General features: G+C 57.7%; 221 protein-coding genes and 3 tRNA genes (1 of these 224 cut by a window edge). 91 read left to right on the top strand and 133 right to left on the bottom strand.

Annotation, left to right across the window (positions count from 1 at the left end; genetic code table 11):
* Positions 1–998, top strand: the 3' portion of a protein-coding gene (locus ACQR3R_RS23395; protein WP_428275816.1) for a nitrilase-related carbon-nitrogen hydrolase. 139 nt of this gene lie to the left of the window's left edge; only the last 998 of its 1,137 coding nucleotides appear in the window; its start codon lies off the left edge, out of view; the stop codon is at positions 996–998.
* A 3-nt stretch (positions 999–1,001) separates the two neighbouring features.
* A complete protein-coding gene (locus ACQR3R_RS23390; protein WP_428275814.1) occupies positions 1,002–2,042 on the top strand; it encodes an AraC family transcriptional regulator ligand-binding domain-containing protein in 1,041 nt (346 codons plus the stop codon).
* A 342-nt stretch (positions 2,043–2,384) separates the two neighbouring features.
* Here the strand turns inward: ACQR3R_RS23390 and ACQR3R_RS23385 are convergent, their stop codons facing one another.
* The 10 genes from ACQR3R_RS23385 to ACQR3R_RS23340 all read right to left on the bottom strand — a co-directional run bounded on the left by ACQR3R_RS23385 (position 2,385) and on the right by ACQR3R_RS23340 (position 12,743).
* Positions 2,385–3,236: a DUF2242 domain-containing protein gene (locus ACQR3R_RS23385; RefSeq protein ID WP_428275812.1), complete on the bottom strand. Its 852-nt coding sequence runs from the start codon at positions 3,234–3,236 to the stop codon at positions 2,385–2,387.
* 230 nt (positions 3,237–3,466) lie between these two features.
* Positions 3,467–5,338, bottom strand: coding sequence for a SurA N-terminal domain-containing protein (locus ACQR3R_RS23380; protein ID WP_428275810.1), 1,872 nt, complete (start codon positions 5,336–5,338; stop codon positions 3,467–3,469).
* Between the two features lie 233 nt (positions 5,339–5,571).
* Positions 5,572–5,844, bottom strand: a complete 273-nt coding sequence (locus tag ACQR3R_RS23375; RefSeq protein ID WP_002552737.1) for an HU family DNA-binding protein — start codon at positions 5,842–5,844, stop codon at positions 5,572–5,574.
* 147 nt (positions 5,845–5,991) lie between these two features.
* Positions 5,992–8,388 carry an endopeptidase La gene (lon, locus tag ACQR3R_RS23370; protein WP_428275797.1) on the bottom strand — a complete coding sequence of 799 codons (2,397 nt, stop codon included), beginning with the start codon at positions 8,386–8,388 and terminating at the stop codon, positions 5,992–5,994.
* 161 nt (positions 8,389–8,549) lie between these two features.
* A complete protein-coding gene (gene clpX / locus ACQR3R_RS23365; RefSeq protein ID WP_007946893.1) occupies positions 8,550–9,833 on the bottom strand; it encodes an ATP-dependent Clp protease ATP-binding subunit ClpX in 1,284 nt (427 codons plus the stop codon).
* A gap of 111 nt (positions 9,834–9,944) precedes the next feature.
* Positions 9,945–10,580, bottom strand: coding sequence for an ATP-dependent Clp endopeptidase proteolytic subunit ClpP (gene clpP / locus ACQR3R_RS23360; protein ID WP_008148423.1), 636 nt, complete (start codon positions 10,578–10,580; stop codon positions 9,945–9,947).
* 92 nt (positions 10,581–10,672) lie between these two features.
* Positions 10,673–11,983: a trigger factor gene (gene tig, locus ACQR3R_RS23355; protein WP_428275794.1), complete on the bottom strand. Its 1,311-nt coding sequence runs from the start codon at positions 11,981–11,983 to the stop codon at positions 10,673–10,675.
* 428 nt (positions 11,984–12,411) lie between these two features.
* Positions 12,412–12,496, bottom strand: a tRNA-Leu gene (locus tag ACQR3R_RS23350).
* A 54-nt stretch (positions 12,497–12,550) separates the two neighbouring features.
* Positions 12,551–12,626 (bottom strand) — tRNA-His (locus ACQR3R_RS23345).
* A gap of 40 nt (positions 12,627–12,666) precedes the next feature.
* A tRNA-Arg gene (locus ACQR3R_RS23340) sits at positions 12,667–12,743 on the bottom strand.
* 280 nt (positions 12,744–13,023) lie between these two features.
* Between ACQR3R_RS23340 and folD the strand changes: the two genes are divergently transcribed.
* From folD to ACQR3R_RS23325, 3 genes are all read left to right on the top strand, one after another.
* Positions 13,024–13,878, top strand: a complete 855-nt coding sequence (gene folD / locus ACQR3R_RS23335) for a bifunctional methylenetetrahydrofolate dehydrogenase/methenyltetrahydrofolate cyclohydrolase FolD (RefSeq protein WP_162440170.1) — start codon at positions 13,024–13,026, stop codon at positions 13,876–13,878.
* 431 nt (positions 13,879–14,309) lie between these two features.
* Positions 14,310–15,035, top strand: a complete 726-nt coding sequence (locus ACQR3R_RS23330) for a hypothetical protein (RefSeq protein ID WP_428275792.1) — start codon at positions 14,310–14,312, stop codon at positions 15,033–15,035.
* 15 nt (positions 15,036–15,050) lie between these two features.
* Entirely contained in the window at positions 15,051–15,770 is a 720-nt protein-coding gene (locus ACQR3R_RS23325; protein WP_428275790.1) for an SOS response-associated peptidase family protein, read from the top strand.
* A gap of 176 nt (positions 15,771–15,946) precedes the next feature.
* Here the strand turns inward: ACQR3R_RS23325 and ACQR3R_RS23320 are convergent, their stop codons facing one another.
* The 38 genes from ACQR3R_RS23320 to ACQR3R_RS23135 all read right to left on the bottom strand — a co-directional run bounded on the left by ACQR3R_RS23320 (position 15,947) and on the right by ACQR3R_RS23135 (position 43,464).
* A complete protein-coding gene (locus ACQR3R_RS23320) occupies positions 15,947–16,453 on the bottom strand; it encodes a hypothetical protein (protein ID WP_428275788.1) in 507 nt (168 codons plus the stop codon).
* Positions 16,453–16,878: a hypothetical protein gene (locus ACQR3R_RS23315; protein WP_428275786.1), complete on the bottom strand. Its 426-nt coding sequence runs from the start codon at positions 16,876–16,878 to the stop codon at positions 16,453–16,455. The genes ACQR3R_RS23320 and ACQR3R_RS23315 overlap by 1 nt, the downstream gene beginning before the upstream one ends.
* 61 nt (positions 16,879–16,939) lie before the next feature.
* Positions 16,940–17,299 (bottom strand): hypothetical protein, encoded by a 360-nt coding sequence (locus tag ACQR3R_RS23310; RefSeq protein WP_428275784.1) that lies wholly within the window; start codon positions 17,297–17,299, stop codon positions 16,940–16,942.
* Positions 17,296–18,366 (bottom strand): hypothetical protein, encoded by a 1,071-nt coding sequence (locus tag ACQR3R_RS23305; RefSeq protein WP_428275782.1) that lies wholly within the window; start codon positions 18,364–18,366, stop codon positions 17,296–17,298. The genes ACQR3R_RS23310 and ACQR3R_RS23305 overlap by 4 nt, the downstream gene beginning before the upstream one ends.
* Before the next feature lie 25 nt (positions 18,367–18,391).
* Positions 18,392–19,072 (bottom strand): hypothetical protein, encoded by a 681-nt coding sequence (locus ACQR3R_RS23300; RefSeq protein WP_428275780.1) that lies wholly within the window; start codon positions 19,070–19,072, stop codon positions 18,392–18,394.
* A gap of 319 nt (positions 19,073–19,391) precedes the next feature.
* Complete coding sequence (locus ACQR3R_RS23295) at positions 19,392–22,433, bottom strand: phage tail tip fiber protein (protein WP_428275778.1); 3,042 nt, start codon at positions 22,431–22,433, stop codon at positions 19,392–19,394.
* Complete coding sequence (locus ACQR3R_RS23290; protein WP_428275776.1) at positions 22,430–22,831, bottom strand: DUF6950 family protein; 402 nt, start codon at positions 22,829–22,831, stop codon at positions 22,430–22,432. The genes ACQR3R_RS23295 and ACQR3R_RS23290 overlap by 4 nt, the downstream gene beginning before the upstream one ends.
* A gap of 5 nt (positions 22,832–22,836) precedes the next feature.
* Complete coding sequence (locus ACQR3R_RS23285; RefSeq protein ID WP_428275774.1) at positions 22,837–23,436, bottom strand: hypothetical protein; 600 nt, start codon at positions 23,434–23,436, stop codon at positions 22,837–22,839.
* Positions 23,436–24,020 carry a hypothetical protein gene (locus ACQR3R_RS23280; RefSeq protein WP_428275772.1) on the bottom strand — a complete coding sequence of 195 codons (585 nt, stop codon included), beginning with the start codon at positions 24,018–24,020 and terminating at the stop codon, positions 23,436–23,438. The genes ACQR3R_RS23285 and ACQR3R_RS23280 overlap by 1 nt, the downstream gene beginning before the upstream one ends.
* Before the next feature lie 18 nt (positions 24,021–24,038).
* On the bottom strand, positions 24,039–27,302 hold the full coding sequence (locus ACQR3R_RS23275; protein ID WP_428275770.1) for a phage tail tape measure protein: 3,264 nt from the start codon (positions 27,300–27,302) through the stop codon (positions 24,039–24,041).
* Between the two features lie 56 nt (positions 27,303–27,358).
* Complete coding sequence (locus ACQR3R_RS23270; protein WP_428275768.1) at positions 27,359–27,862, bottom strand: hypothetical protein; 504 nt, start codon at positions 27,860–27,862, stop codon at positions 27,359–27,361.
* Between the two features lie 254 nt (positions 27,863–28,116).
* On the bottom strand, positions 28,117–28,446 hold the full coding sequence (locus tag ACQR3R_RS23265) for a hypothetical protein (protein ID WP_428275766.1): 330 nt from the start codon (positions 28,444–28,446) through the stop codon (positions 28,117–28,119).
* A gap of 39 nt (positions 28,447–28,485) precedes the next feature.
* Entirely contained in the window at positions 28,486–28,980 is a 495-nt protein-coding gene (locus tag ACQR3R_RS23260; RefSeq protein WP_428275764.1) for a hypothetical protein, read from the bottom strand.
* Between the two features lie 55 nt (positions 28,981–29,035).
* Entirely contained in the window at positions 29,036–29,422 is a 387-nt protein-coding gene (locus ACQR3R_RS23255) for a tail completion protein gp17 (protein WP_428275762.1), read from the bottom strand.
* Positions 29,415–29,918 (bottom strand): HK97-gp10 family putative phage morphogenesis protein, encoded by a 504-nt coding sequence (locus ACQR3R_RS23250; protein WP_428275760.1) that lies wholly within the window; start codon positions 29,916–29,918, stop codon positions 29,415–29,417. The genes ACQR3R_RS23255 and ACQR3R_RS23250 overlap by 8 nt, the downstream gene beginning before the upstream one ends.
* A 3-nt stretch (positions 29,919–29,921) precedes the next feature.
* On the bottom strand, positions 29,922–30,092 hold the full coding sequence (locus tag ACQR3R_RS23245; RefSeq protein ID WP_428275758.1) for a hypothetical protein: 171 nt from the start codon (positions 30,090–30,092) through the stop codon (positions 29,922–29,924).
* A 9-nt stretch (positions 30,093–30,101) separates the two neighbouring features.
* Entirely contained in the window at positions 30,102–30,434 is a 333-nt protein-coding gene (locus ACQR3R_RS23240; RefSeq protein ID WP_428275756.1) for a phage head completion protein, read from the bottom strand.
* Positions 30,434–30,733: a head-tail connector protein gene (locus ACQR3R_RS23235; protein ID WP_428275754.1), complete on the bottom strand. Its 300-nt coding sequence runs from the start codon at positions 30,731–30,733 to the stop codon at positions 30,434–30,436. Before ACQR3R_RS23235 ends, ACQR3R_RS23240 begins: the two co-directional genes overlap by 1 nt.
* Entirely contained in the window at positions 30,734–30,916 is a 183-nt protein-coding gene (locus tag ACQR3R_RS23230; protein ID WP_428275752.1) for a hypothetical protein, read from the bottom strand.
* Positions 30,917–30,973: 57 nt separating this feature from the next.
* Entirely contained in the window at positions 30,974–32,182 is a 1,209-nt protein-coding gene (locus tag ACQR3R_RS23225; protein ID WP_428275750.1) for a phage major capsid protein, read from the bottom strand.
* Positions 32,179–32,823: an HK97 family phage prohead protease gene (locus ACQR3R_RS23220; protein WP_428275748.1), complete on the bottom strand. Its 645-nt coding sequence runs from the start codon at positions 32,821–32,823 to the stop codon at positions 32,179–32,181. Before ACQR3R_RS23220 ends, ACQR3R_RS23225 begins: the two co-directional genes overlap by 4 nt.
* Positions 32,807–34,021 carry a phage portal protein gene (locus ACQR3R_RS23215; protein WP_428275746.1) on the bottom strand — a complete coding sequence of 405 codons (1,215 nt, stop codon included), beginning with the start codon at positions 34,019–34,021 and terminating at the stop codon, positions 32,807–32,809. Before ACQR3R_RS23215 ends, ACQR3R_RS23220 begins: the two co-directional genes overlap by 17 nt.
* A 7-nt stretch (positions 34,022–34,028) precedes the next feature.
* On the bottom strand, positions 34,029–35,720 hold the full coding sequence (locus ACQR3R_RS23210; RefSeq protein ID WP_428275744.1) for a terminase large subunit domain-containing protein: 1,692 nt from the start codon (positions 35,718–35,720) through the stop codon (positions 34,029–34,031).
* A gap of 2 nt (positions 35,721–35,722) precedes the next feature.
* The gene (locus ACQR3R_RS23205) at positions 35,723–36,130 is read right to left on the bottom strand and encodes a hypothetical protein (protein WP_428275742.1); all 408 of its coding nucleotides are present in this window, start codon (positions 36,128–36,130) and stop codon (positions 35,723–35,725) included.
* Positions 36,131–36,254: 124 nt separating this feature from the next.
* Positions 36,255–36,566, bottom strand: coding sequence for an HNH endonuclease (locus ACQR3R_RS23200; RefSeq protein WP_428275740.1), 312 nt, complete (start codon positions 36,564–36,566; stop codon positions 36,255–36,257).
* Positions 36,567–36,722: 156 nt separating this feature from the next.
* On the bottom strand, positions 36,723–37,055 hold the full coding sequence (locus ACQR3R_RS23195) for a phage holin, lambda family (protein WP_428275738.1): 333 nt from the start codon (positions 37,053–37,055) through the stop codon (positions 36,723–36,725).
* A gap of 213 nt (positions 37,056–37,268) precedes the next feature.
* Positions 37,269–37,622, bottom strand: a complete 354-nt coding sequence (locus tag ACQR3R_RS23190; protein WP_428275736.1) for an antiterminator Q family protein — start codon at positions 37,620–37,622, stop codon at positions 37,269–37,271.
* Between the two features lie 3 nt (positions 37,623–37,625).
* On the bottom strand, positions 37,626–37,955 hold the full coding sequence (locus ACQR3R_RS23185; RefSeq protein WP_428275734.1) for a hypothetical protein: 330 nt from the start codon (positions 37,953–37,955) through the stop codon (positions 37,626–37,628).
* A complete protein-coding gene (locus ACQR3R_RS23180; protein WP_428275732.1) occupies positions 37,952–38,362 on the bottom strand; it encodes a hypothetical protein in 411 nt (136 codons plus the stop codon). Before ACQR3R_RS23180 ends, ACQR3R_RS23185 begins: the two co-directional genes overlap by 4 nt.
* 2 nt (positions 38,363–38,364) lie before the next feature.
* Positions 38,365–39,660, bottom strand: coding sequence for a tyrosine-type recombinase/integrase (locus tag ACQR3R_RS23175; RefSeq protein ID WP_428275730.1), 1,296 nt, complete (start codon positions 39,658–39,660; stop codon positions 38,365–38,367).
* Positions 39,657–39,866, bottom strand: coding sequence for a hypothetical protein (locus ACQR3R_RS23170; RefSeq protein WP_428275728.1), 210 nt, complete (start codon positions 39,864–39,866; stop codon positions 39,657–39,659). Before ACQR3R_RS23170 ends, ACQR3R_RS23175 begins: the two co-directional genes overlap by 4 nt.
* Complete coding sequence (dnaB, locus tag ACQR3R_RS23165) at positions 39,866–41,245, bottom strand: replicative DNA helicase (protein WP_428275726.1); 1,380 nt, start codon at positions 41,243–41,245, stop codon at positions 39,866–39,868. Before dnaB ends, ACQR3R_RS23170 begins: the two co-directional genes overlap by 1 nt.
* Positions 41,238–41,945, bottom strand: a complete 708-nt coding sequence (locus ACQR3R_RS23160; RefSeq protein ID WP_428275724.1) for a helix-turn-helix domain-containing protein — start codon at positions 41,943–41,945, stop codon at positions 41,238–41,240. The genes dnaB and ACQR3R_RS23160 overlap by 8 nt, the downstream gene beginning before the upstream one ends.
* The gene (locus ACQR3R_RS23155; RefSeq protein ID WP_428275722.1) at positions 41,942–42,163 is read right to left on the bottom strand and encodes a hypothetical protein; all 222 of its coding nucleotides are present in this window, start codon (positions 42,161–42,163) and stop codon (positions 41,942–41,944) included. Before ACQR3R_RS23155 ends, ACQR3R_RS23160 begins: the two co-directional genes overlap by 4 nt.
* Positions 42,164–42,230: 67 nt before the next feature.
* Positions 42,231–42,464, bottom strand: coding sequence for a hypothetical protein (locus tag ACQR3R_RS23150; RefSeq protein WP_428275720.1), 234 nt, complete (start codon positions 42,462–42,464; stop codon positions 42,231–42,233).
* Complete coding sequence (locus ACQR3R_RS23145; RefSeq protein WP_428275718.1) at positions 42,454–42,732, bottom strand: hypothetical protein; 279 nt, start codon at positions 42,730–42,732, stop codon at positions 42,454–42,456. Before ACQR3R_RS23145 ends, ACQR3R_RS23150 begins: the two co-directional genes overlap by 11 nt.
* A gap of 1 nt (position 42,733) precedes the next feature.
* On the bottom strand, positions 42,734–43,156 hold the full coding sequence (locus ACQR3R_RS23140) for a phage regulatory CII family protein (RefSeq protein WP_428275716.1): 423 nt from the start codon (positions 43,154–43,156) through the stop codon (positions 42,734–42,736).
* Between the two features lie 86 nt (positions 43,157–43,242).
* On the bottom strand, positions 43,243–43,464 hold the full coding sequence (locus ACQR3R_RS23135) for a Cro/CI family transcriptional regulator (RefSeq protein WP_428275714.1): 222 nt from the start codon (positions 43,462–43,464) through the stop codon (positions 43,243–43,245).
* A gap of 96 nt (positions 43,465–43,560) precedes the next feature.
* On the opposite strand from ACQR3R_RS23135, the gene ACQR3R_RS23130 reads away from it, so the two are divergent.
* A complete protein-coding gene (locus tag ACQR3R_RS23130) occupies positions 43,561–44,409 on the top strand; it encodes a S24 family peptidase (RefSeq protein WP_428275712.1) in 849 nt (282 codons plus the stop codon).
* 50 nt (positions 44,410–44,459) lie between these two features.
* Here the strand turns inward: ACQR3R_RS23130 and ACQR3R_RS23125 are convergent, their stop codons facing one another.
* Positions 44,460–44,777 carry a DUF1654 domain-containing protein gene (locus ACQR3R_RS23125; RefSeq protein ID WP_428275710.1) on the bottom strand — a complete coding sequence of 106 codons (318 nt, stop codon included), beginning with the start codon at positions 44,775–44,777 and terminating at the stop codon, positions 44,460–44,462.
* A 1,033-nt stretch (positions 44,778–45,810) separates the two neighbouring features.
* On the opposite strand from ACQR3R_RS23125, the gene ACQR3R_RS23120 reads away from it, so the two are divergent.
* The 4 genes from ACQR3R_RS23120 to yejK all read left to right on the top strand — a co-directional run bounded on the left by ACQR3R_RS23120 (position 45,811) and on the right by yejK (position 48,181).
* Positions 45,811–46,095 (top strand): hypothetical protein, encoded by a 285-nt coding sequence (locus tag ACQR3R_RS23120; protein ID WP_428275708.1) that lies wholly within the window; start codon positions 45,811–45,813, stop codon positions 46,093–46,095.
* Positions 46,092–46,394, top strand: a complete 303-nt coding sequence (locus ACQR3R_RS23115) for a hypothetical protein (RefSeq protein WP_428275706.1) — start codon at positions 46,092–46,094, stop codon at positions 46,392–46,394. Before ACQR3R_RS23120 ends, ACQR3R_RS23115 begins: the two co-directional genes overlap by 4 nt.
* 84 nt (positions 46,395–46,478) lie before the next feature.
* Positions 46,479–46,787 (top strand): hypothetical protein, encoded by a 309-nt coding sequence (locus ACQR3R_RS23110; RefSeq protein ID WP_428275704.1) that lies wholly within the window; start codon positions 46,479–46,481, stop codon positions 46,785–46,787.
* A 386-nt stretch (positions 46,788–47,173) separates the two neighbouring features.
* A complete protein-coding gene (gene yejK / locus ACQR3R_RS23105) occupies positions 47,174–48,181 on the top strand; it encodes a nucleoid-associated protein YejK (RefSeq protein ID WP_428275702.1) in 1,008 nt (335 codons plus the stop codon).
* 21 nt (positions 48,182–48,202) lie between these two features.
* Here yejK and ACQR3R_RS23100 read toward each other — a convergent pair whose 3' ends face one another.
* Positions 48,203–48,445 (bottom strand): hypothetical protein, encoded by a 243-nt coding sequence (locus ACQR3R_RS23100; protein WP_428275700.1) that lies wholly within the window; start codon positions 48,443–48,445, stop codon positions 48,203–48,205.
* Between the two features lie 107 nt (positions 48,446–48,552).
* Here ACQR3R_RS23100 and ACQR3R_RS23095 point away from each other — a divergent pair, with 107 nt between their 5' ends.
* Entirely contained in the window at positions 48,553–49,155 is a 603-nt protein-coding gene (locus ACQR3R_RS23095; protein ID WP_428275698.1) for a hypothetical protein, read from the top strand.
* Between the two features lie 6 nt (positions 49,156–49,161).
* Here ACQR3R_RS23095 and ACQR3R_RS23090 read toward each other — a convergent pair whose 3' ends face one another.
* Positions 49,162–49,329: a hypothetical protein gene (locus ACQR3R_RS23090; RefSeq protein ID WP_169899120.1), complete on the bottom strand. Its 168-nt coding sequence runs from the start codon at positions 49,327–49,329 to the stop codon at positions 49,162–49,164.
* Positions 49,330–49,427: 98 nt separating this feature from the next.
* Here ACQR3R_RS23090 and ACQR3R_RS23085 point away from each other — a divergent pair, with 98 nt between their 5' ends.
* Positions 49,428–50,297, top strand: coding sequence for a hypothetical protein (locus ACQR3R_RS23085; protein WP_428275696.1), 870 nt, complete (start codon positions 49,428–49,430; stop codon positions 50,295–50,297).
* An 18-nt stretch (positions 50,298–50,315) separates the two neighbouring features.
* On the opposite strand, the gene ACQR3R_RS23080 is transcribed toward ACQR3R_RS23085, so the two are convergent.
* The gene (locus tag ACQR3R_RS23080) at positions 50,316–50,951 is read right to left on the bottom strand and encodes a hypothetical protein (protein WP_428275694.1); all 636 of its coding nucleotides are present in this window, start codon (positions 50,949–50,951) and stop codon (positions 50,316–50,318) included.
* Positions 50,952–50,995: 44 nt separating this feature from the next.
* On the opposite strand from ACQR3R_RS23080, the gene ACQR3R_RS23075 reads away from it, so the two are divergent.
* From ACQR3R_RS23075 to pbpG, 8 genes are all read left to right on the top strand, one after another.
* Entirely contained in the window at positions 50,996–51,772 is a 777-nt protein-coding gene (locus ACQR3R_RS23075; protein WP_428275692.1) for a DUF7168 domain-containing protein, read from the top strand.
* A gap of 54 nt (positions 51,773–51,826) precedes the next feature.
* Positions 51,827–52,327, top strand: coding sequence for a DUF4406 domain-containing protein (locus ACQR3R_RS23070; RefSeq protein WP_428275690.1), 501 nt, complete (start codon positions 51,827–51,829; stop codon positions 52,325–52,327).
* The gene (locus ACQR3R_RS23065; RefSeq protein WP_428275688.1) at positions 52,324–52,929 is read left to right on the top strand and encodes a hypothetical protein; all 606 of its coding nucleotides are present in this window, start codon (positions 52,324–52,326) and stop codon (positions 52,927–52,929) included. The genes ACQR3R_RS23070 and ACQR3R_RS23065 overlap by 4 nt, the downstream gene beginning before the upstream one ends.
* Before the next feature lie 78 nt (positions 52,930–53,007).
* On the top strand, positions 53,008–53,757 hold the full coding sequence (locus ACQR3R_RS23060) for a hypothetical protein (RefSeq protein ID WP_428275686.1): 750 nt from the start codon (positions 53,008–53,010) through the stop codon (positions 53,755–53,757).
* A 229-nt stretch (positions 53,758–53,986) separates the two neighbouring features.
* The gene (locus ACQR3R_RS23055) at positions 53,987–54,460 is read left to right on the top strand and encodes a hypothetical protein (protein WP_428275684.1); all 474 of its coding nucleotides are present in this window, start codon (positions 53,987–53,989) and stop codon (positions 54,458–54,460) included.
* A gap of 42 nt (positions 54,461–54,502) precedes the next feature.
* A complete protein-coding gene (locus ACQR3R_RS23050; RefSeq protein ID WP_428276072.1) occupies positions 54,503–54,847 on the top strand; it encodes a hypothetical protein in 345 nt (114 codons plus the stop codon).
* Positions 54,748–55,881 carry a tyrosine-type recombinase/integrase gene (locus ACQR3R_RS23045; RefSeq protein WP_428276070.1) on the top strand — a complete coding sequence of 378 codons (1,134 nt, stop codon included), beginning with the start codon at positions 54,748–54,750 and terminating at the stop codon, positions 55,879–55,881. The genes ACQR3R_RS23050 and ACQR3R_RS23045 overlap by 100 nt, the downstream gene beginning before the upstream one ends.
* 128 nt (positions 55,882–56,009) lie before the next feature.
* The gene (pbpG, locus tag ACQR3R_RS23040) at positions 56,010–56,948 is read left to right on the top strand and encodes a D-alanyl-D-alanine endopeptidase (RefSeq protein ID WP_428275682.1); all 939 of its coding nucleotides are present in this window, start codon (positions 56,010–56,012) and stop codon (positions 56,946–56,948) included.
* 54 nt (positions 56,949–57,002) lie between these two features.
* On the opposite strand, the gene ACQR3R_RS23035 is transcribed toward pbpG, so the two are convergent.
* From ACQR3R_RS23035 to ACQR3R_RS23020, 4 genes are all read right to left on the bottom strand, one after another.
* A complete protein-coding gene (locus ACQR3R_RS23035) occupies positions 57,003–57,197 on the bottom strand; it encodes a hypothetical protein (RefSeq protein WP_428275680.1) in 195 nt (64 codons plus the stop codon).
* Between the two features lie 17 nt (positions 57,198–57,214).
* Positions 57,215–57,421 carry a DUF6021 family protein gene (locus ACQR3R_RS23030; protein ID WP_428275678.1) on the bottom strand — a complete coding sequence of 69 codons (207 nt, stop codon included), beginning with the start codon at positions 57,419–57,421 and terminating at the stop codon, positions 57,215–57,217.
* A gap of 95 nt (positions 57,422–57,516) precedes the next feature.
* Positions 57,517–58,473, bottom strand: a complete 957-nt coding sequence (locus ACQR3R_RS23025; RefSeq protein WP_428275676.1) for a peptidase C39 family protein — start codon at positions 58,471–58,473, stop codon at positions 57,517–57,519.
* Between the two features lie 181 nt (positions 58,474–58,654).
* On the bottom strand, positions 58,655–59,404 hold the full coding sequence (locus ACQR3R_RS23020) for a TerC family protein (RefSeq protein WP_428275674.1): 750 nt from the start codon (positions 59,402–59,404) through the stop codon (positions 58,655–58,657).
* Positions 59,405–59,809: 405 nt separating this feature from the next.
* On the opposite strand from ACQR3R_RS23020, the gene nhaR reads away from it, so the two are divergent.
* The gene (nhaR, locus tag ACQR3R_RS23015) at positions 59,810–60,709 is read left to right on the top strand and encodes a transcriptional activator NhaR (RefSeq protein ID WP_428275672.1); all 900 of its coding nucleotides are present in this window, start codon (positions 59,810–59,812) and stop codon (positions 60,707–60,709) included.
* A gap of 4 nt (positions 60,710–60,713) precedes the next feature.
* Here the strand turns inward: nhaR and ACQR3R_RS23010 are convergent, their stop codons facing one another.
* On the bottom strand, positions 60,714–61,868 hold the full coding sequence (locus ACQR3R_RS23010) for an MFS transporter (RefSeq protein WP_428275670.1): 1,155 nt from the start codon (positions 61,866–61,868) through the stop codon (positions 60,714–60,716).
* 278 nt (positions 61,869–62,146) lie between these two features.
* Here ACQR3R_RS23010 and sstT point away from each other — a divergent pair, with 278 nt between their 5' ends.
* Complete coding sequence (gene sstT / locus ACQR3R_RS23005; protein ID WP_428275668.1) at positions 62,147–63,379, top strand: serine/threonine transporter SstT; 1,233 nt, start codon at positions 62,147–62,149, stop codon at positions 63,377–63,379.
* A 73-nt stretch (positions 63,380–63,452) separates the two neighbouring features.
* Here sstT and ACQR3R_RS23000 read toward each other — a convergent pair whose 3' ends face one another.
* Complete coding sequence (locus ACQR3R_RS23000) at positions 63,453–63,962, bottom strand: DUF1993 family protein (protein WP_428275666.1); 510 nt, start codon at positions 63,960–63,962, stop codon at positions 63,453–63,455.
* Between the two features lie 320 nt (positions 63,963–64,282).
* Here ACQR3R_RS23000 and ACQR3R_RS22995 point away from each other — a divergent pair, with 320 nt between their 5' ends.
* Together ACQR3R_RS22995 and ACQR3R_RS22990 are read left to right on the top strand one after the other, a co-directional pair.
* Entirely contained in the window at positions 64,283–65,476 is a 1,194-nt protein-coding gene (locus tag ACQR3R_RS22995) for an ATP-binding protein (protein WP_428275664.1), read from the top strand.
* A gap of 48 nt (positions 65,477–65,524) precedes the next feature.
* On the top strand, positions 65,525–66,172 hold the full coding sequence (locus tag ACQR3R_RS22990) for a DUF480 domain-containing protein (RefSeq protein ID WP_428275662.1): 648 nt from the start codon (positions 65,525–65,527) through the stop codon (positions 66,170–66,172).
* Between the two features lie 57 nt (positions 66,173–66,229).
* Here ACQR3R_RS22990 and ACQR3R_RS22985 read toward each other — a convergent pair whose 3' ends face one another.
* Positions 66,230–66,748, bottom strand: a complete 519-nt coding sequence (locus ACQR3R_RS22985) for a cupin domain-containing protein (protein WP_428275660.1) — start codon at positions 66,746–66,748, stop codon at positions 66,230–66,232.
* Positions 66,749–66,759: 11 nt separating this feature from the next.
* Positions 66,760–67,578, bottom strand: coding sequence for a shikimate 5-dehydrogenase (locus ACQR3R_RS22980; RefSeq protein WP_428275658.1), 819 nt, complete (start codon positions 67,576–67,578; stop codon positions 66,760–66,762).
* Positions 67,579–67,823: 245 nt separating this feature from the next.
* On the opposite strand from ACQR3R_RS22980, the gene ACQR3R_RS22975 reads away from it, so the two are divergent.
* Both ACQR3R_RS22975 and ACQR3R_RS22970 read left to right on the top strand, forming a co-directional pair.
* Positions 67,824–68,174, top strand: a complete 351-nt coding sequence (locus tag ACQR3R_RS22975; protein WP_428275656.1) for a hypothetical protein — start codon at positions 67,824–67,826, stop codon at positions 68,172–68,174.
* Positions 68,175–68,369: 195 nt separating this feature from the next.
* Positions 68,370–68,552: a hypothetical protein gene (locus ACQR3R_RS22970; protein WP_428275654.1), complete on the top strand. Its 183-nt coding sequence runs from the start codon at positions 68,370–68,372 to the stop codon at positions 68,550–68,552.
* On the opposite strand, the gene ACQR3R_RS22965 is transcribed toward ACQR3R_RS22970, so the two are convergent.
* Both ACQR3R_RS22965 and ACQR3R_RS22960 read right to left on the bottom strand, forming a co-directional pair.
* Complete coding sequence (locus ACQR3R_RS22965) at positions 68,549–69,610, bottom strand: AI-2E family transporter (protein ID WP_428275652.1); 1,062 nt, start codon at positions 69,608–69,610, stop codon at positions 68,549–68,551. The two genes, ACQR3R_RS22970 and ACQR3R_RS22965, sit on opposite strands and share 4 nt — an antisense overlap.
* A 182-nt stretch (positions 69,611–69,792) precedes the next feature.
* Complete coding sequence (locus tag ACQR3R_RS22960) at positions 69,793–70,656, bottom strand: LysR substrate-binding domain-containing protein (RefSeq protein ID WP_428275650.1); 864 nt, start codon at positions 70,654–70,656, stop codon at positions 69,793–69,795.
* Positions 70,657–70,785: 129 nt separating this feature from the next.
* On the opposite strand from ACQR3R_RS22960, the gene ACQR3R_RS22955 reads away from it, so the two are divergent.
* Positions 70,786–71,664 (top strand): EamA family transporter, encoded by an 879-nt coding sequence (locus ACQR3R_RS22955; protein WP_428275648.1) that lies wholly within the window; start codon positions 70,786–70,788, stop codon positions 71,662–71,664.
* A 30-nt stretch (positions 71,665–71,694) separates the two neighbouring features.
* Here the strand turns inward: ACQR3R_RS22955 and ACQR3R_RS22950 are convergent, their stop codons facing one another.
* Positions 71,695–71,856 (bottom strand): hypothetical protein, encoded by a 162-nt coding sequence (locus tag ACQR3R_RS22950; RefSeq protein WP_428275646.1) that lies wholly within the window; start codon positions 71,854–71,856, stop codon positions 71,695–71,697.
* Between the two features lie 182 nt (positions 71,857–72,038).
* Between ACQR3R_RS22950 and ampC the strand changes: the two genes are divergently transcribed.
* Positions 72,039–73,205: a class C beta-lactamase gene (gene ampC, locus ACQR3R_RS22945; protein ID WP_428275644.1), complete on the top strand. Its 1,167-nt coding sequence runs from the start codon at positions 72,039–72,041 to the stop codon at positions 73,203–73,205.
* Between the two features lie 83 nt (positions 73,206–73,288).
* Complete coding sequence (locus tag ACQR3R_RS22940; protein ID WP_428275642.1) at positions 73,289–74,083, top strand: SDR family NAD(P)-dependent oxidoreductase; 795 nt, start codon at positions 73,289–73,291, stop codon at positions 74,081–74,083.
* Between the two features lie 55 nt (positions 74,084–74,138).
* Here the strand turns inward: ACQR3R_RS22940 and ACQR3R_RS22935 are convergent, their stop codons facing one another.
* The 6 genes from ACQR3R_RS22935 to ACQR3R_RS22910 form a co-directional block, all read right to left on the bottom strand.
* On the bottom strand, positions 74,139–74,687 hold the full coding sequence (locus ACQR3R_RS22935) for a DUF4174 domain-containing protein (RefSeq protein ID WP_428275640.1): 549 nt from the start codon (positions 74,685–74,687) through the stop codon (positions 74,139–74,141).
* A 126-nt stretch (positions 74,688–74,813) separates the two neighbouring features.
* Entirely contained in the window at positions 74,814–77,075 is a 2,262-nt protein-coding gene (locus tag ACQR3R_RS22930) for an ATP-binding protein (protein WP_428275638.1), read from the bottom strand.
* Entirely contained in the window at positions 77,072–77,671 is a 600-nt protein-coding gene (locus tag ACQR3R_RS22925) for a biliverdin-producing heme oxygenase (RefSeq protein ID WP_428275636.1), read from the bottom strand. The genes ACQR3R_RS22930 and ACQR3R_RS22925 overlap by 4 nt, the downstream gene beginning before the upstream one ends.
* 189 nt (positions 77,672–77,860) lie before the next feature.
* Positions 77,861–78,646 (bottom strand): TSUP family transporter, encoded by a 786-nt coding sequence (locus ACQR3R_RS22920; protein WP_428275634.1) that lies wholly within the window; start codon positions 78,644–78,646, stop codon positions 77,861–77,863.
* 114 nt (positions 78,647–78,760) lie between these two features.
* Positions 78,761–79,975 (bottom strand): MFS transporter, encoded by a 1,215-nt coding sequence (locus ACQR3R_RS22915; protein WP_428275632.1) that lies wholly within the window; start codon positions 79,973–79,975, stop codon positions 78,761–78,763.
* 75 nt (positions 79,976–80,050) lie between these two features.
* On the bottom strand, positions 80,051–80,800 hold the full coding sequence (locus ACQR3R_RS22910; protein ID WP_428275630.1) for a hypothetical protein: 750 nt from the start codon (positions 80,798–80,800) through the stop codon (positions 80,051–80,053).
* A 248-nt stretch (positions 80,801–81,048) separates the two neighbouring features.
* On the opposite strand from ACQR3R_RS22910, the gene ACQR3R_RS22905 reads away from it, so the two are divergent.
* The 4 genes from ACQR3R_RS22905 (at position 81,049) to ACQR3R_RS22890 (ending at position 85,004) form a co-directional block, all read left to right on the top strand.
* Positions 81,049–82,197, top strand: a complete 1,149-nt coding sequence (locus ACQR3R_RS22905) for a galactose-1-epimerase (RefSeq protein ID WP_428275628.1) — start codon at positions 81,049–81,051, stop codon at positions 82,195–82,197.
* Between the two features lie 112 nt (positions 82,198–82,309).
* The gene (locus tag ACQR3R_RS22900; RefSeq protein ID WP_428275627.1) at positions 82,310–83,614 is read left to right on the top strand and encodes an MFS transporter; all 1,305 of its coding nucleotides are present in this window, start codon (positions 82,310–82,312) and stop codon (positions 83,612–83,614) included.
* A 67-nt stretch (positions 83,615–83,681) separates the two neighbouring features.
* On the top strand, positions 83,682–84,503 hold the full coding sequence (locus ACQR3R_RS22895; protein WP_428275625.1) for an aldo/keto reductase: 822 nt from the start codon (positions 83,682–83,684) through the stop codon (positions 84,501–84,503).
* 30 nt (positions 84,504–84,533) lie between these two features.
* On the top strand, positions 84,534–85,004 hold the full coding sequence (locus tag ACQR3R_RS22890; protein ID WP_428275623.1) for a DUF1810 family protein: 471 nt from the start codon (positions 84,534–84,536) through the stop codon (positions 85,002–85,004).
* Here ACQR3R_RS22890 and ACQR3R_RS22885 read toward each other — a convergent pair.
* Positions 84,969–87,329, bottom strand: coding sequence for a DNA polymerase II (locus ACQR3R_RS22885; protein ID WP_428275621.1), 2,361 nt, complete (start codon positions 87,327–87,329; stop codon positions 84,969–84,971). The two genes, ACQR3R_RS22890 and ACQR3R_RS22885, sit on opposite strands and share 36 nt — an antisense overlap.
* Before the next feature lie 240 nt (positions 87,330–87,569).
* Between ACQR3R_RS22885 and ACQR3R_RS22880 the strand changes: the two genes are divergently transcribed.
* Positions 87,570–88,010 carry a CBS domain-containing protein gene (locus ACQR3R_RS22880; RefSeq protein ID WP_428275619.1) on the top strand — a complete coding sequence of 147 codons (441 nt, stop codon included), beginning with the start codon at positions 87,570–87,572 and terminating at the stop codon, positions 88,008–88,010.
* A gap of 1 nt (position 88,011) precedes the next feature.
* On the opposite strand, the gene ACQR3R_RS22875 is transcribed toward ACQR3R_RS22880, so the two are convergent.
* Positions 88,012–88,635 carry a glutathione S-transferase N-terminal domain-containing protein gene (locus tag ACQR3R_RS22875; protein WP_428275617.1) on the bottom strand — a complete coding sequence of 208 codons (624 nt, stop codon included), beginning with the start codon at positions 88,633–88,635 and terminating at the stop codon, positions 88,012–88,014.
* A gap of 176 nt (positions 88,636–88,811) precedes the next feature.
* Here ACQR3R_RS22875 and ACQR3R_RS22870 point away from each other — a divergent pair, with 176 nt between their 5' ends.
* The 3 genes from ACQR3R_RS22870 to ACQR3R_RS22860 all read left to right on the top strand — a co-directional run bounded on the left by ACQR3R_RS22870 (position 88,812) and on the right by ACQR3R_RS22860 (position 90,680).
* Entirely contained in the window at positions 88,812–89,333 is a 522-nt protein-coding gene (locus ACQR3R_RS22870; protein ID WP_428275615.1) for a DUF3455 domain-containing protein, read from the top strand.
* Positions 89,334–89,442: 109 nt separating this feature from the next.
* Positions 89,443–89,964: a sigma-70 family RNA polymerase sigma factor gene (locus ACQR3R_RS22865; RefSeq protein ID WP_428275613.1), complete on the top strand. Its 522-nt coding sequence runs from the start codon at positions 89,443–89,445 to the stop codon at positions 89,962–89,964.
* Positions 89,961–90,680 carry an anti-sigma factor domain-containing protein gene (locus tag ACQR3R_RS22860; RefSeq protein ID WP_428275611.1) on the top strand — a complete coding sequence of 240 codons (720 nt, stop codon included), beginning with the start codon at positions 89,961–89,963 and terminating at the stop codon, positions 90,678–90,680. The genes ACQR3R_RS22865 and ACQR3R_RS22860 overlap by 4 nt, the downstream gene beginning before the upstream one ends.
* Before the next feature lie 20 nt (positions 90,681–90,700).
* Here the strand turns inward: ACQR3R_RS22860 and ACQR3R_RS22855 are convergent, their stop codons facing one another.
* On the bottom strand, positions 90,701–91,795 hold the full coding sequence (locus ACQR3R_RS22855) for a DUF1615 family protein (protein ID WP_428275609.1): 1,095 nt from the start codon (positions 91,793–91,795) through the stop codon (positions 90,701–90,703).
* Positions 91,796–92,019: 224 nt separating this feature from the next.
* Here ACQR3R_RS22855 and ACQR3R_RS22850 point away from each other — a divergent pair, with 224 nt between their 5' ends.
* Positions 92,020–94,221, top strand: coding sequence for a TonB-dependent siderophore receptor (locus ACQR3R_RS22850; RefSeq protein WP_428275607.1), 2,202 nt, complete (start codon positions 92,020–92,022; stop codon positions 94,219–94,221).
* 124 nt (positions 94,222–94,345) lie between these two features.
* Positions 94,346–95,875, top strand: a complete 1,530-nt coding sequence (locus ACQR3R_RS22845; protein ID WP_428275605.1) for an FAD-dependent monooxygenase — start codon at positions 94,346–94,348, stop codon at positions 95,873–95,875.
* A gap of 138 nt (positions 95,876–96,013) precedes the next feature.
* On the opposite strand, the gene hemB is transcribed toward ACQR3R_RS22845, so the two are convergent.
* On the bottom strand, positions 96,014–96,988 hold the full coding sequence (gene hemB, locus ACQR3R_RS22840; RefSeq protein ID WP_428275603.1) for a porphobilinogen synthase: 975 nt from the start codon (positions 96,986–96,988) through the stop codon (positions 96,014–96,016).
* Positions 96,989–97,170: 182 nt separating this feature from the next.
* Positions 97,171–98,013 (bottom strand): PhzF family phenazine biosynthesis isomerase, encoded by an 843-nt coding sequence (locus ACQR3R_RS22835; protein WP_428275601.1) that lies wholly within the window; start codon positions 98,011–98,013, stop codon positions 97,171–97,173.
* A 326-nt stretch (positions 98,014–98,339) separates the two neighbouring features.
* Between ACQR3R_RS22835 and ACQR3R_RS22830 the strand changes: the two genes are divergently transcribed.
* Both ACQR3R_RS22830 and ACQR3R_RS22825 read left to right on the top strand, forming a co-directional pair.
* Positions 98,340–99,014 carry a hypothetical protein gene (locus tag ACQR3R_RS22830; RefSeq protein ID WP_428275599.1) on the top strand — a complete coding sequence of 225 codons (675 nt, stop codon included), beginning with the start codon at positions 98,340–98,342 and terminating at the stop codon, positions 99,012–99,014.
* Between the two features lie 89 nt (positions 99,015–99,103).
* On the top strand, positions 99,104–100,159 hold the full coding sequence (locus ACQR3R_RS22825) for a permease (protein ID WP_428275597.1): 1,056 nt from the start codon (positions 99,104–99,106) through the stop codon (positions 100,157–100,159).
* A gap of 84 nt (positions 100,160–100,243) precedes the next feature.
* Here ACQR3R_RS22825 and mnmH read toward each other — a convergent pair whose 3' ends face one another.
* The 5 genes from mnmH to ACQR3R_RS22800 form a co-directional block, all read right to left on the bottom strand.
* Positions 100,244–101,347: a tRNA 2-selenouridine(34) synthase MnmH gene (mnmH, locus tag ACQR3R_RS22820; protein WP_428275595.1), complete on the bottom strand. Its 1,104-nt coding sequence runs from the start codon at positions 101,345–101,347 to the stop codon at positions 100,244–100,246.
* A complete protein-coding gene (gene selD / locus ACQR3R_RS22815) occupies positions 101,347–102,381 on the bottom strand; it encodes a selenide, water dikinase SelD (protein ID WP_428275593.1) in 1,035 nt (344 codons plus the stop codon). Before selD ends, mnmH begins: the two co-directional genes overlap by 1 nt.
* Positions 102,382–102,471: 90 nt before the next feature.
* Positions 102,472–103,428: an alcohol dehydrogenase catalytic domain-containing protein gene (locus ACQR3R_RS22810; protein ID WP_428275591.1), complete on the bottom strand. Its 957-nt coding sequence runs from the start codon at positions 103,426–103,428 to the stop codon at positions 102,472–102,474.
* Between the two features lie 29 nt (positions 103,429–103,457).
* Positions 103,458–103,631, bottom strand: a complete 174-nt coding sequence (locus tag ACQR3R_RS22805; protein ID WP_428275589.1) for a DUF1427 family protein — start codon at positions 103,629–103,631, stop codon at positions 103,458–103,460.
* A 106-nt stretch (positions 103,632–103,737) separates the two neighbouring features.
* A complete protein-coding gene (locus ACQR3R_RS22800; RefSeq protein ID WP_428275587.1) occupies positions 103,738–104,517 on the bottom strand; it encodes a helix-turn-helix domain-containing protein in 780 nt (259 codons plus the stop codon).
* A gap of 146 nt (positions 104,518–104,663) precedes the next feature.
* On the opposite strand from ACQR3R_RS22800, the gene ACQR3R_RS22795 reads away from it, so the two are divergent.
* Positions 104,664–104,891, top strand: coding sequence for a DUF6555 family protein (locus ACQR3R_RS22795; RefSeq protein WP_054051602.1), 228 nt, complete (start codon positions 104,664–104,666; stop codon positions 104,889–104,891).
* Positions 104,892–104,942: 51 nt separating this feature from the next.
* On the opposite strand, the gene ACQR3R_RS22790 is transcribed toward ACQR3R_RS22795, so the two are convergent.
* The 3 genes from ACQR3R_RS22790 to ACQR3R_RS22780 form a co-directional block, all read right to left on the bottom strand.
* The gene (locus ACQR3R_RS22790; RefSeq protein ID WP_428275585.1) at positions 104,943–105,110 is read right to left on the bottom strand and encodes a hypothetical protein; all 168 of its coding nucleotides are present in this window, start codon (positions 105,108–105,110) and stop codon (positions 104,943–104,945) included.
* Between the two features lie 71 nt (positions 105,111–105,181).
* A complete protein-coding gene (locus tag ACQR3R_RS22785; protein ID WP_428275583.1) occupies positions 105,182–105,634 on the bottom strand; it encodes a DMT family transporter in 453 nt (150 codons plus the stop codon).
* 2 nt (positions 105,635–105,636) lie between these two features.
* Positions 105,637–106,131 carry a DMT family transporter gene (locus ACQR3R_RS22780; RefSeq protein ID WP_428275581.1) on the bottom strand — a complete coding sequence of 165 codons (495 nt, stop codon included), beginning with the start codon at positions 106,129–106,131 and terminating at the stop codon, positions 105,637–105,639.
* Positions 106,132–106,242: 111 nt separating this feature from the next.
* Here ACQR3R_RS22780 and ACQR3R_RS22775 point away from each other — a divergent pair, with 111 nt between their 5' ends.
* Positions 106,243–107,178 (top strand): LysR substrate-binding domain-containing protein, encoded by a 936-nt coding sequence (locus ACQR3R_RS22775; RefSeq protein ID WP_428275579.1) that lies wholly within the window; start codon positions 106,243–106,245, stop codon positions 107,176–107,178.
* 51 nt (positions 107,179–107,229) lie between these two features.
* Here ACQR3R_RS22775 and ACQR3R_RS22770 read toward each other — a convergent pair whose 3' ends face one another.
* Entirely contained in the window at positions 107,230–108,912 is a 1,683-nt protein-coding gene (locus ACQR3R_RS22770; RefSeq protein WP_428275577.1) for a methyl-accepting chemotaxis protein, read from the bottom strand.
* Positions 108,913–109,005: 93 nt separating this feature from the next.
* The gene (locus ACQR3R_RS22765; RefSeq protein WP_428276068.1) at positions 109,006–110,322 is read right to left on the bottom strand and encodes a Na+/H+ antiporter NhaC family protein; all 1,317 of its coding nucleotides are present in this window, start codon (positions 110,320–110,322) and stop codon (positions 109,006–109,008) included.
* Between the two features lie 195 nt (positions 110,323–110,517).
* Here ACQR3R_RS22765 and ACQR3R_RS22760 point away from each other — a divergent pair, with 195 nt between their 5' ends.
* Positions 110,518–112,665: a methyl-accepting chemotaxis protein gene (locus tag ACQR3R_RS22760; protein ID WP_428275575.1), complete on the top strand. Its 2,148-nt coding sequence runs from the start codon at positions 110,518–110,520 to the stop codon at positions 112,663–112,665.
* Between the two features lie 239 nt (positions 112,666–112,904).
* Here ACQR3R_RS22760 and ACQR3R_RS22755 read toward each other — a convergent pair whose 3' ends face one another.
* From ACQR3R_RS22755 to ACQR3R_RS22740, 4 genes are read right to left on the bottom strand one after another with little or no spacing between them, the layout of a single operon-like run.
* Positions 112,905–114,173 (bottom strand): ATP-binding protein, encoded by a 1,269-nt coding sequence (locus ACQR3R_RS22755; RefSeq protein ID WP_428276066.1) that lies wholly within the window; start codon positions 114,171–114,173, stop codon positions 112,905–112,907.
* A 41-nt stretch (positions 114,174–114,214) separates the two neighbouring features.
* Positions 114,215–114,883, bottom strand: a complete 669-nt coding sequence (locus tag ACQR3R_RS22750; RefSeq protein ID WP_428275573.1) for a response regulator — start codon at positions 114,881–114,883, stop codon at positions 114,215–114,217.
* 3 nt (positions 114,884–114,886) lie between these two features.
* Positions 114,887–115,210, bottom strand: coding sequence for a PepSY domain-containing protein (locus tag ACQR3R_RS22745; protein ID WP_428275571.1), 324 nt, complete (start codon positions 115,208–115,210; stop codon positions 114,887–114,889).
* Positions 115,210–115,518 (bottom strand): PepSY domain-containing protein, encoded by a 309-nt coding sequence (locus ACQR3R_RS22740; RefSeq protein ID WP_428275569.1) that lies wholly within the window; start codon positions 115,516–115,518, stop codon positions 115,210–115,212. The genes ACQR3R_RS22745 and ACQR3R_RS22740 overlap by 1 nt, the downstream gene beginning before the upstream one ends.
* Before the next feature lie 139 nt (positions 115,519–115,657).
* On the opposite strand from ACQR3R_RS22740, the gene ACQR3R_RS22735 reads away from it, so the two are divergent.
* From ACQR3R_RS22735 to codA, 6 genes are all read left to right on the top strand, one after another.
* Positions 115,658–116,737: a hypothetical protein gene (locus ACQR3R_RS22735; RefSeq protein WP_428275567.1), complete on the top strand. Its 1,080-nt coding sequence runs from the start codon at positions 115,658–115,660 to the stop codon at positions 116,735–116,737.
* A gap of 72 nt (positions 116,738–116,809) precedes the next feature.
* Positions 116,810–117,166 (top strand): 6-carboxytetrahydropterin synthase QueD, encoded by a 357-nt coding sequence (gene queD, locus ACQR3R_RS22730; RefSeq protein ID WP_181282614.1) that lies wholly within the window; start codon positions 116,810–116,812, stop codon positions 117,164–117,166.
* Between the two features lie 310 nt (positions 117,167–117,476).
* Positions 117,477–119,090, top strand: a complete 1,614-nt coding sequence (locus ACQR3R_RS22725) for a phospholipase effector Tle1 domain-containing protein (RefSeq protein ID WP_428275564.1) — start codon at positions 117,477–117,479, stop codon at positions 119,088–119,090.
* A gap of 2 nt (positions 119,091–119,092) precedes the next feature.
* Complete coding sequence (locus ACQR3R_RS22720) at positions 119,093–119,746, top strand: DUF2931 family protein (RefSeq protein ID WP_428275562.1); 654 nt, start codon at positions 119,093–119,095, stop codon at positions 119,744–119,746.
* A 180-nt stretch (positions 119,747–119,926) separates the two neighbouring features.
* Positions 119,927–120,751 (top strand): alpha/beta fold hydrolase, encoded by an 825-nt coding sequence (locus ACQR3R_RS22715; RefSeq protein WP_428275560.1) that lies wholly within the window; start codon positions 119,927–119,929, stop codon positions 120,749–120,751.
* Positions 120,752–120,827: 76 nt separating this feature from the next.
* A complete protein-coding gene (gene codA / locus ACQR3R_RS22710; protein WP_428275558.1) occupies positions 120,828–122,087 on the top strand; it encodes a cytosine deaminase in 1,260 nt (419 codons plus the stop codon).
* 61 nt (positions 122,088–122,148) lie between these two features.
* Here codA and ACQR3R_RS22705 read toward each other — a convergent pair whose 3' ends face one another.
* Positions 122,149–123,141, bottom strand: a complete 993-nt coding sequence (locus ACQR3R_RS22705) for a hypothetical protein (protein ID WP_428275556.1) — start codon at positions 123,139–123,141, stop codon at positions 122,149–122,151.
* Between the two features lie 164 nt (positions 123,142–123,305).
* Between ACQR3R_RS22705 and ACQR3R_RS22700 the strand changes: the two genes are divergently transcribed.
* On the top strand, positions 123,306–124,457 hold the full coding sequence (locus tag ACQR3R_RS22700) for an MFS transporter (protein ID WP_428275554.1): 1,152 nt from the start codon (positions 123,306–123,308) through the stop codon (positions 124,455–124,457).
* A 74-nt stretch (positions 124,458–124,531) separates the two neighbouring features.
* On the opposite strand, the gene ACQR3R_RS22695 is transcribed toward ACQR3R_RS22700, so the two are convergent.
* The 3 genes from ACQR3R_RS22695 to ACQR3R_RS22685 form a co-directional block, all read right to left on the bottom strand.
* A complete protein-coding gene (locus tag ACQR3R_RS22695; protein WP_428275552.1) occupies positions 124,532–126,967 on the bottom strand; it encodes a TonB-dependent siderophore receptor in 2,436 nt (811 codons plus the stop codon).
* Between the two features lie 97 nt (positions 126,968–127,064).
* On the bottom strand, positions 127,065–128,048 hold the full coding sequence (locus tag ACQR3R_RS22690) for a FecR domain-containing protein (RefSeq protein ID WP_428275550.1): 984 nt from the start codon (positions 128,046–128,048) through the stop codon (positions 127,065–127,067).
* Positions 128,049–128,088: 40 nt separating this feature from the next.
* The gene (locus ACQR3R_RS22685) at positions 128,089–128,589 is read right to left on the bottom strand and encodes a sigma-70 family RNA polymerase sigma factor (protein WP_428275548.1); all 501 of its coding nucleotides are present in this window, start codon (positions 128,587–128,589) and stop codon (positions 128,089–128,091) included.
* Positions 128,590–128,726: 137 nt separating this feature from the next.
* Here ACQR3R_RS22685 and tynA point away from each other — a divergent pair, with 137 nt between their 5' ends.
* On the top strand, positions 128,727–131,003 hold the full coding sequence (gene tynA, locus ACQR3R_RS22680; protein ID WP_428275546.1) for a primary-amine oxidase: 2,277 nt from the start codon (positions 128,727–128,729) through the stop codon (positions 131,001–131,003).
* 316 nt (positions 131,004–131,319) lie between these two features.
* Here the strand turns inward: tynA and ACQR3R_RS22675 are convergent, their stop codons facing one another.
* A complete protein-coding gene (locus ACQR3R_RS22675) occupies positions 131,320–131,625 on the bottom strand; it encodes a plastocyanin/azurin family copper-binding protein (protein ID WP_428275544.1) in 306 nt (101 codons plus the stop codon).
* A gap of 14 nt (positions 131,626–131,639) precedes the next feature.
* Positions 131,640–132,608, bottom strand: a complete 969-nt coding sequence (locus tag ACQR3R_RS22670; protein ID WP_428275542.1) for a metallophosphoesterase — start codon at positions 132,606–132,608, stop codon at positions 131,640–131,642.
* A gap of 151 nt (positions 132,609–132,759) precedes the next feature.
* Between ACQR3R_RS22670 and ACQR3R_RS22665 the strand changes: the two genes are divergently transcribed.
* Both ACQR3R_RS22665 and ACQR3R_RS22660 read left to right on the top strand, forming a co-directional pair.
* Entirely contained in the window at positions 132,760–133,272 is a 513-nt protein-coding gene (locus tag ACQR3R_RS22665; RefSeq protein ID WP_428275540.1) for a sigma-70 family RNA polymerase sigma factor, read from the top strand.
* A complete protein-coding gene (locus ACQR3R_RS22660) occupies positions 133,259–134,005 on the top strand; it encodes a zf-HC2 domain-containing protein (protein ID WP_428275538.1) in 747 nt (248 codons plus the stop codon). Before ACQR3R_RS22665 ends, ACQR3R_RS22660 begins: the two co-directional genes overlap by 14 nt.
* Before the next feature lie 17 nt (positions 134,006–134,022).
* Here the strand turns inward: ACQR3R_RS22660 and feaR are convergent, their stop codons facing one another.
* The 3 genes from feaR to paaY all read right to left on the bottom strand — a co-directional run bounded on the left by feaR (position 134,023) and on the right by paaY (position 136,687).
* The gene (gene feaR, locus ACQR3R_RS22655; RefSeq protein ID WP_428275536.1) at positions 134,023–134,937 is read right to left on the bottom strand and encodes a transcriptional regulator FeaR; all 915 of its coding nucleotides are present in this window, start codon (positions 134,935–134,937) and stop codon (positions 134,023–134,025) included.
* An 82-nt stretch (positions 134,938–135,019) separates the two neighbouring features.
* Positions 135,020–135,943 carry a phenylacetic acid degradation operon negative regulatory protein PaaX gene (gene paaX / locus ACQR3R_RS22650; RefSeq protein ID WP_428275534.1) on the bottom strand — a complete coding sequence of 308 codons (924 nt, stop codon included), beginning with the start codon at positions 135,941–135,943 and terminating at the stop codon, positions 135,020–135,022.
* A gap of 147 nt (positions 135,944–136,090) precedes the next feature.
* Positions 136,091–136,687: a phenylacetic acid degradation protein PaaY gene (paaY, locus tag ACQR3R_RS22645; RefSeq protein WP_428275532.1), complete on the bottom strand. Its 597-nt coding sequence runs from the start codon at positions 136,685–136,687 to the stop codon at positions 136,091–136,093.
* 360 nt (positions 136,688–137,047) lie between these two features.
* On the opposite strand from paaY, the gene paaF reads away from it, so the two are divergent.
* The 15 genes from paaF (at position 137,048) to paaZ (ending at position 153,174) form a co-directional block, all read left to right on the top strand.
* A complete protein-coding gene (paaF, locus tag ACQR3R_RS22640) occupies positions 137,048–137,821 on the top strand; it encodes a 2,3-dehydroadipyl-CoA hydratase PaaF (protein WP_428275530.1) in 774 nt (257 codons plus the stop codon).
* A gap of 59 nt (positions 137,822–137,880) precedes the next feature.
* Positions 137,881–138,672, top strand: a complete 792-nt coding sequence (gene paaG, locus ACQR3R_RS22635) for a 2-(1,2-epoxy-1,2-dihydrophenyl)acetyl-CoA isomerase PaaG (protein WP_428275528.1) — start codon at positions 137,881–137,883, stop codon at positions 138,670–138,672.
* A gap of 3 nt (positions 138,673–138,675) precedes the next feature.
* Complete coding sequence (gene paaH, locus ACQR3R_RS22630) at positions 138,676–140,193, top strand: 3-hydroxyacyl-CoA dehydrogenase PaaH (RefSeq protein WP_428275526.1); 1,518 nt, start codon at positions 138,676–138,678, stop codon at positions 140,191–140,193.
* Positions 140,186–140,635, top strand: a complete 450-nt coding sequence (paaI, locus tag ACQR3R_RS22625; RefSeq protein WP_428275524.1) for a hydroxyphenylacetyl-CoA thioesterase PaaI — start codon at positions 140,186–140,188, stop codon at positions 140,633–140,635. Before paaH ends, paaI begins: the two co-directional genes overlap by 8 nt.
* Positions 140,628–141,839 (top strand): 3-oxoadipyl-CoA thiolase, encoded by a 1,212-nt coding sequence (gene pcaF / locus ACQR3R_RS22620; RefSeq protein ID WP_428275522.1) that lies wholly within the window; start codon positions 140,628–140,630, stop codon positions 141,837–141,839. The genes paaI and pcaF overlap by 8 nt, the downstream gene beginning before the upstream one ends.
* A 98-nt stretch (positions 141,840–141,937) precedes the next feature.
* Positions 141,938–143,263: a phenylacetate--CoA ligase PaaK gene (gene paaK / locus ACQR3R_RS22615; protein ID WP_428275520.1), complete on the top strand. Its 1,326-nt coding sequence runs from the start codon at positions 141,938–141,940 to the stop codon at positions 143,261–143,263.
* A 749-nt stretch (positions 143,264–144,012) separates the two neighbouring features.
* Positions 144,013–144,948: a 1,2-phenylacetyl-CoA epoxidase subunit PaaA gene (gene paaA, locus ACQR3R_RS22610; RefSeq protein ID WP_428276064.1), complete on the top strand. Its 936-nt coding sequence runs from the start codon at positions 144,013–144,015 to the stop codon at positions 144,946–144,948.
* Positions 144,949–144,975: 27 nt separating this feature from the next.
* On the top strand, positions 144,976–145,257 hold the full coding sequence (gene paaB / locus ACQR3R_RS22605) for a 1,2-phenylacetyl-CoA epoxidase subunit PaaB (protein WP_428275518.1): 282 nt from the start codon (positions 144,976–144,978) through the stop codon (positions 145,255–145,257).
* Positions 145,258–145,265: 8 nt separating this feature from the next.
* Positions 145,266–146,027: a 1,2-phenylacetyl-CoA epoxidase subunit PaaC gene (paaC, locus tag ACQR3R_RS22600; RefSeq protein WP_428275516.1), complete on the top strand. Its 762-nt coding sequence runs from the start codon at positions 145,266–145,268 to the stop codon at positions 146,025–146,027.
* Positions 146,014–146,547 carry a 1,2-phenylacetyl-CoA epoxidase subunit PaaD gene (paaD, locus tag ACQR3R_RS22595; RefSeq protein WP_428275514.1) on the top strand — a complete coding sequence of 178 codons (534 nt, stop codon included), beginning with the start codon at positions 146,014–146,016 and terminating at the stop codon, positions 146,545–146,547. Before paaC ends, paaD begins: the two co-directional genes overlap by 14 nt.
* Positions 146,548–146,579: 32 nt before the next feature.
* The gene (gene paaE / locus ACQR3R_RS22590) at positions 146,580–147,656 is read left to right on the top strand and encodes a 1,2-phenylacetyl-CoA epoxidase subunit PaaE (RefSeq protein ID WP_428275512.1); all 1,077 of its coding nucleotides are present in this window, start codon (positions 146,580–146,582) and stop codon (positions 147,654–147,656) included.
* Between the two features lie 167 nt (positions 147,657–147,823).
* Positions 147,824–148,132 carry a DUF485 domain-containing protein gene (locus ACQR3R_RS22585; protein ID WP_428275510.1) on the top strand — a complete coding sequence of 103 codons (309 nt, stop codon included), beginning with the start codon at positions 147,824–147,826 and terminating at the stop codon, positions 148,130–148,132.
* On the top strand, positions 148,129–149,775 hold the full coding sequence (locus tag ACQR3R_RS22580; RefSeq protein ID WP_428275508.1) for a cation/acetate symporter: 1,647 nt from the start codon (positions 148,129–148,131) through the stop codon (positions 149,773–149,775). The genes ACQR3R_RS22585 and ACQR3R_RS22580 overlap by 4 nt, the downstream gene beginning before the upstream one ends.
* 32 nt (positions 149,776–149,807) lie before the next feature.
* A complete protein-coding gene (locus tag ACQR3R_RS22575; RefSeq protein WP_428275506.1) occupies positions 149,808–151,061 on the top strand; it encodes an OprD family outer membrane porin in 1,254 nt (417 codons plus the stop codon).
* Between the two features lie 58 nt (positions 151,062–151,119).
* Entirely contained in the window at positions 151,120–153,174 is a 2,055-nt protein-coding gene (gene paaZ, locus ACQR3R_RS22570) for a phenylacetic acid degradation bifunctional protein PaaZ (RefSeq protein ID WP_428275504.1), read from the top strand.
* Between the two features lie 174 nt (positions 153,175–153,348).
* Here the strand turns inward: paaZ and ACQR3R_RS22565 are convergent, their stop codons facing one another.
* The 3 genes from ACQR3R_RS22565 to ACQR3R_RS22555 are packed head-to-tail and all read right to left on the bottom strand — an operon-like array spanning position 153,349 to position 156,809.
* Positions 153,349–154,200: a LuxR C-terminal-related transcriptional regulator gene (locus tag ACQR3R_RS22565; protein WP_428275502.1), complete on the bottom strand. Its 852-nt coding sequence runs from the start codon at positions 154,198–154,200 to the stop codon at positions 153,349–153,351.
* A gap of 53 nt (positions 154,201–154,253) precedes the next feature.
* A complete protein-coding gene (locus tag ACQR3R_RS22560) occupies positions 154,254–155,672 on the bottom strand; it encodes an aminotransferase (RefSeq protein ID WP_428275500.1) in 1,419 nt (472 codons plus the stop codon).
* A gap of 33 nt (positions 155,673–155,705) precedes the next feature.
* On the bottom strand, positions 155,706–156,809 hold the full coding sequence (locus ACQR3R_RS22555; protein ID WP_428275498.1) for an extracellular solute-binding protein: 1,104 nt from the start codon (positions 156,807–156,809) through the stop codon (positions 155,706–155,708).
* Between the two features lie 207 nt (positions 156,810–157,016).
* Here ACQR3R_RS22555 and ACQR3R_RS22550 point away from each other — a divergent pair, with 207 nt between their 5' ends.
* Entirely contained in the window at positions 157,017–157,799 is a 783-nt protein-coding gene (locus ACQR3R_RS22550) for an enoyl-CoA hydratase-related protein (protein WP_428275496.1), read from the top strand.
* 114 nt (positions 157,800–157,913) lie between these two features.
* Here ACQR3R_RS22550 and ACQR3R_RS22545 read toward each other — a convergent pair whose 3' ends face one another.
* Entirely contained in the window at positions 157,914–158,168 is a 255-nt protein-coding gene (locus tag ACQR3R_RS22545; protein WP_428275494.1) for a hypothetical protein, read from the bottom strand.
* Between the two features lie 35 nt (positions 158,169–158,203).
* Positions 158,204–158,575: a DUF6124 family protein gene (locus tag ACQR3R_RS22540; protein WP_428275492.1), complete on the bottom strand. Its 372-nt coding sequence runs from the start codon at positions 158,573–158,575 to the stop codon at positions 158,204–158,206.
* A gap of 356 nt (positions 158,576–158,931) precedes the next feature.
* On the opposite strand from ACQR3R_RS22540, the gene ACQR3R_RS22535 reads away from it, so the two are divergent.
* The 4 genes from ACQR3R_RS22535 to ACQR3R_RS22520 all read left to right on the top strand — a co-directional run bounded on the left by ACQR3R_RS22535 (position 158,932) and on the right by ACQR3R_RS22520 (position 163,448).
* Positions 158,932–159,528 (top strand): helix-turn-helix domain-containing protein, encoded by a 597-nt coding sequence (locus ACQR3R_RS22535; protein WP_428275490.1) that lies wholly within the window; start codon positions 158,932–158,934, stop codon positions 159,526–159,528.
* The gene (locus tag ACQR3R_RS22530) at positions 159,521–160,402 is read left to right on the top strand and encodes a queuosine precursor transporter (RefSeq protein WP_428275488.1); all 882 of its coding nucleotides are present in this window, start codon (positions 159,521–159,523) and stop codon (positions 160,400–160,402) included. Before ACQR3R_RS22535 ends, ACQR3R_RS22530 begins: the two co-directional genes overlap by 8 nt.
* A gap of 335 nt (positions 160,403–160,737) precedes the next feature.
* Positions 160,738–161,859: an HlyD family secretion protein gene (locus ACQR3R_RS22525; protein WP_428275486.1), complete on the top strand. Its 1,122-nt coding sequence runs from the start codon at positions 160,738–160,740 to the stop codon at positions 161,857–161,859.
* Positions 161,856–163,448 (top strand): DHA2 family efflux MFS transporter permease subunit, encoded by a 1,593-nt coding sequence (locus ACQR3R_RS22520; RefSeq protein WP_428275484.1) that lies wholly within the window; start codon positions 161,856–161,858, stop codon positions 163,446–163,448. The genes ACQR3R_RS22525 and ACQR3R_RS22520 overlap by 4 nt, the downstream gene beginning before the upstream one ends.
* On the opposite strand, the gene ACQR3R_RS22515 is transcribed toward ACQR3R_RS22520, so the two are convergent.
* The 3 genes from ACQR3R_RS22515 to ACQR3R_RS22505 all read right to left on the bottom strand — a co-directional run bounded on the left by ACQR3R_RS22515 (position 163,449) and on the right by ACQR3R_RS22505 (position 166,420).
* Positions 163,449–163,889, bottom strand: a complete 441-nt coding sequence (locus tag ACQR3R_RS22515) for a carboxymuconolactone decarboxylase family protein (RefSeq protein ID WP_428275482.1) — start codon at positions 163,887–163,889, stop codon at positions 163,449–163,451.
* A 102-nt stretch (positions 163,890–163,991) separates the two neighbouring features.
* A complete protein-coding gene (locus ACQR3R_RS22510) occupies positions 163,992–165,434 on the bottom strand; it encodes a mechanosensitive ion channel domain-containing protein (protein ID WP_428275480.1) in 1,443 nt (480 codons plus the stop codon).
* A 119-nt stretch (positions 165,435–165,553) separates the two neighbouring features.
* Positions 165,554–166,420 (bottom strand): pirin family protein, encoded by an 867-nt coding sequence (locus ACQR3R_RS22505; protein WP_428275478.1) that lies wholly within the window; start codon positions 166,418–166,420, stop codon positions 165,554–165,556.
* Positions 166,421–166,682: 262 nt separating this feature from the next.
* Here ACQR3R_RS22505 and dkgB point away from each other — a divergent pair, with 262 nt between their 5' ends.
* The gene (gene dkgB / locus ACQR3R_RS22500) at positions 166,683–167,486 is read left to right on the top strand and encodes a 2,5-didehydrogluconate reductase DkgB (protein WP_428275476.1); all 804 of its coding nucleotides are present in this window, start codon (positions 166,683–166,685) and stop codon (positions 167,484–167,486) included.
* A 3-nt stretch (positions 167,487–167,489) separates the two neighbouring features.
* Here dkgB and ACQR3R_RS22495 read toward each other — a convergent pair whose 3' ends face one another.
* From ACQR3R_RS22495 to ACQR3R_RS22465, 7 genes are all read right to left on the bottom strand, one after another.
* On the bottom strand, positions 167,490–170,666 hold the full coding sequence (locus ACQR3R_RS22495; RefSeq protein WP_428275474.1) for a transporter substrate-binding domain-containing protein: 3,177 nt from the start codon (positions 170,664–170,666) through the stop codon (positions 167,490–167,492).
* Between the two features lie 63 nt (positions 170,667–170,729).
* Positions 170,730–171,365, bottom strand: a complete 636-nt coding sequence (locus tag ACQR3R_RS22490) for a response regulator (RefSeq protein WP_428275472.1) — start codon at positions 171,363–171,365, stop codon at positions 170,730–170,732.
* Between the two features lie 109 nt (positions 171,366–171,474).
* Complete coding sequence (locus ACQR3R_RS22485; protein ID WP_428275470.1) at positions 171,475–171,888, bottom strand: hypothetical protein; 414 nt, start codon at positions 171,886–171,888, stop codon at positions 171,475–171,477.
* 130 nt (positions 171,889–172,018) lie between these two features.
* Complete coding sequence (locus ACQR3R_RS22480) at positions 172,019–175,648, bottom strand: transporter substrate-binding domain-containing protein (RefSeq protein ID WP_428275468.1); 3,630 nt, start codon at positions 175,646–175,648, stop codon at positions 172,019–172,021.
* 5 nt (positions 175,649–175,653) lie between these two features.
* The gene (locus ACQR3R_RS22475) at positions 175,654–176,280 is read right to left on the bottom strand and encodes a response regulator (RefSeq protein ID WP_428275466.1); all 627 of its coding nucleotides are present in this window, start codon (positions 176,278–176,280) and stop codon (positions 175,654–175,656) included.
* Positions 176,281–176,703: 423 nt separating this feature from the next.
* On the bottom strand, positions 176,704–179,406 hold the full coding sequence (gene mgtA / locus ACQR3R_RS22470) for a magnesium-translocating P-type ATPase (RefSeq protein ID WP_428275464.1): 2,703 nt from the start codon (positions 179,404–179,406) through the stop codon (positions 176,704–176,706).
* A 411-nt stretch (positions 179,407–179,817) separates the two neighbouring features.
* On the bottom strand, positions 179,818–180,297 hold the full coding sequence (locus tag ACQR3R_RS22465) for a sigma-70 family RNA polymerase sigma factor (protein ID WP_428275462.1): 480 nt from the start codon (positions 180,295–180,297) through the stop codon (positions 179,818–179,820).
* Positions 180,298–180,618: 321 nt separating this feature from the next.
* Between ACQR3R_RS22465 and ACQR3R_RS22460 the strand changes: the two genes are divergently transcribed.
* The 9 genes from ACQR3R_RS22460 to ACQR3R_RS22420 all read left to right on the top strand — a co-directional run bounded on the left by ACQR3R_RS22460 (position 180,619) and on the right by ACQR3R_RS22420 (position 195,086).
* The gene (locus ACQR3R_RS22460) at positions 180,619–181,791 is read left to right on the top strand and encodes an efflux RND transporter periplasmic adaptor subunit (protein ID WP_428275460.1); all 1,173 of its coding nucleotides are present in this window, start codon (positions 180,619–180,621) and stop codon (positions 181,789–181,791) included.
* On the top strand, positions 181,792–183,765 hold the full coding sequence (locus tag ACQR3R_RS22455; RefSeq protein WP_428275458.1) for a MacB family efflux pump subunit: 1,974 nt from the start codon (positions 181,792–181,794) through the stop codon (positions 183,763–183,765).
* 7 nt (positions 183,766–183,772) lie between these two features.
* Positions 183,773–185,167, top strand: a complete 1,395-nt coding sequence (locus tag ACQR3R_RS22450; RefSeq protein ID WP_428275456.1) for an efflux transporter outer membrane subunit — start codon at positions 183,773–183,775, stop codon at positions 185,165–185,167.
* Between the two features lie 395 nt (positions 185,168–185,562).
* The gene (locus ACQR3R_RS22445) at positions 185,563–188,037 is read left to right on the top strand and encodes a TonB-dependent siderophore receptor (RefSeq protein ID WP_428275454.1); all 2,475 of its coding nucleotides are present in this window, start codon (positions 185,563–185,565) and stop codon (positions 188,035–188,037) included.
* Positions 188,038–188,408: 371 nt separating this feature from the next.
* Complete coding sequence (gene tssI / locus ACQR3R_RS22440) at positions 188,409–190,469, top strand: type VI secretion system tip protein TssI/VgrG (protein WP_428275452.1); 2,061 nt, start codon at positions 188,409–188,411, stop codon at positions 190,467–190,469.
* Positions 190,466–191,320, top strand: coding sequence for a DUF4123 domain-containing protein (locus ACQR3R_RS22435; RefSeq protein WP_428275450.1), 855 nt, complete (start codon positions 190,466–190,468; stop codon positions 191,318–191,320). Before tssI ends, ACQR3R_RS22435 begins: the two co-directional genes overlap by 4 nt.
* A complete protein-coding gene (locus ACQR3R_RS22430) occupies positions 191,317–192,093 on the top strand; it encodes a hypothetical protein (RefSeq protein WP_428275448.1) in 777 nt (258 codons plus the stop codon). Before ACQR3R_RS22435 ends, ACQR3R_RS22430 begins: the two co-directional genes overlap by 4 nt.
* 12 nt (positions 192,094–192,105) lie before the next feature.
* The gene (locus ACQR3R_RS22425) at positions 192,106–192,894 is read left to right on the top strand and encodes a hypothetical protein (RefSeq protein WP_428275446.1); all 789 of its coding nucleotides are present in this window, start codon (positions 192,106–192,108) and stop codon (positions 192,892–192,894) included.
* An 11-nt stretch (positions 192,895–192,905) separates the two neighbouring features.
* Positions 192,906–195,086, top strand: a complete 2,181-nt coding sequence (locus ACQR3R_RS22420; protein ID WP_428275444.1) for a lipase family protein — start codon at positions 192,906–192,908, stop codon at positions 195,084–195,086.
* A gap of 168 nt (positions 195,087–195,254) precedes the next feature.
* Here the strand turns inward: ACQR3R_RS22420 and ACQR3R_RS22415 are convergent, their stop codons facing one another.
* The gene (locus ACQR3R_RS22415) at positions 195,255–196,442 is read right to left on the bottom strand and encodes an MFS transporter (protein WP_428275442.1); all 1,188 of its coding nucleotides are present in this window, start codon (positions 196,440–196,442) and stop codon (positions 195,255–195,257) included.
* A 276-nt stretch (positions 196,443–196,718) separates the two neighbouring features.
* On the opposite strand from ACQR3R_RS22415, the gene ACQR3R_RS22410 reads away from it, so the two are divergent.
* Positions 196,719–197,519: an SDR family oxidoreductase gene (locus ACQR3R_RS22410; RefSeq protein WP_428275440.1), complete on the top strand. Its 801-nt coding sequence runs from the start codon at positions 196,719–196,721 to the stop codon at positions 197,517–197,519.
* Positions 197,512–199,338 carry a glycoside hydrolase family 15 protein gene (locus tag ACQR3R_RS22405; protein WP_428275438.1) on the top strand — a complete coding sequence of 609 codons (1,827 nt, stop codon included), beginning with the start codon at positions 197,512–197,514 and terminating at the stop codon, positions 199,336–199,338. The genes ACQR3R_RS22410 and ACQR3R_RS22405 overlap by 8 nt, the downstream gene beginning before the upstream one ends.
* A 45-nt stretch (positions 199,339–199,383) precedes the next feature.
* On the opposite strand, the gene ACQR3R_RS22400 is transcribed toward ACQR3R_RS22405, so the two are convergent.
* A complete protein-coding gene (locus ACQR3R_RS22400; RefSeq protein WP_428275436.1) occupies positions 199,384–200,370 on the bottom strand; it encodes a helix-turn-helix domain-containing protein in 987 nt (328 codons plus the stop codon).
* A gap of 87 nt (positions 200,371–200,457) precedes the next feature.
* Here ACQR3R_RS22400 and inhA point away from each other — a divergent pair, with 87 nt between their 5' ends.
* Complete coding sequence (gene inhA, locus ACQR3R_RS22395; protein WP_428275434.1) at positions 200,458–201,135, top strand: isonitrile hydratase; 678 nt, start codon at positions 200,458–200,460, stop codon at positions 201,133–201,135.
* A 243-nt stretch (positions 201,136–201,378) separates the two neighbouring features.
* Here the strand turns inward: inhA and ACQR3R_RS22390 are convergent, their stop codons facing one another.
* Together ACQR3R_RS22390 and ACQR3R_RS22385 are read right to left on the bottom strand one after the other, a co-directional pair.
* On the bottom strand, positions 201,379–201,579 hold the full coding sequence (locus tag ACQR3R_RS22390; protein ID WP_428275432.1) for an aminoglycoside phosphotransferase family protein: 201 nt from the start codon (positions 201,577–201,579) through the stop codon (positions 201,379–201,381).
* On the bottom strand, positions 201,569–202,057 hold the full coding sequence (locus tag ACQR3R_RS22385) for an SRPBCC domain-containing protein (RefSeq protein WP_428275430.1): 489 nt from the start codon (positions 202,055–202,057) through the stop codon (positions 201,569–201,571). The genes ACQR3R_RS22390 and ACQR3R_RS22385 overlap by 11 nt, the downstream gene beginning before the upstream one ends.
* A 167-nt stretch (positions 202,058–202,224) precedes the next feature.
* On the opposite strand from ACQR3R_RS22385, the gene ACQR3R_RS22380 reads away from it, so the two are divergent.
* Positions 202,225–202,626 carry a lysozyme inhibitor LprI family protein gene (locus ACQR3R_RS22380; protein WP_428275428.1) on the top strand — a complete coding sequence of 134 codons (402 nt, stop codon included), beginning with the start codon at positions 202,225–202,227 and terminating at the stop codon, positions 202,624–202,626.
* 129 nt (positions 202,627–202,755) lie between these two features.
* Here ACQR3R_RS22380 and peaD read toward each other — a convergent pair whose 3' ends face one another.
* The 4 genes from peaD to peaA form a co-directional block, all read right to left on the bottom strand.
* Complete coding sequence (gene peaD / locus ACQR3R_RS22375) at positions 202,756–203,874, bottom strand: quinohemoprotein amine dehydrogenase subunit beta (RefSeq protein ID WP_428275426.1); 1,119 nt, start codon at positions 203,872–203,874, stop codon at positions 202,756–202,758.
* Positions 203,875–203,897: 23 nt separating this feature from the next.
* Positions 203,898–204,221: a quinohemoprotein amine dehydrogenase subunit gamma gene (gene qhpC / locus ACQR3R_RS22370; RefSeq protein WP_428275424.1), complete on the bottom strand. Its 324-nt coding sequence runs from the start codon at positions 204,219–204,221 to the stop codon at positions 203,898–203,900.
* Position 204,222: 1 nt separating this feature from the next.
* Positions 204,223–205,653, bottom strand: a complete 1,431-nt coding sequence (gene peaB, locus ACQR3R_RS22365; RefSeq protein ID WP_428275422.1) for a quinohemoprotein amine dehydrogenase maturation protein — start codon at positions 205,651–205,653, stop codon at positions 204,223–204,225.
* A 96-nt stretch (positions 205,654–205,749) separates the two neighbouring features.
* Positions 205,750–207,330: a quinohemoprotein amine dehydrogenase subunit alpha gene (peaA, locus tag ACQR3R_RS22360; protein ID WP_428275420.1), complete on the bottom strand. Its 1,581-nt coding sequence runs from the start codon at positions 207,328–207,330 to the stop codon at positions 205,750–205,752.
* 255 nt (positions 207,331–207,585) lie between these two features.
* Between peaA and ACQR3R_RS22355 the strand changes: the two genes are divergently transcribed.
* Both ACQR3R_RS22355 and ACQR3R_RS22350 read left to right on the top strand, forming a co-directional pair.
* On the top strand, positions 207,586–208,470 hold the full coding sequence (locus ACQR3R_RS22355; RefSeq protein WP_428275418.1) for a hypothetical protein: 885 nt from the start codon (positions 207,586–207,588) through the stop codon (positions 208,468–208,470).
* A 171-nt stretch (positions 208,471–208,641) separates the two neighbouring features.
* Entirely contained in the window at positions 208,642–210,132 is a 1,491-nt protein-coding gene (locus ACQR3R_RS22350) for an aldehyde dehydrogenase family protein (RefSeq protein ID WP_428275416.1), read from the top strand.
* Positions 210,133–210,259: 127 nt separating this feature from the next.
* Here the strand turns inward: ACQR3R_RS22350 and qhpG are convergent, their stop codons facing one another.
* The 12 genes from qhpG to ACQR3R_RS22290 form a co-directional block, all read right to left on the bottom strand.
* Positions 210,260–211,555, bottom strand: coding sequence for a flavin-dependent monooxygenase QhpG (gene qhpG / locus ACQR3R_RS22345; protein WP_428275415.1), 1,296 nt, complete (start codon positions 211,553–211,555; stop codon positions 210,260–210,262).
* On the bottom strand, positions 211,552–212,229 hold the full coding sequence (qhpE, locus tag ACQR3R_RS22340; protein ID WP_428275413.1) for a subtilisin-like serine protease QhpE: 678 nt from the start codon (positions 212,227–212,229) through the stop codon (positions 211,552–211,554). Before qhpE ends, qhpG begins: the two co-directional genes overlap by 4 nt.
* On the bottom strand, positions 212,219–213,940 hold the full coding sequence (locus ACQR3R_RS22335; RefSeq protein WP_428275411.1) for an ABC transporter transmembrane domain-containing protein: 1,722 nt from the start codon (positions 213,938–213,940) through the stop codon (positions 212,219–212,221). The genes qhpE and ACQR3R_RS22335 overlap by 11 nt, the downstream gene beginning before the upstream one ends.
* Complete coding sequence (locus tag ACQR3R_RS22330; protein ID WP_428275409.1) at positions 213,937–215,841, bottom strand: sigma 54-interacting transcriptional regulator; 1,905 nt, start codon at positions 215,839–215,841, stop codon at positions 213,937–213,939. The genes ACQR3R_RS22335 and ACQR3R_RS22330 overlap by 4 nt, the downstream gene beginning before the upstream one ends.
* A 270-nt stretch (positions 215,842–216,111) precedes the next feature.
* Positions 216,112–217,137 (bottom strand): histone deacetylase family protein, encoded by a 1,026-nt coding sequence (locus tag ACQR3R_RS22325; protein ID WP_428275407.1) that lies wholly within the window; start codon positions 217,135–217,137, stop codon positions 216,112–216,114.
* Positions 217,138–217,147: 10 nt separating this feature from the next.
* The gene (locus ACQR3R_RS22320) at positions 217,148–218,377 is read right to left on the bottom strand and encodes an allantoate amidohydrolase (RefSeq protein ID WP_428275405.1); all 1,230 of its coding nucleotides are present in this window, start codon (positions 218,375–218,377) and stop codon (positions 217,148–217,150) included.
* Positions 218,378–218,449: 72 nt separating this feature from the next.
* Positions 218,450–219,061, bottom strand: coding sequence for an RraA family protein (locus tag ACQR3R_RS22315; protein WP_428275403.1), 612 nt, complete (start codon positions 219,059–219,061; stop codon positions 218,450–218,452).
* Positions 219,054–219,446, bottom strand: a complete 393-nt coding sequence (locus tag ACQR3R_RS22310; RefSeq protein ID WP_428275401.1) for a Rid family hydrolase — start codon at positions 219,444–219,446, stop codon at positions 219,054–219,056. The genes ACQR3R_RS22315 and ACQR3R_RS22310 overlap by 8 nt, the downstream gene beginning before the upstream one ends.
* 18 nt (positions 219,447–219,464) lie before the next feature.
* Positions 219,465–220,844, bottom strand: coding sequence for an MFS transporter (locus ACQR3R_RS22305; RefSeq protein ID WP_428275399.1), 1,380 nt, complete (start codon positions 220,842–220,844; stop codon positions 219,465–219,467).
* 141 nt (positions 220,845–220,985) lie between these two features.
* Complete coding sequence (locus ACQR3R_RS22300; RefSeq protein WP_428275397.1) at positions 220,986–221,915, bottom strand: NAD(P)-dependent oxidoreductase; 930 nt, start codon at positions 221,913–221,915, stop codon at positions 220,986–220,988.
* Positions 221,912–222,667, bottom strand: a complete 756-nt coding sequence (locus ACQR3R_RS22295; RefSeq protein ID WP_428275395.1) for a class II aldolase/adducin family protein — start codon at positions 222,665–222,667, stop codon at positions 221,912–221,914. Before ACQR3R_RS22295 ends, ACQR3R_RS22300 begins: the two co-directional genes overlap by 4 nt.
* Positions 222,664–223,965 (bottom strand): MFS transporter, encoded by a 1,302-nt coding sequence (locus ACQR3R_RS22290; RefSeq protein WP_428275393.1) that lies wholly within the window; start codon positions 223,963–223,965, stop codon positions 222,664–222,666. The genes ACQR3R_RS22295 and ACQR3R_RS22290 overlap by 4 nt, the downstream gene beginning before the upstream one ends.
* Positions 223,966–224,121: 156 nt before the next feature.
* On the opposite strand from ACQR3R_RS22290, the gene ACQR3R_RS22285 reads away from it, so the two are divergent.
* Positions 224,122–225,078 (top strand): LysR substrate-binding domain-containing protein, encoded by a 957-nt coding sequence (locus ACQR3R_RS22285; RefSeq protein WP_428275391.1) that lies wholly within the window; start codon positions 224,122–224,124, stop codon positions 225,076–225,078.
* A 12-nt stretch (positions 225,079–225,090) separates the two neighbouring features.
* Here ACQR3R_RS22285 and mrdA read toward each other — a convergent pair whose 3' ends face one another.
* Positions 225,091–226,920, bottom strand: a complete 1,830-nt coding sequence (gene mrdA, locus ACQR3R_RS22280) for a penicillin-binding protein 2 (protein WP_428275389.1) — start codon at positions 226,918–226,920, stop codon at positions 225,091–225,093.
* Between the last annotated feature and the right edge of the window lie 346 nt (positions 226,921–227,266).

The following is a 227,266-nucleotide window of genomic DNA, read 5'->3' as shown; positions in this document are numbered from 1 at the left end:
CTGCCGATCGTGGCAACCTGCTGGGTATCCAGCCTGAACTGTTCCCCACCGACTACCAAAGCCCCGAACGCCTGCATCGCAAACTCGCGGCGTATTTGCAAAAGGCCCAGGACCAAGGCTTGTTGAATGAAAAAACCGTGGTGGTGCTGCCGGAGCATGTCGGTACGTGGCTGATGATCAGTGGCGAGAAGGACGAGTTGTATCAGGCCGCCAGCCTTGCTCAAGCCATGAACTGGCTGGCAGTGAGTAACCCGTTGAAGTTCGCCCGCGCCCTGATCAGCGCCCGTGGCGAGCGCCGTCTGGATGACGCGCACTTGCGCATGAAAGCCAAGGGCATGGCCAAGGATTACCAGGCACTCTTCGGTGGTTTGGCGAAAGAGTTCCACGTAACGCTGGTGGCGGGCTCGATCGTGCTACCGGAACCCAGTGTGATCGATGGTTCGCTTAAAATTGGTCGCGGCTCACTGTTCAATAGCAGCGTGGTGTTTGGCCGCGATGGACTACCCATTGGCCAGCCTCAGCGCCAGATGCATCCGATATTCGATGAACACGACGTGATCGCCGCCAATGGCGAGCACACACTCAATGTGGTCGATACTCCGGCCGGACGTTTAGGCGTATTGATCGGCAGCGATAGCTGGTACCCGGACAACTACCGCAAGCTTGACGATCAGGGCGCACAATTGGTCGCCGTGCCGGCGTTCGTCGTCGGTCGCGGCACGTGGGACAAACCGTGGCGTGGTTACAAAGGCTTGTCGACGCCAGGCTCCGTCAGCCTCAAGGCCGGTGAGCTCAGCGAAGGTCAGGCCTGGCATCGTTTGACCCTCACGGCGCAACCGCCCAGCAGTCAGGCAATTGGCGGAATGAGCGTGTTCCTGCGCGGCCAGTTCTGGGACAAGGGCAGTGCCGGGCAGAGCTTCCTCAGCACCCACGGCCAGCATTATGCTGATGCCGACGGCCATGGGCATGGCGCGCGCTTACTGAACCTCTGGTTGTAATCCATGAAGCCGCTGCCGATGCGTCTCGGGGATCTGTCGGTGGGCTTCGTGCATAGCCTTGCTGACGCAGTGCGCAGCCACGGTATAGATCCGCAACCGTTGCTTGAGCAATACGGCCTGGACACCGCTCGCCTGGGCGAAGCAGGCGCCAGGCTCTCGATCCCGCGCTACATGCGCCTGGGCCACGGCGCGATCCAACTTACTGGCAACCCGGCCTTGGGATTACGCATGGGTCAACTCAGCCGCTTGAGTCAGGCAGGCCTGGCAGGCGTAACCGCAGCACAAGCGCCCACCGTCAGGGAAGCGGCGCGTTGCCTTATCCGCTTCGAAGCTTTGTACGGCTCCAATTATCGCGGCCAATCGAGCTTTCACGAAGACGCCAAAGGTGCGTGGTTGCGGTTTTACTCCATCAGCCCATATAACGCCTACAACCGTTTCGTCGTCGATTCGATCATCGCAGGTTGGCTGCAGCAATTGACGGGTGTCAGCTGTACGCCATTGCTCGCGGAGCGTATTGAAATCGAGTTCGAGACGCCTGAGTATGCCCAGGCTTATGAAGTGTTTGGCGAGTGCCCGATTCAGTTTGGCAGCGAACATAACCAGCTGCGCCTGAGCTTGAGCAGCCTGGCGCAACGCAACCCCGAGCACTGCCCAAGCACTTGGCGGCACTTGCTGCAATTGTGTGAACGGGAACTGGAGCAACTGACACGAACCCGCAGCCTGCGCGAACGCATCACTCAGTTGCTGGGGCCTTTGCTTAACGGTGGCCGGGAACCCGACCTGGAAGAAGTGGCGGCCCGACTCAAGCTGCCAACCTGGACCCTGCGCCGCAAACTCGCCGAGGAAGGCACTCAATTTCGCGCAATTCTCAACGATACCCGACGCGACCTCGCGATGACCTATATCCGCGACACCGAACTGGCGTTCGGAGAAATCGCTTACCTGCTGGGTTTCGCTTCAGCCGAAGCCTTTCAGCGCGCCTTCAAACGCTGGAACGGCCAAACACCTGGCGAGTTCCGCCGCAGTCATCGCCAATCTGCCTGACGCTTACAACTCGGTGGCATCATCGACCGGGTCCAGTGGGTCCAGTTCGAATGCCTGGTACTCGAGCAGCTCTTCTTGATAATCATCCATTTGTGTATTCCCCTGCCGCTCGCTAAAAATCGTCTGAATAAATGACCAGCGCCTTGAGCATAAAGTGCCCACGTGAAAGAAAAATGACGCAGGCAACCGCTCAGCGGCTACTTGATAAAACGTAGCAGGCGGTCAGGAATTTATCACAGGATTTTTTGCGAGCAGGCTTCAGGGATACAGCCCGGTTGACGTGGATCAAGCTGCGAGCCAATTCGGAATCGGTGCGCCAGGCACCGATCCCGTATTGTCTTATTACTGACTCGAAGACGGCATCGCCGGAATGGGCTCTGTCGGTGGCGGCAGGGTTGACTCCACCGGCGGCGTGACCGTTTCCGTAGACGGCGCTGGCGTTGTGTTTTCCGCCGGGGTAATCGGTGCAGCTTCGGCAGGAGGTGTAACCGGTTCCGATGCAGCCGGGGCCACGTCCGCAGGTGCCGGCGCAGGCACGGGTTCGGCTGCCGGGACAGGCTGCGCGGCAGGTACCGGGGCAAGCGGTGCGGCAGCAGGTGCAGCTTTCGCCTCGGGCACGCCTAAATCGGTTTTAGGTTTTTCAACGATGTGCGCCGCTTTTTTAGCTTCCGGTGGCAGGAACAATTCGACCAATGCAAAAAAGCGTTCGTAGAATTTCGGCGAGGACACGGTTTCGCTGGCGACCTTTACCATCGAATCGTCAGACGAACCAATCGGCATCGATACCGAACCCAACACACCGACCCCAAGGCTTGCGGAGTTGTTGGTCTTCTTCAGCGCATAGCGATCCTGCAGCGCGTTGGCAAACATGGTCGCATGGTGGCCTTCGCTGCCATCATCGGCGCACACCACGCTGAAGCTGATCTCCATGTGCGTTTCGCCAGTCTGCTGAAAGCTTTTGTGTCCGCTGACCAGTTTTGGATCACTGCTGGTGATGATGTAACCCTGACTGAGCAAGGCACGACGGGCGGCTTCGCAGGTTTGAGTGTCAGTCACAGGGTAGTTGCGTGAAAACGTTCCGGAATCGTCGAAGTTCTCATGCTCATAGATGGCGGCTTTCTTCGACGAGCAACCGGCCGCGACGGCCAGCATCAGCGCAAGCCCGGCAACACGCATGGGAAATGATTTAAACATTGAACATCCTGAGGGGAAACGGTCCGGGGCGTATTGTGCAACATATCGATGCTTAGCGGAGTATCGATTAGTGTCTTAAAACAGTTACAAGAGTAATGACTGCCATTTACAGAAAAAGGTCGCCCGTGGCCGGATTCGGCGACGGGTAACCCCTTTTTGCTTCTTTCGCGCATTAAAAAACCCCGGCCTTTCGGCCAGGGTTCTTGTGTTGCATCACGCTTGCTCAGGCATCAATAACGCTTGATGTCCGCCGCGCTTTCCAGCTGCTTGCGATACGCCGCAAAGTCTTGCTGGCCAATGCGCGACGCCAGGAAGCGACGGTATTGAGCCTTCTCGTCTTCAGTCGGCGCGGCCGCTTCGTTGACGTTATTCAGTCGCACAATCACCAGGCTGCCATCCGTCAGGGTCACGCTGGTGAACGTCGGCTTGTCTTTGGCGGCAGGTTTGGGCATGCGGAACAGCGCTTGCAATACCGTTGGATCGATACCTTCCTGGCCGCGAGTCGCTGCCTGGGTAACTTTCCAGTTCTGGCCGTCGATAGCCTTGTCCAGAGGTGTCTTGCCATCGCGCAGATTGGCGATCAGCTCATCAGCCTTGGTCTTGGCGGCAGCACTGGCGTGCTCCTTGGCCAATTGCACGCGAATACTGGCGGCAACACTTTCCAGCGGCAGTTGCGCAGGCTTCAGGTGTTCCTTGGCACGCAACACAATCACTGTTTCCGGGTCCAGCTCAATGGCGGTGCTGTTAGCACCCTCATCCAGCACTTCAGGACTGAACGCAGCAGCAATCACCGCACGATTGGCCGCAATGCCCTCGCCACCCTCACGGCCAAAAGGCTTGGTGGTGTGAACGGTCAGTTTCAGGTCTTGCGCCGGCTGCGCCAGATCAGAAGCCTCAAATGCCGAATCTTCCAGTTGCTTGGTCGCTTCAACAAAACGCTGCTCGACCTGCTGGGTTTTCAGCTCATGGGTCAGCTTGTCTTTCAGGCTGGCGAAGGTCGGAACATCAGGCGCTTCAACGCCCAGCAACTTGATCAGGTGAAAGCCGAAGTCAGTGCGAATCGGCGCCGAAACTTGATCCTTGGTCAACGAGTACAGCGCTTTTTCGAACGCTGGATCGTAGACGCCAGGACCGGCAAAGCCGAGATCACCACCGTTGTTCGCAGAGCCTGGATCCTGGGAGAATTCCTTGGCCAGGGCCTCGAACTTCTCGCCTTTGGCCAGACGAGCCTGCACGTCTTCAATTTTCGCCTTGGCTTGCGCCTCGGTCACTTTATCGTTCACTTCAATCAGAATGTGCGCAGCCCGACGTTGCTCGGACAGGTTCGCGATTTCTTTCTGATAGGCCGCTTGCAGGTCTTCGTCCTTGACGCTGACCTGATCGAAGAAGGAAGCCTTCTTCAATTCGAGGTAATCGACGACCACCTGATCAGGCGTCATGAATTCCTTGGCGTGTTCGTCGTAGTAAGCCTTGACCTCATCGTCGGTCAGCTTCACCGCAGCCGGGTCAGCCTTGACGTTCAGAGAAGCGAAATCGCGGGTCTGTTTTTCCAGACGGGCGAATGCCAGCACCTGTGCGTCGGTGACAAAACCGCTGCCTGCCAAACCTGCGCGCAATTGACCGATCAGCATTTCCTGAGCCAGCATCTGGCGGTACTGCATACGGCTGTAGCCGAGTTGGCGGATAACCTGATCGAAACGTTCGGCACTGAACTTGCCGTCAACCTGGAATTCAGGCGTCTGCAGGATCACCTGGTCCAAAGCCGCTTCGGAGAAAGCGAATTTCGAATTTTCTGCACCTTGCAACAGCAGCTTGCGATCGATCAGGCCTTTGAGGGCTGATTCGCGCAGCATTTTTTCATCGAGCAAGGAAGCGTCGAAATCTTTGCCCAGCTGTTGCATAAGCTGACGGCGTTGCATATCGACCGCTTGGCTCAGCTCGTTCTGGCTGATTTCTTCGCCGTTGACCTTGGCCGCATCATTGCTGTGCGTAGTGGCCTTGAAGATGGCGTCGAAACCGGTCAAAGCCATCAGTGCAACGATGACCCCGATAATTGTCTTGGCAATCCAGCCTTGTGAATTGTCCCTGATATTCTGCAGCATGCGTCCCCCAGAAACGGTTGAACTTCAAAATTAGGCAACCGTGGAGCGTGGGTAGAATCCGGATAGAAGAAAGGCGCATCCGAGGATGCGCCTTCTCGTAACTGGCGGAGCGGACCAAGGGTTCGAACGTGCGACCCTCGGTGTCTCAGACGGACTACTTGCCGGCTGGACATCCGCTCCGCTGCCAGGTCAGGTATGACCCCGACCCGGATAGGCAAAAACCTGAATCAAACTTAGTTAACAGCTTCTTTCAGTGCTTTGCCGGCTTTGAAACCTGGTTTTTTAGCGGCAGCAATTTCCAGCGTTTTACCGGTCTGTGGGTTACGACCGATGCGAGCTGGACGATCAGTTACGGAGAAAGTACCGAAACCAACCAGAACAACGGAGTCGCCGGCCTTGAGAGCGCCAGTGACGGATTCGATTACTGCGTCCAGCGCACGGCCAGCAGCAGCTTTCGGGATATCAGCGGATGCAGCGATAGCATCAATCAGTTCCGACTTGTTCACTCTAAGTCCCCTTATATCTATTTGAGTTGATTCTAAGTTTTTTGGTGAAAGCAAAAACCAGTGCTGAATGGCCTACAGACACTTAAGAGCCGCTTTATAACAAGGGCTCTAAAAAGCTGTCAAGGAAGCCGCCCAGGCAAATACGTACTAATGAGTGCTAATTCTTTCCTTCGAATCAGACTCGCGCTTTTCATCCTTTGCAACTATCTCCGGAGCCACATCTGGCAAGGGCTCCGGCGCGTATTGCAGCGCAATTTGCAGGACCTCGTCAATCCATTTAACTGGTTTAATCTGCAGATCTTGCTTGATATTGTCTGGAATTTCCTTCAGATCGCGTACGTTCTCTTCAGGAATGATCACAGTCTTGATGCCACCACGGTGAGCGGCCAGTAGTTTTTCCTTCAAACCACCGATCGCCAGCACTTGACCACGCAGGGTGATTTCACCCGTCATGGCAACGTCAGCGCGGACCGGAATACCGGTAAGCGCCGACACCAGTGCCGTACACATGCCTACACCAGCGCTAGGGCCGTCCTTCGGGGTGGCCCCTTCAGGCATATGGATGTGCGTGTCACGCTTCTCATGGAAGTCCAGGGGAATACCCAGGCTCTTCGCACGGCTGCGTACGACCGTCAGGGCCGCCGTGATCGACTCGACCATCACATCACCCAACGAACCAGTCTTGATCAACTGGCCTTTGCCTGGCACAACAGCGGCTTCGATGGTCAGCAATTCGCCGCCCACCTGAGTCCATGCAAGGCCGGTGACCTGGCCAATCTGATCCTGCGATTCGGCCAGGCCATAACGGAATTTACGCACGCCCAGGAAGTGCTCCAGCATCTCGGCAGTAACCTTCACAGAGAAGCGTTTTTCCATCGCATGCTCTTTAACCGTCTTGCGGCAAACCTTGGCAATCTGACGCTCAAGCCCACGTACACCGGCTTCTCGGGTGTAGTAGCGGATAATGTCGCGGATCGCTTCGGACTCGAATTCCAGCTCGCCTTTCTTCAAGCCGTTGGCAGTGATCTGCTTCGGCGAGAGGTACTTGACGGCGATGTTGATCTTCTCGTCTTCGGTGTAACCCGGCAGACGGATAACCTCCATCCGGTCCAGCAGCGCTGGCGGGATGTTCATCGAGTTCGAGGTGCAAAGGAACATCACATCGGACAGGTCGTAATCGACTTCCAGATAGTGATCGTTGAAGTTGTGGTTTTGCTCGGGATCGAGCACTTCCAGCAACGCCGACGCCGGATCGCCACGCATATCGCTGCCCATCTTGTCGATTTCATCGAGCAAGAACAGCGGGTTGCGGACGCCAACCTTTGTCATCTTTTGAATCAATCTTCCTGGCATCGAACCGATGTAGGTACGGCGATGACCACGAATTTCAGCTTCATCGCGCACACCACCGAGGGCCATGCGCACGAATTTACGGTTTGTGGCGTGAGCAATCGACTCCGCCAGCGAGGTTTTACCCACACCAGGAGGACCGACAAGGCACAGCACCGGGCCACGAATTTTCTTCACACGTTTTTGCACGGCGAGGTATTCGAGGATTCGTTCTTTGACTTCTTCCAAGCCATAGTGGTCGGCGTCGAGGATATCTTCTGCGCGGGCAAGGTCCAGACGAACCTTGCTCTGAGCCTTCCACGGCACCTGAACCAGCCAGTCGATGTAGGAACGCACCACCGTCGCCTCAGCAGACATTGGCGACATTTGCTTCAGCTTGTTCAGCTCGCCTTGTGCTTTCGCCAAGGCGTCTTTCGGCAGGCCTGCAGCATCGATGCGCTTTTTCAGCTCTTCGATTTCGTTATGGCCTTCGTCGCTGTCGCCGAGCTCCTTCTGAATGGCCTTCATCTGCTCATTCAGGTAGTACTCGCGCTGACTGCGCTCCATCTGTTTTTTAACGCGACCGCGAATACGTTTTTCGACTTGCAGCAGGTCGATCTCGGCATCCAGCAACGCCAGGACGTGTTCGACACGGGCCGACAAATCAATGATTTCGAGAATTTCCTGCTTCTGCTCTATTTTCAAGGCCATGTGAGCGGCCATGGTATCGACCAGACGTCCTGGTTCATCGATGCTGTTGAGCGACGACAGAACTTCAGCCGGGACTTTTTTGCCCAACTGCACATACTGTTCGAATTGAGCCAGCAGGCTGCGAACAAACACTTCCGACTCGCGCTCCGGCGCGTCGACTTCGTCGATCAACGAAACTTCGGCGCGGCAGTGGCCGTCCACTTCGCTGAAACGCTCCACGGCGCCCCGCTGCTCACCTTCGACCAGCACCTTGACCGTGCCATCTGGCAGCTTGAGCAACTGCAGAACGGTTGCAATGGTACCTACGCGATAAAGAGCATCTTCACCGGGATCGTCGTCAGCAGGGTTTCTCTGAGCCAGCAGAAGGATCTGCTTGTCGCCCGTCATCGCTGCCTCAAGGGCTTCGATGGATTTCTCGCGCCCCACGAACAGCGGGATAACCATGTGCGGATAAACCACAACATCACGCAATGGCAGGAGAGGCAATTCGATGGTTGTCTTCATGATTTCGCCTCTACGGCGGCCATAAGGCCGTAAACAGATGGAAGTAAGCTTGAAACCAAGATGGGGGCTACCTTCAAAAAAAACAAGCTTAAAGAAGGTGTTAAAACTCGCAAAAAGCAAAGGGGCCCGAAGGCCCCTTCTTTATTCCAGCTGCGTGACGCTTAAGCGTCTGGCGCGGCCTTGGCAGCCGGCTCACTGTTTTCATAGATATACAGTGGCTTGGACTTGCCTTCTATAACGCTTTCATCGATCACGACTTTGCTCACCTCGGATTGCGAGGGGATTTCGTACATCGTGTCGAGCAATACACCTTCGAGAATCGAACGCAGTCCACGAGCACCGGTCTTGCGTTCCAGGGCACGTTTAGCGACCGACTTCAGTGCGTCAGCCCTGAATTCCAGGTCTACGCCTTCCATCTCGAACAGCTTGGCATACTGCTTGGTCAGAGCATTCTTCGGCTCGGTGAGAATCTGCATCAACGCAGCCTCATCGAGCTCGTCCAGCGTTGCAAGTACAGGCAACCGGCCAACAAACTCAGGGATCAGACCGAACTTGACCAAATCGTCAGGCTCGACTTCACGCAGGGACTCGCCGACTTTCTTGCCTTCTTCCTTGCTGCGAACTTCCGCGTTGAAGCCAATGCCGCCCTTGGTGGAACGGTTTTGAATAACCTTTTCCAGACCGGAGAACGCACCACCGCAGATGAACAGGATATTACGTGTGTCGACCTGCAGGAATTCCTGCTGCGGATGCTTGCGACCACCTTGAGGCGGAACGGAAGCGACCGTGCCTTCGATCAACTTGAGCAGGGCTTGTTGCACGCCTTCACCCGAAACATCACGAGTGATCGACGGGTTGTCAGATTTGCGCGAGATCTTGTCGATCTCATCGATGTAGACAATGCCCATTTGAGCCTTTTCTACGTCGTAATCGCACTTCTGCAACAGTTTCTGAATGATGTTCTCGACATCTTCACCCACGTAACCCGCCTCGGTGAGGGTGGTCGCGTCAGCGATGGTGAACGGAACGTTCAGCAAACGAGCCAGTGTTTCGGCAAGCAGGGTTTTACCCGAGCCTGTCGGGCCGATCAGCAAGATGTTGCTTTTGCCGAGTTCGACGTCGTCATTCTTTTTGTCACGCTGATTCAGACGCTTGTAGTGGTTATACACCGCTACGGCCAGAACCTTCTTCGCACGCTCCTGACCAATTACATACTGATCAAGGATGCCGCTGATTTCTTTAGGCGAAGGCAATTTATGCGCGCTGCTCTCGGCCTGGGCTTCCTGCACCTCCTCACGGATGATGTCATTGCACAGGTCGACGCACTCGTCGCAAATAAAGACCGAGGGGCCGGCAATCAATTTGCGCACTTCATGCTGGCTTTTGCCACAGAAGGAGCAATAGAGCAGCTTGCCGTTGTCCTCGCCGTTGCGGGTGTCAGTCATTCGTTCGATCCAAATCCGATAGGCTTGCAACACAAGATGAAGGCTATTGCGGGCTTTTTCAAGCCCGCTGGTGATCGGAGCAGCCGACCCACCCTATTTTGAGCTGCTTAATTAAGCGGGGCGCTGGCTGATTACTTCGTCGATCAACCCGTATTCACGCGCGGCTTCTGCGCTCATGAAGTTGTCGCGATTGGTGTCGCGCTCGATTTCTTCAAGCGTGTGCCCGCTATGCTTGGCCATCAGCGTGTTGAGACGCTCACGAATGAAGAGGATTTCCTTGGCATGGATTTCGATATCCGACGCCTGGCCTTGGAAACCGCCCAATGGCTGGTGAATCATTACGCGAGAGTTCGGCAGGCAGAAACGCTTGCCAGCGGCACCGGCGGTCAGCAGGAATGCACCCATGCTGCATGCCTGTCCGATACAGGTAGTCGATACGTTGGGTTTGATGAACTGCATGGTGTCGTAGATCGACATGCCAGCTGTCACCGAACCGCCCGGGGAGTTGATATAGAGATGGATGTCCTTGTCCGGGTTTTCCGCTTCAAGGAACAGCAGTTGCGCACAGATCAGGTTGGCCATGTAGTCCTCTACGGGACCCACCAGAAAGATCACTCGCTCCTTGAGCAGACGCGAGTAAATGTCGTAAGCGCGCTCGCCACGAGCAGATTGCTCGACAACCATCGGGACCAGGCCGCCTGCGGCCTGGATATCAGAGTTCTGCTGAATATACGAATTACGGAACATGCTCTGCAGTCACTCCCAAATAGTTATGTCTTGAATACGCATAAGCCAGCGCGAAGGCTGGCTTATGTGTGTACTTCTTAGCGCAAAAACGATCAGTCGGCTTGTGGAGCTTCTACCGGCTTGACTGCTTCTTCGTAAGAGACCGATTTGTCGGTCACGTTAGCCTTCTGCAGAACAGTATCCACAACTTGTTCTTCCAGCACAACCGAACGAACTTCGTTCAGTTGCTGGTCGTTCTTGTAGTACCAGGACACAACCTGCTCAGGCTCTTGGTAGGCCGAAGCCATTTCCTGGATCATTTCGCGAACGCGGGCTTCGTCTGGCTTGAGGTCAAATTGCTTGACCACTTCAGCCACGATCAGACCCAGCACAACGCGACGCTTGGCTTGCTCTTCGAAGAGCTCGGCCGGCAGTTGATCAGGCTTGATGTTGCCGCCGAACTGCTGAACAGCCTGCACACGCAGACGATCAACTTCGTTGGACAGCAGTGCTTTTGGCACTTCAATCGGGTTGGTGGCCAGCAGACCGTCCATTACCTGATTCTTGACCTTGGACTTGATTGCCTGGCGCAGCTCACGCTCCATGTTCTTGCGAACTTCGGTACGGAAGCCTTCCAGACCGGTTTCCTTGATACCGAACTGAGCGAAGAATTCTTCGTTCAGTTCTGGCAGTTTCGGCTCGGAAACAGTGTTCACGGTTACGGTGAACTCAGCAGTTTTGCCAGCCAGATCAAGGTTCTGGTAGTCCTCTGGGAAGGTCAGGTTAAGAACGCGCTCTTCGCCGGCTTTAGCGCCAACCAGACCATCTTCGAAACCAGGGATCATGCGACCGGAACCCAGTACCAGTTGAGTACCTTTGGCGGAGCCACCAGCGAACACTTCACCGTCAACCTTGCCAACGAAATCAATGTTCAATTGATCGTCGTTCTGAGCAGCGCGCTCAGTGACTTCAAAACGGGTGTTCTGCTTGCGCAGCACTTCCAGCATTTTGTCCAGGTCGGCATCAGCCACTTCAGCGCTCAGGCGCTCTACGGCGATACCGTCGAAGCCGGCCACGGTGAATTCCGGGAATACTTCAAATACAGCGACGTATTCCAGGTCTTTACCCGCTTCGATCGACTTCGGCTCGATCGACGGAGCGCCAGCCGGGTTCAGCTTCTGCTCAACAACAGCTTCGTAGAAAGAAGACTGGATCACATCGCCCACGGCTTCTTGACGTGCATCAGCACCGAAACGGCGCTTGATTTCACTCATTGGCACTTTGCCTGGACGGAAGCCAGCGATCTTGGCCTTTTGGGCAGTCTGCTGCAGACGCTTGTTGACCTGAGTCTCGATGCGCTCAGCCGGCACGGTGATGCTCATGCGGCGCTCAAGAGCAGAAGTATTTTCAACAGAAACTTGCATGGATATTCCTCGTTGCACAGACGTTAGCCGGCCGTTTCCGACCCCAGAATCAAGGGCATGCATTCTAGTGGGTCAAACTCAAGAAGTCACCCTACTGAAAACGGGTAAAAAAGCAGCAGGCAATTTATAGGCGAAGACAAACAAATGGTTGAGCCTCGCCCTGTTAGCAAATACATCCCTTCACGCCAAGGCTCTGCACCAACCCTTCTATATATAGAAGGAATCGGCAGTGCAGCCCTGACAGCCAACTCTCCTTCGAGAATCGACCCGAGAACCGAGCATCATCGCGAAACATAAATGCGACGAACCGACAGCCTCTCCAGCCCGAAACGTGCGACTGTTTGAAAATTTCGACTTCTGAAACAAAAACGGCGCAGCCCTTTTCAGGTGCTGCGCCGTTTTCTGCTATCTAAAATAGCTATTTGTAATGGTGCGGACGGAGAGACTCGAACTCTCACACCTTGCGGCGCTGGAACCTAAATCCAGTGTGTCTACCAATTCCACCACATCCGCATCAAGCTTTTAAAGCAAAGGCGCCAGACTATTAATCTGGCGCCTTTCTAAATATGGGGTGGACGAAGGGGATCGAACCCTCGACAACGGGAGTCACAATCCCGTGCTCTACCAACTGAGCTACGCCCACCATATTGCCATGTTGCGTTACTTGTGCCAAAGCTGCCTAATGGCGCACCCGGCAGGACTCGAACCTGCGACCATCCGCTTAGAAGGCGGATGCTCTATCCAGCTGAGCTACGGGCGCCTTGTTAATCTGTATTCTTGGACGATTACAAACTAAGTGCTTTCAGTCTTACCGAGTTAAACATCAACTCTGCTCGACCTTCTTAAACCAGTGCTAGGCTGTGCCCGACAAGTGCGACGAATGTTATAGGTGGGTCTGAAGGTCGTCAACTCTTTTTTAAAAAAAATTCATTTAATTAAAGGGGTTAGGGGAATTTGCAGACCAAGCGCCTTTGCCCTCACCTCATGACATGCGAGAATGCGTTCTCTTTTTTTCCCCTCTCGATGGTTAATCACGCGCAATGACTGCACAACTAATCGACGGCAAATCGATCGCCGCCAGCCTGCGCCAGCAGATCGCCAAACGCGTCACCGAGCGTCGCCAGCAAGGCCTGCGCACACCCGGTCTCGCGGTGATCCTGGTCGGCAGCGATCCTGCCTCTCAGGTTTATGTCTCGCACAAGCGTAAAGACTGTGAAGAGGTCGGCTTCCTTTCCCAGGCTTATGACCTTCCCAGCGAAACAACTCAGGAAGCGTTGACTGACCTGATCGACCGACTGAACGAAGACCCTGCCATAGACGGCGTTCTGCTTCAGCTTCCATTACCTGAACATCTGGACGCCTCCAAATTGCTGGAGCGGATTCGCCCGGACAAAGACGTCGACGGTTTTCACCCTTATAACGTCGGCCGTTTGGCCCAGCGCATTCCATTGCTGCGCCCGTGCACACCTAAAGGCATCATGACGTTGCTGGAAAGCACCGGCGTTGATCTTTACGGGATGGACGCCGTTGTTGTCGGCGCATCCAATATTGTCGGCCGCCCGATGGCGATGGAACTGCTCTTGGCCGGCTGCACCGTGACCGTTACGCACCGTTTTACCAAGGATCTCGCTGGCCATGTCGGCCGTGCTGATCTGGTGGTCGTCGCTGCGGGCAAACCCGGACTGGTCAAGGGCGAGTGGATCAAGGAAGGGGCGATCGTTATCGACGTGGGCATCAACCGTCAGGACGACGGCAAACTGGTGGGCGACGTTATCTACGAAACCGCCCTGCCCCGTGCGGGCTGGATCACGCCAGTGCCCGGCGGTGTGGGTCCGATGACCCGTGCCTGCCTGCTGGAAAACACACTGTACGCAGCCGAAACACTGCACAGCTGAGTTCGCCACATGTAACACGCCGCGCACGACAGAACCCCGCCACTGGCGGGGTTCTTTTTGTCCGATGAAAAACCCCTACCACTCGCCGGAAACCTGCTGTTTTGTGCGCCTTTTCAAAGACTTTCACCTGTTTATTCATCAACCATCGACAGTTCTTCAGCCATACTCCTAATATTAAAAATGGGTTTTGCTGGGTTCTTCTGAGTGGCGAAACCCAATGTTTGTTGGGGTTCGCCTACCCTCTGTCACACACGAAACACCTACGAAACGCATCTATTGGTACAAAAATTGGTACGAGATTCACCCCCCTCCCGGCGCCCTGCCGACCGAACACTAACCCCAAAATCTACTATTCGTCGCCCTCCTCTCGCTCAATCGCCGTCCATCAATTACTGTATATCCAAACAGTATTATGAAAGCGAATCCGGACCATGAATTTTGACCAGGCAAAAGCGCTGAGACTTCAGCAGTGGCGCTCGGCCCTCGACAACCAAGAATTTCGAATGCAGAACCCGGAGGTACATCGCCAAACTCTTCACTCAATGAGTGAGGCGCTGGCCGCTGAGGGGTTGGTCGACAGACTCCAGCAGTACGACATGGATGAAATGGCGAACGCGGCTTACTGGCACGCTGTGGAAGAACTGCTGACGTCGCCGCCGCGATATTGCGGAGCCTCTTACTATGATGTTGTGCAGCGAGGAACAGCCGATCTGCGCGGTAGAATTGGCCGTTCGATTTTCTACGAAGCCAAGTCGCTCGCGGTACCGAACTCCGGCTATGACGGGAAGATCTATCCGGATGCCAGTGGCGCAAACCTTGTTTTCAGCAATACGGGCGCCATTGCCAGAATTACCGAACTCACATTGATCATGCCTGACGGCCAGATTTACGACCTGGTTGAGACCCAGCGATTTATCGAAGGCATCCCCCATCAGCCGATTGAGGACCCCGACATGTACAGAGTGCTGGTCGACTCTGCACAGATCGCACGGGAAAACCGAAACCTACGCGCATTCGGCAAAGCCAGGCCGCTTCTTGACCTCGCGAAGTTCTGCATTTGCCCGACGTGTTTTGATCGATTTGGGCAGCGTGAGGAATGCCCCACGTGCATTGGCAAAGGATTTGTAACGAAGCCAGTGCGCACGGGTCTACGCTGAAAGCAATGTGAGGGTATGAAAATGTGCGGACGACTTTCCCAATACCGAGGCATCCACGACTTTGTTGCCGCGCTGAGCTTACCTGGTGCGCTGGTCAACAACACAGGCGACCAGCCATTCGAGCGCTATAACGCCGCGCCTTCGACGCAACTCGCTCTATTCCACTTGGAAGAAAACGTATTGCACGCTGACATGGTGCGCTGGGGATGGCGACCGCACTGGGCCAAAGACCGCGCAGCACCAATCAATGCTCGAGTAGAGAAAGTCGCACACGGTCCATTCTTCCGTGCAATCTGGCCGCACAGAGCAATCATCGCCATCGACAACTGGTTTGAATGGGTGGATGAAGGAGGCCCGAAAAAGCAGCCCTACCTTATTCGTCGGAAAGACGGGGCGCCGATCCTGTGCGCAGCTATCGGCCAGTATCCAAATGCTGAGCATGAACCGAGCGAGCACGATGGGTTTGTGATCATCACCGCCGATAGCGCGGGAGGCATGGTGGACATTCATGATCGACGCCCGGTGACTTTGTCGCCAGAGTTAGCTAGAGAATGGCTCGACCCTGCGACACCCAAAGAGCGTGCGGAACAGATAGTGCTGCTTCAGGGTGAGCCGACCGATGCATTTGAATGGTTCCAGGTCGACCGCGCCGTGGGCAACGTGCGCAATAAAGGACCCGAATTAATCGAGCCGACAAGCGAGATTACAGGCGGGGACCACGCAGGTAACGGCTAATGAATCCATTACCTTCACTGCGACATCCAATACATCACCGACACTACGACGATCACCCAGGTAAGGGTCAGCAAGAACGAGAGTCCGGCGAGTTGCTTATTCATTGAGTGATATCAATCTGATGACTACAGATGATGAATTATCAGCAAACAACGGACAACGATAGCTCAAAGCCATCAGCGACTTATTTCTCGCACATATGCCTGACACGCCTTCAACGCAATCAATCCTCGGTCGCCGTCTCCCGTGATGGCGATAATTCGTTGAGCATGCGCTGGGTCAAGTTGGGCTCTACGGGCTGCATGAACCACGCCGACGGTGCCGGGGGTGGCAGGCACGTCGCAGCCACTGGCTGAATCTGTGGCGTCGAGAAGGACTGACAGCCGGAGTTCAGCAGTAGCAAGGCTGTCACGCACACGATCCTGTTTCTTTTGAGCATCGCTCAGTTCCTTGTGGTGGGCTTGGTCACTGATCGACAGGCGCTGCTCGAGCACAAGGCGTTTGTCTTGATCGGCTCGCATCTGAGCAGCCGCTGCATTGCTGATTGAGGCCAGGTCGGACTTGTGCAAGCTGGCCTGTTGCGCGAGTTGCTCTCCGTATCGCCAGCCCTGAACCTTCCACGTTCCAGCGGCAATGATCAGTACCAGGGCGAATACACCGAGCAACTTCCACGGTACCGGCATCACGTCAGCGCCCTCCGCACGCCTTCGGCCAATATCGAATACGGATAGGCATAGCCGGCGTTCTCGTGATGGATAATGGCTTTGACAAAACCCAGCATCACAGCCGGTATTGCCAGATCAATCTCGGCACCTGGCTTAGTGCCGGTATTGGCTTCGACAGCTCGCACGTAAGCGGCGGTGTCGTTCTCTACCGAGGGCGCCCAGCGGCTGATGATCGCCTTCACGGTCTTCAGCCCGTGTTTGCGCTGGTATGTCAGCAGCACCTTGCCCAAGGCACGAATGCCGTTTTCCGGTACATCGAATCTGGCGAAACGCTTTTCGATAGCCGGGTCTGGTTTGAGCTGGCCCTGCCACTGGTTGGCCGGACTGTAGTCAATGTTTCCGGGGTTACGATTGCGAACCCCGCGAGTTTCAGTTGCAGGCATCACTTTTCTCCAGGCAAAAAAATACCCGCGCGATGGCGGGCCGACAGGTGCAGATGTTTCGTTAGGACGGGCGGACAGGACGATGAGCGATGTCAGGGAATGATTCGGCCCCTTCCTTCCAGTTGCTGACCAGGCCTCGATACTTCAGCCATTGCTTGCGTGTGCCTGGCAGCAGGTCGGTCGGAGTCTCGTCGGCATCATCTTCTTCGATAGCTTGTAATTGGCGTTCTATAACTGCCAATTCAATTGCACGCCAGAAAACCTGATCTTCTGGTGCGGGAATCCATGTCCCGTCCGGAGCTGCGACAAAATCGGAACCACCTTCACCTGGACGCGGGCCGATCATCTCTATCCAGTCTTGCGGGCACTCGCCACCGAACTGTTGAAAGCTGTCGCCTACTTTTGCATAAACGCCACTCATCCCTTAACCCTCCAAACACGAACCCTGCAAGGAGCAGGATTGATGATTACCGAGCCGTATGGTGTACCAGAGTACTGTCCGGCATTCTTCAAAGCGGTCAGCCCTGTCTGCACAACTATCGTGTCATTGAGCATCGACGCTTTCACACCATTGACTTGGAAGCCTCCATTGTCAGCGATGTAGTAACTAAACCATCCTGTTTCCACCCAATTACCACCATCTAGTATTTCTGCAATGCAAAATACCGGTTTTCCCGGAAATGGATTCGCAGTGACATATCTAGAATTTAGCGCGACGTTAGCTGGCGAAGCTTGTATGCCGCCATTTGGGTAAATAATGGTGTAAGCAGCATCTGAATCTGCCATCGCGCCCAGCGCGCCGAGCGCCGCAGCAGCAGTCTTTGCGCCAGTACCTCCTTGGGCAATCGATAGCGCCGTCGTCAGCCCGGAGAGTGACGTGATATCGCTGTTAGCGCCCTTCGCTGCCTTGTTGGCCGTGTTCTGCTCAGATATTGCTGCGGCGTTTTTCGACGCGAGCGCTGCAGCGGCCGAGTCTGAAGCATTTGTTGCCGACGTACCGGCTGCGTTTTTTGATCCCAGGGCAGCGGAGGCTGAATTATTAGCGTTCGTCGCGGATGTACCGGCTGCGTTTTTTGACTCAAGTGCAGATGCTGCCGACTGGCTCGCATTGCTTTCGGAAGTTGCGGCTGCGTTCTTCGAGGCCGTGGCCGCTGCTGCAGAATCAGCCGCCTCCTGGACGCTATCTTCAAGCCCATCAATCGAATCAGCGATCTGATTAGACGCCTGCCGCAGTGCATCGGCGGTGTCCTTCACGTAACCCTGAATCGGTATAAGCGCGAAGGGGCCAGCTGCGATTGTTGGGCCTTTGTACGGTGTAGAAATTGCAAAGGCAGTATCGCTGGCGATGTTCGCTACCTCATACATCTCACCATCAGGCCCGACAAAGGCATCGCCTACGCGCCCATTGAGAATAAACGCGGTGCCTGTACCGATAACTGCATTCGAATTTTGGGCGACAGAAACCGTTCCCGATTTGTACCAGGACATGGATCACTTCCTTTTCTGAGTTCGATTAAACGGCGATTTTTGCGAAGACTGCCGGCAGAAAGAAGGCCGTCGGGTTCGAGGCCGCAACGGTGATTGCGTAAAGCTTTCCGTTTGGAAAGTCCCACCAGCAATACAGATTGCGTGGTATAGCGCTGCCGGCCGTCATATTCATACCGAAGCTGTTGAGCAACATGTATTCGTTCTGCGGGAAGTCGAATGGCACGCTGTAATAGATCCGCGTTAACCCCTGCTGATCTTGATCGTAAGTTACGTAATTCCAATTCTGAAAAGCGCGGGTGAAAGTAGCGGCCGACGTCCCGGAGTCAAATAGCAACTTCCCGCCACCATCCCACAACCGCATGCCGTAGGTGGCCGCCGGCTGAGCACCGAACGCTGCAACGAAGTAGCGACCGTTGGGCTGTGCAGTTAGGGAGTTGTAAGCCCTGACGTAAAATCCTACCCAGTTTCCCGCCGATCCGATCAGCCGCATCCGACAAAGCCCGGCCACTGCACCCACCGTGTCCGGACGGACAAATACCAACGGCGGCTCTTGCGACGTGACCGGTCGCGCAAAATAGGTCGTAGACCCCAAGCCTGATTCCTCCGTGGGAGCGAAGCGCCCCGAAGCAATCACCATCAACCGCGCAAACTCAGAATCAAGGGTGACCACGTTACTGTTGTTAGTGAACTGCACTCCGTAGCTCATCAGCTCCACCTCATGACGATCAGGCGCATGGTTCCGGATGACGTCTGGCTGGCCGCATACGTACGCGTGTGGTTGTAAACCCTCACAACCCCATTAAGCATCTCGGTTTCAAATTGCATTTCGCTGTCGCTGTAAACGCCGACTGGCACAACAAGCGCTGTGCCGTTGCCCGGCCCTACTCCAGGTACCGAAAAGTCCTGACTCCCCTTGCTTGCTTTGGGTGGAAAGGTTACCAACGTAGACAAGGCCACCCGAATGGTGAAGGAGTTCTCGTCGACCTGAAGCGCCCCATCGGCGCCCCATATCCTCATTCCGTAACTCATGCGGCCAAGTTCCCCCATTGGTAGCGTTTAACGCCGTTCTCATCGAAAACCTTGCCACCGTTGTTGTTGATGGTTTGGCGCGCTCCACCCCCCAGCGGACTGTTAAGTTCGAAGTTTCCAGCCTTGTCTATGCGCCATCCCTGAACACCTGAAATGAAGTTATCGGACTGAATGTAAGATCCGATTTTAGCGTTGACGATTGACCCGTCTTTGACGAACAGCGAGTTGATAAATACCTGGCCGCCCTCGACCGCAAACGGTACCGAGATTGCACCACCGGCGATGGTATTAACGACCGCGAACCGATCCGCACTCACCAGGAACTGACTTTGCAATCCGGCCCCGGTGTCCTCGATGCCGAGGCCAATGCCGGCGGCGACGTACTTGCCATCGGCCGTCAGCTGCATCTTCACCGACCACATAGTCGACAACTTGCCCTCGGTGTTCGCGTAAGCAGTTGCGGTCTCTTCGATTGCGGCAGTATTTTCACCAACCGTTGCCGTCAGCTGAGTGAATTTGGTGACAGTTGCTTCCTTATCAGTAGCCACCGTCTGCTCGAGCTCGATCAGGTTTGCCGAGTTGTCACCCACTTCGGCATTCAGCTCGGTTAAGCGCTGGGTCATTGCCTTGTTCTGCGATGTCCTGACCTTCACTTCCTGAGCAAAGCTGGTGGTAGCGTTCCACCCGCGAAGAGCATCGAGAGCATCACCTTCGCCGTCGTCATCCCGGTAGGCAGAACGAAGCGCTTGCAGGCTCGAGGCTTGCGCGGTCACCACTCCATCCAGCTCAGTGATGTTTTGGGTGTTGATGGTCACCTGCTGAACCATGCCGTTTGCCGTTTCGAGCAAATCACCCACGTCATTCCAGTAAGCAACGTTGGGTGGCGGCGTGTTGAGCGGCACCTCTTGGTCGGCCTGGTAGATGTGGCCGTCCTCAACGATCAACTGACCCCGGGTGTAAACCTGCTCCGGGTCGTACCCCTTCAATCCGTCGAGTGAATCGATTTGATCCTGAAGACCCGGGATTTTGTCGATCTCGTCCTGCAGATCCTTCCCCAGTTCGGTTTTAGTGATCTTTCCGGCCAGCGCCGCTAGGTACGCCGAGACGTCATTCGATGTCTGTGCCGGGACGTAAAGGAAATCACTTTTGCCATAGGCATTCGACGAGCGAACGAAGTAGTAATAATTCGTCCAGAAGCCCAAGCCCGTGTGGGTGAAGGACAGTCCCTGCCCGAGGTACGACGCGTCAGCAGCGGTTGCTGTCGGTTGCGTACTGAAGAAGTACTCATAGGTGCCGCCGTTCAAACCATTTTGCGCGTTGCCTGGGATCAACACGATGTTGTCAATCGAGGACTGCACCACGCACGACTCAGGGATTGGCGGCCCATTGATGCTGACCGATATTGTCGCCTCACCGGATCGCGCCATTGGCCCCACTGCCGCCACGCTCATGGTGTAGTTGCCAGAGGGCAGCCCATTGATTGCGCACTCAGTCGAGGTGGCTGGGACGTTGTGCGATTGAATCGCGGTGGTCCCCTGCCGGACGATAAGCACGTATTCCTTCACGATGCCGGCAGGCGGCTGCCAGGACAAAACGCCCTGCGTCACTTCAGCCGTGGTGTCTTGCGTCCACGTGAGATTGGTTGGTGAGCCCAGGCCGCCCGCTGGCAGGTTTATGAATCCAATCGGGTTGTAGGGCTGGCCAACAGCATCGCTGAAGATGGCTTGCTCATACTGCGCCACGGAGACACTGCAACCGTCCTTGTTGCCCATCGACCAGTTGGTGACGATGAACTCGCCCGAGATATTCAGCGATGGCAAGTTGACCCGAATGACGCGCCCCGGCCGGCAGTTGTAGCCGGAGAGGTTCATCGGGATGTTGATGGTCCCGCCACCACGCCGACGGCGAAGTTCGATGTTGGCCAGCCGCTGAGCCTGATACGGATCGGTGACGTAGGAGAAGGTCAGCGTTTCAGCGGCTTCCCCTCCATCCTCGACAACCCATTCGTCGATGCGCACCTCGGGATAGTCCGTTTCGGTCCAAGACTGGGATGGATCGATAAAGGTGCCTCGGACGGTGTTGATTGCCGCATCATTGGTCGGCTCGGTGCTGCCGGTAATCGTGCCGACAACCATGTCCTCGTTGACTTCGAAATCATACGGACCGTAATACGCGCCCGCTTGAAGCATCCAGCGGCCGCCCACACGGATAAGCTTGCCGGCGCAGGCAGCTTCGAGCTTCTGCAGCACACCCGTGCGCTGTTCGTCCGCACCAATCACGCAAGCTGTTCTATAGCGCTGACTGACGGAGCTGTCGGCATTGGTCACGCCTTCGTCGCACACGTTGGCCGCACTGGCGAAAGTATCGAAAACGATCTCGTCGTCCGGGACGCCGCAACGATTTCGCAAATACCACAGCATGTGCAGCGCAGTGTTTGCGGAATAGCCGAAAGTGCCAGAGCGCGGGTCGTAAATATCGTTTCGCCCACGAACAACAAAGCGGGTGTCGGGAATGCCGGATGGGAACTTCTCAGCGCTGTACCGCAGCGATACCCGAACAAAGGAAAGGCCGCGCCCAATCTGGCTGTCTTTCCATCCAGCGCAGTTTGCCAAGAGGAACGCATTCACCTGGGTTGGATTGACGATCAATTCATAACTGGCAAATGCGCCGAACGAAGCGATGTCTTCCTCGCCGAGGTAGATGTTTTCCAAGGCATCAATCGGGCCTTCGCTCAGCACATAGACCATGTGCAGCCACTCGCCCTCGCCCTGCGCCCCAGACTGTTCTTGCGCCCACACCAGCACGCCACCGGTAGCCACGTGGCCGAGGATGAAACGGACAGGCGCCTTGGACGATCTGACGGTTTGAGCTGAAGGCTCGTTGTCACGCAGCGGGGATTTGGTGTTGAGCTTTTCCTGCTGCTCGGCGGCATAGAATGCCAATGCTGCGCCGGCGACCGCGCCCCACGGACCGCCTTGTGCGAAACCAACGACAGCACCAACAACAACCTGGGCGAGTTTCTTTACACCAGAACTCATTGTTCAACTCTCCATGCCGCCAGCGGTTCGCACTCAACCCGGACAACGCCGTCATCAGTCGTGGACCAGTAATCGCCAGCCCAGAACACGGCCATGCTTCGGCCGCGAGGGGCGTCGTACAGCACCACGTCACCGCGCTGGACGTATGGCAGGGCAATCCGTGAGAAGCAGGCGTCCCACGCAGCTTCAAGACTTCCGTGCTGTTTCTTCAGCTGACGCTTGGCACCGCTTTCGGTTTTGTATTTGCCGCGGTAATTCGCCGCCGGATCGACACCGCAAACAGCGGCCGAGCAGTCCGCCGCGAACAGACAGCAGTCAAATTTTCCCCACGAAAAAGGCCGCCCTTGGGCAGCCTTGATCACGTCATGCAGACGTGTGGTCCAGTCTCGATGTCGCATGGCGATTACTCGTAGGTGAATGTCGGAGCGTCTTTTGTGGAGCCCCAATAGATGGGCCACTCTGACATTTGGGCGATTGCATAGAAGAAGCGATCACCCTGGTAGCGGGCGCGGTGGTTTTCGTCCGTGAAGCGCTCGGTCCCGGTACGGCTCCACTCGGCCATGCGGTCTACGACAGGCACGGTGATGCTGTTGCCTTCCTCTCCGTTGCCGGCAAAAGAAAAACTGGCCGCGTCCATGCGCCCAGAGAAGAGAATGTCCGCCGCGTAGTTGCCGTCCTCGTCAAACACCACGAACATGACCTTCGCCAGCCGACCTCGACATCCTCGGACGTTCGTTTCGGAAAGGATGTAGGAATCCAGCCCGCTTAACGTCAGATCGACCGACATAGGTGAGCCCGAGTTGTCGCTTTCCTGCGACTGGCTTACCTCGCCGAAATTGCCCACGCCGTCATAGGTAATGCCGCTGATCACAAGCTGGCCAGTGCCGGTGTGTGCAAAGACCATCCCGTCGACAAAGTCGAGCTGCACGGCATACACAGGCATGAACTTGCCGGTGGCGATGATGTTCACCACGCTCTGACTAAAAGGAAATGCAGACGGCATCAGAAGGCCTCTCGGAACTGGAAACTGCCATTAGCCACGACGGGCTGAATCGTCAGTTGGTTGGTGTCATCGACGCGGCGCATTTCGGAATAAGGGTTCTGGTACTCAACCGCGGTGTTCGCGACCAGCGCCCGCCGAATGCGCTTGTTGACGAACACCTGAACACGGCCGGCAGCCGTTGATGTAGCGTCGTCGACAATTTCGAACATCTCGCCTTGGATGCTGATGTAGTCGCCTTGGAAAAACACTTTGGTGCTCGGCGTCACGCCACCCAGCGTCATGTTGGTGGCTTGGGCATTGCCGGTGACCACCACCGGCAAACCGATATCATCACGCCGAGTACGGGTCATGGCCGGCATATTGAACGTGCCGAACATTCCTTGAAGGCGCCCCAGAAACGAACTCAGCACCCGCTGATCCTCTTCAAACAACACGCCGAAGTTCAACGTGCACAACCAGTAGGCACCCGGATAACCAATAATTTGCTGCGAGTTGGAAAGCGTCGACGTGAAAGCACGGTTGTTGTAAACCATGCCCCACGTCATATCGGTAGGCTCCAACGTATCGGGCCAGGCAAGAGCCATGCGTAACTCCTAGAGCCGTTACCGGCGAGCAATCAATTGTCGGACGGGACCGTTTTGTTTGAGGTCTTTGAGCACCAACTGATAGCCACCCTCAGCACCGCGGCGAGCGGCATCCTGGATCTTTGCCAGCGTGGCATCGTCAGCATTCCCCTGGACGCTGATGTACTGGGTGACGCCGCCGACCGAGACTGGTGCTGCGGCAGACGCAGAGTTTGAGTCGCCATCAGAGCCGCCCACCATGCGCACGCCGAGCGATCCATCGGCGGCCCGGGTTAGCGGCATGATCGCCTCCGGCCCGGCCTCCGCGAAGATTCCCGCCCCCTTGGCGAAGGCAAAGGTTTGTGGAGTGTTGTAAACCCCGCCGGAGTAAGACGACAGGCTGGCCGAGCTGTAAACACCGCCTTTGGCATTTGGGACCATTGCGCCTTCGCTGAAGCCGGTCATGGTTCCGCTACCCGCTGCGCTTGCACCGCCGCCAGCGAACGCACTGAAGGCGCTACTGAGGAATCCAGCCGCTGCTTGTCTGACCTGGATGCGGATCAGATCCTCGATGATCGAATCAGCCATGTCCTTGAAGGACAGCTTGCCCGTTTTCACGAAGTTCACGATGCCGTCCTCCAGACCACTGAAAGCGCTGGTGAACAGTTCCTTGGTTTGGCCAGCGACATCAGCCGCCTGGTCAACGTAGTCCTGCAGCGCGTCAGAAGCACCGTTGGCCCAATTGGATTGGGCGGCATCGACCTTGCTGAAGTAACTCTGCTGGGACGCAAGGCGCTTACCAAGCTCATCCTGCAAAACTTTCGTTTCGCTGGCATAGAGCTCAGGCGAAATTTGCGCCGTATTGAGCTGCTCATTGAGGCTGGCCAAGTCGGCGGCATACTTCTGGCGAAGAGCCAAATCAGCGCGCATCCGATCACGCGCCTTATCACCCATGCCGATGCCGGCCAACTCCTGATCAAATCCATCTTGAGTGGTTTGCGTGCCCGTCGCCTGCGCATTCTTAAAGGCCGTCAGCTTCAGATCGTCTTCGTTGGCCTTTTTGATTTTATTCAACGCATCCAGCTCGGCGGCCATGCCCATCAGCTTTTTCTTTTGCGCCTCACTCAGCTTGCCGAGCTTGCCCTCCTGCAGCTCGAAGGAAAGCTTCATTACCTCTGTGGCGTCTTTCTGTTTATCACCAGTGGTATTGATCAGCTCGATCTGGCGTTTGTAACCTTCCTCGGTGGTCTCGAAGTTCTTGAGTTGCTTCTTCGCCGACGTCTCTGTCTCGCTGGCATTCTTTTTGGCAGCCTTGGCCGCTGCGTCGTCGGAAGCTTTTTGCGCATCCTTTGCAGCAGCGGTCGAACGGATCGCTACAATCATCCCTTCGGTAAGGTCTTTATTTTCAGCAATGAACCTGTTCGCAGCTTCCAGGCTTGTTTTGTCCTGAGCCGCGCCCAGTTGTTTCTGCAATTGCTCGAGGTACTTCTGACCTACCTGATCCGCCGCGGCGATTGCGGCATTGTTCTTGTTTCGCGCAGCGGTGTTAGCATCGGTTTCGCCGGTCAGTTTAGAAATAATCTCGCGATGCTGGTCAAGCTGTGAACTCAGATCAGTAACCGGAACCTGGCTTTTGTCGATGGCCAACGCCATTGACTCGGTAACGCCCGGCACAAGTCGCAATTGATCGGTGACCGCCTTCCAGTCGACCGTGATGCCTGATGCTTGGTCCTTTGAGGCCTGCCGAACCAGATCAAGGGCCTTTTGCGCCTGCTCTGGCAAAGGTGTCAGTCCAGCCATCAGGCCGTCAGCACCAGCGGCACCCATGCCTCTGAGGTCGCTTTCGAACTTATCGGCGATAGCCCCAGACATCTGCCCGAGCTTGCCTTGCATGTCCTCGACTGCTGATTTCAGTTCGCCGAGGGTCACCGATTGCGTGGCGCGGTTGAGCTCGCCAAATCGCTTGATCAGCTTTTCAATTGGATCACTAAGGTCTCCAAGTTTTTGCTCGAGAAACCCGGTGTTGTCCCTTAGCGTCAAAAAAGCCGTAGCCGCTCCAACTGCCAGCAGTGCAATGCCCGCAGGGCCACCTAAGATACCAAGCAGGCTAGTTCCAGCGCGCGTCACGCCAAGCTGCGCAGCAGTGACAGCGCTGGTCGCACGCGCTTCAAGCATTCTCGCCTCGGCGAGTTGAAGCGACATTTGAGTCTGAACAGCCGTACCTCTAGCGGCGATGGCTTCTTTCTCTGCCAAAAAGATCGTTGTCTGCGCTTTCCGTTGTTCGGCCTGGGCAGCCAGCAACACGGACGCCGCTTGTTCTTTGCGAGCAATAGAATCTTGAACCGCAGACTTCACTGCAATAGCAGCAGACGCGGCAGCGCTTCTCGCGTACCCCGCCAGTGCCCCTACCGCAACCAAGCCGACGACGTTGGCCAAAACTTCAAAGTGGTCGCTGATGCCGCCAATGCCCTTGGCTAAAATGCCGGTAAAGTCTGCGGTCTCATTTAGCTTGCCAATATACTGGGTGAACGCATTTGTCAGATTCTGGACGGCATCACGCACAGCCACGCTCATGCTATCGGCGAGTACGCCATTTGCCTGGGCGGACTTTTGCAGCCCCTCCGTCAAAGTATCAAGGCTGAGTTTGCCTTGTGCCCCAAGGCTTCTGATTTCCTCCGCTGTCTTACCCGTCGACTTAGCAATGGTGTCTACGACAGTAGGCATGGCTGCTAAAATTGATTGCCAGCCATCGGCTTCAACTTTTCCAGTTTGCAGTGCCTTGGAGTAAGCATCTATTGCTGAGCTGGCTTTGTCAGCAGAGGCCGAGTTAGTTACCAACAGGAAGCTGAAGCTGTCCATCACGTCGAGCGCTTGGCCGGTGTTGTAGCCCATAGACTTCAGGCTGTCCGCCGTTCGAATGTAAAGCTCTTGGGCCTCACTCAATGGGCGGTATGTGCGCTTCGCGGTTTCCAGCAGGCGCTGTTGCACCTGGTCATATTCATTGACACTGCTGGTAGCCATTCCAATCCGGTCGGACATCTGACCGTAGGAGTCCGCAGCCTCGATTATTTTTCCTATTGAGGCGACACCGATTGCAGCGCCCAATGCAGTTTTGATAAGGCCGGCGGCGCTCTGCGCACTTTCACCAGCACGTTCAAAAGCCTCATCGATACGGCCCAGGCTCTTATCAATTTTGCCTGACGCTTGGGCGACGGTGGAATCCGCACGGGACATTTCTTGACGCAACTGGGCGGTGGTCGCCTCGATCCGGACCAGCATTCCCTGAACGTCTGTATCAGCCATTGCTTTCTCCGGGCATAAAAAAACCCGCCAAAGCGGGATTTTTGGAAACTAAGTGGTTACTCAATAATTAACTGAGTCGCTCGCCACAATTTGTTGGCTCGGTCGTATGACATCTTTGCTGTATAGCTATTTCTGATTGGCGCACCAAATGCATTTTGGGCGTCAACATACGCCGATACATCAAATGAGCAGTCAGGTATAGCTCTAACACTTACACCTTTGTCTACGACAGTTGGGAAGCTAGCGCTGTTCGGGGCTTTCAATCGCTGCTTAACAAAGTTTTGAGACATGACGAATGCCATAGTTGTATCGCCGCAATCATTGGCGGCCTGCTCTTGTTCGCGCTGAGGGCTTGAATTCCAATTGAAGTACCAAACCCACACCATGACGACAGCAATCGCAGCAACCGACAAAGCTATCCTAATATTTGTCTCGGAGCCTCTTTTGCTTGCCATAACCATACAAGCGACACAGGCAACAAAAATTATTGCCCCCGTCAATAACAGCATGAGAAAGGCCACATCAACTTCCTTATTGTGAATTGAGAAGCGATTGTACACGCCACTCAATCATTTCTGCCGCCCCGTCAGCGCTTGACGCAACTTGGCGGCAACGGTCGAAGGTTTTGGCTTTTCTTTCGGTACGGCAGGTTTACTACCGAAAGGATTGGTCATCTGCACCCACTCAATTCGAGCATCCATTGCCAGGAATAACTCGGGGAGAGGTATTCGCCAAGCGAGCTCAGGCGACCAACCAAGCCAGCCAGTGGCCACTGCGTAAAGCCGGTCAACGTAACTACCATCCTCGACAGCACTTACGCCTTCGCCGGCTGATCCTTTCCCGGTTGCGAGCCCCGTGGATTATAAAGTGCCACCAGGTACGCGTTTAGCCGAGTGGCGACCTCAAGCACGCCCTCCTGCCAAACCTGCTCAGGTATGGGTGCTGCATCTTTGCCGCTCAGCCCGGCACCACCAGCAATGATCACCGCGCAGCCCTCGACACTCAGCGAACTGATTGCCTGCGAGGCGCCGCGTAGCCCGCCGAAGTGGGCTTCAATTGCGCGCACGGCACCGAGCGTTGGCATCAAAGTGTAGGTTTCGTCGCCCAGCTTGATATCGACGGTACCGAAAAGGGTCTTGCTCATGTGTCGAATCCTTGAGATTCGGGGCCGAGGCCCCGAAGGTTAGGCGGCAGCCGGGAGGATTTCCAGAATGTCGGAGTTGATACCGATGGTGACGTTACGACGAACCACGTTATCAGCGGCGCCGGCGGCCACAGTGTTGTTCATAACCTTGCCGCGCAGATAGAACGTGGTTGGCAACAGTGCGGGGGTTGCATCGGGATCGCCGTCATTCAAGGTGATCTTGATGTTGTAGTCACCTTTGCTGCGATCCTTATGAGCGACCTTCAGCTTTGCCTGGCCCAAATCGCCGTTGTCCAGGCCGACGGTGACGGTCAGGTCGCCCGCGTCAGCGGTGCCTTTGTACTTGCGAACACGACCATCGCGCAGGGACGTGAAAGTCACCGAGCTGAAGGTGTCGCCAAACTCGCCAAGGTCTTCGACTTCGCCAAGTTCGACATAAGTGTCAGCCTTGTAGAGCGCTTCAGTATCGGCGCCGTTCTTGCTGCCGATAGAGATTCGGCAGCCGGCGGCTGTGTTGAGGTTGTCATCGGCCATGGGGGTTCCTCCAAAGGCGCATTGGATAAAGCCGCTGGGCGGCCGGGTGTTGGGTTTAGTGGGTGGTGATGACGCGGACCGTGATCGATCCCTGATACGTGACGCCGTCAGCGTCGCGCTGGGCATCAGCTTGCTCGACTCGGACTGATACAGCGCGGCCTACGGAAAGCGGTAGCCGACGCTCGTCCAAAGCAGCGACAACCTCACCGTTGATACGCTTCACTTCTGCCTGGCCGTGGGCATCAGACCAGACCGAAAGGTAGATCAGACGCTGTTCACGCTTGCGGCCGGCGATGGGTGAAATGTTGGTCGATATCTCGCGATCAAACGACACATACGGCATGTCGGTATCCATGGGAGCACCGTCGTAAACGGGACAGGAAAGCTCGGCAGTTAGCCGCGCGAATAGCGCTTCCTGCAATGCAACGGATGGGTCAGCCATTGGAAAGCCCCTTGCTTGCTTTGCTCAGCGTTCGACCTATGGCGGCCTTGATATTGGCCACGACATACTCCCTGTTCACGTCTTTCGCTGGGCGAAGCCAAGGGTGAGCAGGACGAGCCGGAATATCCGGGTACTTGCCGAAGAAATTGGTGCCGTCACTTTTGTTCGTCGGGCGCCGGTTTCGGTTGTCTGATCGCTTCCCGCCCGTATAGCCCTTGGTGCCGTATTCAACGAACTTGAGATAGAAGAATCTGCTGTTGTCCTTTTTGCCGCGAATACCGATCTGTGCATCCAATCCGCTGTCGGATACAAAAACCTTAAGCGCCGCAGCGGCTGCGCCCGTGTCCTTGGGAATCAACTCGCGCATTGTCGAAAGGATGAGGTTTGCCGAATCCAGCATGACCGGCGCCAACTCGTTGTCCATAGTGGCGTGGATATTTCGAAGCGTCTTCCGTAACTTGAAGTCGCCAGACATGCGTGAACGCCGCACGGCCATGGTCTATTCCTTGGCCTTGGCTGGCTTGTCTGCAGCAGCCGCTGTTTCAACGACAACCGTCGCCAAACCGCGCTCAACGAGAGACGCGCCCAGCTTGGCATCAACCGTAAACTCTTCACCTTTTTCCCGGTCGCCAGTGGCGCCGGACAGCATGCCCAAGGCAACAACTTTCATATTTCACCTCTACGGGTTGGGAACGTTTGAACACAGTAACCGGAGCATGTCCCGTTCATTATTGGGCAGAGCAGCTTCGATCAAGTAGGTGGTGCTAACGCCTTTTACGGTGTGCACTAGTCGGTTTCCAGCCACGGCATCAACCCTCGGGCGAATGCGTATTTCGGCAGTAACAAGGGCCTTCAGTTGCTCAGCAACGGGAGAGATTCGCCCTGTCGGGATGGTGATTTCAACCCAGAGCTTTCCGAGATTCGACCATGTGGTGTCAAAGCCACCAGTGGTGTTTTTTACTCGTTCAGGCTTCTGCATCATGCAGCGGTGACGCATCGAGCCGGCTCTCATCAGTAGCGCTTCCTGTACATGAGCAACCGCTCGACAGCCAGCGGCACTACGGTTGAGATGGTGCCCAGCGCCACGCCTTCGCGGTTCGCGTACCAATGACCGACCAGCAGAAGGATGGCCTGTTCAACGTCCGGCGTGAGCCCCATCTGCGCAGGCTCAACCGGCGCTGTTTCGACCAGCTCTCTGTCGCAGTGCATGGACACATGGGACTTGGCCGCCTCGAAGTAGCCGGTGATGAGCGAATTTTCCTCATCGTCATCTACCTTAAGGTGGCTCTTCACGCGTGCCAGGTCGAGCATTTACTTGTTCTCTTTCGGTTTGGTTTGCTTGTTGGTGGAGGCCTCAACCAGCCCCTTGCCTATAAGCGCATGAGCCAGTTCTTCGTCCTCGACGTCGATAATGGTTCCAGCCGAGACACGGCCGTTTGGTGTTTTGAGCTTTTCAGGATCGCCTTCGAAGCCCCAAAGTACTTTCAATTCCATGGTGTTCTCCAAGTCAATTGCGGGGCTCGACAGTCCCCGCGCAGGTGATGTTGCTGATTACGCAGCCAGTGCGAAGCGACCTTTAACGAAGGCGTACTTCTTGCGAACAGCCAGGCCGATGCGCTCTTCAACCAGGATTGCCCGTTGGTTTTTTATGAAGTCGTCGTTGATCATGCCGACCTTGATGGTGAAACCCATGCGATCGTAAATCCGCGCACCTTGCTGGAACGACCCCGTCAGGAACTCGCCGCCAGTAGTGGTGCCATCGCCTTCATCCATGCTGTCCGATGCAACGACTGGCCGGCCCCAGAGAACGGGAGTGACCAGACCTTGCAGGTTGGCGAACAGGTAACGGTTGTCGGCGTCTTTCTGAAGTTCGATGTTCATCCAATCTAGATCCGACATGACCACCGCGTCGGCTGGCAGCTTGGATTGCTTACGAGCCTGATAGATCGCGCGCCGGACAGTGTCGATGGCAGTGTCGTTCGCTTTGCTCAAGGCGGCGCTGAAGACCGTAGCCTGAGTCATGATCCCGTTGAGGTTGTTACCGGTACCATCCCCCTTCAGCAACTGACCTTCGCGTTTCAATTCCAGGTCATAGCGCAGAAGCTCCTGGATGTAGCTGTACAACTGCGGAACGTCGTCCAGCGCTTCGTCGGTCACTGGCATCCAAACCGCGATTTTCTTGACGATGTCGGTGACCTGTTCGAAGGTCACGTTACTGGTTGGTTTCGCACCACCTTCTGGCACCATGCCGGCGCCCATGGTGTGCAGCAGTTCGCGGAAATAGGTGAACGACTGACCGGTGACTGGCGTGGTCGGAATCAAATCACGAATAAGCAGATTCTGCCGTGGAGCGCCTTGGATCACTGGATCGTATTGCGGAGCCACTAAACCGGAACTGGTGACCTTGGTTTCGGACATGCTGGCCATGTCTGACTTGGTGATTTCGATTTCAGCCACGCTTTGGCTTTTCGAGGTCAACGCCTGGTACTTGTCGTTGCCCTTGATCATATCGATGAAGCTTTTCTTTTCGCCGTCACCGCCGCGCAACTTCACGCCTTTCTCTTCGAGCTTTTGCACCTGCTCAATGACGCGTTCGATCTCGCCCTTCTGCTTTTCGATCTGAGATTTCATCTCAGTGGTGACGCCGTCGCCTTTTTGAAGAGCATCAGAAACGTCGTCGTATTTCTTTTGAAGCCCGGCGAAACCATCTTTCAGCTTGGCTTCAAGGGAATCTTTTACTTCTTTAACTGGATCGGTCATGGCGACACTCCAAAGATTTGGTCAAAAGTGACTGAGAGTTTTTTCAGCTCTTCCACGGTCGCCGTGGCCACGTCGCCACCATCACGGTGGAACGCGGGATAGCCGAGCGAGGCAACGGCTGCTGCCTCCTTCTGAGAAAGCCCCATGCGCTGGCGCAGGGCGTTCTCAAAAATTCTGATGTCCGACTTCACGTCGGTAACTTGTGCAGCCGGGTTCATACCGAATGGCACCAGGGACGCCTCCCAAAGTTCCGCCTGCTTGATGATCCGCACGCTGCGGCCCTCACGCTCTTCGTAGGCAGCCAGGATCGTGTTGAATCCAATGGACATGCTGTCGAGCGTGCCTTCCTTCATCAGCTCGTAAGCATCGCGCGCATAGCTAACTGCCAGGTTGACCTTGCCCTTGATGTACAGGCCGTGGTCGTCCTGCGTGAATTCCGCCGAACCAACCAGCCGGGTTAGATCGTGGAACAGCGCCAGCTTCAGGCGCCCGGCCCGCGTGGTTTTCACCTTGGTGAATGCACCAGGAAGAATCACGTCATCGCCCAGGTCGATGTTATTGAACACCGCGGCGTAGCCTTCAAAGTTGCCCAGGTCGTCACTGGCCTTCACTTCAAAGGGGACTTCAATCTTGCTTAGCATTGGTTTGCATCTCCCAGCGAGTAACCCGGTCGTATTCGTCGCCCAGCAAGCGAGGCTGGTTTTCTTTGTCCCGGACTTCGTTGATCGTCATCCAACCTGAGCCGCCAGACCCACCAAGCGCCGCCTGGTAGTAGGTCGCCCTTCCAGCGCTGTCAGCGCGCAACAGCCCCTCCACAACGAACTCCACAAACTGGGATTTGTCGCGGAACAACTTGTCGTTGATTTCGTCCTCGATGGCGTCGAGGTAGGGTTTGAGGCCGAACGTCACAAAGCCGCTGGTCTGCTGCTCAAGGTTCGAGCCCATGATTGAAGTCTTCCCAGCACGGTTGGCCAGGTAAAGAGGCACGCCCCAGCAACCCGCTAGGGCTTCCTCCTGGAACTGCTGGGACTCGATGAACTGACTGTCTTTCTGGCTGAGCCCGGCCGGCACAATTTTCGGGCCGCCCTGCAGGACGCCCATCGAGCCTATGTCGTTGACGTCGCCTTTACGCACATCAGGGAATTTTTCCATGATCTGCGCTTGCTGGACCTTGGTAAGGAACTGGTCATAGATGACGTACCCGCCGGTAAAGCCACCCTTGCGCATAAACATTGCAGACCAGTTCTGCGCCGTCTTGGCCAACCCCATTGATTCAGCCATGCACTCGACAGGCGAAAGCCCGATCACTCCGTCAACGCTGAACAGCTTGAAGTGCAGCATGTTCTCCGGAGAGACCGGGAAACGCTCGCCGCCCAGGGTTACCCAGTAGATCAGATCGTCTGAGGTATCGACCTCCACGTTGTCAGCGCTGATCGGGATAAAGCCAATCCAATCTCCGTTATCGGCACGCTCAATGATGCTGTAACCATTCCCGCGCAGGGCCATGTTCACCACGGCACACTTGAGGAAGTTGAGCTTGGTCATGTACGGATTAGGCTTTCGCAACACTCGTGCCTGTCGCGACTTGGTATCTGCAAGCACACGCCCTGTTGCCCCATCTTCAAAAATCTTGAGGGGCAGCCCGGCAGCAGATTCACTCAGGATCTTGACGCAGGCCCAGACGATTGGGATCGTCATGGCCGTCTTTGATGTAATCGTTACTCCCGACTTTGTTCGCTTCCCTCCGGCCAACATCTCGACCTCGGTGTATTCGCCGGTCGCGGGATCGGTGTAGCCGAACATGCGCCATGACAGCGGGTTGTACCAACGAGATGCCATATTCAGCCTATGAGTTCGAGCCGATGAGTCCGAAGAATCCATCGGCCAGGTAATTGTCGAGCCCACTTTGGGCTTGGGGGTTGAGCGACAGCAGCGAGATGGCGTTGAAGGCCGCCATCAATGGGTCGATCTTCGCCAGGCCCGACGCCTGCTTGGTGATCAAGATTGCGTTGCCGGCTGGCACCACTCGGGCATTGCCGCAACACCAAGCCATCATTGGTTGGCCGCCATGGACCAGGCCGCCCTCGGCAAGCTTTCGCTCAGTGGTCTTGATTGCCCCGTTCAGCTTCCAGCCTTGGCTGATGCCGATGATCTTCTCTTCAGGAATGCCGGCCTCGGCCAGGGCATCAAGAATGGCGCCGATACCCGAGGGGTCGACTCCGACCTTGTCGAGCAACCCGGCGGCCTCGACTCTGGCTACCAGCTCAGCAACGTCCTGCACGTCGTCACCGATGGTCTCCACCAAGGTCAAATCACCATTGCCGGCGAAGTCTCGAAAGCGTGGCGCTTCGCTTTTGCGGCGTTCCAAAACTGACGGGTGGGCCCAGGCGTGCGTCCATACCAGCCATTGCCGTGTGAGCTTGTCGCGGCCAGCAGCGGCGAAGCCGAGCAAGTCATCCAGGCCGCCGCCATCGATGCCAACGTCGACAACCTCGGATCGGTCAATTAGTTGCTCGAAGGTCAGGCCTTCCGGTGCCGCCTGAGCCTCCCAAAATTCAGCGCCGGCCCACCGATCTGATCGTAGATTCAGGCCTATCTCGATGTTGAGATGCTTGGCCAGAAACTGCTGAAGAGTGCCGTCGGATGCGCCCTGCTTCTTCTTGAGCTCGTCTCCCAGCCACTCAGCGCTAACCGAGCGACCCATGTTGGGGTTGGTGATGTAGAAGTTTTCCGGCCTCAGGTACGCCTTGTCCTCAATCATCTGCAAGGGAAATTCGTACAAGATGCCCAGCGTTTTGCGGTCGAGGATCTTGCTGTCACGCACATTCCGCCAGTAGCTCAGCTTCTCCTTGAACACGCCGGCAGGGGGGTCGTCACTTTGGGTTGTCAGAAAGATGACCCATCCCTCTTCGCGAGAGATCTGACCGCCAAGCGCTTCCATGAACATGGATTCGGCGTTGGATCGCTTGCCGAAGACCCATAGCTCATCGACCAAAACTTTGCCCGACTTCTTGCCTGACACGGTATCCGTATCGGCCGCAACGACCTTCAATGAGTTACGAGTGGTGCGGTCTGTGATGGTCCTTATGTGATCCTGGATGTGAAACATCGCCGACAGTTCTGCGTCGGCCCGGACCATTGCCGCTGCTGGCTTGAATGCGTTGTCAGCGACCTCTCGCGTAGGGGCCAGAATCAGATGCTCTTCTTCCTCACGCCAGCAGAGGATCAATGCGGTGAGCATGATGCCGGCGGCGATGGTGCTCTTCGTGTTCTTCTTGCTGATGAGAAGGCCGAACTCTCGTATCAGCTGCTTGCCGGTCTCAGCATCGTAGGCCCCGAAGATGCAGCGAACAAAGTTGAACACCCAGTCGTCGCAACAATCAGCCATCCGTGGCTTGCCTGGTAGATCCGGGACGCGAAGCTCTTTGAAGATCTGCAGGGCTCGCTCAGCTTCCTCCACGAAGATCGGCGGCGGGATAATCGATTCGCGAGCGATCAACCGCCGCTCCCAGTCGGGGCATGCTGTCGACCATTCCATAATTAAACCTGCTTACCGTTCGTTGCGACTAATTTGGGTGGGGCCTGCCTGGAGAACTTTCCAGCAGCCTGCTCGGCCGCTTTTTGCTGTTCGTCCTTCTTGCCGCCATCCGCCTTTTTGACGTGGGTGTATTGAACTGCGGCAATGGCCGCCCTGACCTGTATAGAGCTCGCATCAAGCTGGCCAAGGGCAATCTTGGTCAACAGGGCAAGCATGTCCATCTCGGGAGCCGGGACCGGAACCGCCTTTTCGCGCTTCAGTGCGCCACCGTGAGGCTGCGCCTCGAACTCCACAGACACCGCAGAGGAATTTGCTGATTCCTGTTCGACCTTCTTTTTCCGACCAGCGCCCGGCCGAGCGCCGCCAGAGTTGGGGCGCGCGCCCCCGCTCTTGCCTTTGACGCCTGCCATTTGCTGAATTCCTTTTTCAAAAGGGGGAAATAATCTGCGCGTGAGACAAGTGGTGGTCTAGTGACCTCGAAACCGCCATATTTTGGTCCCCCCCTCCCCTGAACGAGAATTTCTATCATTCTGGTCAGAGCTGGCGCTCTTCGCGTTGCTTCTTCGATGAGTGGCACGTGCTGCACAGACTCATCCAGTTGGATCGATCCCAGAACAGCGTCATGTCGCCTCGGTGCGGGATGACGTGGTCGACCGTGTTGGCCGCCGTCACCCTTCCCTCACGCTGGCAGTACACACAGAGCGGGTTGTCATTGAGGTGCACGACGCGTGCCTTCTGCCATTCGTAGTTATAGCCACGCTGACCCGATGTGGTCTTGCCGGTACGCCATGAGGTTGGCGCTGCCGTTACCAATCGATTGCCTTGGGTCGCGACTCTGCTACCCAAGGTCTTGAGCCTCGACACTACCAGCCACCAACCATCTTGCTACCCACTGCGATGCCTGCAACGAACACCAGCACGATCCACATTGAGGCGCGTTCCATGGTGATTCCTCGTCGCGTGTCGCGACACAATTTGTTGATTCGCGAAACGTGTCGCGGACTATTCAGCTTTGCGGCTGGGCAACTTGAAGTCAGTCACTCTGTCGGCGATGTTGCGGATCTTCTCCACACCCAAGAAGCCAACCCAGCCGCCCGCGAAAGTGGCCATGCTTTGGGGTAAGCCGAAGAAGTCCAGGCCACTGATGATGGTCAGCGTGAGACCGCCACAAATCGCGCCTTCCACCAGCATTTGACGCCTGGTGCCACCGCCGTAAGTGATGCGCAGAACCGCCATGGCGCAGGACAGAGCAGCCGCATAGAGGATTGGCGAATGCTGGCTCAACCACGCAAGCGCTATCGCCCATGTGTCTGGTTTGTCTGGCATGTCTGACATCTCGGCATCCTCCCTTTAGGGGAGTGAATTGATCCGGCTCCAGCAGCACTCCCAGCTCGGAGCAATGGGTGTGGTGGAGCCGAAAACGAAAAAGCCCCGGCAAATGCCGAGGCTCTGTGAACTGTAGAAAGCAAAAAGCCCAACTCTAGGGTCGGGCTTTGCTCGCGGAAAAACCGCAAAGTAACTGAAATCTATAGCTCGGCCCCGGTCCTGTCAAGCAGCTTGCCGACGAATATCTAAAGCCCCATCGATCCAGGCGATTCCCGCCTTCCATAGCTGCCGAGTCTTCTCTTCACCAAAGCCCAGTTTCTTGCCGACCTCCATCATCGAGCTGTCGCGAGTGGTGTAGTACTTCATCAGCACCTGGCCACATTCCGGGTAGCGCTTGAGCAGTCGGCCCATCAGACCATCGATCATCAGGGCGTCGTCGTCGGTGATCATTGGCGAAAGGATGGTGTTCTCTCGGGACGCGCAGCACGACACGCCAGAGCCCAGTACAACCCAGCGGCCCCAATGTTCAAGCAGATCCTCGGCGGTACGTTCTTTAAAGCTGGGTGTGAAGGCCATGATTCAATCCCCTGTGAAGTTGGTGCCGCCGGCGCCGCGACGGTTGTTTCGTTCGTACTGCGCTTCAGTACCGGCAGGCTTGAAGCGGTTGAATTGTGCGATCTGGTGTTCAACGGCCTGCAGGCGAATGCTCAGTTGCGTGACTAGCACCTCCAGCGGCAGTGCCTCACCGGTTTCAGCGGCGACCCAGCCCGAGGCGTTGCACTGCACGCAGGCCAACTCGTGAAAGACGCCCTTGATCACCGCGCGACCACGGCATGCCGAGCACCTAGCCAGGTCCAGCTGGTCGGCGCGGAATCTTGGGCCGTGTGACTTCTGAATCCGTTCGATCATTGTCGCTCTCCTTCGGGGGAACTCAGCTCACCAAGGACGAGGCAAGCAATACCGAATGCTGCATCGCCGAGCCTTGTAACTCTCAGGATTTCGGTCAGCGCATCGCCCATCGCAGTGCATTCAGCTCGACGGCGATGAGCGCAATCAGCAAGGCGCGTGTTATCGGCGATCAACGCTAGGACCACGGCAGGCCTTGCAGCTGCAATGAAGTCTGCGTCCGCCACGGGCTGATTGCCGGATCCATGAACCTGTGCTGGTCCTGCCTGCTCCCAAGACCAGTAGGCTTCATCACCCGACTCAGACACGCTGCATTCACACCCATCGGCTCGCTCCCACACACCAGGAGTCGCCGCCTCAGCCAGTCGCTTGAGTTCGGCCAGGTCGAGCATTTGTGCTTGATTGTCCATTTTTAAACCTCGCCCTTAACAAATTGCGGAATTGACTCGCAGGCCACGCTATTCAAGGCGGATACAAGGTCTTGCGATTCTTCATATCTAACGTCTGTCTGCTGGTGGATCGCCTTGAAGCCGCGCTCATCTAACCAGTTGTGCCACTTCACCAAAGCCAGCCGACGTTGTTCTTTGGCCTGGGTGTTGATGTAGGTCGAAGCGATCTTGCCCAGCGAATGGTTGAGCAGCATCTCGCCGATGTGTCCGTCGACGCCGAGGTCAGTCCATGCAGTGCGAGCTACCTTGCGCAGGTCGTGGCTTGTCCATGCACCCTGCCCCAGCCGGGTGAACACTGCGCTGGCCTGGTTCTCGCTCAGCGCCTTACCTCGACGCGACGGGAACAGGAATGGACCTTCGTATCCACTGCTGGTCTGAAGGTCACGGTATCGGCGCAGCAACGCACACACCTGGTCAGTCAGCGGCACCCGAAGCTCGGTCTTGCTCTTGGTGTGTTCGGCCGGCAGGAACCACTCACGTTCAGGCAGTGCGATATCAGCCCAGCGTGATTGCCGGGTTTCGCCGATGCGGGTGCCGTGACACAACATCATCAGGGCCAGCATTGCGTCACCCGGTACGCTCGCAAAACGCTCGGTCAGTTGCTCCACCAGGTCGGGCAACTGGACGTCACGCAAGCGGGCGGCCTTGGGCAGGATGCGGGCCGTCGTGAAGTTGATGAACTTGAGTTCAGCCATCGGGTTGGTTGGGATCAGATCGAGCTTGCGCGCCTGACGAAAAGCGACCGCGAGCAGGCGATACAGCTGCTGTACATACGACAACGACAACTCTTCCTGAGCCGGCCACATCAGCAACTTGTCCAGGGTTTGCGCATTGACGTCGCGGATCAGCAGGTCATCCAGGCGCGGTTTGAGCTGGCAACTGATGGCCGACTTACCTGCCGAACGCCGCTTGGCCGAGAGTGCGCGAGAGCGGGCCATGCGGTCGCCAAACCAGTCCAGCAGTTCGCCGACAGTCACCCAGCCCGACACGCTGGCAGCGCCATCAGCCGAAACCCGCAAGCGCACCGCCGGTAAAGCGGCAACCACCTGCTTGGTGGAAAGGTCGGGGAAGGCGCCGATTCGATGCCACTTGCGTTTGCTTAGCAAGTACCAGGAACCGCGCGCTCGATTCTTCGCATAACGGAAGTGCAATGCCGGGTGACTCGCATCACGCAGGTCACGCACATGCTCGAGCTTGGCGTTGCGCTGAATCTCGGCGTCCGACAGCTTTACGGTCAATGTTTTAATCAAAGCGTTCAATCGGTCGCCTCCGGTTGGGCGAAGCGATCCACCACTTCGAAAGTTGTTGGCCACATCCAAGCGCCATACCGATTGGCCATAGCCTCGTCAGCGAACAGCGCCAAGGCATGGTCGGGCGTACTGCTCAAATCCATTTTGAATGAGCAGCAAAACACCGCGAAGCGATAGGTGGACGGCTCGGGAACAGCAAGTCGCTTGAAGTCCATCAGAACGTTTCCTTTTTTCGGTAACGGTTGGCCAGGCTGGTGACCTTCTCCGGCTGCTCGACCGGCTCTGGCTTCCACCCGGCAGCAAGGTTTTCAAAGCGGTTGTACTGACCAAGAAACGCGGTGCGGACGGTGCCCATCTCGATGTCCCGCCCCTTGCCGATGATGATTTCGGCAATGCCCTCGGCTTCAGTGTTTTCGTGATAGACCTCGTCGCGATACACGAACAAGATCACATCGGCGTCCTGCTCAATAGCGCCCGACTCCCTCAAGTCCGAGGGGATTGGCCGCTTGTTGGGGCGCTCTTCGCATTTGCGGGAAAGCTGGCTCAGCAGCACGACGGGAATGCCCAACTCCTTGGCGAGCAGCTTGCAACCACGACTGATGCTGCTGACCTCTTCGGTCCTGTTGCCGCCCTCGCCTTCCAGCAGCTGCAGGTAATCGATCATCAGCAGGTCGAGGCCGTAACGCAGCTTGTGGCGGCGAGCTAACGAACGAATGCGCCCAATCGACGAGCCGGCGCGGTCGGCGATGTAAAACGGGGCGCGCCGCAGCACGCCAGCCGCGGCGGCGAGTTCCGTGCCGTGGCTCTGGCACGCCGTTCCGTTCTTCACCAAGGTGAGCGGAATACGCCCCTCTGAAGCCACGGCCCGATCTAGCAGCTGGCCCTTGTTCATCTCCAGGCTGATAACGAGCGATGACTTGTTTTGTCGTACGGCCGCATCGACGATAAAGCCCATCGCTAGCGTGGTCTTGCCCATCGCGGGGCGCCCCGCAACGATGTACAGGTGGTCGGGTTGCAGACCGCCGATTTTCTCGTCCAGATCGCGTAGGCCGGTCGACAAACCGATCAGTGTTTCGCCGCGAGCATGACGATCATGACGCTCCTGCCACACCTCCAGCTGGGCGATCAGCACATCACCGACTTTGACGATGTCGTCATCACCCGAACCGCAGTCGATGGCCATGGCCGCAGCCTGGACGGCGGCAATTTTCGCTTGGACGTCTTGATCGCCGTGCGCGATGTCCATTGCTTGGGTGCCAAGGTCAAACAAGGACCGCTCAATGGCCCGCTCGCGAACGATAGTGGCGTAGGTCTTGGCACTGGCAATGCTGGGCGTGCCGTTGACAATTTCGGCACAGTAGGCAAAGGCCGGGCTGCCATCCGGCAAGGTGCCAACCTGATCACCCACGGTGAGGAAGTCGACGGACTTGCCCGCAGAGCGGACCGCCATGATCCCCCGGTACACCTCGGCGTTTTCCGGGAAGTAGAACGATTCGGCGGACAGATCATCGCTGAGGGAGTCGATCAGCTCCGGGCGCTGCATCATCGCGCCCAGCAGGCCGTGTTCAGCCTCGATGTTGTAGGGGTCACGCATTGTAATTGCCCTCTACGACCTTGACGAAATTGCTCGGCGCGATCAGCCAATCGAAGTTGCAACGGAAAGGACTGCCACCAGCGGCGGCCACCTCCCCCATCAGGAATTTGCTCGAACGCACCTGAGCGAAATACTCAGCCCAGAAGCCGAGATCTTGGTGCACGTCGCTCTCATTCCAGCGGGCGTTGATCTTGGCGATCCGATCCTTGGTCAACATCACGACTCGAGGAAACTCAGGAATCGTCGAGTTGAACAAATCGACGATTGCCTGGGTTGGGCACTTCGGCTTCGAAATCTTCGACGGTTGCTCATCTCCAACAAGAGGTGACGGTTCACTTGATGGTTCTATTACGGTTCTGGGTGCGGCTGCTGCGGGGGTTTCTGTCGTGAGCTGCGGGGGTGATGGTGCATCTGGTGCGGGGTGCGACTCTTGCGGGGGTGCATATGCTGCCGGGGTTAATGTGTACATCGTCGAGCGGCCCATCCGTTCACGGACAGACAAAAGCCCAACCTGACCCAGCCATTTGATAGCGGTCTGGACAGTCCTTTCAGCCAGGCAGGTACGTTCCGCAATACGTGCAACGGATGGCCAGCAAACGCCCTCATCGTTTGCGTTGTCAGCCAACGAGATCAGCACTGCCTTTTGCGGCCCGCTCATGCCCTGAAGCGGCCAGCACAAGCTCATGATTATGGTGCTCATGCTGATGCCTTCTTTTCCGGTGCAAGAGACGCCTTCAGATGATCAAGACACTCTCGGCGAAATTGAGATTTCGACTCGCGGGAGTACTGGCAGCGAACCAGTAGTGCGGCATGCATGGCGGCGGATTGATGAGTGGTACGAGGTTGCGACACGTTTTGCGAATTGATGAAAAGTGTCGCGACATGGTCGGTATTGCGGGGAGTGGTGATCGTGTTCATAATGACCCCTGAAGTGTTGGTGTTGTGAAGAAGCCGGTCTAGCCACCGGCTTTTTTGTGCCTGCAATTCAGGCGGCCTTCGGATAGGTGCCGGGCGCTACCGTGATATCGTTTTGCTTCCACACGAAACGACGGTCATGGAGACCCGGCATGAAGAAAATCAAAGAGGCTTTTAAGCGCTGGAAGGCGAAGCATTGGGATCTGAAACCGTACGTCCATGACTCGCCCATGGTTTTGATGATGGGTTTTGATAGGCCGCCGTTGCGGGACTTCTGGGAGCGAAGGAAAGGTTTAATCTTCAAAGTTGCTCCCTGGCTGGCGAGCCTTGTCGGTGGGGCGATAATCCTGAAGCTGATTGGATTGGCTTAAGCGACCATCGAGTACTGCTTGACGGGCTTCATCCAGAAGCGACAGGCGCTGCTCATTGCTAGTCGCGCGGTCAAAGCTCACGTGGCTGAAAGGGAACGTGGAGATCCCCGATTTCCCTGAGCGCGCTACAAGCATCCCCATCGCGAAGACGAACCCTCCAATGCCGAAGGCGGCGAAAGCAACGAGCAGTCCGTCGACCATGTCAGGCCGCCTTCACTGAAGCTTTCAGTTGCGCCAGCGCATGCTCCGCGTGAGCGATCTCTTTCAAAATCCGGGCGCGCTCCACTTGGTCGACGCGACCATCAGCCATCGCGGCGTGCGTCTCGACAGTGACCTCAGCGAATTCCAGCGTGGCGCGGCCGAGCGCTTGGTGAATGTCGAGCGCCATTGGAAGATCCGTCTTCATGATCGAGTAGCCGAACTCCCCAGCCAGGGCGGCCAATGGGCGCATGTCCTCCGTGTGCAGCATCAGTGCGTACAGGTGCTTGACGTTGAACCAAGCTCCGTCGTAGTTCGCGTTGGCACGCTGAAGCAGGCTCACAGGGGGCATGTTCATCAGGGTCGCGAGATTCTTGGTGTTGGCTTCGTCAACCACGCTGTCGCAGGCCTTCAGAAAATCGTGCATCCGTAAAACCTCAAATTTGTTTATGTGGCTGCGTGCCACTACGCATTGCAAAATGTTTCCCAAGGGTCGAAGTGACTTCTGGCCGCTCAGGCCACCAATTCAGCCCAAGGAAAAGCGGGGCAAAGATCGGACTTTTTGATTCGCCCCCCAGTCAGCGCCTCGATTTCCACTGCGCGTTTCGCTGGAACAGCCCGTTCGCCTGAGCACCATTGATGGACGGTTGGCGCCGCAACCCGCAGACGACGCGCCATTTCCGCTTGGCTGCCGAGCAAGCGGGATGCTTCTTTGGCTGCTTCTGCTGGTTTCATGATTTCTCTCCTGGAGATGTAACGGTGAATATAAGGCATTACCTTATCTCAAACAAGCCATTGCCTAACTGGCCTAGCGAAAGGCTAAATTAGGCAATGCTTACTGGACCGGAATTAGGCGCCGCCATCGATGCCGCGCGCATCGCCAAGGGCGTATCGAAAAAACAACTCGCAGACGACTTCGCCGTGAAGCCTCCGTCGATACAGGGCTGGGTGAAAAACGGCAGGATCGACAAGTCCAAGCTAATGGACGTGATCGCCTATTTCGCTGATGTAGTAGGCCCGGACCACTGGGGAATGCGACCCGGCTTCTCTTACGAGCGCCACGATGGCGCCGCAGGCAACCTGCCTGCTTCTCCAACAAACTCAAGCACTGCGGCCGACAAACTTCGCGAGATGCTGGCAGGCAAGACTCTGGGCGAAGAGCGCCTTCAGAAGCTGCTGGCTGTTGCTGAGGGCAATGAGCCTGAGGGCACTGTCGAAGTGCTGGTGAGCGATGGCTACAAGCCAGGCAAAGTCGGAGACGAGGTTTGGATTGCTCACTATGACGTGCGAGGCGCGCTCGGTGGCGGCGAGGTTGCGCACGACTACCCAGAATTGCTTCAGGACATTCGCATCAGCCCTTCCCATCTCCGATCAATGGGCGTCGATTTCAAAGAGCACTATCACTTGAAGGTGATCACCGGCTGGGGTCAGTCGATGACACCGACTATCAAGCATGGCGACCCGTGCCTGGTCGACATCAGCATTAAGGAATTCATCGGCGACGGGATTTACTACTTCTCGTACCAGGGCTTCCAGTACATCAAGCGCCTGCAGATGAAGGGTAAGGACAAGCTCAAGATGATCTCGGACAACCGCAAGCATAAGACCGAGGATATCTTCATTGACGAGACCTACATCCAGGCGCGCGTACTGTTCGTGTGGAATGGGAATTTGGTCTGAGCCGCGATGTATTTAGAAGCCCGCCACTTGAGCGGGCTTTTTTGTGCCCGTCAGAAAGGTGCCGGCTCCTCTGCATCGAATGGCTCCGCCGCCTGTGCGGGCTTTTCTTCATCCTCCGAAGGCTCCCACCTCAGTGTAATCGACGCATCTTCATGATGGTGTGTCAGGTCGATCCCGTCCGCCTCTGAGATCGCAGTTACGATCTCGTTCCACTCCCTCTCCCCGTCCGTGTCCAGCCGATGAATCCTGACCTCGCGCCTTTCCTGGGCGATCGGGTGATTGATCATCGAAGACACGCGCATGGTAAGTCGCTCCATAGGGCTGATAGTCGCCGGCCCTGAACTCTTCTTGTTGCCTTGCTGCGCCATAAACACCTCCTTATTAAAGGCTGTATATCCATACAGGTTAGGCGAAGCTTAACGTCTCAGTTCGGAAATGCAATCCCTTCACCTGATGACTTTGGTCGGAGAAGAAATTCGAAAATAATTAGGCATTACCTATTTACACAAATTAGGCATTGGCTTATCGTTCATTCATCGCAGCGACAAACCGCAGCGAAGGGGAGCAACCAGCCTCGCCGCTCTTTAAAAGTCAGCGCAACAAATAACAGACCGCATTGCCTCTACCGGCGACCGGCGAGCAGACAGGCCCGAAAGCCTGCCAACGACAGGAACAACCTGGACGGCTGCTCGATGGTGAAACGCCAAAACCGTGTGAATGACCCGGCAAGCAATGCGCCCCGCCATCCCGGCGGCAATGGGAAGAATCAAAAATTAGCGGTCCCGATAGCTTCGGCTGGGAACGCCGGACCTCATGCACCCTGCCCCACTCAGTCGGGCACATCGCGCTGCAGCGTGCATGTTGTAAGGACCTGTGATCCGACACCTACAGATGCTGATTGAGGTGACGGGGAGGAAGCGCAACGCCCAACCAATGACGACCTACGGCCTGCAATCAGCAGCGGGTTACGGGCGGATCCATGCCGAGCCTTGGACGACAGCCGGAGAGACGGCCCGAGCACCTGGTACTCCCCAGCACCAGGCCGCATCGGGGAAGCCTCTGCGCAATGTCCTCTGTATGCCCGAGCAAACATAACCGGTGTGGCAACCGGAAGCCGCAACCTGGCGACAAGAGAAAGCGATCAGAGGCTTCCCCGATGCGGACGAAACTGCGGCCTATAACCGCCCGGTGGCCACTGCCAACCCAGTGAGCGAACAGACGGAGGATTGGCAGCCATGTAACCGACCAAAACCCAAAAACCTGCATCTGTGAAAGGCCCGAACGTCCACGGGCCTTTCTTTTGCCTCGCCTTTATCCGTCAGCACTCTCCCCTGCGCCCAACGGCAACCAGCAGGACGGCCGAGTGCTGACGAATACACGCAACCAACCGAGGAACAAGCAATGCACCCATCAATGCAGCAGCGCGCCGACGGGGTTGCCGCAATGCACGCCCGTAGCCATTTGGAAATGTCCGCCATTTACGCCGCGTGCGGCAAGGAGTTGCCCGTGCAGCAGGTGCGCTTCCAAGTAATCAGTGTCAGCGAACACATTTACCGGATCGTTGAGCGCTCAACCGGCAAGGTTAAGGGTATTCGTTTCAGCTGGAAGGCTGCGATCAACTGCGCGCAGATCCTTGAAGCCCAGGCTGATGGCAAGAAGGTGAACATCGAGGGCTGGGGCAAATGATCGGCGTTCCAATGCCCAACCCGCGTGACTCGATCATCGCGGATCTGAACCAGAAGCTGGAACACTGCTTTGGCGCCGGCAAAACAGTTCAGGAAATCGCCAGCGGCGTCAGCGCTGAAGTGTCGATGTTCGGCACCTCGCACACGAACAAGCTCCGGGCGGTGCGGGACAAGATTGCGCCCGAACTGAAGAAGCTGGCCGACAACGGAGTATCGCTGAACAAGGCGGCTGAAACAGTTGGGATTGATCACAAGCGAGCCCGGCTAATCGCCCGCGAGAACGGCTTCAAGTTCAAATGATGAAGCGCCTCAGCAACCAGGTGCGCCAGCGCCGACGACAGACATGGCTGGATATACCGGCCCACGGAATTGAAGAGGCAGGCCATGGCCAAGAGCAACGCGGAATTGCAAAAGGACAAGCGAGCCAAGGAGAAGGCCCTGCTCGACCGGATCGGCGCCGAGAAGCGAACGCTGATTGTGTCGAAGGCGCTCGCTGATGCACTTCAGGTGCTGGGCGAGCGTCATGAATTCGAAGAATGGCAAGAGACGGTATCGACTTTCCTGATAAATCTCGCTGGCGCAACTGCCTATGAATCCGGTCGATTCGCCAACATGTCGCGACCTGAAATTCTAATTACGGAAAAGCAGTCGCGGCAGCTTGAAGAATTCGCGAACACAAACCATCAGATTTGAAGCTTTTGATTTACGACGCTGGGTGACAACCATTCGGCCAATCTCGAATCCAAACTGAATCGCATCTTCTTCCGACAGAAAGCGAATCGCAGGAGCTTGTTTAGCCTCTCTAATCTCAACCCCTTCTGCCCAAATCGAAATCTGAGCGGTGTAATGAGTTTGAAGTTCGTTCGGCTCCGTTCTTACGTGCCCGAATGCGCCAACCCGAATCTCGTGGCTTAAGAACGTTTCTCTTTCCATAACGTTTACAGGTGTTGTCGTCATTACCGCGATCCATTGCCGGCACAAAATTTGGCGACACCATACCCGCATTGAAAAATAATGTCTAATTGCCACTACTTGTCGCATCCGGTCACGGAGGGCGGCGCCAACCCGAGGTAACCGTAATGCCTGTTCTCCACAGCATCATCCACAAGATCGACAAAAAGCCCGACGGCACCCCGGCCATCCTGCATTACGGGAACGCTGAGCTGATCGAAAGTCAGGCTCGCGACGACCTGATGAGCCATCTCAACGAAAGCTACAACGCGAAGACCGGAAAGGCCTGGGGTTTATTTCATGCAGAATCGGGTGCCTTCCCACTCAGTGGCTGGCTCAGCAAGTACCTGGCCGGTGCCGATGATTTCGTGAGCTTCAGCGGTGGTGCCGTCGAACACCTGACCAAGCTGATGGAAGAATCCAACCTGTCGGAGGGTGGTAATGCGCTGTTCTGCCACTATCAGCAAGGTCTGACTGAATACCTAGCCATCGCCCTGCTGCAGGAAACCGAAGCGGTGATCATGACTGACGGGCTGACACTGATGCCGGTACGGCGCCTGGATCTTGATCACATCAATCTCGCGGCCCGGATCAACCTCAGCGAGTGGAGGAGCAACCCGGCATCGCGCCAATACATCTCGTTCATCAAAGGCAAGAATGGCCGTAAGGCAAACGACTACTTCCGCGACTTCATCGGATGTCAGGAAGGTGTCGACGGTCCGGGCGAAACCCGCACGCTTCTCAAAGCATTCAGCGATTTTGTTGAAAGCGAAGATCTGGGTGAGGATTTAGCCCGCGAGAAGATTCACACGCTCGTCAGCTACTCATTTGCCCAGGCCAAGCTGGGGGAACCTATTACCCTCGACGAGTTGTCAGAGTTGATCGATGAAGACCAGCCGAAGCAATTCGCCGAATTCATTCGCGCCAAAGATTACGGATTATCGGAATCTATCCCGGCCGACAAAAAGACCCTCAACAAATTTCGGCGTTTCACGGGCCGGGCCGAGGGTATGTCGATCAGCTTCGAGGCGCACCTGCTTGGCCACAAGATTGATTTCGACGAAGCCGGCGGCACGCTGACTTTGCGCGGTTTGCCAACCCAGCTAACCGACCAACTCAAGCGCGCATCTGCCTGACCAAACCTCACCTTTTACGGCTTAAGTCACCCAGTGATCGTCGACAAACTTCTCGGCTGCCTTTATTCCCGACTGAAGTGCGTCATCGTACGTCGCCCAGCTTCCGAAAATGACGTCGTACACGACCACCTGATTATCAGCAGGCCTGCTGGGCTGCTGGTCTGGAGAGATGAAAATCCTCTGGTATTTCCCCCTCACCGAAAATGAGATCAGTAAGTGTTCTTCTCGATAGGCGTGGACATAGGGAGGCCAACCTTCACTCATGCGCTGCTCCTTGGTCCAGTCCTTATGCCGGACCATCAAGCAATAGCCCACAAACACAATTCACGCCACCACCGGTCACGGAGGGCGGGCCTGACTGGAGATAATCCATGGACAAAAACACCAAGATCCTGATAGCGGAGATTCCGGGTGAGTGGACCCAGCGCCAGCGTAACGGCAGCCTCAACGTGTGGAACGGGGCGGATCATCACAGATTTCACCGTACCACTACTGACCTGCCTGAAGTCAGCCTGCGCCCCCCGGAAAACGGCCTGTACGCCGAGCGAATCGATGGCGCCTGGTACTGGGTTTCTGGTTGCGCCAAGTGCAACGGAACCGGTGAGAAGTACAGCTACTCGGTGTGCGATAAGCACAACGTTTGCCGCCTGTGCGGCACCCACCGCTCGAAGCTCACGGAAACACCGTGGGGCCATCCTGACGGCTTCACCTGCAAACCTTGCCAGGACGCAGAAGACGCCGTTGCGAAAGCCGCAGCGCTGGCCAAGGTCGCCGAGACCGACTATGACGAGTGGGATTATCGCAACCTAGACGAATGCAAATGCCCGCACTGCGCCACCGTGATCCACATTGAAACCGAGGACTACGGCGACAAGAACATGGAGTGCGACACCTGCAAAGGCTTGTTCGAGCTAGCTACTGAGTATTCCGTGACTTTCACGACGAAAGTAATTGGCGATCGGGTCACGGAATAGTAGGGCTTACGCCGGCTCTACCGTATGCAGATTTTTAATATCGCCTTTGTTTTCAATGGCAAGGATTTTCCCATCCTTAACCAATACGAGTTTGTACTGATCCTTGTCCTGAACATGATCAACATCACTGTAGGTGTATTTCGATCCGTCGTGCTTCTCGATTTCAACTTTCATTACCGCTCCTTAATCCGGCTCCGTGCCGGGCCGAACACAAATACCCCACTTCAACGAATCGCGCCAGCCGGCGAGGTAGTCGGCTGTCTGGAGCAGCTATGAATCCCTATCTGATCACGGGTCCGGCCCAGATCGGCATCAGTGGTGGTCGCACCAGCGGGCACATGGTCTACAAAATCCTCGAAGCCCATGGCGGCACCCTTCCGACTGATGTGCACCTGTTCTTCCAGAACACCGGCAAAGAGCGCGGGGAAACGCTGATCTTCATCGACCAGATCGCGAAGCGCTGGAACGTGAACATAGTCTGGATGGAGTGGTGCCGCGTGTACGGCCAGCCGGACGACGCTCCCTGGTACAGATTGGTTGACTTCGAAACCGCCAGCCGCAATGGCGAGCCATTCACGATGATGCTTGAGTATTACGCGGCGTATCGGAAGGCAGAAAAGAACCTGCCGCCGGTGCTGCCGAACTTCTCGAACAACATGTGCACCGCATACCTCAAAGTGAAGATCGGCGAGAAACACATGCGTGCCCTGGGCTACACAGAATGGGACTGCGTGGTCGGCATCCGTTACGACGAACCGAAGCGTTACCATCGCATGATGGCCGCCAACGATCGCGGCGGCACCCGTTGGGATAATGTCTGCCCGTCCTATACCGCCGGCGTCACCAAGGAAGATGTTGCCGAATTCTGGGCGGCGCGACCATTCGACCTCGGCATGAACTCCGACTTCGGCAACTGCGACCTGTGCTGGAAGAAGAACGAAGGCAAGCTGATCAAGACCATCATGGATGACCCGTCGCGGGTGGCCTGGTGGTCAGGCAATGAGGAACGGTTCGGCCAAGTGTTTAGGCAGGATCGCGCTGACTACAAAACGATGGGCTGGTCTGCCGAGCAGCGATCCAGGCAGACCGACTTTGATTTCGATTATCTCGCTGACGACATCGACTGTTTCTGTGGAGATTAATCCGCGACCACTTAAAATTTATCTATAGATGATTTCCAACATCTTCGGACCGCTCACTTTTATAATCTCATCAACGGTATCGTAAGTCTTGACTGAAAGTTCGAGTGAAAGCGCGATCAAATCGGATATCTTTTTCTCAGCAGCCTCCTTCTTCATTAATGGCTCCTCTGCCAATTTTGAATGAGTGGCCCGGAAATTATCGATCTCAAGAAGTCTGATTGCGGCTTGCCCCATCCCGTCGGCCTCCCTCCGGAAATGGTCCCTTAGCGTTTCAAGCAACTCAAGCTGAGTAGAAAGATACGCTTGCACTTTAGAGACTTCCAGTTCGGACTTCGCAATTGCTATCTGCTCATCAAGCTTAAACGTGGCCAGTTTTTGATGCTGTTCAAGTTTTATGAACTCACCAGCTTGCGCATCCAACAGCTCTCTTTGCAAGTACACGGTCTTTAGAACCGCGAGCAGTGTGAGAAACGAAACAAGTGGCCCGAAAACGCCGCCGATGTATCCTCCGAAAGCAGACCAATCGCCGGCCTCAGGTGAAAATCCACCGCCGAAAGTTAATCGATAGTAATAAATCGCCACCATTAGAGCCGCAATGGCCGTAGAGACTATCAGAAACCAGAAGCTCCATATTTTTTTCAGAATCACACTCATAACCCCCTCCTTTTTTGCCGGAACTATACCGGCGAGGATCCCCTATGTCCGCACAACAGATCGACGAAAAGAAACTCGAGCGAGCGATCCGCAAGATCAAGCACTGCTTGGCACTCGCGCAAAGCTCGAACGAGAACGAAGCGGCCACAGCTCTTCGCCAAGCGCAGGCGTTGATGCGTGAGTACCGACTGACCGAAATGGACGTGAAGCTCAGCGACGTGGGTGAGGTCGAGTCGTCTATGTCTCGCGCCACCCGCCGGCCGGTTTGGGATCGCACCCTGAGCGCCGCCGTAGCAAAAGCCTTCGGATGCAAAACACTGCGGCATACCCATTGGTGCAAGATCAAAGAGCGCCGCGTGGAGCGAGCAGCGTTCGTCGGAGTGGCGCCGGCTCACCATATAGCTCTCTACGCCTATGAAACCCTGCTGGCGAAGCTGACCCAGGCACGCAAGAAGTACGTGGCAGGCGTGCGTGCCGGCAGGTTCCGCAGTAACTATTCACCTGACACCGCTGGCGATCATTTCGCCGTTGCGTGGGCTAGCGAGGTATGGCGAAAGCTGGAGGAGCTGGTGCCGAAAGGTGAGACGGACCAAGCCCTGCCTTTGCACAGCAATGGCACCGACCTGGTTACCGTGGCAGCCCAAGACAAGGCGCTGATCGAGCACTACCTGTCGGATAAGCAGATTGGTAAGGCCCGCAAACAGAGCCCTCTGGATCTGGACCTGAATGCGCAGATCGCCGGCATGCTCGCCGGGCAAAATGTAGACCTGCATGCCGGCCTTGCAAGGGCGGGTGATGACTTGCTGGCGCTCTCCGCCTGATCCGACAACCTTCAACGACTCACCGCCCGGGCATGACCCGGCATAGGACGCCCCATGCCCACAGAAAACATTCGTACAGTCGTCACCGAGTCCCTGATGGGAATGATCGCAGCCGTCACACGGACAACCCCGCCAGCAAACGAGCCGCCACCTCCATTCGTCCAGGGGCCAATTGATCGGGCTGTGGACCGGATCAAAGCCTTTGTAACGCCTGGTGTAACTCTCGCTAGATCCCGCGCAAACCGCCTGTACCTGGCCGGGCCCATGACCGGCTTCGAAGACTTCAATTTTCCCGCCTTCAACAAGGTGGCCGCCGAGCTGCGCGCACGTGGCTACATCGTCGAGAACCCGGCTGAGCACGGCGTCGTCGAGGATGCCGAATGGCGTGACTACATGGCTTATGACCTCACGCGCTTGGGCTTGTGCGGAATCGTCGCAGTTTTGCCTGGCTGGGAAAACTCAAAGGGCGCACGGCTCGAAGTGCACATCGCTCGCGAGCTGAACATGCCGGTTGTGAATGCCCATGATCTGGTATCGATGGAGATTGCGGGATGAGCGACATACAAACACTGGCAATCCTCGTGCTCGGTGGCGCATTCGACGCAACCGAGCTAGGCGAAAACGATATCCAGCCCGCATCGAAGCTGATCGAAGAACTTCAGCAACGCCTGGTGACCGACTTCCATGACGTATACATCGAGCTGATAAACCGCGCCGACCTAGATCGGGTCACCGCCGAGCGTGACGCCCTGCAGCTGCTACTGAACGACCGTGATGAGCAGCTGCATACCCTTGAGCAATCACGGCGGTCGCACTTCGATAATGCTCAGGCGGCAGAGCGTCGGATTGAAGAACTGACCAGGCATGAGCATGAACCCGTGAACTGGGCCGCGCCGAAGACAGTGCGCCAATTGATCCGGCAGCTCCAGACGCTGGACCCGGATATGGAAACCCACGCCATGCTGCGCATCCCTGACTTCAAGGATGGCAAGCAGGTCAGGTCCTGCCCGCTGAGCATTTCGTACGAGCGCATGGAGGGTCCGTGGCTATCGAGCTTCAAGGGCGACGGGCGAAAGGTGATCGCCATATGGGCCAAGCCTGACCACCGCGACCCGCAGGACCAAGGCGAAACACTGACCGAGTCAGCCGAATCCTGACAGGAGTACATCTGTACTCCACCCCTCTGTAACTCCCTCCCCCTTCAAAGTCAGCCGCTATAGCGGCAAAGGATTCCCATGTCTGAGATTAAGGAACGGCCGATCTTGTTCTCGGCCCCGATGGTGCGCGCCATCCTGGAAGGCCGGAAGACGGTCACCCGCCGAGCACTGAATGAGCGAGCGCTGAAGAACATCGGTTACGGCGTTCAACTCGGCGAGTGCCACGAGCTGCCGACCGAAGGCCCGCTGCACCCGAATAGCATCGGGTACTACAACGACTTCTGCCCATTCGGCCAACCAGGCGACCGGCTGTGGGTGCGCGAGACGTTTGCCCTCCTCGGCAATGAAGACGGCGTTTGCGTTGATTGGCAAGAGCGTTTGCAGAAAGGAGACGAGCGCGAGGCTGCGCGAATTTACCGTGCATCCTGCACCCTTGCTGAATATGGGCTCTGGCATATCCCAGAGAAAGCGGACTGGAAGCCGGATACCGAGGAAATGTTGTATGAGGGCGCGTGGCGTCCATCTATCCACATGCCGCGCTGGGCAAGCCGCATCCTGCTGGAGATCACCGAGGTAAGGGTAGAGCGGTTGCTGGCCGGCGAAGGCGAGACAACCTTCGAGAGCCGCTACGTCGCCGAAGGTATCAACCGAATCCACCAGGGCGACGGTGATTACGCTTTCCACCCCTTCAAATCTGAACCAGGCCCGGGCAGCTGGACTGACCCTTTCGATGCCTGGCGTGAACTGTGGGTGTCGGTGAGCGGCGCCGAATCGTGGAACGCCAACCCATGGGTATGGGTCGTCGAGTTCAAGCGGGTGACGCCATGATCGCCCTCGCCTACATGGCCTGGCTCGTCTACTCGGGGCCGCGCTAAATAGAAACCGCCCCATCAGACGCCGAATGAACCGGACAGGAACACGGCAACTGATGAGACGCAAGATTCAACAATAGCCCACCCCGAAGATTTGCCTCGCGCATTTCGTCGCATCGTACACCTCAACTTATATACAAAATCCACCTACCAGCCTGCCGGTGAACGGCGGGCGAGGAATCTCTATGTCCGCAACAGAACGCTTTCACGAAGTCGCGAACGACGCCCTGGTCAACATCAGCGAACACCTGTGGCCAGACGCAAAGCTTGCGCTCGTGGTTTACGAGCCTGGAAAACCCACGCTCGACATCGTGCTCAAGGATAAAGGCATCGATCTGGACGAGGTGTTGAACACCCTGCGCCGAGCGGGCCTGAGCATCGATGGCGACAACGCCTATAAGCGCGACCTGTGCGACTCGATTGTCGGAAGCATGGCCTTTGGCGCGCAGGATCGTTGCCCGCCGCCAACAGGTCACTGGGCGCAACGGTTTTGGGATATCGGTCGCGAGTCGTCCGCCAATACCGCCGAATTGGTGTCGGCGCTGGATCTTGTTTCCGGCTGCCTGATGGACGCTTTAGCCGGTCGAGATTTACCAGCAGCCAAGGTCGGGCGTGCCATTGCGACAACCGCTGAGCTGCTCGCCAAGCAATCGGTTTAACCCTCCCCACCTTCTGCCGCTACGCGCGGCATGGAGACAGCTATGCCCCAGATTGAAGAATCACCCGAAACGTACGCCTTCGACAAAGTGCCAGAAGAACGAATGGCCATGTTGCTGGGCACGACCAAGCGCGCACTCGAAGGAAAGCGCGCGAGAGGAATCATCCCCGAAGGGGTATGGAACAAAATTGATAATCGGGTTTTTTACAGCATCAGGAGATACGAAGCATGGCAAGAAAGCCAGTGGGAATGCCCCCGGGAGTTGAGTTCGCAGGTCAATCAGTCCGAATCCGGTTCACGTGGAACGGCGAAAGACGCTGCGAAACTCTTGCCCATCCCCAGACGCCAAAAGGCATCAAGGCGGCAGCAGATCTTCGCGATCAGGTAATTAGCCTGGTGAAGCATGGGGTTTTGGACGAAAAGCGCTACACCGAGCTGTTCCCGAACTCCAGCTATGCCGACCAGACTACCGGTCTAACCTTTGCCGAATACGCCCAGACGTGGATCGATAGCCTGGAAATCGTACCGGGCACCCGCCGCAACTACAAAGGCACCATCAACATGTACTGGATGCCAGACCTGGCCACAGTGCCGATGACGACTATCACGCCGATGCTGCTACGGAAAGTGATTGGAGAAACTCAATGGGATAGCCCGACGATCAAGCGGACGGCGATTTCGCGGGTCAGCGCCCTATTCAATGCGGCCGTGCGTGATGAGGTAATAGAGCGGAACCCGGCGACATCTATTCAGTTGCCTGGCAGAACCAAAAAGCAGATCGATCCGTTCACGGTCACAGAAGCTGACACCATCATCGAATGGATGTACGCCAACTTCACGACCAGAGCTGCGCGAATCTACGCCGCTTACTTCGAGTTTGCTTTCTATTGCGGGATGCGGACGGGAGAGCTCAGGGCTCTTCGCTGGGATGAGATCGATCTGGAGAATCGCGTGGCGCACGTCTGCCGGATCGTCGTAGATGGGAAGGTGGAGGAAAGGACAAAAACTAAGTACGCCAGGACTGTCATGATCAACAGTCGTGCCATACACGCATTAAAAGAAGCTCGTAAAATTGCCGATGCGCGCCTGAACCAGCGCCGGCGGAAACGGCAGGAGTCGCCGTACGTGTTTCCGCCGTCGGGCGGTTCGGAATACATCCTGTCATCAACGACACCAGGTGGTCACTTTGTAAAAGCCTTAGAGGGTTTGCAAATAAAGCCGAGAAGCCAATATAACTGCCGCCACACGTACGCTACGATGTGCCTCATGGCGGGCATGAATCCAGCGTTCATTGCGGGTCAACTGGGTCACAGCGTTCAAGTGTTGCTGTCGACTTATGCTCGCTGGCTGAGCTCCACTACCGACTGGTCAGAAGTCGGGAAGCTGGAAAGCCAGATTGGTACAAAATTGGTACAGCATTAAATTTAATTTACTTTTACCCCTTTGTTTACAGGCGCCTATAGCTTTCCTAGCACATACTCCTAAAATGCGTCGTTTTTAAGAAACAGTCCGTTACAAAACGGCATATCCACCTTCATGAGTCCGCCCGCGTGAAAATCCGTCTTTCCATCCTTAGTCTAGTTTTTGCAGTTACAGGGACTTTCATCACGGCAACGGCTAGCGCCGCTGAAACTACTGCGGCGCCACGAGATGCCTCAAAACTTAAAATCGCTTCCGGCAGCGCGTTGCTGATGGATTTGCAGACCAACAAGGTTATTTATTCGAACAATCCGGACGTGGTGGTACCCATTGCCTCGGTCAGCAAGCTGATGACGGGCCTGGTCGTTGTTGAAGCGCACCAGAATATGGAGGAATACATCAATGTCGACATCAGCAATACCCCGGAAATGAAGGGTGTGTTCTCGCGGGTTAAGCTGAACAGCGAGCTGCCACGCAAGAAGATGTTGTTGATCGCACTGATGTCTTCGGAAAATCGCGCAGCGGCAACCCTGGCCCATCACTATCCCGGCGGTTACGTCGCATTCATTGCGGCAATGAACGCCAAGGCCAAAGCATTGGGGATGACCAATACTCACTTCGTTGAACCGACCGGGCTTTCACCTCGCAACGTGTCGACTGCGCGCGACCTGAGCAAACTACTGATCGCCGCGCACAAGTACCCGATATTGACTGAATTGACCACCACCAAGGAAACCACCGTCGCGTTTCGTAAACCCAATTACACCTTGGGTTTTCACAACACCGATCACTTGGTGAACAAGCCTAACTGGGATATTAAAATCACCAAGACCGGATTCACCAATCAGGCTGGCCACTGCCTGGTGTTGGTGACCAGCATGGGCAATCGCCCGGTAGCCCTGGTGATCCTTGATGCATTTGGCAAATACACGCACTTTGCCGATGCCAGTCGCATACGCAGCTGGGTTGAAACCGGCAGAAGCACCGACGTACCTTCGGTTGCACTGCAGTACAAAGCCGAGAAAAATCTGAAAAATCGTCAAAGCGGTGTGGTTGAAGCATCGAAGTAAATCGGCTGCGACAAAAAGAGCCCCGACCATTCGGGGCTTTTTTTCGTCAGCGATTTAATCGTTGGGCAAAGGCATCTCATCATCGTCCGGAATGCCGTCGCCATGCGCAGGCTCGGGTGGCACTACCATCGGGCGCGCCAATGGATCACGTAGCGGACTTTGCGGGTCCATCACCGGGTCTGCATCGTCATCAGGTGTTGTCGGCACGCTGTCGGGATGTTGGTCATCGAAACTCGAATCGGTAGACATAGTCACCTCACCACAATTTATGGTTTCAAATCAGCGAGAGGGTCGTAAGGCTTGGCGGGCGACTTCCCCTCCTCGCCAGGTTTGATATCTTTCGGCGTTTTGGCAGGCCCGATGGGGTCGACCTGAGGGTCGGCAAGGTCCGGCGAATCAGGATCGAAACCCAACTCATCGCCTGAAGAGTGCTCTGAAGAGTGCGGGCCTTCAGGGGTATTTGAATGTGCCATGAGTGCCTCCTTGGACTGGCCCGGCTAAAAATCCGGGCCTTATACCTCAGAGGTTTGCCGCGCCTGGCCGTGCCCTGCAGATGACGAACGGCAGCTTAATGGGCCGTCAACGCCTGCTTCGCGCGCGCGGCTGCTTGTTCCTGACCGGCCTGAGCCAGGTCATTTGCAGCCTTGAGCCAACGCTGCTGATCGACATTGGCCGGAATCTGCTTTGGATTTTGAATCAATACCGCCCATCCACCGGCGTCCTTGAACGCTGATTCGAACGAACTGAAACTCATCAATTGCCGATGATTCATCCCCGCGCGTAACAGCACAGTCTGCTTTTGGCGGTTATACCCGGAGAGAATGGCGTAGCGCGGCTCCGCCCAGAATGCCGAACCCTCGGTAAAGCGCACCATCACCGGATAACCAGCAGCCACCTGAGTCAGCAGCGCCGGCAAATTGCTGTCGAGCGGGTAAACGACCATGCCGTATTCGCGAGCCAGGTTCTGCATGTTCTGTTGCAACTGGGCCTCGCCTCCCGGCAAGTGCAGCGGCTTATCCAGCAGGCCTGGCGTAATCACGATACCCTGTTGCGACAACATACTGGCCAGTACTTGCGGCCCACTTTGATTGGCGACGCCCCGGTAGAACCTGCCGCTGAGCTCGACACGCTCCGGCAGCCGTTTGACTTCAGGCGAAACGCTGCCGGCACAGCCAGCCAAACCTGCAACGCAGCCGACAATCAGCGCCGCCGTAAGAATTCGGGAAAATACCTGCACCATCATTACTCTCTTGTTGAGGCGCCGGGCATCCACACCCCGGCTTGGCTGCTGATCATAGGATGCCGCGCAGCAGCGGTATAGCCTTAACTCGCAGTTCGCCTCATTCAATAGAGCGAACTGATTGATGACAGTCGACCTTTGGTCAATAGCCTGAAACATGCCAGCAACTAGACTGTCAGTTGAAAAGAGTGTCCGCCCGCGGCAGGGCAAAGAGGAGGCATCGATGAGCCTGACAATGACGGTAGTAATGTTGATTTCCGGCTGGCTGGCCGTTGCCGCCGCCATGTTGTGGGGAGTCCTGCGAATTGCTCGCCGGCACCACCCTCCTGTTCAAGCAGCGTCCACAGCGCAAAACATCAAAGCGAACGCCCGGACCGCCACGGCGCACTGACTTCAACGGCGAAAAGTCCCAATAAAAAAGGCCGCCCGGGCTGACGAAAGCGCGGGCGGCCGTTTTTGTTATGGGTCAAGCTTCAGCGGGGATGCGCTTCTGCTTGGCCTTGCGGGACAGCATATTCAACACTTCGATCGCGGCCGAGAACGCCATCGCGGCATACACGTAACCTTTAGGAACGTGAGCACCGAAGCCTTCAGCGATCAGCGTCATGCCGATCATGATCAAGAAGCCCAGCGCCAGCATTACCACGGTCGGGTTGTCGTTGATGAACTTGGCCAAAGGATCAGCCGCCAACAGCATCACCAGCACCGAGACCACCACCGCGATAATCATGATCGGCAAATGCTCGGTCATGCCGACAGCCGTAATAATGCTGTCGATGGAAAACACCATGTCCAGCATCAGGATCTGGCCGATCGCCGCAGCGAAACCGAGTGTCACAGCCGATGTAGCCGACTTCGGATCTTCGGGTGCCGGGTCCATGCTGTGATGAATCTCGGTGGTCGCTTTCCACAACAGGAACAGACCACCGGCAATCAGGATCATGTCCTTCCAGGAAAACGCGTGGCCGAGGAGTTCGATCACCGGTGCCGTCAACTGGACGATAAACGCGATGGTACTCAACAACGCCAGACGCAGGATCAACGCCATGCCGATACCAATGCGGCGAGCCTTCTGCCGATGTATTTCCGGCAGCTTGTTGGTCAGAATCGAGATGAAGATCAGGTTGTCGATACCCAGCACGATTTCCATCACCACCAAGGTCGCCAGGGCAACCCAGGCGGTGGGGCTTGCAGCAAGTTCTAAAAGATATTCCATGGGTCAGTCCTGACTCGTTGAAGACGGTTTAAATTTCCTGGGACGAAGAATCGGTTTTCTCTTTTTCTTCTTCCGGTTGTTCTTTCTTGCTGATCAGGCCGACCGTGGCATCGCTGATCGCTTGCTCGGCAGCTTTATGCGTATCGTCAATCGCTTGTTTAGCGGTTTCGGTAGCTTTTCCTACCAGTTGCTGGGCGCTTTTTCAACCTGGTCGCAACCGGCCAACACTATTAAAGAAGTAATCAGTAATGCCGTGGCTTTAAATTTCATGACGCAATCCTCGATAGAACGGACAGGGCCGATTTGATGGCCCGTTGATAGCGACGCATTCTAGGGAGACAAACACTTCAGGAAAATTCGTATTTTTAGCGGTTATACTTCGGTTTTCACGAACTGTAGGTCCTCATGCTTAATTACCGTCAGTTGCATTATTTTTGGGTGGTCGCCAAAACCGGCAGCATCGTGCGCGCCTGCGAGCAATTGAACCTGACGCCGCAGACCATCAGCGGGCAGATTTCGTTACTCGAACAAACTTACAGCATCGAGTTATTTCGCCGTGTTGGGCGCCAATTGGAGCTTACAGAAGCCGGGCGTCAGACGCTGACCTACGCTGAGCAAATGTTTCAGCTGGGGGGCGAACTGGAGTTGATGCTGAGGGCGCAGCCCAATGAACAGCAAATTCTGTTCAGGGTTGGCGTAGCGGACGTGGTGCCCAAATCCATCGTTTATCGGCTGATTGCACCGACCATGGAATTGAGCGAACCGCTGCGCATCACGTGTCGCGAGGACAAATTGGAGCGGTTGCTCGCCGACCTGGCGATCCAGCGTCTGGACCTGGTGATTTCCGACAGCCCGATGCCGTCGCACCTGGACATCAAGGGTTACAGCCAGAAGCTGGGAGAATGTGGAATCAGCTTTTTCGCCACCGCAGAACTGGCCGCGCGCTACGGCCAAGACTTTCCTCAATGTTTGCACGGTGCACCGCTGCTGATTCCGGGCCCGGAAACCGTAGTGCGCAGCCGTTTGCAACGCTGGTTTGCCGAGCAGCAGATTCAGCCGCGCATCGTCGGTGAGTTCGACGACAGCGCGCTGATGCAGGCTTTCGGGCAATCCGGCAGCGGGATTTTCATTGGTCCGAGCGTGATTGCCGATGAGGTCAAGCGCCAATGCGGCGTGGAGTTGATAGGCCGGACGGACGCCGTGACGGAATCGTTTTACGCGATTTCGGTAGATCGCAAGGTCAAGCACCCGGGCATTGTCGCCATTACCGAAGGTGCCCGACGCGAGTTGTTTACCGAAATATGAAGCGTCAGGCGCAGATTTCGCGCGGTTTGAAAGTCATCAGCGCCATCGCCAACAGGATTGAGGCCAGGATGAAAGCGGCAGCCGTGAAACCCAGGCCCTCAAGACCCACACTGTCGATCACACGACCGCCGATCATTGCGCCCAGGCCGATCCCCAGGTTGGCACCGGCAATGTTCAAAGACGCAGCAAAGGCTGGCGCCTCGGGTGCGGCCTTCATCAAACGCACATGGCTGACCAGAAACAACGCCGCCTGAGTGACACCCCAGATCCCCATTGCCGCTGTCAGCCCGAGTGGCGAATGTATGTTGGGCACCAACGACACCATGCCGGTGATCATGAACGCGCAGAACATCATTGAGGCAATCAGCGGATGGCGATCTACCGCACGACCGCCCAACGAGTTGCCGATCAGCCCCACCGCACCGAAGCCCATCAGGCACCAGCCGACTAACGTGCCGTTGAACCCGGCCAGTCGCTCAAGGATGTCTGCCAGATAGGTGTAAACAGTGAACATGCCACTGAACACCAGCACCGACAGCAACACATGCCCCAGCATCAGCGGGCTGCGCAAGATCTTGAACTGCGAGCGGAAGCTCACCTGATGTTGGTGCAAGCTGGTTTTCGGCAGGTAGATAAACAGCAGCAATGCCTTGGCAAACGCGATGACCGCCAGAATCCCGAACGCACTGCGCCAGCCAAAGGCATCGGACATCAGCGTGCCTACCGGAATACCGAACACCGTGGCGCACACAATCCCGAAACCGATCTTGGCAATCGCGCGGCCGGCGTATTCCGGGCCGACGATGTCGACCGCTGTCTCACTGGCCAACGCCCAAAACACCGGAAGTCCTAATGCCGGCACGAGCCTGGCGAAGGCCATCACCCAGATATTGGGCGCAAAAGCGGCCAGTGTGTTGGCCAGGCCAAACATGATCAACACCGAGATAAATAGCTTGCGGCGTTCGAAGCGGGCGAAATAGGCGGTCAGAAACGGCCCGAAAGCGGCAACGGTAAACGCGAACAGGGTCACCAGCAAACCCGCTTGGGGGATGCTCACTTCCAGGTCTCGAGCAATTGCCGGCAGCAAGCCAACGATGACGAACTCCGTGGTCAGCACCGTGAAACCGGCGGCCGACAACAGAATAATGGGCAACAGCATGCACAACTCCAAAAAACGACGACAGCAGTGTTAGCCCGGAGGCCCACTGGCAGAAGATTAAAATGAGGATGGCGAATCTTAACAGAGTGTTTCCAATCAGAGTTGCACGAACCTGCTTATCTCGAGGGCCCGACGGGTGGCAGATCGCCACAGCCGCAAAGATACGAACGGTGCTGTGATAAAGTCCGCGCCCTATAAATTTGTACCCCTGCTCACCGGCCAGTCATTGCAATGATGTCGCAACGCTGCCCGCCCCAAACAATCAGAGATAGCGCTTTATGACTGTTTCATCCCCTTCCCCATGGCAACGCTTGACACGCCTGAGCCTCGTCACGCAGATCGTCATCGGCCTGATCGCCGGGATTGCCTTGGCACTGGTCGCTCCGGACGTGGCGAAATCCACTGCGTTTATCGGCAAAGTGTTCGTGTCGGCACTGAAAGCCGTTGCACCGATTTTGGTGTTCGTCCTGGTAATGGCCTCCATCGCCAACCATAAGCATGGCCAGGAAACCCACATCCGCCCGATTCTGTTCCTTTATTTGCTCGGCACGTTCGCCGCAGCGGTGGTCGCGGTGGTTGCCAGCATGCTCTTCCCGTCCACGTTGGTGTTGTCCACCCACGACGTTGCTGTGAGTGCACCGGGCGGCATCAGTGAAGTGCTGCAAAGCCTGCTGCTGAGCGTGGTCGATAACCCGGTCAGCGCTTTGATGAACGCCAACTTCATCGGCATTCTGGCCTGGGCAATCGGCATGGGCGTCGCTATACGCCATGCGGGTGAGGCCACCCGTGAAGTGCTGGGCGACTTGTCGAATGGCGTGACGCTGATCGTGCGTCTGGTGATTCGTTTTGCGCCACTGGGCATTTTCGGCCTGGTGGCTTCCACTCTCGCCACTTTCGGTTTCGGCGCGTTGATCGGTTACGCGCACCTGCTGGCCGTGCTGCTGGGCTGCATGCTGTTCGTGGCGCTGGTGATGAACCCGATCATCGTGTTCTGGAAACTGCGTCGCAACCCGTATCCGCTGGTGCTGACCTGCCTGCGCGAAAGCGGCATCACCGCGTTTTTTACCCGCAGCTCGGCGGCAAACATTCCGGTCAACCTGGAACTGAGCAAGCGCTTGGGCCTGCATGAAGACACCTATTCGGTGTCGATCCCGCTCGGCGCCACCATTAACATGGCCGGCGCGGCGATCACCATCACTGTGCTGAGCCTGGCGGCCGTGCATACGCTGGGCATTGCGGTGGACATTCCGACCGCCATTTTGCTGAGCGTCGTCGCGGCGATTTGTGCCTGTGGCGCTTCAGGTGTCGCGGGCGGTTCGCTGTTGCTGATACCGCTGGCGTGCAGCCTATTTGGCATTCCGAGTGAAATTGCCATGCAGGTAGTGGCGGTCGGATTCATCATTGGAGTGCTGCAAGACTCCGCCGAAACCGCGCTTAACTCATCCACTGATGTGTTGTTCACGGCTGCCGCGTGCCTGGGCGAAGAAGCAAAAGCCGAACGCATGGCTTGAAAAAATCGTTTGCCCGACCATAAAAAAACCCGCCAAGGCATCAGCCTTGGCGGGTTTTTTGTGCGTGTGACGTTTAGAACGCGCCCATGAAATCGCGCTTGCCCACTTCCACACCGTTGTGACGCAGCAGCGCGTAAGCGGTAGTGACGTGGAAGAAGAACTGCGGCAGGCCGTAGGTCAGCAAGTAAGCCTGGCCGGTGAAGCGTTTTTCTTTCGGCGTGCCCTGACGGGTGATGATCTCGATGCCTTCCTTGCCTGCGATCTGCTCAGGCTTGATCTCGCCGATAAACGCCAGAACCTTGGCCAGCAGTGCTTGCAGATCGGCGAAGGTGGTTTCGGTGTCGTCATACTTCGGCAGTTCGATCTCGGCCAGACGCGCTGAAACACCCTTGGCGAAATCAACAGCGATCTGCACCTGACGCACCAGCGGGAACATGTCCGGGTACAAACGCGCTTGCAGGAAGGCATTCGGGTCGATGTTCTTGGCCGTTGCGTGGGCTTCAGCTTTGTTCAGAACGTCGCTCAGGGCGGTGAGCATTTGCTTGAAAACCGGGATAGAGGCGTCGTACAGGGAAATGGTCATGGCAGTCTCGTGTTGTGACAGGAGGGAAACGTGGGGCGATTATAGCCGTGGGAGCCGATCGTGAAGCGGACTTTTAAGGCTTCTTTTGCTCATGAAAAAAGCCCGGCGCCCACCGTCAGTGAGCGCCGGACTCGAGCCGGCGGCCTGTTTCTAAGCGGGCTGTAAAATTTCATCTAATAAAATGATACAAGTGCGGCGTCGACGCGTCCAAACGTCAACGCCTGAGTGAATTTTTTAATAACCACCGAGCGGTGTCTCATTTGGCAGACCAAGGGATTCGGGATAATCTCTGATCAAATCCCCTACTGATCTTCAGGCTAATGACCCGCACAGACTTCTCTTTAGACATTGAAGCCATCCGCAGTATTGATGCTGTGCCGGTTATTCTCAGTATGGTCAAACACTTGACCGGAATGCGCTTCGCCGCTGTAGCGAGGGTTACCGAGCAAAACTGGGTCGCCTGCGCCGTCGATGACTCCATAGAGTTCGGCTTGAAACCGGGCGGCGAGCTGGTGCTTGAATCGACCATTTGTCATGAAATTCGCCAGCACAAAAAACCTGTCATATTTGGCCAGGCCAGCGCCCACCCGATTTTTTCACTGCATCACACGCCTAAAACGTATGGCTTGGAGAGTTATGTCTCCATTCCCATCATTCAGGCCAACGGCGAATTTTTCGGCACGCTGTGTGCCATCGATTCTGTTCCGGCCAATCTCGACGAAACCACCATCGCCAAAACGCTCACGCTTTTCGCGCAGTTGATTGCCATGAGCCTCGACACCCAGCGCAATCTGGAGGCGACCAAAGCGGCGTTGGTCAGTGCTAACGAAAACGCGAGGCTGCGCGAACAATTCATGGCGGTATTGGGTCACGACCTGCGAACCCCGCTCAGCGCTATCCGCATGAGCGCAGATCTGCTGGAAACCAAAACCACAGACAAGCGCTCGTTGAACCTGATTTCGGCAATTCGTAACAGCTCGACACGCATGGGCGTCCTGATCGAAAACGTGCTCGATTTTGCCCGTGGGCGAATGGGTGGAGGAATTCCGGTCAAGCGCCAGTTAGTCGATGACTTATCGAACACGCTGCGTTCGACGTTTGATGAAGTTCAAGCGTCGTACCCGCGGGCTAACATGGTGCTCGCGCTGGATGTGCCGGCTGGCGTGCATTGCGACTCACTGCGTATCAGCCAGTTGCTGTCCAACCTCCTGGGCAACGCCGTCACCCATGGTGCGGCTGGAACGCCGATCCATGTTCGAGCATTTGCCGAAGATGATGAAATTGTGATCTCGGTAGCCAACCAAGGCCCGCCAATTTCAACGCAATTGATGCCATTGCTGTTCGAGCCGTTCACTCGCTCCGAAGCAGGGCAACGCGGCGAGGGCCTGGGATTGGGACTTTACATCGCCTCGCAAATCGCCAATGGGCATCACGGAAGTTTGAGCGTCACCTCGACGCTGGAATCGGGAACATGCTTCGTTGCAAGGTTTCCGGCTCGATTCAAATGGCTATGAATTGGCGTTTTTCGCCAAATCCGACAGCCAATTAGGGATAGAAAAAACATGAGCACCGAGCAAGACGCACCCTTCGAAGAGCCAAGGCTCAGCAGCGCGGAAATCCGCATCCTGGGCTCATTGATCGAAAAACAGGCCACCAGCCCGGAAACCTATCCGCTGACGCTCAACGCACTGGTGATTGCCTGCAATCAAAAAACCAGCCGTGAGCCGGTGATGAACCTGACCCAAGGGCAAGTCGGCCAAAGCCTGCGTGCCCTTGAAGGTCGTGGTTTTACCAAACTGGTGATGGGCAGCCGTGCCGATCGTTGGGAACATCGGGTCGACAAGGCGCTGGAGCTGGTTCCGGCGCAAGTCATTCTGACCGGGCTGTTGTTTCTGCGTGGCCCGCAAACCGTCAATGAGCTGCTGACCCGCAGCGGCCGCATGCATGACTTTGAAGATGCCGAACAAGTTGTGCATCAGCTCGAACGCCTGATCGCCCGCGGTCTGGCGCTGCTGATACCGCGCCAGTCTGGCCAGCGCGAAGATCGGTATACGCATGCCTTGGGCGATCCGGCAGACATCGAAACCATCATCGCGGCGCGGCACAACCCGGCAGAACGCGGTTCAGGCAGCGGCGTATCAGTAGAACGCATTGAAGAACTTGAAGCGCGGATTGCTGCCCTGGAAGAGCGCTTGTCTCGGCTGGAGTAATTAGCTCACACACCACGTAGCAGTGGGCGCAGCCTCCCAGGCTGGACAGCTGCTACGTCATTCTCCGTCCCAATAATCCACACCATCGGCTTGCCGGGCGACTGCGACGAAGCCGCTGGCATTGCCGCTGGCGTCGATCTTGACGTCGTCCATCACTGCATATTTACCCGAATCCGGGTATTCACATATTTCCGGGGATTGTTGGGTGCTGACCGCCAGGTAACGCAACTCGACAAGGCCGGTGTTGATGATCTGGTGGGCCGCTTCAGGACCACCCGGCGGGCAGGCAATGACATCACCTGCGCGAATCGGAAAACGTTCGGCCCCCAAGCGCACCTGCCCTTCTCCGGCCACGATGTAAAACATCTCCTCGTTGACCCGATGGCTATGAAACGGGCTACCGCGCATGCCCGGCTCCAGCACATACAGGCGATAGCCCAACTTCTGCGCCCCCAACTGCTTGCCAACACGGGCCAGACGCTGTTGATATCGGCCAGCCGTTTCGCCGGTCGGCGCCAACGCTTCAGGCAACGGTTCGAGTTGGACTTGATCCAGATTGAGAATACGCGGATGCATGAGCACCTCGGTCAGTTTCGGGCGAACGCAACAGCGTTCTGGAATTGTTCCTGGGTCGGCCGCACGCCGGTGTACAGCACAAATTGCTCCAGCGCCTGGATCGCGATGACCTCCAGCCCGGTAATCACTCGTTTACCGTGCGCTCGACCGTGAACGATCAGCGGTGTTTCCGATGGAATGGCCACCACGTCAAACACCGTCTCGGCCGCTTCGATGGCGTCTGCGGCGAAAGCCAGTTGATCGGCTTCGGGACCGCCAGTCATGCCGATCGGTGTCACGTTGATCAGCATCTTCGGGCGTCGGTCGCCCAAGTCTGGCTGCCATTGGTAGTTTAGCGAATCAGCCAACGCCCGGCCTGCTTGCTCATTGCGGGCCACGATCAAACCGTCTTCATAGCCGCCATCGCGCAAAGCGCTTGCCACAGCCTTGGCCATGCCGCCGCTGCCACGCAGGGCGAACGTTGAATCCTCGGGCACTTGATGGGTTTCGAGCAGTTGGGCGATGGCGATGTAATCGGTGTTATAGGCCTTCAGGTGGCCGTCGGTGTTGACGATCGTATTGATGGATTGAATAGCGGCAGCCGATGCATCCAGCTCATCAACCAGCGCAATGCACGCTTCCTTGAATGGCATCGACACCCCGCAACCGCGGATACCCAAGGCGCGAATGCCACCCACGGCACCCGGCAGGTCCTGGCTGCTGAAAGCCTTGTAATAGAAATTCAGGCCCAATTGCTCATACAGATGGTTGTGAAATCGCAGGCCAAAATTGCCGGGGCGTCCGGAAAGCGACATGCACAGCTGGGTGTCTTTGTTGGGGTTCATCTGCATGAAATATCTCCTTCAATAGCACTTTCGGATGGACGGGATTAGCCATTCCATCCTGTTCTGTTCGATCATAAGCACCTGTAAACGCGAGGTTTCGCAGGCCGGTAAGGAAGTCGGTACAGACCTTACACAAAATTTACCTAGCGGCCGTGCCGATTTTAAAAAAAGCGCTGTCTTAGATGTATCCCCGCGATAATCCTTGGGTCTATTGCAGATTCGAGCGCCGGGTTGAACAACGAGGAATTATCATGATCCGTAAACTTCCTGTCTTAGCTTTGCTGATCGGCGCATTAGCGGTCGCCGGACAGGCGCAAGCCGGTGGTTACTACTATCACGGCGGTGGTTATGGCCACGGCGGCGGTTGCTGCTGGGGTGGCGGCCACGCTGGCTGGGTAGGACCGGCCGCTGTCGGTGCAGTACTCGGCGCTGTGGTCGCGGGATCTGTGTACGCAAACTCAGGTCCACGTACGGTTTACGTACAGCAACCGGTCTATGTGCAGCCGCAGCCGGTCTATGCACCACCACCGGTTTACTACCAGCCACCGCCTCCACCGGTTTATTACCAACCACCGGGCTACTACGTTCAGCCGCGTTACTAAGGCTCAACTCAGTAGCACCAGGCTCTGAATGCAACAGGCTCCGCCGCAAGGCGGGGCCTGTTTTCGTTTGAAGGGCTCAATATCGGCGGTCATAAAGCCAAGTCTCACTTACATCAATGACCACTATCGAAAGCGTTGATTATCCGTAAAGGCGACGGGTCCGTAAGGTAGCTCCATAGATTAACGGAGGTACTTATGTCCCAGGTTCAAATCATGTCTGTTATCGGTAGTGCCGTTCCCGCACCCCTTCGGGCGGCAGGATTGCTCGCCTGCTGGTACCTGGTGCAGGACGGGGAACCGATCAGCGGTCCACTGACCTCGCTCCCCGCAGCTCAAGCACTGTCGCAACGTATCGACACCGGGCGACTCAACGCTTAAGGCAACTGCACGCGAGGTTTGGTTTCGCTGAAAATTGCCCAGCTGGACATGAACAGCGCAGCGATCAGCGGCCCGATGACAAACCCGTTCAGGCCAAAAACCGCCATGCCGCCCAAGGTCGAGATGAGGATCATGTAGTCCGGCATTTTGGTGTCCTTGCCGACCAGTACCGGACGCAGGACGTTATCCACCAGCCCGATCACAAACACGCCGAACAATCCCAACACCACGCCTTGCCAGATCGCCCCGGTCAACAGGAAATAAGCCGCCACCGGCCCCCAGACGATGCCCGCGCCCACCGCTGGCAACAGCGACAGAAACGCCATCAGCACCGCCCAGAGCAATGCGCTGGGAATGTCCAGAAACCAGAAAATTCCGCCGCCCAATGCGCCCTGTGTCACCGCGACCAGCAAATTGCCCTTCACTGTCGCCCGAACCACACGATTGAACTTGAGCTGCAAGCGCCGCTTTTGATGTTCTTCCAATGGCACCGCAGAGCGCATCCTGCGCGCCAGGTCGGCACCGTCTCGCAAAAAGAAGAACAACAGGTACAACATGATGAAAAAACTGACGATGAAATCAAACGTGCCCTGGCCAAAACTGAACGCTTGAGTGGCCAATACCTGGCTGCCCGTCATCGCGCTCTTTACCAGTTTTTCTCGCAGGCCATTCAACTCACCCATGCCAAACCGGTCCATCAAGTGCTGGAAGTACGGCGGCAAGCTGTGTTTGAACTGGGCCACGTAGCTCGCAATGTCCAGCTCGCCACTTTCGATATTTTTGTAAAGCATGGCGCCTTCCTGCACCAGCAACACGCTGATGATGATGACCGGCAGAATCGCGATCACCAGGCACACGCTGAGGGTGCACAACGACGTCAGGTTGCGCTGCCAGCCAAACTTCAGTTGCAGGCGACGCTGCAGCGGCGCAAAGACAATTCCGAGGATCACCGCCCAGAACACCGCGCCGTAGAAGGGAAGCAAAATCCAGATAAAAGCGATGGTCACCAAAAACAGCAGTATCACCAGCGACTTGTTGTGCAGGGTCTTTTCGTTCATGTCCGATCCATGTCAGTCCGCAAGGGCACGTGCTCTTCCAAAAAAGAGCCGTCCTGATGCTTAGTCCGCCACGGTTCGCGCGAGTGCCATCCGTTGGTTCATCAAGCATAGATCCTGTTAAAAAAACCCTGGGCGCAAGCGGCTTACTTGATCGACACTGCCATGACCGCTCGACTGCGCGGCTATGCAAACTCCTCCCGCAACATGGTCACAAACGCTTCTCGCGCCGGGTGAACCCCGGCGTTTTCATGCCAGTAAAAAAGGTTATCGATTGCCGTCAGCTCGGAAAATTCATACCCCGCGCACCCGGCGCCCTTGGCGTATTGATCAAAAACGCCTTTAGGCACCAGGGCCACGCCCGCCCCGGCGCTGACGCAGCCAACGATCGCGCCGTAACTGGCCAGGCTGACGATCGGCAATGCCTGCCCTTGACGCAATAACCAATGCTCCAGCGCCGCCCGATAAGGACAGCCCTGCGGCCACATGAACACGGTTTTGTCCTGTAAATCGGAAATGTCACGTATCGGTCCAAATGACGTCGAGGCGATCAATAGCAACTCTTCGCGATACATCGGCGTGCGCTTGAGCTGAGCGCGCTCCACGTCCACTGCGACAATCGCGCCGTCCAGCCGATGGTTGAGTGTGTCATCAAGCAATTGCCCCCAGGTGCCGGTGGTCAATTCCAATGCCACGGCCGGGAAGCGCTTGTGGAACTTGGCCAACAGGCGTGGCAGGCGACCGGTCGCCGACGATTCGATGGCGCCGATTCGCAGCGGGCCGCGGGGTTCTGCTGAAGGGTCGACAGCACGTTTGGCTTCAACAGTCAGCGCGAGGATTTTCGCGGCATACTTCAGAAACGTCTGGCCTGCCGGACTGATTCGCAATCCCCTGCCCTCACGCAAAAACAGCGCAACGCCCAGTTCCGCTTCCAGTGCCTTGATGCGTGCCGTGATGTTCGATGGCACGCAGTGCAGGAATTCGGCGGCCCGGGCGATGCTGCCAAGGTCGGCAACCGTTTTGAACATGCGAATCTGAGCCAACTCCATACATCACCCAAAGTGAACAGTTGACGCATTATAAGTCAGTTGTGGCGAGCAGTTGCTGTTCTGATACTGCAGGCATCCGCCCACAGGTGTCCGACCATGCAGCCGCTTACGCCCTCGAAGACACACCCCTTGAAAATCATCTTGGCCATGGCGTTTGTCGTGGCGTGCTGGGGGTTCTCCCCGACCGGTATTCATATCGGCTTGCAAGCCTACGATCCCGGGCATCTGGCACTGGTGCGGTTTCTGCTGGCGTCAGTATTCATGGCGATATTTGCTGCGCTCAAGGGCATAAGCCTGCCGCGTCTGCGAGATATGCCAATGCTGGTGCTGCTTGGTTTTTTCGCCGTCAGCCTGCATCACGTCGCGCTGAATGCTGGCCAGCAAAGCGTCAGCGCCGGCGCATCCAGTGTGCTGGCGCAATCAACGCCTTTGTTCAGCACACTGCTGGCACGATTCGTTTTCCAGGACCGTGTCAGTACGTGGCGCTGGGCCTGCGTTTTCCTGGGGTTGATCGGCGTGATCACCGTGGTGGCTGGCGATCACGGACTCGGGAGCATCGACGCCCATGGTTTGCTGATCTTGTTGGCCGCTGTCTCCTGGAGCATCTACTTTGCGCTGCAAAAGCATCACTCACGACGTTACGACGGCCTGACGCTGGTGTGTTACACCGTGTGGTCGGGCACGCTGTTGCTGTTGGTTTACCTGCCGGGACTGGCCCGCGAGGTGGTCAGTGCGCCAATTCACGTGCAATGGACGGTTATGATTTTGGGGGTGTTTCCCAGCGCACTGGCTTATCTGGCCTGGGCGTTTGTGCTGGCGCACGTGGACCTGAGTCGGGCCACCATGACCCTGTATCTGATCCCGCCGACCGCCATGGCAATCGCTTCTTTTGCATTGGCCGAGCAGCCGACCGTGTGGGTGGCAATCGGTGCCACAGTGATATTGATCAGCGTGTTGGCGTTGAATCTGGAACCCACACGCCTCACCAGAACCGCGATGAACACTTAAAAAAACCCGGCGCACTGGCCGGGTTCTTTTTTAGCGCATGTCGTCAGACAGCGGAGTTTCTTCATCCGCCGCGGGCATGTCTTCGTCCGCCGTTGGGTCCTTCCAGTCTTCAGGGCGCTCCTTGTCGGTACCGGCGGGGTCGTGCGAAGGATTGATACCGGGTGGAGCATCGTGATCCATTGCGTTAGCCATGACGCACCTCGTTGATGAGGTCCAGCAAATCTGGGCCGTACTGTTTGGAAGCGCGCGAATGAATGGCGTGCTATCGAGGAGACCAGCGGTTAGATTTGGCGGGGTTATCATGGGCCCAGTCAAAGACTTCGCCATAGCCTGGCGGTCTAGCCTATTCACACACTCATGAAAGTGACTCGATCATGCGCAACGTAACACTCAGCAGCGCCATCTCCTGCGCAGCCTTAGGCCTATTCATGGCCAGTGGCTCCTGCCTGGCCGCGAACCAGGCCGATACCCCACTAACGGCCGTTGTGAACGCGGCCGTATTACCCGTCATGAAGGAACATCACATTCAGGGTGTCGCCGTCGCCATTACCCAAAACGGCCAATCGAATTACTTTAACTACGGCGTTGCATCGAAAGAAACGGGTAAAGCAGTGACCCAAGACACCCTGTTCGAGATTGGCTCGGTCAGCAAAACGTTCACTGCAACCCTTGTCGGCTATGCGCAAGCGCAGGGCAAATTGTCCCTCGCGGACACCGCAAGCAAAATACTCCCCGAGTTGCGTGGCAGCGCTTTCGACAACATCAACGTACTGCAACTGGGCACCTATACCGCCGGCGGCTTGCCGCTGCAGTTCCCTGACGAGTTCGATGCACCCGAAAAAATGCTCGGTTACTTCAAACAGTGGAAACCGCAATACGCCGCCGGTACTCATCGCTTGTATTCGAACCCGAGCCTGGGACTGTTTGGTTATCTCGCCGCCAAAAGCCTGGGCCAGCCGTTTGATCAGGTGATGGAGCAAACGCTGCTGCCCGCACTGGGTCTTTCGCACACCTTCCTTAAAGTGCCTGCCGATCAAATGAGTCTGTACGCGCAGGGTTACAACAAACAGGACGCGCCAGTTCGCGTCGGACCAGGCGCGCTGGATTCGCAGGCGTATGGGATCAAGACCAGCTCCGCCGAGCTGATCACCTACGTCGAAGCCAACCTGAAACCCTCGAAACTTGCACCACCATTGCAACAGGCAATAGCCACGACTCACACCGGTTATTACACCGTTGGCGAGATGACTCAGGGCCTTGGATGGGAGATGTACAAATACCCGGTCACCCTCGACACATTGCTGGCCGGCAATTCGACAGAGATGGCGATGCAGGCGCAACAGGTTCAATGGCTGAAACCGGCACAACCTCAACCCAATGAGGTACTGATCAACAAGACCGGTTCCACCGGTGGTTTTGGCACCTACATCGCCTATGTACCGTCGAAGGACATCGGCATCGTGATCCTGGCCAACAAAAACTTCCCCATACCCGACCGGGTCAAAATCGCCCACACAATCCTGAGTGCGCTCACCCGATAAGGCTGCCGCCCGACATCGCTTGTTTGAACTAGGCTAAGGACCGCGCAGTCATCCCTCTTACTGACCCTCAAGAGCGAGCCTCCATGAAAATCGATCTGTCCGGCAAAACCGCCCTCGTCACCGGTTCCACTCAAGGCATCGGTTTTGCCATTGCCAAAGGCTTGGCCGAGGCCGGCGCAAGCGTGGTCATCAATGGTCGCAAGCAAGATGCAGTGAATGCAGCTGTGGCCAAGATCAAACAGGCACAACCTGCTGCGACCGTGCGTGGTATCGCCGCGGATGTCGGCACGGCGAGCGGTTGCAAGGAAGTGGTCGCGGCCCTGCCCAAAGTCGATATTTTGGTGAACAACGTCGGCATTTACGGTCCACAGGACTTTTTCGACACGGACGATGACGTCTGGGAACAATTCTTTGAAGTTAACGTGATGTCGGGCGTGCGCTTGTCCAAAGCCTATCTGCAAGCCATGGCGGAGAGCGGTTGGGGCCGGGTGCTGTTCATTTCTTCGGAATCGGCACTGAACATCCCGGCAGACATGATTCATTACGGTTTTACCAAAACTTCCAACCTGTCGATCTCGCGCGGCCTGGCCAAGCGCATGGCGGGCACCGGGGTAACGGTGAACGCGATTCTGCCGGGGCCTACATTGTCCGAAGGGCTGCAAGGCATGCTCAAGGATGAGCAGCAAAAACTTGGATTACCGATGGAAAAAGTCGCTGCGGACTTTGTCATGGCAAACCGTCCCAGCTCCATTATTCAGCGGGCGGCCAGCATGGAAGAAGTGGCTAACATGGTGGTTTACGTGGCGTCGCCTCAGGCATCTGCGACAACGGGCGCAGCGCTGCGGGTTGATGGCGGTGTCGTCGACACCATTGCGTAGCCTGTGAAGCAGGTGTGTGGCGAGACAAAACAGAACTCGCCACACCGCAAGGGGTTTAATCGTCAGGTTGTTCAGCCGGTTTGGCTGGTTTTGCGGGTTTAGCCGGTTTTGTGCCTTTGGCACCTTTGGCCGGGGCTGCTTCAGTGGCAACGGGTGGCGCTGCCGCCGCGGCTTCTTTCTCGGCCATCGGCATCTGGTCGATGGTGCTGAAAATTGCTTTCAGATCCACCGTATCGGATTGCTCAAGTTTCTTCTCGCCGTCCTTGCCGACCAGAATCACTTTGGTCTTGGCCCCCGCCCCTAATTTGAGCGAACGAATCAGCGCCGCGGTGTCTTGCGGCCCCAAGTCCTTGCCATCGCGCTGCCCCATCAAATTGAGAACGGTGTACAGGACCATATTCCGGTCGGTGAATTCTTTGTGATTGGCAGGTTCATCCAGCGACTTTTTCAGGCTGAGCCAGGTGGGATCAACCGTGCTTGGCGCGATGACAATCAGCGGCCGCGACCTGCCCTTATCCATGTCCAGCGGTGAATCGCCATCGGCGGCGAGCAGGGGGCCGGCAACTGCCAGCAGAGTAGCCAGGGTCAATGACCTGATGAGCATGCGCATCTCCTTTTGGTATCCACGCTTTAATGATTGCGCATCGCGGTGATCGTTCCGGGTGACGGACCGCAATTATGTTTCATCATGCCCCAAGCTTAGGTCAGTGCGCCCATTGCGCAATAGATGCTAACAACTTGCCAGGCTAGCCTGAGCGGTTCCGACCGATAAGGCCGGAATCGAAAAGGTAAACACACTGCCAACGCCTGGCTCACTTTCGGCCCAAAGCTCACCGCCATGAGCGTTAACAATGCTGCGGCAAATGTACAAGCCCAGACCGCTGCCATTGGGGTTACCTTCACGAACCGACCAGTACCGCTCAAAAATGTGCGGCAAATGCACGGCGTGGATCCCGCTGCCGTTGTCGCGTACAGAAATCAAAACGTTGCCGTCAGCTTGGGAAGCGCTGACGTCGATACGTCCACCGGGAGCGGTGAATTTGATCGCGTTGCCCAACAGGTTCGACAACACCTGAAACAGTCGCTGGGGATCAGCCTGAATAGTCAGCCCTTTGGCACTGGCGCAATTAAGCTCGATGTTTTTGTGGGAGGTGAGCGTCACCAACAAGGCGCACGCCTCTTGAAGCAGGTCAACCACGTCCACCGGTTTGCACTCAAGCGAGTATTGGCCGGCGTCCAGTTTTGACTTGTCGAGAAGGTCGGCGATCAGCGTGTTCATCCGTCCGGTGGCGTCCTCCATGGTGCCCAGCGCCGCACTCAGGCGTACCGCGCTGCGCCCTTCATCGCGCGCAACGATTCGCTGCATCATGCCGCATTGCATAATGATAATGGTCATGGGGTTGCGCAGGTCGTGGGAGACAACCGCCACCAATTCATCACGAACCCGCACCGCTTCGTGTTCGCGATGCACTTGACGAGAAAGGTCGTTTTCGATGGCGTAGCGGCGCAGCTCCTTGACCGCATAGAGGTCTGCCGCGCTCCACTCGCGCGCCCTGCCTTCGACTTGCTGTTCCCACAAGTCGAAAGACTTGCGCGGTTGCAGGCGATTGATTGCGTCGCCAGCAGCACTGAAGTGTTCGTCCGGGTTACCGCTCCATTTCATGCTGGAACGCAGTTGCGGGCGGAACCACATGACCCCGTTATCCACCGGTTTTGGCAGCACAAAAGCCAGTAAGCCACAGGCCTTGTCGCTGTACAGTGAACTGGCGCCATGCACACTCTGCAAATGATCGGTCATCAACGGCGCACCGCTTTCCAGGCATTGCTCACGCACCCACAGATAAAGTGCCCGGACTTGCTCCACCGACGGGCACTCGCCAAATAGTTGCAAGCGATCTTCGATCAACACCGCAACGCCCTCGGCCCCGGTCAACGCCAACAATTGCAGCGGATGGTGGAGCAGCCCATCCAGCACATCGCATTGCGCACTTTGCATGGCGCTGGCCAGTTCATGGATCAAACGGTGTTTGCGCTCACGCTGCGCCAGTTGGTCGCGGGTTTGCAGCGCCTCGATTTGCACACTCAGCAACTGGGCAATCGCGGCACACATGGTGCGCACCGCATGACTCACCAGCAGCGGCTCGGGATGAGCACAGGTGACCAGCCCCCAAAGCTCATTGTTGTCCAGCAGCGACAAACTCATGGACGCTCGCACGCCCATGTTTTCCAGGTACTGGCAATGTACCGGTGACACACTGCGCAATATCGAAAACCCGAGAGCCAGAGGCTGCCCGGTGTCAGGGCGCATCACCGGAAGAATCGGCACTGGCGCGTAACGCGCGTCCGGAATCACCCGAATCCAGTTCAACCGATACAACTCGCGGGCCTGAGGCGGGATGTCCGAAGCAGGAAAACAATGTCCCAGATAACCGGGCAACACACCGCCCAATGCCTCGCTGATCACCTGTCCGTGGCCCGCCGGTTGGAAACGATAAATCATCACCCGATCGAAACCCGTCAGCCACTGGATTTCCTCGACGCTGACGGTGTACAAATCTTGCAACGTGACTGCTGCCTGCATTCTGCGCAAGGCGCGAAGCAGGATGCCGGTGGTGTCTGGGATGCCGTCGAGCAATGGCTCCAACTCAAGAATAATCAGGCCTTCATGCCGAATGAGCGAGCCGTTGAAGCGTTGCCCGCCGATCTCCAACAGCAAAGGGTTGGTGTTTTCCAGGTCATTCGACAACAGTGCCTGGCGCACCTGCTCAACCCCGGCATTGCCCGCCAGCATCGTCAACGGCTGCTGTAACAACGCCGCCGCTGTATGACCGAGCATCGAAGCGCAGTTGCGGCTGACCTGGCCGATGAGCAACTCGGGCAGGCTGAGCGTCAGCAACACCCCATGCGGCTGAATCGAGCCTGGAATCCTGATGGCTTCGCGAGCACATTCGGCGAGCGCTTCTTCCAGTTGCGCATCGCTGAGACGATTCATAGCAACACCTCGCGCTGCTCAAGCCACTGTTCGAAAGCCTCGAAGGTGGCTTTGGCCGCCACGACCGTTTGCGCGCGCTCAAGCGGTTTGGACACTTCATACAGGCAGGCGAGGAATCCGCGCCACATCATCAATGTCGCCGTGCCGTACACCGCAAAAAACCGACCGCCCGTGTATTCATCAATGCCCAGGCGCGAATACACGCCGTTGCGCAGCGATTGCCCGCCCAACGTCGCCCCTTCCAGCACATATAAAACGCCCAGCACATCGGCGGTGGACTGGGTCTGCAAGGTAAATTTGCACAACGGGATGGCTTCAATGGCGCTCGCATCCAGACCCAGCGCATACAAATCGGCCTCAAGTGACGGCGTTTTGCTGCGAATCAGCCAGTCCAGGTCAGGAATGGTCATCGCTACCTGGAACAGCAGGCTTTCCAACGGTCGATAAAAACCGTAATAGGCCTGGATCAATTGGGTGTAGACCATCAAATCAGGGGTGAAGAAAGGGATGCGTTTTTCCAGCACCTGATGTTGCCGAGTGGTGGCGGTACGCAGTTCGCTGAGGATCAGCGGAAGGCTCTTCGGAGGGGCATTCACGACGAAGTGTCGTGGCAATACCCGGCTTCGTGGATTTGAAACACAGCGATATCAGTTAGCGTGTTCACATGCCACCTCTTCCTTGTCGATCAGTGAGAATGCCGACAAGTCATTCACGGATGAATGAAGGGTGGCTTTCCACCGTAGCACCAATGGGGCCGGATAGTTGGTTTGTTTCTGGAGGTGTATTTAGAAGGCCAATTTGTAACCGATAAGTACAAGCATGGTTGCCAGGCAAGGACGCAATACTTCATCAGAAATTCGCCCGGTCAAATGGCTTCCCAACCAGATGCCCGGCAGTGAGCCGATTAGCAGAAAACCCAGGACCTGCCAGTCCATGTTGCCCATGCTTGCGTGTCCGAGCCCTGCGACCAGGGTCAACGGCACCGCGTGAGCGATTTCGGTGCCGACCAGACGGCGAGTCGGCAACAGCGGATAGAGGATGAACAGTGCCACGGTGCCCAATGCTCCAGCACCGATGGACGTCAGCGCGACCATCGTGCCAAGGATCAGGCCGGTGATCACGGTCAGCACATTCAAACGCCTGCCGCTGGGGTTGTAATTGCCACCGGCACGTTTGTGGGCGAAATCGAGCAAGCGTTTCTTGAAAAAAATCGCCAGTGCAGTCGCAAACAGCACGAAACCCAAAGCCTGTTTGATAATCGCATTCATGGCGTCGGGTGCCGTGTGCAGCGAGCTCAGAAACCACAACGTCATCGCCACCGCTGGCACGCTGCCCAGGGTCAGCCAGCCTGTAATGGCCCAGTCGATGTTGTTGTTTTTACGGTGCACTAGCACGCCGCTGGACTTGGTAATCGCCGCATACAGCAAGTCGGTACCCACCGCGGTGGCCGGATTGATTCCGAACCACAACAGGATGGGGGTCATTAAAGAACCGCCGCCAACACCCGTCATACCGACGATAAAACCGACTACCAGCCCGGCAATGATCAACCCAAAGTTAGCAAGATCCATTAACACGCCCACGAAACCGCATGAAAAAACTGGACCGCAGCATAGCGATTTTTCTTATAACCACTTATACCTTTGCGAACTATCGTTATACCCATTCGGCAGCCGCAGCAGCTGTCAGTGCGCGCGCCGGCCTGGCTTGAAACTGTGGTGACGGTTTATCCAGACCGTGGCGAAGGCAATCAACGACAAAACCAGCAACGCCCATGGAAATGACATCGCTCCGGCGCGGTCCAGCAGCAGCCCGCCGAACAGTCCGCCACCGGCGATAGCAACGTTCCAGGAAGTGGTGAGCATGGCCTGCACCACGTCGACGTTTTCACCCGCCGAATCAGCCGCCGCCGTCAGCAGCAATGTCGCCGAACCGCCGAATGAAAGACCCCACACCGCCATGCAGGCATAAACCGCCCACGGCGACGACATCGCCATGGCCAATACCAGTGCGGTGACGGCAAACACTGCCAGGCAGGTCAACGTCAACACGCGTAACCAGCGGTCGACCAGCAAGCCGATGATCCAGATGCCCAGCAGCGAACTGATGCCGAACACCAGCAGCACCAGGTCCACCCTCTCACCCAAGCCTGATTGCACCAGGAACGGCGCGATGTACGTGTAGAGAATGTTGTGCCCCAGCATCCAGGCCAGCACCACAAACAGCACCGGGCGCACGCCAGGCATCCTGAACACCCTGGCCAGCGGCAGACGTTCGGTGTTGGCTTGCCCCGGTTTGTCCGGCACCGCCAGCACAATCCACACCACCAGCAACAATGCCAGCGCCGACATGATCCCGAATGAGGCGCGCCAACCGATCACGTTACCCAGCAATGTGCCCGCCGGAGTGCCCAGCGACAGCGCAATCGGCGTCCCCAGCATGGCGATCGCCAAGGCCCGACCTTGTTGATGCGCCGGCACCAGACGACGCGCATAGCCGGCCATGATGCCCCAGGACAAACCCGCCGCCATGCCCGCCAAAAAACGCGAGACAAGCGTCAACCCATAGTGCGTCGAGAACGTGGTGATGGTGTTGAACAGCACAAAGCCAAACACCGTCAGCAGTAGCACCCGCCGCCGGCGCCAGCCACGCGTGGCCACGGTGAGCGGGATCGCCGCCACAATCGAGCCCAGCGCATACAAGGTGACAAGTTGCCCGGCCCACACTTCGCTGACGTTCAGGCCACTGCCGATTTGCGGCAACAGGCCCGCGGGCAAAGTTTCGGTGAGGATGGCAATGAAACCCGTCATGGCGAATGCCAACAACGCGGCGTACGGCAGCTTTTCGGTGCTGATAGAGCGTTCCATCGACGCGTGTTCGGCGGTGGCGTGGTCAGTCATGACGATTGCAACTCCCTTGGCTCGATACAGGCCGAAGATTGTATACAACTTTTACAAGCGATTGCTCGACCCGACTCACTGCACCGGCAAGAAATTCAGAAACAACAGGCTCTGCGCGTAATTCAAACCAATGCGTCGATAACGTTCATCAAGCATTTGCGTCAGCAAATCCAGGCGGGCCACGATTTTGCCGAACTCCACGGCAAAGCTCAGGTTGCTGCCCTCCTCCGAAATCTCGTTGGAAAACAGCATGGGCTCGCCATTTTTGTTTTGCCGTTGACTGAGAATCCACGTGGCTTTTTCGATATTGCGTGCAGCGTTGTTGACGAAGGTCGGGTTGATCGCATCCGTCATGTAAAACTCCAGGCGATTGCCGTGAGCCGTCACCAACATGCTGCCGATGGCGTAGATGAACGCACCCACCCGGTCACCTAAAAACTCCGGGCTCATGGCGAATCTCAATGCGGCCAGGTCTTTTTTATTGCCCAGGGTCGGCAGCGGCTGCTGCTGCTCGATGGCCATCCGCACTTGTTGCCCGGCGATACGCGCATCCAGAAATCCGGATTTTTTCAGTTCGTCCGGATTTCGCAGGTACAGCTTGTTCATTAACAGATAGAGGCTGTCGAGGTTGTCGCGCATGGTCAGCGTCGCCATGCGGTCGACACTGGTCTGGAGAAATTCCTGCGGTTTGCCTTCGCGAAACTGGCTGACGATGTCCCGCCCCTGTTGTTGGCTGCAACCGCTGGCGAGCAGCATCGACAAGCAACCCAACACCAGGCAACGGCGACGAATTTTCAGAGAAATGAGAGGTAACGCTCGGGCCATGGGTTCTTGAACTGGGCATGGGCCGGCGGTGGGGATCGCCGCAGGCTGGCCAAGGATAGAACTTCGAAAATTGAAAAAGTGCAGTGCCGACGGTCCGTAAACGTGGGTTGCCTCTGCGTCCTCAGCGCCATTAGTAATACTTTATAATTGATAAATCGGTGAAACGAGCTATAAATTTGGGTCTGTTCGGCTTAAAAACGATTACTAGTATGACTACTTAACTAAAAACAAAAAAAGGAAAGTCAACCATGCTTCAATCCCGACACCTGCTCTCCGGAATCGGACTCTCCCTGATGATCACCACCCTCGGTGCCCACGCTGCCAGCCTGTCCAGTGAGCACAAGGCCTTTGGCAAAACCAACGACGGCACGCCTGTCGAGCAATACATATTGCGCAACAGCCATGGCCTGCAAGCCACGGTCATTACCTACGGCGCGACGTTGCAGTCGCTGCAAGTGCCGGATAAAAACGGCAAGGTGGCCGACATCGTGCTCGGGTTCGATAACGTCCAGGGCTATCAAAAAGGGACCGCGTATTTCGGCGCCACCATCGGTCGCTACGGCAACCGTTTGGCCAAAGGTGCATTTGAGCTCGATGGCAAGCATTTCCAGGTGCCGCTCAACGACGGTCCCAACTCGCTGCACGGTGGTACGCAAGGCTTTGATAAACACGTGTGGAAAGCAGCGCCGAATAAAGATGAGGATTCGGTGGGCGTAACGCTGACGTATGTCTCGCCCGACGGTGAAATGGGTTTCCCCGGCACGCTGAAAACCGAAGTCACCTACAGCCTCACCGAGAGCAACGAACTGCGCATCGAATACAAGGCGTCCACTGATAAACCGACCGTGTTGAACCTGACCAACCACAGTTATTTCAACCTGGCAGGCGCTGGCAACGGCGATGTGCTGAAACAGGTCGCGACCCTGCACGCCAGCCATTACACGCCCGTCAACGGCACGCTGATTCCCACCGGAGAACTGGCGCCGGTGGCCGGCACACCCATGGATTTCACGCAACCCACCGCCATCGGCAAGAACATCAAGGCTGATCACCCGCAGTTGAAATTCGCCGAGCCTAAACACGGTGGTTTTGACTTCAACTGGGTGTTGAATGCCAGCGGAGACCTTGGCCAACTCGCCGCCGATGTCAGTGACCCGCAAACCGGGCGGCGCTTGCAGCTCTACACCACCGAACCCGGCGTACAGTTCTACACCGGCAACTTCCTCGACGGCACGATCAAGGGCAAGGGCGGCAAGGTGTACCCGCACTGGGGCGGCTTTACCCTGGAAACCCAGCACTACCCTGATTCGCCCAACCAGCCGAACTTCCCTTCGACGCGCCTGGAGCCGGGCAAAACCTACACCCAAACCTCAGTGTTCAAGTTTTCCAACGAGTAAGCCCGTGAGTCAGGATTCGCGGCGACGCGGGTCTTTTTTGCCCGAGGTTTTGTGTACCCTTGTTGCGGACATCGATCGCCGACCGGCGAGCCGTCCGCAATGAAGGGATTTCATGAGCGCTGATTTTTCAGGTTTCAAAGGGTTGTTTCCAGGCATCAGCACACCGTTGTTGAAAGTACAGTTCAGCTTCTTTCTGGTGGTGTTGGGCGGCCGCTGCAATCAGCTCGCGCTGGCTTGGTGGGCGTTGCAGGAAACGGGGTCAGCCCTCTATTTCGCCAACATGGTTGCCTGCGCCATCGCCGCTGAGGTGTTGGCAAAACCGCTGCTGGGCTGGCTCGGTGACCGCTACAACAAAATGCTCGTCCTCAAGCTCGCGTCAGTGTTCAGCGCACTAACGGCTCTGGCAATGCTGGGACTGTCCGCCATGGGCAGTTTCAACCCATGGACAGTCGGCGCGCTGATGATGCTCAGTAGCGCCATTGTGGGCGTGCGCGACCCGCTACAGGCCTCAATCATCCCGTTGTTTGCAGACGACGATAAGGTTTCGCTGGCCTTTCGCAGCAAAAGCGTCATGTCCTCGTTCTCCAACCTGCTGGGGCCGATAGTCGCCAGCGGGCTGATTTATACGTTGGGCGTTACGTTGGCGCTGGCCACGGATTTTCTCGCCATTGTGCTGGCCGCCACATTGATCGCCACCATCCCCACGCACACCGGCAACCGCCACGCAGACGAAGAGGCACCGGTTGCCAGCGGGTTCAGGATGATTCGTGCGGGTTTCAAAGTGGTTTACGGGGTGAAGGTAGAGTTTTACCTGGCCCTCATCGCAATGCTGGTCAACTTTGCGCTGTTCCCCTTCTTCACCATTCTGCTGCCGCTGTACGTCAAAACCGTCATCGAGTACCCGGTTACCTACATCGGGCTGCTGGATTCGAGTTTCGGGTTGGGCATATTACTGGGCAGCTACAGCATAATCGGCCGCTTATCCGCCCGCATACCGCGTGACAGGTGCGTGTCTGCAGGCTTCGCCTTGCTGGGTTGCAACCTGCTGATTGTCGGGACGGTGGCATCGCCGGTGATTGTCACCCTGGCCTTCTTCTGCGGCGGCGTTGGCTTGATGCTGATCAACATTCCCACCAGTGCGGTGAGGCTGCTGGCCACGCCCAAAGCCTACCGCAACCGGATCTTTGCCACGGTGGCGTTTTTGTCAGCCGCTGCCAGCCCTCTCGGGAGCTTTGCGATGAGCGACCTGATTGCAACACTGGGCGTAACCGCGACGATCACGGTGCTGGGCGCCCTGGTGCTGCTGTTGTCGCTGCTGGTATGCCTGGTGCCCGACTTCAAACGGTTCATGCGCACCCAGGACACCCAACTCAATGACGCGTACCGCGCCAGATACCCTGAAGCGTTTGCGCACTGAACCTCGGGCAGTCCACGCTGCCGAAGCTTAATAATCCAAAACCACCCAACACCCTCAGGAGGTTCTCATGCGCACACTCGAACTGGCCGGCGTGCCGGTACCGGTCATCGGCCAAGGCACTTGGCGCATGGGGGAGGATCCCGCGCAACATGGCAAAGAAGTCGCCGCGTTGCGCCTGGGCATCGAGTTGGGCATGACGTTGATCGACACCGCTGAAATGTATGCCGAAGGCGGCGCCGAGGAAGTGGTGGGCGACGCCATCGCGGGCCAGCGTGACAAGGTGTTCTTGGTCAGCAAGGTTTATCCGCACAACGCCAGCCGCGAGGGCATTCCACAGGTTTGCGAGCACAGCTTGCGTCGCCTGAAAACGGATTACATCGATCTGTACCTGTTGCACTGGCGTGGACAGTATCCGCTTGAAGAGACGGTAGAGGCGTTTGAACGCCTGCGCGAAGCGGGCAAGATCGGCCGCTGGGGCGTGCCCAATTTCGACGTCGACGATCTGCAAGAGCTGGCATCACCAGCCTGTGCAACCAATCAGGTTTTGTACAACCTGGAGGAACGCGGCATTGAATACGACCTGCTTCCTTGGTGTCAGCAACATCAACTACCATTGATGGCGTATTGTCCGATTGGTCAGGGCGGAAAATTGCTCGACCACCCGACGCTCAGGCGCATTGCCGATCATCACCGCGTGACAACCGCGCAAGTGGCACTGGCATGGATTATGCGGCATGAAAACGTGATCGCGATCCCCAAAGCGGTCAGCCCTGAACACGTGCAATTGAATGCACACGCCGCGCAGCTGCGGCTCGATGCTGGGGATCTGGAGGCGCTGGACCACGCGTTTCGCGCGCCACAACGCAAGCAGCGATTGGCTATGGTCTGAGCCATCGTGGTTTTGTCAGAGGCCTTGCGCATGAGAAGCACTGATCAGCCGGATCTATTTAACCTGCCTCGCTTCATACAGGCCCAAGACCCGGTGTTCACCTGGGTCCAGGAAGAACTGAGTGCCGGCCAGAAACGTCGGCACTGGATGTGGTTCATCTTTCCGCAAATGGCGGGGCTGGGTGGCAGCGAAATGTCGCGGTATTTCGCGATCCAATCGCGTGACGAGGCCGAGGCGTACCTGAAACACCCGCAACTGGGCGCCCGGCTAAGGACGTGTACGCAACTGGTCCTGAACATCAAGGACCGCTCCATTGCCGATATTTTTGGCCACCCCGACGACCTCAAGTTTCATTCCTCCATGACCTTGTTCGCGCAGATTGCCGCTGAAGACAACCCGTTCAATCAGGCACTCGAGCAGTATTTTCACGGCATGGTCGATGAAGTAACGTTGTCGCTGCTGGATTCAAAACAACCCCAATTGCCCACCGATCAACGTTGAGAAATCGTCATCGACGAACGGCAGTATCGCGTCCGCAATCGGTTGCAGCTGCCGGGTCACGTAGTGGTCGTAGTCGATGGGCGCACTGCGGATTTCCAGCGGCTCGGGCCCGGCAACGGTGATCACGTAACTGATCCAGCCTCCGTTCTGGTATTGCCGGGGGCGACCCTGCTGATCGTTGAAGTCATCGGCGATCCGCGCGGCACGGACGTGCGGCGGCACATTGCGCTCGTAGTCGTCCAGCGTGCGGCGTAAACGCTTGCGATAGATCAAGCGATCGTCGAACTCACCGGCCAGGGTTTTGGCGACGTAGTCACGCACATAATCCTGATACGGCTGACGATTGAAAATCCGCGTGTACAGCTCTTGCTGAAACTGCCGGGCCAGCAGCGACCAATCGGTGCGCACGGTTTCCAGGCCCTTGTAGACCATTTCATCGCTGCCGTCGGCCCGCGTTACCAGCCCCGCATAACGCTTCTTGCTGCCCTCCTCGGCGCCGCGAATTGTCGGCATCAAAAAGCGTTTGTAGTGCGTTTCGAACTGCAGCTCCAGTGCACTTTCCAGCCCGTATTCCTGCTGCACATGTTCGCGCCACCATTGATTGACGTGATCGACCAGGGCGCGACCGATCTGCGCCGCTTCTTCCTGGCCGTGCGCGCGGCGCAGCCAGACGAATGTGGAGTCGGTATCGCCGTAAATCACGGTGTGGCCCTGGGCTTCGATCAGCTGTCGGGTGCGCAGCATGATTTCGTGGCCACGCAAGGTTATCGACGACGCCAGGCGCGTATCGAAAAAGCGGCAACCGCTGGAGCCGAGCACGCCATAAAACGCGTTCATGATGATTTTCAGTGCCTGAGACAATGGCGCGTTGTGTTCACGCTTCGCGGTTTCACGGCCTTCGGCAACCCGGGCGACTATTGCTGGCAGGCAATGCCGGGTCCTGGAAAAACTCGCACCGCGAAAACCGGGCACGGATTCACTGTCGTCAGGGTGTTCGAGGCCTTCGATCAATCCCACAGGATCGATGAGGAACGTGCGAATAATCGATGGATAAAGGCTTTTGTAGTCGAGCACCAGCACCGATTCATATAACCCCGGTTGCGAATCCATGACAAACCCGCCAGGGCTGGCTTGCGCAGGGTTGGTGCCCAGGTTCGGTGCGACGAACCCTTGGCGGTGCATCAGCGGCATGTAGAGGTGCGTGAATGCAGCCACCGAACCGCCGCTGCGGTCGGCCGGCAAACCGGTAACGCTGGCCCGCTCCAGCAAAAAGGTCAGCAACTGGGTTTTGGCAAAAATCTGCGTGACCAGCTCACAGTCCTTGAGGTTGTACTTGGCCAGAGCCGGTTTGTCCTCGGCGAACATGCGGTTGATTTCGTCCATCCGCTGATACGGCGTGCTGATTGCCTTACCCTCGCCGAGCAAGGTTTGCGCGACGTTTTCCAGACTGAACGAGGGAAAACTCCAGGTGGCCGAGCGCAGCGATTCGATGCCATCAATGATCAACCGGCCTGCGGCAGCGGCAAAGTAGTGATGGCGGCTACCGTGTTCGCGCCACTGCATTTCTTCGCCGCCACGCCCCAGCTTCAGCGGCACTGCCAGACGCCGGGCGTGTTCGTGAAGCACCCGTAAATCGAACTGCACGACATTCCAGCCGATGATTGCGTCAGGGTCGTGGCGGGCAAACCACTCATTTAGCTTTTTCAGGAGCAAGGCCCGGGAATCACAGTACTCGAGCTGAAAATCCACGGCGCTGTGGTCACCATTCGGCGGACCGAGCATGTACACCTGGCGCTCGCCGCAACCCTGCAGCGCAATCGAATACAGATCACCCTGAGCGGTGGTCTCGATGTCCAGCGACACCAGGCGCAACGTGGGGCGGTAATCGGGGTCGGGCTTCATCTGTGCGTCAAGCAGCAAGCCTTCGGCATTCGGTGTACCGCCGAAGACCACGGGCGCGGTGATGAAGCGTTCCATCATGTAGCGCTCGGGCGGGCGCACGTCGGCCTCGAACATGTCGACGCCGGCGCGGCGCATCATCGTCTCCAGGCGCATCAACTGACCGTGCTGCTGGCAATACAGGCCCAACACCGGGCGATGTTCAAAATCCACCAGCGCCAACGGTTTCAACTCGACGTTTTTTTCGCCGTGCAACAGGGCCTCGGCCTGTTCTCGCTGAACGGCGGGGATAAACGCTACCGAAGGTTGATATGGCAGGCGGATCTGCCGGGGACCGGCGTCAGTCGCCAGCCAGAATTCGACTTCGGTGCCGGCCGGGGTATCGCGCCAATGCCGTGTCAGAACGAAGCCCTGCTGTAAATCCACCACTGCAACCTCAAGATTTGATTCCGGTGGCGATTCTACGCGTCATTGCGTGGGATGGCGTGCGGGCATGGGATTTGCTGTCAGCAAGGATCGAGATGAACCCTGCGGACGATAAACGACGTTTTTTGAAGAAAAACCGTCAAATAACGTTTTTTCAGCGTTATCCAGCCTTTTGTGCCTTGCCCTCGACGCCTGCGTCTACGATTCTTCAATAACAACGACAACACCTGAGAAACCGCCATGAAAACCGTCGCCCAACTGCTGAAGTTAAAGGCCGAACAAAATCAGGAAGTGCACATCATTGCGCCCCACCAAATGGTGCTGGAAGCGCTGATGGTAATGGCTGCAAAAAACGTCGGCGCACTGCCGGTGGTGGAGAATGGCGAAGTCGTCGGCATCATCAGCGAACGTGACTATGCGCGCAAACTGGTGCTCAAGGGCCGCTCGTCCGTCGGCACGCCGGTCAGCGAAATCATGGTGAAGGAAGTGATCACCGTCGACACTCATCAAACCGTCGAAACCTGCATGGGCATCATGTCCGACAAACGCCTACGCCACTTGCCGGTAGTGGAAAACGGCAAATTGATCGGCTTGCTCTCCATCGGCGACCTGGTCAAGGAATCGATCGCCGAACAGGCGGAACTGATTCGCCAACTGGAACAGTACATTCGCGGCGACTGAATCAACCCGGCCAATGCCGTGCGAAGACCGGTGCCAGTGTCGGGTGCCGGTCGATTCGCGCCAGCCATGCGTGGAACCCCGGACGCGTGCTGCGTAAATGCTCTCGACTGCCCGCCCAACGCGTGACCACCGCCGCCAGCACGTCCAGCGCTCCCGGTTTTTCGTCCCCCAGATACAACTCGCCCGAGAACTGATCGGCAAACACCTCCCAACTCCAGTGCAAACGCGCACGGGCGCCGGCCACCAGGTTTTCTGTGGACGAGGCGTCTACGTCGGCCAACCAGCGTTCGGGGTAGTCGATGATGCCGATGGTCGAGTAGCAATTGCTGACGATGTACGCCAACCCGCGAATGACTTGGTCACGCTCGGCCGGCAGCTTGGGGAGCAGGCTGGATTTGGGAAACGTCAGCCCAAGATGAATCAGGATGGCTGCACTCTCGGTCAAAATGCTGCCATCGGGCAGTTGCAGGGTCGGAATCTGCTTCAACGGGTTGAGTTTTTCCAGCGTTTGGGCCGCTTCAGGCGACAGTTCAACGTCGATGAAGCGATAAGGGATTTCACAGAGTTCCAGCGCCGCTTCAATCGCCGCCGCGCCCGAGTTTTTGTGCCCGTAGAGTTGATACATAAACACCCCCTTTTGCGATGATGTCTTTCTAGTCGCTGACGCTTTGTAAAAGCTGACGCTGGCCAGACTGAAAAATTCTTTTTTTGCCGCTGCATCCAAATCGCCTTCCGGCGGGTAGTACCTGTAGCAGCCCTTGAAGCTGCCGAGCGCATTACTCATTAACGGAGAACGATGTCATGCATGCAAAACAGCTGATGTGCCTTGTAACTTTGATCGCCGCCATTCCTGCAGCCTACGCCCAGAGCGGGCTACCCGACAGCATCAAGGTGCCCGATGGGCACAAGGTTGCCATGGAAACCACCGGTGTCGGAGAGATTACCTACGAATGCCGTGACAAGGCCAATGCCGCAGGCATGACGGAGTGGGTGTTCGTCGGCCCTAAAGCGGTACTCAATGATCGCAGCGGCAAACAGGTGGGCACCTATTTTGGCCCGCCGGCAACCTGGCAAGCGAAAGACGGCTCCAAAGTTACCGGCACGCAATTGGCTGTCGCACCGTCGACGCCGGGCAACCTGCCTTATCAACTGGTCAAGGCCAACCCGGCCGAGGGCAAAGGCGCGATGAGCGGTGTGAGTTACATTCAGCGCGTGGCCCTCAAGGGTGGCGTGGCGCCGAGTACCGAATGCACAACGGCTAACAAGGGCAAGCAGGAAGTGGTGAAGTACCAGGCAGATTATATTTTCTGGGCCGCCAACTAAGACCACACGCCATGCGCAATAACCTGTGGGAGCGGTGCTCCCACGGGCAGCCACATTGTTTGCTAGATTACACGTGCAGTGCCCCGACCGACGACTGAGAGCAGTGCCCTTGCCCGAACCTTTTTTTGATTACGAAGCCCACTTGGCTGCCTGCGGGCGCGGCGAGCGGCAGGCATTGCAGGCTTTGTATGTGCAAGAGAGCCCACGCTTGCTTGGCGTTGCCAAACGCCTGGTGCGCGACACGGCGCTGGCGGAAGACATCGTGCATGACGCGTTTATCAAGATCTGGACCGGCGCTGCCCGTTTCGACCCCGAAAGGGGTTCGGCGCGTGGCTGGATGTTCAGTGTCACGCGGCACCTGGCGCTCAACTTCATTCGTGACCACAGCCGCGAACTTCAGGGCGATATCGACATGCATACCGACGTTGAAACCTTCGATGCCCAGGCTCACTCATCACGCATTCACGGCTGTCTGGAACAACTCGAACCGGCGAGACGCACCTGCATTGTGCATGCCTACGTTGACGGTTATTCCCACGCGCAAATATCCCTCAAACTCAATACCCCGCTAGGCACCGTCAAAGCCTGGATCAAACGCAGCCTCACAGCATTGCGCGAGTGCATGGGATGAGCATCAAACCCTCGGATGAAACCCCCGAACAACTCGACGAGTTGGCCAGTGAATACGTGCTGGGCACGCTGTCTGCCGAACTGCGCACCCAGGTTCAGCAGCGCCTGCGCAACGATGTCGAACTGCGCACGGCCGTCGACAGTTGGGAGCGCCGATTGCTGGGGTTGACTGACCTTGCCGAACCTTACACACCGTCGCCCCACTTGTGGCCGCGCATCGAGCGCAGCGTCGATGGGTTGAGCCGGCAATCGGTGGCGCCCGCACAGCAGTCCGCCTCGTGGTGGAACTGGCTGGCTCTGTGGCGCGGGCTAGCGGGTGCGGGGCTGGCGGCAACGTTGCTGCTCGGCGCACTGCTGCTGACTCAAGCCAGTGTCAAACCGAGTTACCTGGTGGTGCTGGTCGGTCCGCAAAACCAGGCACCGGGCTGGGTAATTCAGGCCAGCACCAGCCGCGAAATACAGTTGATCCCGCTGGGCGTCGTGGAAGTGCCGGCCGACAAGGCACTGGAGTTCTGGACCAAGGCTGATGGCTGGCAAGGCCCCGTGTCGCTGGGCTTGGTCAAACCGGGGCAAACGCTGTCGGTGCCCTTGGATAAACTGCCACCGCTTGAAGCCAATCAATTGTTTGAACTGACCCTGGAAAACGCCAAGGGCTCGCCAATCGGCAAGCCCACCGGGCCGATTCAATTCATTGGGCGAGCGGTGAAAGTCATTTGATCACCCCCGATTGACCGTCGTCAATTTCCCGCCCGGGTCATGCAGCGCTGGTAACGCTCATCGACCCGCTTGGCGAACCATGCAGTGGTCAGCTTGCGAGTGATTTTAGGACTCTGCAGCACGATCCCCGGCAAAACCGCGCGCGGCAAGGGTTTACCCTCGGCCTGTTCCGCCAGTGCAAACACTCGCTGATAGAGCTGGGTGTTTTCAAACGCCAGTGTTTGACCTTTTTCCAACTGATCCCTGATAGAGGGGTTGCGCATGTCCAGTTGTTTGCCGAGGGAGCGCACGGCCAGTTCCGTGGTGCCGGGCATGATCGAGCCGTAACGGATCAAATCGCCATCCAGCGCCAGTGGAACTCCCGTCGCACGGGTCACTGCATTCTGAAACGCGGCATTGCGACTCGCGTAGAAACCGGCATTGAAATCGGCAAATCGGTACAAGGGCTGCGGGTAGTTCACTGGATAACCGAGCAAATGGGCGATACCGAAATACATGCCTCCGCGCCGGCTGAACACTTCACGCCGGATCGTGCCGTCCACTGGATACGGGTAATCCCGTGCGCGTTGCTCGGCAAATTCGATGCTGACCTGCATCGGGCCACCGGTGTGCACCGGGTTCAAGCCGCCGAACAGGGTTTGGCCCATGGGCACCATGCCGATGAAGTCATCGAAAATCGCGCTGAGTTCTTTTTCACTGCGCGCAGCACTCAGCCGTTCGCTGTAACTTTTGCCCGTGGGTGAACGCACCTGCAAGGCCGCGCTGACCAACAGGCCGGGGATATGCACTTTAGCGGCACGACGGTCTATCTCGTCACGGGCAATCTTGCCCAGCCCCGGGACTTTTGGATCGACCTGAAACGTCGACTCCTGCTCGGTAACGGCCAACACCGAACACAGGTTTTGCGTGGTCGGTGGAATCTTCTGTGCGCTAAACGCTGCCTGGATATCCGTGGCCCAACCTTGACGGTCAACCGTATTGGCCGGCAACAGCCGCATAAGCTCCGCCCTCACCTCGTCGGGTTGTCGCGCCGCAGGTTCCTGGGTGCGCTGGGTACCGCAACCGGCCAGTACCAAAAGCGCCGCGAGGCTGATGATCAATCGAGTGGCTTGCATGGCGCTCCATTATTCTGCGTTGCCGGCTCAACCATACGATCAGTGGCCTGGCGTTGGCTATGACTCTCACGCTTTGGCGCTGTTCCCGAGACGGCTGCTACCGAAAACACTGATTGCAAGTTGTTACTGAGAAATAATATCATTTGCACCTGGAGTCGTATTTGCGCAAGGAGTTCGCGTCGTCATTTTGCTTTCTCACCGGCGGTACGCCGCCAGGATCGAACATGCCCACTCCTGCACGACTCGGCGTCCCCTTTCGCCCGACTCTTCTCGCTTTGCTTTGCTCCCTGTCTGTCTCTGCTTTCGCCGCCACGCCCGAAAACGACGGCAAGGCATTGGTTCTGGACGACGTCAATGTCAACGCGCAAGCCCCTTCACCGTCAGCCTTGCCTGCGGTGTTTGCCGGCGGCCAGGTAGCGCGCGGCGGGCAATTGGGCGTGCTGGGTAACCAAGACATCATGGACGTGCCGTTCAGCGTGTCTTCGTACACCGAACAACTGATTCAGGATCAACAAGCAGAAACCGTTGCCGACGTATTGCTCAACGATTCGTCGGTACGCCAGGCCAGCGGTTTTTCCAACCAGGCGCAGATTTTCATGATCCGCGGCCTGCCCCTGACCGGTGACGACATTTCCTATAACGGGCTCTACGGCGTCCTCCCACGCCAGATCATCTCCACCGAGGCGCTCGAACGCGTAGAAGTGTTCAAAGGCCCTAACGCCTTCATCAACGGCGTGACGCCTACCGGCTCGGGCATTGGCGGCGGCGTCAACCTGCAACCCAAGCGTGCGGGCGACGTGCCGCTGCGCCGCTTGACTACCGACATCAGCAGTGACGGACGGGTTGGCGAACACCTGGACATCGGCCAGCGCTGGGGTGAAGACAACCGTTTCGGCGCGCGGGTCAACCTGGCTCAACGTGAAGGCGATACGGGCATCGACGACGAGAACCAGCGCTCGAAACTGTTCTCCATCGGCCTCGATTACCGCGGTGACGCCCTGCGGATTTCCGGCGACTTTGCCTACCAGAAACAACGCGTCAATGCCGGGCGCAGTTCGGTCAACCTCGGCACCGCCACGCATATTCCCGATGCGCCGTCGGCCGACACCAACTACGCGCCGAACTGGGGTTTCACCGAGATCGAAGACACCTTTGGCATGCTTCGCGGTGAGTACGACCTGAACGACAACTGGACCGCCTACGTCGCGGGCGGTGCCAAGCACACCCGCGAAACCGGGCGCTACAACTCCACCACACTGGTGGGTAACGATGGCAGTTCCGTCACCACGGGCTCGTTCGTTCCGCACGATGAAGACAACACCAGCGCCATGGCCGGCCTCAACGGCAAATTCGACACGGGCCCGGTCAGCCATAAACTCAACTTCGGCCTGGCCGGTATCTGGGCCGAGCAACGCAGCGCCTACGATTTCGACCTGACCAAGTATGCGAACAACATCTACCACCCGGTTGAAACGCCATCGCCCGTCGGCAATTTTTCCGGCGGTGATTTGAGTGACCCTGGCATCGTCGGCAAGACGTTCGTGCGCAGTGGCGCGGTGTCCGACACCCTGGGTTTCTTCGATGATCGCTTGCTGGTGACCGTCGGCTTGCGACGTCAGCAAATGGTGGTCCAGGGTTACGCGTACGGCAGCGGCACTCGCACCTCCAACTACGACGAGTCGATCACCACGCCGGTTTACGGCATCGTGTTCAAACCATGGGATCACGTGTCGTTCTACGCCAACCGCATCGAAGGCCTGGCTAAAGGCCCGACGTCGCCGACCACTTCCGGCAACCTGATCGTTACCAACGGCAGCCAGGTTTACGCCCCGGCCCGCTCGAAGCAGATTGAAGCCGGGGTCAAACTCGACATGGGCACCTACGGCGCCAGCCTTGGTGTGTACCGCATCGAGCAGCCAAGTGACGGTTATTCCGTTGCCACCAGCGCGACCACGGCAGAATTCGTGCGCGAGGGTGAGCAAATCAACAAGGGCGTAGAGCTCAACCTGTTCGGCGAGCCGATCCAGGGCCTGCGCCTGATCAGTGGTTTGACCCTGATGGACACCGAACTGAAGAACACTAAAAACGGCGCCAACGACGGCAACCGCGCCATCGGCGTGCCGACATTCCAGTTCAACGCCGGAGTCGATTGGGACGTGCCAGGGCTACAAGGTGTCGCGCTGAATGCGCGGATGATGCGCACGGGCGGCCAGTACGCCGACGCGGCGAACAACCTCAGCTTGCCGACCTGGAACCGTTTTGATGCGGGCGCGCGGTATGGTTTCAAAGTCGATCAAAAAGACGTGACCGTGCGCCTGGGTGTCGAGAACCTGGCGAACGCGAAATATTGGGAGTCGGCTCAGGCCGGTTACTTGACCCAAGGCGAACCGCGGGTGGCCAAGTTGTCGGGCACCATCGACTTCTAATCTCAGCAACAAAAAAAAGGCTCCGCAGCTTCACGGCTGCGGGGCCTTTTTCCGTTCGGCGGGCGACATGGCTGTCGGCCTCGACTGAACCATACTTGAGCCACACACCGACGAGGACAGGCTCATGAACCGAAGCGACGTGCTGATCATCGGCGCGGGCCCGACCGGCCTCGTACTGGCGCTGTGGCTAAGCAAACTGAAAATTCGGGTGCGGATTATCGATAAAACGCCCACCTGCGGCACCACCTCGCGAGCGTTGGCAGTGCAGGCGCGGACGCTGGAGTTGTACCGTCAACTCGACCTCAGTGAAGCCATTGTGCAGAACGGTCATCAGGTGGCGGCGGCGAATTTCTGGGTCAAGGGTGAACCTGTCGCGCGTTTGCCACTGGGTGCCATCGGTGAAGGGCTAACGCCCTACTCGTTCATGCAAATTTTTCCACAGGACGCACACGAACGGCTGCTGATCGAACGTCTCGCAGCCTTCGGCATCGAGGTCGAACGTAACACCGAGCTGGAAAGTTTCGAGGAGACCGGTGATGGCATCACCGCTCACTTGCGCCTGCCCGATGGCCAGCAGGAAACCTGTCAGGCCTGTTATCTGGCGGGTTGCGACGGCGCTCGCTCCATCGTGCGCAAAACCCTCGATACGGGTTTTCCGGGGGGCACCTACCAGCAGATTTTTTACGTCGCTGACGTGCAGGCCAGTGGGCCGGCATTTAACGGTGAACTGCACGTGGACCTGGATCAAGCCGATTTTCTTGCGGTGTTCCCGTTGTCTGGCAGCGGCCACGCACGGTTGATCGGCACGGTACGCGACGAACGCGCACACCATCCCGACACCCTGAAGTTCGACGACGTCAGCAGTCACGCCATCGAGCACATGAAGGTCCGGGTCGATCAGGTGAACTGGTTTTCGACGTACCGTGTGCATCACCGGGTGGCGGAGCACTTTCGCAGCGGGCGCGCGTTTCTCTTGGGCGACGCTGCTCACGTTCACAGCCCCGCAGGTGGCCAGGGCATGAACACCGGGATTGGCGATGCGATCAACCTCGCCTGGAAACTTGCCGCAGTCTTGAGCGGTGGCGCGACAGTCAAACTGCTCGACAGTTATGAAACCGAGCGCATCGCGTTTGCCCGCAAGTTAGTGGCCACGACCGACCGCGTGTTCAGTTTCGCCACCGCCGAGGGGCGCATCGCCGATTTGCTGCGCACACGCCTCGCGCCTTTCGTGATCCCCAAAATGGCATCGTTCGAGGCGAGCCGCGAGTTTCTGTTTCGCACGGTGTCGCAGATCACCCTGAACTACCGTGGCATGCCACTGAGCACGGGCGTTGCGGGCCACGTTCATGGCGGTGATCGCTTGCCCTGGACGCACGATGGCGAAGGCGACAACTACGAATCGCTGAAGAACCCGGTGTGGCAAGTGCATGTGTATGGCGATACCAGCGACGAAATGCTCGCCTGGTGTATCGAGCATCATTTGCCCTTGCAGGTTCTGGACTGGCGGCCCGCGTTTGAAGCCGCAGGTTTGGCGCGCAATGGCTTCTACCTGCTGCGGCCGGACACTTACGTGGCAATCGCCGAAACGTGCTCAGACCCGAAAGTCATCGAACGTTATTTCCACGATCACGGCATTCGCCCGTTTTTCGCCTGAAACCTCTTTTTTTGTAGGCGTCTGGCTTGCCGGTGATGGCGTCATCGGAATCGCCATCACCGGCAAGCCGGTTTCCTACCGGATTTGGGTAGGCTTGCCGGGCAACATGGAATCTCCCACAGGGATTTTTGGTGTTTGTCAGATTCCGGCCAGAGCCAGGTCCATCGCAAAATAGGTGAAGATCAGGTCGGCGCCCGCGCGTTTGATCGCGCCCAAGCTTTCGCGCACGACACGATCTTCATCGATGGCACCGGCCTGGGCGGCAAATTTGATCATCGCGTACTCGCCGCTCACCTGATACGCCGACAGCGGCAGGCGTGAGGCTTCGCGAATGTCGCGGATGATGTCCAGGTACGCGCCCGCCGGTTTGACCATCAGCGCATCAGCACCTTCCTGCTCGTCCATCAGCGACTCGCGCACTGCTTCGCGGCGGTTCATGGGGTTCATTTGATAGCTTTTGCGGTCGCCCTTGAGCGCACTGCCGCCGGCCTCTCGAAACGGGCCGTACAGCGCCGAGGCGAATTTGGTCGAATACGCCACGATCGCGGTCTGGCTGAAACCGGCCTCATCCAGCGCACGCCGAATCGCCGCGACCTGGCCGTCCATTGCTGCGGAAGGAGCAATAACGTCCGCGCCGGCACGGGCAGCGGCCACCGCTTGCTTGCCGAGGTTGAGCAAGGTCTGATCGTTGTCCACTTCGTGGTTGTGCATCACGCCGCAATGGCCGTGATCGGTGTACTCGCAGAAGCACGTATCGGACATCACGATCATCTCCGGCACGGCATCCTTGGCGATGCGCGCCATGCGCGACACCAGGCCATTGTCGCTCCAGGTGTCGCTGCCGCTGCTGTCCAGATGATGGGAGACGCCAAAAGTCATCACCGACTTGATGCCGGCGCGGGCATACCGCTCGATCTCACCAGCCAGTTTCGACTCAGGAATACGCACCACGCCGGGCATGCTGATGATGGGCACGAAGTCATCGATTTCTTCCTCGACAAAAATCGGCAGCACCAGGTCATTCAAACTGAATTCGGTTTCCTGGAACAGACTGCGCAGGCTCGCATTGCGGCGCAGACGGCGTGGACGTGCTTCGGGGAACTGACTGGACATGAGGTTTTCCTGAAATCGGCGGGTGAGACGAAAGTCTAAGGGGTGAAAGCTTATGCCTTGGGCGGCAAGTGGCACAAATCCCGTACGAGGAAAAACCCTTACCGCTTCGGCAATAATCTCAGCGATACACAGCGGTTTGGCAGGCGGACGCAGACTCGCGGGCGCGACAGCCGCTACAGCCGCTACAGCGTTAGTGTGCCGCTGATGCACGTAACTGCCGCGCCGCCGATCCAGATTTCTTCGCCGACTTTATCCACCTGGATACGCCCGGCGCGCCCCATCGTCAGGCCTTGGCTGACCACATACGAGGACGGCGCCAACCCCTCGCCGAGCAACCACTGGGCGACCCCGGCATTCAGGCTGCCGGTGGCCGGGTCTTCGGACATGCCGTCGCCGGAAACGAACGCGCGCACTTCAAATTGCGCAGCATCGCCGTCGCGCTCAGGGTTCCACGGCGCGATCACACCGACTTTCAGGCCCTGCAACTGTGCATGGTCCGGCCGTAGATCCAGCACTTTCTGCCGCTCTTCAAGCATTACCGCCAACCAGTCGGCACCGTTATCGACCCATTGCGAACGCACAATTTCGCCAGGCTCAAGGCCAAGCGCTAACCGCACACGCTCGACCAGATCGACCTCCACCGGCCCGGTTTTAAGCAGCGGCGGCGCGAGAAACGCCAGCTCTTCGCCTTGGTGTCGAACCCGCACCAGACCAACGCCGCATTCTTGAATGATCTCCTCACCCATGGGCACACCGCCCGCCTCAAGCCACGCATGGCAGGTGCCCAACGTCGGATGGCCAGCGAATGGCAGCTCCTCCAGCGTGGTGAAAATCCGTACACGGTAGTCAGCCCGAGGGTCCTGCGGCTTGAGGATAAACGTGGTTTCACTGAGGTTGGTCCAGGTTGCGAAAGCGGCCATTTGCTCATCACTGAGCTCATCGGCACCGAACACCACCGCCAACGCATTGCCCTTGAGTGCAACGCGGCTGAAAACATCAACTTGCTTGAAATCGAAAGCGCTCATGACCGGCCGTGGTCCTTATCGAATTTGAATTTTATGGGCAAACTTGCATTCCATGCCGGTAAGCCGGAACGAAGATCATAGTGTCAGCAATGGTGTGAGGCACCTAAAACCGTAACATCCTGTCGATAACTTCAACCCGATCCGTAGTAGGTTGCCGGTACAGTGCTTCGCACTTTCCGGGATCGAACCAAAGGGCTTCAGAAGACTCTGAACACTGCCCTTTCGGAAACGGACCGGCTTAACGACATGGAAAACACCGACGCTGGAAGCTCGCGGTGTAAAGGTTTGTCAGCCTTAACCGAATGCGCTGAAGACCCTTTATTCAAATGATGACCCCTTCGAATTTCGCCAAACGTTTCAAGCATCGCGCTTACGTTTTCCTGCCTGCGTTGCTGGCAGCCAGCGCGCTTTTTCTGTCGCTGGAGTCCAGCGAAAGCCGCGCCCAACCGGCCGATGGCACTCAAACCCTGATTTTTCTGCGCCATGCCGAAAAACCTGAAGGCGGCTTGGGCCAGCTCAATTGCCAAGGCTTGAACCGCGCCATCAATCTGGCCACCTTGTTGCCGGAAAAATTCGGCAAGGCCAATTACGTGTTTGCAGCCAACCCGACGCGCAATGTCGAAGAAGGCGAATTCGACAATTCATACAGCTATATAAGGCCGCTGATGACCATCAGCCCCAGCGCGATCAAGCTCGGTTTACCCGTCAACATCAACTTTTCGGCCAATGACACCAGTGACCTTGCCGATGAGCTGCTGCACGACAAATACCACAACTCGATCATCTACACCGCTTGGTCCCACGGCTACTTGCCGGAGCTGATCAACAAGGTTGCCGGAGACGCGGTCGGCAAAAAGCAGAACATCACCGACGACTGGGCATCCAGCGATTACGACTCGCTGTACGTGCTCACGCTGACCTGGCACAACGGCAAGGCCAGTCTGGTAAGCCATAGCTACAAGCAAGGTCTGGATAACGGCAGCGAAAACTGCCCGACCTGAATTCACCAGCGCCGGGCAGCGGTCGATAGCACGGTTTTCGAGGGGCTGCGCTATCCTGTACGCATATCCCCATTGTCCGGTACTTCTCCATGTCGATCTCATCCACAGCTGTCCCCACTCGGGGTTGGTCGTTCTGGTGGAAACCTGCCCTGTTTGTCCTGGTTGCCTGCATCGGCCTCTATTACGTCAAGTGGTCGCCCTACTACTTAAAGGCCTTCGTTGCGGCGGATAACCACAGCATCGGCGCCTCCATTCTCAATGACTCGCAAACCGCGCCACTGGCTGCCGCGCTGACTTACGCCAAGGTGTATTTCCTGGCGATCTGGAAAGCCGCCGTGCTGGCGATCATTCTCGGCTCTTTGCTGCAAGTGCTGATCCCGCGGGACTGGCTGTTGCGCCTGTTTGGCCGCGCCGGTTTTGCTTCAACCCTGCGCGGCGGCCTGTTTGCGCTGCCGGGGATGATGTGTTCGTGTTGCGCCGCCCCTGTGGCTGCGGGCATGCGTCGTTCAAATGTATCGGTCGGTGCGGCGTTGGCGTTCTGGATCGGCAACCCGGTACTCAACCCCGCAACCCTGGTGTTTATGGGGTTCGTGCTTGGCTGGGGATTTACCGCGCTGCGGCTGGTGGCCGGTATCGTGCTGGTGTTTGGGGTGTCGATGATCGCCCAGCGGATTGCGGGGCCGGAGACATTGCCTGAAGCGGCCGTCGAGGCGGTGTCGGTCGCCAGCGAAAAAGACACACAACCGTTCCTCACCCGTTGGGGCAAAACCCTCTGGCAATTGTTCTGGAGCACCATCCCGATCTACATTCTGGCGGTGTTGGTGCTGGGTGCGGTAAGGGTCTGGGTGTTCCCGCACATTGATGGCGCAATGGCCAACAGTTTGCTGTGGCTGGTGCCGCTGGCAATCATCGGGACGTTGTTCGTGATCCCTACGGCGGCAGAAATTCCGATTGTGCAAACCATGATGACGCTGGGCATGGGCATTGCCCCCGCAGTGGCGCTGCTGATGACCCTGCCAAGCATCAGCCTGCCGTCGTTGTTGATGTTGCGTAAGGATTTCGATGCCCGGGTACTGGTCAGCGTGGCGCTGATGACCATGGGCATCGGGGTGATCAGTGGCTTGATCGGAGCTGCGCTGCTTTAGTTACCTGGCGCCTGACAAGGCTCGCTCCCACAGTTGACCTCAGCCCCTGTGGACGCGAGCCTGCTGGCGAAAGCGCCGCGGCCTTCAATGGCGCTGAACACCACGCTCGCGTAAATAATCGAGCACTGCGGCCTTATCCCCGGAAAATTCGATACGCGAGTCTTTTTTCTCGCGCTGAAACGCATACATCGGATCGTAGTACTCACGCAGCAAGCCTTCGATCCAGCCACGGTGCAGGTCCACTGCACCGCTGCGCCCCTGCTCTGCCAGCGCGTCTTCCATCAGGATCAACATCCGCCGATGGCGTTCACCGCCCAATCGTTTCTGGACGTTGTTCAGGCTTTCCAGCAATCGCTCCGAGAATACGGCGAACCCGTCGTCGCCGTGCACGGCGATGAATTCGGCGCACAAATCCACCACGTAATCGCGCAAGATGCGCTCCACCCGACCTTCCAGGCTGTCTTCCAGCCACACCATAGGAAACTGCTGCATGCCCTGAAAAAGCGGCAAGGGCAACGCGCAACTGCCGACCATGCGGCTTTCGTCTTCCAGCACAAAGTGCTCGATGCCAGCGGCGCGCTTTTTCAGTACATCCACCGCCAGGCGATTTTCAAAGTCGATGTTGCACGGTTGGCCAGTGGCTCGTTTGCCGAAACTGGAGCCGCGATGGTTGGCATGGCCTTCAAGGTCCAACCCGTTGTTCAATTGCGTGAGAACGTCGGTCTTGCCGGTGCCGGTCATGCCGCCCAACAACACGAAATCGCACTGGGCAACGGCCTGATCGACAGTTTCCAGCAAAAAGGTGCGCATGGCTTTGTAGCCGCCACCGACTCGCGGGTAGTCGATACCCGCTTCGTCCTTCAGCCACTGCTGGACGATCTGCGAACGCAAACCGCCGCGCAAACAATACAAATACCCGTCAGGATGGGCCCGCGCAAAATCAGCCCAAGCCTGAATGCGTTCGGCCTTGACCTCACCAGACACCAATTGGTGCCCCAGGATAATGGCCGCTTGCTGCCCCTGTTGCTTGTAGCAAGTGCCCACCCGTTGGCGCTCGTCGTCGTTCATCAGCGGCAGGTTGAGCACACTGGGGAACGACCCTTTGCTGAATTCCACGGGCGCACGGGCGTCCATCAGTGGTCGGTCGTTGAGAAAAATGTCGCGGTAATCGGTGTAGTCGATAGACATCAAGACACCTCAACCGCGTGGCTCTGTCGCTCAACCAGTTCACCGATAGGCTCAAGCGCAAGGCCCAGCTCAGCAGCCACTTCAAGGAAGTGCTGGTTGCCCTCAGGCGTCACTGCTACCAAAAGACCACCGCTCGTTTGCGGGTCGCACAGCACCAGTTTGTGCAGTTCCTGAACCCGGCCGAGCTTGCTGGAATAACTGTCGAAGTTACGCAGCGTGCCACCCGGCACACAGCCTTGATCGAGGTAATACTCGACACCCGGCAAACGCGGCACGCGGTCATACTCGATGCGGGCCGTGACGTTGCTGCCGTCGGCCATTTCCACCAGATGCCCCAGCAAACCGAAACCGGTGACATCGGTCATCGCGGTCACGCCATCCAGCTTGCCGAATCGACTGCCGGGTTTGTTCAGGGTGCACATCCAGTCACGAGCCAGGCCGATGTCGGCGTTGCGCAGCTTGCCCTTCTTCTCAGCGGTCGTGAGGATGCCGATGCCCAAGGGTTTAGTCAGGTAGAGCAGGCAACCGGCGGTCGCGGTGTCATTGCGCTTCATGTGGCGTTTTTGCACCAGGCCCGTCACGGCCAGGCCGAAGATCGGCTCGGGCGCGTCAATGGAGTGGCCGCCGGCCAATGGGATACCCGCCTCGTCGCACACCGAACGGCCACCACGAATCACTTCACGGGCGATTTCCGGCGCCAGCACATTTACTGGCCAGCCAAGGATGGCAATCGCCATCAACGGATCGCCGCCCATGGCGTAGATATCACTGATGGCGTTGGTGGCGGCAATCCGGCCGAAATCGAACGGATCGTCGACGATCGGCATGAAGAAGTCGGTGGTCGACACCACCCCGCGCTCGTCATCGATGGCATACACCGCCGCGTCATCACGCGAGGCATTGCCCACCCACAGTTTCGGGTCGAGGTTCTGCGCCCCGCTGCCGGCCAGGATCACCTCCAGCACCTGTGGAGAAATCTTGCAGCCGCAACCTGCGCCATGGCTGTACTGGGTCAGACGAATCGGCTCGCTCATCGGGGGGCACCTCGTGAAGTCAGGCCAAGGATTCTACAGCAACGCTGCAGCTCCATGCCCCCCTCGCCACACTGGCGTGTTGCTTTGACACTACGGCAGCAAAATCACCTTGTCGCCGCCGCCCTGATTCACTTCGGCGTAGCGTTCCAGCCCTTCCGACAGTGGTGATTCAAACAGCCCGTCCGGAAGTGGCAGCAAACCTTGATCGAAGAACTGCCCGAACTGATCCAGCATCGCCGCGCACGCCTGAACCCCGTACAGCAACGAGTTGATGCCGACCACTGAACCGCCCTTGCGGTACAGCCCCAGCGCCGGCAGCTGCACCATGCCGTCAACCGGCGCGGCGATGATTGCGATACGGCCAAAAAGCGCCAATGCCGCAACGGAGGCCGGCAACCAGAAACCGGTGGTGTCGAAAATCACTTCGGCGCCGCCGGCATACACCGCATTCACCTGCGCCCCCAAATCTTCCGGGTTCTCCAGTTGCAGCGTCTGATAGCCCTGCGCCTGCAACGCCTTGACCTGCTCCGGCCGGCGCGCCGCCGCCAACACTTGAGCGCCGCGCACCTTGGCCAGCGCCAATGCCGCCGTGGCCACCGCCCCGCCGCCGATCACCAGCAGACGTGTTTGCGCGGTCACCAGGCTGCGCTCCAGCGCATCCCACGCCGTGGTGTAAGGCACGCCCAGACTGGCAGCTTGAGCAAAGCTTAAGTGAGTTGGTTTGTGAGCCACGCCATCGGCCGGCAGCTTGACGAATTGTGCATGGGAACCGTCGGCGAAAAAGCCCAGCTCACGCCCGGTGCCCCAGACTTCCTGACCGATCAGCGCATGCGGACCTTCAACCACGATGCCGGCGAAATCGCGGCCGGGAATGCGCGGCAACGTGGTGTAGGGAAAACGCCCCAGCACATTCTTTACGTCGCTGGGATTGAGACCCGCAGCCTTGATCTCGACCAGCACCTCATCGGCACCGGGAACGGGCGTAGGCACCTCAACGTAGCGCAGGGCCGAGAGGTCGCCGGTTTTATCGAACTGCAATGCTTTCATGACAGTGTCCATCGATTGAGGAAGAGGTTTCAGGAGATCCAGCCAGCCACTAAATCACGCCCCATGGGCCACAGCTTTTCGCCAGCGAGCATGCCCAGCAACCCCACCAGCGCGATGGCCGGTGGTGCAGGAGAACGAAAATCCAATGCGCCATAGAGCAAGCCGACGCCCAGGCCGATGGCCAGTGAAATGAGGTAGTTCATGGCAGACTCCGTGGGCAATCAAGATAGGCCCAGAGTCTAGAGGGAGGTGGCGGCGAGCATCGGCCAAGTGCTTCTGAATTTCGGCCAAATCAGCTTGGGACAGCGCTCAGGTCCGGGCCTGGCTCGCAGAGAACTGTGAAGGCGCGACACCCAGTTCCCGACGGAACATGTCGCTGAAGCTGCTCGGCGAATAACCTAATTCCCGGGCGATTACATTGACCCGCGCGCCCTGAATCAGCGCTGCCACTGCGGTTGCCAATTGCACCTGTCGCCGCCACTCGGCGAAGCCCATGCCCAAACCGTCCTTGAACAACCGTGCCAGGGTGCGCACGCTGGCACCGGCGTTTTCGGCGTGCTGCTCAAAAGGAATGTCCAGCGACGGCGCTGCCATCACGGCGTGACAGAGGTTGATCAAACGCCGGTCGGAACTGTCGGGCAAAGGAATTTTCAGCAGAGATCGCTTGGCTCGCCTAAGCTCCAGCAGCGCCAGGCCAACCAGCGCCTCGTAATACTCGGGCGCGCCGTCATCGCCCTGCTCGACCAGTCCCACAATCAGCTCACGCAATAACCCGCCCACCTCGATTACCTGGACCGTGTCGTCCAGCGTCGCCGCCAATGATGGCCGAAGGTAGATGTTGCGCATCTGCAAATCCGACACCACGCGAATACCGTGCGGCACACCCGGCGGCAGCCAAACCGCCCGTTGCGGCGGCACCACCAACGCCTCGTGAGGCGTTTCGACCCACATCACTCCGCTCATCGCATACAGCAACTGGCCCCAGACATGCTCGTGGGGCTCAATGAACAGACCACGCGGGTAAGTGCGCGCCAACGGCTGCACGGGTACATCGTGGTCACTCAGATCGGGGGGCGTGGCGAGGGCCATGGGCAATAATCATTGGGGGGCTTGAGAAAGTGCATGGTAACCAGCCGCAGACCTTGTCGCCACTGGCGGCAACCGTCTGACAATCCGACTGAATTTTCTGCAGCCCCAACGATCCTTCTATTACCACAGGGAGGAATAAAGGCTTTATGAACAACGCAAAACTTTTCGTCATTGAATACACCCTTCATGGCGCGCCCAAGTCCTTCATCATCCGCCTCGACAAGATGGACAACGCGGAGGCCTGGCATTGGGCGAGTTGTGATGCGGGGGTCGGGCGCATCCCTCGTTTCGGGCGTGAGAAGGTGCAAAAAACCAGCAAGCCGCTGGCGGAGAAATTCGGCGTTGAGAACGTAACCTGGCGACCGGCCAGTTAAAAAACCGAGTCTTTGCAGGCGCGGGCTCGCGCCTGCAAAGACCGATTCAGCTTATTTGGCGTGAGCACACTTGCAGCCTTTGCTCGTGCATTCTTCGCCATGCTCGTGGTGCTTGGCGCAGCCTTCACAGCAATAATGCTTGCCGTGACGCGCTACCGGATGTTCACCCAGTTTGCAGTTGCACTTGGGGCAGTCGCAGGTACTTTCACTGTTGATCATGAGCCTGACTCCTTGGTTGTGGTCGTCGGGGACCGCCAATGCGGCCCGTCTTACCAGTGTAGGAGTTTGTGTCAGGCCTGCCGTGTACTGCTGCGATACATGAACACCAACGCCAACGCCAGGCACACCATCGCCAACAGGCGACTGCTGGACAGCTCGATTGCCGGGTTGCCCAGCCAGCCGAAATTGTCGATCAGCATGCCCATGCCCAGTTGCCCCAAAATGACCGCAACCGTCGCCACCGCCGTACCGACCCGAGGTACCGCGCCGACCATGACCATCATGTAAACCACGCCAAACAGTGCGCCGCTCAACTGCCATTTCGGCACGTCCAGCAGGCTTACGGCGTGGGCCGGCTCGAAAAACAGGATCAGCAATGCAGTGACTATCGCGCCCACCACAAAGGTCAGCAAACTGCTGCGCAGCACGCCGACGGTTTCTCCCAGACGCCCGTTGATCGCTGCCTGAACACTTAAAACGGCGCCCGCAGCAACGACCACGGCCAACAAAATAATCAGATTCATGATCAACCCCACGCAATCAAGACAAGTGCCGCAACAATCAGCAGCAGCGCCAGCCACCGCTCGCCATTGACCTTTTTACGGGTCGTACCGAACCAGCCGAAGTGGTCGATCAATACGCTTTTGCCGACCTGCCCGGAGAGAATCGCGATCATGGTCATGGCGATGCCGATATGCGGCGTGGCCAGCGTCAGCACGATGACGTACATCGGCCCCAGAAAACCGCCAATCAGCTGCCAGCGCGGCAATTCACTGAGCGCCGGGCCTTGTCGCGGGCCGCTGAACAACAACAGCAAGAACAGAATCGCCGAACCGACCCCGAAAATGCTCAACGTGGCCCACAAGTGCCCGACCTGAATCCCCAGCGGCCCCAATAACCCGGCCTCCACGGACAAACCCATGCCGGCCAAAATCACCAGTGGCAGCAATAACAGTCGCAGCCCTGGTTGGGTGCGGGGCACGGCCGCAGTGCCCGCGTCGTCGATTGAAGAAGAGTGCATGCAAGAAACCTGATCAAAGAAGGATGGGGCGCATTATCGGCTGGCGGTGCTTTGCGATAAATGGGAGCATCCGGACAACACTTTTGCGTAACTCGCACATCAGGATTCATCATGCACGGCCTCAACGAATTCGGATTCAAGGCGCTTCGGCTGTTTGTCGCGGTGCTCGACCACGGCAGCTTTTCCGAAGTCGCTCGTCGTGAGGGCTTGGCGCCCTCCTCCATTTCCCGTCAGATCCAGCTGATGGAACACGCGTTGAGCCAGCAATTGCTCTATCGCCATACCCGTGCGGTCACACCGACCGAAGCCGGGCGCATGCTCGGGCATCACGCGCGCCTGGTGTTGGTGCAACTGGAGGAAGCCGAACAAGCCCTGCAGGAACAGCAAAGCGAACCCAGTGGATTGGTGAGAATCAACGCGCCTGTGGTGTTCGGCCAACGGCATCTGACGCCATGGCTGGGCCGACTGTGCGAGCGCTACCCGAAGCTGCAGCTGGATATCCAGCAAACCGACAGTTATGTCGACCCACTGCAGGAAGGCGCCGATTTGCTGTTCCGCATCGGCCCGTTGCACGACTCAAGCATGCAGGCGCGCATTCTGGCGCCGCACCGTTTTCAAGTCGCCGCCAGCCCCGCCTATCTGCAGCGCCATGGCACGCCACAACATCCTGATGAGTTGGCGGCACATCAATGCCTGGCCTACAAAGGCGTGACCGGCCAGCAGCGCTGGTTTTTCCGCAAAGACCAGCAAGACTGGACGCCTTACCCGGTGAAAGGGCCCATCACCGGCAACCACGCCGACACGCTTACCCAGGCCGCCCAGCAAGGTCTTGGGTTGGTGATGTTTCCGTCGTGGTTAATCGGAGAAGCGGTACGCGAAGGCACGCTGGTGCCGGTGCTGGGGGACTATCAGGTGTCCAACAGCCTGGAGCCGCAGCAGATTGCTGTGCTTTGGCCCGGTAGCCGACGCCTGTCAGTGAAAGTGCGCACGGTGATCGATTTTTATGTCGAATGTTTCGGCGCCGTGCCGTATTGGGACAGGCCGTAGCCACCACCGGCGCACTGGAAAACCTGCTCGCTCCCACAGGTTTGGGTTGGTTCAGATACGGAACTGCCCGACCAGGCTGCCCAAACGCTGGCCCAGGTCGGCCAGGCTGCGCGAGGTTTGCGCGCCCAGTTGCGTTTCGTCGGCGACGCTGTCCACAGCAACAGCGATCTGATGCACGCTGCGGTTGATCTCTTCAGCCACCGCCGTTTGCTCTTCTGCGGCACTGGCGATCTGCGCGTTCATCGAGTTAATGGTGGCGATCAATTGCGCCATGGTGTCCAGTGACGCGCCCGCTTCATTGGCCTGAGCCGAAGTGCCGTCGCCGGCCTCGCTGGAACGGCGCATGGCTTCCACCGCCGATTGAGTGCCGGCCTGCAAGCGCTCGATCATGCCCTGGATTTCCTGAGTACTGATTTGCGTGCGACTGGCCAGCGCCCGAACCTCGTCCGCCACCACCGCAAAACCGCGACCGGCCTCACCTGCGCGCGCCGCTTCAATCGCCGCGTTCAGCGCCAGCAGGTTGGTTTGTTCAGCAATTGAACGGATCACGCCGAGCACACTGACAATCGACGACACGTCCTTTTGCAGACTGTCGAGGGACACACCGCTGCTGCGAATGTCGTCTACCAATGCGTGAATCTTGACGATGCTGCCGGCCACCACGCGTTTGGCGGCCTGGCCTTCTTCGTCGGTCTGCTGAGCGGCCACTGCGGCATTCTGCGCACTTTTCGCCACTTCCTGTGCCGCCGCCGACATTTCATTAATCGCGGTAGCGACCTGATCGGTCTCGTGGCGCTGGCGCTCCATGGCTTTGTCGGAACGCTGAGCCTGATCGGACACCTGATTCACCAACCCCGTCAGTTGCGAAGTCATTTCAGTGATCTGGCGCACCAAGCCGTGAATTTTGTCGACGAAACGGTTGAAGGAACCGGCCAATTCACCGAGTTCGTCCTGGCTGGTAATGGTCAGGCGCCGGGTCAGGTCGCCCTCACCTGCTGCGATGTCATCGAGGTTGGCTTTCATCAGCGTCAACGGACGCAAAATGGTATTGGCCAGCAACATGCCGGCGGCGGCGATCACCAGCAGCAACACCGCCGCGATCCCGACAATGCTCAGCACCACACCTTCCATGCGCTCCTGAACCTTGCCCTCAACCACTGCCACTTGCGCCTCGACCCCGTCGAGATTGACCGAAGTACCCACCGCCATGTCCCACTTCGGCAGGTATTCGGTGTACCCGAGTTTGGGCACCAGCACTTGGCTATTGCCGGGTAGCGGCGAGCTGTACTGCAAATAGTGAGTGCCCTCTTTGGCCACTCTCACCAAGTCACGGTTGACGAACACGCCGTTCGGATCGCGATTGTCCTTGAAGCTTTTGCCCACGCCGTCGGGGTCGTTGGCCTTGAACAGGCGCACGGTGTTGGAGTCATAACCGAAAAAATAGCCTTCCTTGCCATAGGTGATGCTCGACAACAATTTCACCACCTGCGCCCGCGCCGCATCGTCACCGGGGGCGGCGGCGTCGTAGAGTGGTTTGATCGCGGTCATGGCCACGGCGACGTAACTTTGCAGCGTCGCCTTGGCATCGTTGAGTAGCCGCTGGCGGGTTTCCTCGACCTCCTTGCGCGCTTGCTCCTGCAAGATCAACAACGTGGTCAGGCTGATGATCAACGCAAAGAGCAACACCGGGAGAACGGCAAGGGACAGGACTTTGGCCTTCAGGCTCATGCGCATGACGGTTCACTCTTTTGATTTTATTGGCGTGGATAAAGGCTTTAACGGCACGCCCGACCAAAAGTTGAATTCACTCACACACAGGATGGTTGCTCAGAGCACCATCGCGGCCACCCAGCCAAACGCCAGCAATGGCAGGTTGTAATGCAAAAAGGTCGGAACCACGGTGTCCCAGATGTGGTGATGCTGGCCGTCGATGTTCAGGCCGGAGGTCGGGCCCAGGGTTGAATCCGAGGCCGGTGAACCGGCGTCACCCAAGGCGCCAGCGGTGCCGACAATGCACACGATTGCGAGCGGGCTGAAACCCAGTTGCACGCACAGCGGCACGAAAATCGCCGCCAGAATCGGCACCGTGGAAAATGACGAACCAATGCCCATGGTCACCAGCAGGCCCACCAGCAACATCAACAACGCCCCGATGCCTTTGCTGTGGTTAATCCATGAAGCCGAGGATTCCACCAGCGTCTGCACTTGACCGGTGGCCTTCATCACTTCGGCAAACCCTGAGGCAGCAATCATGATGAAGCCGATCATGGCCATCATCTTCATGCCTTCAGTGAACAGGTCATCGGTGTCGCGCCATTTGACAATGCCAGACACCGAGAAAATCAAGAAGCCAGCCAATGCCCCAATGATCATCGAGTCCAGCAGTAGCTGAATGATGAACGCTGCGGCGATGGCCACACCGGCAACCATCAGGCTCAAGGGGTTGTACGCGACCTCGACCTGCTCGACTTTTTCGATCTTTGCCAAATCGTAGACACGCTTCTTGCGGTAGCTGAAAAAAGCTACCGCGAGGCCCACGACCATGCCCAATGCCGGAATGCCCATGGCATGGGTGACGTTGATGCCGCTGATGTCCACACCGCTGCGAGCGACGTTGGCCAGCAGGATCTCGTTCAAGAAAATGTTGCCAAAACCAACCGGCAGAAACATGTAAGGCGTGATCAGACCAAAGGTCATGACGCAGGCGATCAGCCGGCGATCCAGTTGCAGTTTGGTCAACACGTATAAAAGAGGTGGAACCAGCAATGGAATAAACGCGATATGTATCGGCAAGATGTTTTGCGAGGCGATTGCCACCACCCAGAGCAAACCGATCAGTAGCCATTTGACCTGCCGCCCGCCGCTGGCGTGCTGACGGTCGACCATCAGCAACGCTTTGTCGGCCAGCGCATGCGCCAGGCCGGACTTGGCGATGGCCACCGCAAACGCGCCGAGCAAGGCATAGGACAACGCCACTGTCGCCCCACCACCGAGCCCGCTATTAAAGGCTTTGAGCGTTGCATCGATGCTCAGGCCGCCGGTCAATCCGCCGACCATGGCCCCCACGATCAGCGCAATCACGACATGTACGCGAGACAGGCTGAGCACCAGCATGACGCCGACCGCGGCAATTACAGCATTAATCATCGTTACCTCAGGGCAAACGGAATGAGTCCGGCCGGCGGTCCGCAACGCGACGCCAGTGGATTATTTAATTGGGTTTTATTAGAGGGCGCGCACTTTGCAACAAGCGCAAGCAAGCTGCAAGCCTCAAGAAAGCTGAAACTGCGCCGCTACAGTGCAAAGTCTCAGATATTTATCGAATAAGGACATCACTCCATGTCACTCAGACAACTTTCCATTCAATGGAAAATCACCCTGCTGGCCGGGCTCTGCCTGGCGGCTATTGTGACCCTGCTGGTAGGGCTTTCGCTGTACCGCATGGAGCACAGTTCTGCGCTGGTGAAAGCCTCAAGCATGGAGATGCTCAACGAAGCGGCGCAGGCGCGCATTGAATCCCAGGGAGAAAACCAGGCGCTGGGCATTCGCCAGCAGTTTATGGACGCCTACCAATACGGGCATGGTTTTTCGCGGCAAGTGCTGTTCCTGCGCGACCAGGCCGAAAAGCGCTTTCTGGATGCCTTCGATCTGCGTGAAGACCTGACACGTCAAGTCAAGTCCGCGCTGCAGGCGAACCCGGAACTGCTCGGTTTGTCGCTGGTATTCGAGGCCAACGCACTGGATGGCAAGGATGAACTGTTCGCCGGCCAGGCAGAGCTGGGCAGCAACGACAAGGGGCGCTTCGCGCTTTACTGGTCGCAACCGTCGGCCGGCAAACTGACGTCCATGGCATTGCCGGAAAGCGATATTGCAGATACCCGCGCCGGCGCCAGTGGAGAAGCCGCCAACGCCTGGTTCACTTGCCCGCGCACCACGCTAAAACCCTGCGTGATCGAACCGTATTTCTTCATGATCGATGGCCAGAACGTGCTGATGACCAGCATCGTGTTCCCGCTGATGGTCAACGGTAAAATCATTGCTTCGTTGTCCGTCGACATCAACCTGAACAGCCTGCAGGCGATCAGCCAAGGCGCCAGCAAGAAGCTCTATGACGGCCAAACCAACGTCAGCATTATCAGCCCGGCCGGTTTGCTTGCAGGCTACAGCCCGGACGCCAGTAAACTCAGCCAACGCCTGGACGCGGTAGACAAAACCAGCGGCAGCGAACTGGTACGCATGCTGGCCGCCAACAGTAAAACGGCCAGCCTGCACATCGATCAACAACTGAAAGTGCTGGCGCCGTTCCAGCCCATTCCCGGCGGAAAATCCTGGGGCGTGTTGCTTCAGGTGCCGGAGAAGGTCTTGGTCGGCCCCGCTGAAACGTTAAAAAAACAACTGGATGACAGCAACACCGCCGGCACGCTGATAGAGCTGAGCCTGGGTGTATTGGCAGCCTTGATCGGCCTGCTGCTGGTGTGGCTGATGGCGCGCAGCGTGACCCGACCGATTCTTGGCGTGGCGCACATGCTGGAAGACATCGCCAGCGGCGAAGGTGACCTGACACGTCGCCTGGCCTATGACAAAAAGGATGAACTGGGGCAATTGGCCGGATGGTTCAATCGTTTCCTCGACAAGCTGCAACCGATCATCGCCGAGGTTAAACGCTCGGTGCAGGACGCTCGCAGTACGGCGGATCAATCGTCAGCCATCGCCACGCAAACCAGTGCCGGCATGGAGCAACAGTATCGTCAGGTGGACCAGGTCGCGACCGCCTCTCACGAGATGAGCGCCACCGCCCAAGACGTGGCCCGCAGCGCCGCACAAGCCGCTCAGGCTGCGCGTGATGCAGACCACGCAACCCGTCGCGGCCTGACCGTGATCGACCAGACCACCAGCAGCATCGACAACCTGGCTGCCGACATGAGCGCGGCGATGGTGCAAGTCGAAGGCCTGGCGGCGAACAGTGAAAAAATCGGTTCGGTGCTTGAGGTGATCCGCGCCATCGCCGAGCAGACCAATTTGCTGGCATTGAACGCCGCCATCGAGGCGGCGCGTGCCGGTGAGGCCGGGCGCGGTTTTGCGGTCGTGGCGGATGAGGTACGCAACCTGGCACGTCGCACCCAGGAATCGGTTGAAGAAACCCGCTTGGTGATCGAGCAGTTGCAAAGTGGTACGCAGGATGTGGTCGGGTCGATGAACAACAGTCATCGCCAAGCCCAGGACAGTGTTCAGCAAGTGGGCCAAGCAGTAACCGCGCTGCGCCAGATTGGCGATGCGGTCACCGTGATCAGTGACATGAACCTGCAAATTGCAAGTGCAGCCGAAGAGCAAAGCGCTGTGGCCGAAGAGATCAACAGCAACGTGGCGACCATCCGCGATGTGACCGAGTCGTTGTCAGGGCAAGCCAACGAATCGGCGCGGGTGAGTCAGTCACTTAATAGCCTGGCCAATCAGCAACAAAGCTTGATGGATCAGTTTCGGGTTTAAACCAACGACTGAATCCATCAAAAATCAACTGAACGGTAGGAGTCTGGCTTGCCGGTGATGGCGATTTCACGGATGTCATCGCCGGCAAGCCGGACTCCTACGGATCGGCGGTGAATGCCGGATTGTTGTGGTTAACCCAAATCCCGTAGGAAACCGGCTTGCCGGTGATGGCGATTCCGAAGACGCCATCGCAGGCAAGCCGGACTCCTACAATTTGATGACTGCGCTGCAGATCCGTATCAGCGTTTAGGCAGCTCGATCACAACTTTGAGCCCGTCCCACTCACTTTCCTGCAGCAACAACTTCCCGCCCCAGGTATCGACGATGTCGCGCACGATGCCCAATCCCAAACCATGCCCGTCAGTTTGTTCATCGAGCCGCGTCCCCCGACTGAACACTTGAGCGCGCTGTTCGTAGGGGATTCCCGGCCCATCGTCTTCAACGTCCAGGGTAAAGTTGTGGCTCCCCTCGACCACGCTCAAGCGAACCTCGGCATCCGCCCATTTGCAGGCGTTATCCAGCAGGTTGCCCAGCAGTTCCAGCAGATCCTCGCGATCCCATGGCAATTGCAACCCGGCAGGCGCGCGGTAGCTCAGTTGCAGGTGTTCGCCGTGGATCATGTTCAACGTCGCCAGCAATCCCGGCAGTTCCACATCGCAATCAAACAACGCTCCCGGCAGTGCATCGCCGGACAATCGGGCGCGATTAAGCTCACGGTTAAGACGTTGCTGAACCTGTTCCAACTGTTGTTGCAGCATCTTGCGCAGCTCTGGGTGCGCGTCGAGCTTTTCATTGGTCGCCAGGCTGACCAACACCGCCAGCGGGGTTTTCAGAGCATGGCCCAAATTGCCCAGGGCATTGCGCGAACGTTTGAGGCTGTCTTCGGTGTGGGCTAGCAAATGATTGATCTGCGCCACCAGCGGCTCCAGTTCCACGGGCACTTGGTCGTCGAGCTGTGAGCGCTTGCCTTGCTGTAACTGGGCGATCTGCTCGCGGGCCTTTTCCAGTGGTCGCAAGGCACGGCGCACGGTGAGCCGTTGCAGCACAAGGATCAGCAATAGACCGGCAAGGCCGACGCCCAATCCAATTTGACGCATGCGCTGGAAGCTCTCGCGCACCGGGGTGTAATCCTGCGCGACGCTGATGGACACCGCGTGCCCAAGCCGCCGATAGTCAGCGCGCAGCATCAGCAATTGCTGGCCTTCGGGGCCCAACTGCAGATTGCTGTGCAGCCCTGGCTGATCCAGCAAGGGCAACTCCTGATCCCACAACGAGCGGGAACGCCAGTGGGTGTCGGCAAAATCGATACGGAAATACTGCCCGGAAAACGGCCGCTGATAGGCCGATGACAACAGCCGCTCATCCAGTTGCAAACCTTGCGGCCCACGCACCATGGCAGCCAGCAGGCTTTCGCTGTCGTTGCGCAAACCGGCCTCGAGATAGCGCTGCAAGCCCACTTCGAACAACCACAAACTGGTTTGCGCCAGCACCAGGCCAACGACCACCATCACACTAATCAGTCCTAGGCTCAGACGGCGCTGGATCGACCTCACGGGGCCCGCCCACCGAAGAGGTAACCCTGACCACGGCGCGTTTCAATCACGCTGCGCCCAAGCTTGCGCCGCAAGTGGTTGACGTGAACTTCGAGCACGTTGGAGTCACGCTCGGTTTCGCCGTCATAGAGGTGTTCGGCGAGGTGGCTTTTGGAAAGAATCTGTTCGGGGTGCAGCATGAAATAGCGCAGCAGGCGAAACTCTGCCGCCGTCAACTGAATGTCGGCGCCGTCGCGGGTCACGCATTGACGGCCTTCATCCAGGTGCAGTCCTGCCGACTGCAGCGTCGGTTGGTTGACCTGACCGTGCGAGCGACGCAGTAACGCCTGAATGCGCAAGTGCAATTCTTCCGGGTGGAAAGGTTTGGTCAGGTAATCGTCGGCGCCGGCCTTGAGGCCTTCGATGCGCTCGGCCCATGACCCGCGAGCCGTGAGAATCAGCACCGGCGTCGCCAACCCGCCGGCGCGCCACTGGGCAAGCACCTCAAGGCCTGGCACACCCGGCAGGCCCAGATCGAGGATGATCAGGTCATAGGGTTCGCTGCTGCCCTGGTAGATCGCATCACGGCCGTCAGCCAGCCAATCCACGGCATATCCCTGACGGTTGAGGCCGGCCATTAATTCATCAGCCAGAGGTACGTGGTCTTCCACCAGAAGCAAACGCATCGGTCAATCTTCCTTGTCTTTCAGTAAACGGCCAGTGGTGGCTTCAATGTCCAGCTCGCGAACCACGCCTTCGGCGGTCAACAGCTCGACTTCATAGACATAAACGTCGTGGTGTTCTTCAAGCTCCGCTTCCAGCAGCTTAGATCCTGGGTAACGGTCCAGAGCCTGCTGCAACAGTTGCTCCAGCGGCAGAATCACCCCTTGCTGGCGCAGGCGCAGCGCCTCGTCCTGGTCCAGGTCACGCGCCATGACCAGCGAACAGAATGCCAGCAGCACCCACGCCGCTCGACTGCTGATGCGCCCGTTGAACAATGAAAACACCTTCATTACCTTTCCTGATGATCCTTGAGAACCTGCCCGCTGACAGCGTTTAATTCCAGGTCCCACTCAATGCCTTGTGGGTCACGCAGCTCTATCTGATAGATAAACTTGCCGTACTCTTCTTCCAGCTCGGTTTCGCTAATCTTGGCGCCGGGATGTTTAGCCAGTGCGATTGCGTTGAGCTTCTCGAAGGACACAATGGTACCAGCGTCACGCAGCCTCAGGGCTTCGTCCGGGCCCAGATCCCGTGCGTGAGCGAGGCTGGCGGTCATGCCGATGAGCAGTGCGGTGAACAGGGCAGTCAGATTTTTCATGGGATGTCTCCGTATTATTTGTGTGTATTGCTTACGGCGGCACCTTAAACAGGTGAACTTAACTGAAGCTGAATTGCCATCATTGGATCAACACGCCAGCACCCTATAATTTCCCGCTTGCCAGACATCGAGACCGGTAATGACCGCTATCCACATCAAATTCCCTTCGCTGACGCTAAAAGCCGGAGCGCGAGCCCTCACCCGTATCCGTCAAAACGGCTTGAGTGCCGCCGATGTCGGTACGCTGCCGGGCGCCGCCGGTGGGCCCAAAGCATTGGGAATTCAAGGTCTGGACCTGGCGTTGTTTGGCGAATGGCTACCGGGCGCGCCCCGTGAGCGGTCGTTGATTGGTGCCTCCGTCGGTTCCTGGCGTTTCGTCAGCGCCTGTCTGCCAGAGGCTGCCGAAGGCATTCGACGACTGGGTCATCTGTACACCGAGCAGAACTTCAACAAAGGCGTGACCATGGCGCAAGTCAGCCAGAGCTCGCAGCGCATGCTGGATGAATTGCTGGACGGGCGCGACACTTCGATTCTGCACAACACGCACTACCGACTGAACATCATGGTGGTCAAAAGCCACGGCCTGCTTGCCGAAGACCATCGAGGACGACTGGGCCTGGGCCTGTCATCGGTGATCGCCGACAACCTGCGCGGTCGCGCCCGGTTGTCACGCCATTTTGAACGATTGATCATCCACGACCCGCGCCTGGCGCCACCGGTCAACGCGTTAAACGATTTTCCGTCGCGTTTCGTGGCGCTGAACGCCGCAAACCTGCGCCAGGCACTGCTCGCCTCGGGCTCGATTCCGATGGTGATGGAGGGCGTGCGGGATCTGCCGGGCGCGGGCGCAGGCACATTCCGCGACGGTGGGCTGCTCGACTACCACCTCGACCTGCCTTACAGCGGCAACGACATCGTGCTCTACCCACACTTTACCGACCGGGTCATTCCCGGCTGGTTCGACAAGACGCTGCCTTGGCGCCGCGCAAGTCCTGCACGCTTGCAAGACGTGCTGCTGCTGGCACCGTCGAAGGAATACCTGGCGCGCCTGCCCTACGGCAAACTGCCAGACCGTAACGATTTCAAGCGTTTCATGGGCGATGCCGCGAGTCGCCAGAAATACTGGCGCGCAGCGATGCAAGAAAGCCAACGCCTGGGTGACGAGTTCCTCGAACTCGCCGCCAGCGGTCGCCTCGGCGAGCGCTTGCTGACCCTTTAGTCAGGACAAACTGTTAAACTCGCCGCCTGCCCAAATCGCCCCGGCGATCGCCACCTGACAGAGCTAAAACACTTGGAAATCTTCAAAGAATTTACCTTCGAATCCGCCCATCGCCTGCCCCACGTCCCGGACGGCCACAAGTGCGGCCGATTGCACGGTCACTCCTTCAAAGTGGCCATTCACCTGAGTGGCGACCTCGATCCACATACCGGATGGATTCGTGACTTCTCCGAAATCAAGGCGATTTTCAAGCCGTTGTACGAGCGTCTGGACCACAACTACTTGAACGATATCCCGGGCCTGGAGAACCCGACCAGCGAAGTGTTGGCCAAGTGGATCTGGAGCGAATTGAAGCCTTTGTTGCCCGAACTGAGCGCCATCCGCATCCACGAGACGTGCACCAGCGGCTGTATCTATCGCGGCGAATAAAGCGGCAGATCAAAAAACCACCGGGCTCGGTGGTTTTTTTATGCCTGTAATTTTGATGAACATAATAATGCTCAAGCACAAGGCCATCCTGTCCTGCATGCCGTGAGCTTTCGATTTAGCTCACATCCTCCCGCACTCACTGCCTGAAGAATTTTCTGACAGGCCCGGACTCCAACCATCCCATCCCTGTCCTACAAGCAATTCATCCACGACTGACTGCGAATCCCTCCTGCAGCGTGCACTGTTGCGTCCAGGAAAACGATACCGATTTACCGCCCATGGACGGGTTTTGTGCTGAAAGGAATGGTCGATGGAAAAGGATTTTGGGGGATATCACTGCGCCGTCTGTCGCGAGCAAGCCTTGGCACAACGCGCTCGAAAACTTGTGCCTCAACCGAACCAAGGGCAAGCACAACATCAATACAACGAAATGATTGCCCGACGAGAGACTCAGGAACGGCAGTACAACGCAGCGTGGGAAGAAAGGGAAAGGCGCGAAGAGGACGCCCGAGTGAAAGTCACCCTGCGTATCGGAGTATTTTTCGATGGCTCAGGAAATAACCCGTTCAATGTGGAGAGGGGACGAGCGTGCGGTGCTCATCATCCGGTGTCAGCACAAGATATGCACGGCAGTTGCAAACCGTACATGCAAGACCCTGAAAGCAGTTATGGGGGAGCAATAACGAATATTAAACGGCTGCACGATTTGTACACACGTACTACTCAAGAAGAAAAAATCGTGCAGCATAAACGAGCCTTCGACAAGGTCTATGTCGAAGGTATCGGCACCACGGCCGGCGAGCAAGACAGCCTGATGGGCATGTCGTTGGGCAGAGGTGAAACTGGCATCGAAGCGCGGGTGCACTTTGCGTTTGGTCTAATTAAACGACGACTCAGTAGCTTTCACGATGACCACCCGCAGATGCGAATTCAGTCACTGATCTTCGATGTGTTCGGCTTCAGCCGTGGCGCGGCTGCAGCCCGGCATTTCGCCTGCTTGTGCCAAGCCAGAACTAACAGCCCGCTGAGAGAAGTACTGGACCTGCCGGAACGCTTTTTCGCCCGGGGCTTCAGCAAAGTCTTTGGTGAAGGGGTCAAAACCGGCTTCATCGGCTTGTTCGACACCGTGGCATCCGTGGGCGGCCTGAGTAACTTGGGGTATGTACGCAGCCCTGCAGCCCCCGGGATCAAATTGTATTTGATGCCTCGCAGCTTCCCCCATGTCCTGCAACTGGTGGCAAGGGACGAACACCGCGCCAACTTCGCGCTCAACCGGGTAGGGACGGACCACCCGGAGGTCAGCTTGCCGGGCGTGCACTCGAATATCGGGGGTGGCTATCGCGACGAAGTCGAAGAGTGCGTATTACTCAGCCCCATGCAGGCCTTGGTGGTCGGCGAATTCACCGACATCAAAACCACCTCAATCTACCGCGAAGCCCAACAGGAACGAGCAAAATTGCACGCTGAGGGCTGGCCATTGGAGATGCTGGAGCTGGTTACCCCTGATCCGGTAAAGCTGCGGCCTGAACCGAGGGAGCTGAATTCGCCGCAACAAAAGCGAGTATTTGTTGGCTTGCAGCTCAGGCGCAGGATAAGCGGCGGGCTTTCGCTGGTGTACCTGAGAGTGATGTATGAGGCTGCCCGGAAGCACGGGGTTGAGTTTGAGGATATTAACCAACGCGCCGCATTAGCACCTCCTTTGGAGCTTCTGCCGATGTGCGAGCGGTTTATTGCCGGAGATTATCGGGTTACCACTGCCGAGGACCAGTTGTTAAAGCTGCACTACATCCACCGTTCCGCTCACTGGAACCCGACGTTTCTCTCGGGGCCACGCACCACTACCTTCCAACTGGCCTTTGCCCACGCCCCGACGGCAGATGCCAAACGGGTTCAACACCCACACGTACCGGATTGGATGCTGTGACCATGAAAAAACTGTTCGCTTTTCTAGCACTGATATCGATAAGTGCTTGCCAGGCTTCGGATCCGCTGTCTTCCAAAAATGACTTCAAAACTCGTTGGTGGTACATCGGCTTTACCGAGCCGGCCCATATGTCGGTCTGGGTCGAGACTTCAGCGGTGGAGGACATACAAGGGCGGATAATTCACGATATCGCAGCGGGGACGGCGGGCAGCAGCGACTACGAGGACGGCACAGAAAATGCGCGGGGTTGGGTGGGTACCGGCGGTGAAGGCATGCCGGTCATCGGCGCTGATTTGCCGAAAAGACTCTTCGTTCGCTGGCAATCGATTATCGAACGCAAGACCTATGCAGGCTGGATCGATGTCTCCGAATCTACCCGCGACATCATGCGCAACTCGACAGCCCAACGTTGCCACAAAACACCCGAGTACTCCGCCAATTCAGCGGCTTCACTCAATGTGGGCTTGGCACCGGGCGGAATTATCCAGCTATGGACCCGCGACGACTGTTTCCATTCCACTATCGTCGACCGTGGTCAAGTCGGGATCGAGCCGCTAGGGCCCGATCAAGGCAAGTACAACGGCTTCTACGGCAAGATCAAAGATTCATCCAAGCGCTACATCGAACACTTTGGCATTCCCTACGGCAGTTGGTGAGAACGTGTCTTCATGTCCGGAATCAGGCGTTCACCTTAATCTCATGCGAGGTCTGACACCGCCCCACGTCAGAGATCAAAGGCATCAACAAGCGTAATCCCGAGGATCAAAGCAACGGGTGAGCCCCGGTAGTTTTTTATGCCTATGCTTTTGGGTTTGCGCATGCCAAAGGACTTGCCGATGACTAACTGGCCGCTGTCTCAGACCTTCCGCTTCAACGGGCGCGCCGTGCGCTATGCCGTGCGGGGCGACGGCCCGCCGCTGGTGTTCGTGCATGGCACGCCCTTCTCCTCTTACGTTTGGCACCGCATCGCACCGCACTTCATTGCCACGCATCGGGTGTATTACTTCGATCTGTTGGGTTATGGGCAATCGGAAAAACCCGATGACGATGTGTCTTTGGGTGTGCAAAACGAATTGTTGGCCCAACTGCTCGATCACTGGGGCCTGAAGTGCCCGGACGTGGTTGCCCACGACTTCGGCGGTGCCACGGTGCTGCGCGCTCATCTGTTGAACGGCAAGAATTACCGCAGCCTGACGCTGATCGATCCGGTGGCGCTGACACCGTGGGGTTCGCCGTTCGTGCAGCATGTGAGACTGCACGAAGCAGCGTTCAGCGGACTGCCCGACTACATACAGCGCGTCGTCGTGCCGGCCTACATTCGCGGGGCGATCAAGCGTGAAATCCCTGACGAGGAGCTCGCGCCTTACGTGCAGCCGTGGCTCGGTGATCCGGGGCAAGCGGCGTTCTATCGGCAGATCGCGCAAATGGATGAACGCTATACCCGCGAGGTTGAAGCGCTGTACCCGACGATTCGTTGCCCGGTTCAGATTCTGTGGGGCGAGGACGATCAATGGATTCCCATCGAGCGCGGCCGTGCGTTGCAGCAGGTGATTGCCGGGGCGCAGTTTCACGCGATTGCGAACGCCGGGCATCTGGTTCAGGAAGACGCACCGCAAGCCATTGTGTCGGCGTTGCTGCACTTCTTGCCGCTGTCGCGCTAACGTATAAGTATTGACGGGCGTACTACCGAACGTACTGCCAAGGCACCACTGCACGTTTTATAAAAGGATTCGCCTGATGCACATCATCAATGCCCGCCTGCGCAACCAAGAAGGCCTGTATGAGTTGCACCTGGAAAACGGCCTGATCAGCAACATTGCCCGTCAGACCGAAGCCCCAAGCCTGGGCCCCGATGACCTGGATGCCGCCGGTAACCTTGTGGTGCCACCCTTCGTTGAACCACACATTCACCTCGACGCGACGCTCACCGCTGGCGAACCTCGCTGGAACATGAGCGGCACGCTGTTCGAAGGCATCGAGTGCTGGGGCGAACGCAAGGTCACGATCACCGAGGAAGACACCAAGGCGCGCGCCAAAAAAACCATTCAGAGCCTGGCTGCTCACGGCATACAGCACGTACGCACTCACGTCGACGTCACCGACCCGTCATTGACCGCGCTTAAGGCGATGCTCGAAGTGCGCGAGGAAAGCCGTCACCTGATCGACCTGCAAATCGTCGCGTTCCCGCAGGAGGGCATCGAGTCCTATCGCAACGGCCGCGAGCTGATGGAAGAAGCGATCCGCATGGGCGCCGATGTGGTTGGCGGCATTCCGCACTTCGAATTCACCCGCGATCAAGGCGTCAGCTCGGTCAAGTTTTTGATGGACCTGGCCGAACGCACCGGTTGCCTGGTGGACGTGCATTGCGATGAAACCGACGACCCGCATTCGCGATTCCTCGAAGTGCTGGCCGAAGAGGCTCGCAGCCGCGACATGGGCTCGCGGGTGACGGCCAGCCACACCACCGCAATGGGCTCTTATGACAATGCCTACTGCGCCAAACTGTTCCGCCTGCTTAGCCATTCGGGCATCAGTTTTGTCTCGTGCCCCACCGAAAGCATTCACCTGCAAGGACGCTTCGACAATTTCCCGAAACGCCGTGGCGTGACACGAGTCAACGAGTTGCTCGAAGCGGGCATGAACGTGTGTTTTGGTCAGGATTCCATCGTCGACCCGTGGTACCCGCTGGGCAACGGCAACATTCTTCGGGTGCTTGAAGCAGGCCTGCACATTTGCCACATGCTGGGGTATCGCAACCTGCAAAATGCACTGGACCTGATCACCGACAACAGCGCCAAGGCGATGGCGTTGGGCGAACGTTATGGACTGGAACGTGGACGTCCGGCGAACTTGCTGATTCTGTCGGCAGACAGCGATTACGAAGTGATCCGCAGCCAAGGCTTGCCGCTGTATTCGATTCGCCATGGTGAAGTGTTGATGAAGCGGCAGATGCCTGTCGTGGAGTTCTACGGTAATCAGGGGTTTTCGCCGGACTGACTGGCTTCAATGTCGGAACGAGCCTGCTGCGGCCGGCGTTCCGACGATGGCGGTGTCGGGATCAATCCATCAACCGAGCGGTGCCAAACAACTGAACCCGACTCAACTCCCCGTCCAAAACTTCGAGTAAAACCGGCGCCGTCCCGCCAGGCATCACCACCCTCACCTCCCCCGCACTGACCCAGCCCACTCGCCAGGCAGCACATGCCACGGCACTGGCGCTGGTGCCCGACGATGCGGTCGGCCCCTCGCCACGTTCGAACACTCGCGCGACGACGCAGCCTGCAGATTCAAGCATTGCCCATTGCAGGTTGACGCCCGCCGCACAGGGGTGACCGGCCCCGGCCGGCATGGCGAACGCAATACGCGTCAACCCTTCGGCCAGTGCGGGTTCATGCATCTGTTGATTGCTCGGCAAATCGTCGGCCTGTGACACCAGCGTCACGCAATGTGGATTACCAATGCGCACAAACTGACTGCGCGACCACGCTGCATTGAGTGCCGACAATGGCTGCACATGGCTCACCTCGCGACCTTCAAGCTGCGTATTTTCCACACCGAGAGCGCCCACCGACTGCGGTCCGAAACCCGGCGTGCCCAGGTCCAGCCAAAACCCTTCAACACCCTCAACCGTGGTCGGTTTGACCGCCGTCGTCACCGGCGAATCCGCATCGCGCTTGTCATGATGAACCCTGAGCAAACTGGATTCGTGCGGCGCCAGCAACCCCTGATCGCTGAGTGCCTGAGCGAAAATCGTCAACCCGTTACCGCTGCGTTCGGCCAGTGTGCCGTCGGTATTGACGATCAGCAGATCAAAGGGCGGTGCCGATTGAAAAGGCCCCACCAGCAAACCATCGCAACGATGATCCTTGCTGCCGGGCGGTCGTGTACCGGGCGCCCAGCCACACAGTGCCTCGATGGCTGGCAGCGCCCAGGCCTCGCGATTTTGCGCGGCGCTGCTCGCGCAATCAGGTAACTGGACAGCGATGCCGCGCAATGAGTCTGGCGCGACGACCGCGTAAATATTGCCTCGAGCATCATAGAATCGCGTCATGGCGTCCCCGAATAAACCGTCAAAGACTTCAACATATCGCGAAACAGCGGCGGTCTGTGCAAGGATGTGTCCCTGCCTGACTGCCTCCCGAAAGGGTCATTGATCGAACCCCCACGGTGAGTCAGTGTCCCTTGAGGACGCGACGTTTTTTGCAAAGGATTGAAATGACCAACCTCAATAACCGAGCCGCATTTATACCTGGGCGTCTGCAGCAGATGTCCACGCGTGTCGCCTTTTTTATCGCCGGCATCGGTATTGCTGCTTGGGCGCCGCTGGTGCCGTATGCCAAGGCACGGGCCGGACTGAATGAAGGGACATTGGGTTTGCTGCTGTTGAGCCTCGGGGTGGGATCGATTCTGGCGATGCCGATCGCCGGCATGCTCGCTACCCGCTTCGGCTGCCGACGGGTGGTCAGCGGCGGAACATTGATGATCTGCGTGGCCCTGCCGCTGTTGGCGACGGTGTCGTCGATTCCGGTGCTGATCGCGACATTATTTCTGTTTGGTGCAGGCCTTGGCACTGTCGACTCGACCGTCAACCTGCAAGCAGTGATCGTCGAGCGCGCCAGTGGCAAAAACATGATGTCGGGTTTCCACGGCCTGTTCAGCCTCGGCGGAATCGTGGGCGCTGGCGGTGTCAGTGCACTGCTTGGCTTGGGCGCTTCGCCACTGGGCGCGATGCTGGTCGTGGTCGCTTTAGTGCTGATCGCGTTGTTCAAAGCCGCACCGCACATGCTGCCTTACGGCAGCGAAAGCTCTGGCCCGGCGTTTGCCGTTCCGCACGGCATCGTGCTGTTCATTGGGGTGATGTGCTGCATCGTATTTCTCACCGAAGGCGCGGTACTCGACTGGAGCGCGGTATTCCTGGCTTCGGAGCGTGGAGTAGAGACGGCGTATGCAGGACTCGGCTATGCAGCTTTCGCACTGACCATGACCATCGGGCGTTTAACCGGCGACACCCTCGTACGGCGCCTCGGCGCCACCCGAGTGATTGTGATCGGTGGGCTGACAGCCGCAGCAGGCTTGTCCATGGCGACCTTCGTTTCAAGTTGGGAGGCAGCGTTGGTGGGCTATGCGTTGGTCGGCGCGGGCTGTTCGAATATCGTGCCGGTGCTGTACACCGCCGTTGGCAAACAAACGGTCATGCCCGAACACATCGCCGTACCCGCCATTACCACGATGGGTTATGCAGGCATTCTCGCGGGGCCGGCGGTGGTCGGGTTTATCGCCCACGGCAGCAGTTTGAGTTTCGCCTTTGGCTTGATGGCGTTGTTACTGGTGGCGGTGGCCATTGGCGGCAAGGTACTGAAGGTTTGAAGTGCAGCGTCGCATCGCTGCCCGGAGTGAATTTGCTCCGGGCGGCGATCCGACGCTAAGGTCATCCTGCCCGATCAGAACCCTACACTGGCCTGCACAAAGAACGTGCGCGGTGCGCCGACATACATCCCCGAGTTGTTGTCGCTGGAACGGGTGAAGTACTGCTTGTCGAACAGGTTCTTGATCCCGGCGCCAAGTTTCAGGTTCGACAACTGCGAACCGAAGTCATACCCGCCACGCACGTTCCAGGTGACATACCCCGGAATATCGCCGTACTGCCCGTCTGCCGAGCCGTCGGTGATGTAGTTCCCGGTAAAGCTACCGTCGGCGTTGACACCCGTGCCCGGTGAGCGCTGTTTGGATTGTGCAAACGCGTCGAGGTTGTAGGTCCAGCGATTGATGTCGTAGCGCAGGCCAGCGGTGGCGACCTGACGCGAATAAAACGGCAGGTCACGCCCCTTGAAGCCCGGGATTTCACCTTCATAGGTTGCGCGGGTGTAGGTAAAACCGGCGTTGGCGGTCAGGCCGTCGAGCATCGGGTTCAGCGCCGACAGGTCGTAATGCACCGACGCTTCAAGGCCCTGGTGCTTGGTGGCACCGAGGTTGGTCCAGCCCACATCATTGCTGATGTACTGCAACTCTTCGTTGAAGTCGATGTAGAACAGCGTCACTTCGCCGCCCCACACATCATCGTTGTAGCGCGTGCCGAGTTCGTAGGTCTTGGCTTTTTCCGGGCTCAGGCCATTCGCGGTGCTGTCACCCGAACCGCCCTGGCCGAGCTGGAAGTACTGCAGGCTGCCGAACGATGTTTCGTAGTTGGCGAACAGTTTCCAGGCGTCGGACACGTGATACATCACGCTCAATGCCGGTAGCGGCTCATTGCTGTCGATACTGCGGCGCTTTTCCGGTACCGGTTTACCGGCCGTATCAAGCACAGGCCTGTCATGCCATTCGGTGCTGATGCTCTCGAAGCGGATGCCGGGGGTGATTGTCCATTTGCCGACGTCAATCTTGTCGTCGATGTAAACCGCATTGGCCTCGGTACCGCCCGTGCGGTCCTGGAAGATATGGCCGTCAGAGGCCTTGGTGACCACGGGTTCGTTGTTCACCAACGCGAGGCGACTCGAAGACTCGTGCATGCCTTCTTTCAAATAGCGATAACCCACGCTGGCTTCTTGCGTGGTTGGCCCCAGGTCGAATACATGCGACACCCGTGGCTCGATGCCGAAGGTGTAGTAAGTGCGCGGGTAGGAGCTGAGGGTTTTCTGGTCGCGAGCGGCAATGGTGCTGCCACGAAAGCTGTCGGAGTAATAGGTCAGCACTTCAGCCTGAGTGCGGTCGTCGATCTGACGCACCCACTTGAACGACACGTCTTTTCGGCGGCCACTGAAGTTGTCGTAATCGCGGTCGGATTGATACGGATCGGCGTCGTACTGCTTTTGGGTCAGGCCGCCGGGCATGTCGGCGCTGGCGTCGTAATAGTGGAAATTGAGGCTGAAATCATCCTGATCGGTCGGCGCCCAATGGGTCTTCAGGATCACGTCGTCGATGTCGTTGCCGTTGTTGCTTTCGCGATAGCCGTTACCGTTCACCCCGGAATACAACAGCGCCATGCCGATGCCGTTGTCCGCGGTGCCGCCAATGAATGCGGTATCGATGTGTTTCCAGCCGCCGCGCTGTGACGTCTCAAGCGTGGTGCCGATTTCGCCAGTGGCTTCTTGCGGGATTGCGCGTGTCACGAAGTTGATCACACCGCCCACGTTTTGCGGCCCGTAACGCACGGAGCCTGCGCCGCGAACCACGTCGATGCTGTCGAGGTTGCCAGAAGAAATCGGCGCCATCGACAACTGCGGCTGACCATACGGTGCAAACGCTGCCGGTACACCGTCAATCAACACCGTGGAGCGCGGTGACAATCGGGACGTCAGGCCGCGTACGCCTACGTTCAGCGAAATATCACTGCCACCCGTGCCGTTGGCGTCTTGTACCTGCACACCGGGCACGCGTTTCAAGACGTCGCCAACGCTCATCGCGCCCTGTTCGACCATTGCTTCACGGCGGATCACTGTGCGTGCGCCGGGGTGGTTCTGGACCACGGCGGCATCGGCATCACCGAGCCAGTCGCCGACCACTTTGATGTCGGTCACCCCCAACTCCAAAGGCCCGGTCGAGGTCGAGGTCGAGGTCGAGGTCGGCGCAGGCGTGAGGGTCACCGAACCCTCGTTAATCTGATAGTCCAGGCCACTGCCTTGCAGCAATTGGCGCAAGGCCTGTTCTGGCGAAAGATTGCCGTCTACGGCCGGCGCTTGCTTGCCCGCCACCAGTTCAGGGCTGAAAAAAACCTGCAACGAGGTCTGCTGGCCCAACTGACTCAGGGCCTGGCCTAACGATTGCGCCTGGATATGGATGCCATCGGCCGCAAACGCTTGAGGCAGCGCGGTGCTGACAGCCAGGGCCAGCGCGAGCGGCAGCCAATGTGATTTGTTATTTTTAGCGGTGGTTTTTTTCACGTCGAACGTTGTCCTGTGGATCGCAAGAGTATGCGGCTGTTAATGCAAACCAGTTGCAGTTGCACAAGAAGACGAAGAACTCGAAAAAAACCTGAATCTATCGCGCAATTATTTCCTGACTGCCGTCACCAAGGGTGCGAATAGCCACCGGCAAGATGTTCGGCAAGGCCTTGAGCAAGGCATCGGTGTTATCGGATTTGAAGACGCTGGTCAGGCGTAAATTGCCTACTTTGTCGGAGCCAACCGTGAGCGGCTTCTCTCGATAACGCGACACCTCGGCAGCCACCTCAGCCAGCGTCGCGTTGTTGAACACCAGTTTTCCTCCGCGCCAGGCAGTCAGCTCTGCGGGGTTGACCGCATAGGCGGCTGCCACGTTGCCTTGAGCATCGATGTGGGTGCCGAGGCCGGCAGTCAGATTGATGAAGTCGTTATCGGCAGCGCCCCGGGCCTGGACCTTGACCGTGCCCTGCTCCACCGCAACCCTGGTTTGGCTGACGTCACGGCGCACATCGAAACGGGTGCCGGTGACCGTGACCTGGCCGTTACCCGCCTCGACCACGAATGGCCGACTGCTGTCGTGCTCGACGGCGAACATCGCTTCGCCTTCAGTCAGTTCGATGCCGCGGCGGTCCTTTTCATAGCGGACCTGAACCCGGCTGCGGCTGTTCATGTCGATCACGGAACCATCGGGCAACGCGACATGACGACGCTCACCCAGCGCAGTGGTGTACTGCGCGGTGTAGGTCGCCGGGTGATTCAAACCGCTGAACAAGCCCAACCCAAGCGCTACCGCCACGACGCTGGCAGCCACGGCATAGCGCACCAGGGGCTGGCGTTTACGCCTTGGCGGCGGGGTTTCGCACAAGGCTTGCAGTCGTTTGGCGGACAGCAGATCGGCCGCTGTCCAGAGCCCCTGCAACACTTGAAATTCGTCGCGGTGCTGGGGATGTTCCTCCATCCACTCTTCGAACTGCCGATATTCCTCGAGGTTGACCGCAGGCTCCTGCAAACGCACAAACCACCGCGCCGCCTCATCGCGAACCGCTGTTTGCCCGCACGCACAATCACGAGTATCCATCATGGAAGGTCCTGTTCGGCTGGGGGTGAAGAGGTGCGACGACTCATGGTTGCAACCCGTCCAGACGGTCGCGCAGATGCCGCAGCGTGCGGATCATATACTTTTCCACCATGTTCTTGGACAGTCCCAGGCGTTCGGCAATTTCGGCCTGGGTCAGGCCTTCGATTTTTTGCCAGACGAACACCTTGCGGCAGTTGACCGGTAGCTCGCTCAGCGCCTGCTCGATGGAATCTGCCAACTGGATCGCATGCATGAAATGCTCCGGGTCGCCGGACGACGACACACTGTGATCTATCGCCTCCGACTCCATGGCACCCCGTCGATCTTCACGCCGATAACCATCCACCGCTATATTGCGCGCAGTCTGGTGCAGGTACGCACGCGGCTGTTGCACCGCCGCCGAATCAGACTCAAGCACCCTCACGAAGGTGTCGTGGGCAAGGTCCTCGGCCTGATGACGATTTCTCAGGCGACGGGTCCAGGTGCCAACCAACTCTTCGTAATGCTCGAAAAAGCCGTGTCTGCGGGGCAGCTTGGGGGTCATTGCGGTGTGCTGTGAAGACGGGGCGTGAATAATAATGCTTCCTATTAACCGGAAGCAATGGATTCCAGACCGTTCGCAGCAGGTGTGTTTCTTGCCGATCCGTCATTCAAATAGCGTTTTTCCCGAAGGGACCAGAAATGTTCAAGTGCGACTCGTTGCTTAAAAGAAAACCACTGACCCGATTCGCACTGGCGCTCACGCTGGGCACGCTGGGAATGACTCAGGCCAACGCCCACGGCGGCGCGGCCGAGATGGTGCCGCTGCAGGCGGGGCTTGAGGCGTTTGGGGCAACGGTGAAATGGGATGACTACGCCGACCTGTTCGTGATTGCCCGGGACGGCGTTTACCTCAAGGTCAAACCGAACAGCAAAGTGGCCGTGCTCAATGGCAAACGGATCGAGTTGACGGTGCCGATCGTGTTCAAGGGTAAAACCGCGTACATGTCCAATGACTTCATCAATCAGGTGTTCCAGTCCGGACTAGACAAGACCTTTGTCGTCGAGACCCGCCCTAATCCGCTGAACCCGTTGAGCGCGGACGAAATCAACACGGCCGTGGACGTCATCAAAAAGTCGGATCACTACACGCAAGGTTTGCGCTTCACCGAAATCTCCGTCAATGAGCCGCCCAAGGATCAAGTCTGGAATTTCGTCTACACCGGCCAAAACGTATCGCAGCCGCGCCAGGCGAATATCGTGGTGCTCGACGGCAAGCATGTGATCGAAGCGCTGGTCGACATCAACAGCAAGACCCTCAAGTCCTGGAAACGAGTGGAAGGCGCACACGGCATGGTTTTGCTGGACGACTTCGGCACCGTGCAATCGGTCATCGAAGCCAGCCCCGAATACGCCCAGGCCTTGGCCAAGCGTGGCATCAGCGATGTGAAGACGGTCGTGGCCACACCTTTGACCGTCGGTTACTTCGATGGCAAGGACGGCTTGGCGCAGGATAAACGCCTGCTGAAAATCGTCAGTTACCTGAACACCGGTGACGGCAATTATTGGGCACATCCCATCGAGGGGCTGGTCGCAATTGTCGATCTCGAACAAAAGAAACTGATCAAGATCGAAGACAACGGCGTTATTCCGGTGCCGATGAAGCCCACACCTTATGACGGACGCGGGCGCAAAGGCACGTCGGTCAAGCCACTGGAGATCGTCGAGCCGGAGGGTAAAAACTACACCATTACCGGCAACAGCATTCATTGGCAAAACTGGGATTTTCACGTTCGCCTCGACTCGCGGGTTGGCCCGATCCTGTCCACAGTGACCTATGACGACAAAGGCAAAAAACGCAAAATCATGTACGAAGGCTCATTGGGCGGGATGATCGTGCCGTATGGCGATCCGGACGTCGGTTGGTACTTCAAGGCCTACCTTGATTCCGGCGATTACGGCATGGGCACGCTGACTTCGCCGATTGCACGCGGCAAAGACGCCCCGCAAAACGCGGTACTGCTGGACGCCACGATTGCGGACTACACCGGCAAACCGACGGTCATAGCGCATGCCATGGCGGTGTTCGAGCGCTACGCCGGCCCGGAATACAAACACCAGGAAATGGGCCAACCCAACCTCAGTACCGAGCGTCGTGAGTTGGTAGTGCGCTGGATCAGCACCGTCGGCAACTACGACTACATCTTCGATTGGGTCTTCCAGCAAAACGGCACCCTCGGCATCGATGCCGGCGCTACGGGCATTGAAGCCGTGAAGGGAGTCAAAACCAGCAACATGCACCAGGCCACGGCCAAGGAAGATACGCGCTACGGCACCTTGCTCGATCACAACATCGTCGGCACCACGCACCAGCACATCTACAATTTCCGCCTGGACCTGGACATCGACGGCGAGAACAACTCACTGGTGGAGGTGAACCCGGTGGTGGCCGCGAACGACCGTGGTGGTCCGCGCACCAGCACCATGCAAACCGAGCACACTGTGGTCGGCAATGAACAACAAGCCGCGCAGAAATTCGACCCGTCGACTGTTCGCCTGCTGACCAACTTCAGCAAGGAAAACAAAGTCGGCAACCCGGTTGCCTATCAGTTGATTCCGTATGCCGGCGGTACTCATCCGGTGGCCAAAGGCGCCAATTTTGGCAAGGACGAATGGCTCTATCACCGTCTGAGTTTCATGGACAAACAACTGTGGGTAACGCGCTATAACCCGGAAGAAAAGTACCCGGAAGGCAAGTACCCTAACCGCTCGGACAAAGACACCGGTCTTGGCCAGTTCACCCAGGACAACCAGTCGATTGAAAACACTGACGATGTGGTGTGGCTGACCACGGGTACCACGCACATCGCCCGCGCCGAAGAATGGCCGATCATGCCCACGGAATGGGTGCACGTGCTGCTCAAGCCGTGGAACTTCTTCGATGAAACACCCACGCTCAACCTTAACGCGCCCAACTGACACGGATGCAAAGCCCTCGTACCCAAACACGACGCTGTACCTGTGGCGAGGGAGCTCGCTCCCGCTGGGCCGCGCAGCAGCCCCTCTTTTGGGGCCGCTACGCAGCCCAGCGCGAGCAAGCTCGCTCGCCACGGTTATCAGCTCGGGCCCAAGAATGCTTAGGTGAACAGCATTGCCCGTAGAAGCACGCCGCGCAGCAGCCCCTCTTTTGGGGCCGCTACGCAGCCCGGCGCGAGCAAGCTCGCTCGCCACGGGTATCGACTCGGGCCCAAGAATGCCTAGGTGAACAGCATTGCCCGTAGAAGCACACCCGTGGCTACCTGACCACAATCTTGCCGATCATCTGCGGGTGCAGCACGCAAAAATATTCAAACTCCCCGGGCGTATCGAACACCCAGGAAAAACTGTCATTGGTATCCAGCGCGCCGGAGCGGAACGCCTTGTGCGTTTCCGCCACCGTGTGCGGGATCTGGTCATCATTCACCCACGTCACTTTGGTGCCCACGGCCACGGTCAAATCCTTGGGCCCGAACATGAATTCCTTGATATCCACTTGCACGTCCTGCGCCCATACCGGCATCGCCAGTATCAAGCAGGCTACAGCCAACCATCGTGTGTTCATTGTGCAAGTCTCCTCTAAACCAATGTCGAGTCGATCAGCGCCAGCGGATGATCGCCCTGCGTCGCTCGCACGTCGGTGATCCCCAGGTAATTACGCAGTTGATCCGCAGCTACCGTCATCGGCCCCGGCGATGGCGCTGCTCCCGGTGCGGGTTGTGGATAAGCCGTACCCCGAGCGGTGTGGAAGGTGATATTGCCTTCGACCTTCTGGATAACCTGGTGGATGTGCCCGTTCAACACCGTCACCGAACCGTACTTGCGCAGCAGGGCAATCGCCTGATCGCCGTCCTCGGTGCCCCAGCCCCACGGCTGATAAATCGTCCACAGCGGGATGTGGGTAAACACCACGATCGGCGTGCTACTGGTCACGGCACGCAAGTCATCGGCCAGCCACGCCAATTGATCGGCGCCGAGCGTCGCTTCATGTCCTGCCTGAAAGTTGAAGACATTCACCAAGGCAATGAAGTGCACGCCGTGGTCATCGAAGCTGTACCAACCATTGCCTTTAGTGCCCTTGCCGTAACGCTCCAGGTAGAGCTTGCCGCCGCCCTCATCGAGGGTGTCGTGCTCGCCGGGGATGTAGTGCACGGTGGACGGCAGGCTTTTGAGCACCTGCGCGGCGGTGTCGAACTCTTCGGCTTTGGAGAGGTGGGTGATGTCGCCGGTATGCAGGATCAGTGACGGCCGTTTCGGCAACGCGATGACCTTGTCGATGGCCACTTGTAGCGTCTTCAACGGGTCGGGGTTGGCTTCCTTGTTAAAGCCGATGTGCGAGTCGCTGATTTGCACGAAGTGGAAGGTGCTGGCCAGTGCCTTCGGGTCGCTGACATTACCCGCCTCATCCAGCGCGAAGGCTCGAGGAACACCGCCGCTCAGGGCCCAGATTACGCCGGCACCGGCCCATGCCGAACACTTCAGAAGTGTTCGGCGATCAGGGTTCAACGGACCGTCGGTGCGCAGCGGATGTTTTGATTGCATGTCCATCGGTATGCCCTCGCAAGCGGACTACAGTGAAGTAGCAGACACGAGGTAAAACTTTGCGCAGCCGGACTTTATTCCGTGTCGAAAAGAAATATTTTCGGGAATAAAAGGTCACGCAACCCGGTTATTGAGGTGGGACTGTGCGGGAACCACTATGAAGCGATTTGAGGAACTGTTTGCGCCCCACCTGGACGCTGCCTACAACCTCGCCCGCTGGCTCACTGGCAACGACGCGGCTGCGCACGATGTGGTGCAGGAAAGTGCACTGCGCGCCTTCCGGTTCTTGCACCGTTTTGTCGACGGCAACGCCAAGGCCTGGTTCCTGACGATCGTGCGCAACGAAAGCTACACCTGGCTCAAGGCTTCGGCCGGCCGCCACTGGGTGGTAATCGGCGACGAAATACCTGAAGACGACCGGGCGCTGAGCCATAGCCAGACCCCGGAACTGTTGGCCATGCACACCGAGAATGCGGCGTTGATCCAGCAAGCCTTGCGCGCCCTGCCGCCGGTGTTTCGTGAGGTGATTGTGCTGAAAGAACTCGAAGACCTGCCCTACAAGGACATCGCCCTGGTGGTCGACATCCCTATCGGTACTGTCATGTCGAGACTGGCCAGGGCTCGCGCCATGCTCAAGCTCGAATTACTGAAGTTGCATGACCATGAATGAATTCGACTGCACAACTTGCCAGACGCTGATGCATGGCTATCTGGACCAGGAACTTGACCCGCAAACGGCGGCAACGGTCGCCGGGCATCTGGCCGGGTGCGCAGAGTGCTCGCGGTTGCATGATCAGGCGCGGCTACTGATAGCCGGTGTGAAGCAGCAAGCGCCGTATTACTCAGCGCCGGCATCGTTGAGTGCCAGTGTGCTTGCCCGCCAAATTCCGTCGCCCGTGAGTGTCGAGCGTTGGCGTAAATGGTTTGCGCCGGTGTTTTCAGCGGCCGCGCTGGCCTTGGCAGTGGTGTTGTATGTGGCAACGCCGGGCAGCGAACAACCCTTGATGGATGAGGCCGTCTCCAGTCACGTGCGCTCGTTGATGGGTGAGCATTTGAACGATGTCGTGTCGTCGGACCGCCATACCGTCAAGCCATGGTTCACCGGCAAACTCGACTTCTCACCACCGGTATTCGATTACTCGGCGCAGGGCTTTCCATTGCTGGGCGGACGTCTGGATTATCTGCAGCATCAAACCACGGCGGCCCTGAGTTACGGGCGGGCCAAGCACATTATCAACGTGTTCATCCTGCCCACCCTCGAGTCTGACAAGTCGCGCCAGAGCCAGACCCTTCGCGGCTTCAACGTGGTGTCGTGGCAGGAGAATCACATGCGCTTCGTCATGGTCTCGGACCTTGAAAAAAGTGAGCTGGAGGCGTTCAGCCAGTTACTCAAGCCGAACTAGGAAGCAAGGCCTTCAACTCAAGCATGACGTTTGCGGTACTCCCCCGGAGAAATCCCGAAACGCGTTTTGAACGCGGTCGAAAAATAGCTCGAATCGCTAAACCCCCACGAATAACCCAATGCCGAAAGCTTCTGCTCCGTGTGCACCTGACGAAGCGACTCCGCGCACAAATCCAGTCGCCGATTCTTGATGTAGCGCGCGACCACCAGGCCTTTGCGGGCGAACATCCGGTACAAGCCGCGCGTGGACATGCCGACTTCCCGCGCCAGCCATTCAGGGCACAAGTCTTCCGAACGAATGTGTTGATCAATACAACTCAAGGTCTTGCGAAACACGCGCTCGTGCACATCATTGCCGTCTTCGGTATGGCTGATCGCCGGACGCAGCAGGCTGACAATCGCCTCCAGCGTCGCTTCGCTTTCTTGCAGGCTCAGGCATTTCTGGCGCGTGACATCCAAAACCAGCCGATGCGAGAGCATGGCGATCGGTGAAGAAGCCGCAATCCGATGCCCGCACTTGACCTGATTGAAGCGCAGCGTGTGCTCGACAAGGTGCGACGGCAGAATCAACGATAACTGGCGGGAGTTCTCACTGTAGGTAAAGTCGCTGGGGCGCGAGGCGTTGATCAGCGTGATATCACCTGCCGACAGCAACACCTTGTTATCGTCCTGGGCCATGCCAGCCGTGCCATCGAGCTGAAACACCGCAAAGTATTTCTCGCCCTCGCCTGCGGCGACTTCCAGTGGCGTGCGGTACAAACGGGCTTGCCGCACATCGACAAAACTGAGTTTCAGCGCACCGTCCTGATGCTCCAGGATCTGGCCGGCGAACTCGGCGCCAAGCGGTTGTGCATTGAAGGCGCCGCAGATCTGGTTGATCTGATGTATCCACTGATCAAAACCATCGCGGCGCTGTGCAATTGAAGAAATCATGTCGGGCCTCACGCAGGCTTATTTTTATTAGCTACGCCAATCCTCGAGTCTCCCTGACAATCACGCTCCTGCGTTCGGCGGGTTACTTCAACCCGCCAAACCGCCGGTAAAAACTTTCACCCACATCCGGCAGCGGACCGTCGGCGGTTTCCAGTGCACTGTTCAACCACTCCTCGGCTTTGGCGTAGATCAACCGATAGATGTTGCGGCACAACTGGCGCGCGGCGCGCCCCTCCCAATCACCGGGCAGCAACTCGTCCGGCAGTTGCGGGTCACGTAGCAACAGTTTGCGGTACTCATGAATCAGCAGAATCCGTGCCAGGAAGCAGTCCGATGGCTGCAGGTTCTCTTGCTCGCGAAGGGCCTGCCATAGCGGGCGGAACAGCTGAATGAACTCGCTGTAATGCGTCGCGAGCTCTTCGATGTTCCAGCTCTCGCGCACCTGCAGTCGCAAGGCCTTGGAAGCCAGCACATCTTGCGCGGTGGTTTCGAAGACGATCGTCTCTTCCTGCGCACCAAGGTCGAGCAAGGTCGCGTTCAGATCGGCACGATCGGTGCGTGGGCACGCCAGCACCGCCGGTGAAATCGCTCCAAAACCTTGCCACTCCAGTTCCTCGCGCACTTGCTTGCGCTTGTCCTGGGTCAATTGCGTGAGCATTACCAGGCACCAAGAACCATCCCACGCCGGCACGGTAGAGCTGTAAACCCGCTTGAACGCTTTGTCGAAACGCCGGCGACCGGCCCCGGTCAGGCTGTAATAGCTGCGTCGTCCGACTTTCTCGGCGGTCAGCCAACCTTCCTTGGTCAGGCGAAAAATCGAGGTGCGGATCAGCCGCTCGTTGATGCCGATGGGTTCGAGCAATTGAATCAGGCTGCCCAGCCACACCGTCCCGCCATGGGGCTCGATGGCATCCCCGTACAACGTGATGATCAAGGAGCTGGCGCGGATAGGCGTCTGCTCCTGGAAACGGGTAATCAGATGGTTCAGAGGTGTCAGGGACGACATGGGCCTACCGAGCTGAAAAAAGAAAAGGAATATACCGAATTATCACGTGCCCCTGTGGGAGCGTGCCTGCTCGCGAAGGTGTGGCAGGCGACACCCAGGTAGCCGACACGCCATCGCGAGCAAGCTCACGCCTACACAGCTCAGCGTTCAGGCTGCGCTACCCTTGGGCCGCAACCCGCTGTCGCTGATGCGTGGGCGATCGGGTTCGGGCTCGGTCAACGGTTCACAGACCTGCATCTGCTCAAGACACCGCTTGGCCAGTTGCTGATACGCGCGGGTGCCTTGCTGCTTCCACGACACCTCTTCATCGCTGAGGGTTCGCTTGACGCTGGCCGGCGCGCCCATCACCAGTGACTGTTCAGCGCACTCGAACCCTGCCTTGACGAAAGCGGCCGCCGAGACAAAAGAGCGCGGACCGATGCGCGCATTGTCCATCACCACTGCGTTCATCCCCACCAACGCATCCTCGCCGATACGGCAACCGTGCAAGACCGCGCCGTGGCCAATATGTCCGTTGCGTTCGACCACCGTGTCGCTGTCCGGAAAACCGTGCATCACGCAGGTGTCCTGCAGATTGGCGCCCTCCTCCAGCACGATCCGGCCAAAGTCACCGCGCAAACTTGCCAGCGGCCCGACGTAGCAATGGGCACCGACAATCACATCGCCAATCAACACGGCTGAAGGATGAACATAGGCAGTTGGGTCGACCACCGGGGTCAGGCCATCAAGGCTGTAACAGGTCATGGGGCGTTCCTTGGTTGGGCACTTACAAAGCGATGCCGATTCATACGCATTTTGTATCACATCTCTTTTTTCATCACAAAGACTAAAAACCGTATCACGTGAAATCACGGCTGAACGCGATCTCAAATGCCTTGGCAATTCAGCGCTAAAACCCAATAAACGCGGAATAAATTCAACAATTTGCAGCCAATCGAGCCACACCCTAAAAACCCACAATCAGCGCAATAAGACACATTAATTCATTTTTGATGTTGCATTTACGTATCACGTTGCAGCTATACTTCGGCAAAACCGGCCCACCGCGCCGATCCAATAATGAGCCGGCATCACCGCCGAGCGTGCACCGTGAGGGCATCTGCCATGCCTCTAACCCTTGCTGTCGAGTTCATCGAGCCGGGAATTCGCTTGATTACCCTGCAACGCCCACAAGCGTTGAACGCCTTGACCACCGAATTGCTCGGCGAACTGGCCGCTGAACTGAATGCTGCACAGGACGATGCCGACACCCGCGTGGTGGTGTTGACCGGCAGCCGCAAGGCGTTCGCCGCCGGTGCCGACATCAAGGAAATGGCCGAACGCAATCTGGTCGGCATCCTCGATGACCCACGCCAGGCGTCGTGGCAAACCATCACCCGTTTCAGCAAACCGCTGATTGCTGCGGTCAATGGCTTCGCCCTTGGCGGCGGCTGCGAACTGGCGATGCACGCCGACATCATCATTGCCGGTGAAGACGCGCGCTTCGGCCAGCCGGAAATCAACCTGGGGATCATGCCCGGCGCCGGCGGCACCCAACGATTGCTACGCGCGGTGGGTAAATCGATGGCCATGCAGATGGTCCTCACCGGCGAGCCGATTGGGGCACGCCAGGCGCAACGCGCAGGCCTCATCAGCGAAGTCACCCAACCGGAATTTACCGTCGAACGCGCCCTGCACATTGCCCGCAGTATTGCCGGCAAAGCACCGCTGGCTGTGCGTCTGGCCAAGGAGGCACTGCTTAAAGCAATGGACACCGACCTGGCCAGCGGCCTGCGATTCGAGCGTCACGCCTTCACGGTGCTGGCCGGCACCCGCGACCGCGATGAAGGCATTCAGGCCTTTCAGGAAAAACGTACGCCGACGTTCACCGGGCAGTAACCCGGCCAGCCAATCCGCCGCCTAAAAAAGTTAACGATCTTTCAGAGAGCGTCATCACCATGAACTTCGAACACATTCTGTTTTCCGTCGAGGCCGGCGTTGCCCTGCTCAGCCTCAATCGTCCGGACCAGCTGAACAGCTTCAACGCAGCCATGCATGGCGAAGTGAAGGAAGCGCTGAAGCAGGTTCGTCAGAACCCCGATGTACGTGTTTTGCTGTTGACCGGTGAAGGTCGCGGATTCTGCGCCGGCCAGGATTTGAGCGACCGCAACGTTGCACCGGGCAGCGCCGTACCGGATTTGGGTGAGTCCATCGAGAAGTTCTACAACCCGCTAATCCGTCAGTTGCGCGACTTGCCGCTGCCAGTGATTTGCGCGGTCAATGGCGTGGCGGCCGGGGCCGGGGCCAACATTCCCCTGGCGTGTGACCTGGTGTTGGCAGCGCGCTCGGCAAGCTTCATTCAAGCGTTCTGCAAAATCGGTTTGATCCCCGATTCCGGTGGCACCTGGACCCTGCCGCGCCTGGTAGGCATGGCTCGGGCCAAGGCGTTGGCCCTGCTCGGAAATCGCTTGAGTGCCGAGCAAGCTGAGCAATGGGGGCTGATCTATCGCGTGGTGGACGACGCTGAATTGCGCAACGAGGCCCTGACGCTGGCCCGTCATCTGGCCACCCAACCGACTTACGGCCTGGCCCTGATCAAACGCAGTTTGAACGCCAGCCTGAGCAACACCTTTGACGAACAGCTTGAACTCGAGAAGGATCTGCAACGTCTGGCCGGGCGCAGCGACGATTACCGTGAGGGCGTGACGGCTTTCATGGAAAAGCGCAGCCCAAGCTTCACGGGGCGCTGAGTCATGACTGCACTGAACCTGAACGCGCGCATCGCTGTGATTGGCGCGGGCGCCATGGGCGCTGGCATTGCGCAGGTCGCCGCACAGGCTGGCCATCGCGTGCTGCTGCTGGACAATCGACCGGGTGCCGCCGCGCAAGCGATCGACGGTATCAATGTGCAATTGGGCAAACGGGTCGAGAAAGGCAAGCTCTCGGCCGCCGACCAGTCTGCCACCCTTCAACGCCTGCAAGCGGTGGAAGCCATCGAGGCGTTGGCCGACTGTGATCTGGTCATAGAGGCCATCGTCGAGAACCTCGACGTCAAGCGTGCCCTGTTCAGCCAATTGGAAGGCATTTGCAGCGAACACTGCATTCTGGCGAGCAACACCTCTTCACTGTCGATCACCAGCATCGCTGCGCAACTGAAGCACCCGCAACGCTTGCTCGGCCTGCACTTTTTCAACCCCGCGCCGATCATGGCGCTGGTTGAAGTCGTCTGCGGCCTGGCCAGCGACCCCGCACTCGCTGAATGCCTGTACGACACCGCCAAGGCCTGGGGCAAAAAACCGGTGCACACGCGCTCCACGCCCGGTTTCATCGTCAACCGTGTGGCCCGTCCTTTTTATGCTGAAAGCCTGCGCCTGCTGCAAGAAGGCGCCGCCGATTGCCCGACGCTGGACGCGCTGATGCGTGATGCCGGCGGCTTCGCGATGGGCGCCTTCGAGCTAACCGACCTGATCGGGCATGACGTCAACTATGCGGTCACCTGCTCGGTGTTCGACGCCTATTACGGTGACAACCGCTTTCAGCCGTCACTGACCCAGAAAGAACTGGTGGACGCCGGACGTCTTGGGCGTAAAAGCGCACAGGGCTTCTATTGCTATGCCGACGGTGCCGAACGTGCGCAACCGGTTTCGATCAGCAGCACGCACCGGGTTACTACCTGCGTGATGGAAGGCGATTTCGGCATCGCCAATGCACTGCTTACGCGACTGCGTGAACACAACATCGACGTCATAGCACGCGACGGCCAAGGCCTGCTGCGCGTTGGCGATGCGGTGCTGGCGGTGAGCGACGGACGCATGGCCTGCCAACGAGCCCGCGAAGAGGGCCTGCGCAACCTGATCCTGCTCGACCTGGCGTTTGACTACGGCACCGCCAAACGTATCGCCATCAGTTGCTCGGCAGACATTGATCCGCTCGCGCTCCAACAAGGTGTTGCGCTGCTGCAGCAGGCGGGGTTGTGCGTCAGCCAACTCAGTGACAGCCCGGCACTGGCGGTATTGCGCACCGTGGCGATGCTCGCCAACGAAGCTGCCGACGCCCTGCTGCACGGCGTTGCCTCGGCCGCCGACATCGACCTGGCGATGCGCGCCGGGGTCAATTACCCGCAGGGCCCTTTGGCCTGGGCCGACGCTATCGGTCTGGCGCATGTCCTCAGGGTGCTGCAAAACCTGCAAGCCAGTTATGGCGAAGAACGCTATCGACCGTCGCTGTTGTTGCGTCGCCGGGTAGCAGAAGGGAGGACTTTTCATGACTAACCATGAAGCGATGAACCTGGCCAGCCTATGTGCGCAAACCCTGTTTAAACGTGACACCGCCAGCCAGGCGATGGGCATGCGTTTGCTCTCGGCCGCACCGGGTTGCGCTCGCGTGGGCATGGGCGTGCGCGCCGACATGATCCAGGGCCACGGCACGTGCCATGGTGGCTACCTGTTTGCACTTGCCGACTCGGCGTTTGCCTTGGCCTGCAATAGCTACAACGAGGCCACTGTCGCCATCGGCTGCAGCATCGACTACATCGCCCCGGCCCATGCAGGCGACACCTTGACGGCCGATTGCGTCGAGCAAAGCCGTTCTGGTCGCACTGGTAATTACGACGTACGCATTGAAAACCAACTGGGCCAGCTGATCGCGCTGTTCCATGGCAAATCCTACAAAGTGCGCGGCACCGTGCTCGCGCAGGAGAACCCGAATGACTGACGCCTTGATCATCGACGCGGTCCGCACCCCGATCGGCCGCTACGCCGGGGCCTTGAGCAGCGTGCGTGCCGACGACCTCGGCGCAGTGCCACTGCGCGAACTGCTGCGGCGTCACCCGCAGGTGGACTGGAACACTGTCGACGAGGTGATTTATGGCTGCGCCAACCAGGCTGGCGAAGACAACCGTAACGTCGCACGCATGTCCGCATTGCTGGCTGGGTTGCCGGTCAGCGTGCCGGGCACCACGCTCAACCGCTTGTGCGGCTCAGGGCTGGATGCCATCGGCACCGCCGCCCGCGCCATTCGTTGTGGCGAGGCCGGTTTGATGTTGGTGGGCGGCGTTGAATCGATGTCCCGCGCACCCCTGGTGATGGGCAAGGCCGAGCACGCTTTTTCCCGTGAGGCGCAGGTGTACGACACCACCATCGGCTGGCGCTTCGTCAATCCGCTGATGAAAAAAGCCTACGGTATCGACACGATGCCGGAGACGGCCGAAAACGTCGCCGAGCAGTTCAACATCTCTCGCGCCGATCAGGATGCCTTTGCCGTGCGCAGCCAGCAGCGCGCCGCTGCCGCCCAGGCCAACGGTCGTCTGGCCAGGGAAATCGTCGCCGTAGAAATCCCGCAACGCAAAGGCCCGGCAAAGATAGTCGAGCATGACGAGCACCCGCGCGGTGACACCACGCTTGAGCAATTGCAGAAACTCGGCACACCGTTTCGCGAAGGTGGCAGCGTCACCGCCGGCAACGCGTCGGGTGTCAATGACGGGGCGTGCGCGCTGTTACTGGCCAGCCCGGAAGCTGCCAAGCGTCACGGGCTAAAGGCACGTGGGCGAGTCGTGGCCATGGCCACTGCAGGTGTCGAGCCGCGCATCATGGGCATCGGCCCGGTGCCTGCCACGCGCAAAGTGCTGGAGCTGGCCAACCTGAGCCTGGCCGACATGGACGTGATCGAACTCAACGAAGCCTTCGCCGCGCAAGGCCTGGCGGTACTGCGTGAACTCGGCCTGGGCGACACCGATCCACGGGTCAACCCGAACGGCGGCGCCATTGCCCTCGGCCATCCGCTGGGCATGAGCGGCGCGCGGCTGGTGACCACCGCCCTGCATGAGCTTGAGGAACGCCAGGGTCGCTACGCCTTGTGCACCATGTGCATCGGCGTCGGCCAGGGCATTGCGCTGATCATCGAGCGCTTGTCCGACTAAAGAACCGCGATTCCCAAGGAGCCGAGAGGTATCCTTGGGGCATGCACTCAAGCCCTCCCGCACGAGGGCCGGAACACAAAAATAATTCGAGTGAAGTTATGAACATGCCAATTGCCAACGCCGTGCTGAACCCAGTGCTGGACCCGATTGAAACCGCCAGCGTCGACGAACTCCGCCAGCATCAGTTGGAACGTCTGCGCTGGAGCCTCAACCACGCCTACAACAATGTGCCGCTGTACCGCCAACGTTTCGATGCACTGGGCGTGCACCCGGATGACATCAAGTCTCTCGACGATCTGGCGAAGTTTCCTTTCACCACCAAAACCGACCTGCGTGACAACTATCCCTACGGCATGTTTGCCGTGCCGATGCATGACGTGGTCCGCCTGCATGCCTCCAGCGGCACCACCGGCAAACCCACCGTGGTCGGTTATACGCAAAACGACATCGACACCTGGGCCAACGTCGTCGCACGCTCGATCCGCGCGGCAGGCGGGCGACGGGGCGACAAGGTGCATATTTCCTACGGTTATGGCCTGTTTACGGGCGGCCTCGGCGCGCACTACGGCGCCGAGCGCCTGGGCTGCACGGTGATTCCGATGTCCGGTGGCCAGACCGAAAAACAAGTGCAATTGATCAAGGATTTCCAGCCAGACATCATCATGGTCACGCCGTCCTACATGCTCAACATCGCCGATGAAATCGAGCGTCAGGGCATCGACCCGCACACACTGTCCCTGCGACTCGGCATCTTCGGTGCCGAACCCTGGACCGGCGAACTGCGCAGCGCCATCGAAAATCGCCTGGGCATTACGGCGCTGGATATCTACGGACTCTCGGAAATCATGGGCCCGGGTGTCGCCATGGAATGCGCCGAAACCAAGGACGGCCCGACGATCTGGGAAGACCACTTCTACCCCGAAATCATCGACCCGGTCACCGGCGAAGTACTGCCGGACGGGCAAATGGGCGAGCTGGTGTTTACCTCGCTCAGCAAGGAAGCCTTGCCGATGATCCGCTACCGCACGCGTGACCTGACGCGTTTGCTGCCGGGTACCGCGCGGCCGATGCGCCGTATCGACAAGATCACCGGGCGCAGCGACGACATGCTGATCATCCGCGGGGTCAACGTGTTCCCGACGCAGATCGAGGAGCAGGTACTGAAAATCAAACAGCTTTCAGAGTCGTACGAGATTCATTTGTATCGCAACGGCAATCTGGACAGCGTGGATGTGCATGTCGAGTTGAAGGCTGAACATCAACACTTGAGCGACGAGCAACAGAAGGCTGTGTCGGCGGAATTGAGCCGGCATATCAAAACGTATATCGGGATCAGTTCGCGGGTGGTATTGCAGCCGATGCACTCCATCAAGCGCTCTGAGGGCAAGGCTTGCCACGTCATGGACAAACGCCCGAAAGCATGACTGCTGCACCCTTTTCGGCCCCGCTTTTGCGGGGTTTTTTTTGGGTCTTGATTGGGTTGTCCTGCGTTTTTTGCGAGGGCTGATATTAACACCGGTCTCCTACCAATCCGTGTGGCGCCCTACCCCGCATGGCTTAACGCACACCTGTAGGAGTCTGGCTTGCCAGCGATGGCGTCCGTGAAATCGCCATCACCGGCAAGCCGGTTTCCTACGGGATTTGCGTTAACGACATCAATCCCGGCATCACTGCCGAACCGTAGGAGTCTGGCTTGCCAGCGATGGCGTCCGTGAAATCGCCATCACCGGCAAGCCGGTTTCCTACGGGATTTGCGTTAACGACATCAATCCGGGGCTCACCACCGATCCGTAGGAGCCTGGCTTGCCAGCGATGGCGTCCTTGGAATCGCCATCACCGGCAAGCCGGTTTCCTACGGGATTTGGGTTAACGACATAAATCCGGGGCTCACCACCGATCCGTAGGAGTCTGGCTTGCCAGCGATGGCGTCCGTGAAATCGCCATCACCGGCAAGCCGGTTTCCTACGGGATTTGAGTCTCGATCCAGGAAACGGTGTGTTTGCTTCTTCAAAGCGATACAAAAAAACAATACGACACGTTATTTTGTGTTTGATATTAATTTTCGTATCGCTTATAAAGTTCTCCATGCCTTCGAAAGATTCACGGCGGGAGACCCACCATGTACGCACAGCTCGTAGAAACAGGCGTAAAGCGCATCAAGGATCTGTCGGAAATGTCCGAACAGGAACGCGCCTTTCAGGAAAAAATCGATTCAGAAATAAAGATCGAAGCCAAAAACTGGATGCCTGATGCCTATCGCCAAACCCTGATTCGGCAAATATCCCAGCACGCCCACTCTGAAATCGTCGGCATGCTGCCCGAGGGCAACTGGGTGACTCGCGCACCGTCGCTCAAGCGCAAGCTGCAATTGATGGCAAAAATCCAGGACGAGGCTGGCCACGGCCTGTACCTCTACAGCGCGATGGAAACCCTGGGTGCCGACCGCGACGAAGAAATCGCCAAGCTGCACAGTGGCAAAGCCAAGTACTCGAGCATTTTCAATTACCCAACCCTGAACTGGGCCGACATGGGCGCGGTGGGCTGGTTGGTGGACGGCGCCGCCATCGTTAACCAGGTCGTGTTGCAACGCACCTCCTACGGTCCCTACTCACGGGCCATGGTGCGCATCTGCAAGGAAGAAAGTTTCCACCAACGCCAGGGCTACGAAATCCTCCTGACCATGATGCGCCACGGTAATCAGGCGCAAAAAGACATGGTTCAGGACGCAATCAATCGGCTGTGGTGGCCGTCGCTGATGATGTTCGGCCCAAGTGACGAACACTCCCCTAACAGCGCCCAGTCCATGGCCTGGAAAATCAAGCGCCAGAGCAACGACGAACTGCGCCAGCGCTTCATCGACCAGACCATCCCGCAACTGGAACTTCTGGGCTGCACGTGCCCGGACCCGGATCTTAAGTGGAACGCCGAACGCGGCCACTACGACTTCGGCGACATCCAGTGGAGCGAGTTCTACGAAGTGCTCAAGGGCAATGGCCCCTGCAACCAGGAACGCGTGGCAACTCGCCGCAAAGCCATTGAAGACGGTGCCTGGGTACGCGAAGCCGCAGTCGCCCACGCCCGTAAAAAGCAGAACAAGAACGCCGCCTGATCGGCCACCTGATGTGGAGTTACTGATATGTCCGAATGGACCCTTTTTGAAGTTTTCGTGCGCAGCAAGCACGGCCTCAACCACAAGCATGTCGGCAGCATTCACGCCGCCGACACCACCATGGCCATCGAAAATGCGCGCGAGCTGTACACCCGTCGCAGCGAGGGCGTGAGCCTGTGGGTTGTGCCTTCGGCGCTGATCACCGCTTCTTCACCGGATGAAAAAGACCCGCTGTTCGATCCATCCGACGACAAGGTTTATCGCCATGCCAGCTTCTATGAGCTGCCGGCCGAAGTCGGGCACATGTGAGGTCGACCATGAACAAGCAGACTGATCTGATCGAATACCTGCTGCGCCTCGGCGACAGCGCCCTGATTCAGGGCCAGCGCCTGTGCCAGTGGTGCGGCAAGGCCCCGGCACTGGAAGAAGAACTGGCGTTGATGAACGTCGGCCTCGACCTTGTCGGCCAGGCCCGCAACTGGCTGGAATACGCCGCCGAACTGCTGGACGATGGACGCGATGCCGATCACCTGGCGTTCCGTCGTGACGAGCGCGCCTATCGCAATCTGCTGCTGGTGGAACAACCCAACGGCGATTACGCAGTGACGATTCTCAAGCAATTCCTGTACGACGCATGGCACCTGCAAGTGCTGCGCGGCTTGAGTCAGTCCAGCGATGAACGCATCGCCGGGATCGCCGCCAAAGCGGTCAAGGAAGTCACTTATCACCTGCGTCGCTCTGGCGAATGGGTAGAACGTTTGGGTGACGGCACCGAAGAGAGCCACAAGCGCATGCTCGCGGCCATTCCAGAGGTCTGGCGGTTTACCGTCGAGCTGACCCGTGCCGACGACAGCGAACAACGCCTGTGCGACGCCGGCATCACCCCGGACATCGCGCACGTTGCCGCCGCATGGCAGGCAACAGTCAGCGAGATCTTCGCCAGCGCCACACTGCCTGTGCCTGAAGCTGCGAGCTATTTCTACCTGGATGCACGCCGCGGCCTGCACTCCGAACACCTGGGCATTCTGTTGGCCGAGATGCAATTCCTGCCACGAGCGTACCCCGATGCAACCTGGTGATTTGATTGCCAGCGACTTGGGCGCCCGGCCGGCACAACCGACCGACCTGGCGGCCGCGTGGGCGACATTGGCGCAGGTCATGGACCCGGAAGTGCCGGTGGTCAGCGTTGTCGACTTAGGGATAGTGCGCGACCTGGATTGGCAGGCCGGGCACTTGCACGTGGTGGTTACGCCGACCTATTCCGGCTGCCCCGCCACCGAAGTGATCGAGAGCGATATACGTGACGCACTGGAATTGGCCGGATTCAAGGCACCGACCCTGACGCGCAAATTAACCCCGGCCTGGACCACCGACTGGATTACCGACAGCGGTCGCGAACGCTTGCGCGCTTACGGCATCGCACCGCCCGAGGGCAGCACCAGCAAACGTAGCCTGCTCGGCGAAAGCCCGCTGATCGCGTGCCCGCAATGCGGCAGCGTCCACACCGAAGTGCTCAGTGAATTCGGTTCCACAGCCTGCAAAGCGCTGTACCGCTGCTGCGATTGCCGGGAACCATTCGACTATTTCAAGTGCATCTGAGCGGCATCGCCCGTCCCAGCTGGAGAACAATAATGAGTAAATTTCACAGCCTGACCATCAAGGATGTGCGCAACGAGACCCGTGACGCGGTGTCCATCGCCTTCGAGATTCCACAGCATCTGCAAGACAGCTTTCACTTCACCCAGGGCCAGCACCTGGTGATGCGCACTCAGATGGACGGCGAGGAAGTACGTCGCTCGTATTCGATTTGCACCGGGGTTAACGACGGTGAACTGCGCATCGCTATCAAGCGTGTGGCCGGTGGTCGATTCTCTGCATTCGCCAACGAACAACTGAAGGCCGGACATAGCCTGGAAGTGATGCCGCCGGCCGGGCACTTTCATGTCGAACTCGACCCGACGCGCCACGGCAACTACCTGGCGGTGGCGGCGGGCAGCGGCATTACGCCGATCCTGTCGATCATCAAAACCACCCTGCAAACCGAACCGCATAGCCGCGTCACGCTGCTGTACGGCAACCGCTCAAGTTCCGGTGCGTTGTTCCGTGAACAACTTGAAGACCTGAAAAACCGCTACCTGCAGCGCCTGAACCTGATCTTCGTATTCAGTCGCGAACAGCAGGATGTCGACCTGTACAACGGTCGCATCAACGCCGAGAAATGCGAGCAGTTGTTCTCGCGCTGGCTTGACGTCAAGGCCCTGGACGCAGCGTTTATCTGCGGCCCGCAGGAGATGACCGAAACCGTACGCGACAGTCTCAAAGCCAAAGGCATGCCGGCTGAGCGTATCCATTTCGAACTGTTCGCTGCCGCTGGCAGCCAGCAAAAACGCGAAGCCCGTGAAGCGGCGCGGCAGGTAGACGCCGCCGTCAGCCAGATCACCGTGATCAGCGACGGTCGCGCATTAGCGTTCGATCTGCCACGCAACAGCCAAAGCATTCTCGATGCCGGCAACGCCCAAGGCGCCGAACTGCCCTACTCGTGCAAGGCCGGCGTGTGCTCCACCTGCAAATGCAAAGTGATCGAAGGCGAAGTGGACATGGACAGCAACCATGCACTGGAAGACTACGAAGTGGCGGCCGGTTATGTGCTGTCGTGCCAGGCGTTTCCGGTCAGCGACAAAGTCGTGCTGGATTTCGATCAACTCTGATTCACCGCTATCTCTGTGGGAGCGGGCTTGCTCGCGAAGAGGCCGTGTCAGTCGACATTTGTGATGAATGACACACCGCATTCACGAGCAGGCCCGCTCCCACAGGGGATTGAGGAATGCCCAACACCTGTTTAACCCCACAACAAAAACAAAAAAGGACGCTACCCATGACCCCCAAAGACGTAGAACTCATACGCCAACACCCGGACTTCATCCAGTTGGTACGCCGCAAACAGAACCTGTACTGGTCGCTGTCGTTGATCATGCTGGTGATCTATTTCGGCTTCGTGCTGTTGGTGGCGTTCTCCCCCGCCACTCTCGGCCAGTCGCTGAGTGGCGGTGTGACCACCGTGGGCATGTTGGTGGGTGTGGTGATCGTGCTACTGGCGTTCGCGCTGACCGGTTTCTACGTCTATCGCGCCAACCACGTGATCGATCCGCTCAACGAAAAGCTCAAGCAGGAGTGCGCCCGATGAGCCGCTTTCGTGCGTTATCGCTATTGCCGCTGACCCTGGTCGCGGACTTTGCAACTGCGGCCGACGGCGCTTCCCGCCCGCTGAACTGGAACGCCATCAGCATGTTCCTGGTGTTCGTGCTGTTCACCCTCGGCGTCACGCGCTGGGCCGCGTTGCGGACCCGTTCCGCCAGTGATTTCTACACGGCGGGCGGCGGCATGACCGGTTTCCAGAACGGTTTGGCAATTGCCGGCGACATGATTTCCGCAGCGTCCTTCCTTGGCATTTCCGCGATGATATTCCTCAATGGTTACGACGGCTTGCTGTACGCACTGGGCGTATTGGCAGGCTGGCCGATCATTCTGTTTTTGATCGCTGAACGCCTGCGCAACCTCGGTAAATACACCTTTGCCGACGTGGTTTCCTATCGCCTCGAACAAACTCCGGTTCGACTGACCTCGGCATTCGGCACCCTGACCGTGGCGCTGATGTACCTGGTGGCGCAAATGGTCGGCGCGGGCAAACTGATCGAGCTGCTGTTTGGCATCGACTACCTTTACGCGGTCATGCTGGTCGGCGTGTTGATGGTGTTCTACGTGACCTTCGGCGGCATGCTTGCCACCACCTGGGTGCAGATCATCAAAGCGGTGATGCTGCTGTTTGGCACCTCGTTCATGGCGTTCATGGTGCTCAAGCATTTCGGTTTCAGCACCGAAGCCATGTTCGCCGGCGCCACCGCCGTGCATGCCAAAGGCAACGCGATCATGGCGCCGGGTGGGTTGCTGTCGAACCCGATCGACGCCATTTCGTTGGGCATGGGCATGATCTTCGGCACTGCTGGCCTGCCGCATATCCTGATGCGTTTCTTCACCGTCAGCGATGCCAAGGAAGCACGTAAAAGCGTGTTCTATGCCACCGGTTTTATCGGCTACTTCTACTTGCTGTTGATCATCGTCGGCTTCGGCGCCATCGTCATGGTCGGCACCGATCCGGCGTTCCGCGATGCCAGCGGCGCGATCATCGGCGGCGGCAACATGATCGCCGTGCACCTGGCGCAAGCCGTAGGCGGCAACCTGTTTCTGGGCTTCATTTCGGCGGTCGCCTTCGCCACCATCCTGGCGGTAGTTGCCGGATTGGCATTGTCCGGCGCCTCAGCGGTGTCCCACGACTTGTATGCCTGCGTGATGCGCAAGGGTCAGGCCAGCGAAAAAGACGAAATACGCGTCTCGAGAATTGCCACGCTGTGCATCGGTGTCGTGGCGATCATCCTCGGCCTGCTGTTCGAATCGCAGAACATCGCCTTCCTCTCCGGCCTGGTATTGGCCATCGCCGCCTCGGTGAATTTCCCGGTGTTGTTCCTTTCCATGTACTGGAAAGGCCTGACCACGCGTGGCGCGGTAACCGGCAGCCTGGCGGGCCTGATCTCGGCCATTGTCCTGCTGGTGCTGAGCCCGGCGGTGTGGGTCAACGTGCTGCATAACGAAAAGGCACTGTTCCCCTACTCCAACCCCGCGTTGTTTTCCATGAGCCTGGCGTTCTTCAGCGCCTGGGTGTTTTCGGTGACCGACACGTCACCGCGTGCCGCCCTTGAGCGCGGCCGTTACCTGGCGCAGTTCATCCGCTCAATGACCGGCATTGGCGCCTCGGGTGCCAGCAAACACTAATGATGACGAACAGTTGGCAGGGAACAAAAATAATGAAACCCGCACGTACGGCACCTTACGAATCACTGTTCTCGCTGGCCGCCGCGTTGAGCCTGCCCATGGTCGCCACCAGCGCCATGGCTGACTTCATCGACGACAGCAAGGCCCGCATTGAAATGCGCAACCACTACATCAATCGCGACTTCCGTCAGGACAACGCGCCGCAGTCCAAGGCCGAGGAATGGGCACAGGGATTCACCGCGCGCATCGAGTCCGGGTTCACCGACGGCACCTTCGGTTTCGGTCTCGACGCACTGGGAGAACTGGGGCTGAAACTTGACTCCAGCCCTGACCGTCGTGGCACCGGTCTGCTGCCCTTCGGCCCCAACAGCCATGAGCCTGCGGACGAGTTCAGCGAGCTGGGACTGACCGGAAAATTACGCGTGTCCAAAAGCGTGTTGAAACTGGGCACCCTGCAACCCTTGCTGCCAGTGGCTACCTACAACGACACACGCCTGCTGGGCTCGACCTTTGAGGGTGGCTTGCTGACCAGCCAGGAAATCGAGGGCCTGACGGTGAATGCCGGGCGCCTGACCAAGGCCAACCTGCGGGACTCGTCCAGCAACGATGACATTGGCTACGGCGCCGCCAGCAGTGATCACTTCGACTTCGGCGGCGGCAGCTACGCGTTCAGCCCACAACTGAGCCTGAGCTACTACTACGGCAAGCTCGATCAGATTTATCGTCAGCAATTCGTCGGCCTGGTGCATAGCCAGCCGCTGGGCAACGGCTTCAACCTGCGCAGCGATCTGCGCTATTTCGACAGCCGCGGTGAGGGTGCCGAACGCGCCGGGCGCATCGACAACCGCAACTTCAACAGCCTGTTCACCGTGTCCCACGGCGCGCACAAGGTCAGCGCCACCTACCAGCAGTTGTCCGGCGACAGCGCCTTTCCATTCCTCAATGGCGGCGATCCGTACGTGGTCAACCTGGTGACGTACAACACCTACACCCGCGCCGACGAGGATTCCTGGCAGTTGCGTTACGACTACGACTTTGCGGCGCAAGGCATTCCCGGCCTGACGTTCATGACCCGTTACACCGACGGTCGCCACGTCAAGGCCGGTGCCGTCGACAACGGTCGCGAGTGGGAGCGCGACACCGACATCAGTTACGTCATCCAGAGCGGCATGTTCAAGGACGTCAGCCTGCGCTGGCGCAACGTGACGTTCCGCTCCGGCAATGGCCTGACCACCGCCCTCGATGAAAATCGGCTGATCGTCGGTTACACCGTGGCCCTTTGGTAATCCCTGAATGGCGTGGTTGCGACCACGCCGACACCTTTCACAACCAGGAGCAATCGTGATGCCTCACGCCCCTACCCTGCAAAGTTTCATCGCCGGTCGCTGGATCGGCCAACACGGCGCCCAGGTACTGCGCAGCGCCATCGACGGCCATGAGCTTGCGCGCACTCACGAAGAACGCCCGGACTTCGCCGAAGCCATTGAACATGGCCGCCGTCAGGGCGTCAGTGGGCTCATGGCACTGGACTTCCAGCAACGGGCGCAGCGGCTCAAGGCAATTGCGTTGTACCTGAGCGAGCGAAAAGAACAGCTGTACGCCATTTCCCACCACAGCGGTGCGACCCGTGCTGACAGCTGGATCGATATCGAGGGCGGCAACAGTACGCTGTTCACCTATGCCGGCCTCGGCGCTCGCGAACTGCCGTCGGGCAACATCGTGCACGAAGGCCCGGCAATGCAACTGAGCAAACTCGGCAGCTTCGCCGGCACGCATATTCTGGTGCCGCGCGGCGGCGTAGCAGTGCACATCAACGCCTTCAACTTCCCGATCTGGGGCATGTTGGAAAAGTTTGCACCGAGCTTCCTCGCCGGCATGCCGTGCATCGTCAAACCGGCCAGTGCTACCAGCTACCTGACCGAAGCCGTGGTGCGCCTGATGGACGAATCCGGGTTGCTGCCGGCGGGCAGTCTGCAGTTGATCATCGGTGGTACCGGTGACCTGCTCGATCGCCTGCAGGGTCAGGACGTGGTGACCTTCACCGGTTCCGCCGACACCGCTGCCAAACTGCGGGTGAATCCGAACCTGATTCGCAACTCGGTGCCGTTCAACGCCGAGGCCGACTCGCTGAACTGTGCAATTCTCGCTCCGGACGTCACCCCGGATGACGAAGAGTTCGAGTTGTTCATCAAGGAAGTCGCCCGCGAAATGACCACCAAGGCCGGGCAGAAATGCACCGCCATTCGTCGTGCCATTGTGCCGGCCAAACACATCGATGCCGTCGCCACCCGTTTGCGTGATCGCCTGCAGAAAGTCGTGGTCGGCGACCCGTCGGTAGAAGGTGTGCGCATGGGTGCACTGGCGTCTCACGATCAGCACAAAGACGTCACTGAACGCCTGGAAAGTCTGCTGCAAAGCAGCGATATGCTGTTCGGTGCTCGTGACGGTTTCGAGCCGCGCGGAGACAACGTCAGCCAGGGCGCATTTTTCGCCCCGACCCTGTTACAGGCCCGCGACCCGCATGCTGAGGGCGGCGCCCACGACATTGAAGCGTTCGGCCCGGTCAGCACGCTGATGGCGTACGACGATCTCGACGAAGCACTGGTGTTAGCCGCGCGCGGCAAGGGTAGCCTTGTGGCCAGTTTGATCACCAAGGATCCAAAGATTGCCGCCAAGGCAATCCCGGTCGCTGCCGCATGGCACGGTCGCTTGCTGGTGCTGGATCGCGAGTGCGCGGCGGAGTCCACTGGCCACGGTTCGCCGTTGCCACAACTCAAACACGGCGGGCCCGGTCGTGCCGGCGGTGGTGAAGAACTCGGTGGCTTGCGCGCGGTGAAGCACTACCTGCAACGCGCGGCAGTACAAGGTTCACCGACCATGCTGGCAGCGGTCACCGGCGAACACGTGCGTGGCGCCAAAGTGATCGAAACCGAAGTGCATCCGTTCCGTCGGTTCTTCCAGGACTTGCAGATTGGTGAATCGTTATTGACCCATCGCCGTACGGTGACTGAAGCCGATCTGGTGAACTTCGGCTGCCTGTCCGGCGACCACTTCTACATGCACTTCGATGACATTGCGGCCAAGGAATCGCAGTTCGGCAAGCGCATTGCCCACGGCTATTTTGTGCTATCGGCGGCGGCCGGTCTGTTTGTGTCTCCGGCGCCTGGTCCGGTGTTGGCCAACTACGGCCTGGACACCTTGCGCTTCATCAACCCGGTGGGCATCGGCGATACGATTCAAGCGCGCCTGACCTGCAAACGTAAAATCGATCAGGGCAAAAAGAGCCCGCAAGGCATCCCGCAAGGCGTGGTGGCGTGGGATGTGGAAGTCACCAATCAGTTGGGTGAACTGGTCGCCAGTTACGACATTTTGACGTTGGTGGTTAAGCGCGAAGACTGAAAACAACCCTGGTAGTTCGGCTCGCCGACGATGGCGCTTTCGACATCGCCATCGCTGGCAAGCCAGCCTCCTACAGGGGTTGCATGTGCCTGTCTAAATCTCGAACCCACCATAGACCCGTAGGCGCTCGGCTCGCCGACGATGGCGCTTTCCGGGGGGCTCGCGATATTGGAATCAATGCTTGCGCAACCACTCGATAAACAGTGCAAACAACTCGGACTGTGAACCGACATTCAGCTTCAAATACAGATTCTTGCGGTGCATGCGCACCGTTTCCGGCGAAATGGTCAGTTGGCTGGCCGTGGATTTTACCGAGTGCCCGCGCAGCACCATGTGCGCCACTTGCCGCTCGCGCTCAGTGAGCAAGTCACACCCAAAATTCTCGAACGCGAACTGCACTTTCTGCTTGAGATCGTCATGCACATCCGCGCCGGTATTGCCTTGCACCGCCGCACTGCGCTGCAAGCCACGAAGGCCAAACTCGGTAATGAATTCGCACACCAGCGGCTCGACGGCGCGCAGCAGGTCCAACTGTTCAACCCGCAAGCTTTCACCGCCGAAGCCTTGAAAAAGACTCACCGATATTTGCGTGTCGTGGCCGGTATCGACAATGTAAAAGCTGTCTTCCGAACTGCCGGCCTTCAAGTAGTAAGTCCTGTAGTACTCACTGTCGAAGAAGTTGTCTGGCGCAATTTCTTCCAGATGATAGAACCCTTGCGCCAACCCCTGCTCCACCGCCAGGCAAAACGGGTCGAGCAAATAGCCCCCGGAAAAATAGCGGTCGAGCAGCGCGTCCCGGTATTTTTCGGCGATGCCGCGCTGGTACAACAACTGCGGTGGGCGGTCCTTGTGTTCCAGGCTGATCATCACCGACTCGACAGACACCAGATGGCCGAACGCCGACGCCAGGTATTGCAGAGCGTCAGGCTCGTCAACATGGGCGAATGCATCGCGCATCGCCCCGTGCCATTTATGCAATGCCCCGAAGGGCATGGCAATCATCGTATCGTCATGTGCTTTTCTCATGCCCCGCAGTCTAGCGGGAGAAACGGCACCCGGTAACAGCAGATTCAGCGAAATCATTGGCCGAGATACTGGCCGCTCTCCTCAAGTTCCGCTGCCACCTCAAGAATGCACACGCGCAGAATCTCGACGATTTCATCGACCTGGGCCCGCGACAGAATCAGCGGCGGCGACATTACGTTGAGGTGCATGATCGGTCGTACCAACAGGCCGCGAGCTTGCGCCCGAGAGTGAATTCGCTCGCCGATATTGATCTCGTCGGCAAACAGCGCCTTGGTCCGTTTGTCGGCCACGAACTCCACGCACGCCATGAACTTCTGGCAACGCACATCACCCACCAACGGCAATTCACTGAGGGTTGCCAGGCGTTCCTCCAGATACGCGCCCACCGCATCAACGTGCTCCAGCAGGTTCTCGCGCTCGATAATCTCGATGTTCTTCAGCGCTGCGGTGCAGCACACCGGATGGCCGCTGTAAGTGAATCCGTGGGAAAAACAACGGCCCTTGCCGGGCTCGGCGATGACTTTCCAGATACGGTCGGAAAAAATGCACGCACCCAGCGGTAAATAGGCCGAGGTCAGGCCTTTGGCGGTGGTGATGATATCGGGCTGCACGTCGAACACATCGTAGGAGGCGAAGAATTTGCCCAGACGTCCGAACGACGTCACGACTTCATCGGCGACGAACAGAATGTCGTAACGCTGGCAGACTTCCCACATGCGTTTCAGATAACCCTTGGGCGGAATAATCACCCCGCCCGAACCCATGATCGGTTCGGCAAAAAAGCCTGCAACCTTGTCCGCGCCGATGGCCAGAATCTTGTCTTCGAACTCCTTGACCAGAAACTCCAGGAACTGCGCCTCGTCCATACCGTCCGGGGCGCGGTAGGGATTGGGATTGGACACGTGATGGATTTTATCGTTGGCGTAATCAAACTCCGGCACGCGGTCGGCAGCCTTGTTGCCGATCGACATGGTCAGCGTGGTCGAGCCGTGATAGGCATTAAAGCGGGCGATGACGTGTTTCTTTTCCGGTTTGCCACGGCAGTTCTGATAGTACTGAATCAGCCTGTAGGCCGTGTCCACCGCAGTCGAACCACCGGTGGTCAAAAACACATGATCGAGATCACCGGGCGCCAGGCTGGCGAGTTTTTCGCACAGCTCAATGGCGACGTTGTTGGACATGTCGCAAAACGGATTCGAGTACGCCAGTTTGCGCACCTGATCGGCAATCGCCAGCGCCATCTCTTCACGCCCAAGGCCAATATTGGTGCACCACATGCCCCCCACGGCGTCGAGGTAGCGGTTGCCCTGAGTGTCAAAAATGTAGGCGCCATCGCCGGCAACAATATTCAAGGAGCCCTGTTCGGCATGCTCATCAAACATGTGATAGCCGTGCATGTAGTGGGCTTTATCCGCTTTGACCAGTCGGGCCTCATCAGCGGCAGACAGCACTTGCTTCGTTGGAGTAGCCATACACAAAACCTCAAACCGTAAAAAATTGAATTATCAAATCCCGCTTTTAACCGTGCTCCACACGCGGGTCATGGCGCGCATGTCTTTGGCGTCCTGGGTCTTCTGCGGGAACAGACGCTCACGGGTGTCCTGATCCGGGTAAATCGCCGGGTTGTTACGCACCTCGGCCGGCAGTAACGGGGTCGCCGCTGCGTTGCTGTTGGCGTAATGAATGAAATCCGTGACATCCGCCATCACTTGGGGCTGCATCAAGTAATCAAGAAACTTATGAGCATTGGCAACGTGAGGCGCATCGGCCGGGATGTACATGTTGTCAAACCAGATCAGCGAGCCTTCCTTGGGAATGAAATAGGCAAGGTTGATTTTCAACTTGGCCTCTTCGGCACGCGCCATGGCGGTCGCGTAGTCGCCAGACCAGGTCATGGCCATGCAGACATCACCATTGGGCAGGCTGGTCAGGTAGTTGACCGAGTCGAACTTGCGGATGTATGGCCGCACCGACAACAGCAACTCTTGCGCGGCTTTCAGGTCCGCCGGCGCGGCACTGCGTGGATCGCGTCCCAGGTACTTCAGGGCCAGTGGAATGACTTCAGTGGGCGCATCAACCAAGGTGACGCCGCAGTCGGCAAAGCGCGAAACAATTTTTGGGTCGAAGATCATCGCCAGCGAACCAATCGGCGCGTCAGGCATTCGTTCCTTGATCTTGTCTACGTTGTAGGTAATGCCGTTACTGCCCCAGGTATAGGGCGCCGAATACACCATGCCAGGGTCGAACCCCTGCATGTCCTGCAAGACTTTCGGGTCCAGATTGGCCCAGCCTGGCAGCAACTTCTTATCCAGCGGTTGAAATACTTTGGCCTTGATCATGGGGGGAACAAGGGAAGCGTTCAAAACAACGAGGTCGTAACCGGAGTGGCCAGTCAGCAACTTCGCCTGAACCGTCTCATAGGCATCGAAGGTGTCGTAAATAACGTTGATGCCGGTAGCTTTCTGGAAGTCCGAGATGGTTTTTTCGCCGATGTAATCCGCCCAGTTATACAGCCGCAGCGTATTGGCATCATTCACATCGCCAGCATGGACGCTGACCGACAAAGGGACGAGGAATACACTGCACATCAACTTGAATGCCTTGCGCATAGCAAAATCACCTTCTCAAGCGAAGCCGGTTCTGGATGACCGGTTGATTCCACTATTCAGCGAATTGGCAATCGGCACCATACCCCGAATGGGTGTGTGCATTGATATGGCAAAAAACAGCAGCCGGTTTGACCCGTTTTGGCATAGATCCAACGCACGCCGCGCGCTTAGAGTGGCCCACGCACAAAAAAAAACCGAGAGCCTGCAATGACTGACCTGATCAAACAAGAACAACGCGAGGGCGTACTGACGTTGACCCTTGATCGTCCCGACAAGCTCAACGCCCTTAACAATCTGATGTACACGCAACTGGCCGACCTGTTGTTGGCGGCCGATGCTGACGACCACACCCAGGTGATCATCCTCACCGGCGGCCCGACGTGTTTTACCGCGGGTAACGATTTAGCGGACTTTCTGCAATACCCACCGACCCATCTGGACGCCCCGGCATTTCACTTGATGAAAGTGGTAACACACCTGCAAAAGCCGTTGATCGCCGCCGTTTGTGGCGCCGCCATCGGCATAGGCACGACGCTGCTACTGCATTGCGATCAGGTGTTGGTGACCCGTAATGCCAAACTGCGCGTGCCGTTTGTGAACCTCGGCTTATGCCCGGAATTCGGGGCAAGCTTGCTGCTACCTCGCCTGCTGGGCCATGCCCGCGCGGCACGTTTGCTGCTGATGGGCGACGGACTCGACGGTGCTAAAGCCGTTGAATGGGGATTGGCCAACGAACTGTTCGAAGACGGGGAACAGTGCCTGGCGGCAGCGCAGCGCATCGCCCAACGCCTGCTAGCTTTACCGCAACAAGCACTGCGTCAGACTCGACAGTTGCTAAAACAACCCTTGATGGCGGAGCTGCAAACAACGATTCGCCAGGAAAACCTGTTGTTTATCGAACGGCTGAACAGCGCCGAAGCGCAGACGGCATTGAAAGCGATGGTTAATCGCAGCAGTGATAAAAACACCGCCCCAGCAAAGCCGTCATGACCCTCCCGGAAAATGCTTAGCCAACGCTCGGGGGACTGTGCACCAAGATCAAAAACACACACGCATTCCCCTGTGGCAGCGAGACTGCTCGCGGCAGCGTTGATCTTGGATGCCCTACGCACACACCTGCCCCTCCAATCGTCGCCCGACGACATCCAGCAAATCGCAACCATCGCGCAGTGAAGTCACCAACACCCGCGCCAACTCACTGTGCACTCCCTCGCCAAACGCAAGACTCTCCAGCAGTTGCGTTGCCGTGCGAATAAGGTAAGCCGCCGCTTCGTGCAGTACCTCCAGCGGTGCCTCAGTGTCGATCAGCAATGATGAAACGCTGCAGTCGATGCCGGTAACAGGTATGTATCGATCCATGATCAAAATCTCCATTGGTAATAACGCGCAGCTATTTAACGTGGGCAGGTGGGGGGAACGTCAGAAGCACCTCGAGGCGGATCCAGGTTTTCCAACGCTCGATTGACCAGCAGCTCACCCAGCGCAGACAACTGCTGAATCGCCAAAATCAAATGACGGCGCGGGCCTTCCAGTTCGCGGGCAAGATCGGTGGCCATGACACTGAGAGTGGCAAGGGTTTCAGAGGCTTGACATAGCATTGACGGGGTATCGATATCCGCGACGACGGCGAAAAAATGACTGGGTGATTCTTCCCGTGCATGAGTGCGCAGCGGCACGCTGACGAACTGTTCGGTGACGTCGGAGCGCGTGGAGCGGACTGAGGAGAGACTTGAGGATTCAGGTGTGGCTGGGACGACCTTTTTCATGGAGAAGCTACTTTTAAGGTTAAAAAGCAAATCCCACACTGTCAATCGGGACTAGTTGGCCACTGTACGCATGTTATTGAAGAGGAAAAATCATTAATGAAATATTAAATATTCCTAATCAAACAAGTGAACACATGTACAAAATAATGATTATTAGTAGGGAGTACTTCCCGACTTCCGTAAGAAAATTCGCAATCCCCCAAGGCATTTACTTACGAAACATCATCTGACATATGCCTACCCTATCAGGAGTGGATTCTTGTCCATAATTCAGGCCGCTGAACGCCCTTAAAATCAACATCAGCACGAATATTTTTTATGGGGTGATTTTTCGCTTCAAAATGGCGACATTTGAAATGCACAAAAAAGAAAAAACAGAAAAGCTTAAAAACAACATTCGATACTTAATTAAAAGCCGGGGAGAAACTCAGCTATCTCTATGCAACTCTATTGGATTAACCAGAACTACTATATACAACATCCTTGAAGGAAAAGTCGTAAACGTTCAACAATCCACCCTTCGGAAAATTTCAGATTTTTTTGGAGTTTCCTATATTGAAATAGAGAGCGTGGATTTTGAGGAGAAAGAATTAATAAACAGCAGCATATCTTTGCAAGGAAACATGAATCCAGCAGCGGTCCCTATAATCAAAGAGAGCTTGCTAATTTCAAGTCTAGACAAAAGAATTGGCGAGTTAGCCACGCTTCATCCGCTTACTTACTATTTCGGCATCGCATGTAACTTGATAGGTGTACTTCTTGAACATCAAATCAGTGACACTACTGAATCTGGGACCTTGTTAATAATAAAAAAAGGCGCCTCAAACAAAAATACAGAAAGACTAATGTACAACCTAAAAACAAAGAGGCTTTTTATAACCAGTGACGATCTCCTTGATTCGGAAATCATCTATACCGTGGGGGAGGTTATAGAGGAAAGGTTTAATGGGTAGCAATCGCATAGATGACAACAGCAAGTACAAACTCCTAGGATTTGAGAACAGCAAAGAACTTGCAATAATCATGATTATTTCCACGGGAAAAATTATAAAAATAAATCTAGGAAAACTTATAAAAAGCGAAATACTAGACAACCTGAGCAAACCAGAAATAAAAGACGTATACAGGAAATTTTATTCTCGTGGCACCGCGCCAACAGCATACGAAATTACCGATCGAAATGAAAAATCCTGGACCGTATACGTCATACTTACGCTACTTCTTTTCACACTTTATATTTTCGCAAATATAGGAGCAGCGAAGCTTATTTACCTCGATAGACTTGACGTTATCGTCACACCTGGACTCTTCCTCTACCCTTTGACATTTTTAATCGTCGACTTACTGAATGAATTTTACGGTCTAAAACTTGCGAAAAAATCTATCTTGCTTGTATTTTTATGTAACACCTTCATCGTAATCTTGCTGAGCGCATCAGCTTATTTGCCAGGGCTTCCTGGTTGGAAACTTGACACCCACTACAATGAGGTTATTGGTCATATTTCCTCGATTTTAGTAGCATCCTCCATATCCTTCTTAATTTCAGAACACATAAACTCCTATCTTCTCTGTAAAATAAAAGAACTAACAAACTCTAGATTCTTGCTATTGCGTGTATTCCTCAGCACTTTCTTCGCTGTAATAATAGACAGCTTCATTTTTTGCTTAATTGCTTTTTATGGAACTATGGAAACTACTGACATTCTCAGGATAGTCTATGTCCAGATAGCCATAAAAATGTGCTTTGCCGTTTTCAATATTTTGCCAGCCTACGGAGCGAGATCACTTTTTAAAAGATACATATCGGGCCCACCATCAGCGTCCTAAACAAGCGCACTGGAGCGATTCGGCTTGGTGATTTATATCGATCTCAGATCATTCCCAAGCACGCACCCGTCGAAGATTAACCCCGGCTCATGTGTATGTGAGCCCGCTCGCGATAGCGGTTTGTCCATTGGCATATGCATGGCCTGTTACACCGCTATCGCGAGCAGGCTCGCCCCCACAGGTTGGGCAGTGAGGCTGTTCGGCAGTCACTCCATGGGCATCCACTGGCTCAAGGCGAGCACCTGACGACCGGCCGCAAAAATCAATTGCCTCAAAATATTACATACGTCATATTATGGTCGTAATAACACATTGCTTTAAACAGGTGTTTCGCCATGACCAGCATGTCCAGCCTCGAACCAGACCTCGCAAGCGAAGTGACAACGCCCAAGCCTGCTGTGCTCAAACGCTTGCTGTTGCTGACGCTGGGCATTGCAGCATTGGTGTTTGCGGGTCTGTATGCCGCCCATTGGTGGACGGTCGGGCGTTTTATCGAGGCCACCGACGATGCTTACATCGGCGGCGATGTCACGGTCATCGGGCCGAAAGTCGCGGGTTACATCGAAGAAGTGTTGGTGACCGACAACCAGAAAGTGAAGGCCGGCGATGTGCTGATCCGCCTCGATTCTCGCGACTATCGCGCCAATCTGGCCAAGGCTGAAGGCGCTGTCGCTGCCGAAGTGGCGCTGCTTGCTAACCTCGACGCGACCGAACAATTGCAGCAGGCAGTGATCGGTCAGGCGCGTGCCGGGATCGACGCCACCGGCGCTGAAACCGCCCGCTCGCGCGACGACAATGTGCGCTACAAAAAACTGGTCGGTAGCAATGCTGTATCGGTTGAAAGTGCCCAACGTGCCGACGCTACTTTCAAGACTGCGCAAGCGTTAGGGGCAAGGGCCCAGGCTGAATTGCTGGCCGCGCAACGTCAACTGAATGTCATCGAAACGCAAAAACAACAAGCTCGCGCGGCCCTGATGCAGGCCCGCGCCGAACGGGATCTGGCGCAGTTGAACGTCGGCTACACCGAACTCAAAGCCCCGGTGGATGGTGTGGTTGGCAATCGACGCGCCCGGGTCGGCGCTTATGCGCAGGCCGGGTCGCAGTTGTTGTCGGTGGTGCCGTCCAGCGGTTTGTGGGTCGATGCCAACTTCAAGGAAGATCAACTGGCGCGCATGATCCCGGGCCAACGCGTAATCATTCACGCCGACGTGCTGTCGGGGCGTGAATTCCACGGTCATCTGGACAGTCTCGCACCGGCTAGCGGCGCGCAGTTCAGCGTGTTGCCGCCGGAGAACGCCACCGGCAACTTCACCAAGATTGTGCAACGGGTTCCGGTGCGCATCCTGCTCGACCCGGCCGATGGCGTGCTCGGGCATTTACGCCCGGGGCTCTCGGTAACGGCTGAAGTAGACACGCGCAAGGAGCCTGACACCACCGCCGTGGCCAGCGCGCCATGAACCGCGCCCTTGCCGTTCCCGCGCAACCGTTCAATGCCGCCGACATGGCGACGGCGACCAAAGTCTTCGCGTTCGCCAGCATGTGCATCGGCATGTTCATAGCGCTGCTGGATGTCCAGATCGTCTCTGCTTCGCTGCGAGACATCGGCGGTGGGCTCTCGGCGGGAACGGATGAAACAGCGTGGGTGCAGACCAGTTACCTGATCGCCGAAATTATTGTGATCCCGTTGTCGGGCTGGTTGTCCCGGGTGTTTTCGACCCGCTGGTTGTTTTGCGCGTCTGCCGTCGGTTTTACCTTGGCCAGCCTGCTCTGCGGTGCAGCCTGGAGCATCCAGAGCATGATTGCGTTTCGCGCATTGCAGGGTTTTTTGGGCGGCTCGATGATCCCGCTGGTGTTCACCACGGCGTTCTTTTTCTTTACCGGCAAACAACGGGTAATCGCTGCGGCAACCATTGGCGCGGTGGCGTCTCTGGCGCCGACGTTGGGGCCGGTGATCGGCGGTTGGATCACGGATGTTTCCTCATGGCACTGGTTGTTCTATATCAACCTGGTGCCGGGGATTTTTGTCGCCGTGGCAGTGCCGATGCTGGTGAAAATCGATCAGCCAGAACTCTCGCTGCTCAAGGGCGCCGATTACCTGAGCATGGTGTTCATGGCACTGTTTCTCGGCTGCCTGGAATACACCCTCGAGGAGGGCCCGCGCTGGAATTGGTTCAGTGACCACACCATCCTGACCACCGCATGGATCAGCGGCCTCGCTGGCCTGGCCTTCATCGGTAGAACCCTGCACGTGGCCAATCCGATTGTCGATTTGCGGGCTCTCAAGGATCGAAACTTTGCCCTGGGTTGCTTCTTTTCGTTTGTAACCGGCATTGGCCTGTTCGCCACTATTTACCTGACACCACTGTTTCTTGGCCGGGTTCGCGGCTACGGGGCGCTGGACATTGGCCTGGCGGTTTTTTCCACCGGCGTGTTCCAGATCATGGCAATTCCGCTGTACGCCTTTCTCGCCAATCGCATGGACCTGCGCTGGATCATGATGACGGGCCTGGGGTTGTTCGCCCTGTCGATGTGGGATTTCAGCCCGATTACCCATGACTGGGGCGCCAAGGAGTTGATGCTGCCGCAAGCCTTGCGTGGGATCGCCCAGCAATTGGCGGTGCCACCGGCGGTGACGTTGACCCTTGGAGGCCTGGCACCGTCGCGATTGAAACACGCCTCGGGGTTATTCAATTTGATGCGCAATTTGGGGGGCGCCATCGGCATCGCAGCGTGCGCGACCATTCTCAATCACCGCACCAACCTGCATTTCACACGGTTGGCGGAGAACCTCAACAGTACCAATGAGGCGCTGAACCAATGGCTGTCGCAGGTGGGCAACAACTTTGCCGCCCTCGGCCAAAGCGGCGACGTCGGTGTCACCGCCAGCCTGCATCAGTTATGGCTACTGACTTACCGCGAGGCCCAGACACAAACCTACGGCGACGCGTTTCTGATGATCATGCTCTGCTTTATCGTCGCGACGCTGATGGTGCCCTTGATGCGCAAGGTGCAACCACCGGCCGCGCCGTCAGCGGACGCGCATTGATCAGGCTTCAGGCATCTTGCGAAAGCCGATCGCCAAGCGGTTCCAGGCATTGATGGTGGTGATCGCGACGCTCAGGTCCACCATTTCCTTGGGGCTGAAATGGGCGGTGGCCAGGTCGTAATCGGCATCTTCGGCATGCGTCTGGCTGACCAGCGTCAGGGATTCGGTCCAGGCCAGCGCGGCGCGTTCACGGTCGGTGAAAAACGGTGTTTCGCGCCAGGCCGACAGCGTCGCCAGACGACGCTCGTCTTCACCGCCCTTGCGAGCATCGGCGCTGTGCATATCAAGGCAGAACGCGCAGCCGTTGATTTGCGAGGTGCGCAGCTTGACCAATTCGATCAGGTTCTTTTCCAACGGCAGTTTAGAAACGGCGGTCTCCAGGGCGATCATGGCTTTAAGGGCTTCAGGCGATGCAGTGTAGAAATCAATACGAGGTTTCATGGCGGGTTCCAATCTCAAGTGGGAGTGGCATTAAGTTAAGCCCGCGCAGCGTTGTGACAAATAGCCAATATTGCAGAAGTCCGGTAGGCCATTCACCGGACACTAGGTTCGACTGCGCAACCACTGCAAAAAGCCTTTTTTCTCGATGGCCTTCGGCTCTTCCTGGGTTAAGGCCTGGGCCTTGTGGAGGCGGAAATCGAGCAAGGCTTTCATTGCTTCGCCAATGTCGTGCCGGGCATCCAGGCAAGGTTTGAGGTAGTCCTTCTCGATTCGATACACGCTGCAGAACGTCTTCGCGCTGAAGTCCGCTGGCACGGAGGTATCCGACAAAATACCGCCCTCGCCAATCACCTCGCCCGGGCCCATTCGACCGGACTCGAACTTGACCCCACCCCGGCTCAGCGCCACCGACACCACCCCCGATTCGATGATCAACAGATGATCGCTGACCTCCCCCGCTGGCAGGATCATTTCCCCGGCACGGAAGGTTTGCAGGGTCATGTGCTGGCTGAAGGTTTCTTTCTCTTCCTGACGCAGCGTCGAGAAGATCGTCGAGCCATCCAGCAATGCCCGTGGGCGCGACAGGCCGGCGGACACGTTGGGTTCGACACTCGATAGTTGGCTGACACCCGCGGCCTGCAAGTGCCTGTAGGCCAGGTCGAACAACAGATTGCGCACCATGCGCTTCTGATCCATCGACACCACAAACCCGCTGATCTCGTACTCCACGCCCGCGGCACTGGATGCCTTGAGTGCCACGCAGGGCGCCGGTTTATTCAATAAATAACGGCACCCTTGCATCGCCCGCTCCAGTGCATCGATGACCGTTTGCGGACGCGCGTGCGGGCTGAGTTGCAGGCTGATCGAGACACCAAAAATATCGCTTGGCCGGCTGAAGTTGATGATTTTGGCTTTGGCTGCCAGCGAGTTGGGAATCACCGCCATGCTGCCTTGGGCGGTTTGCATGCGGGTGGCGCGCCAGTCGATGTCAGTGACCCGACCTTCAGTGCCGTCGATGGAGATCCAGTCATCGAGTTGATAAGGCTTGGTGGTGTTCAGCACGATCCCGGAAAACACATCGCTGAGGGTACTTTGCAACGCCAGACCGACAATGATCGCCAGCGCGCCGGACGTCGCCAGAACCCCTTTCACCGGAAGATCCAGCACGTACGCCAACGCCGCGATGATCGCGATCAGGAAAATCACTGCGCCCAGCAAATCCTGCAGCAGCCTTCCGGTATGCCCGACGCGCTGCATCATCACCGCGCCGATCAGTACCGTCAGGGTGCGCGCGCCGAACAGCCACCAGCCAATCTGCAAACCGGTCGCGGCCAGGTGCAACGGCACATTGTCCGCCCACGGTGCCACTTCCAACGGATTGAGGCCCTCGTTGAACAGCAGGACGCTGAACAGCGAGAAAATCACCAGCCTCACCACCAGTTTCCACTGGCTGCCGTTTACGCTGATCAGACGCCACAATCCCAGATCGATCAGGATCAGGACCAATGCGCAGATCAATGGGTGAGCGGTGAGCAATGAAAGCATCAAGCAACTCCAGCAAAGGATCTATGGCGCGAAATCTTACGCCTGCGCCACAGTGTAGGAGTTATTGATGGCTCCAGAACAATGCAAAATAGTGGCAGTGAAGTGACCTGCCACTCACATCAGTGACTCATGCGACCAAACTGGCCCGAATGGAAATCGGCGAAAGCCTGGTGGATTTCCTGCTCGCTGTTCATCACAAACGGACCGTGGCCGACAATGGGCTCATCGATGGGTTCGCCGCTGAGCAGCAACACCACCGCGTCGCTGTTGGCTTGCAGCGTCAACTGATCGCCGTCGCGTTCAAACAACGCCAACTCACCTTCGCGCGCCAGCTCTACGCCATTGATTTGCACCGCGCCGCGCAGGACCACCAAAGCAGTGTTGCGACCTTGATGCAAATCAAGGGTCAACAACTTGCCGCCGTTCAGGCGCATGTCCCAAACGTCGATGGGCGTAAAGGTACGCGCCGGCCCGGTGTGACCGTCAAACTCGCCGGCGATCAGGCGCAAGCTCCCGGCGTTGTCCTTGAGCGCAATGCTTGGGATGTCGCCGTCGAGAAGGGTCTGGTAGCCGGCTTCGGCCATTTTGTCCTTGGCCGGCAGGTTGACCCACAGCTGAACCATTTCCATGGTGCCGCCACGCTTGGCGAAACCTTCGGAGTGGAACTCCTCATGAATGATCCCGGATGCGGCTGTCATCCATTGCACGTCGCCGGGGCCAATCTTGCCGCCGCTGCCGGTGGAGTCGCGGTGTTCAAGTTCGCCGTTGTAGACGATGGTCACGGTTTCAAAACCACGGTGTGGGTGCTGACCCACGCCACGACGCTCGGTGGTCGGGGTGAATTCGGTGGGTGCAGCGTGATCAAGCAACAAAAAAGGGCTGATGTGTTTGCCCAGGCCATCGTAGGAAAACAACGTACGAACGGGAAAACCATCGCCGACCCAGTGCGGTCTCGGGCTGGTGTAGATGCCAATGATTTTTTTCATTTCGCCTCCAAAAAGGGTGTATGACGCCATGAACTCATCTTAAAACCGAAACCATTACCGCACTAGATGGCAATAATCACCTTTAGCGTTCCACCAGTAGAACGATTACGAACAAAAAAAGGCTGGTGATAATTTTATTTCGAGCATCAAGTGGGACATTCATGACTTTTGGTAAACAGTGCTTTGCCTCACCAGCGGTTTTTCTCACGGATGCAGGCATGGATACTGGTCTTATTCCCACTGCAAAACCCTGGAGTCATAGATGTCTATTCCCGCATTCGGTCTTGGTACTTTTCGCCTGAAAGGCCAAGTGGTCATCGATTCGGTGAGCACTGGCCTGGAGTTGGGCTATCGCGTTATCGATACCGCGCAAATATACGAAAACGAAACCGAAGTCGGCGCGGCCATCGCGGCCAGCGGCATTGCCCGTGACGAGCTATTTATCACCAGCAAGATCTGGATCGCCAATTTCGCCAAGGACAAGTTGATCGACAGCCTTAAACAGAGCCTGCAAAAACTGCAAACCGACTACCTCGACCTGACGCTGATTCATTGGCCATCCCCGGAAAACCAGGTCCCTGTCGAAGAATTCATGGGAGCCCTGCTCGAAGCCAAGAAGCTTGGTTTGACCCGGCAGATTGGTGTCTCCAATTTCACCGTCGACTTGATGAAACAAGCCATTGCCGTGGTCGGCGCCGAAAACATTGCCACCAACCAGATCGAACTGCACCCGTATTTGCAAAACCGCAAGGTTGTCGAATTCGCTCAAAGCCAAGGCATCCACATCACCTCGTACATGACCCTCGCCTATGGCGAAGTTTTGAAAGACCCGCTGATCCAGCAGATTGCCGAACGTTTAAATGCGACACCGGCACAAGTCACGCTGGCCTGGGCCATGCAGTCGGGTCACGCGGTGATTCCTTCGTCGACCAAACGCGCCAACCTGCAAAGCAACCTGCTCGCCTGCGAACGGGTGTTGAGTGACGCGGACATGGCACTTATCGCAAGCCTGGATCGCGGCCAGCGACTGACCAGCCCGAAGAGCATCGCTCCGAACTGGGATTAAGCGTCAGTTTTGCCCAAGGCTCAGGTCGAGGCGCGTCATGGCTTGCTGCAGTTGATCGACCGCTATGTCGATCAACGCTTCACGGCCTTCGCTGCAAGCGCCCTCGAGCCGCTCGCAGCATTCGATCAAGCTGACGGCCCGGACCATCAACGCCCCACCTTTGATGCGATGGGCCAACACCTTGAGGCGAGGTCGATCGCCACTCGCGTGCGCCTGGAGCAGGTGATCGCGATCACTGCGGTTACTCACTACCAGGTCACGCAATAACTCAACGATCAGTTCATGGTCTGCCCCAACGTATTGCTCCAGCCCGCGTAAATCGATTTCGGTGTATGAGGATGGCTCAAGCGCTGAATCGCTCTGGGCGCTAAACCTTGTGTTCAGCCAGCTACTCAAATCCGCCAAGCGGATGGGTTTAAACAAGCAGTCATCCATGCCCGCTTCCAGGCAACGCAGTTTTTCCTCGGGTTGAGCGTTTGCGGTAAATCCGAGGATGAGGGTTGGCGGCAAACCATTTTCCCGTTCCTCATCGCGCACTGCAGCGGCCAATTCATACCCGGTGAGCACAGGCATGTTGCAGTCGGTAATCAACACGTCCACATCAAAGGCGCGCCATTTCTCCAGGCCTTGCAGCCCCTCTTCAGCGAGCAGCACCTGGTGGCCGAGGTAGTTCAACTGCCTGGACAGCAGCATGCGGTTGGCCGGGTAATCGTCGACGACCAACACCGTCAATGAGCGGGCGCAGACCGGCACGGGTGTATCGGCGGATTCGCTGGCGGGAATCGAATTCAGCGTCAGCAGATCAAGCTCTATATCCACGTGCGTGCCCTGGCCCAAAGCACTGTGCAGTTGCAATCGGCCGCCCATCATTTGGCAGAGGGTACGACTGATCACCAGCCCCAACCCGGACCCTTGGCGACTGGATTGGGCGCTATTCCCCGCTTGCACGAACGGACTGAACAATCGCTGCTGATCGACCTCGGCGATGCCAATTCCACTGTCCTTGATTCGCACATTGACAGTCATGTGCTCCGGCAAACCCTGTGTAACCCTCAACGTCAGGCTGACTTCGCCCTCGCGGGTAAACTTGATGGCATTGCTCAGCAGGTTGGACAAAATCTGCTTGAAGCGGGTTGGGTCGATCATCACATCACGGTCACTTTGCGGGTCGAGTTCGACGTGCCATCGCAGGTTCTTTTGCCGTGCCAATCCTTCGAAAACCCGGCACACCGATGCTGTCAGCGAATGCACATTGGCGCGCTGCGGCGCCAGCGATAAATGGCCGGACTCGATACGCGCGATGTCCAGGATGTCACCGATCAACGCCAACAATTGCTGCGCGGCGTCCGAAGCCACTTCGATCGCCGAGCGATCGACAATTCCCTGTTCAGAGCGTTTCAGAGCGAGCTCCAGCATGCCAAACATGGCGTTCATCGGCGTGCGTATTTCGTGGCTCATGGTCGCCAGAAACGTGGTCTTGGCGCGGTTGGCATCGTCGGCGGCATCCTTGGCCTCCTGCAAAAGCTTGAGCAACTGCTGGCGCTGCCGAATCTGCCGACGCTGCCAGCCAATCCAGGCTACCGAGATCAACAACAGGATGCCGGCCGCAATAAACCCCTGAAGAATGCCCAGTCGATGACGCAACCAATAACTCTGTTCCAGCACCTCGTCGTTGCGCCAATACAGCGTCAACTCATCGAGTTCTTCAGGTGAAATGCTCAGCAGCGTCTTATCCAGTATCGAATACAGTTCAGGTGCTTCGCGGCTCGTGGCCAGTGTGCTGCGAGCGGGATCGGTACCCACGGTACTGGTGATTTGCAGACGATCGCGGTACTGACGGGAAATCAAGTAGCGGGCCCCAATCAGCGAATTAATGCTGCCATCGGCCTTGCCCTGGGCCACCATTTCCATAGCCTCGGCCGTCAGTGGAGCGTTGACCAATTCGATCTTCGGGAAATGTTCACGCGTAAACTCACCGGCACTGTTGCCTTGAGTGATAGCCAGTTTTTTTCCGGCCATGTCATCCAGGGTTTGCGGGCTACCCGGCAAGATGCGGGTTACCAGTACATTGGGGCTGTTCAAAAAAGGTCGGGTGAAACGTAAATCGGCTTCACGTTCGATGCTGGGGCCTACTCCCGCAATCAGATCGACCTGACCGGTCCTGATCCAGTCGATCATCTGCGCCACCGATTTGGCGGATTTTATGTCGAATTGCAGCCCGGTGCGCAGGGTGATTTTGCCCAGTACATCGGCACTGATACCGCGAAATACGCCATCGCTATCAATGAACGAAATGGGCATCAGGTTCATATTGACCGCCACCTTCAAACGCGGGTGCAGATCCAGCCAACGTTGCTCGGCCTCGCTGAAGTGCAGGGGGTCATTGCCGGCGATAGCAACCCCGCTGGCCCCCCAACGACGCAGTATGTTCAGCCGTTCATTGGCAGGTACAGCGGCGAGCGCGCTATTGACAAGGCGTTGCAGTTGCTCGTTGTCACCGGACATCGCGAAGCAGAACCGGCCCGGTTCCATGCGGGAAAATTCCGCCAGGTGAACGTTGTTCAAATAATTTTTGCTGATCAGATAATTGGCACTGATTGCGTCCCCCAGGTAAATATCTGCCTGCCCGAACGCAACAGCACCGACCGCGCCGAGTGTCGAGGGGTAAAGCTTTATATCTGCCTCGGGATAGAACGCCTGCACTTTCTCTTCAGGCAAATAGTGGTAAAGCATCACCAACCGTTGGCGAGCCAGGTCAGGAGCCAGCGCCTGCATTGAATGAGTGCGCGTGACCAGTACTGGCTGGTCGACCGCATAGGCATTGGACATCCGTAAATTCGAGTCCTGAGCCTCGTATCTGTTGGCCGTGCCCAACAGGTCCGCTTCGCCTTTCTTGATCGCCCGTTCCGCGTCTGCTCGCGATGCATAACGTTGAACGTCGATCGGTACATTCAGCAGTTGTGCAAGCAGACCGGCGTAGTCTGCGGTCAGCCCTTCAAGCGCATTGCCTGTCGTGGTGATGTCGAACGGAGCATAGTCCGGGGCAGACACAGCGAGCACCAAACGGCCCTTATGTGCGAGCCAGTCCTTGTCGCTGGCAAGCAGTTGTGCGCTGTAGCCTTCAACGGTTGATCGGCCGAGCAAGGTCAGTGTTTGCGGTTGAGCATAGACGCACGTCATCCATAAACCATTTCCCAGTAACACCAGGACAGCCAGGCAACGTAAACGCCGGAACTTGCTCATTCAGATCAGATGATTGCGCTTGGCGAAATCCCTCAGGTGCACCGCCGATGTCACGTTCAATTTCTCGATCAGACGCGTTTTGTAGGTGCTGATGGTCTTGTGGCTCAGGTGCATGCTTTCAGCGATTGCCTTGTTGCCCATGCCTTGAGCCAAGTGCTGGAAGATCGTCAGCTCACGGTCGGAAAGTTTGTCTATTCGCTCTTTTTCACTGCGTTGCATTGTACTCAACGAGACCGAGGCCGAAGGCAACTGGATGAAATAGGTATAACCGGCCATCACCGCTTGCACGGCTTTGTGCAAATGCTGCAAATGATTGGCCTTGGCGACATATGCTGCAGCACCGGCGCGCAGGCAACGATCCTGGTAAAACATCGGATCCTGACTCGTAAAGACCACTACTCGGCAGCGCAGGTCACTCGCCTGGATCCGGGCAAGCACATCCAATCCATCCAGACCGGGCAATACCAGGTCCAGCACCATCAGGTCGGGCTGATGTTCACGAAGCATCGACAACACCTCACTGCCACTGCGTGCCTCGTAGACGTGTTTGAAACCTTCCTGCCTAAGTACGATTTTGACTGCGGCAAGGACCACCGGATGATCGTCCACAACCAAAACCGAGCGCACAGACCTCATGGCAACTCCCTGTGCAATTACACAACGATGGGCAAGCAATGCCCTAGGGCTAGACCCAGGTTGTACGCAGCTGCCGCGTGCAGACTTTTGCATGAACGGCAGACTGAAACTACCTGACAGAAATGACAGTACCGACCGACGGTAGCCGGGCATCAACCTTCGACATCAGTCGCTGGATCGAAGCCAGGTCGGGCAACGCTGCGTGGCTCATCTGAACCGACTGTTGTGCACCGACCACGACAGTCGGCAATTGCACCTGTGGGCTGTTGTAGATAAAGGCATGTTGTACGTGCCGGTTATCAACGAAGAAATCAGGCAGGTCCAGCATGCCTGCGGCCAATTGAGCGTTGATAACCACCAGATCGAATGGGTCGCAGCCGTAGTCGACCAGATTCAACAGTTCCGCGAGGTCTTGCACTGGCGCGATCCGGTAGTAATTGAGTTGATTGAACAGGCGCTCGATTCTCATCCGCTGAAAATGTTGCTCGTCGGCGATCAGGATACGTAAGGATTTGTTCGACAACGTGGCCCCCAGCAGGGTGTCAAATTTGTGATGGCGCAAGGCTACGGAAGACCACTCGAGCTTTCTGTAGGACTTTTCCTAAAAGTCCTGTCCGTGATCGCGAAGTGCGCTGACCGGCTCATGTCGACCATTACATCGAAATGTAGGTCTCCAACTGCCCCGCCAATCGCTCCATTGCCTGATGCAAGGTATCGACCGCCTCGGTCAACTGCGCTGGATCACCCTGTTCGCCCGCCGCTTCAAGGCGTTCGCAAGCCATGATCACGCCTTGCGCCTTGATGATACGCGCACCACCCTTGACCCGATGGGCCAGGTCCATCAGGCCGGACACCTCGTGCCGGGCAAACAGTTTAACCAGGCGCCCGAGGTCTTCATCGTTGCTGGCTGACAGATCGCGCAACAAGCTTGCGGTTGACGCCGCATCGCCACGCGTCAATTGCTGCAGGCTGGTCAGATCGAGGTCGTCTGACACGTCAATATCCGGTGCATCCAGGGGCAACGGGAGATGACTCACGACGACGGCCGCAAGCTGCTTGCTGAGGTCGATAAGGCTGATGGGTTTGAACAGGCAATCGTCCATACCGGCGAGCTGACAACGTTCTTTTTCATCCGGTTGGGCATTGGCCGTAAAACCGAGAATACGGCTCGGCACAAGGCCTTGGGCGCGTTCTTCGGCGCGAAGGGTGCGGGCCAGTTCATAGCCACTCATGACCGGCATATTGCAATCGGTTATCACCACATCGAAGTGCTGCTGGCGCCACTCACGCAAACCGTGCGCGCCGTCCTCCGCCTCCCGCACGCGGTGGCCCAGGTAACTCAATTGCTGGGATAGCAGCAAGCGATTGGCCGGGTAGTCGTCAACCACCAGAATGTTCAGCGCCCGGCTAAACGTCACTGGCTCGGCCGTTTCCGTCAATGTAGCGTCCCGGGGCGCAAGCACCGGCAACTCAAGCGCCACCTCTACGCGCGTGCCCTGCCCCTGCACGCTGCTGAGCGTCAACTGCCCGCCCATCATTTCGCACAGCGTGCGGCTGATCACCAGCCCCAGTCCTGAACCGCTGCGAGGCGACTGGCCGGTGTTGCGGGCTTGGGTGAAGGGGCTGAACAGCCGCTGTTGGTCTTCAATGGAAATGCCACTGCCGGTGTCTTCGACTTGCAGGCAAACAGCCAATCGCTGGCCATCGCGCAATGCCGTTTCAACCCGCAAATGCACTTGGCCATGCAGGGTGAACTTGATGGCATTGCTCAACAGATTCGAAATAATTTGCTTGAATCGCAGTGGATCGATCAGCACATCTCGATCAGTGCCGCCATCCAGTTCCAACACCAGGTTCAAGTGTTTTTGTCGCGCCAGCCCATCAAAAATGCGCGCCACCGACGTCACCAGTTCCGCCAGGTGGGTGCGCGCAGGCGTCAGCGACAGGCGCCCGGACTCAATGCGCGAGACGTCGAGAATATCGCCAATCAACTCCAGCAAACCTTGCGCGGCACCCGATGCCACCTCGATGGCGAAACGATCAGTGACGCCCTGATCCGCTTTTTTCATCGCCAGTTCGAGCATGCCGATCACGGCATTCAGCGGCGTGCGTATCTCGTGGCTCATCGTTGCCAGGAACGTGGTCTTGGCCCGGTTGGCATCGTCGGCGCTCTCCTTGGCTTCGCGCAACGCCTGCACCAACTCCTGACGTTCGCTGATATCGATCCAGCCACCAATCATGCCGGTCACTTCACCATTGCTGGCACGGTACGGCAGCATCCAGTGATAGATGGTCAGCTCATTGCCGGACACGGTCAGCTTGCGGTCCTGAACCCTGGGCAAACCCTGCTGCATCACCTGCAGATAATCATGGTGATACACCGCCGCTTCCTGAACGCTTTTGAGCACGCCTTCAATCACGGTCTTGCCAATCACCACCTCGCGCTCCACACCGAACACGTCGAGATAACCGGTATTGCAGATCAACAGGCGTGCCTGGCGATCGCGCACATAGATCGGGTGTGGCGTGCCGTCGATCAGTACACGCATGAATTCCAGTTGATCGCTAAGGGCTACTTCCGCTTGCCGCCGCTTAAGCATCAGCCGCCGCAGATAGGCGATCCAGCCCAGCGCCATCAGCAGCAACAGCGCCGCCAGTGAAAAACCCTGAATGATCGTCGTGCGGTTGCGCAGCCAGTAGCTGTCGTCAACCACCACTTCGCTGCGCCACCTGTTGGACAACTCGTCGAGCTCCTCGGGCGGGATACTCAGCAACGCCTTGTCCATGATCGAATGCAACTGCGTCGCTTCAAGTCCGGTGGCGAAGCTGATGCGCGCCGAAACGGTGCCGACAGTGCTGGTGATACGTAAGCGATCACGGTACTGCCGCGAAATCATATAGCGCGCGGTGATCAGCGCACTGACTGCGGCATCAGCCTGCCCGTTGGCCACCAGTGCCATGGCGTGCTCGGCATTATCGGCGTCCAGCAACTGGATGGCCGGGTATTGCTCGATCAGCATCGCGCGCACCGGCGTGCCGCGAATGACCGCCAGCCGTTTGCCGCTCATGTCGTCCAGCGTGCCCGGGCTACCGTTTGCGATGCGGCTGATCAATACGTATGGCGTGCTCAAGTAGGGACGAGTGAAGCGCAAAAAATGTTCGCGCTCGGGGCTGGGGGTCAAACTGATCAACAGGTCAGCCCGACCCTCGGTAATCTGATTGATCAGTTCAGGGACGGTGTGCAGGCGTTGAACGTCGAATTTCAAACCGGTACGTAACGCTACTTTGGCCAGGACGTCGGCGCCCAGTCCACGAAACTGGCCGTCGTGGCCATAGAACGTCAGCGGCAGGAAACTATCGTCGATTACCACTCTGATCCGGGAATGCTCGGCCATCCAGCGCTGTTCTTGAGTGCTGAAATAGAGCGAATGAAGTCCCGTCGCACTCGCCCCACCCGCGCTCCAGCGACGCATGATGCTCAAGTGTTCACTGGCCGGAATCACCGCCAGTGCGGTGTTGATGATGCGCAACAGGCGCGAATTGGTACCGGCAATGGCGAACGCGAAGTTGTTGGCGCGCCGCTCCAGAAAGCCCGCCACTTGTACGTTGTTCAGATAGTTCTTGTTGATCAGGTAATTGGCACTGATCGAGTCGCCCAGATAAACATCGGCGGTGCCGAACGCCACAGCGCCAATCGCGCTCAATGTCGAAGGGTAAAGTTGCAACCTGGCGTTGGGGAACGACTCCTTGACCACTTCCGGCGGCAAATAGTGATACAGCATCGCCACTTGCTTGCCGGCGAGGTCAGGCGCGAGGTTCTGGTTCTCACCGACTCGGGTTACCAGCGTCGGCTGATCGTCGGCATAGGCGCTGGACATCGCCAATTCAGGGTCGGCCGCTTCAAATTCATTGGAGGTACCCAGCAGGTCTATTTCGCCGCGTTTAAGCGCCTGCACCACTTCAGCCCGGGAAGCGTACCGACGAACTTCAATAGGCATATTCAGCAATTGGCCCAGCAACCCGGCGTAATCGGCGGTCAAGCCTTCGTAATCATTGCCATTGCTGGTGATGCCGAATGGCGGGTAATCGGGTGCAGACGCGCCCAACCTCAATACACCTTTGTCTCGCAGCCAATCCAAGTCGGGCGCATCGAGTGCCACGCGGTAGTCATCAACCGTCGAGCGGCCCAAGACCTGCAGCGTTTGCACCGCCATCGCGACACCCGCGACGGCGCTCAGTGCCCCTGACAACAGGCACACGATCAGCCATTTTCGAAAAGGCATGCCGCTCAGACCAAGTGATTGCGCTTGGCAAAATCAGCGAGATACACCACCGACTTCACGTTGAGCTTTTCAATCAGCCGAGTCTTGTAGGTGCTGATGGTTTTGCTGCTCAAGAACATCGCCTCACCGATTTCCTTGTTGCTCAGGCCATTCGACAATTGCTGCAAAATGGTCAGTTCGCGGTCGGACAGGCTCTGGATCAATTCAAGGTCGGTGGCCCCGGCATCACTGCGCCGCACCGAATTGCTCGCCAGATTGGGGAAAAATGTATACCCGCTCATGATCGCCTTGATGGCTTTGACCAACTCGCCGAGGTCGTCGGTTTTGCAGATGTAGCCCGTTGCACCGGCCTTCATGCAACGCATGGCGTAGACCACCGCTGACTGAGAGGTCAGTACCACAATCCTGCTTTTAAGCCCCAGGTTTGTAATGCGACGGATAACCTCCAGGCCATCAAGCCTGGGCATCGCGATGTCCAGCACAATCAAATCAGGCTGGTGCAGACGAGCCTGTTGCACTGCTGCGGCACCGTCGCCCGCTTCGGCTATAACCTCGAAGTTTTCCTGGTTCAAAAGCATCTTGACCGAAGACCGAATGAACGGATGATCGTCTACCACCATCGCTGTGAACATATGAACCTCTGCAAGACACAGCGGCCATTGTAGCAATCCCCTGCACAGACACGAGGTCAGTGTTCTTGGGAAGGGTAGCGATCTGCTTTATCAAGATCAGCAGTTTTCGATGAATGAGTCGATGTCGAACGCAGCGTTGAAATCATAACCACTGATTAGACGGCGATTTGCCAATACGACGCCTGGTGGTACAACCGATCAAAATGACGGGTGGGGGGTTCACTGGATCGAGTGACTCCAGTCTATGCCAGCGCAACGCGAACATGCCCTGTTCCTTGAGCCGGTGCTGGAGAAATCCCCTGACCAAGCTGTGATCAGCATGGGCAGAGGAATTTTCCAGGCACCCTAACAAGGCTTTAAGACGCTTCCCGGATGAACGTCCGACGTATCCGCCTATGAAAGACCCGGCATGGGCAAACTGATTTACTGCCAACCAAATCTGCGGATATAGAAGCCTTTCACCGCCTGAGTCAGGCCCATGTAAGCCAGCAGGATCACCGGCAGGAACACAAAGTACAGCGACGGCAACGCTTGCAGTTTGAAGTAGTGCGCCAGCGGCCCCATCGGCAGGAAAATGCCAACGGCCATGATGATGAAGGTCATGACCATCAGCGGCATGGCCGCACGGCTTTGCAGGAACGGGATCTTCGGTGTACGAATCATGTGTACGATCAGCGTTTGGGTCAGCAGCCCCACCACAAACCACCCGGACTGGAACAAGGTTTGATGGTCGGGTGTATTGGCGTCGAACACGTACCACATCAAGGCAAACGTCAGGATGTCGAAGATCGAACTGATGGGCCCGAAGAACAGCATGAATCGCCCGACATCGCCTGGCTGCCAACGTTGAGGTTGCTTGAGCATTTCGGCATCGACGTTATCGAACGGGATGGCGATTTGCGAAATGTCATACAGCAGGTTTTGCACCAAAAGGTGCATCGGCAGCATCGGCAGGAACGGAATGAACGCACTTGCGACCAGTACCGAGAACACGTTGCCGAAGTTCGAGCTGGCGGTCATCTTGATGTACTTGAGCATGTTGGCGAAGGTCCGGCGCCCTTCCAGAACGCCCTCCTCCAGCACCATCAGGCTTTTTTCCAGCAGGATGATGTCTGCCGCTTCCTTGGCGATATCCACCGCGCTGTCCACCGAAATGCCGATGTCGGCAGTGCGCAGGGCCGGCGCGTCGTTGATGCCGTCGCCCATAAACCCGACCACATGACCGTTGGCCTTGAGCAGGCGCACGATGCGTTCTTTATGGGATGGCGTGAGCTTGGCGAAGACGTTGGTGGTTTCGACCGCTACCGCCAGTTGCGCGTCGGTCATGCGCTCGATGTCGTTGCCCATCAACAAGCCTTGCTGTTCCAGCCCCACTTCGCGGCAGATCTTGGCGGTCACCAGTTCGTTGTCGCCGGTCAGCACCTTTACCGCCACGCCGTGAGCAGCCAGAGCCTTGAGCGCAGGCGCCGTGCTTTCCTTCGGTGGGTCAAGAAATGCCACGTAGCCGATCAGGGTCAGCTCACGCTCATCCGCCAGGCTGTACGTGTCGCGCCCCTCGATCATCGGCCGCGCCGCGACCGCTACCACACGCAGGCCTTCAGCGTTGAAGGAGGCGGTAACCTGACGGATACGCGCCAACAGTTCATCGGTCAGTGCCTCATCAACTTCGCCGTGACGAACCCGGGTGCACACGGCCAACACTTCTTCCACTGCGCCTTTGCAGATCAGCAAATGTGGCAAGCCATGCTCGGCAACGACAACCGACATGCGCCGACGGGTGAAGTCGAACGGGATTTCATCGACCTTGCTGAATGCCGTGCCGACCTTGAGTTCGCGATGGACTTCGACGTGTTCCAGCACCGCGACGTCCAGCAGGTTTTTCAGGCCGGTCTGGTAGTAACTATTGAGGTAAGCCATTTCCAGCACGTCATCCGAGTCATTGCCCCAGACGTCAACGTTGCGTGCGAGAAAGATTTTGTCCTGGGTCAGGGTCCCGGTTTTGTCAGTGCACAAAACGTCCATTGCGCCGAAGTTCTGGATGGCGTCCAGGCGTTTGACGATGACTTTTTTGCGCGACAGGAACACCGCGCCTTTGGCCAGCGTCGAGGTGACGATCATCGGCAGCATTTCCGGGGTCAGGCCCACGGCAATCGACAACGCAAACAGCAGCGCCTGGGTCCAGTCACCCTTGGTGAAACCGTTGATGAACAACACCAGTGGCGCCATGACGAACATGAAGCGAATCAACAGCCAGCTGACTTTGTTAACCCCAGTCTGAAAAGCTGTCGGCGCACGGTCGGTTGCGCTGACGCGTTGGGCCAACGCGCCGAAATAAGTGCTGTTGCCTGTGGTGAGAATCACCGCCATCGCCGTGCCGGACACCACGTTGGTGCCCATGAACAGAATGTTGTCTAGGTCCAGCGGATTACTGGTGTCGCTGTCTTGCTGGCGCGGGAATTTTTCCACCGGCATCGATTCGCCGGTCATCGCTGCCTGGCTGACGAACAGGTCTTTGGCGCTGAGAACGCGGCAATCCGCAGGAATCATGTCACCGGCCGACAGCACGATCAGGTCGCCCGGCACCAATTGCTTGATCGGTAGCTCGATGCGCTGTTCATCCCGACGCAATACCGTGGCGGTGTTGCTGACCATGGCCTTGAGCGCGTCGGCGGCCTGGTTGGATTTGGTTTCCTGCCAGAAGCGCAGCAAGGTCGAAAGCACCACCATCGAGAAAATCACGGTGGCGGCTTTCAGGTCTTCGGTCAGCCAGGAGATGACCGCGAGCAAAGTCAGCAACAGGTTGAAAGGGTTTTTGTAGCAGTGCCACAGGTGTATCCACCATGGCAGTGGCTGTTCGTGCTCGACTTCATTGAGACCAAATTGCTCGCGCAGCGTTTCGGCTTCCTGCTCACTGAGGCCGTCGGTGTGGCTGCGCAGTGTGCTCAGCAATTGCCCGGTATCGCTGTTGGCTGCACTGACCAGGGTTTGTGCCAGCGTCGGCGGTACTTCGCGGCTGACCGTGGTATCGGAAAAACTCTCCAGCAGCGCCAATCGGCGAAAGTGCCGGCCGATGTGGCGGGTCCGCAGGAATCCGGCAAAGAATTCTTTGAGCAGCGTTAGGTTCATGGCAGTTCCCCCAGGGTCAGCCGGGAAACCTTCGAGCAGGCGTGTCGAGCTGTCGCGACATCGACACGGGGTCGAATATCACGCACGGTTCAGCGTCGATGAGAGGACGTCGGGAATCGGGCCTGAACTGGCCTGGATCGGGATGCCGCCGCTCGCTTTACGGCGAGACAACGGCAGAAAGTCTGCGCGTTATCTTGCCGAGAAAATGCCGGTTACTGGTACCGGCCGACTACTGTCACTCGAACAAGTGCCCACTGTGGGTCTCCGCTTTAATTAAAATCACGCGAAGCTTACGCCCCGCTGTATGGAGAGTAAACGAGGGTCGGGATTCTGCCGGGGGAATTTCGGGGTTCTTCAGGAAGGGTTCAGGATGGTCTTGAATTTTGCGATTTAAATCACTGTTCAGAGCGGTCAATGGGCGTCCCATTGCAGCATCCGCATCCGGCAATGCTTCATCGCATTGACGATGTGTTTCTCCACCAGTGCGCGCGAAATACCCAAGTGTTCGGCGATTTCCGGATGCGACATACCTTCGATCTTGCGCAACAGAAAACTGTCGCGGCACAGCGGCGGCAACTCGGCCAATGCACGCTGCAGCATCTCCAGGTGCTGACCATGATCAAGGCTGGTTTGCGGGGACGGCGTGAAATAACGCTCTTCGTTATCGAGCACTTCCAGCGACTCTACCTGGCGCAAGGCATTGCGCCGATGATCATCGATCACCAGGTTGAGCGCGGTGCGGTAGAGAAACGCCCGAGGTTGCTCGATCGGCGTATCACTTGAGCGCTCCAGCACGCGCAGATAAGCATCATGCACCACATCTTCGGCCACCTGACGGTTGCCTAGCCTGGCGTTAAGGAAACGCACCAGCTCACGATAGTAGTTTTCCACATGACCCCCACCGCACAGGTGCGGTTTCTATCCTTGAGCCACATTAGCGACCGCCGAAATGGGCAGTGGCAAGGTAGTGGCAGTTTGAGGCGCGTAATTTATAGTAATTCTCATATAGATTTAAAGTATTGCTTTATCTTGCCCGATAAATAGACCTGCAATATACGTGTAACCCAATGTGTCAGAGCCTAAATTTCCCTGGGTATTTCTCGTATAGAGGACAGCTACCCGTGTCTGCCGCCTCTGCGGCAGCGTTCAGCAGTTGCAGTTTTTTGCGCGGTGACTGAACGACGGGCCGACTTCCTTTGGCCGGAAACCTGCATGAAACACCCCCGACAAACCCGCCGCGCGTTGCTTGTAGCACTTTGTCTGATTCCCTTGATCGCCATTGCTGCCTGGCAAGTGATCCCGCCTGGCCGGGATAAATTCGCCACTGTGCAAGTGACGCGGGGCGACATCGAAACCAGCGTCACGGCATTGGGCACACTGCAACCTCGTCGCTATGTCGACGTCGGTGCCCAGGCGTCCGGGCAGATCCACACGATTCACGTAGAGGTCGGGGACGTGGTCAAGGAAGGCGAATTGCTGGTGGAAATCGACCCTTCCACGCAACAGGCCAAACTCGACGCCGGACGTTACTCGATCGAAAACCTCAAGGCTCAGCTTCAGGAACAAAAGGCGTTGCACGAACTTGCCCGGCAGAAATACCAGCGCCAACAGAACCTCAAGGCCGGCGGCGCCACGCGTGAAGAAGATGTGCAAACCGCCCAAGCGGAACTGAGCGCCACCCAGGCGCGTATCAATATGTTCCAGGCGCAAATCCGCCAGGCTCAGGCCAGTCTGCGCAGCGATCAGGCCGAACTCGGTTACACGCGAATTTACGCACCGATGGCCGGCACCGTCGTCGCGCTCGACGCCCGTGAAGGCCAAACCCTGAACGCTCAGCAACAGACGCCACTGATTCTGCGTATCGCCAAACTGTCGCCAATGACCGTTTGGGCCGAGGTCTCGGAAGCGGACATCGGCCACGTCAAACCTGGCATGACCGCCTGGTTCACCACACTCAGCGGTGGCAAGCGGCGCTGGAGCAGCACGGTGCGCCAGATACTGCCGGTACCGCCCAAACCTCTGGATCAAACCAGCCAGGGCGGTGGCAGCCCCGCCAGTTCCAGTAAAAGCGGCAGCGCACGCGTGGTGCTGTACACCGTATTGCTGGACGTCGATAACGCCGATAACGCCCTGATGGCGGAAATGACCACTCAAGTGTTTTTCGTATCGGGCCAGGCGAAAAACGTGCTTACCGCACCGATCGCCGCGCTTCAGATCGGTCCTCAAGCCGACAGCCAGACGGCGCAGGTAGTCGCCAAAAACGGCAGCATCGAACAACGTAATGTCCGCACGGGCATCAGCGATCGCTTGCGCGTGCAGATTCTCGACGGTTTGCAGGAAGGCGATCACTTGCTGATCGGCATGGCTGACGGGAGTGGCAGCTGAATGCTGACACCGCTGATCGACCTGCAAGGCATTCGTAAATCCTACGGCGGTGGCGACGCGCCCGAAGTTCACGTGTTGCGTGGCATCGATATGTCGATTCATGCAGGGGAGTTCGTGGCGATAGTCGGCGCGTCCGGCTCCGGCAAGTCGACGCTGATGAACATCCTCGGTTGCCTCGACCGCCCGACCTCGGGCGAATACCGCTTCGCCGGGGAAAACGTTGCGGCACTCGAGAGCGATGAACTGGCCTGGCTGCGCCGTGAAGCCTTTGGTTTTGTGTTCCAGGGCTATCACCTGATCCCCTCGGGCTCAGCCCAGGAAAACGTCGAGATGCCGGCGATCTACGCAGGCTTGCCGGCCGCCGAACGCCATGCGCGAGCCGCCGCACTGCTCGACCGTCTCGGCCTGGCTTCACGCACTGGCAACCGTGCGCATCAGCTCTCCGGTGGCCAGCAACAACGCGTGTCCATTGCGCGCGCCTTGATGAACGGCGGCCACATCATTCTTGCCGACGAACCGACCGGCGCGCTCGACAGCCACAGCGGCGCCGAGGTGATGAACCTGCTCGAAGAACTGGCAGGCCAGGGCCACGTGGTGATCCTGATTACCCACGACCGCGAAGTCGCGGCACGCGCCAAGCGTATTATTGAAATTCGTGATGGCTTGATCATCAGCGACAGCGCCCGCGACAACCCGCAGGCGCAGACGTCGGCCAACTCCGGGGCGCTGCAAGCAGTGGACCTGCGCCAGCGTTTGATTGAAGGCGCCGACGCCACTAGCGCCTGGAAAGGCGAACTGGTGGATGCGGTGCACGCCGCGTGGCGGGTAATGTGGATCAACCGCTTTCGTACTGCCCTGACGTTGCTCGGGATCATCATTGGCGTTGCATCGGTGGTGGTGATGCTGGCCGTCGGCGAAGGCAGCAAGCGCCAGGTCATGGAGCAAATGGGCGCCTTCGGCTCGAACATCATTTACCTCAGCGGCTCATCGCCCAACCCGCGCACACCGCTGGGCATCGTGTCGCTGGATGACGTCGCGGCAGTCGCCAGTTTGCCGCAGGTGATGCGCATCATGCCGGTCAACGGCCAAGAGGCCGGAGTGCGCTTCGGCAACCTCGATCACATGAGCTACGTTGGCGGCAACGACACCAATTTCCCGACGATTTTCAACTGGCCGGTGGTGGAAGGCAGTTACTTCACCGAAGAAGATGAACGTAACGCGGCAGCGGTTGCGGTGATCGGGCACAAGGTTCGCAATAAACTGCTCAAGGACGTCGCCAACCCGATTGGCCAATACATCCTGATCGAAAACGTGCCGTTCCAAGTGGTTGGCGTGCTGGCCGAAAAAGGCGCCAGTTCCGGTGATTCCGACAGCGACGACCGCATTGCCATCCCCTATTCCGCGGCAAGCGTGCGCCTGTTCGGCACTCAAAACCCTGAATACGTGGCCATCGCTGCTGCCGATGCACGCAAGGTCAAGGAAGCTGAAAAAGCTATCGAGCGATTGATGCTGCGCCTGCACAACGGCAAGAAGGATTTCGAACTGACCAACAACGCCGCGATGATCCAGGCCGAAGCCCGCACGCAAAATACGCTGTCGTTGATGCTGGGTTCGATTGCCGCCATTTCGCTGCTGGTGGGCGGGATCGGTGTGATGAACATCATGCTGATGACCGTCCGCGAACGTACGCGCGAGATTGGCATTCGTATGGCTACCGGGGCGCGCCAACGCGACATCCTGCGCCAGTTTTTGACCGAAGCTGTGATGCTCTCGGTGGTCGGTGGTATTGCTGGCATCGCGCTGGCGTTGATCGTCGGTGGCGTGCTGATCCTCAGCGACGTTGCGGTGGCGTTTTCCTTGATAGCGGTGATCGGCGCCTTCGGCTGCGCGCTGGTCACCGGTGTTGTCTTCGGCTTCATGCCGGCCCGTAAAGCTGCCCGGCTCGACCCGGTCACGGCCCTTACCAGTGAATGATTGACCTATGAAGCCGTCACTCAGCCTCTTAACCCTTTGCCTGTTGCTCGGCGCGTGCGGCAGTCCGGTGCAGCGCCCGGACAGCGGCTTGGTGCCGCCCGCCTCCTGGCAGTCACCACACAACGAAACCACCACGCGCACCAATCAGCAATGGTGGACGCAGTTCGGCAGCCCACAGCTCGATCAATTGATCGAACAGGCACGGGTTGGCAGTTTCGACCTGGCTGGCGCCATCGCACGGGTACGCCAGGCACAAGCGGACAGGGTTATTGCCGGTGGTTCGCTGCTGCCCGAGGTCACCGGGGCGCTGAACGCCAACCGTCAGAAACTGCTGCGCGGTAACGGCTACAGCCAACTCGACGCGAACAACAGTAAAAACGCAGTGAATGACTTCGACGCCAATCTCAGCGCGACGTACGAGATTGATTTCTGGGGTGCCCAGCGAGCTACCCGTGACAGCGCACAGTTTGGCTTGCAGGCCAGTGAGTTCGACCAGGCGACCGTGGAGTTGACGCTGCTCAGCGGCGTTGCCAACACTTATGCGCAAACCCTGTCCTTGCATGAGCAAAATCGTATCGCCGAGCTGAACCTGGCCAACGCGCAGAACGTTTTGAAACGGGTACAAACGCGTTTCGATTCAGGCTCCGCCACCGCATTGGAACTGGCTCAGCAAAAAAGCCTGGTGGCGGCGCAACAACGGCAATTACCGCGGGTGCAGCAACAGGCTCAAGAGGCAAAAATCAGCCTCGCGGCCCTGCTCGGTCGCCCCGTACAGACGCTGACACTGGGTCAGGAGCACTTTGATCAACTGTCATGGCCGACCATCGCTGCGGGAGTGCCCAGCGAGTTGCTCAGCCGGCGCCCGGACATCGCTCGTGCAGAGGCACAACTGTCTGCCGCCCAGGCCAACGTCACCGTGGCCCGTGCCGCCATGCTGCCCACTGTCACCTTGAGTGCGGAACTGGGGACCGGCTCGGATCGGGCAGCAGATATTTTGCGCAGCCCTTTCTATAACCTCACGGCGGTCCTGCTATCACCGGTCTTCAACAATGGTCGTTTGGGCGCCCAACGCGATAAGGCCACGGCGCGTCAGGAGGAACTGCTGGAAGCTTATCGAGGGGCGATCATCAATGGTTTCGCCGATGTCGAAAAAGCCCTAAACAGCATCCGCGGGCTGGATCAGCAACGTCAGTGGCAAGATGAGGAACTGATTCAAGCGCAAACCGCATTCAACATCGCGCAAAGCCGTTACCAGGCCGGCGCCGAGGATTTGCTGACCGTGCTGGAGACACAACGCACGTTGTACGCGGCGCAGGATTTGAATGTGCAGTTACGGTTGTCGAGGCTGCAGGCAAGCATCGCGTTGTACAAAGCCCTCGGGGGTGGCTGGCAGGTGTTCTAGTAAGCGCGGTCAATGAGTCCGCCATCGCGAGCAACTCGCCCCCCACATCAATGGCTAAACCATTGATGCCCGGAATCGCGACGATTATCGACAATTGTTCACCACGATCTTCGCCAACCATTACCTGTTCGGTGACGTGGTGCAGTGCGAGCAGCCTATTCCCGAAGATGCCAACACCTACCTGAAAGCGGGCTTGCTCGCGAAGGCGACGTTTCAGCCTCTGTTGATGTTGTCTGGCGCATGGACTTTGCAATCGAGGCCGAGCCCTCTATTCCCGCGCATTTTCACTGTCCGCAGATTTTATTTTTCCGGTTTTTCCTCCGTGCCGCGTCTAATAATCATTCTTATTAACAAAAAAAATCTGCACGACACTTTTTCAGGAGCTCAGGTAAGTAATGCGACTTCAAACACGCCGCACACCTCTCGCGTTGGCTGTAAAGCGCCGGACTTTGCACCGCACCCTGTTCACAAGCGCACTGCTGACCGCCACCTTGCTGGGGAGCTCGATGGCCAATGCTGCACCTGTGAAAGTGAATATTGCCGTGCAGCCGCTTTCCAATGCACTGACCGAACTGGGCATGCAAACCAACCTGCAGATTCTCTACAGCCCGGATCAGGTGGCGGGTATCAAATCCCACGCGGTGTCCGGTTCTCTCGAACCGTCCGATGCCTTGAAGACATTGCTGCAAGGCACCGGCATTTCGTTCCAGATCAATGGCAACAGTGTCACGCTGGTGTCGGGCGGCAGCTCAAGCTTGCAACTGGGCGCGACCACCATTTCCGGCCAGGCGTTGGGCGTAGTCACGCAAGACTCCGGTTCGTACACCACTGGCGCCACCACCACTGCTACCAAGCTGCCGCTGACCATCCGCGAAACGCCACAATCGGTGACCGTGGTGACTCGCCAGCAAATGGACGACCGTGGCGCAAAGAGTGTGGGTGACGTATTGCGCAACACGCCCGGCGTAACGTCGCAAAAATACGACAGCGACCGTACTGAGTTTTCCGCTCGTGGCTTTGCGATCACCAACTTTCAGTACGATGGCGTCAACCAGCCTTATGACGGCGTTTACGGTGAGAACCCCAACAACAGCGACGATGCCGCCAGCCTGGACCACATCGAAGTCATCAAAGGCGCCACTGGCTTGATGACCGGTTCGGGTGATCCGTCCGCCACCGTCAATCTGATCCGCAAAAAACCGACCAAGGAATTCAAGGCCTCGGTCAGCGCTACTGTAGGCTCCTGGGACAACTACCGCACCGAAGGCGACATCTCTGGTTCGTTGACCGATTCGGGCAATGTGCGCGGTCGTTTCGTTGGCGCCTACCAGGACAAAGACTCGTACATCGATCACTACAGCCAGCGCAAAGATGTGTTTTACGGCATCCTCGAAGCCGACCTGACCGACGACACCTTGCTGACACTGGGCATCGACAAGTCCAGCGCCACCCCGCGCGGCAGTTCCTGGACCGGCAACGCCCCGTACTTCACCGATGGCAGCCGTACGAACTTCTCGCGCAGTTTCAACCCGGGTGCCGACTGGAGCCGTCGTGATTTCGACAGCGTTACCTACTTCAGCTCGCTCGAACAGGCATTGGGCAACGACTGGAAATTCAACGCCAGCTTCGACCAGAAAACCACTGATCACGATACCCGCCTCGCCTCGGCAAGCGGCGGCAGCGCAGACCGCACCACCGGCGAAGGCAACTTCCTGTACTGGGGCCGCTGGGAAGGCCATCGCGTGCAAAACACCGCTGACGTCAGTGTCTCCGGCCCGTTCTCCCTGGGCGGTCGCGAACATGAACTGGTGGCGGGTTTCATGACCTCCCACTCGCGCCAGACCGGTGCGACGTACGACACCAGCGCCTTCGAACTGGTCCCTGGCAGTATCTATGACTGGAATGGCGATCTGCCTAAACAGGACTTCCCAAAAAACGGAAAATACGAACGCACCCAGAGCCAGAACGGTATTTACCTGGCCACGCGCCTGCGTCCGACCGACGATTTGTCGTTCATCCTCGGCAGCCGTCTGAGCACCTTCAAATACAACGAAGATTACTCGTACTACCCCGGCGGCTTGGCCGACACTCACGCCAGCTACAAAGAACACGGGGTGGTCACGCCTTACGCCGGCGTGGTGTACGACCTGACCGACATCTACTCGGTGTACGCCAGCTACACCAAGATCTATCAGCCGCAAATCTACAAGGACATCGCCGGTTCGACCCTGCCACCTGTTGAAGGCGACAGCTACGAAACCGGTCTGAAAGCGGCTTACTTCGAAGGCAAACTGAACGCCACCCTGGCCCTGTTCCAAATTGACCAGGACAACGTCGCCCAATACGTCTCGACCGATACCAACACCGGGCAGGACGCCTATAAAGCCATCTCCGGCGCCACCACCAAGGGCATCGAGATGGAACTGGCAGGCGAACTGGCGACTGGCTGGAACGTGTCTGCCGGCTATACCTACGCCCGTACCCGCGACAAGGACGAACAACGTATCTACGGTTTCCCATTGGCCACCACCAAGCCGGGACACGTGATCCGCACGTTCACCACTTACCGTCTGCCGGGTGCGCTGGACCAGGTGACCATCGGTGGCGGCGTCAGCTGGCAGAGTGCGTTCTACGGCCAGAGCTACAGTCCAGACCTGGGCAATGGCGAAGGCGGCGCCACCACACTCAAACAAGGCGGCTACACCCTTGTCGACCTGATGACTCGCTTCCAGTACGACGAACACCTGAGCTTCACCGCTAACGCCAACAACGTCTTCGACAAGAAATACATGACGGGGCTGGGCAACTTCGGCACCACGTTCTACGGCGAACCGCGCAACCTGCAACTCACCGCGAAGTATGATTTCTAACCGCTGAGCTGAAATAAAAATGCCCGCATCGTGTGATGCGGGCATTTTTTTGTCTGGTGGCTGCATGCTGAATTACAACCGCGAACGCCCCATTACGCGACGTGTGCATGCATCCCTTGCACATCGTCTAGCGAGCCTGCCATGCCGGTCTATATCGGGAAACGGGTGAGTGAGAACAACCGTCGAGAAGTGCAAAAACGGAGCATGTCTGACAGACGTTGGTGTAGGACCACCCGGACAGAGTCGTCTCCCACAGAATTTAGGGACGCCTCTTACATTTTTTTGTTCAGCAGATGGTTAGTTTTTGCGGCAACCCGTCAGGGCTCAACGCCTGACGCTCATGCGCAAAGCCATCGCTGAAGGAACACCGGATGTTCAACCGCTCTCAAAACAACCGTTTCAGCCTGACGATCAGCGACTTCGAGCATCCGTTTCAGGTGCTCTCCTTCACCGGTGACGAGTTCATCAGCCAGCCTTACGCCTTTGACATCGAACTGGTCAGCGACAGGCCCGACATCGATCTTGAAAGCGTGCTGCACAAACTGGCCTACCTGGCGTTCGATGACAACGGTGCCGGCATACACGGGCAGGTACAGCGCTTTGCCCAAGGCGATTGCGGCAGCCGACTGACCCACTATCGGCTGACGCTGGTACCTCGGCTGGCGTGCCTGAAACACCGGATCAACCAGCGGATTTTTCTGCAGTCGAGCGTGCCGCACATCATCAAACGGGTGCTTGAAGAACACGGGATGTTTCAAGACACCTGCCAATTCCAAACCGGTTCGAGCTACCCGCCACGCACGGCCTGCGTGCAGTACGGCGAATCCGATTTGCACTTCATACAGCGCCTCTGCGAAGAAGAAGGCCTGCATTACCACTTCCAGCACAGCCGTGAGCAACACGTGCTGGTGTTCGGCGACGACCAAACCGTTTTCCCCAAACTCGACCGGCCAACGGCTTATCAACAGGACACAGGCATGGTCGCCGAGGGTCCGGTGATCAAGCAGTTGAGCGTGCGGCTGGAAGCTCGAACCAGTCGCACTGCAGGCCGCGATCATGACTTCGAAAAAACCAGCATCGTGCTTGAATCCAGCACCCGTCCCGACGTGCGCAAGGTGGAGCCCGACCTGGAGGATTACCTGTATCCCGGCCGTTTTACGTCGACGGAGCGCGGCAAGTTACTAGGCCGCAGGGCGCTGGAACGGCATCGCGCCGATTACTGCCTGGCACACGGCGCAAGCGATCAGCCGACACTGGTCTGCGGGCATTTTCTGCCGCTGTCCGATCATCCGCGCAACGAGTGGAATGACTTGTGGCTGCTGACCGAAGTTCATCATCAGGGCGCCCAGCCACACGTGCTGGAAGAAGGCGCCGGGCCGGCGGACGGCGCCTGGCAGGGTTATCGCAACACTTTTTCCGCGACGCCGTGGGACGCCATCCATCGCCCGCCCCTGAAGCACGAAAAACCGAAGATTCTCGGCAGCCAGACCGCCGTGGTCACCGGCCCCAAAGGCGAAGAAATCCACTGCGATGCGTACGGCCGGGTCAAGGTGCAATTCTTCTGGGACCGTGAAGGCCGGCATGACGATAACAGCAGCCAATGGGTACGCGTGGCCGCCAATGCGGCCGGCAAAAACCATGGCGCGGTGACCATTCCCCGGGTCGGAATGGAAGTGCTGATCACCTTTCTCGAAGGCGACCCCGATCAGCCGGTGATCAGCGGATGTGTGCCCAACAGCACTCATCCGGTGCCTTATGAATTGCCTGCACACAAAACCCGCAGCGTGTTCCGCTCGCGCAGCACACCGGGCAGCGGCGGCTTCAATGAACTGCATCTGGAAGACCGCACCGGTCGGGAATTGATCTACCTGCGCGCCCAGCGCGACATGGAACAGCACGTCCAGCACGACAGTCGGCTGGAGGTCGGCCGCGAGCGCCGGGAAACCATCCAGGGCAACAGTATTGTGGTGCTGGCGGCTGAAGACCAGCGAAGCGTGACCGGCGATCGCAAGGTGCAGCTCAAGGCCAGCGATTACCTGCAAATAGCCGACAGCAGCCATACCCGCGTCGGCAAAACCCTGGTGATCGACGCCGGCCAGCAGGTGCATGTAAAAGCGGGTGCCAATCTGATACTGGACGCTGGCGCCAGCATCACATTGAAGGCTGGCGGGCATCACATCGTGATCGATGCTGACGGCATTTTCAGCAGTACCGAGATAGACATTGGTGGTTCTCCTGTCGCTGCCATCGCTGCAAAAAACCTGCTGCCGGGGATGCTTGCAACACTGAATGCCCCAGCAGCGCTTCCCCTGCTGACAATACCGACGCAGAGAACCCTCGTCGCAGACAGCACCATAATCGCTGCAGATTTTTGCCCAGTGTGCGAGGCATGTCGCCAAGGCATCTGCCTGACTGAAGGAGCCGGCGCATGAGCCTTTCATTAGCTCACCAATGGCTATCTGAACAATCAGGTCTTGGACGGACCTTGTGTCTGATACTGGACTCGGTCAATGGCCAGCAAGCCCGCCAATCGCTGCTGAAAACCCGTCAGCCCGATCAATACCTGAATCTTTACCGCGAAACCGCAGTGGCTGACCTGGCCGACATCGGGCCTTGTATTTTTGTCTTCGACAATCCTGAAGAAAAACCAATCCGCGAGCTGCTGATTAATCCCGAACGCAATTGGGGCTGGCTGGCAAGCATTCGCAAAGGCGACTTGCCTCTAATGAATAAGCACTGGCAACAGCGGCTAATCATCGGCACGCGGCCAAACCTGGCGCTGTACCGATTCCACGATAATCGCGTTCTGGCCCGAGGTCTGGCGCTTCTGAACCCATTGCAGTACCCGGCTTATCTGGGTCCGGCGATCAGTGTGTGCTACTGGGAGAGTGACGGATGGGCAATCAAGCACAATCCAGATCCCGGCGAGCACCCGCAACCGAAAGCGCCGCAGTGGCTGGATCCCCCGGTCGGCGAAGACGCTGACCTGAAAATTCTCCTGCTCAATACTCATCGCTATCTGCTGGCGCAGCATCTCGAAGCATACGCCCGGCTGGCGGATGACCTGGACCCCCAAGCTTGGCTAAACGCACAGGTGTATCGCGCAGAGGCATGGGGCTGGACCGCGCCAGAACAACTGGCATTTTTACTGATCCAGAGCTTAAACGCGCCCGCCTACCTGTTGCCGTCTCATTGGGAACCACGCACCGACGAGAGCTCGACGGCGCACTTTGGACGCTTGTTCGAAGAAGCCACATTCTGGCAAGGAAATACCCCGATATGAACGATCAGTTATCGAGATTGGTTATCGGAGGTTACTTGGGGCTGATGGTGGGGTGTTCGGCAGTCGAGCCGGTCAATACGTTCAGGTTTACTGCTGACCTGCCTCCAAGCTTTTCGTATCAGGCCATCGCTGTATACGTGCCCGCCGAAGGCGAAACTTGCACAGTGCCAGGTCGAAAAAACACGGCCGTTGGTTTCAATCTGGAATGGCGCGAAGTTTACGAGCCAAAGTCTGAGATCGCCTTATACAGAACAGTCAGCGACTGTCCGTTAGTGATCAGGCAGATAAAGCTCGAAATCAATTCCGCTTATGGAAAAACCCGACGTGATTTCAGTGCGGACAATGCCGGAGTCGCTATTCGCTACAAACTGGATGATAAATATATAAATTCTTTTAATGAAGCTGGCGAAAGCAATTTCTACGGACAATGCCAATGGCTATTTCGCACTTCTGGGAAAACTCGCATTCTTAGAAAGATTTTAAGGTGCACAAGCACTGACGAAAAAGGCAAGCTTGGGTTCAGCAAACCGTTCGCTGGTTACACCCTGGATCAGTTACCGGGCAAAACAGTGAGAATGAACATCAAGTTGGCGGACGAAGAACGTCCTTACATGGGTGATACGTGGGTCAAATTTCCTAATGGCTGGAAACGCTGCATGGGCGAAAATTTCGAAGACCAACACGCCTTCTGCTTTGGTAACCACACGGACTTCAGTGGTTATCAAACGCATGACGGAAAGCAATGCACCATTTATCCCGGTTGCACAGAATAGGAAGTTCGCGGCATGCCAATCAGGTATTTTCAGTTAGCAATAAAGAAACTTCTACTCGGCTATTGCTTGGCTTTAACATCAGGTTGCGTAGCTGAATCGATTAACACATTTACCTTTACCGCTGACTTGCCTCCAAATTTTTCGTATCAGGCCATCGCTGTATACGTGCCCGCCGAAGGCGAAACTTGCACAGTGCCAGGTCGAAAAAACACCGCCGTTGGTTTCAATCTGGAATGGCGCGAAGTTTACGAGCCCAATTCTGAGATCGCCTTATACAGAACAGTCAGCGACTGCCCGTTAGTGATTAGGCAGATAAAGCTTGAGATCAATTCCGCTTATGGAAAATCCCGAGGCGATTTCAGTGCAGACAATGCCGGAGTCGCTATTCGCTACAGACTGGATGATAAATATATAAATTCTTTTAACGAAGCTGGCGAAAGTAATTTCTACGGACAATGCCAATGGCGATTTCGCACTTCCGGCAAACCTCGCATTCTCAGAAAAATCCTCGACTGCAAGAGCACGGACGAAAAAGGCGAACCGGCGCTCAGCAAACCATTCGCGGCTTACACCCTGGATCAGTTAACGGGCAAAACAGTGAGAATGAACATTAAGTTGGCGGACGAAGAGCGCCCAGCTATCGGTGACACCTGGGTCAAGGTCCCTAATGGCTGGAAACGCTGCATGGGTAAAAATTTCGAAGATCAATATGCGTTCTGCTATGGCAACCACAAGGATTTCAGTGGTTATCAAACGCATGACGGAAAGCAATGCACAATCTATCCCGGTTGCACAGAATAAGGACATCGTAAATGACGCCTTTGGAAAAAGAGCTAAGTCACCCATTGAATCGCAGAATGCTCTCATGCCCAATCCAAGATAAATGGACAAGTTTCCAATTGGCGGACGAGTTCGGTAGCGGCGAAGCTTATGCCGGGCTGAGCTATGTAATTACGGATTGTGAGGGACAACAGTACGGAGGAAAACTTGATGCAGTAGGTGCGGGAAAAGTGGAGCAGCATTTCTCCGGACCAACCGCACTCATGTTCGAACAGAAGTACCTGGGGTCTGAAAAAGTGTATGTGGAACTCATGCGCAGAGACAGCTATCCGCTCGAAATTACCGAACTACAAGTACGAGCCGAACACACCCGCCACCTCAACCACAACAGCACACGCACCCGAGTCAACCCGGCCACGGACTGCGCCTATGAGTATTTCCAGGTGGAAGTAAGGCATTTGGTTGAGCACGTGTCGCACTTGCCTCCAGAAGTCTATCGCCATTTTCCGCACCGCACCGGGACGGCAAAATTGATGCGCGGACATAGCAAATACGGCGTAGCGCTGATGCCGGGGAAACACACGGTGCTGGAAGTGCGACCGTTACGAGCCCTGCGCCCTATGCTTTCGACAACTCCAGAATTTTGCGCGCTGAATCTTTACCAACTCGCATTGATGGCAACCTTGAGCTATTGCCCGTTCGGGCAACAGCCCTCTACTCAACCTGTCGAGGAAGACAGCGTCAGTTTTCCGCTGCAACCGAGCGTGGGCAATTGGTTTGGCGACGCGTTAGCCAAATCGGACGAAATCTGGAGAGTCGACTCAGGACAGACGAAAGCCTATTACCCGTTGTATGAAGAAGTGCCGTATTCGGACCGGTTGGAGATCGTACCTTTCGATCCCCTTCTTTATGAAGAAAACAATCCAGCCTTAGGCGAGGACCAAGAGAACCCTGCCAACCTCCATTTTTTCGACGACACAATCCTCGGCGTTGGCTCCACCGATACCCAAGCCTTCATCACCCACAACGATCAACTGATCCTGATCTCGGTGCGCGGCACCAGTAGCGTTGCTGATGGCGTGCGCGACGGCGATGCCTTCCAGGTACCGTTTGAAGAAGGCGCTGGCCGAGTACACCGAGGCTTCTACCAGGCAGCGAAAAAAGCTTATGGCTTCGTCGTAAGATACCTGGACAAGTTCTACGCCGGGCAAACCTTGATAATCTGTGGCCATAGCCTCGGTGGCGCTATCACGCTATTGCTCGCGGAAATGCTACGTCGCAGTCCTGAAGCCTACACTCTCCAGCTCTACACCTATGGCGCCCCCCGAGCTGCTGACTCAACCTTCGTCAAAGCCGCCGCACCCTTGGTGCATTACCGCATGGTCAATCATAACGACCCGGTACCCAGCGTGCCCGGCACCTGGATGAACACCAAGGTAGATGTCTACGCAACGGGATTAGCGCTGACGTTCGTCAACGTGCCTCTCGGCCTGTCGGTATTTGTCGCCGGGATCACCAATGTGTCCGGCGAGCCGTATGAGCACCACGGTACGCTGCGCCATTTGCTGCCGGTTGAGTTTGGTCGCGGTGAGAAGTCGACCATTTTGTGGGCGACAGGCTGCGACACCATCATTCAGCATGCAGCCTGCACGATGGCGATTGCACAGCGAAATGGCCTACCGAACCGGCCTGGCCTGATCACTCAATCGCTCAATTCCCCTGACCACTTTATGAGCAATTACATTCCCGGTTGCTGGGCGACCCTGCGCCGCTGGCAGGAGGCCGAGCAGGCTGAAGATTCCCTGGTCTCGAAGCGTGAGTTTGAGTTAATCGAGGATGCGCTGATGAACATCACCCGTCGGTTACGTCACGAAGAAGACAGGTTTGCCAATAGTCCCGATAAGCGTAAGAGCACGCACCAACACATTCCCCAGGCACTGGAGGATGAACGGCACAAAATCGAAACCACTTACCAGCGCCTGAAGTCATTGCGATTCAAAACGGTTCGCGCTGAGCATGTTTATGGCTCGCTTGCACAGCAACCGGAACGGCTGGCAGCCAGCCTCGCCCGCTGGCAGGCGCACCCGGAAAATCGGGTGGTCGAGCAATTGGCAATGGCGCCCGAGCCCGAGCCCGAAGATGATGATTGGATGGCATCGATTTATGGCTTGCCCCCCAAGGGCACGCCGTTCGATATCGACTCCATGGGTTAATGCTCAACTCATGCGCTGGCGCGCCATGACACGGCGCAACGGCTGTCAATCATGGCGCTTGGACCCGAGTAAGGCAGGCACCGCAATGTCAGCTGGGTCACCGGGATCACCTCAAAAGTTGTCTGCAAAGAGAACGAATGAGGTGCTGCGCGAATGAGTCTTTCGGGGCTACGGGTGGCGAGGTTTGTTCAGGTGGCGATAGCTTTGGAATGCCGAACCCAACACCACCGCGGCAGCCGCAATCGCCACCCAGAACCCGCTGCGAGCACCGAACGCATCCACCAGCCACCCGGAACTGGCAGCGCCCATGGCAACGCCAATACTCAAACCGGTCACCAGCCACGTCAGGCCCTCGGTCAGTTTCGCCGGCGGCACGATCTGCTCCACCAGCGCCATCGCAACAATCAAGGTGGGCGCAAAAAACAACCCGGCGATAAACACGGTCAGCGACAGGCCCAGGATGTCAGTCGCCAGCAACAGTGGCAGCGTGGTTAATGCGGTTGCCACTCCGCCATACAGGAACAGTCGCGGCAGCGGAATTTTTGAGCGCAACGCCCCGAAGGCCAAACCCGCCAGGCACGAACCGATGGCGTACACCGACAATACGATACTCGCTGCAGCCGGCTGCCCCTGCTGCTGAGCGAAGGCAACGCTGACCACATCCACCACGCCGACAATCGTGCCCATCGCGACCATCAACAGCATCAGCAACTGAATGTCGACCGAACGGATAATCGAGCGCTGATGATGTTCTGCGTGAGGATGAATCCCGGGCTCGGTGGCACGTTGCAGTACAAACGCAGTCACCCCGATCCCCAGCATCAACAATGCCGCCAACGGACCAGCCTCGGGAAATGCCACCACGCACAACCCCACCGACAGCGGCGGCCCGATGATGAAACATACTTCATCGAGTACCGACTCCAGGGCATAAGCCGTTTGCAGCTCCGGCTGTCCGCGATACAACTCGGTCCAGCGTGCCCGCACCATTGCCGACATGGCCGGCATGCAACCGGCCAGCGCCGCGAACACAAACAAGGTCCAGTGCGGCGCCTGCAACCGGGTGCACAGCAACAGCATCAACAACGCGCCACCACCGATCAGAGCGGCGATGGGCAAGATCCGGCGCTGACCGAAACGGTCGACCAGCCGCGAAACCTGCGGTGCGCAAAACGCCGTGGCCAAAGCAAACGTCGCCGCCACTGCCCCCGCCAAACCGTAGCCACCCTTGACTTGCGAGAGCATGGTGATCAGGCCGATGCCGGTCATGGAAATCGGCATGCGCGCGATCATGCCTGCCAGCACAAACGCTCTGCTGCCGGGGGCTTTGAACAGATCGCGGTACGGGTTTGCCATGGCGTGGACCTCAATTAGGCCCTGCAAATTGCCATAAGGTCGAGTGAGGGGAAAGCAGCCAATTGTTGGTTGAGTGTAAAGCCCCTATCAACCGCAAGCTCACTCGCAGATTTCATCTTCAATGCCCCTCAATGGTGTATTCATGGACCACCCATTGTGGGCGCACGCCTGCTCGCGATGAAGCCAACCGCTTCAACTGTGGCCGTCTGGCAAGTGAACTCTCTACCGGTCAAACCAGTCAGCTAGTTAGGCCCTCACTTCAAGGTGCTAACGCTCATGCAGATTTCTCTCGATCAACAAGTTGCACTCGTCACCGGCGCCAGTTCCGGTATTGGAGCCGCAGCGGCCAAGGCTCTTGCCGACGCCGGTGCCGCCGTGGTGCTCAATTACAACTCCCAGGCAGCTCCCGCCGAGGAGTTGGCCCGGCAGATAATTGCCGAGGGCGGACGCGCTATTGCCGTTGGCGCCGACGTGTCCAAAGAAGAAGACGTCGAACGGCTGTTTTCCAAGACCCTCGAAGCGTTTGGTTCGCTGGACATTCTGATCGCCAACTCAGGTATGCAGAAAGATGCGAACGCGGTGGACATGAGCCTCGCCGACTGGAACCAGGTGATCGGCGTCAACCTCACTGGCCAGTTCCTTTGCGCCCGCGCGGCATTGCGAATTTTCAACAAGCAGGGGGTTCGTGAAGGCGTCTCGCGTGCGGCGGGCAAAATCATTCACATGAGTTCGGTACACCAGCGAATTCCGTGGGCTGGCCACGTCAATTACGCCGCTTCCAAGGGTGGCATCGACATGCTGATGCAAACCCTGGCCCAGGAAGTCAGCCATCAGCGGATCCGCATCAACGGTATTGCGCCGGGGGCGATCCGCACGGCAATCAATCGCGCCGCCACTGAAGGTGCTGCAGCGCAAGAATTACTCAAGCTCATTCCTTACGGCCGAATTGGTGATGTCGATGACATTGCCAATGCCGTGGTGTTTCTCGCCTCCGATGCATCCGACTACATCGTCGGAACCACGTTATTTATCGACGGAGGCATGAGCCTTTATCCGGAGTTTCGCGGCAATGGTTGATCATCATCTCGAACGACAAAGCCCCATCGACGCCCACGGCATCATCGGCGACATGCGCAGCGCTGCGCTGGTGAACGATAAGGGCAGTGTGGATTTTTTCTGCTGGCCCGAGTTCGACAGTCCGTCGATCTTTTGCTCATTACTCGACACACCCGACGCCGGTATTTTCCAACTCTCGCCTGACTTGCCCGACGCTCGCCGCGAGCAGATCTACTTGCCAGACACCAATGTGCTGCAAACCCGCTGGCTCAGCGAGCGCGCTGTGGTGGAGATCACTGATCTGCTGCCGGTCGCCGACAACGTAGATGACTTGCCACTGTTGATGCGCCGGGTCCGGGTGGTCAGCGGCCAGGCCACGTTCCACATGCGTTGTGCGGTACGGCATGATTACGCGCGCGCCAAAACCTGCGCCCGCATGGATGAGCAAGATGTGGCGTTCGAGGCTGACGAACATCCTTCAATGCGTTTGTCTTCGGATCAGACCCTGCGTGTCGACGGCAACGCAGCCGTTGCCCAATTCACCCTCAAACAGGATGAACGCGCCGAGTTTTTACTGGGCGGTCTGGATGACCCGCGCTTCCAGGAAGGTGCGGCTGCGCTGTGCCTGGAACGCACGCTGAAGTTCTGGCGCGACTGGATAGGCCAATCCAACTACCGTGGCCGCTGGCGCGAGATGGTCAATCGCTCCGCCCTTGCGTTGAAGCTGCTGACCTCGCGCAAACACGGCGCCATTCTCGCCGCGGCGACGTTTGGCTTGCCGGAAACGCCGGGGGGCGAACGCAACTGGGACTATCGCTACACCTGGATTCGAGACGCCTCGTTCACCGTGTACGCCTTCATGCGCCTGGGATTTGTTCAGGAAGCCAATGACTACATGGGCTGGTTGCGCGGACGTGTGAGCGACTGCCATGGCAAACCGATGAAGCTCAATATTCTTTACGCCGTTGATGGCCGCCAGGAACTACCGGAAACCGAACTGTCACACTTCTCCGGTCACGGCGGCGCAAAACCTGTGCGCATTGGCAATCAGGCCTATGACCAGGTGCAACTCGACATTTTTGGCGAACTGATGGACGCGGTCTATCTGGTCAACAAATACGGCGATGCCATTTCTCATGAAGGCTGGAAGCATGCCGTGCAAGTGGTCGACCAAGTGTGCGAGACCTGGGAAACCAAAGACGTGGGCATTTGGGAAATGCGTGGCGAACAGCATCACTTCCTGCACTCGCGGTTGATGTGCTGGGTGGCGCTTGACCGCGCCATTCGCCTCGCGTCAAAGCGCTCGCTGCCAGCACCTTTTGCCCGTTGGGATCAGACACGTCAGGCGATCTACGCCGACATCTGGAGTAACTTCTGGAACGAAGAGCGCGGCCATTTCGTCCAGCACATCGGCAGTACAGCACTCGACGGCTCGATGCTGTTGATGCCGTTGGTGCGTTTCGTCAGTGCCAAGGATCCGCGCTGGCTCTCAACCCTGGAAGCCATCGAAAAAACCCTGGTGCGCGATGGAATGGTCTACCGCTATCGCAACGATGACAGCCAGATCGACGGCCTGGACGGAACTGAAGGTGCGTTTGCAGCGTGCTCGTTCTGGTACGTCGAATGCCTGGCACGTGCCGGCCAGGTTGAAAAAGCGCACCTGGAATTTGAGCAATTGCTGAGGTACGCCAACCCGCTGGGGTTGTATGCGGAAGAGTTCGACGCCCATGCCCGGCATCTGGGGAATACGCCGCAAGCCTTGACGCACTTGGCGCTGATCAGCGCGGCAAGTTTTCTGGATCGTAAATTGAGCGGCGAAAAAAGCGCTTGGCAGCCTTGAGTGCAGGTTTTACTCAAGGCGTAACGAACCCTGCAGAGGCGACCGTCAGAGCATTGCTGGATCTGCTGGAGCGCTGATTGAAAACCGCTCGCGGTAAGCTTGGGGTGTAACGCCCATGGCCCGCAAAAAACTGCGCCGCAGTGTCTCTTCACTGCCAAAACCGCATTGCACGGCGACCCGTTTGATTGCAACGCCAGTGTCGCTGAGTAAGCGGCGCGCCGTTTCGACCCGGATCAGCTCGATTGCGCGCGCCGGCGTCTGGCCGGTGTCCGCGCGATAGTGCCGCACAAAACTGCGCTCGCTCATCCCGGCCTGCAGTGCCAGGGTCGGGATGCCCAGATCCATGCTCAGGTTCTCGCTGATCCAGGCATGAAGTTCGTCGAAACGGTTACCTTCTTTTTGCAATGACAACGTCACGCTGAACTGTGACTGGCCGCCCGGGCGTTTGAGAAACACCACCAGTTGCCGCGCGACTTCCAGCGCCATGGCGCGACCGAGATCCTGTTCAACCATTGCCAAGGCAAGGTCAATGCCGGCGGTGACTCCAGCCGAGGTCCACACAGGGCCGTCATTGATGAAAATCGGATTGGGCTCAACTTGCAGTCGAGGATGTTGTTGCGCCAGTTGCTCGCAACGAGTCCAGTGCGTGACCACCCGGCGCCCATCGAGCCAACCGCTGGCGGCCAATAAAAACGCCCCGGTGCACACCGAGGACACCCGTCTGCAGCCGCTGGCGTGCTGACGTACCCAGGCCACCAGCTGATGATCCTCAGCGGCCGCATACACACCCCAGCCACCGGCGATGATCAATGTGTCACTGGCGTATTCGGGCAGTGGTTCTGCCAATAACGCCAACCCCGCCGATGAGGTCACTGCCCCGCCACCGCTGGCGATAACCGTTGGGGCATAGGGCCGCGAAGCACCTCTTTGGACCGCGATATCGTTGGCCGAAGCGAACACTTGCAGCGGCCCGGTCACATCGAGCAGTTGCACGTTGCTAAAGGCGAGCACATGAATGGCTTTGGGCATCATTGGCGTAATTCGTGGGGTGATTGGCGTGTTCGCCAGATGCTACGAGCCTACAGTGAAGTCGTCCACCCCTTCATGAGAACAATCGCCATGACGTTGCAGATCGGTTTTCTGTTGTTTCCACAGGTTCAGCAACTGGACCTGACCGGCCCTTATGACGTGCTGGCTTCGCTGCCGGACGTGAAGGTGCATTTGATCTGGAAGGATTTGCAACCGGTGTCTTCAAGCACCGGCCTGGTGCTGATTCCCACCACTACTTTCGACGATTGCCCGACACTCGACGTGATCTGCATTCCCGGTGGCAGCGGCGTTGGCCCGTTGATGGAAGACGTACAGACCTTGGACTTTATCAAGGCTCAGGCAGCCAACGCCCGTTATGTCACGTCGGTTTGCACCGGCTCTCTGGTGCTCGGTGCGGCAGGCCTTTTGATAGGTAAACGTGCCACCACCCATTGGGCGTATCACTCATTGCTTGAGCCGTTGGGGGCAATCGCGGTGAAAGATCGGGTAGTACGTGATGGCAATTTGTTGACGGGTGGTGGGATCACTGCCGGAATCGACTTTGCGTTGACCCTGGCCGCGGAACTGTTCGACAAGGAAACCGCGCAACTGGTGCAGCTACAGCTCGAATACGCTCCAGCACCACCCTTTGCGGCTGGCAGCCCGGACACAGCGCCCGCTTCAGTGTTGCAAGAAGCCAATCGGCGTTCGACACAGTCGCTGCAGCAACGCACGCAAATTACCGAACGTGTAGCCGCCAGCCTGTAGTTGGCAACTTTATGGCAGACCAAAAAAAACCCGCCAGAAGCGGGTTTTTCCCAAGACCATTGTCGACTCCCTGTCGGTAGCGAATCCTTGCTGATGGTCGATCGTCCATGATCCTGAAGCACTCCCTGCGCTTCAGTTGATGGGGCTAGATTACGTCCCGGATCCAATTTGCAATAGACGACATAGCTACCAGCATGTGTAAGACATTCGCTATAGGAAGCCTTCTCAATGGCTGCGCCGACCTCATGCTTCAAGCATGGATGCCGAAAGGCTTGCGCTTTGAAGTTGGCCATCAACTGCGTATATATCGCCATCTTCAGCAAACCATGCCGCCGATAAGCCCGCGAACGCCAACAGCCATTGGAGCAACCGATGACGTTCAAGCCCGGCAGCCTTGGTCACAACCCCGATTTGCGAAGTAAAACGCAGCGGATCATTCGCCAAGAGGTTGCTTTTCCTTGGCATTGGTTTCCAGGAACTGTTCGATATTGCTCATTTGTTCGTCCCAGCCACGACTGTCCATACGGAACGCCTTCAGCCTGCGGGCCTGCGGTATGTGGTCAAAACCGGACTCGGTGACCTTCAACAAGGTGCCGTTATCCATGTCTTCGAGTTCAAACAACACCAGGGTCGTGGGTTCCTGTGAATAATCGGTATCCGGCTCAACGGCGTAAGGGTGCCAGCGAAAAGAAAACACGCGCTCCGGCTCTACCCGCTCCACCAGTACGTTCCACAGTAAATGCTCGTAGCCGGGATAGGTAATTTGCCCTTGAGTCCACTCACCGGCGACAAATCGCTTGCCTTCCAGTGCCACGCCAAACCATTGGCCAAAAGCTTCGGCATTGGCCACCACACGCCAAACCTGCGAGCGCGGTGTCTTGAGCAGAATCTTCCTTTCGATGCGATCAGATGTTGGGTTCATATGTCACCTCCTGTAATGAACAGTAGGCCTGTAAGACCACAAGACCAACCTTAAAGTTGTATCCGTTGAGTGATAGGGTGTGAGCTGTGTGTCATCGAGTTCAAGGATGAATCAACTGCCTGAACACAGGATAGACCCTCTTATTGCCCGTCACAGCGAGAACCCTCATGCACCCACGTTTGCTCTTGGCGCTGACGCCGTTGCTGTTCACCACCGTCGCGCACGCGCTCGATTGCGATAACGCCACCGACCAGGCCACGATGAACCAGTGCGCCGCGCAACAGAACAAAGCCGCAGACAAAGAATTGAATGCCTATTACCAACAGATAACTGCACGTTTGAAGGAAAATCCCGACAGCAAGAAATTACTGATTGGCGCCCAACGCTCCTGGGTCGCGTTTCGGGACGCCGAGTGCAAGTTTTCAGCTGCCGGGGTAGTGGGAGGCAGTGTGTATCCGCTGATCTACAGCAATTGCGTTACCGAACTGACGAAGGCGCGGGTCGAGACGTTCAAGACCTATCTGAAATGTCAGGAAGGAGACATGAGCTGCCCGGTGCCAGGGGTTTGATTCTCTGAAGGTTGTCAGGGCCTTTTCGCTAGCAGGTTCGCCCCCACAACAGGCCGCATTTTTCCGAAAAAAATGCGATCACAAGTGGGAGCGAGCCTGCTCTCGATAGCCTAGGATCAGGCATCGCAATCAGCGGGTGAATATCTGCGCCGTGGTAATCGCCATATCGCCACCCGGCAACTTGATGCTACCGATCTGTTTCATGCTGTCGGCATCAAAGATCGCCACGTCGTTGAACGTGCCCGCCAGATAGATCTTGCTGCCTTCCTTATTGAACGAAATACAGTAGTAGGAATGTTCAAGCGTCGCCGCTTGCAGCATTTTCTTCTGCTTGATGTCGTACTTGGCCAAGCGGTTGAGCACGCCGAACATCAGGTTGGGGTCCTTCGGTGAGCGCATGCCGCTGAAGTAGATTTCAGTCAAGGGACCGAAGTCGGTGGTTTCTGTCTTGCCGGTTTTCAGGTCGACGCTGAACAGCCCGTAGAGGTATTCGGCAGTGGCCGGATCCTGCTTCTTGTCCTTGAATTTCGCTGTGGTGTACAGCAGCGAAAAGTCATGGCGATAGGTCTGCTGGTTCCACACGTAGAGCACGTCCGGTGCGCTGTAGTTTTCCCGTTTCCAGTGACGGCTGGGGATCAGCACATCGAACTTGCCGGTTTTGACATCGACCTTGTAAACGTCCGCGCCCGCCACATAAAGAGTGCCGTCATCACCGCTTTGCATGATGGTCAGCTGCCGTGGCGCAGGGAAACTACGCAGCGGCTTTGCATCCATGCCGGCGTCGGTGGCGTACACGTCCAGCCTGGGCTGCTGCACTTCGTAATGGTCGTTGAGCATCAACGTCGGATTGGCGATGGTGAACAGTTCCTTACCGTCATGGCTCAAGGTGAAGGCGAACATGGAGCGCGCTTTTTCTCCCGGTTTTTGAGTGATGCTGGCGTGGAAAACCTGTTTGCAGTTGTCGAGTTCGATGCCGTAGACATCAGCATAGTGATTGTTCAGCACATACGCCGTTTTGCGGTCTGGGGCCAGTTGCACGGTGCCTGGGCCGAACGCGTCGGGCAGTTTGCAGGTCTTGAGCAAGGTGTCGGTCGCAAGGTCAATCACGTGCAGGTTGTTCGGATAATTGGTGGTCAACATGTACTCGTGACCGGCCTCAAGTACGGTATTTTCATCGGCCAGAACGGTGAGCGAACACGCGCTCAGGAATGCAAAAGCGGCCAGGCCGCAAGCGTTGATGCGATGCATGCTGGAATCCTTTTTGTATTCGATCACTTGTCTTTTGGAAAGACAGTCCCGAGGTTGCGCCAGTTGTCATTGGACGCCTGCGCATCCTTGTTCCAGTCGGGGTAGGTGCTCATCATGTCGGGCACCTGTGCCGGCCACCAGCACGGGTCGGAGCAACCATAAAGGTCAGCTTCCATTGGCTGGCACAGCGACGACACGCCGCCAAACGCATCAATCTCCCAACCTGGGTCTGTGGTCGAGGCGCACCCTGCCACGGAATTCATCGCGACCACTTCTTCGATGCGGTTTTCGGCGGCAGCCTCATCGAGTTTCAATGCTTTGTTATTGATTGCCTTGAGATGTTTCATATCAGTGAGCCTTGCGCGGGGTGATGTAGCTGCTGATAAACGCAGGGTTGTTGGCCATGATCCGGGTGTAGACCTCGATGCCGAAGTCGACCCAGTCACGCATCAGTTCGCAATAGTGATAAGTGGGGTGAGTCGGGTCGCCGTAACGGGCGTAGCTCTCGTGATAGCAACCACCGGAACACAGATTGCGAATCTGGCAGTCTTCGCAACCGGTATTGGTACGATCGAGGCGCTGGGACAAAAAGTCGTTCAATTCGACTTGCTTCACACCGCTGTGCACATTGCCGAACGTCGGCAGGCTCGAACCGGTGAACCGATGGCACAGGTTCAATTCACCCTTGTGATCCACCGCCAGCATCTTCAGGCCCGCGCCGCATGGCAGCGCTTTTTTGTGGCCTTCGTGAATGTCGGTGATCAACTGGTGCAGGTTGGAGAAACCGATATTGCGGTGCTCCAGTGCCGCTTCCAGGTAGCGTCGACCCAGCCGCTTCATGCTGGCAAACACTTCGATCAGTTCATCACTGGTCAGGTTGAAGGTGCTGATGTCACCGGAGGTCACGGGGGCGAAGCCGACTTCGGCAAAACCCAACTCGTTGAACAGGTGATCCCAGATCGTTTCAACGTCGGTGACGCCGGTGGTCAGGGTCACCCGCGCCCCGACCGGGCGGCTGTTGTAGCGTGACAAGAGCATTTGGGCCTTGCGCCGCACCACGTCGTACGTGCCCTGCCCGCCCACAGTGATGCGGTTACGGTCATGCACGGTTTTTGGCCCGTCGATGCTGACGGAAAGACCAAAGCGGTGGGCGTTCAGGTAGTCCACGGTCTCTTCGGTGAGCAGCGTGGCGTTGGTGGTCATGACGAACTCGACAAACTTGCCGGCCTCGCGAAAACGCTTCTCGCAGTAGTCGACCATGTACTCGATCAGCTTGCGATTGCTCAACGGCTCACCGCCGAAAAACACCACGGTGAATCGCTCTTCGTCAGGCGATTCGCGCAACAACATTTCAACCGAGGCGATGGCTGTTTCGACGTCCATTTTCTTGCCGGCCGACGGCTTGTCGAGGTCTTCCTTATAGCAGTAGGTGCAACTCAAATTGCAACCGGTGTTGACGTTCAGCACCACGGTATTGATCGCGGTGCGTTCCACGCGTTTGGTGCCGATGTCCGGGGTCAGCGGCGAGCCATCGCTCACCAGTTCCAGGGACATCAGTTCGCGCAGGGTCTCGGTGATTTCTTCGCCGTTGAAGCGCGAAGACAAGCGCAGGATAAGGTCGTCCGAAGAGCAACCAGGACCGCGTAAGGTATCGATGATGGTGCCCGTCAGTTCATCGCTGGCAAACAGCGAGCTGCTGGGAATGTGGAACAGCATGCGGTCGGCATCGACATGCACTTCGTGCAAGTTGCGTTCAACCAGATTCAAAATAGCGCCCATTGCAACCTCCTGTGCAAACCCCGTTTAACGGGGCCTGCGGTCATTCCGAAAAAGTGTCTGTAGCCTTGACGCGGTGTTAAGCCAAGGGCAGCCAACTCATGGAATGGGTGGATTGTTCCAGCGTTGCACGGTAACGATCATGTGCCCCTCGCCGGTCAGGGAGTTCCCTGCATCGTCGACGGCAGCAATCACTTTCAGGTTGCCGGCATTATTGGTGGACATTTTTCGTTGCGGGTTCGGCCCGGCATCACCCGGCGTGAATACCCCGCTGTCAGCCTGCATAGTGCCGGCGAACTTGACGTCTTCGTCTTCCTTGGCGCGGTCGTCGAAGGCTTCAACCTTCCACTGTGCCGGGAAAACACCGATGCGATACGGTTTGCCATCAGCGCCTTTGCCCCACGCTTCAGCGTCGAAACGCCCCTGGACTTTCGGCGTCGAACCACCGCCCTCACCAATGCGCGCCACCGAAAACTGCGGCACCACTTTGACTTCGGCGATCTTGTTGTAAACCGACAACGACGGGCCTTTCAGGGAGCCAACGGTGACAGTGCGCAGACCCGGCTGAGCATTCGCGGCGGCCTTGAGCTTGACCTTGATCCGGTCAGGGCTTTGCTCGATGACTTCGACCACCTCCACGCCTTTGCCAAAGTTCGGTTTGCCGATGAGACCGCTGCCAACCAGTGTGATTTCAGTTTCCGTGCCGGCCTTCAGGTAACCCGGTTGTACCGCCAGCAAACGGCTGCTGCCCTGCTTGGCGGCGATAAAGTCCAGGCCGCGCTCGTCATGTTCAGCCTCGAACATCCGCCCCTGCATCGCATTGCCCTGGGCAGCGAATACCTGGCGCATGGTCACGCCGTCGATGGTCACGTTGCCGCGCCATTCGTAACCGGTATACAGAATCGCGCTGCCGTCACCGTTGAACGGACTGCCGTCGGCGTATTGACCTTTAACGTTGACCTTGAAGGTGTCACTGCCGTCGGCCGTCACGCTCATCACACCGGCCAGTTCACCTTTGCCTGGCAAATGACCGCTGAAGCTCCAGTCACCGACCATCGCGTCAGCTTTCGGCGCAACGCTGAGCCATTTCTTCCAGGCCGGGTTGTCCAGTGGATAACGCTTGGCCAACAGCGGCACCATGTCTTTGCGGGCGATGTCGAACCAGTCGCGATCACGCGCCAGCGCCTGATATTCCAACGACGGCCATTGTCCGAGGTGGAAGTTGACCAGGCGCTCCCATTCCTGAGCCGGACGCCGTTGCAGCGCAACGCGTGCACCGGAGTGGCAGCGGCCACACATCTGGCTGGTCTGGTCATCAAAATGCTCGACGGTATTCAAGCGTCGTTCCAGTGCGTAACGCACGCCGTCCGTTTCGCTCGGCGCCAGGCCCTGTGTATCGGCCAGGTACTTCACCAGCGTACGGCGGTCGTCATCGCTGATCTGCAAACCGTGCATGGTCTGCATCCGGGCGATGCTCATCAGCCAGCCTTCCGGGGTTTTGCGCTGGTGACTGATGCGGCTCAGGGCGTTATCGGCCTCAGGAGTATGACAACCCTGGCAAGTTTCCTTGAGGATGGTCTGGGCGTCGCGGGCTGCCAGGCTCTGAGGTGAGTGCAGCGCCATACAGGCAGCTACCGCCAGCAGACTGGCGCTCAGGCCTGATCGGAGTTTTCTCTTCATCAACGTCGAACCTCGCACGGTGCTTTCTTATTTTTGTGGCTTATCGTTTTTATGGTTTCTGCCGTCGGCAGCGAACTGCTGACGGAGGCAAGAGAAACGTCTGCGATGAGCAATACACGGAGCGTGCCAGCTTAACGATAGTCTTTTTTATCAATCGGTTACGCGAAGAAACAGAATGCTGGCCGACCTTGCAGCGGTGTGTCGGCGTCTAATATCGCGACAGTTGTTTCAGTCTGAGACAAGCGTAGTCAACACGTGCCGATGTTCGTAAAGCTAAAGTTACACCACGGGTCGCCGATACATTCCTTACACCAAAAACGATCAGGGAATGACGAAATGGCAATTTCTTTGAACACTGCCTTCATCCAGCCATCAGCCACTCAGCTCGCACAATCCAACCAGACGCTCACCGCGCAACCGCTGACTGATGATCAAAAGGACGCGTTGGTTAACGCCAACCCAGCGGCTGTTTACCACCCAAGCGATGAAACACCCGCTTCGAGCCCGCCGATCGTCGCGATCGAAACGTGGATCGGTCGATTACAGCCACCGGATTTCCCGCAGGTAGCCGCCCGGCACCAGGACGCTCATCAGTCGCTCAAATCATCCTTCGAGGATTTCAAGTCTTCGCTGGCAGATACCTTTCCGGAACTCGCTGACAAAAAATTCGGTTTTACCGTCAACGCCGATGGCAGCCTTAAAGCGATCGACAGCAGCGGTCAACTGACTGCGGCCGACATGAGCCAACTGAACAAACTGCTGAATGCATCAGACGACCTGAAATCGGCAGCGAGCAATTACCGTGACGCCTCCATCGACCTGGTGAACGCTGATTCCCCGTGGGGTGGCAGTTATCTGGGCGGTTACAACCTGACCAAGGACAACTTCGCCAACACCATCGATTTGGGCGCCTTGTTCACGCCCAAGGGCTCGCTGCCAACTCCTGAAACCTTGGCGGGCTTTTCTCTCAGCAGCTGTGGAGTAAAGGCGAACGCGCAACGCAGGAAACTGAAGCGACGATGCTGGCAGCACGCGACGCCAACAAAATCGTCGAGACCGCATGAAGCTCCCATAGCGCGGTCGTCAGGTCGGGGCGCAACGCCCCGATCCGCTGAAGCTTCACGGATTGGCCCGGCCTGAAAAATCAGTCTCTTTAATCTCAGTCCGCGTCGCGATTTGCGACAAAGCTCCAGTTCCCGTCATCCTCCTACCTTGCCGAACGCCCGCCGACAAAGGCTTGGCCGGCCCTTGCGCACAGTTGGCACAGCCATTGCGAAAGCCCCGTTCTCACGAACAACAAGAGGCCTCGCCATGTCCCTCCCTTATCTACTTCCCGCCACGTCGGCATTCATCCAACGCGCGCCGCGCATGCTGATCGGCGGCGATTGGGTCGAGGCCGCCGATGGCCAGACCATGCCCCTGCACAATCCGGCCACCGGTGAAGTGCTGTGCGTGGTGCCACGCGCGACCCCTGAAGACGTTGACCGCGCGGTGCTCGCGGCACGCCAGGCGTTCGATGATTCAGCCTGGACGCATACCCGCCCTCGCGAGCGGCAGAACTTGCTGTGGAAACTCGCGGACCTGATGCAACGCGACGCCGAATTGCTGGCGCAACTGGAATGCCTGAACAACGGTAAAAGCGCAGCAGTTGCGCAGGTCATGGACGTGCAGCTGTCCATCGACTTCCTGCGATACATGGCAGGCTGGGCGACCAAAATCGAAGGTTCCAGCGTTGAAGTGTCGCTGCCGCTGATGCCCAACGATCAGTTTCACAGTTTCATCCGTCGCGAAGCGGTGGGCGTGGTCGGCGCCATCGTCGCCTGGAACTTCCCGCTGTTGCTGGCCTGCTGGAAACTTGGCCCGGCGCTGGCCACCGGCTGTACCGTGGTGCTCAAGCCTGCCGACGAAACCCCGCTGACGGCCCTCAAACTCGCCGAGCTGGTACTGGAAGCCGGCTACCCCGAAGGCGTCTTCAACGTGGTCACCGGCACCGGCATCACCGCAGGTTCTGCACTGACTCACAATCCGCTGGTCGACAAGCTGACCTTCACCGGCTCCACCGCGGTGGGCAAGCAGATCGGCAAGATCGCCATGGACTCCATGACCCGCGTCACCCTGGAACTGGGTGGCAAATCACCTACCATCGTGATGGCCGACGCCGATTTGAAGACTGCTGCAGCAGGTGCCGCCAGCGCGATTTTCTTCAATCAGGGCCAAGTGTGCTGTGCGGGTTCGCGGCTGTACGTGCAGCGCAAACACTTCGACAATGTGGTGGCGGATATCGCTGATATCGCCAATGCGATGAAGCTCGGTAATGGCCTTGATCCAAGTGTCGAGATGGGTCCGTTGATCTCAGCACGCCAGCAAGAGCGGGTTTACGGTTACATCGAAAAGGGTCGTGAAAGCGGCGCGACGATTGCCTGCGGCGGTGAGCAATTTGGACCGGGTTTTTTCGTCAAACCGACGGTGATCGTCGATGTCGATCAGAAACACTCGTTGGTGCAGGAAGAGATTTTCGGCCCGGTGCTGGTGGCGATTCCGTTCGATGACGAGGCGGATGCGTTGCGCATGGCCAATGACAGTCCCTATGGATTGGGCGCGAGTATCTGGTCCAACGATCTGGCAGCCGTGCACCGAATGATTCCGCGCATCAAGTCCGGTTCAGTGTGGGTCAACTGTCACAGCGCACTCGACCCGGCACTGCCATTTGGCGGGTACAAGATGTCCGGGGTTGGGCGCGAGATGGGGTATGCGGCGATCGAACATTACACCGAGCTGAAATCGGTGTTGATCAAGCTTTAATCCTCCATGCCCACAACATCTCCTGTGGGAGCGGGCTTGCTCGCGAATACGACGTGTCAGTTGATACATGAATGACTGACGGTCTACATTCGCGAGCAAGCCCGCTCCCACATTTGAACTGCTCCCATCAAGGCTTGAATCCCTGCGCCAACAGCCATCCGCGAACCCTCCTCCCCTGCTCTACCGTCAACCCGGACAGCGCCTTCTCGGCAGGCTCGTTACGCAGTCGCCGCACAAGCGGTGCCAGCTCAACGCCTTGCACATGCCATATTCCTAATGGTTGATCCGCCGTGATCACCACTTCGGCCTCATCGACAAAACCATCCCTGAGCACCGGCGCACGTTCGATTTTCAACGAGGCAAAATCCGTGGGTGCGTGCGCCAATTCAGCATCCGGCCACTGCCGTCGAGCTTGCCAGAATGGCTGCTGCATCCAGCGTTGCTCATCGGCGTAAAAGTCCCGACCGATTCGCGCAAACCGCAAAAACAATTGTTGCACCCGTTGCTGATGAAAATGTTGAGCCAACGCTGCGCGCTCGGGTTTGCGCAACAGTGTATTGATCACCGTCGGCGCCTGCAGCGCCGAAGATAACGACTGAAAAATCCCGTTGCCCGATAACGGGTCCACCGCCATCGCGGCATCGCCGACCCGTATCCAGTTGTCGCCACACACCGTTGGGCAAAGAATCGCCGTGCTGCTGCGAGCGTGCAGTTGTACTTCGACTTCAGGTTCGTCACCGAAGAACTGTTGCGCCAATGCCGAGCCCCGACGCTGCCGATGGCAGTAATCGAGCAACAGCGCCTTGCCCGGCAATTGGGCACTGGCCACGTCCACCGTCCACTGCCAATAACAGTGGCCGTCTGCGCGCCGCGCCATCCATGCCCAACCGCCCTCAAGGCTTTCTACGGCGCTGGCCGTTGTACCCGGCGTGCCTTGCCAGCGATTCAACAGGCTCACCGTCTCTGGCCCGCGCAGGCCTTTGCCCAGCGCTGGCGCCTGACGCCCGCGTGCCTCTACCAAAAAACTGGCAGCCAGCGCTTCGTGACCTTCGACTTCGATTCGATGGCCCGTCGTTGAGCGTTGGACGGTCAGCACCCGACCTTCGATCAACACAACGCCTGCTGACCGCAAGTCCTCACGCAGACCACGGTCGAAAACCGGGCGGTCCAGCAAGAACTCAATGTTCTGCGCATGCTGCTGACCGTTCCACGACACTTGCCGTTGAGAAGGCAGCGCGGCATCCGCCAACGCGTGATGCAGGCCCGCACCGCGCAAGGCATCCAGCACTCGCACGGAAACGCCTTCAAGCGCATCAAACCGGCGCCACTCGCTGACCAGGGTCACGGGAAAACCAAGCTGTCGCAACCCCAATGCAACAGCAGCACCGGCCGGCCCGGCGCCCAGGATGACAATCGCAGTCATGACTCGAGGCGCCGTTCCGGGCCGCGATAACGGGCGTTTTCGCGCAGCCACTGGAGAACGTCATCATCACTGGCATCAGGTTGCGCAACCAGAAAACCGGCAATGTGCCCGCTTAAGGCCGCGCACCCAAGGCTTGCGCCCGATTGTCCTGGATAGGTGCCATGCACACACGCCGCGAAATCGGCTTGAGCGCTGTTGAGCCACGACCACTCCTGTTCTGCGCAACGGGCGTCGCCTGTCACCCGCAACACGCCTGGATAATTAGCCGGGAACACGCCGTCACCTTGAGCCGGACTGGAGGCGCACAGCAAGACGCCACGCGCAATAGCCGCCGCGCAAGCCTGGCGCAACAGGCTGCGATCCTGACGCAGGCCAAGGCTCAGATTAATCAGCCGCACGTCCTGGGCCACCAGCCAGTCGATTGCCGTGGCGATCTGCAAGGCGCTGGTGACCCCGCGATGGTCGAAGACCTGGGCAACACAAAAAACCGACGACGGTGCGCGCCGACTGATGGCCTCGATGACCGCACTGCCATGACCGAGCGCATCGTCGCGCACATCGCTTTCAGCCAATCCATCTTCCAGCAGCGAAAACCGCCGCCCGGCGATTACCTGCACCTGTTGCGCCGCCGAGTGGCCACTGTCTACCACACCAATACGCAACTCAGGCTTCATGCAGCACCGCTTTTGAAATGAGCAGACCGTCGAGTAACTCGAAGTGCACATCGGCATCCGCCAGGGTTGAAGGACGATGGCTGATAAGGATCCGCGTACGCCCCGCGAACAGTCGATCAATGGCCTCGATGACTTCGCGCTCGGTGGCTTCGTCCACTGCCGAAGTCGCCTCGTCCAGCACCAGAATCAGCGGGTCTTGCAACAGCGCCCGGGCAATTGCGATTCGCTGTTTTTGTCCACCGGACAATTGCTGGCCGCGCTCACCCAAAGGGCTGTCGAGGCCTTCGGGCAACGACGCGATCAAGCTGTCGAGTTGCGCCAGCCGCGCCACGTCAGCGATGGCCTGGCGACTGGCGTCCGGCACGGCGTAGGCAAGGTTGTCGGCAAGGCTGCCGCGAAACAGCACGATGTCCTGGCTCACCACGGCAATGCGTCGACGCAGCTGAAACAGGTCCAGTTCGCGCAGGTCGACATCACCCAGCAGGACACGACCGGACTGCGGATCGTGATGGCGCTGCAGTAAGTCGATCAGTGTCGATTTACCCACGCCTGATCCGCCGCTCAGAGCGACTTTCAAGCCGTAGGGAATGCGTGCTTCGATGCCGCACAGCGTCGTGGTGCGGCCAGGATGGCTGAAGTGCACATTGTCGAAACGCAGTTCGCCGGACGTCGGCATCGGTTTGGGTTCAACCGGTGTGAGCACGGTGGGCTCTTCGCCGCGCAACTCCATGACTCGCCCGAGGCTGACGGTCATGCGCTGAATCGCAACGTACAGGCCGAGCAAGCTCTGAACCGGCCCGACCGCCATGCCCAGATAGGTCGAGAACGCGATCAGCGCACCCAATTGCCAAGTGCCCTGCACCACCCAATAACCACCGATCAGGAATGCACAGGCACGTGACAGTGAGGTCAACGTTCCGGGCACCGCCTGAGTGAAAAACTCGGTCACTTGCAGGCGCAGCAACTGGCTCATGTAGCCCTGCCCAAGTGCCTGCAGCCGCTGCGACTCTCGATGTTGCTGCCCCGCCGACTGGATGAACTTCATCACCGGCAAGGTCTCGACCATAAACGATGACATGTCTGCAGAGCGCTCGCGCAATTGCCGCACATCACGTTCGACCTTGCGCCGCATCCAGCGCAGCCAAAGGACGTCGAGCGGGATCAGTACTAGCGCCAGCAACGACAGCTTCCATGACAGGGTCAACAACATTGCCACGGCACACAACAGGCCGATCACGCTGGAGACCGCCGAGAACAACGAATCCACAGCGAAGCGCTGGATTTCCGCCACGTCGCCATCCAGACGCGACATCAAATCGCCGATGCGCCGCTGGCCGTAAAAACCCGGTGAAAGCGTTTGCAAATGCCGATAAAGATCATCGCGCAACGCAAACAGGATTCGCCCGGAGAGCCGGGTGTGCAGGTATCGATTGATGCCCGACAGCGCTGTACCCAGCAGCCCGGCAGCGATCATCAGTACGGCAATCAGCACCAGTTTCGGGAAATTTCGCGCCAGCAAGCCATCGTCGATCAATAGCTTGGTCAGCCATGGTTGCACCAACACCAGCAGCGAGGCGCACACCGATAAGCCGAGCAGCCCGGCAATCGCCAAACGGTGTGGACGCACAAAGCTGTAGAGCCAGCGCAAGGCCTTTTGCAAGGCTTGCGGGTTCTGGCTGTCGATCAGCCGCACGATCAACCGTTGCATCATGAGCGCAGCTGTTTGAGCTTGCGATACAACGTCGCGCGACTGATACCCAAGGCATCGGCAGCGGCCGAGACATTGCCTTGATGGTTGTCCAGCGACTGGCGAATCAACACCAGCTCATTCTCGCGAATACTCCCCGATTGAGCGCGCTCGGTGGCGTTGAGGTCGTCGAGCATGCTGTCGGGCAAATGATCGAGGGTGAGCACGGTGTCTCCCGGCTCGCGCATGGCCAGCGCCGTGCGCAGTACCATTTCCAGTTGGCGGATGTTACCTGGCCAGTGATAGCCGGCGAGCAAACGGTTCAAATCGTCATGCAGGACAACGGTGGGCGCGTCCAGTTTGGCCAGCAATCGAGCGAGCAACCCATTGAAGTCATCGCGCTCGCGCAAGGCTGGCAGCATCACGCTGATGCCGTTGACGCGGTAGAAAAGATCTTCACGAAAGTGTTTATCTGCGACCAGTTGCTTGAGATCGCGGTGGGTGGCGCAGATCAGTGCGACGTCGATGTCCTGTTCTTCACCTGCCCCCAGCGGCGCCACCTTACGGTCTTGCAGCACACGCAACAGTCGGGCTTGCAAGGCCAGCGGCATGTCACCGATTTCGTCGAGAAACAACGTGCCGCCATGCGCCTGTTGCAGGCGACCGACCATGCCGCCGCGCCGTGAACCGGTGAAGGCACCTTCGCGATAGCCAAACAGTTCCGACTCGATCAAGCCTTCCGGAATGGCCGCACAGTTCACTGCCACGAACGGTTTGTCACAACGCGCGCCGGCCATATGCAGGGCACGGGCAATCACTTCTTTGCCGGTACCGGTTTCACCCAGCAACAACACCGGCAACTCATTGGCCAGCCCTTGGCGAGCCATGCGTAGCGCACGCGCGTAACGCGCGTTGCTACCGGCTAGCGATTCGAGATCGGGTGGCGCCTTGGCGGTTTTTGCAGTGCTGCGCGGCGGGCTACTGACGTTGATAGAGCGCTGCGGCGCGCGCAGGGTTTTGTAGAAAAATTCACCTTTGGCGGTCTGCAAGCTGCCGACGCCGCCATGCTGCAGCCGCGATAAAAGCTGCAGTCCATCCACACCTAGAAACTCTTCGCAACGACGTCCCACCAGCGCCGAGCGCTCGGCGTGAAGCAGTTGGCAGGCTTGGGTACTGACGGCAAGAATCTGCCCGCCCAGGCTGACAGCCAACAAGCCTTGCCAAGGGGATTCCAGGTACTGCCGACGGCTGTGGAAAGCCAGCACGATCTGATCCGGATAGCTGGCGTTGAACACGCGGCTTTCTATCTGGCTGACGGCCATGGCCAGCAACGCGGAACTGTCGTGAACACGGCCGAGCGGACCTTCGCGGGTCAGGTCGAGGACGCCGAGAATGCCACCTTGTGGGCAATGAATAGGGACCGAGGTGCAGGAGAAATCGCTAAGGCGATCAAGGTAATGCTCACCGCAGTCAATCATCGTTGGCCGGGCTTCGACCAGTGCGGTGCCGAGGGCATTGGTACCGCGCGCGGCTTCACTCCAGCAAGCACCGAGGGTGATGTCCTGCAGGCCGCTGCCTTTGAGACGGTCGGCCCGGCCTTCGACGGCGAGGATAGTTGCATCGGAGTTGGCCAGGATAATCAGCCCTTCCTTGCCCTGGCGTTCGGCCAGGTAATCGATGGCCGGCAGTGCGGCATCGATCAGCAGCCGATTGCTTGCCAGCAGCGCGTCCAGACTCGCGCTCGATTCCAGCGCCAGTTCGTGCTTGCCGTTGAAATGCACACCATGGCTGAGGCTGCGCCGCCACGACGCATCGATTTCTGCCCGCAGCACACCATCGGGGACTTCGCCCTCAAGATGGAGTTTTTCCCGGGCCAACCGGGCTTCGCGATGCAGCTTGAGTGGTGGTGTTTTTATTAGCGTCATCAAGCGCTCCGGGTCGGTCCGCCCTGCGCTTTTTTTAAGTTCAGCGCCCTGTCGCAATGTTTACGTTAACGTCAGGGCGATGGCAAGTGCCTTACGGCGTTTGGCGTCTTTCACAGTGCAGCCGGTTTACTGTTCGTCGTCGGCCCGTCCCTTCGTCGGAAGGCCCACCAGAGCAGGCTCGCTCCTGTGTTGATCACAATACTGGGGCGGACAAACATCCCCTGTGGCAGCTAGCCTGCCAGCGATGGGGCCAACCAGTCATCGCCAAATCTAGTGTTGCCACACGTGCGGCCCGACAAAAAACGCCCGCGCATTATCCTCCAGGCTTTCCAGGTGATAACCACCCTCTTGCACAATCAGGCACGGCAACCCAAGGCTACGAATCCGCTCACCCAGCACAGCGAAACCCTCTCTTGTCACCGCGACTTTGCTTTGCGGGTCCAGCTCGAAAATGTCGAAGCCCAGCGCCAGCACCAACACCTCGGCACCGAACTGGGTTACCGCCGCCAACGCAATCTCGAGTTGCGCCAGGAAATGCGCTTCACTTGCCCCATGCGCCATCGGCAAATTGAGGTTGAAACCCTCTCCCGCACCCGCGCCTCGCTCATCATCAAACCCGGCCACACCCGGATAGAAGTTTGTCGGATCGCCATGCACTGACACGTAGAGCACGTCACTGCGCGCGTAGAAAATCTCTTGAATGCCCTGCCCGTGATGCATGTCGGTATCGAGCACCGCGACACGCGAAAAACCGCCTCGCAGCACCTGCGCCGCAACGGCCGCGTTGTTCACGTAACAGAAACCACCCGCCGCTTGTGCCCGGGCATGGTGACCCGGCGGACGGCACAACGCGTAGGCAGCAGCTTCCCCCTCAAGCAATGCCTGCGCACCGGCAATCGCGCTTTGCGCCGACCAATAAGCCGAGCGCCAGGTTTGCTCACCTACCGGGCAACTGCCGTCGGCCAGATAGCGGGCCGCTTGCGCAAGAATTCCGCGCAGCGCATTGGGCTCACGGACGAAGATGTTCGACATCACTTCATCGCCCCAGTCTTCGGGTATTTCCTTCCAGCGCTGATGTGCTTCCTGCAAAAACGCCAGGTAAGGCGCACCGTGTACCGCCAACAGTGGCTCAAGTCCCGCATCCCGCGGTTGCTCGACATTGAAACCCAGTGAGTGAGAAGCCTGCACCAGCCGCTGCGCGCGCTCCGGCACTTCCTGCGGCGTGCGCATTTGTCCACGGGAGTAATAGCTACGTGGATGGTGAAGTAATTGTTCTGGGTGGAAAAAACTGCGCATGGCGTTCTCCTTATTCGACTTTCTCAGCGCGAGACAGCACTGCATTGAGCAACACATCGGTGCCCTGACGCACATCTTCGGGCAGCACATCTTCCGCTTCGTTATGACTCAGCCCGCCGACGCACGGGATAAACACCATCGCCGTCGGGCAGTACCGCGCCAAGTGGATTGCGTCATGCCCGGCGCCGCTGACAATCGATTGCTGAGCGTAGCCCAGTCCATCTACCGCACGCTGCACGGCCGCTACGCAATCGGCATCGAACGGTGTGGCCGGGCTGATCCAGTGTGGCGTGATCGTCACGCTCAGGCCCCTCACCTCGGCTATCGCCTGAAGCCGTGCGCGCACCTGCTGCTCCATCGCCTCAATGGCTTCATCGCGATGGTGACGCAGGTCGACGGTGAAGTTAACCAACCCCGGAATGGTGTTGCGCGAAGACTTGTTGATGCTCAATTCGCCAACGGTGGTCAGGCCTTCGGGAGCGAAATCGCTGGCCAGGCCTTCGATGGCCTGGATCATTCGCGCCACGCCGTACAAGGCGTCCTTGCGCAACGGCATCGGCGTGGTGCCGGCATGCGCAGCCATGCCTTCGACACGTACATCGAGCCAGCGAATCGCCTGGCCGCCGCTGACCACACCGATACTGTTGGCGTTGTCCTCAAGAATCGGTCCTTGCTCGATATGCGCTTCAAAGTATGCGTCCACCGCACCGCCCAATGCACGTTCGCCGCCGAGACCTGCACGTTGCAATGCCTCGGCGACACTGATGCCAACCACATCACGCACCGCCAACGCGGTATCCAGTTGCATGATGCCGGTGAACACCGCAGAGCCAAACATCGCTGGGGTGAAGCGTGCGCCTTCCTCATTGGTCCAGACCGCCACTTCCAACGGTTTTCGAGTGCGAATGCCGAGATCGTTCAGGCAGCGCACCACTTCCAGTCCAGCGAGTACACCGTAGACGCCATCGAAGCGTCCGCCTTCGGGTTGCGTGTCGAGGTGGCTGCCCATCATCACTGGCGCCGCATCAGGATCGGCGCCCTCGCGACGCGCAAACAGGTTGCCGATGGCATCCACGCTCAGGGTCATGCCCGCTTCACGGCACCAGTTGGAAAACAATTCGCGACCGGCCATGTCTTCATCACTGAGGGCCAGGCGGCAGCTGCCGCCACGTGCGGTGGCGCCGATTTCGGCCATGGCCATCAGGCTCGCCCACAAGCGCTCGCCGTTAATTTTCAACATGAGTGACTCCTTGAATGGTTTGATCAAGCGTTGGCTATTTCGCAGCGCTTTGCGCTGGCACATGGTGGCGCCCTATACGCGCAGAACCTGCGACACCGGTTCACCGCTGCGCAGTCGTTCCAGCAGACGTGGCTCGGCGCGATCCGAGGCCAATGCCTGATCGATAACGCCGGCGGCTGTTTGCCAATCGAGAAACATCACCCCGTTGTCGTCTGCCAATACCAGATCACCCGGGCTCACGGTCACGCCGCCGCACTGAATCGGCTGATTGATTTCACTGTCACCACGACCGTGCAATTTTGTCGTCAGCAAACTGGTGCCCCGCGCGAATATCGGCAACCCGGCCTCGCGCAGTTCGAGTAAATCGGTGACTACGCCGTCGACCACAATGCCCACCGCACCGGCGCAACTGGCGGCGCAACAGGTGACGGCACCGACCGGGGCGTGCTGCCGGTCGCCGCCGGTATCTATAACCAGCACGTCGCCGGGCTGGATGAGCGCCAGAGCCTGGTTGACGGCAATCGCATCGGCGCCTACCAGCCTCAGGGTCAGCGCCCGACCGACTACTTTCACATTGGGCACCATGGCCCGTAGTCGAGCGTCGGCAAACCCCGTCTCCAGAAAATGCCCCAACGTCGCGAAGCTGACAGCCTGGAACTGTTCGATCAATTGCGGCTTATTCATGTTGCGACTCCTGGACAATCAACTCGGCCACACAATCGATTTCCAGCGCCACACCCCACAGTGCCACGCACACGGTGGTGCGAGCCGGTGGCGCGTGACCAAGAAACTCGCGATACACAGCATTGAAGGGCTCCAGTTGTGCGGGATCGGTGAGGTAAGCGTTGACCTTGATCACATGGCTGAAATCCGAACCGGCCTCCATCAGGATTGCCTGCAGGTTGCGCAAGGTTTGTCGTACTTGTTCGGTGAAATCTGCGGGCTGGTCATCAAGTCCGCTCTGGGCCGGAATCTGTCCGGCGGTGAACACCAGATGGCCGCTGACCACCGCTTGGGAATAAGGCCCGACCGGGCCGATGAAGCCTGGGGCCGACTGAATTCTGCGCATGGGATTGAACTCCGGGGATCAGGCCACTGCCGATTTAAGGGATTTGCGAAGGGGTTGATCGCCCGCAGATGTTGCCGACGGGACTTCACTGATGTCTTTCTTGAACGTCTCGGTCAACAGCAGCAGGGCCAGTAAGGAAATAAGCGCTGAGCCGATCATGTACCACGCCACCGAAGACCCATTACCGGTTGCGGCCAGCAAAGCGGTGGTCACGATTGGCGTCGCTGCACTGCCAAGCAGCCCCGACAACATGTAGCTGATGGACAGGCCGGAATAGCGCACACGAGTGCCGAACAGCTCCGCGAGGAACGTCGCAATGGGCCCGTAGTTGGCGGCGAATGCTGTCATCAATAGCAAGTAGCCGAAGATCACCAGTGGCAACTCTTTGGTGTCCATCAACCAGAACATCGGGAACGCCACCAGTGCTTCGGCAACGATGCCGGCGACAATGATCGGTTTGCGTCCGTAACGGTCCGACAGCGCACCGAACACCGGCAACATGACGATGCAGTAAGCGCACGACAGCAACACGACGCCGAGCATCACACTGCGGCTGAAGCCAAGATTTTGCGTGCCGTAGGTCAAACCGAAGGCGACGATGATATTGAATGAAGCGCCGGTCGACATCGTGGCGATACCGCCCAGCACCACTTGTTTCCAGTACTTGCGGAAGACTTCGGCCAACGGCAACTTGACCTGAACTTCCGCCTCTTTGACTTTGTTGAAGGCCGGGGTTTCGCTGATATTCAGACGAATATACAAACCCACCGCAATCAGCAATACGCTGGCCAGAAACGGAATACGCCAGCCCCAGGCCAACAGGTCCTCGGGCGAAAGGCATGCGGCGATCACCAGAAACGCCAGGTTGGCGATCATGGTTCCCGCAGGAACACCAATCTGCACCCACGAACCGTACAAACCGCGCTTGTTGGCGGGCGCATGTTCCACCGCCATCAACACCGCCCCGCCCCACTCGCCACCGAGCGCCAAGCCCTGGATGACCCGCAGCAACAGCAACAGGATCGGCGCCCAGATACCGATCGCCGCATAGTTGGGCAGCAGCCCTATAGCGAACGTAGCGGCGCCCATGGTCAGCAGCGAAATCAGCAACATCGACTTTCGCCCCAGCCGATCACCGAAGTGCCCGAACAATGCGGCGCCGACAATGCGTGCCAGGTAAGCCGAGGCAAATGTACCAAACGCCAACAGCGTACCAATCAGCGGCACGAAGTCCGGAAAGAACACTTTGTTGAACACCAACGCTGAGGCAGTCGCGAACACAAACAGGTCGTACCATTCCACCGTGGTCCCGATGACACTGGCCACCGCCACTTTTTTCATGCTGATCGGTGTTTCGGGAGCTGCGTCAGACTTTTCTACAGGCGATAGATCGCTCATTACTGTCTCCAGGAGTTCGTCGAGAACTCGTTTATTTAATTGTTCTAACTGGCAGTAAAACGTTTGAGGCGAGGATTGTTGTTGTGTCTCGCCCAACTAAATGGGCGAGTTCGCAAGGCGATATTTATATAAAAAGACCGATCAATAGCCCAATGCCCGGTCAGCACAATTCAATAATGGTTCACCGATGTTCAACCGGCGAAAGTTTTCTGCTACTTGTTCGGCAATACAATCGTGGGAAGCGGCCGAAGCCATATGCGGCGTGATCGTGACGCCGGGCATTGTCCATAGCCGGTGCTCTGTCGGCAGCGGTTCGTGATCGAACACATCCAGCAACGCACCGCGTAATTTCGCGCACGCAAGCGCTTGTTCGAGGTCATCGATATTCAGATGACCGCCGCGACCACAGTTGATGAGTGCGGCGCCATTGGCCAAGCGCTCGAACGTCGAGCGGCCGAGAATGCCGCGCGTTTCATGGGTCAACGGCAACAGGTTGATCAGCAGTTCCAGGCCATCGAGGAAAGGGTTGAGCCGGTCCGCTCCGGCGAACGTTTGCACGCCGCTGATACGCTTGTCGCTTCGCGCCCAGCCTCGAACGTCATAACCGGCGGCGGCCAGATCCACTGCAATCGCGCTGCCCAACGACCCAAGCCCCATCACCCCGACGGTGTACTGTCTTGCCGCCCGCTGCAGCGGGCGCTCCCAATGCTGTTGCCGTTGCTGGCGCAGCACTTGATCGAAGCCGCGATGATAGTGAATGACCGCCCAGCGCACGTACTCGGTCATGCCCTGCCGATGACCGGGATCAACAACCCGGCATACCGGCAGATCCGGGCACCAAGGGTCGTGCTCCAGATGATCGATACCCGCCGCCACGGAATGAATCAGTTGCAGGTTGGGCAACGCGGCGAGGCTGCCCGGCAGGGGAAACCAGCACGCGGCAATCTGCGCATTCGCCGCCAACGGGTCTTCTGCCAACACCGCGGTAAGCTGCGGCGCGCTGCGGGCGAATGCAGCCTGCAATTGCTTGAGCAGCAGGCTATCGCGGGACAACAAAACCACGGTATTCATGACAGGTAGGACTCACGCTGGGATTGGATCAGGGTCAGGGCGGCCTCCCAGGCCAGGTCGATTATGTTGTCCTGCTCATCGCGGTCAAATTGTTCGGCGGTGTGAGCGCAGACTTCTGGCGACGGGTAATGCAGCTCGCAGCCACCGGCCAACGCCTGGACCTGCGCCTGGCAGGCACGCTCCAGAAAGTGAATTTCCTGAAAGGCCTGCGCCACACCAGCCCCCCCCACCAACAAACCGTGATTGCGCAAAATCATCGCTCGATGCGGCCCCAAATCGGCAATCAATCGCTCGCGTTCGTCCAGCGATAACGCAATACCTTCATAGGTGTGATACGCGAGTTTGCCGTAGAACTTCAGCGCATGCTGACTGATCGGCAACAAGCCTTGCTTCTGCGCCGCGACGGCCATACCCGCAGCGGTGTGGGTGTGGATCACGCAGTTGAGATCCGGGCGGGCCATGTGGATAGCCGAGTGGATGACAAAACCCGCGGCGTTCACGCGGTGCCCTTCATAAGCAGGATCGACGACCCGCCCTTGCTGATCGATGCGCACCAGATCGGAGGCGCGCATGCGGTCAAATATCACCCCATAGCGGTTGATCAGAAAGTGATGCTCAGGCCCCGGAATCCGCAGGGTGATGTGGGTGTCGATCAGGTCGGTCATGCGAAAGTGCGCGACCAGTCGATACAGCGCAGCCAGTTCGCAACGAGCCTGCCATTCAACCGGACCGATGTGTTCAGGTTTACTCACGAATACACCTCTTTGACAGCGTGGGTGACGACCGGGTTAGCGCGCAGGCGGGCCAGGCCGCAAACACCGATCAGGGACAGGGCCGACAGCAAGGTGAAGAACACCGCCAACGGCAACCATTGTCCGGAAAACTTGCTCGCCAGCAGCGTACCGATCAGCGGCGTGGTGCCGCCGGCCAGGGCGCAGCTCAATTGGTAGGCGATAGAAATGCCCGAATAGCGCAGGTGCACCGGGAACGCCTGGGTCATGTAACCGGCAATCACCGCGTACAACGCCGACAGAATCACCACAGCGAGTGCAATGCCGAGTGTCATCAGCACGATGTTTTGCGTGCCCACCAACAGGAACATCGGGTAAGGCGTGACCATGCACAGCAGGGCAACAAGTTTGAGGAAGCGCCCCTCGCCGATACGCTCGGCCAGCAGCGCAGAAAGCGGTTGTGACAGCAGTTGAATAACGGTCACCAGGAACAGGCAATCGAGAATTGTCGAGCGCGCGATCCCTTGATACTGAGTGACGTAAGTAATCATGAAGGTATTCGTGAAAAAGAACCCGGCCGAACCGATTGTGACGGCCGCAGCAGCAAACAGAATCTGCCGCCAGCAGGTGCGGATCACGTCCTTTACCGGATACTCGGCAGTCTCGTTATTGTCGCGAGCCTTGGCGAATTCCGGCGACTCATGAACGCCGGAGCGGATCATCAGACCCACCATCATCAGCACGCCGCTGGCGAGAAATGGCAGACGCCAGCCCCACGCCAGGAAATCCTCAGGCTCAAGCGATGTGACGATGCGAAAGGCAACCAAGGCCAGCAGCAAGCCTGCCGGACTACCAAGTTGAGCGAAGGAGGCGTAGAAGGTTTTGCGTTTAGCCGGTGCGTGCTCGCTGGCCATCAGCACCGCACCGCCCCATTCGCCACCGACCGAAATACCCTGAATCAAGCGCAATGCAATCAGGCCGACCGGTGCCCAAATGCCAACACTGGCGTAACTGGGCAACAGACCGATGCCGGCAGTTGCCAGCCCCATCAGCGTCATGGTCACCAGCAGCATTTTCTTGCGGCCGAGGCGGTCCCCCAGATGACCGAAAACCATGCCGGCCATGGGACGTGCGATGAAACCGACAGCGAAACTGCCGAAGGCGGCGAGCGTGCTCATCACCGGGTCTTCGCTGGGAAAAAACACTTGCCCAAGCACCAGCGCCGCCGCAGTGGCGTAAATGTAAAAGTCGTAGAACTCGATGGTCGTGCCAATAAAGGCTGCGGCCGCGGCTCGTCGCGGTTGAGGCGTAGTGTGCATGCAAGGACCCTGTGTATTTATAGTTTTGGGCAGGTACTGAAGGCTGTTTACGGTCGCACTCTGTGGCGCTTGTGGGCTTTATCGCTTCCATGCCAGGATTAGTCAATTTTCAAATTCTTATCTTTACTATTAGCGCTGCTACTACATGGAATTGTCATGACCTCTTCTAACCCTTGGGTTGGCCGCCGCTTTCTGAACGATCGCCTCGACTGGAACCTGTTGCGCACCTACCTGGTAATCGGCCAGGAAGGCAGCATGAGCCGGGCGGCAGCACGTTTGCACATCACGCAATCAGCGGTCAGCCAAGCGTTGAAACGGCTGGAAGAACAGTTGGAATGTGTATTGATTGCGCGCAGCGGACGACGCTTCGATTTAACGGAAACCGGGGAGGAAGTCCTGCGAATTGCCGCGGATATCTACGGTGATATTTCGCGACTCGGGACAGTGGTGGAGAGCCGGCATGACGATGTGGTGGGCAAAATCCGCATCCTTACAGTAAGTGGCGTGCAGGCGCGGCACTACGATGAGTTCCTGGCAGACTTCCACGAAACACACCCGAAAATCGAGTTGGAAGTCGAGGTGATGGGCAGCTCGAACATCATTAGTTCGCTGCTGCAAAAGACCGCGACCATCGGTGTTGGCCTGTGCCGATTACCTCAGCCACGGTTGGAGCAGCGAGTACTGTTTCGCGAGCGTTATGCTTATTTTTGTGGCCAGCGTCACCGATTGTTCGGGCAACAGAACCTGACACTTGAGCAACTCGCGGCGGAGAACTTCGTGAGTTTCACCAGCGACCAATTAGGCGGTAACCTTTCGCCGCTGACATTGTTTCGCGACCAGCAAGGATTTACTGGCAAGATCGTCGCTTCATCGACGAGTTTCGAAGAAATTTACCGCTTGATTTGTGCAGGGTACGGAATTGGTTGCTTGCCCACCCATCTGGTCAGGCGAGATGTTGAACAGGGTTTGCTGTGGCGTTTGCCACCCGAGGATGGCGTGGTCGATTTCGATATCCAGCTGCTATGGAATCGTGAGCAGAAGATGAGTCAGGCCGAAACCGTGTTCCTCGAAAGCTTCCAGCACATGCTCAGCATTCGTGAGCCTGTGCTGTGAAGCCATGATCCGTCAGACAGGAGGATCACCTGGCGCTTTGCTCGGAGCGGCGTATTGGGGCTTGAGGTGTCCATCCTGATCGAGCAACCAGGCGTCCATGATCTGCCGCACCACGGGGCCTGCAACACGGCCACCCGCCTCGCCGTTTTCGATCATTACCGAAATCACAATCTTGGGATGTTCAGCCGGGGCGAATCCGACGAACAAGGCGTTATCGCGGTTACGCTCCAGTGTTTTCGCCCTGTTATAGCGCTCGCCCTGTTTGATCGCGACCACTTGCGCGGTACCACTCTTGCCTGCAATCCGGTATTGCGCGCCAACCGCCGCCGCCCGCGCAATACCGCGCGCGTCGTGCATCACCATTTGCATGCCATGGTTGACCTGTTCCCAATCACGCGGGTTCTTCAGCAGAATATTCGGCATCGGATTTTCATCCACTGGCGCGACTCCATCGACTGTCTTCGCCAGGTGCGGACGATTCCAAACGCCCTTGTTCGCGATCAACGCAGTTGCTTGAGCCAGCTGTAGCGGCGTTACCTGCATGTAGCCCTGGCCGATGCCCAGGATCACCGTTTCACCAGGGAACCACGGCTGGCGACGCGTGGCACGCTTCCAGGCTTGGGACGGCATCAGGCCCGCAGACTCTTCAAACATGTCCAGCGAGACTTTCTCACCGAGGCCGAACATTGCCATGTAATCGTGTAATCGATCGATACCCAGCTTGTGAGCGAGGTCATAGAAGTAGGTGTCGTTGGACCGCATGATCGCCGCGTCCATGTCCACCCAGCCATCACCGCTGTGGTTCCAGTTGCGGTACTTGTGGTCGAAGTCTGGGAGTTGGTAGTAACCGGGGTCGAAAACGCGGGTTTGCGGGGTCACTACACCGGAGTCGAGGCCCGCAATAGCAACTTCTGGTTTGATGGTCGAACCCGGCGCATAGAGGCCACGCAACACGCGGTTGAACAGCGGCCGATCTATAGAGTCATGTAGCGCTGCGTACTCTTTGAAGCTGATGCCAGTGACGAACAGGTTGGGGTCAAAACTGGGTTTGCTGACCATCGCCAACACTTCGCCAGTCGAGGGGTCGAGAGCAACCACTGAACCGCGACGATCACCTAACGCGTCTTCAGCCGCTTCCTGAAGTTTGACGTCCAGGCTCAGGACGATGTTTTTGCCGGGAATCGGATCCGTGTGCTTGAGCACTCGCAGTACGCGACCTTGGGCATTGGTTTCAACTTCTTCGTAACCCACATGGCCGTGCAGCTCGGATTCGTAGAACTTCTCGATACCGGTTTTGCCAATGGATTGGGTGCCTCGGTACTCGACAGAATCCAGAACTTTGGATTCTTTCTCGTTGATACGACCGACGTAACCGATCGAGTGCGCAAAATGCGCGCCCATCGGGTAATGGCGCACGAACTGAGGTTCGACGTCGATACCAGGCAAGCGGAATTCGTTGACCGCAAGTACGGCAATCTGTTGTTCACTCAGCTCGTAGAACAAGGTGACAGGCACAAACGGATGTCGCGCTTGCTTCATTGCCTTGTCGAACAACGTGCGATCTTCAGTTGGCAAGTGCAGAAGGCTGACTACCTCGTCCAGCTCGCCTTTGACATCGGAGGCGCGTTCGCGAGTGATGGTCAGGTTGAAGCTGGGCCGGTTGTCTGCGAGAAGCACGCCGTTACGGTCATAGATCAAACCCCGTGTCGGGGTAATCGGCAGCACGTGAACGCGGTTGTTTTCGGAGATAGTTGAGTGGTAATCAAATTCGACCACTTGCAATACGTACATACGCACGACCAGCGCACACGTAATGGCGACAACAAACAAGGCGCAAGCCATGAGCCTCTTGTTAACCAGGCGCGTCTCTTTTTCGTGGTCCTTGATAGGTATCGGTTCAGGCATTTCTACTGCAGCTCTTCGACTATAAAAAAAGGTGCGCCGGTCCGTAGGCTTTAAATCAGTCCATTAAAAAACGAGCTGCACCATACCAAAAACTGCGCAATCACTTTAGTTCGATTTCCTCTAAGGGTTGTCCTTGAAAGCCAAAATGATGATCGGACAAGGTCACTCGTCTGTCGCGCCCACGTTCCTGCGGGCAAAACAAAACCCCAACTGCTTTCGCAATTGGGGTTTCGGAATTTAATCTTGACGATGACCTACTCTCACATGGGGAAACCCCACACTA

The sequence above is a fragment of the Gordonia sp. IEGM753 genome (genome assembly GCF_050321825.1).
Taxonomy (GTDB): Bacteria; Pseudomonadota; Gammaproteobacteria; order Pseudomonadales; family Pseudomonadaceae; genus Aquipseudomonas.
The sequence above is the reverse complement of the archived record's forward strand: the minus strand, read 5'-3'. Positions and strand labels throughout refer to the sequence as shown.

Excerpts from the sequence above, each read along its gene's own strand:
- paaH (WP_428275526.1), top strand. The coding sequence starts at position 138,676 with ATGACTGCACTGAACCTGAACGCGCGCATCGCTGTGATTGGCGCGGGC.
- ACQR3R_RS22545 (WP_428275494.1), bottom strand. The coding sequence starts at position 158,168 with ATGGATCGATACATACCTGTTACCGGCATCGACTGCAGCGTTTCATCA.
- ACQR3R_RS22540 (WP_428275492.1), bottom strand. The coding sequence starts at position 158,575 with ATGAAAAAGGTCGTCCCAGCCACACCTGAATCCTCAAGTCTCTCCTCA.
- ACQR3R_RS22785 (WP_428275583.1), bottom strand. The coding sequence starts at position 105,634 with ATGAATCTGATTATTTTGTTGGCCGTGGTCGTTGCTGCGGGCGCCGTT.
- ACQR3R_RS22550 (WP_428275496.1), top strand. The coding sequence starts at position 157,017 with ATGACTGACCTGATCAAACAAGAACAACGCGAGGGCGTACTGACGTTG.
- ACQR3R_RS22960 (WP_428275650.1), bottom strand. The coding sequence starts at position 70,656 with ATGGAGTTGGCTCAGATTCGCATGTTCAAAACGGTTGCCGACCTTGGC.
- ACQR3R_RS22895 (WP_428275625.1), top strand. The coding sequence starts at position 83,682 with ATGCGCACACTCGAACTGGCCGGCGTGCCGGTACCGGTCATCGGCCAA.
- ACQR3R_RS23135 (WP_428275714.1), bottom strand. The coding sequence starts at position 43,464 with ATGAAACCAGCAGAAGCAGCCAAAGAAGCATCCCGCTTGCTCGGCAGC.
- paaB (WP_428275518.1), top strand. The coding sequence starts at position 144,976 with ATGTCCGAATGGACCCTTTTTGAAGTTTTCGTGCGCAGCAAGCACGGC.
- mnmH (WP_428275595.1), bottom strand. The coding sequence starts at position 101,347 with ATGTCTATCGACTACACCGATTACCGCGACATTTTTCTCAACGACCGA.
- ACQR3R_RS22940 (WP_428275642.1), top strand. The coding sequence starts at position 73,289 with ATGAAAATCGATCTGTCCGGCAAAACCGCCCTCGTCACCGGTTCCACT.
- yejK (WP_428275702.1), top strand. The coding sequence starts at position 47,174 with ATGCCTGTTCTCCACAGCATCATCCACAAGATCGACAAAAAGCCCGAC.
- folD (WP_162440170.1), top strand. The coding sequence starts at position 13,024 with ATGACTGCACAACTAATCGACGGCAAATCGATCGCCGCCAGCCTGCGC.
- ACQR3R_RS22970 (WP_428275654.1), top strand. The coding sequence starts at position 68,370 with ATGTCCCAGGTTCAAATCATGTCTGTTATCGGTAGTGCCGTTCCCGCA.
- sstT (WP_428275668.1), top strand. The coding sequence starts at position 62,147 with ATGACTGTTTCATCCCCTTCCCCATGGCAACGCTTGACACGCCTGAGC.
- ACQR3R_RS22665 (WP_428275540.1), top strand. The coding sequence starts at position 132,760 with ATGAAGCGATTTGAGGAACTGTTTGCGCCCCACCTGGACGCTGCCTAC.
- ACQR3R_RS22410 (WP_428275440.1), top strand. The coding sequence starts at position 196,719 with ATGCAGATTTCTCTCGATCAACAAGTTGCACTCGTCACCGGCGCCAGT.
- ACQR3R_RS22745 (WP_428275571.1), bottom strand. The coding sequence starts at position 115,210 with ATGAAGGTGTTTTCATTGTTCAACGGGCGCATCAGCAGTCGAGCGGCG.
- ACQR3R_RS23265 (WP_428275766.1), bottom strand. The coding sequence starts at position 28,446 with ATGAGCAAGACCCTTTTCGGTACCGTCGATATCAAGCTGGGCGACGAA.
- ACQR3R_RS22980 (WP_428275658.1), bottom strand. The coding sequence starts at position 67,578 with ATGCAGATGAACCCCAACAAAGACACCCAGCTGTGCATGTCGCTTTCC.
- feaR (WP_428275536.1), bottom strand. The coding sequence starts at position 134,937 with ATGATTTCTTCAATTGCACAGCGCCGCGATGGTTTTGATCAGTGGATA.
- ACQR3R_RS22855 (WP_428275609.1), bottom strand. The coding sequence starts at position 91,795 with ATGCAAGCCACTCGATTGATCATCAGCCTCGCGGCGCTTTTGGTACTG.
- ACQR3R_RS23290 (WP_428275776.1), bottom strand. The coding sequence starts at position 22,831 with ATGCGACATCGAGACTGGACCACACGTCTGCATGACGTGATCAAGGCT.
- ACQR3R_RS22380 (WP_428275428.1), top strand. The coding sequence starts at position 202,225 with ATGCACCCACGTTTGCTCTTGGCGCTGACGCCGTTGCTGTTCACCACC.
- ACQR3R_RS22690 (WP_428275550.1), bottom strand. The coding sequence starts at position 128,048 with ATGATGGATACTCGTGATTGTGCGTGCGGGCAAACAGCGGTTCGCGAT.
- ACQR3R_RS23120 (WP_428275708.1), top strand. The coding sequence starts at position 45,811 with ATGCACCCATCAATGCAGCAGCGCGCCGACGGGGTTGCCGCAATGCAC.
- ACQR3R_RS23055 (WP_428275684.1), top strand. The coding sequence starts at position 53,987 with ATGTCCGCAACAGAACGCTTTCACGAAGTCGCGAACGACGCCCTGGTC.
- ACQR3R_RS22805 (WP_428275589.1), bottom strand. The coding sequence starts at position 103,631 with ATGAACTACCTCATTTCACTGGCCATCGGCCTGGGCGTCGGCTTGCTC.
- hemB (WP_428275603.1), bottom strand. The coding sequence starts at position 96,988 with ATGTCCAGTCAGTTCCCCGAAGCACGTCCACGCCGTCTGCGCCGCAAT.
- ACQR3R_RS22320 (WP_428275405.1), bottom strand. The coding sequence starts at position 218,377 with ATGTTGAAAATTAACGGCGAGCGCTTGTGGGCGAGCCTGATGGCCATG.
- ACQR3R_RS23070 (WP_428275690.1), top strand. The coding sequence starts at position 51,827 with ATGCCCACAGAAAACATTCGTACAGTCGTCACCGAGTCCCTGATGGGA.
- ACQR3R_RS23065 (WP_428275688.1), top strand. The coding sequence starts at position 52,324 with ATGAGCGACATACAAACACTGGCAATCCTCGTGCTCGGTGGCGCATTC.
- ACQR3R_RS22715 (WP_428275560.1), top strand. The coding sequence starts at position 119,927 with ATGACTAACTGGCCGCTGTCTCAGACCTTCCGCTTCAACGGGCGCGCC.
- ACQR3R_RS22480 (WP_428275468.1), bottom strand. The coding sequence starts at position 175,648 with ATGCCTTTTCGAAAATGGCTGATCGTGTGCCTGTTGTCAGGGGCACTG.
- ACQR3R_RS22660 (WP_428275538.1), top strand. The coding sequence starts at position 133,259 with ATGACCATGAATGAATTCGACTGCACAACTTGCCAGACGCTGATGCAT.
- ACQR3R_RS23085 (WP_428275696.1), top strand. The coding sequence starts at position 49,428 with ATGAATCCCTATCTGATCACGGGTCCGGCCCAGATCGGCATCAGTGGT.
- mrdA (WP_428275389.1), bottom strand. The coding sequence starts at position 226,920 with ATGGCTTGCGCCTTGTTTGTTGTCGCCATTACGTGTGCGCTGGTCGTG.
- ACQR3R_RS22920 (WP_428275634.1), bottom strand. The coding sequence starts at position 78,646 with ATGGATCTTGCTAACTTTGGGTTGATCATTGCCGGGCTGGTAGTCGGT.
- ampC (WP_428275644.1), top strand. The coding sequence starts at position 72,039 with ATGCGCAACGTAACACTCAGCAGCGCCATCTCCTGCGCAGCCTTAGGC.
- ACQR3R_RS22740 (WP_428275569.1), bottom strand. The coding sequence starts at position 115,518 with ATGAAAAATCTGACTGCCCTGTTCACCGCACTGCTCATCGGCATGACC.
- ACQR3R_RS23330 (WP_428275792.1), top strand. The coding sequence starts at position 14,310 with ATGAATTTTGACCAGGCAAAAGCGCTGAGACTTCAGCAGTGGCGCTCG.
- ACQR3R_RS23060 (WP_428275686.1), top strand. The coding sequence starts at position 53,008 with ATGTCTGAGATTAAGGAACGGCCGATCTTGTTCTCGGCCCCGATGGTG.
- ACQR3R_RS22450 (WP_428275456.1), top strand. The coding sequence starts at position 183,773 with ATGAAGCCGTCACTCAGCCTCTTAACCCTTTGCCTGTTGCTCGGCGCG.
- ACQR3R_RS23320 (WP_428275788.1), bottom strand. The coding sequence starts at position 16,453 with ATGCCGGTACCGTGGAAGTTGCTCGGTGTATTCGCCCTGGTACTGATC.
- ACQR3R_RS23380 (WP_428275810.1), bottom strand. The coding sequence starts at position 5,338 with ATGCTGCAGAATATCAGGGACAATTCACAAGGCTGGATTGCCAAGACA.
- ACQR3R_RS23280 (WP_428275772.1), bottom strand. The coding sequence starts at position 24,020 with ATGGCTCTTGCCTGGCCCGATACGTTGGAGCCTACCGATATGACGTGG.
- ACQR3R_RS23385 (WP_428275812.1), bottom strand. The coding sequence starts at position 3,236 with ATGTTTAAATCATTTCCCATGCGTGTTGCCGGGCTTGCGCTGATGCTG.
- ACQR3R_RS22460 (WP_428275460.1), top strand. The coding sequence starts at position 180,619 with ATGAAACACCCCCGACAAACCCGCCGCGCGTTGCTTGTAGCACTTTGT.
- ACQR3R_RS22575 (WP_428275506.1), top strand. The coding sequence starts at position 149,808 with ATGAAACCCGCACGTACGGCACCTTACGAATCACTGTTCTCGCTGGCC.
- ACQR3R_RS22385 (WP_428275430.1), bottom strand. The coding sequence starts at position 202,057 with ATGAACCCAACATCTGATCGCATCGAAAGGAAGATTCTGCTCAAGACA.
- ACQR3R_RS23215 (WP_428275746.1), bottom strand. The coding sequence starts at position 34,021 with ATGGCATCTCGTTGGTACAACCCGCTGTCATGGCGCATGTTCGGCTAC.
- ACQR3R_RS23180 (WP_428275732.1), bottom strand. The coding sequence starts at position 38,362 with ATGGACAATCAAGCACAAATGCTCGACCTGGCCGAACTCAAGCGACTG.
- ACQR3R_RS22720 (WP_428275562.1), top strand. The coding sequence starts at position 119,093 with ATGAAAAAACTGTTCGCTTTTCTAGCACTGATATCGATAAGTGCTTGC.
- paaD (WP_428275514.1), top strand. The coding sequence starts at position 146,014 with ATGCAACCTGGTGATTTGATTGCCAGCGACTTGGGCGCCCGGCCGGCA.
- ACQR3R_RS23250 (WP_428275760.1), bottom strand. The coding sequence starts at position 29,918 with ATGGCCGTGCGGCGTTCACGCATGTCTGGCGACTTCAAGTTACGGAAG.
- ACQR3R_RS23130 (WP_428275712.1), top strand. The coding sequence starts at position 43,561 with ATGCTTACTGGACCGGAATTAGGCGCCGCCATCGATGCCGCGCGCATC.
- ACQR3R_RS22430 (WP_428275448.1), top strand. The coding sequence starts at position 191,317 with ATGAACGATCAGTTATCGAGATTGGTTATCGGAGGTTACTTGGGGCTG.
- ACQR3R_RS23325 (WP_428275790.1), top strand. The coding sequence starts at position 15,051 with ATGAAAATGTGCGGACGACTTTCCCAATACCGAGGCATCCACGACTTT.
- ACQR3R_RS22425 (WP_428275446.1), top strand. The coding sequence starts at position 192,106 with ATGCCAATCAGGTATTTTCAGTTAGCAATAAAGAAACTTCTACTCGGC.
- paaC (WP_428275516.1), top strand. The coding sequence starts at position 145,266 with ATGAACAAGCAGACTGATCTGATCGAATACCTGCTGCGCCTCGGCGAC.
- ACQR3R_RS23260 (WP_428275764.1), bottom strand. The coding sequence starts at position 28,980 with ATGGCCGATGACAACCTCAACACAGCCGCCGGCTGCCGAATCTCTATC.
- ACQR3R_RS22910 (WP_428275630.1), bottom strand. The coding sequence starts at position 80,800 with ATGGCCCGAGCGTTACCTCTCATTTCTCTGAAAATTCGTCGCCGTTGC.
- ACQR3R_RS22875 (WP_428275617.1), bottom strand. The coding sequence starts at position 88,635 with ATGTATCAACTCTACGGGCACAAAAACTCGGGCGCGGCGGCGATTGAA.
- ACQR3R_RS23080 (WP_428275694.1), bottom strand. The coding sequence starts at position 50,951 with ATGAGTGTGATTCTGAAAAAAATATGGAGCTTCTGGTTTCTGATAGTC.
- ACQR3R_RS23075 (WP_428275692.1), top strand. The coding sequence starts at position 50,996 with ATGTCCGCACAACAGATCGACGAAAAGAAACTCGAGCGAGCGATCCGC.
- ACQR3R_RS23300 (WP_428275780.1), bottom strand. The coding sequence starts at position 19,072 with ATGAGCTACGGAGTGCAGTTCACTAACAACAGTAACGTGGTCACCCTT.
- ACQR3R_RS22915 (WP_428275632.1), bottom strand. The coding sequence starts at position 79,975 with ATGACTGACCACGCCACCGCCGAACACGCGTCGATGGAACGCTCTATC.
- ACQR3R_RS22335 (WP_428275411.1), bottom strand. The coding sequence starts at position 213,940 with ATGATGCAACGGTTGATCGTGCGGCTGATCGACAGCCAGAACCCGCAA.
- ACQR3R_RS23125 (WP_428275710.1), bottom strand. The coding sequence starts at position 44,777 with ATGGCGCAGCAAGGCAACAAGAAGAGTTCAGGGCCGGCGACTATCAGC.
- ACQR3R_RS23020 (WP_428275674.1), bottom strand. The coding sequence starts at position 59,404 with ATGGAATATCTTTTAGAACTTGCTGCAAGCCCCACCGCCTGGGTTGCC.
- ACQR3R_RS23190 (WP_428275736.1), bottom strand. The coding sequence starts at position 37,622 with ATGGCCTTCACACCCAGCTTTAAAGAACGTACCGCCGAGGATCTGCTT.
- ACQR3R_RS22965 (WP_428275652.1), bottom strand. The coding sequence starts at position 69,610 with ATGAACGAAAAGACCCTGCACAACAAGTCGCTGGTGATACTGCTGTTT.
- ACQR3R_RS23095 (WP_428275698.1), top strand. The coding sequence starts at position 48,553 with ATGGACAAAAACACCAAGATCCTGATAGCGGAGATTCCGGGTGAGTGG.
- ACQR3R_RS22535 (WP_428275490.1), top strand. The coding sequence starts at position 158,932 with ATGCACAAAAAAGAAAAAACAGAAAAGCTTAAAAACAACATTCGATAC.
- ACQR3R_RS23275 (WP_428275770.1), bottom strand. The coding sequence starts at position 27,302 with ATGGCTGATACAGACGTTCAGGGAATGCTGGTCCGGATCGAGGCGACC.
- ACQR3R_RS22515 (WP_428275482.1), bottom strand. The coding sequence starts at position 163,889 with ATGAAACCTCGTATTGATTTCTACACTGCATCGCCTGAAGCCCTTAAA.
- ACQR3R_RS22580 (WP_428275508.1), top strand. The coding sequence starts at position 148,129 with ATGAGCCGCTTTCGTGCGTTATCGCTATTGCCGCTGACCCTGGTCGCG.
- paaY (WP_428275532.1), bottom strand. The coding sequence starts at position 136,687 with ATGACCTGTTACAGCCTTGATGGCCTGACCCCGGTGGTCGACCCAACT.
- ACQR3R_RS22530 (WP_428275488.1), top strand. The coding sequence starts at position 159,521 with ATGGGTAGCAATCGCATAGATGACAACAGCAAGTACAAACTCCTAGGA.
- ACQR3R_RS22290 (WP_428275393.1), bottom strand. The coding sequence starts at position 223,965 with ATGCACACTACGCCTCAACCGCGACGAGCCGCGGCCGCAGCCTTTATT.
- ACQR3R_RS23110 (WP_428275704.1), top strand. The coding sequence starts at position 46,479 with ATGGCCAAGAGCAACGCGGAATTGCAAAAGGACAAGCGAGCCAAGGAG.
- ACQR3R_RS22735 (WP_428275567.1), top strand. The coding sequence starts at position 115,658 with ATGACCGCTATCCACATCAAATTCCCTTCGCTGACGCTAAAAGCCGGA.
- ACQR3R_RS23230 (WP_428275752.1), bottom strand. The coding sequence starts at position 30,916 with ATGGAATTGAAAGTACTTTGGGGCTTCGAAGGCGATCCTGAAAAGCTC.
- ACQR3R_RS22770 (WP_428275577.1), bottom strand. The coding sequence starts at position 108,912 with ATGCGCATGAGCCTGAAGGCCAAAGTCCTGTCCCTTGCCGTTCTCCCG.
- ACQR3R_RS23285 (WP_428275774.1), bottom strand. The coding sequence starts at position 23,436 with ATGCCGTCTGCATTTCCTTTTAGTCAGAGCGTGGTGAACATCATCGCC.
- peaA (WP_428275420.1), bottom strand. The coding sequence starts at position 207,330 with ATGAAGAGAAAACTCCGATCAGGCCTGAGCGCCAGTCTGCTGGCGGTA.
- ACQR3R_RS22830 (WP_428275599.1), top strand. The coding sequence starts at position 98,340 with ATGATGACCCCTTCGAATTTCGCCAAACGTTTCAAGCATCGCGCTTAC.
- ACQR3R_RS22670 (WP_428275542.1), bottom strand. The coding sequence starts at position 132,608 with ATGGACATGCAATCAAAACATCCGCTGCGCACCGACGGTCCGTTGAAC.
- ACQR3R_RS22510 (WP_428275480.1), bottom strand. The coding sequence starts at position 165,434 with ATGCTTTCATTGCTCACCGCTCACCCATTGATCTGCGCATTGGTCCTG.
- ACQR3R_RS22505 (WP_428275478.1), bottom strand. The coding sequence starts at position 166,420 with ATGAAAAAAATCATTGGCATCTACACCAGCCCGAGACCGCACTGGGTC.
- tssI (WP_428275452.1), top strand. The coding sequence starts at position 188,409 with ATGTTCAACCGCTCTCAAAACAACCGTTTCAGCCTGACGATCAGCGAC.
- mgtA (WP_428275464.1), bottom strand. The coding sequence starts at position 179,406 with ATGAACCTAACGCTGCTCAAAGAATTCTTTGCCGGATTCCTGCGGACC.
- ACQR3R_RS22975 (WP_428275656.1), top strand. The coding sequence starts at position 67,824 with ATGATCCGTAAACTTCCTGTCTTAGCTTTGCTGATCGGCGCATTAGCG.
- ACQR3R_RS23100 (WP_428275700.1), bottom strand. The coding sequence starts at position 48,445 with ATGAGTGAAGGTTGGCCTCCCTATGTCCACGCCTATCGAGAAGAACAC.
- ACQR3R_RS23140 (WP_428275716.1), bottom strand. The coding sequence starts at position 43,156 with ATGCACGATTTTCTGAAGGCCTGCGACAGCGTGGTTGACGAAGCCAAC.
- ACQR3R_RS22420 (WP_428275444.1), top strand. The coding sequence starts at position 192,906 with ATGACGCCTTTGGAAAAAGAGCTAAGTCACCCATTGAATCGCAGAATG.
- paaI (WP_428275524.1), top strand. The coding sequence starts at position 140,186 with ATGACTAACCATGAAGCGATGAACCTGGCCAGCCTATGTGCGCAAACC.
- ACQR3R_RS23025 (WP_428275676.1), bottom strand. The coding sequence starts at position 58,473 with ATGGCGGCGGCAACGGCCAGCCAGCCGGAAATCAACATTACTACCGTC.
- tig (WP_428275794.1), bottom strand. The coding sequence starts at position 11,983 with ATGCAAGTTTCTGTTGAAAATACTTCTGCTCTTGAGCGCCGCATGAGC.
- ACQR3R_RS23240 (WP_428275756.1), bottom strand. The coding sequence starts at position 30,434 with ATGAGAGCCGGCTCGATGCGTCACCGCTGCATGATGCAGAAGCCTGAA.
- ACQR3R_RS22315 (WP_428275403.1), bottom strand. The coding sequence starts at position 219,061 with ATGAATAAGCCGCAATTGATCGAACAGTTCCAGGCTGTCAGCTTCGCG.
- ACQR3R_RS23225 (WP_428275750.1), bottom strand. The coding sequence starts at position 32,182 with ATGACCGATCCAGTTAAAGAAGTAAAAGATTCCCTTGAAGCCAAGCTG.
- ACQR3R_RS23035 (WP_428275680.1), bottom strand. The coding sequence starts at position 57,197 with ATGTCTACCGATTCGAGTTTCGATGACCAACATCCCGACAGCGTGCCG.
- ACQR3R_RS22950 (WP_428275646.1), bottom strand. The coding sequence starts at position 71,856 with ATGGCTAACGCAATGGATCACGATGCTCCACCCGGTATCAATCCTTCG.
- ACQR3R_RS22675 (WP_428275544.1), bottom strand. The coding sequence starts at position 131,625 with ATGAACACACGATGGTTGGCTGTAGCCTGCTTGATACTGGCGATGCCG.
- lon (WP_428275797.1), bottom strand. The coding sequence starts at position 8,388 with ATGAAGACAACCATCGAATTGCCTCTCCTGCCATTGCGTGATGTTGTG.
- paaG (WP_428275528.1), top strand. The coding sequence starts at position 137,881 with ATGAACTTCGAACACATTCTGTTTTCCGTCGAGGCCGGCGTTGCCCTG.
- pcaF (WP_428275522.1), top strand. The coding sequence starts at position 140,628 with ATGACTGACGCCTTGATCATCGACGCGGTCCGCACCCCGATCGGCCGC.
- ACQR3R_RS22790 (WP_428275585.1), bottom strand. The coding sequence starts at position 105,110 with ATGATCAACAGTGAAAGTACCTGCGACTGCCCCAAGTGCAACTGCAAA.
- ACQR3R_RS22760 (WP_428275575.1), top strand. The coding sequence starts at position 110,518 with ATGTCACTCAGACAACTTTCCATTCAATGGAAAATCACCCTGCTGGCC.
- ACQR3R_RS22860 (WP_428275611.1), top strand. The coding sequence starts at position 89,961 with ATGAGCATCAAACCCTCGGATGAAACCCCCGAACAACTCGACGAGTTG.
- ACQR3R_RS23160 (WP_428275724.1), bottom strand. The coding sequence starts at position 41,945 with ATGAGCACCATAATCATGAGCTTGTGCTGGCCGCTTCAGGGCATGAGC.
- ACQR3R_RS22905 (WP_428275628.1), top strand. The coding sequence starts at position 81,049 with ATGCTTCAATCCCGACACCTGCTCTCCGGAATCGGACTCTCCCTGATG.
- clpX (WP_007946893.1), bottom strand. The coding sequence starts at position 9,833 with ATGACTGACACCCGCAACGGCGAGGACAACGGCAAGCTGCTCTATTGC.
- ACQR3R_RS23145 (WP_428275718.1), bottom strand. The coding sequence starts at position 42,732 with ATGGTCGACGGACTGCTCGTTGCTTTCGCCGCCTTCGGCATTGGAGGG.
- ACQR3R_RS22490 (WP_428275472.1), bottom strand. The coding sequence starts at position 171,365 with ATGAGGTCTGTGCGCTCGGTTTTGGTTGTGGACGATCATCCGGTGGTC.
- peaD (WP_428275426.1), bottom strand. The coding sequence starts at position 203,874 with ATGCATCGCATCAACGCTTGCGGCCTGGCCGCTTTTGCATTCCTGAGC.
- ACQR3R_RS22750 (WP_428275573.1), bottom strand. The coding sequence starts at position 114,883 with ATGCGTTTGCTTCTGGTGGAAGACCACGTACCTCTGGCTGATGAATTA.
- ACQR3R_RS22520 (WP_428275484.1), top strand. The coding sequence starts at position 161,856 with ATGAACCGCGCCCTTGCCGTTCCCGCGCAACCGTTCAATGCCGCCGAC.
- ACQR3R_RS23245 (WP_428275758.1), bottom strand. The coding sequence starts at position 30,092 with ATGAAAGTTGTTGCCTTGGGCATGCTGTCCGGCGCCACTGGCGACCGG.
- paaF (WP_428275530.1), top strand. The coding sequence starts at position 137,048 with ATGCCTCTAACCCTTGCTGTCGAGTTCATCGAGCCGGGAATTCGCTTG.
- ACQR3R_RS22850 (WP_428275607.1), top strand. The coding sequence starts at position 92,020 with ATGCCCACTCCTGCACGACTCGGCGTCCCCTTTCGCCCGACTCTTCTC.
- ACQR3R_RS22725 (WP_428275564.1), top strand. The coding sequence starts at position 117,477 with ATGGAAAAGGATTTTGGGGGATATCACTGCGCCGTCTGTCGCGAGCAA.
- tynA (WP_428275546.1), top strand. The coding sequence starts at position 128,727 with ATGTTCAAGTGCGACTCGTTGCTTAAAAGAAAACCACTGACCCGATTC.
- ACQR3R_RS22795 (WP_054051602.1), top strand. The coding sequence starts at position 104,664 with ATGAACAACGCAAAACTTTTCGTCATTGAATACACCCTTCATGGCGCG.
- ACQR3R_RS22825 (WP_428275597.1), top strand. The coding sequence starts at position 99,104 with ATGTCGATCTCATCCACAGCTGTCCCCACTCGGGGTTGGTCGTTCTGG.
- ACQR3R_RS22775 (WP_428275579.1), top strand. The coding sequence starts at position 106,243 with ATGCACGGCCTCAACGAATTCGGATTCAAGGCGCTTCGGCTGTTTGTC.
- ACQR3R_RS23210 (WP_428275744.1), bottom strand. The coding sequence starts at position 35,720 with ATGGAATGGTCGACAGCATGCCCCGACTGGGAGCGGCGGTTGATCGCT.
- paaA (WP_428276064.1), top strand. The coding sequence starts at position 144,013 with ATGTCCGAACAGGAACGCGCCTTTCAGGAAAAAATCGATTCAGAAATA.
- ACQR3R_RS22475 (WP_428275466.1), bottom strand. The coding sequence starts at position 176,280 with ATGTTCACAGCGATGGTGGTAGACGATCATCCGTTCATTCGGTCTTCG.
- ACQR3R_RS22890 (WP_428275623.1), top strand. The coding sequence starts at position 84,534 with ATGAGAAGCACTGATCAGCCGGATCTATTTAACCTGCCTCGCTTCATA.
- ACQR3R_RS22435 (WP_428275450.1), top strand. The coding sequence starts at position 190,466 with ATGAGCCTTTCATTAGCTCACCAATGGCTATCTGAACAATCAGGTCTT.
- ACQR3R_RS22780 (WP_428275581.1), bottom strand. The coding sequence starts at position 106,131 with ATGCACTCTTCTTCAATCGACGACGCGGGCACTGCGGCCGTGCCCCGC.
- ACQR3R_RS22700 (WP_428275554.1), top strand. The coding sequence starts at position 123,306 with ATGACCAACCTCAATAACCGAGCCGCATTTATACCTGGGCGTCTGCAG.
- ACQR3R_RS22445 (WP_428275454.1), top strand. The coding sequence starts at position 185,563 with ATGCGACTTCAAACACGCCGCACACCTCTCGCGTTGGCTGTAAAGCGC.
- peaB (WP_428275422.1), bottom strand. The coding sequence starts at position 205,653 with ATGGGCGCTATTTTGAATCTGGTTGAACGCAACTTGCACGAAGTGCAT.
- clpP (WP_008148423.1), bottom strand. The coding sequence starts at position 10,580 with ATGTTCCGTAATTCGTATATTCAGCAGAACTCTGATATCCAGGCCGCA.
- inhA (WP_428275434.1), top strand. The coding sequence starts at position 200,458 with ATGACGTTGCAGATCGGTTTTCTGTTGTTTCCACAGGTTCAGCAACTG.
- ACQR3R_RS22305 (WP_428275399.1), bottom strand. The coding sequence starts at position 220,844 with ATGAGCGATCTATCGCCTGTAGAAAAGTCTGACGCAGCTCCCGAAACA.
- ACQR3R_RS22755 (WP_428276066.1), bottom strand. The coding sequence starts at position 114,173 with ATGGTGGTCGTTGGCCTGGTGCTGGCGCAAACCAGTTTGTGGTTGTTC.
- ACQR3R_RS22900 (WP_428275627.1), top strand. The coding sequence starts at position 82,310 with ATGAGCGCTGATTTTTCAGGTTTCAAAGGGTTGTTTCCAGGCATCAGC.
- ACQR3R_RS23315 (WP_428275786.1), bottom strand. The coding sequence starts at position 16,878 with ATGCCTGCAACTGAAACTCGCGGGGTTCGCAATCGTAACCCCGGAAAC.
- ACQR3R_RS22405 (WP_428275438.1), top strand. The coding sequence starts at position 197,512 with ATGGTTGATCATCATCTCGAACGACAAAGCCCCATCGACGCCCACGGC.
- ACQR3R_RS23255 (WP_428275762.1), bottom strand. The coding sequence starts at position 29,422 with ATGGCTGACCCATCCGTTGCATTGCAGGAAGCGCTATTCGCGCGGCTA.
- ACQR3R_RS22705 (WP_428275556.1), bottom strand. The coding sequence starts at position 123,141 with ATGACGCGATTCTATGATGCTCGAGGCAATATTTACGCGGTCGTCGCG.
- ACQR3R_RS23170 (WP_428275728.1), bottom strand. The coding sequence starts at position 39,866 with ATGGACTTCAAGCGACTTGCTGTTCCCGAGCCGTCCACCTATCGCTTC.
- ACQR3R_RS23185 (WP_428275734.1), bottom strand. The coding sequence starts at position 37,955 with ATGATCGAACGGATTCAGAAGTCACACGGCCCAAGATTCCGCGCCGAC.
- ACQR3R_RS22870 (WP_428275615.1), top strand. The coding sequence starts at position 88,812 with ATGCATGCAAAACAGCTGATGTGCCTTGTAACTTTGATCGCCGCCATT.
- dkgB (WP_428275476.1), top strand. The coding sequence starts at position 166,683 with ATGTCTATTCCCGCATTCGGTCTTGGTACTTTTCGCCTGAAAGGCCAA.
- ACQR3R_RS22325 (WP_428275407.1), bottom strand. The coding sequence starts at position 217,137 with ATGCGCAGTTTTTTCCACCCAGAACAATTACTTCACCATCCACGTAGC.
- ACQR3R_RS22880 (WP_428275619.1), top strand. The coding sequence starts at position 87,570 with ATGAAAACCGTCGCCCAACTGCTGAAGTTAAAGGCCGAACAAAATCAG.
- ACQR3R_RS23220 (WP_428275748.1), bottom strand. The coding sequence starts at position 32,823 with ATGCTAAGCAAGATTGAAGTCCCCTTTGAAGTGAAGGCCAGTGACGAC.
- selD (WP_428275593.1), bottom strand. The coding sequence starts at position 102,381 with ATGAGCGAGCCGATTCGTCTGACCCAGTACAGCCATGGCGCAGGTTGC.
- ACQR3R_RS22310 (WP_428275401.1), bottom strand. The coding sequence starts at position 219,446 with ATGCGCAGAATTCAGTCGGCCCCAGGCTTCATCGGCCCGGTCGGGCCT.
- paaX (WP_428275534.1), bottom strand. The coding sequence starts at position 135,943 with ATGTCGTCCCTGACACCTCTGAACCATCTGATTACCCGTTTCCAGGAG.
- ACQR3R_RS22990 (WP_428275662.1), top strand. The coding sequence starts at position 65,525 with ATGAGCACCGAGCAAGACGCACCCTTCGAAGAGCCAAGGCTCAGCAGC.
- ACQR3R_RS22330 (WP_428275409.1), bottom strand. The coding sequence starts at position 215,841 with ATGACGCTAATAAAAACACCACCACTCAAGCTGCATCGCGAAGCCCGG.
- ACQR3R_RS23235 (WP_428275754.1), bottom strand. The coding sequence starts at position 30,733 with ATGCTCGACCTGGCACGCGTGAAGAGCCACCTTAAGGTAGATGACGAT.
- ACQR3R_RS22560 (WP_428275500.1), bottom strand. The coding sequence starts at position 155,672 with ATGGCTACTCCAACGAAGCAAGTGCTGTCTGCCGCTGATGAGGCCCGA.
- ACQR3R_RS22555 (WP_428275498.1), bottom strand. The coding sequence starts at position 156,809 with ATGCGCAAGGCATTCAAGTTGATGTGCAGTGTATTCCTCGTCCCTTTG.
- qhpC (WP_428275424.1), bottom strand. The coding sequence starts at position 204,221 with ATGAAACATCTCAAGGCAATCAATAACAAAGCATTGAAACTCGATGAG.
- ACQR3R_RS22930 (WP_428275638.1), bottom strand. The coding sequence starts at position 77,075 with ATGAATCGTCTCAGCGATGCGCAACTGGAAGAAGCGCTCGCCGAATGT.
- ACQR3R_RS22455 (WP_428275458.1), top strand. The coding sequence starts at position 181,792 with ATGCTGACACCGCTGATCGACCTGCAAGGCATTCGTAAATCCTACGGC.
- paaZ (WP_428275504.1), top strand. The coding sequence starts at position 151,120 with ATGCCTCACGCCCCTACCCTGCAAAGTTTCATCGCCGGTCGCTGGATC.
- ACQR3R_RS23295 (WP_428275778.1), bottom strand. The coding sequence starts at position 22,433 with ATGAGTTCTGGTGTAAAGAAACTCGCCCAGGTTGTTGTTGGTGCTGTC.
- dnaB (WP_428275726.1), bottom strand. The coding sequence starts at position 41,245 with ATGCGTGACCCCTACAACATCGAGGCTGAACACGGCCTGCTGGGCGCG.
- ACQR3R_RS22525 (WP_428275486.1), top strand. The coding sequence starts at position 160,738 with ATGACCAGCATGTCCAGCCTCGAACCAGACCTCGCAAGCGAAGTGACA.
- ACQR3R_RS22835 (WP_428275601.1), bottom strand. The coding sequence starts at position 98,013 with ATGAGCGCTTTCGATTTCAAGCAAGTTGATGTTTTCAGCCGCGTTGCA.
- nhaR (WP_428275672.1), top strand. The coding sequence starts at position 59,810 with ATGCTTAATTACCGTCAGTTGCATTATTTTTGGGTGGTCGCCAAAACC.
- ACQR3R_RS22685 (WP_428275548.1), bottom strand. The coding sequence starts at position 128,589 with ATGACCCCCAAGCTGCCCCGCAGACACGGCTTTTTCGAGCATTACGAA.
- ACQR3R_RS22565 (WP_428275502.1), bottom strand. The coding sequence starts at position 154,200 with ATGAGAAAAGCACATGACGATACGATGATTGCCATGCCCTTCGGGGCA.
- ACQR3R_RS23000 (WP_428275666.1), bottom strand. The coding sequence starts at position 63,962 with ATGACCATTTCCCTGTACGACGCCTCTATCCCGGTTTTCAAGCAAATG.
- ACQR3R_RS23115 (WP_428275706.1), top strand. The coding sequence starts at position 46,092 with ATGATCGGCGTTCCAATGCCCAACCCGCGTGACTCGATCATCGCGGAT.
- ACQR3R_RS22935 (WP_428275640.1), bottom strand. The coding sequence starts at position 74,687 with ATGCTCATCAGGTCATTGACCCTGGCTACTCTGCTGGCAGTTGCCGGC.
- ACQR3R_RS22415 (WP_428275442.1), bottom strand. The coding sequence starts at position 196,442 with ATGGCAAACCCGTACCGCGATCTGTTCAAAGCCCCCGGCAGCAGAGCG.
- ACQR3R_RS23305 (WP_428275782.1), bottom strand. The coding sequence starts at position 18,366 with ATGTCCTGGTACAAATCGGGAACGGTTTCTGTCGCCCAAAATTCGAAT.
- ACQR3R_RS22810 (WP_428275591.1), bottom strand. The coding sequence starts at position 103,428 with ATGAAAGCATTGCAGTTCGATAAAACCGGCGACCTCTCGGCCCTGCGC.
- ACQR3R_RS22350 (WP_428275416.1), top strand. The coding sequence starts at position 208,642 with ATGTCCCTCCCTTATCTACTTCCCGCCACGTCGGCATTCATCCAACGC.
- ACQR3R_RS22985 (WP_428275660.1), bottom strand. The coding sequence starts at position 66,748 with ATGCATCCGCGTATTCTCAATCTGGATCAAGTCCAACTCGAACCGTTG.
- codA (WP_428275558.1), top strand. The coding sequence starts at position 120,828 with ATGCACATCATCAATGCCCGCCTGCGCAACCAAGAAGGCCTGTATGAG.
- ACQR3R_RS22800 (WP_428275587.1), bottom strand. The coding sequence starts at position 104,517 with ATGGCCCTCGCCACGCCCCCCGATCTGAGTGACCACGATGTACCCGTG.
- ACQR3R_RS23390 (WP_428275814.1), top strand. The coding sequence starts at position 1,002 with ATGAAGCCGCTGCCGATGCGTCTCGGGGATCTGTCGGTGGGCTTCGTG.
- ACQR3R_RS23010 (WP_428275670.1), bottom strand. The coding sequence starts at position 61,868 with ATGCTGTTGCCCATTATTCTGTTGTCGGCCGCCGGTTTCACGGTGCTG.
- ACQR3R_RS23310 (WP_428275784.1), bottom strand. The coding sequence starts at position 17,299 with ATGAGTGGCGTTTATGCAAAAGTAGGCGACAGCTTTCAACAGTTCGGT.
- ACQR3R_RS23090 (WP_169899120.1), bottom strand. The coding sequence starts at position 49,329 with ATGAAAGTTGAAATCGAGAAGCACGACGGATCGAAATACACCTACAGT.
- ACQR3R_RS22285 (WP_428275391.1), top strand. The coding sequence starts at position 224,122 with ATGACCTCTTCTAACCCTTGGGTTGGCCGCCGCTTTCTGAACGATCGC.
- ACQR3R_RS23205 (WP_428275742.1), bottom strand. The coding sequence starts at position 36,130 with ATGGCAGGCGTCAAAGGCAAGAGCGGGGGCGCGCGCCCCAACTCTGGC.
- ACQR3R_RS23030 (WP_428275678.1), bottom strand. The coding sequence starts at position 57,421 with ATGGCACATTCAAATACCCCTGAAGGCCCGCACTCTTCAGAGCACTCT.
- ACQR3R_RS23155 (WP_428275722.1), bottom strand. The coding sequence starts at position 42,163 with ATGAACACGATCACCACTCCCCGCAATACCGACCATGTCGCGACACTT.
- ACQR3R_RS23050 (WP_428276072.1), top strand. The coding sequence starts at position 54,503 with ATGCCCCAGATTGAAGAATCACCCGAAACGTACGCCTTCGACAAAGTG.
- paaK (WP_428275520.1), top strand. The coding sequence starts at position 141,938 with ATGAACATGCCAATTGCCAACGCCGTGCTGAACCCAGTGCTGGACCCG.
- qhpE (WP_428275413.1), bottom strand. The coding sequence starts at position 212,229 with ATGAAGCCTGAGTTGCGTATTGGTGTGGTAGACAGTGGCCACTCGGCG.
- ACQR3R_RS22995 (WP_428275664.1), top strand. The coding sequence starts at position 64,283 with ATGACCCGCACAGACTTCTCTTTAGACATTGAAGCCATCCGCAGTATT.
- ACQR3R_RS22400 (WP_428275436.1), bottom strand. The coding sequence starts at position 200,370 with ATGATGCCCAAAGCCATTCATGTGCTCGCCTTTAGCAACGTGCAACTG.
- ACQR3R_RS22300 (WP_428275397.1), bottom strand. The coding sequence starts at position 221,915 with ATGAATACCGTGGTTTTGTTGTCCCGCGATAGCCTGCTGCTCAAGCAA.
- ACQR3R_RS22495 (WP_428275474.1), bottom strand. The coding sequence starts at position 170,666 with ATGACGTGCGTCTATGCTCAACCGCAAACACTGACCTTGCTCGGCCGA.
- ACQR3R_RS22845 (WP_428275605.1), top strand. The coding sequence starts at position 94,346 with ATGAACCGAAGCGACGTGCTGATCATCGGCGCGGGCCCGACCGGCCTC.
- qhpG (WP_428275415.1), bottom strand. The coding sequence starts at position 211,555 with ATGACTGCGATTGTCATCCTGGGCGCCGGGCCGGCCGGTGCTGCTGTT.
- ACQR3R_RS22585 (WP_428275510.1), top strand. The coding sequence starts at position 147,824 with ATGACCCCCAAAGACGTAGAACTCATACGCCAACACCCGGACTTCATC.
- ACQR3R_RS23195 (WP_428275738.1), bottom strand. The coding sequence starts at position 37,055 with ATGTCAGACATGCCAGACAAACCAGACACATGGGCGATAGCGCTTGCG.
- paaE (WP_428275512.1), top strand. The coding sequence starts at position 146,580 with ATGAGTAAATTTCACAGCCTGACCATCAAGGATGTGCGCAACGAGACC.